At 44.6% G+C, this 230,686-nt stretch carries 204 protein-coding genes and 11 pseudogenes (2 of these 215 only partly in view); 120 read left to right on the top strand and 95 right to left on the bottom strand.

The features are described 5' to 3' along the window. From feoB to znuA, 4 genes are all read right to left on the bottom strand, one after another. On the bottom strand, window positions 1-1,722 hold the 5' portion of the coding sequence (gene feoB / locus L1D11_RS08045; protein ID WP_239832672.1) for a Fe(2+) transporter permease subunit FeoB. The gene continues 552 nt to the left of window position 1, outside the view; the window shows 1,722 of its 2,274 coding nt (coding positions 1-1,722); its start codon is at window positions 1,720-1,722; its stop codon lies off the left edge, out of view. Next, window positions 1,723-1,944 (bottom strand): FeoA family protein, encoded by a 222-nt coding sequence (locus L1D11_RS08050; protein WP_239832675.1) that lies wholly within the window; start codon window positions 1,942-1,944, stop codon window positions 1,723-1,725. 641 nt (window positions 1,945-2,585) lie between these two features. Beyond that, on the bottom strand, window positions 2,586-5,948 hold the full coding sequence (locus L1D11_RS08055) for an AraC family transcriptional regulator (protein WP_239833056.1): 3,363 nt from the start codon (window positions 5,946-5,948) through the stop codon (window positions 2,586-2,588). A 269-nt stretch (window positions 5,949-6,217) separates the two neighbouring features. Then, complete coding sequence (gene znuA, locus L1D11_RS08060; RefSeq protein ID WP_239833042.1) at window positions 6,218-7,108, bottom strand: zinc ABC transporter substrate-binding protein ZnuA; 891 nt, start codon at window positions 7,106-7,108, stop codon at window positions 6,218-6,220. Window positions 7,109-7,191: 83 nt separating this feature from the next. Here znuA and znuC point away from each other — a divergent pair, with 83 nt between their 5' ends. Together znuC and znuB are read left to right on the top strand one after the other, a co-directional pair. Continuing rightward, on the top strand, window positions 7,192-7,974 hold the full coding sequence (gene znuC / locus L1D11_RS08065) for a zinc ABC transporter ATP-binding protein ZnuC (RefSeq protein WP_239833043.1): 783 nt from the start codon (window positions 7,192-7,194) through the stop codon (window positions 7,972-7,974). Further along, on the top strand, window positions 7,974-8,759 hold the full coding sequence (znuB, locus tag L1D11_RS08070) for a zinc ABC transporter permease subunit ZnuB (RefSeq protein ID WP_239833044.1): 786 nt from the start codon (window positions 7,974-7,976) through the stop codon (window positions 8,757-8,759). The genes znuC and znuB overlap by 1 nt, the downstream gene beginning before the upstream one ends. Window positions 8,760-8,858: 99 nt before the next feature. Here znuB and sucD read toward each other — a convergent pair whose 3' ends face one another. From sucD to sdhC, 8 genes are all read right to left on the bottom strand, one after another. Next, the gene (sucD, locus tag L1D11_RS08075) at window positions 8,859-9,731 is read right to left on the bottom strand and encodes a succinate--CoA ligase subunit alpha (RefSeq protein ID WP_004737919.1); all 873 of its coding nucleotides are present in this window, start codon (window positions 9,729-9,731) and stop codon (window positions 8,859-8,861) included. Next, the gene (gene sucC, locus L1D11_RS08080; protein WP_239833045.1) at window positions 9,731-10,897 is read right to left on the bottom strand and encodes an ADP-forming succinate--CoA ligase subunit beta; all 1,167 of its coding nucleotides are present in this window, start codon (window positions 10,895-10,897) and stop codon (window positions 9,731-9,733) included. The genes sucD and sucC overlap by 1 nt, the downstream gene beginning before the upstream one ends. Before the next feature lie 206 nt (window positions 10,898-11,103). Then, entirely contained in the window at window positions 11,104-12,312 is a 1,209-nt protein-coding gene (gene odhB, locus L1D11_RS08085; protein WP_009847318.1) for a 2-oxoglutarate dehydrogenase complex dihydrolipoyllysine-residue succinyltransferase, read from the bottom strand. A gap of 21 nt (window positions 12,313-12,333) precedes the next feature. Beyond that, window positions 12,334-15,150: a 2-oxoglutarate dehydrogenase E1 component gene (gene sucA, locus L1D11_RS08090; protein WP_239833046.1), complete on the bottom strand. Its 2,817-nt coding sequence runs from the start codon at window positions 15,148-15,150 to the stop codon at window positions 12,334-12,336. A 96-nt stretch (window positions 15,151-15,246) separates the two neighbouring features. Next, window positions 15,247-15,957 carry a succinate dehydrogenase iron-sulfur subunit gene (locus tag L1D11_RS08095; protein WP_008221173.1) on the bottom strand — a complete coding sequence of 237 codons (711 nt, stop codon included), beginning with the start codon at window positions 15,955-15,957 and terminating at the stop codon, window positions 15,247-15,249. Between the two features lie 12 nt (window positions 15,958-15,969). Then, window positions 15,970-17,736 (bottom strand): succinate dehydrogenase flavoprotein subunit, encoded by a 1,767-nt coding sequence (sdhA, locus tag L1D11_RS08100; RefSeq protein WP_239833047.1) that lies wholly within the window; start codon window positions 17,734-17,736, stop codon window positions 15,970-15,972. Then, window positions 17,737-18,081, bottom strand: coding sequence for a succinate dehydrogenase, hydrophobic membrane anchor protein (gene sdhD, locus L1D11_RS08105; protein WP_004737911.1), 345 nt, complete (start codon window positions 18,079-18,081; stop codon window positions 17,737-17,739). Then, the gene (gene sdhC / locus L1D11_RS08110; RefSeq protein ID WP_239833048.1) at window positions 18,075-18,467 is read right to left on the bottom strand and encodes a succinate dehydrogenase cytochrome b556 subunit; all 393 of its coding nucleotides are present in this window, start codon (window positions 18,465-18,467) and stop codon (window positions 18,075-18,077) included. Before sdhC ends, sdhD begins: the two co-directional genes overlap by 7 nt. Window positions 18,468-18,884: 417 nt before the next feature. Here sdhC and L1D11_RS08115 point away from each other — a divergent pair, with 417 nt between their 5' ends. Continuing rightward, window positions 18,885-20,174, top strand: a complete 1,290-nt coding sequence (locus tag L1D11_RS08115; RefSeq protein ID WP_017630646.1) for a citrate synthase — start codon at window positions 18,885-18,887, stop codon at window positions 20,172-20,174. A 138-nt stretch (window positions 20,175-20,312) separates the two neighbouring features. Here L1D11_RS08115 and L1D11_RS08120 read toward each other — a convergent pair whose 3' ends face one another. Continuing rightward, window positions 20,313-21,071, bottom strand: a complete 759-nt coding sequence (locus tag L1D11_RS08120; RefSeq protein WP_239833049.1) for a Nif3-like dinuclear metal center hexameric protein — start codon at window positions 21,069-21,071, stop codon at window positions 20,313-20,315. A 115-nt stretch (window positions 21,072-21,186) separates the two neighbouring features. Between L1D11_RS08120 and L1D11_RS08125 the strand changes: the two genes are divergently transcribed. Then, window positions 21,187-21,945, top strand: a complete 759-nt coding sequence (locus tag L1D11_RS08125) for a DUF1853 family protein (protein ID WP_239833057.1) — start codon at window positions 21,187-21,189, stop codon at window positions 21,943-21,945. Between the two features lie 124 nt (window positions 21,946-22,069). On the opposite strand, the gene pgm is transcribed toward L1D11_RS08125, so the two are convergent. Next, entirely contained in the window at window positions 22,070-23,716 is a 1,647-nt protein-coding gene (gene pgm, locus L1D11_RS08130; protein WP_239833050.1) for a phosphoglucomutase (alpha-D-glucose-1,6-bisphosphate-dependent), read from the bottom strand. A gap of 94 nt (window positions 23,717-23,810) precedes the next feature. Then, a complete protein-coding gene (gene seqA, locus L1D11_RS08135; RefSeq protein WP_239833051.1) occupies window positions 23,811-24,350 on the bottom strand; it encodes a replication initiation negative regulator SeqA in 540 nt (179 codons plus the stop codon). 93 nt (window positions 24,351-24,443) lie between these two features. Between seqA and L1D11_RS08140 the strand changes: the two genes are divergently transcribed. The 3 genes from L1D11_RS08140 (at window position 24,444) to fldA (ending at window position 26,124) form a co-directional block, all read left to right on the top strand. Beyond that, window positions 24,444-25,205, top strand: coding sequence for an alpha/beta fold hydrolase (locus L1D11_RS08140; protein ID WP_239833052.1), 762 nt, complete (start codon window positions 24,444-24,446; stop codon window positions 25,203-25,205). Between the two features lie 108 nt (window positions 25,206-25,313). After that, entirely contained in the window at window positions 25,314-25,532 is a 219-nt protein-coding gene (locus tag L1D11_RS08145) for a DUF2788 domain-containing protein (protein ID WP_004737900.1), read from the top strand. Between the two features lie 58 nt (window positions 25,533-25,590). Continuing rightward, a complete protein-coding gene (gene fldA / locus L1D11_RS08150) occupies window positions 25,591-26,124 on the top strand; it encodes a flavodoxin FldA (RefSeq protein WP_239833053.1) in 534 nt (177 codons plus the stop codon). Between the two features lie 95 nt (window positions 26,125-26,219). Here the strand turns inward: fldA and L1D11_RS08155 are convergent, their stop codons facing one another. Next, a complete protein-coding gene (locus L1D11_RS08155; RefSeq protein ID WP_004737898.1) occupies window positions 26,220-26,726 on the bottom strand; it encodes a DUF4442 domain-containing protein in 507 nt (168 codons plus the stop codon). A gap of 207 nt (window positions 26,727-26,933) precedes the next feature. Here L1D11_RS08155 and fcrX point away from each other — a divergent pair, with 207 nt between their 5' ends. Further along, a complete protein-coding gene (gene fcrX, locus L1D11_RS08160; RefSeq protein ID WP_239833054.1) occupies window positions 26,934-27,383 on the top strand; it encodes a ferric iron uptake transcriptional regulator FcrX in 450 nt (149 codons plus the stop codon). 150 nt (window positions 27,384-27,533) lie between these two features. Here the strand turns inward: fcrX and glnS are convergent, their stop codons facing one another. Together glnS and nagE are read right to left on the bottom strand one after the other, a co-directional pair. After that, the gene (gene glnS, locus L1D11_RS08165; protein WP_239833055.1) at window positions 27,534-29,201 is read right to left on the bottom strand and encodes a glutamine--tRNA ligase; all 1,668 of its coding nucleotides are present in this window, start codon (window positions 29,199-29,201) and stop codon (window positions 27,534-27,536) included. A 302-nt stretch (window positions 29,202-29,503) separates the two neighbouring features. Further along, entirely contained in the window at window positions 29,504-31,063 is a 1,560-nt protein-coding gene (gene nagE / locus L1D11_RS08170; protein ID WP_345772744.1) for an N-acetylglucosamine-specific PTS transporter subunit IIBC, read from the bottom strand. Window positions 31,064-31,538: 475 nt separating this feature from the next. Between nagE and nagA the strand changes: the two genes are divergently transcribed. From nagA to asnB, 4 genes are all read left to right on the top strand, one after another. Beyond that, on the top strand, window positions 31,539-32,675 hold the full coding sequence (gene nagA, locus L1D11_RS08175; protein ID WP_239834632.1) for an N-acetylglucosamine-6-phosphate deacetylase: 1,137 nt from the start codon (window positions 31,539-31,541) through the stop codon (window positions 32,673-32,675). 2 nt (window positions 32,676-32,677) lie between these two features. Next, window positions 32,678-33,892, top strand: coding sequence for an ROK family protein (locus tag L1D11_RS08180; RefSeq protein WP_239834633.1), 1,215 nt, complete (start codon window positions 32,678-32,680; stop codon window positions 33,890-33,892). Window positions 33,893-33,973: 81 nt separating this feature from the next. After that, window positions 33,974-35,560, top strand: coding sequence for a cation:proton antiporter family protein (locus tag L1D11_RS08185; RefSeq protein ID WP_239834634.1), 1,587 nt, complete (start codon window positions 33,974-33,976; stop codon window positions 35,558-35,560). 235 nt (window positions 35,561-35,795) lie between these two features. Further along, window positions 35,796-37,466: an asparagine synthase B gene (gene asnB, locus L1D11_RS08190; protein ID WP_239834635.1), complete on the top strand. Its 1,671-nt coding sequence runs from the start codon at window positions 35,796-35,798 to the stop codon at window positions 37,464-37,466. 86 nt (window positions 37,467-37,552) lie between these two features. Here asnB and rfaH read toward each other — a convergent pair whose 3' ends face one another. Further along, window positions 37,553-38,059, bottom strand: a complete 507-nt coding sequence (gene rfaH / locus L1D11_RS08195; protein ID WP_239834636.1) for a transcription/translation regulatory transformer protein RfaH — start codon at window positions 38,057-38,059, stop codon at window positions 37,553-37,555. Window positions 38,060-38,561: 502 nt separating this feature from the next. On the opposite strand from rfaH, the gene L1D11_RS08200 reads away from it, so the two are divergent. Then, the gene (locus tag L1D11_RS08200) at window positions 38,562-39,959 is read left to right on the top strand and encodes a peptide MFS transporter (protein WP_239834678.1); all 1,398 of its coding nucleotides are present in this window, start codon (window positions 38,562-38,564) and stop codon (window positions 39,957-39,959) included. A gap of 92 nt (window positions 39,960-40,051) precedes the next feature. Here L1D11_RS08200 and hemH read toward each other — a convergent pair whose 3' ends face one another. From hemH to htpG, 3 genes are all read right to left on the bottom strand, one after another. Further along, window positions 40,052-41,014 carry a ferrochelatase gene (gene hemH / locus L1D11_RS08205; RefSeq protein ID WP_239834679.1) on the bottom strand — a complete coding sequence of 321 codons (963 nt, stop codon included), beginning with the start codon at window positions 41,012-41,014 and terminating at the stop codon, window positions 40,052-40,054. A gap of 276 nt (window positions 41,015-41,290) precedes the next feature. Next, on the bottom strand, window positions 41,291-41,935 hold the full coding sequence (adk, locus tag L1D11_RS08210) for an adenylate kinase (protein ID WP_004737884.1): 645 nt from the start codon (window positions 41,933-41,935) through the stop codon (window positions 41,291-41,293). A gap of 389 nt (window positions 41,936-42,324) precedes the next feature. Next, entirely contained in the window at window positions 42,325-44,229 is a 1,905-nt protein-coding gene (gene htpG / locus L1D11_RS08215; RefSeq protein WP_239834680.1) for a molecular chaperone HtpG, read from the bottom strand. Between the two features lie 271 nt (window positions 44,230-44,500). Here htpG and L1D11_RS08220 point away from each other — a divergent pair, with 271 nt between their 5' ends. The 4 genes from L1D11_RS08220 to L1D11_RS08235 all read left to right on the top strand — a co-directional run bounded on the left by L1D11_RS08220 (window position 44,501) and on the right by L1D11_RS08235 (window position 47,126). Next, a complete protein-coding gene (locus L1D11_RS08220; protein ID WP_239833951.1) occupies window positions 44,501-45,415 on the top strand; it encodes a transcriptional regulator in 915 nt (304 codons plus the stop codon). 1 nt (window position 45,416) lies between these two features. Beyond that, window positions 45,417-45,932 (top strand): regulatory protein ToxS, encoded by a 516-nt coding sequence (locus L1D11_RS08225; RefSeq protein WP_239833952.1) that lies wholly within the window; start codon window positions 45,417-45,419, stop codon window positions 45,930-45,932. 109 nt (window positions 45,933-46,041) lie between these two features. Next, the gene (locus L1D11_RS08230; RefSeq protein WP_239833953.1) at window positions 46,042-46,797 is read left to right on the top strand and encodes a sulfite exporter TauE/SafE family protein; all 756 of its coding nucleotides are present in this window, start codon (window positions 46,042-46,044) and stop codon (window positions 46,795-46,797) included. A 17-nt stretch (window positions 46,798-46,814) separates the two neighbouring features. Further along, window positions 46,815-47,126 (top strand): SelT/SelW/SelH family protein, encoded by a 312-nt coding sequence (locus L1D11_RS08235; protein WP_239833954.1) that lies wholly within the window; start codon window positions 46,815-46,817, stop codon window positions 47,124-47,126. Between the two features lie 24 nt (window positions 47,127-47,150). Here L1D11_RS08235 and yfcE read toward each other — a convergent pair whose 3' ends face one another. The 5 genes from yfcE to L1D11_RS08260 are packed head-to-tail and all read right to left on the bottom strand — an operon-like array spanning window position 47,151 to window position 50,013. Continuing rightward, window positions 47,151-47,696 (bottom strand): phosphodiesterase, encoded by a 546-nt coding sequence (gene yfcE, locus L1D11_RS08240; protein WP_239833955.1) that lies wholly within the window; start codon window positions 47,694-47,696, stop codon window positions 47,151-47,153. A 47-nt stretch (window positions 47,697-47,743) separates the two neighbouring features. Then, window positions 47,744-48,151: a CBS domain-containing protein gene (locus L1D11_RS08245; RefSeq protein ID WP_128159755.1), complete on the bottom strand. Its 408-nt coding sequence runs from the start codon at window positions 48,149-48,151 to the stop codon at window positions 47,744-47,746. Continuing rightward, complete coding sequence (locus L1D11_RS08250; protein WP_004737873.1) at window positions 48,148-48,498, bottom strand: P-II family nitrogen regulator; 351 nt, start codon at window positions 48,496-48,498, stop codon at window positions 48,148-48,150. Before L1D11_RS08250 ends, L1D11_RS08245 begins: the two co-directional genes overlap by 4 nt. Beyond that, complete coding sequence (locus tag L1D11_RS08255; protein WP_239833956.1) at window positions 48,488-49,282, bottom strand: DUF1538 domain-containing protein; 795 nt, start codon at window positions 49,280-49,282, stop codon at window positions 48,488-48,490. Before L1D11_RS08255 ends, L1D11_RS08250 begins: the two co-directional genes overlap by 11 nt. Continuing rightward, window positions 49,279-50,013 carry a DUF1538 domain-containing protein gene (locus L1D11_RS08260; RefSeq protein ID WP_239833957.1) on the bottom strand — a complete coding sequence of 245 codons (735 nt, stop codon included), beginning with the start codon at window positions 50,011-50,013 and terminating at the stop codon, window positions 49,279-49,281. The genes L1D11_RS08255 and L1D11_RS08260 overlap by 4 nt, the downstream gene beginning before the upstream one ends. A gap of 304 nt (window positions 50,014-50,317) precedes the next feature. Here L1D11_RS08260 and L1D11_RS08265 point away from each other — a divergent pair, with 304 nt between their 5' ends. From L1D11_RS08265 to L1D11_RS08285, 5 genes are all read left to right on the top strand, one after another. Next, window positions 50,318-51,232, top strand: a complete 915-nt coding sequence (locus L1D11_RS08265; protein ID WP_239833958.1) for a TIGR01777 family oxidoreductase — start codon at window positions 50,318-50,320, stop codon at window positions 51,230-51,232. Between the two features lie 43 nt (window positions 51,233-51,275). After that, a complete protein-coding gene (locus L1D11_RS08270; RefSeq protein ID WP_239833959.1) occupies window positions 51,276-52,103 on the top strand; it encodes an SDR family oxidoreductase in 828 nt (275 codons plus the stop codon). 398 nt (window positions 52,104-52,501) lie between these two features. Next, window positions 52,502-53,356 carry a co-chaperone YbbN gene (locus L1D11_RS08275; protein WP_239833960.1) on the top strand — a complete coding sequence of 285 codons (855 nt, stop codon included), beginning with the start codon at window positions 52,502-52,504 and terminating at the stop codon, window positions 53,354-53,356. A gap of 203 nt (window positions 53,357-53,559) precedes the next feature. Beyond that, window positions 53,560-54,489 (top strand): SPFH domain-containing protein, encoded by a 930-nt coding sequence (locus tag L1D11_RS08280; RefSeq protein WP_239833961.1) that lies wholly within the window; start codon window positions 53,560-53,562, stop codon window positions 54,487-54,489. A 3-nt stretch (window positions 54,490-54,492) separates the two neighbouring features. Then, window positions 54,493-54,948 (top strand): NfeD family protein, encoded by a 456-nt coding sequence (locus tag L1D11_RS08285; protein WP_239833962.1) that lies wholly within the window; start codon window positions 54,493-54,495, stop codon window positions 54,946-54,948. 34 nt (window positions 54,949-54,982) lie between these two features. Here the strand turns inward: L1D11_RS08285 and cueR are convergent, their stop codons facing one another. The 6 genes and pseudogenes from cueR to zipA all read right to left on the bottom strand — a co-directional run bounded on the left by cueR (window position 54,983) and on the right by zipA (window position 61,081). Then, complete coding sequence (gene cueR / locus L1D11_RS08290; protein ID WP_239833963.1) at window positions 54,983-55,378, bottom strand: Cu(I)-responsive transcriptional regulator; 396 nt, start codon at window positions 55,376-55,378, stop codon at window positions 54,983-54,985. A 93-nt stretch (window positions 55,379-55,471) separates the two neighbouring features. Beyond that, window positions 55,472-56,284: a hypothetical protein gene (locus L1D11_RS08295; protein ID WP_239833964.1), complete on the bottom strand. Its 813-nt coding sequence runs from the start codon at window positions 56,282-56,284 to the stop codon at window positions 55,472-55,474. Between the two features lie 83 nt (window positions 56,285-56,367). After that, the gene (locus L1D11_RS08300) at window positions 56,368-57,384 is read right to left on the bottom strand and encodes a porin (RefSeq protein WP_239833965.1); all 1,017 of its coding nucleotides are present in this window, start codon (window positions 57,382-57,384) and stop codon (window positions 56,368-56,370) included. Next, window positions 57,365-57,519, bottom strand: a pseudogene (locus L1D11_RS08305) (DNA ligase). The gene L1D11_RS08300 and the pseudogene L1D11_RS08305 overlap by 20 nt, the downstream one beginning before the upstream one ends. A gap of 389 nt (window positions 57,520-57,908) precedes the next feature. Beyond that, complete coding sequence (ligA, locus tag L1D11_RS08310) at window positions 57,909-59,921, bottom strand: NAD-dependent DNA ligase LigA (RefSeq protein ID WP_239833966.1); 2,013 nt, start codon at window positions 59,919-59,921, stop codon at window positions 57,909-57,911. 92 nt (window positions 59,922-60,013) lie between these two features. Beyond that, window positions 60,014-61,081, bottom strand: a complete 1,068-nt coding sequence (zipA, locus tag L1D11_RS08315) for a cell division protein ZipA (RefSeq protein WP_239833570.1) — start codon at window positions 61,079-61,081, stop codon at window positions 60,014-60,016. Between the two features lie 228 nt (window positions 61,082-61,309). On the opposite strand from zipA, the gene cysZ reads away from it, so the two are divergent. The 5 genes from cysZ to crr all read left to right on the top strand — a co-directional run bounded on the left by cysZ (window position 61,310) and on the right by crr (window position 66,297). Next, complete coding sequence (cysZ, locus tag L1D11_RS08320; RefSeq protein WP_239833569.1) at window positions 61,310-62,068, top strand: sulfate transporter CysZ; 759 nt, start codon at window positions 61,310-61,312, stop codon at window positions 62,066-62,068. A 224-nt stretch (window positions 62,069-62,292) separates the two neighbouring features. After that, complete coding sequence (gene cysK, locus L1D11_RS08325) at window positions 62,293-63,261, top strand: cysteine synthase A (RefSeq protein WP_239833568.1); 969 nt, start codon at window positions 62,293-62,295, stop codon at window positions 63,259-63,261. Between the two features lie 301 nt (window positions 63,262-63,562). Next, the gene (locus L1D11_RS08330) at window positions 63,563-63,820 is read left to right on the top strand and encodes an HPr family phosphocarrier protein (RefSeq protein WP_004734263.1); all 258 of its coding nucleotides are present in this window, start codon (window positions 63,563-63,565) and stop codon (window positions 63,818-63,820) included. A 136-nt stretch (window positions 63,821-63,956) separates the two neighbouring features. Then, window positions 63,957-65,681 (top strand): phosphoenolpyruvate-protein phosphotransferase PtsI, encoded by a 1,725-nt coding sequence (gene ptsI / locus L1D11_RS08335; RefSeq protein WP_239833567.1) that lies wholly within the window; start codon window positions 63,957-63,959, stop codon window positions 65,679-65,681. A gap of 106 nt (window positions 65,682-65,787) precedes the next feature. Beyond that, window positions 65,788-66,297 carry a PTS glucose transporter subunit IIA gene (gene crr, locus L1D11_RS08340; protein WP_004737851.1) on the top strand — a complete coding sequence of 170 codons (510 nt, stop codon included), beginning with the start codon at window positions 65,788-65,790 and terminating at the stop codon, window positions 66,295-66,297. A gap of 553 nt (window positions 66,298-66,850) precedes the next feature. Here crr and L1D11_RS08345 read toward each other — a convergent pair. The 4 genes from L1D11_RS08345 to L1D11_RS08360 form a co-directional block, all read right to left on the bottom strand. Beyond that, complete coding sequence (locus L1D11_RS08345) at window positions 66,851-67,984, bottom strand: flagellin (RefSeq protein ID WP_239833566.1); 1,134 nt, start codon at window positions 67,982-67,984, stop codon at window positions 66,851-66,853. A 241-nt stretch (window positions 67,985-68,225) separates the two neighbouring features. Continuing rightward, window positions 68,226-69,359 carry a flagellin gene (locus L1D11_RS08350; protein WP_239833565.1) on the bottom strand — a complete coding sequence of 378 codons (1,134 nt, stop codon included), beginning with the start codon at window positions 69,357-69,359 and terminating at the stop codon, window positions 68,226-68,228. Window positions 69,360-69,480: 121 nt separating this feature from the next. Beyond that, the gene (locus L1D11_RS08355) at window positions 69,481-70,404 is read right to left on the bottom strand and encodes a Dyp-type peroxidase (protein WP_171369452.1); all 924 of its coding nucleotides are present in this window, start codon (window positions 70,402-70,404) and stop codon (window positions 69,481-69,483) included. Between the two features lie 65 nt (window positions 70,405-70,469). After that, a complete protein-coding gene (locus L1D11_RS08360; protein WP_239833564.1) occupies window positions 70,470-70,931 on the bottom strand; it encodes a DUF2919 domain-containing protein in 462 nt (153 codons plus the stop codon). 110 nt (window positions 70,932-71,041) lie between these two features. Here L1D11_RS08360 and L1D11_RS08365 point away from each other — a divergent pair, with 110 nt between their 5' ends. Together L1D11_RS08365 and L1D11_RS08370 are read left to right on the top strand one after the other, a co-directional pair. Then, the gene (locus L1D11_RS08365; RefSeq protein ID WP_239833563.1) at window positions 71,042-71,386 is read left to right on the top strand and encodes a DUF2956 domain-containing protein; all 345 of its coding nucleotides are present in this window, start codon (window positions 71,042-71,044) and stop codon (window positions 71,384-71,386) included. A gap of 12 nt (window positions 71,387-71,398) precedes the next feature. Beyond that, window positions 71,399-71,731: a DUF4156 domain-containing protein gene (locus tag L1D11_RS08370; RefSeq protein ID WP_239833562.1), complete on the top strand. Its 333-nt coding sequence runs from the start codon at window positions 71,399-71,401 to the stop codon at window positions 71,729-71,731. Window positions 71,732-71,780: 49 nt separating this feature from the next. On the opposite strand, the gene L1D11_RS08375 is transcribed toward L1D11_RS08370, so the two are convergent. Further along, window positions 71,781-72,068, bottom strand: coding sequence for a helix-turn-helix domain-containing protein (locus L1D11_RS08375; RefSeq protein WP_004741665.1), 288 nt, complete (start codon window positions 72,066-72,068; stop codon window positions 71,781-71,783). Window positions 72,069-72,274: 206 nt separating this feature from the next. On the opposite strand from L1D11_RS08375, the gene L1D11_RS08380 reads away from it, so the two are divergent. The 4 genes from L1D11_RS08380 to L1D11_RS08395 all read left to right on the top strand — a co-directional run bounded on the left by L1D11_RS08380 (window position 72,275) and on the right by L1D11_RS08395 (window position 74,833). Further along, window positions 72,275-72,622, top strand: coding sequence for an ArsC family reductase (locus tag L1D11_RS08380; RefSeq protein WP_004741664.1), 348 nt, complete (start codon window positions 72,275-72,277; stop codon window positions 72,620-72,622). Between the two features lie 140 nt (window positions 72,623-72,762). After that, window positions 72,763-73,899, top strand: a complete 1,137-nt coding sequence (dapE, locus tag L1D11_RS08385) for a succinyl-diaminopimelate desuccinylase (protein WP_102423681.1) — start codon at window positions 72,763-72,765, stop codon at window positions 73,897-73,899. Between the two features lie 44 nt (window positions 73,900-73,943). Continuing rightward, window positions 73,944-74,618 (top strand): M15 family metallopeptidase, encoded by a 675-nt coding sequence (locus L1D11_RS08390; RefSeq protein ID WP_239833561.1) that lies wholly within the window; start codon window positions 73,944-73,946, stop codon window positions 74,616-74,618. Window positions 74,619-74,626: 8 nt separating this feature from the next. Next, window positions 74,627-74,833, top strand: a complete 207-nt coding sequence (locus tag L1D11_RS08395) for a DUF2897 family protein (RefSeq protein ID WP_105025406.1) — start codon at window positions 74,627-74,629, stop codon at window positions 74,831-74,833. A gap of 124 nt (window positions 74,834-74,957) precedes the next feature. On the opposite strand, the gene bamC is transcribed toward L1D11_RS08395, so the two are convergent. Together bamC and dapA are read right to left on the bottom strand one after the other, a co-directional pair. Beyond that, entirely contained in the window at window positions 74,958-76,004 is a 1,047-nt protein-coding gene (bamC, locus tag L1D11_RS08400) for an outer membrane protein assembly factor BamC (protein WP_239833560.1), read from the bottom strand. 49 nt (window positions 76,005-76,053) lie between these two features. Then, window positions 76,054-76,932 (bottom strand): 4-hydroxy-tetrahydrodipicolinate synthase, encoded by an 879-nt coding sequence (gene dapA, locus L1D11_RS08405; RefSeq protein WP_004741658.1) that lies wholly within the window; start codon window positions 76,930-76,932, stop codon window positions 76,054-76,056. Window positions 76,933-77,306: 374 nt separating this feature from the next. On the opposite strand from dapA, the gene L1D11_RS08410 reads away from it, so the two are divergent. Together L1D11_RS08410 and bcp are read left to right on the top strand one after the other, a co-directional pair. Next, a complete protein-coding gene (locus tag L1D11_RS08410) occupies window positions 77,307-77,849 on the top strand; it encodes a glycine cleavage system protein R (RefSeq protein WP_004741657.1) in 543 nt (180 codons plus the stop codon). A gap of 12 nt (window positions 77,850-77,861) precedes the next feature. After that, on the top strand, window positions 77,862-78,332 hold the full coding sequence (gene bcp / locus L1D11_RS08415; RefSeq protein WP_004741656.1) for a thioredoxin-dependent thiol peroxidase: 471 nt from the start codon (window positions 77,862-77,864) through the stop codon (window positions 78,330-78,332). Window positions 78,333-78,425: 93 nt separating this feature from the next. Here the strand turns inward: bcp and L1D11_RS08420 are convergent, their stop codons facing one another. Together L1D11_RS08420 and L1D11_RS08425 are read right to left on the bottom strand one after the other, a co-directional pair. Further along, window positions 78,426-79,502: an AI-2E family transporter gene (locus L1D11_RS08420; protein ID WP_061032628.1), complete on the bottom strand. Its 1,077-nt coding sequence runs from the start codon at window positions 79,500-79,502 to the stop codon at window positions 78,426-78,428. Then, window positions 79,495-79,734 carry a sulfurtransferase TusA family protein gene (locus L1D11_RS08425; RefSeq protein WP_102423677.1) on the bottom strand — a complete coding sequence of 80 codons (240 nt, stop codon included), beginning with the start codon at window positions 79,732-79,734 and terminating at the stop codon, window positions 79,495-79,497. Before L1D11_RS08425 ends, L1D11_RS08420 begins: the two co-directional genes overlap by 8 nt. Before the next feature lie 178 nt (window positions 79,735-79,912). Between L1D11_RS08425 and L1D11_RS08430 the strand changes: the two genes are divergently transcribed. The 4 genes from L1D11_RS08430 to L1D11_RS08445 all read left to right on the top strand — a co-directional run bounded on the left by L1D11_RS08430 (window position 79,913) and on the right by L1D11_RS08445 (window position 82,865). Further along, the gene (locus L1D11_RS08430; protein WP_239833559.1) at window positions 79,913-81,367 is read left to right on the top strand and encodes a M48 family metallopeptidase; all 1,455 of its coding nucleotides are present in this window, start codon (window positions 79,913-79,915) and stop codon (window positions 81,365-81,367) included. 113 nt (window positions 81,368-81,480) lie between these two features. After that, window positions 81,481-81,831, top strand: coding sequence for an arsenate reductase (glutaredoxin) (gene arsC / locus L1D11_RS08435; protein WP_239833688.1), 351 nt, complete (start codon window positions 81,481-81,483; stop codon window positions 81,829-81,831). Between the two features lie 6 nt (window positions 81,832-81,837). Then, the gene (wrbA, locus tag L1D11_RS08440; protein WP_239833689.1) at window positions 81,838-82,431 is read left to right on the top strand and encodes an NAD(P)H:quinone oxidoreductase; all 594 of its coding nucleotides are present in this window, start codon (window positions 81,838-81,840) and stop codon (window positions 82,429-82,431) included. Then, on the top strand, window positions 82,428-82,865 hold the full coding sequence (locus L1D11_RS08445; protein ID WP_239833690.1) for a DUF2069 domain-containing protein: 438 nt from the start codon (window positions 82,428-82,430) through the stop codon (window positions 82,863-82,865). The genes wrbA and L1D11_RS08445 overlap by 4 nt, the downstream gene beginning before the upstream one ends. Before the next feature lie 143 nt (window positions 82,866-83,008). Here the strand turns inward: L1D11_RS08445 and L1D11_RS08450 are convergent, their stop codons facing one another. Beyond that, a complete protein-coding gene (locus L1D11_RS08450) occupies window positions 83,009-84,271 on the bottom strand; it encodes a DUF2066 domain-containing protein (protein WP_239833691.1) in 1,263 nt (420 codons plus the stop codon). 277 nt (window positions 84,272-84,548) lie between these two features. Here L1D11_RS08450 and L1D11_RS08455 point away from each other — a divergent pair, with 277 nt between their 5' ends. Further along, entirely contained in the window at window positions 84,549-85,787 is a 1,239-nt protein-coding gene (locus L1D11_RS08455) for a uracil-xanthine permease family protein (RefSeq protein WP_008222947.1), read from the top strand. Window positions 85,788-85,926: 139 nt separating this feature from the next. Here the strand turns inward: L1D11_RS08455 and upp are convergent, their stop codons facing one another. Next, window positions 85,927-86,553 (bottom strand): uracil phosphoribosyltransferase, encoded by a 627-nt coding sequence (upp, locus tag L1D11_RS08460; RefSeq protein ID WP_004738627.1) that lies wholly within the window; start codon window positions 86,551-86,553, stop codon window positions 85,927-85,929. Between the two features lie 169 nt (window positions 86,554-86,722). Between upp and purM the strand changes: the two genes are divergently transcribed. Together purM and purN are read left to right on the top strand one after the other, a co-directional pair. Further along, the gene (purM, locus tag L1D11_RS08465; protein WP_239833692.1) at window positions 86,723-87,763 is read left to right on the top strand and encodes a phosphoribosylformylglycinamidine cyclo-ligase; all 1,041 of its coding nucleotides are present in this window, start codon (window positions 86,723-86,725) and stop codon (window positions 87,761-87,763) included. A gap of 131 nt (window positions 87,764-87,894) precedes the next feature. Next, entirely contained in the window at window positions 87,895-88,569 is a 675-nt protein-coding gene (gene purN / locus L1D11_RS08470; RefSeq protein ID WP_239833693.1) for a phosphoribosylglycinamide formyltransferase, read from the top strand. Window positions 88,570-88,645: 76 nt separating this feature from the next. Here the strand turns inward: purN and L1D11_RS08475 are convergent, their stop codons facing one another. Both L1D11_RS08475 and lpcA read right to left on the bottom strand, forming a co-directional pair. Continuing rightward, entirely contained in the window at window positions 88,646-89,491 is an 846-nt protein-coding gene (locus L1D11_RS08475; protein ID WP_239833694.1) for a class II glutamine amidotransferase, read from the bottom strand. 47 nt (window positions 89,492-89,538) lie between these two features. Then, window positions 89,539-90,114 (bottom strand): D-sedoheptulose 7-phosphate isomerase, encoded by a 576-nt coding sequence (gene lpcA / locus L1D11_RS08480; RefSeq protein WP_239833695.1) that lies wholly within the window; start codon window positions 90,112-90,114, stop codon window positions 89,539-89,541. Between the two features lie 523 nt (window positions 90,115-90,637). Between lpcA and fadE the strand changes: the two genes are divergently transcribed. Continuing rightward, a complete protein-coding gene (gene fadE, locus L1D11_RS08485) occupies window positions 90,638-93,103 on the top strand; it encodes an acyl-CoA dehydrogenase FadE (RefSeq protein ID WP_239833696.1) in 2,466 nt (821 codons plus the stop codon). Between the two features lie 114 nt (window positions 93,104-93,217). On the opposite strand, the gene L1D11_RS08490 is transcribed toward fadE, so the two are convergent. Together L1D11_RS08490 and dnaQ are read right to left on the bottom strand one after the other, a co-directional pair. Then, a complete protein-coding gene (locus L1D11_RS08490; protein WP_239833697.1) occupies window positions 93,218-94,465 on the bottom strand; it encodes a TIGR03503 family protein in 1,248 nt (415 codons plus the stop codon). A gap of 9 nt (window positions 94,466-94,474) precedes the next feature. Next, a complete protein-coding gene (gene dnaQ, locus L1D11_RS08495) occupies window positions 94,475-95,242 on the bottom strand; it encodes a DNA polymerase III subunit epsilon (RefSeq protein WP_239833698.1) in 768 nt (255 codons plus the stop codon). A 56-nt stretch (window positions 95,243-95,298) separates the two neighbouring features. On the opposite strand from dnaQ, the gene rnhA reads away from it, so the two are divergent. Further along, a complete protein-coding gene (gene rnhA / locus L1D11_RS08500; protein ID WP_008222935.1) occupies window positions 95,299-95,763 on the top strand; it encodes a ribonuclease HI in 465 nt (154 codons plus the stop codon). 40 nt (window positions 95,764-95,803) lie between these two features. Here rnhA and L1D11_RS08505 read toward each other — a convergent pair whose 3' ends face one another. Then, on the bottom strand, window positions 95,804-96,589 hold the full coding sequence (locus tag L1D11_RS08505; RefSeq protein ID WP_239833699.1) for a class I SAM-dependent methyltransferase: 786 nt from the start codon (window positions 96,587-96,589) through the stop codon (window positions 95,804-95,806). Window positions 96,590-96,642: 53 nt separating this feature from the next. Here L1D11_RS08505 and gloB point away from each other — a divergent pair, with 53 nt between their 5' ends. The 3 genes from gloB (at window position 96,643) to L1D11_RS08520 (ending at window position 99,729) form a co-directional block, all read left to right on the top strand. Next, window positions 96,643-97,401: a hydroxyacylglutathione hydrolase gene (gloB, locus tag L1D11_RS08510; protein WP_239833700.1), complete on the top strand. Its 759-nt coding sequence runs from the start codon at window positions 96,643-96,645 to the stop codon at window positions 97,399-97,401. A 70-nt stretch (window positions 97,402-97,471) separates the two neighbouring features. Beyond that, window positions 97,472-99,046, top strand: coding sequence for a LysM peptidoglycan-binding domain-containing protein (locus L1D11_RS08515; protein ID WP_239833701.1), 1,575 nt, complete (start codon window positions 97,472-97,474; stop codon window positions 99,044-99,046). After that, window positions 99,043-99,729, top strand: a complete 687-nt coding sequence (locus L1D11_RS08520) for a YIP1 family protein (RefSeq protein ID WP_239833702.1) — start codon at window positions 99,043-99,045, stop codon at window positions 99,727-99,729. Before L1D11_RS08515 ends, L1D11_RS08520 begins: the two co-directional genes overlap by 4 nt. Window positions 99,730-99,757: 28 nt before the next feature. On the opposite strand, the gene L1D11_RS08525 is transcribed toward L1D11_RS08520, so the two are convergent. Both L1D11_RS08525 and glnB read right to left on the bottom strand, forming a co-directional pair. After that, window positions 99,758-100,600, bottom strand: coding sequence for an endonuclease/exonuclease/phosphatase family protein (locus L1D11_RS08525; RefSeq protein ID WP_239833703.1), 843 nt, complete (start codon window positions 100,598-100,600; stop codon window positions 99,758-99,760). Between the two features lie 61 nt (window positions 100,601-100,661). Next, the gene (gene glnB / locus L1D11_RS08530; protein ID WP_004738609.1) at window positions 100,662-101,000 is read right to left on the bottom strand and encodes a nitrogen regulatory protein P-II; all 339 of its coding nucleotides are present in this window, start codon (window positions 100,998-101,000) and stop codon (window positions 100,662-100,664) included. A gap of 210 nt (window positions 101,001-101,210) precedes the next feature. Here glnB and L1D11_RS08535 point away from each other — a divergent pair. The 8 genes and pseudogenes from L1D11_RS08535 (at window position 101,211) to L1D11_RS08570 (ending at window position 109,799) form a co-directional block, all read left to right on the top strand. After that, a pseudogene (locus L1D11_RS08535) lies at window positions 101,211-102,544 on the top strand (IS1634 family transposase). 74 nt (window positions 102,545-102,618) lie between these two features. Then, window positions 102,619-103,167, top strand: a pseudogene (locus tag L1D11_RS08540) (group II intron maturase-specific domain-containing protein); the annotation flags it as partial. 252 nt (window positions 103,168-103,419) lie between these two features. Next, window positions 103,420-104,345, top strand: a pseudogene (locus L1D11_RS08545) (IS5 family transposase). 374 nt (window positions 104,346-104,719) lie between these two features. Further along, window positions 104,720-105,964 (top strand): radical SAM protein, encoded by a 1,245-nt coding sequence (locus tag L1D11_RS08550; RefSeq protein WP_239834055.1) that lies wholly within the window; start codon window positions 104,720-104,722, stop codon window positions 105,962-105,964. Further along, entirely contained in the window at window positions 105,957-107,762 is a 1,806-nt protein-coding gene (locus L1D11_RS08555) for an MFS transporter (RefSeq protein ID WP_239834056.1), read from the top strand. Before L1D11_RS08550 ends, L1D11_RS08555 begins: the two co-directional genes overlap by 8 nt. Next, a complete protein-coding gene (locus tag L1D11_RS08560) occupies window positions 107,752-108,339 on the top strand; it encodes a hypothetical protein (protein WP_239834057.1) in 588 nt (195 codons plus the stop codon). The genes L1D11_RS08555 and L1D11_RS08560 overlap by 11 nt, the downstream gene beginning before the upstream one ends. Then, entirely contained in the window at window positions 108,323-109,297 is a 975-nt protein-coding gene (locus tag L1D11_RS08565; RefSeq protein WP_239834058.1) for a hypothetical protein, read from the top strand. Before L1D11_RS08560 ends, L1D11_RS08565 begins: the two co-directional genes overlap by 17 nt. Next, entirely contained in the window at window positions 109,284-109,799 is a 516-nt protein-coding gene (locus L1D11_RS08570) for a GNAT family N-acetyltransferase (protein ID WP_239834059.1), read from the top strand. Before L1D11_RS08565 ends, L1D11_RS08570 begins: the two co-directional genes overlap by 14 nt. Before the next feature lie 112 nt (window positions 109,800-109,911). Here the strand turns inward: L1D11_RS08570 and L1D11_RS08575 are convergent, their stop codons facing one another. Beyond that, on the bottom strand, window positions 109,912-110,400 hold the full coding sequence (locus tag L1D11_RS08575; RefSeq protein WP_239862358.1) for an NYN domain-containing protein: 489 nt from the start codon (window positions 110,398-110,400) through the stop codon (window positions 109,912-109,914). A 670-nt stretch (window positions 110,401-111,070) separates the two neighbouring features. Between L1D11_RS08575 and radA the strand changes: the two are divergent. Beyond that, window positions 111,071-112,411, top strand: a pseudogene (radA, locus tag L1D11_RS08580) (DNA repair protein RadA); the annotation flags it as partial. 234 nt (window positions 112,412-112,645) lie between these two features. Then, window positions 112,646-114,733, top strand: a complete 2,088-nt coding sequence (gene fusA, locus L1D11_RS08585; protein WP_019819832.1) for an elongation factor G — start codon at window positions 112,646-112,648, stop codon at window positions 114,731-114,733. Between the two features lie 163 nt (window positions 114,734-114,896). Here fusA and L1D11_RS08590 read toward each other — a convergent pair whose 3' ends face one another. From L1D11_RS08590 to chrA, 4 genes and pseudogenes are all read right to left on the bottom strand, one after another. Beyond that, entirely contained in the window at window positions 114,897-115,109 is a 213-nt protein-coding gene (locus L1D11_RS08590) for a VF530 family protein (RefSeq protein ID WP_017106559.1), read from the bottom strand. Between the two features lie 195 nt (window positions 115,110-115,304). Continuing rightward, a complete protein-coding gene (locus L1D11_RS08595) occupies window positions 115,305-116,993 on the bottom strand; it encodes an AMP-binding protein (protein ID WP_239834061.1) in 1,689 nt (562 codons plus the stop codon). 169 nt (window positions 116,994-117,162) lie between these two features. Then, window positions 117,163-117,546, bottom strand: a pseudogene (locus tag L1D11_RS22725) (AraC family transcriptional regulator); the annotation flags it as partial. A gap of 141 nt (window positions 117,547-117,687) precedes the next feature. Further along, window positions 117,688-118,836 carry a chromate efflux transporter gene (gene chrA / locus L1D11_RS08600; RefSeq protein WP_239834062.1) on the bottom strand — a complete coding sequence of 383 codons (1,149 nt, stop codon included), beginning with the start codon at window positions 118,834-118,836 and terminating at the stop codon, window positions 117,688-117,690. 101 nt (window positions 118,837-118,937) lie between these two features. On the opposite strand from chrA, the gene L1D11_RS08605 reads away from it, so the two are divergent. Then, a complete protein-coding gene (locus tag L1D11_RS08605; RefSeq protein ID WP_239862360.1) occupies window positions 118,938-119,864 on the top strand; it encodes a LysR family transcriptional regulator in 927 nt (308 codons plus the stop codon). Between the two features lie 266 nt (window positions 119,865-120,130). Here the strand turns inward: L1D11_RS08605 and L1D11_RS08610 are convergent. After that, window positions 120,131-120,435 (bottom strand): annotated as a pseudogene (locus L1D11_RS08610) (MATE family efflux transporter); the annotation flags it as partial. On the opposite strand from L1D11_RS08610, the pseudogene lacZ reads away from it, so the two are divergent. Then, window positions 120,410-120,991 (top strand): annotated as a pseudogene (gene lacZ / locus L1D11_RS08615) (beta-galactosidase); the annotation flags it as partial. The pseudogenes L1D11_RS08610 and lacZ overlap by 26 nt on opposite strands. Before the next feature lie 173 nt (window positions 120,992-121,164). On the opposite strand, the pseudogene ygjK reads toward lacZ, so the two are convergent. From ygjK to ebgR, 7 genes and pseudogenes are all read right to left on the bottom strand, one after another. Then, window positions 121,165-123,545 (bottom strand): annotated as a pseudogene (gene ygjK, locus L1D11_RS08620) (alpha-glucosidase). Between the two features lie 15 nt (window positions 123,546-123,560). Then, window positions 123,561-124,623: pseudogene (gene ygjJ, locus L1D11_RS08625) on the bottom strand (protein YgjJ). Between the two features lie 426 nt (window positions 124,624-125,049). Continuing rightward, window positions 125,050-126,483, bottom strand: coding sequence for an amino acid permease (locus L1D11_RS08630; RefSeq protein WP_239834820.1), 1,434 nt, complete (start codon window positions 126,481-126,483; stop codon window positions 125,050-125,052). 576 nt (window positions 126,484-127,059) lie between these two features. Next, complete coding sequence (locus tag L1D11_RS08635) at window positions 127,060-128,484, bottom strand: amino acid permease (RefSeq protein ID WP_239833571.1); 1,425 nt, start codon at window positions 128,482-128,484, stop codon at window positions 127,060-127,062. Window positions 128,485-128,626: 142 nt separating this feature from the next. After that, window positions 128,627-129,079, bottom strand: a complete 453-nt coding sequence (locus tag L1D11_RS08640) for a beta-galactosidase subunit beta (RefSeq protein WP_239833572.1) — start codon at window positions 129,077-129,079, stop codon at window positions 128,627-128,629. A gap of 3 nt (window positions 129,080-129,082) precedes the next feature. Beyond that, window positions 129,083-132,199, bottom strand: a complete 3,117-nt coding sequence (gene ebgA / locus L1D11_RS08645; protein WP_239833573.1) for a beta-galactosidase subunit alpha — start codon at window positions 132,197-132,199, stop codon at window positions 129,083-129,085. A 322-nt stretch (window positions 132,200-132,521) separates the two neighbouring features. Continuing rightward, a complete protein-coding gene (gene ebgR / locus L1D11_RS08650) occupies window positions 132,522-133,505 on the bottom strand; it encodes a transcriptional regulator EbgR (protein WP_239833574.1) in 984 nt (327 codons plus the stop codon). A gap of 393 nt (window positions 133,506-133,898) precedes the next feature. Between ebgR and galE the strand changes: the two genes are divergently transcribed. The 4 genes from galE (at window position 133,899) to galM (ending at window position 138,898) form a co-directional block, all read left to right on the top strand. After that, window positions 133,899-134,918: a UDP-glucose 4-epimerase GalE gene (gene galE / locus L1D11_RS08655; RefSeq protein WP_239833575.1), complete on the top strand. Its 1,020-nt coding sequence runs from the start codon at window positions 133,899-133,901 to the stop codon at window positions 134,916-134,918. 332 nt (window positions 134,919-135,250) lie between these two features. Further along, entirely contained in the window at window positions 135,251-136,303 is a 1,053-nt protein-coding gene (locus L1D11_RS08660) for a UDP-glucose--hexose-1-phosphate uridylyltransferase (RefSeq protein ID WP_239833576.1), read from the top strand. Window positions 136,304-136,545: 242 nt separating this feature from the next. Then, entirely contained in the window at window positions 136,546-137,706 is a 1,161-nt protein-coding gene (gene galK / locus L1D11_RS08665; protein WP_239833577.1) for a galactokinase, read from the top strand. Window positions 137,707-137,818: 112 nt separating this feature from the next. Continuing rightward, entirely contained in the window at window positions 137,819-138,898 is a 1,080-nt protein-coding gene (gene galM / locus L1D11_RS08670; RefSeq protein ID WP_239833578.1) for a galactose-1-epimerase, read from the top strand. 225 nt (window positions 138,899-139,123) lie between these two features. Here galM and L1D11_RS08675 read toward each other — a convergent pair whose 3' ends face one another. Further along, a complete protein-coding gene (locus L1D11_RS08675) occupies window positions 139,124-140,122 on the bottom strand; it encodes a substrate-binding domain-containing protein (RefSeq protein ID WP_239833579.1) in 999 nt (332 codons plus the stop codon). 197 nt (window positions 140,123-140,319) lie between these two features. Between L1D11_RS08675 and L1D11_RS08680 the strand changes: the two genes are divergently transcribed. Beyond that, a complete protein-coding gene (locus L1D11_RS08680; protein WP_239833580.1) occupies window positions 140,320-140,643 on the top strand; it encodes a tRNA-binding protein in 324 nt (107 codons plus the stop codon). A gap of 115 nt (window positions 140,644-140,758) precedes the next feature. Here the strand turns inward: L1D11_RS08680 and L1D11_RS08685 are convergent, their stop codons facing one another. Further along, on the bottom strand, window positions 140,759-141,313 hold the full coding sequence (locus L1D11_RS08685; RefSeq protein WP_239833581.1) for a gamma-glutamylcyclotransferase family protein: 555 nt from the start codon (window positions 141,311-141,313) through the stop codon (window positions 140,759-140,761). A 306-nt stretch (window positions 141,314-141,619) separates the two neighbouring features. Here L1D11_RS08685 and L1D11_RS08690 point away from each other — a divergent pair, with 306 nt between their 5' ends. Then, window positions 141,620-142,804 (top strand): NnrS family protein, encoded by a 1,185-nt coding sequence (locus L1D11_RS08690; RefSeq protein ID WP_239833582.1) that lies wholly within the window; start codon window positions 141,620-141,622, stop codon window positions 142,802-142,804. A 91-nt stretch (window positions 142,805-142,895) separates the two neighbouring features. Here L1D11_RS08690 and L1D11_RS08695 read toward each other — a convergent pair whose 3' ends face one another. After that, window positions 142,896-143,903, bottom strand: coding sequence for an adenosine deaminase (locus L1D11_RS08695; protein ID WP_239833583.1), 1,008 nt, complete (start codon window positions 143,901-143,903; stop codon window positions 142,896-142,898). Window positions 143,904-144,255: 352 nt separating this feature from the next. Here L1D11_RS08695 and L1D11_RS08700 point away from each other — a divergent pair, with 352 nt between their 5' ends. After that, on the top strand, window positions 144,256-144,573 hold the full coding sequence (locus tag L1D11_RS08700) for a DUF3622 domain-containing protein (protein ID WP_004741494.1): 318 nt from the start codon (window positions 144,256-144,258) through the stop codon (window positions 144,571-144,573). Between the two features lie 171 nt (window positions 144,574-144,744). Here L1D11_RS08700 and L1D11_RS08705 read toward each other — a convergent pair whose 3' ends face one another. Further along, window positions 144,745-145,791, bottom strand: a complete 1,047-nt coding sequence (locus tag L1D11_RS08705) for a succinylglutamate desuccinylase/aspartoacylase family protein (protein WP_102424642.1) — start codon at window positions 145,789-145,791, stop codon at window positions 144,745-144,747. A gap of 272 nt (window positions 145,792-146,063) precedes the next feature. Here L1D11_RS08705 and L1D11_RS08710 point away from each other — a divergent pair, with 272 nt between their 5' ends. After that, a complete protein-coding gene (locus tag L1D11_RS08710; protein WP_004741496.1) occupies window positions 146,064-146,603 on the top strand; it encodes a DUF3332 domain-containing protein in 540 nt (179 codons plus the stop codon). 123 nt (window positions 146,604-146,726) lie between these two features. Here L1D11_RS08710 and L1D11_RS08715 read toward each other — a convergent pair whose 3' ends face one another. Further along, complete coding sequence (locus L1D11_RS08715) at window positions 146,727-148,199, bottom strand: aminoacyl-histidine dipeptidase (RefSeq protein ID WP_008218663.1); 1,473 nt, start codon at window positions 148,197-148,199, stop codon at window positions 146,727-146,729. 1,061 nt (window positions 148,200-149,260) lie between these two features. Between L1D11_RS08715 and L1D11_RS08720 the strand changes: the two genes are divergently transcribed. From L1D11_RS08720 to L1D11_RS08790, 15 genes are all read left to right on the top strand, one after another. Next, complete coding sequence (locus L1D11_RS08720; protein ID WP_008218658.1) at window positions 149,261-150,550, top strand: NCS2 family permease; 1,290 nt, start codon at window positions 149,261-149,263, stop codon at window positions 150,548-150,550. A gap of 83 nt (window positions 150,551-150,633) precedes the next feature. Continuing rightward, on the top strand, window positions 150,634-151,098 hold the full coding sequence (gene tet(34), locus L1D11_RS08725) for an oxytetracycline resistance phosphoribosyltransferase domain-containing protein Tet(34) (RefSeq protein ID WP_004741499.1): 465 nt from the start codon (window positions 150,634-150,636) through the stop codon (window positions 151,096-151,098). Window positions 151,099-151,187: 89 nt separating this feature from the next. Further along, window positions 151,188-152,441 (top strand): esterase FrsA, encoded by a 1,254-nt coding sequence (frsA, locus tag L1D11_RS08730; RefSeq protein WP_239833533.1) that lies wholly within the window; start codon window positions 151,188-151,190, stop codon window positions 152,439-152,441. Between the two features lie 144 nt (window positions 152,442-152,585). After that, window positions 152,586-152,975: a sigma factor-binding protein Crl gene (gene crl, locus L1D11_RS08735; RefSeq protein ID WP_008218654.1), complete on the top strand. Its 390-nt coding sequence runs from the start codon at window positions 152,586-152,588 to the stop codon at window positions 152,973-152,975. Window positions 152,976-153,051: 76 nt separating this feature from the next. Next, window positions 153,052-154,236: a glutamate 5-kinase gene (gene proB / locus L1D11_RS08740; protein WP_171367898.1), complete on the top strand. Its 1,185-nt coding sequence runs from the start codon at window positions 153,052-153,054 to the stop codon at window positions 154,234-154,236. A gap of 108 nt (window positions 154,237-154,344) precedes the next feature. Then, the gene (locus L1D11_RS08745) at window positions 154,345-155,595 is read left to right on the top strand and encodes a glutamate-5-semialdehyde dehydrogenase (protein ID WP_239833532.1); all 1,251 of its coding nucleotides are present in this window, start codon (window positions 154,345-154,347) and stop codon (window positions 155,593-155,595) included. Window positions 155,596-155,751: 156 nt separating this feature from the next. After that, entirely contained in the window at window positions 155,752-156,201 is a 450-nt protein-coding gene (gene nrdR, locus L1D11_RS08750) for a transcriptional regulator NrdR (protein ID WP_008218648.1), read from the top strand. Window positions 156,202-156,241: 40 nt separating this feature from the next. Further along, a complete protein-coding gene (gene ribD / locus L1D11_RS08755) occupies window positions 156,242-157,321 on the top strand; it encodes a bifunctional diaminohydroxyphosphoribosylaminopyrimidine deaminase/5-amino-6-(5-phosphoribosylamino)uracil reductase RibD (RefSeq protein WP_239833531.1) in 1,080 nt (359 codons plus the stop codon). 67 nt (window positions 157,322-157,388) lie between these two features. Next, window positions 157,389-158,045, top strand: a complete 657-nt coding sequence (locus L1D11_RS08760) for a riboflavin synthase (RefSeq protein WP_239833530.1) — start codon at window positions 157,389-157,391, stop codon at window positions 158,043-158,045. Window positions 158,046-158,153: 108 nt separating this feature from the next. Then, window positions 158,154-159,263, top strand: coding sequence for a bifunctional 3,4-dihydroxy-2-butanone-4-phosphate synthase/GTP cyclohydrolase II (gene ribBA, locus L1D11_RS08765; RefSeq protein WP_102426138.1), 1,110 nt, complete (start codon window positions 158,154-158,156; stop codon window positions 159,261-159,263). Between the two features lie 280 nt (window positions 159,264-159,543). After that, complete coding sequence (ribE, locus tag L1D11_RS08770; RefSeq protein WP_004741508.1) at window positions 159,544-160,014, top strand: 6,7-dimethyl-8-ribityllumazine synthase; 471 nt, start codon at window positions 159,544-159,546, stop codon at window positions 160,012-160,014. Next, window positions 160,014-160,481: a transcription antitermination factor NusB gene (nusB, locus tag L1D11_RS08775; RefSeq protein WP_004734399.1), complete on the top strand. Its 468-nt coding sequence runs from the start codon at window positions 160,014-160,016 to the stop codon at window positions 160,479-160,481. The genes ribE and nusB overlap by 1 nt, the downstream gene beginning before the upstream one ends. Window positions 160,482-160,559: 78 nt before the next feature. Then, window positions 160,560-161,534, top strand: coding sequence for a thiamine-phosphate kinase (gene thiL / locus L1D11_RS08780; RefSeq protein WP_239833529.1), 975 nt, complete (start codon window positions 160,560-160,562; stop codon window positions 161,532-161,534). Then, entirely contained in the window at window positions 161,534-162,040 is a 507-nt protein-coding gene (gene pgpA, locus L1D11_RS08785) for a phosphatidylglycerophosphatase A (RefSeq protein WP_239833528.1), read from the top strand. Before thiL ends, pgpA begins: the two co-directional genes overlap by 1 nt. Before the next feature lie 24 nt (window positions 162,041-162,064). Further along, the gene (locus L1D11_RS08790; protein WP_008218634.1) at window positions 162,065-162,424 is read left to right on the top strand and encodes a putative quinol monooxygenase; all 360 of its coding nucleotides are present in this window, start codon (window positions 162,065-162,067) and stop codon (window positions 162,422-162,424) included. 115 nt (window positions 162,425-162,539) lie between these two features. Here L1D11_RS08790 and dxs read toward each other — a convergent pair whose 3' ends face one another. Genes dxs through xseB form a run of 3 tightly spaced genes read right to left on the bottom strand, consistent with a single transcriptional unit; the run spans window position 162,540 to window position 165,592 of the window. Continuing rightward, complete coding sequence (gene dxs, locus L1D11_RS08795) at window positions 162,540-164,423, bottom strand: 1-deoxy-D-xylulose-5-phosphate synthase (protein WP_239833527.1); 1,884 nt, start codon at window positions 164,421-164,423, stop codon at window positions 162,540-162,542. 21 nt (window positions 164,424-164,444) lie between these two features. Next, the gene (gene ispA / locus L1D11_RS08800) at window positions 164,445-165,329 is read right to left on the bottom strand and encodes a (2E,6E)-farnesyl diphosphate synthase (protein WP_171751016.1); all 885 of its coding nucleotides are present in this window, start codon (window positions 165,327-165,329) and stop codon (window positions 164,445-164,447) included. A gap of 20 nt (window positions 165,330-165,349) precedes the next feature. Next, window positions 165,350-165,592: an exodeoxyribonuclease VII small subunit gene (xseB, locus tag L1D11_RS08805; protein ID WP_004734405.1), complete on the bottom strand. Its 243-nt coding sequence runs from the start codon at window positions 165,590-165,592 to the stop codon at window positions 165,350-165,352. Between the two features lie 297 nt (window positions 165,593-165,889). Between xseB and pomA the strand changes: the two genes are divergently transcribed. The 8 genes from pomA to L1D11_RS08845 all read left to right on the top strand — a co-directional run bounded on the left by pomA (window position 165,890) and on the right by L1D11_RS08845 (window position 175,469). Beyond that, entirely contained in the window at window positions 165,890-166,654 is a 765-nt protein-coding gene (gene pomA, locus L1D11_RS08810; protein ID WP_239833526.1) for a flagellar motor protein PomA, read from the top strand. Window positions 166,655-166,666: 12 nt separating this feature from the next. Beyond that, entirely contained in the window at window positions 166,667-167,614 is a 948-nt protein-coding gene (locus L1D11_RS08815) for a flagellar motor protein MotB (protein ID WP_008218619.1), read from the top strand. Window positions 167,615-167,938: 324 nt separating this feature from the next. Beyond that, entirely contained in the window at window positions 167,939-169,387 is a 1,449-nt protein-coding gene (gene thiI / locus L1D11_RS08820; protein WP_239833525.1) for a tRNA uracil 4-sulfurtransferase ThiI, read from the top strand. A 672-nt stretch (window positions 169,388-170,059) separates the two neighbouring features. Further along, entirely contained in the window at window positions 170,060-170,968 is a 909-nt protein-coding gene (locus tag L1D11_RS08825) for a transcriptional regulator GcvA (protein ID WP_004738518.1), read from the top strand. After that, window positions 170,961-171,584, top strand: a complete 624-nt coding sequence (locus L1D11_RS08830) for an alpha/beta fold hydrolase (protein WP_239833524.1) — start codon at window positions 170,961-170,963, stop codon at window positions 171,582-171,584. Before L1D11_RS08825 ends, L1D11_RS08830 begins: the two co-directional genes overlap by 8 nt. Beyond that, window positions 171,574-171,972, top strand: a complete 399-nt coding sequence (locus L1D11_RS08835; RefSeq protein ID WP_137408257.1) for a DUF423 domain-containing protein — start codon at window positions 171,574-171,576, stop codon at window positions 171,970-171,972. The genes L1D11_RS08830 and L1D11_RS08835 overlap by 11 nt, the downstream gene beginning before the upstream one ends. Then, window positions 171,969-173,060, top strand: coding sequence for a 23S rRNA (cytidine(2498)-2'-O)-methyltransferase RlmM (gene rlmM / locus L1D11_RS08840; protein ID WP_239833523.1), 1,092 nt, complete (start codon window positions 171,969-171,971; stop codon window positions 173,058-173,060). The genes L1D11_RS08835 and rlmM overlap by 4 nt, the downstream gene beginning before the upstream one ends. A 378-nt stretch (window positions 173,061-173,438) precedes the next feature. Next, on the top strand, window positions 173,439-175,469 hold the full coding sequence (locus L1D11_RS08845) for a TonB-dependent receptor (RefSeq protein ID WP_239862362.1): 2,031 nt from the start codon (window positions 173,439-173,441) through the stop codon (window positions 175,467-175,469). A 109-nt stretch (window positions 175,470-175,578) separates the two neighbouring features. Here the strand turns inward: L1D11_RS08845 and xni are convergent, their stop codons facing one another. The 5 genes from xni to queF all read right to left on the bottom strand — a co-directional run bounded on the left by xni (window position 175,579) and on the right by queF (window position 182,939). Continuing rightward, complete coding sequence (gene xni, locus L1D11_RS08850) at window positions 175,579-176,352, bottom strand: flap endonuclease Xni (protein WP_239833508.1); 774 nt, start codon at window positions 176,350-176,352, stop codon at window positions 175,579-175,581. A gap of 93 nt (window positions 176,353-176,445) precedes the next feature. After that, window positions 176,446-177,810, bottom strand: coding sequence for a nucleotide 5'-monophosphate nucleosidase PpnN (gene ppnN / locus L1D11_RS08855; RefSeq protein ID WP_239833509.1), 1,365 nt, complete (start codon window positions 177,808-177,810; stop codon window positions 176,446-176,448). A 287-nt stretch (window positions 177,811-178,097) separates the two neighbouring features. Next, the gene (locus L1D11_RS08860) at window positions 178,098-179,663 is read right to left on the bottom strand and encodes a diguanylate cyclase (protein ID WP_239833510.1); all 1,566 of its coding nucleotides are present in this window, start codon (window positions 179,661-179,663) and stop codon (window positions 178,098-178,100) included. 118 nt (window positions 179,664-179,781) lie between these two features. Next, window positions 179,782-182,040: a tetratricopeptide repeat protein gene (locus tag L1D11_RS08865; RefSeq protein WP_239833511.1), complete on the bottom strand. Its 2,259-nt coding sequence runs from the start codon at window positions 182,038-182,040 to the stop codon at window positions 179,782-179,784. Between the two features lie 53 nt (window positions 182,041-182,093). Next, complete coding sequence (queF, locus tag L1D11_RS08870) at window positions 182,094-182,939, bottom strand: NADPH-dependent 7-cyano-7-deazaguanine reductase QueF (RefSeq protein ID WP_239833512.1); 846 nt, start codon at window positions 182,937-182,939, stop codon at window positions 182,094-182,096. A 143-nt stretch (window positions 182,940-183,082) separates the two neighbouring features. Between queF and syd the strand changes: the two genes are divergently transcribed. After that, on the top strand, window positions 183,083-183,628 hold the full coding sequence (syd, locus tag L1D11_RS08875) for a SecY-interacting protein (protein ID WP_239833513.1): 546 nt from the start codon (window positions 183,083-183,085) through the stop codon (window positions 183,626-183,628). Between the two features lie 4 nt (window positions 183,629-183,632). Further along, a complete protein-coding gene (locus L1D11_RS08880; protein ID WP_004738535.1) occupies window positions 183,633-184,409 on the top strand; it encodes a Zn-ribbon-containing protein in 777 nt (258 codons plus the stop codon). Between the two features lie 111 nt (window positions 184,410-184,520). Here L1D11_RS08880 and L1D11_RS08885 read toward each other — a convergent pair whose 3' ends face one another. From L1D11_RS08885 to metN, 3 genes are all read right to left on the bottom strand, one after another. Further along, a complete protein-coding gene (locus L1D11_RS08885) occupies window positions 184,521-185,330 on the bottom strand; it encodes a MetQ/NlpA family lipoprotein (protein ID WP_239833514.1) in 810 nt (269 codons plus the stop codon). An 81-nt stretch (window positions 185,331-185,411) separates the two neighbouring features. Then, window positions 185,412-186,095 carry a methionine ABC transporter permease gene (locus L1D11_RS08890; protein WP_239833515.1) on the bottom strand — a complete coding sequence of 228 codons (684 nt, stop codon included), beginning with the start codon at window positions 186,093-186,095 and terminating at the stop codon, window positions 185,412-185,414. Further along, a complete protein-coding gene (gene metN, locus L1D11_RS08895; protein WP_239833516.1) occupies window positions 186,085-187,119 on the bottom strand; it encodes a methionine ABC transporter ATP-binding protein MetN in 1,035 nt (344 codons plus the stop codon). The genes L1D11_RS08890 and metN overlap by 11 nt, the downstream gene beginning before the upstream one ends. 207 nt (window positions 187,120-187,326) lie before the next feature. Here metN and gmhB point away from each other — a divergent pair, with 207 nt between their 5' ends. From gmhB to treC, 5 genes are all read left to right on the top strand, one after another. Beyond that, window positions 187,327-187,911, top strand: a complete 585-nt coding sequence (gmhB, locus tag L1D11_RS08900; RefSeq protein WP_017060762.1) for a D-glycero-beta-D-manno-heptose 1,7-bisphosphate 7-phosphatase — start codon at window positions 187,327-187,329, stop codon at window positions 187,909-187,911. Between the two features lie 63 nt (window positions 187,912-187,974). Continuing rightward, a complete protein-coding gene (locus tag L1D11_RS08905) occupies window positions 187,975-188,310 on the top strand; it encodes an MliC family protein (protein WP_048664565.1) in 336 nt (111 codons plus the stop codon). 89 nt (window positions 188,311-188,399) lie between these two features. Further along, the gene (gene treR, locus L1D11_RS08910) at window positions 188,400-189,344 is read left to right on the top strand and encodes a trehalose operon repressor TreR (RefSeq protein WP_239833517.1); all 945 of its coding nucleotides are present in this window, start codon (window positions 188,400-188,402) and stop codon (window positions 189,342-189,344) included. A gap of 204 nt (window positions 189,345-189,548) precedes the next feature. Then, on the top strand, window positions 189,549-190,973 hold the full coding sequence (gene treB, locus L1D11_RS08915) for a PTS trehalose transporter subunit IIBC (protein ID WP_239833518.1): 1,425 nt from the start codon (window positions 189,549-189,551) through the stop codon (window positions 190,971-190,973). Between the two features lie 139 nt (window positions 190,974-191,112). Next, complete coding sequence (gene treC / locus L1D11_RS08920) at window positions 191,113-192,798, top strand: alpha,alpha-phosphotrehalase (protein ID WP_239833519.1); 1,686 nt, start codon at window positions 191,113-191,115, stop codon at window positions 192,796-192,798. Between the two features lie 169 nt (window positions 192,799-192,967). Here the strand turns inward: treC and L1D11_RS08925 are convergent, their stop codons facing one another. Further along, window positions 192,968-193,570 carry a YitT family protein gene (locus tag L1D11_RS08925; protein ID WP_063524544.1) on the bottom strand — a complete coding sequence of 201 codons (603 nt, stop codon included), beginning with the start codon at window positions 193,568-193,570 and terminating at the stop codon, window positions 192,968-192,970. 347 nt (window positions 193,571-193,917) lie between these two features. On the opposite strand from L1D11_RS08925, the gene glyA reads away from it, so the two are divergent. Then, window positions 193,918-195,168, top strand: a complete 1,251-nt coding sequence (glyA, locus tag L1D11_RS08930; protein WP_239833521.1) for a serine hydroxymethyltransferase — start codon at window positions 193,918-193,920, stop codon at window positions 195,166-195,168. 461 nt (window positions 195,169-195,629) lie between these two features. On the opposite strand, the gene L1D11_RS08935 is transcribed toward glyA, so the two are convergent. From L1D11_RS08935 to tsaA, 6 genes are all read right to left on the bottom strand, one after another. Next, entirely contained in the window at window positions 195,630-195,959 is a 330-nt protein-coding gene (locus L1D11_RS08935) for a hypothetical protein (RefSeq protein ID WP_239833522.1), read from the bottom strand. A gap of 214 nt (window positions 195,960-196,173) precedes the next feature. Beyond that, the gene (locus tag L1D11_RS08940; RefSeq protein WP_239834729.1) at window positions 196,174-196,365 is read right to left on the bottom strand and encodes a DUF4250 domain-containing protein; all 192 of its coding nucleotides are present in this window, start codon (window positions 196,363-196,365) and stop codon (window positions 196,174-196,176) included. A gap of 1 nt (window position 196,366) precedes the next feature. Beyond that, window positions 196,367-196,570, bottom strand: coding sequence for a YaeP family protein (locus tag L1D11_RS08945; protein WP_032551682.1), 204 nt, complete (start codon window positions 196,568-196,570; stop codon window positions 196,367-196,369). Window positions 196,571-196,689: 119 nt separating this feature from the next. After that, complete coding sequence (locus L1D11_RS08950; RefSeq protein ID WP_239834730.1) at window positions 196,690-197,358, bottom strand: tellurite resistance TerB family protein; 669 nt, start codon at window positions 197,356-197,358, stop codon at window positions 196,690-196,692. Between the two features lie 212 nt (window positions 197,359-197,570). Beyond that, entirely contained in the window at window positions 197,571-199,289 is a 1,719-nt protein-coding gene (locus L1D11_RS08955) for a proline--tRNA ligase (protein ID WP_239834731.1), read from the bottom strand. A gap of 101 nt (window positions 199,290-199,390) precedes the next feature. After that, entirely contained in the window at window positions 199,391-200,086 is a 696-nt protein-coding gene (gene tsaA / locus L1D11_RS08960) for a tRNA (N6-threonylcarbamoyladenosine(37)-N6)-methyltransferase TrmO (RefSeq protein WP_239834732.1), read from the bottom strand. Window positions 200,087-200,209: 123 nt separating this feature from the next. Between tsaA and L1D11_RS08965 the strand changes: the two genes are divergently transcribed. The 3 genes from L1D11_RS08965 (at window position 200,210) to L1D11_RS08975 (ending at window position 202,571) form a co-directional block, all read left to right on the top strand. Then, the gene (locus L1D11_RS08965) at window positions 200,210-200,470 is read left to right on the top strand and encodes a type B 50S ribosomal protein L31 (RefSeq protein ID WP_239834733.1); all 261 of its coding nucleotides are present in this window, start codon (window positions 200,210-200,212) and stop codon (window positions 200,468-200,470) included. After that, a complete protein-coding gene (gene ykgO / locus L1D11_RS08970; protein ID WP_005380299.1) occupies window positions 200,471-200,596 on the top strand; it encodes a type B 50S ribosomal protein L36 in 126 nt (41 codons plus the stop codon). A gap of 388 nt (window positions 200,597-200,984) precedes the next feature. Then, window positions 200,985-202,571, top strand: a complete 1,587-nt coding sequence (locus tag L1D11_RS08975; protein WP_137407911.1) for an AbgT family transporter — start codon at window positions 200,985-200,987, stop codon at window positions 202,569-202,571. Between the two features lie 21 nt (window positions 202,572-202,592). Here L1D11_RS08975 and L1D11_RS08980 read toward each other — a convergent pair. The 3 genes and pseudogenes from L1D11_RS08980 to L1D11_RS08990 all read right to left on the bottom strand — a co-directional run bounded on the left by L1D11_RS08980 (window position 202,593) and on the right by L1D11_RS08990 (window position 204,284). Then, window positions 202,593-203,371: pseudogene (locus tag L1D11_RS08980) on the bottom strand (MipA/OmpV family protein). Window positions 203,372-203,488: 117 nt separating this feature from the next. Then, complete coding sequence (locus tag L1D11_RS08985; RefSeq protein ID WP_004738567.1) at window positions 203,489-203,932, bottom strand: YaiI/YqxD family protein; 444 nt, start codon at window positions 203,930-203,932, stop codon at window positions 203,489-203,491. Window positions 203,933-203,996: 64 nt separating this feature from the next. After that, the gene (locus tag L1D11_RS08990; RefSeq protein WP_239833368.1) at window positions 203,997-204,284 is read right to left on the bottom strand and encodes a hypothetical protein; all 288 of its coding nucleotides are present in this window, start codon (window positions 204,282-204,284) and stop codon (window positions 203,997-203,999) included. Between the two features lie 749 nt (window positions 204,285-205,033). Here L1D11_RS08990 and L1D11_RS08995 point away from each other — a divergent pair. Beyond that, entirely contained in the window at window positions 205,034-205,552 is a 519-nt protein-coding gene (locus tag L1D11_RS08995; protein ID WP_239833369.1) for a GNAT family N-acetyltransferase, read from the top strand. Here L1D11_RS08995 and L1D11_RS09000 read toward each other — a convergent pair. Both L1D11_RS09000 and L1D11_RS09005 read right to left on the bottom strand, forming a co-directional pair. Then, the gene (locus L1D11_RS09000; RefSeq protein WP_032498839.1) at window positions 205,518-205,826 is read right to left on the bottom strand and encodes a DUF3301 domain-containing protein; all 309 of its coding nucleotides are present in this window, start codon (window positions 205,824-205,826) and stop codon (window positions 205,518-205,520) included. The two genes, L1D11_RS08995 and L1D11_RS09000, sit on opposite strands and share 35 nt — an antisense overlap. Before the next feature lie 88 nt (window positions 205,827-205,914). Further along, complete coding sequence (locus tag L1D11_RS09005) at window positions 205,915-206,955, bottom strand: DUF3549 family protein (protein WP_239833370.1); 1,041 nt, start codon at window positions 206,953-206,955, stop codon at window positions 205,915-205,917. A gap of 86 nt (window positions 206,956-207,041) precedes the next feature. On the opposite strand from L1D11_RS09005, the gene L1D11_RS09010 reads away from it, so the two are divergent. Together L1D11_RS09010 and truC are read left to right on the top strand one after the other, a co-directional pair. Then, window positions 207,042-207,356, top strand: a complete 315-nt coding sequence (locus tag L1D11_RS09010; RefSeq protein WP_239833371.1) for a YqcC family protein — start codon at window positions 207,042-207,044, stop codon at window positions 207,354-207,356. Next, on the top strand, window positions 207,356-208,105 hold the full coding sequence (truC, locus tag L1D11_RS09015; RefSeq protein WP_239833372.1) for a tRNA pseudouridine(65) synthase TruC: 750 nt from the start codon (window positions 207,356-207,358) through the stop codon (window positions 208,103-208,105). The genes L1D11_RS09010 and truC overlap by 1 nt, the downstream gene beginning before the upstream one ends. A gap of 95 nt (window positions 208,106-208,200) precedes the next feature. Here truC and L1D11_RS09020 read toward each other — a convergent pair whose 3' ends face one another. The 3 genes from L1D11_RS09020 to map all read right to left on the bottom strand — a co-directional run bounded on the left by L1D11_RS09020 (window position 208,201) and on the right by map (window position 212,406). Further along, the gene (locus L1D11_RS09020; protein ID WP_004738577.1) at window positions 208,201-208,584 is read right to left on the bottom strand and encodes a DUF3461 family protein; all 384 of its coding nucleotides are present in this window, start codon (window positions 208,582-208,584) and stop codon (window positions 208,201-208,203) included. Between the two features lie 182 nt (window positions 208,585-208,766). After that, window positions 208,767-211,388 (bottom strand): bifunctional uridylyltransferase/uridylyl-removing protein GlnD, encoded by a 2,622-nt coding sequence (glnD, locus tag L1D11_RS09025; RefSeq protein ID WP_102423123.1) that lies wholly within the window; start codon window positions 211,386-211,388, stop codon window positions 208,767-208,769. Window positions 211,389-211,527: 139 nt separating this feature from the next. Further along, a complete protein-coding gene (map, locus tag L1D11_RS09030) occupies window positions 211,528-212,406 on the bottom strand; it encodes a type I methionyl aminopeptidase (protein WP_239833373.1) in 879 nt (292 codons plus the stop codon). A gap of 459 nt (window positions 212,407-212,865) precedes the next feature. Between map and rpsB the strand changes: the two genes are divergently transcribed. From rpsB to dnaE, 16 genes are all read left to right on the top strand, one after another. Next, window positions 212,866-213,597, top strand: a complete 732-nt coding sequence (gene rpsB, locus L1D11_RS09035) for a 30S ribosomal protein S2 (protein WP_032546326.1) — start codon at window positions 212,866-212,868, stop codon at window positions 213,595-213,597. 141 nt (window positions 213,598-213,738) lie between these two features. Continuing rightward, window positions 213,739-214,584, top strand: coding sequence for a translation elongation factor Ts (tsf, locus tag L1D11_RS09040; protein ID WP_102423122.1), 846 nt, complete (start codon window positions 213,739-213,741; stop codon window positions 214,582-214,584). Window positions 214,585-214,745: 161 nt separating this feature from the next. Next, window positions 214,746-215,477 (top strand): UMP kinase, encoded by a 732-nt coding sequence (gene pyrH / locus L1D11_RS09045; RefSeq protein ID WP_004738586.1) that lies wholly within the window; start codon window positions 214,746-214,748, stop codon window positions 215,475-215,477. Window positions 215,478-215,575: 98 nt separating this feature from the next. Beyond that, the gene (gene frr, locus L1D11_RS09050; RefSeq protein WP_004738588.1) at window positions 215,576-216,133 is read left to right on the top strand and encodes a ribosome recycling factor; all 558 of its coding nucleotides are present in this window, start codon (window positions 215,576-215,578) and stop codon (window positions 216,131-216,133) included. A 98-nt stretch (window positions 216,134-216,231) separates the two neighbouring features. After that, a complete protein-coding gene (locus L1D11_RS09055) occupies window positions 216,232-216,984 on the top strand; it encodes an isoprenyl transferase (RefSeq protein ID WP_004738590.1) in 753 nt (250 codons plus the stop codon). Between the two features lie 15 nt (window positions 216,985-216,999). After that, entirely contained in the window at window positions 217,000-217,842 is an 843-nt protein-coding gene (locus L1D11_RS09060; protein ID WP_004738591.1) for a phosphatidate cytidylyltransferase, read from the top strand. Window positions 217,843-217,892: 50 nt separating this feature from the next. After that, on the top strand, window positions 217,893-219,101 hold the full coding sequence (gene ispC, locus L1D11_RS09065) for a 1-deoxy-D-xylulose-5-phosphate reductoisomerase (RefSeq protein WP_239833374.1): 1,209 nt from the start codon (window positions 217,893-217,895) through the stop codon (window positions 219,099-219,101). Then, a complete protein-coding gene (gene rseP / locus L1D11_RS09070) occupies window positions 219,098-220,456 on the top strand; it encodes a sigma E protease regulator RseP (RefSeq protein WP_239833375.1) in 1,359 nt (452 codons plus the stop codon). Before ispC ends, rseP begins: the two co-directional genes overlap by 4 nt. A 48-nt stretch (window positions 220,457-220,504) precedes the next feature. Beyond that, on the top strand, window positions 220,505-222,910 hold the full coding sequence (bamA, locus tag L1D11_RS09075) for an outer membrane protein assembly factor BamA (protein ID WP_239833376.1): 2,406 nt from the start codon (window positions 220,505-220,507) through the stop codon (window positions 222,908-222,910). 27 nt (window positions 222,911-222,937) lie between these two features. After that, window positions 222,938-223,438, top strand: a complete 501-nt coding sequence (locus L1D11_RS09080; protein ID WP_239833378.1) for an OmpH family outer membrane protein — start codon at window positions 222,938-222,940, stop codon at window positions 223,436-223,438. A gap of 5 nt (window positions 223,439-223,443) precedes the next feature. Further along, entirely contained in the window at window positions 223,444-224,475 is a 1,032-nt protein-coding gene (gene lpxD / locus L1D11_RS09085) for a UDP-3-O-(3-hydroxymyristoyl)glucosamine N-acyltransferase (RefSeq protein ID WP_239833377.1), read from the top strand. A 93-nt stretch (window positions 224,476-224,568) separates the two neighbouring features. Then, entirely contained in the window at window positions 224,569-225,021 is a 453-nt protein-coding gene (gene fabZ / locus L1D11_RS09090; protein WP_004738598.1) for a 3-hydroxyacyl-ACP dehydratase FabZ, read from the top strand. A gap of 1 nt (window position 225,022) precedes the next feature. Then, window positions 225,023-225,811, top strand: a complete 789-nt coding sequence (gene lpxA / locus L1D11_RS09095) for an acyl-ACP--UDP-N-acetylglucosamine O-acyltransferase (RefSeq protein ID WP_239834383.1) — start codon at window positions 225,023-225,025, stop codon at window positions 225,809-225,811. A gap of 81 nt (window positions 225,812-225,892) precedes the next feature. Continuing rightward, the gene (gene lpxB / locus L1D11_RS09100) at window positions 225,893-227,089 is read left to right on the top strand and encodes a lipid-A-disaccharide synthase (protein ID WP_239834382.1); all 1,197 of its coding nucleotides are present in this window, start codon (window positions 225,893-225,895) and stop codon (window positions 227,087-227,089) included. 48 nt (window positions 227,090-227,137) lie between these two features. Then, a complete protein-coding gene (gene rnhB, locus L1D11_RS09105) occupies window positions 227,138-227,758 on the top strand; it encodes a ribonuclease HII (RefSeq protein WP_239834381.1) in 621 nt (206 codons plus the stop codon). A gap of 112 nt (window positions 227,759-227,870) precedes the next feature. Next, window positions 227,871-230,686 carry the 5' portion of a DNA polymerase III subunit alpha gene (dnaE, locus tag L1D11_RS09110; protein ID WP_239834380.1) on the top strand. Its footprint extends 664 nt past the window's final position, so 2,816 of the gene's 3,480 nt are visible here — the first part of the coding sequence; its start codon is at window positions 227,871-227,873; the stop codon falls past the right edge of the window.

A 230,686-nucleotide genomic window follows, 5' to 3' on the forward strand; every position in this document is an offset into this window, starting at 1 on the left:
AGTAATGATACCTACCGTCGCTGGCCAGTTTTCTTCTGTAATACCAATAGGTTGGAATACAGGCGTCACAACTTGAGCCGCCTTAGACAGTACTGAGTTTTCGCTGTCTTCGTTACCAAAGCTACCGTCCATACCTAGAGAGTTAAGGAAACTCAGAATAGCCACAACCATCACGATTGTTTTACCAGCACCAAGCATGAAACGCTTCAGTTTTTGCCATGTTTTTAGCATCACGTTTTGCACTGTCGGTAATTCGTAATCTGGCATTTCCATCACTAAGCTATCGCTGCTACCTGGGTAGATGGTGTTCTTAAGGAACAGCCCCGTAAACACAGAAGCAACAATGCCCATGATGTACAGAGCAAATACCACGTTTTGTCCAGCTCCCGGGAAGAATGCAGCTGCGAACAGAGCGTATACCGGAAGACGAGCACCACATGACATAAACGGCGCCATAGATGCTGCCAATTTACGTTCACGCTCTTGGTCAAGAGTACGAGTTGCCATGATTGAAGGTACGTTACAGCCAAAACCTAATACCAGTGGTACAAATGCTTTGCCAGGTAAGCCAATCTTCTGCATCACTTTATCAAGTACGAATGCAGCACGAGCCATGTATCCTGAGCTTTCTAGTACCGCTAAGAATAGGTAAAGAGCTGCGATAACCGGAATAAAGGTCGCAACCGTTTGAATACCACCGCCGATGCCATCAGCAAGTATCGTTACTAACCAAACGGGTAAGTGACCATCTAATAAATGGTGTCCACCATCAACTAATATAGCTCCAACACCAATATCGAAGAAGTCGATAAACGCACTACCGATATTGATAGAGAACATGAACATTAAGTACATGATGACGAAGAAGAAAGGAATACCGACCCATTTATTCAAAATGAATTGGTCTGCTTTCTCTGTAAAATTACGGCTTAGTTTACCTTCGCTGCGACGAACACGTTTACAAAGGTCATGTAAGAAAGTGTACTTAGCGTCAGCAACAGCAAGGTCAATATCGAAATCGGCACCTAGACGCACATTGTCAATTTGAGTGCGAGTTTGTGGAGCTAGCCCATTCAATACCAAGTAGTCATTTTCTAAAGCACGAATCGCTAGCGCTCGGTGAGATACGTCAGCATCATCAAATTGTGACTCAACAGAAGGGATAAGAGCTTCTAACGCGACATCGTAATTAATAGAGATTGGGTCAAGGCTTACACCTTGCACAAGCAATTTATGTAGGCGCTCTTTAAAACGAACTACTTGACCTTTATCATTTGCAGACAAGCTTAGAACTGGGCAACCTAGCTCTTTCTCTAGCGCTTTAAGGTTAATCACCTGACGCTCGCGCTTTAATACATCCATTTTGTTCAACACAACGATCATTGGGCGACCCAACTCTCGTAGTTGTAATGTCATGTATAAGCTTCGTTCTAGGCAGCTAGCATCAACAACATTGATGATCACATCTGCAGGGTGAGTCAGAACAGCGCGAGACGCGATAGATTCATCGATGCTGTTCGCGTCATTACCACTGTCTAGCGCGTAAATACCCGGTAAGTCGGTAAGCTGGAACTGATCACCTGCGTGTGAGTATAAACCCGTCTTCTTTTCTACGGTGACACCAACCCAGTTACCAACGTGCTGCTTGGCACCAGTTAGTGCATTGAACAGTGTTGTTTTACCACTATTCGGGTTACCAACGGTAAGAACTTGATAATCCATTTAGATAACCTCGATTTGTTCTGCAATGCTTTCACGAATGGCGATCGAAACACCTCTCACTTCAACTTGAAGCGGATCTCCCATAGGAGCACGACGAATAAGCGTCACCTCAGTTTTTGGCAACATCCCCATCACCATCAGTTTTTTTCTTACGTCTGGTGTTAAGCCTGTTAGTGCAACAATAGAAGCCACTTTTCCTTGCTCTAGCTGTGAGAGTTTCATAAATACCCAATTCGTGATTGATAATGAGAAAGATTGTTATTAACAAGCATAATACACATACATGACCACAATTCTATTGTGTGAAATCAAAGTTTTCGAAAATACATACTCGTAAATTTCGTTAAAAACGTTTACGTCAAAAACGTTACTTTCAACAAACGACGAGAACTACCTCACTAGTACACCACTAAACAAAACACATAAACCTTTAATATTCAACAACTTAAAAAAGTGTCGCTTTTCTCATAGCGTTATGTCGTTAATTTTATAAGTAAAATAAGTCACTAATCGTATAGTTACTCCATCGAAGAGAAACTCCTTCTCTTTAATTTAATTCCAGAGGTGATATGGCTTGCCATATCACTCCGGCAGCAAGCGAAGGTGTCATTGGCACCCGTGGTATAGTCCCCCCGGCTATACCACGATATTTTTTTTCTTATCTCCCCCAACAAAACCATACTCAAACAACTCAATCGCAAATACCCCCCATCTCGTATCTCGTATCTCGTATCTCGTATCTCGTATCTCGTATCTCGTATCTCGTATCTCGTAGAAGCATAAAAAAGCCCCAACACGAATGTCGAGGCTTCAATAAGACTATCTGTCGCTAACGTAAGACTGGCTGGTTAATATTGTTTGCTCTAGTCTTCGCTATTTTCTGCAAACTTAGATGGAGACATGCCAAAGTGGTGCTTAAACCTTTGGCTAAAATAAGACGGGTCATTAAAACCAGAATCAAAAGCAACGTCTGATATCTTCTCTCCAGCTAGTAACCGTTCGCATGCATGCTCCAAACGAATCTCATTCAGATGCTCTTTAAAGGTCTTGTTGTAGACCATTTTAAAGCGTCGCTGTAGGCTTCTTTCAGACATAAACAAATATTTAGCAGCAGTAGTAGTACCAAAATCAGCATCAGCGTAGTGCTCGCTAACAAGCTGAGTCACTCTATTTTTCCACTCTTGCTCCGCACTCAGCTTTAACTGATCAGGTGAGGTATTAGCAAGCTTGATTGTCTCAATCTGCTCTATTGTATTGACTTCAAGAGTATCTAACACCTGATACTCAATTGGCCAAGTAAGCTGCACCTTATTCTGAGAGTCCGACACAAAAGCATTGAGCACTCCACCACTCTGATTCACCAGCAATGGTAACTTTTCTATATTTAAGTCGGTCGACTTTCCACCATTGTCACTAATGCTAGAGGTTAGTTTAGGGAAAGGCATGCCGTGGTCTAAAACCGTCACGACGAGATGCTCTTTTAGCTCTTCGACCATAACCATCATGCTCTGCGACTTAAAGTTGCGCTTGATGATGCTAGCGATCAGGCTATTAAAGATAATATCGAGATTAAAATACAGTAAAGATACATGTCTGTGTTTCGTCTCTACTTTTATCTCTAGCTCAATACCGGCTTTAGCTAAGTCTTCTTGCCACGCCTTAAGCACCGACTCCAAGATTAAAATCATATCGTAACCAACCGCACCACCATCTTGTCGGCTATTACTCAATTGTGCCAAACCATTCTTTAACGCAAGAATTGGTGACTTACCTTGTCCATCATTCCAATTAGGGAGCATCGCTGCAACTTGGTTGACCTCTATGGACAGTTCATCGGCGGTATGAGACACAAGCGCATTCTTAACCGATAACTGCTTCTTAAGCTGCTGATTGGTCGTCAGTAATATCCGGCTTTGGTGTATCAATTGATCGGTTTTTAAAGCTACTTGTGCCTTTAAGTGTCGGTTGGCAAAGGTGACATAACTCGAACGCCAAAAAACCAAAATGGTGACCACACAGATAAGTAAGATAAGAGAGCTCGCAGCAGCCCAATTGCTGAGATACCAAGGTTCCGCTATCGAGAAGCTTTGATTGGTGGAGACAAAACGATAGTGTGAATCTTTTACCGGCTTAACCTCAAGTGTGTAATCGCCGGGCAGCAAGTGATCTAGGGTTAACAAGCCCCCTTCAAACTCACTCCAAGGTTCATCATCATTGAGTCTGTACTCCATCGCAGGTGCGAACGTGGCAGGTAAAATACCGAGCTTAAACCCAATCCACGAGCCATAAGGTATCTCGGCTAGATCTGCAGCCTTGCCGCCAAGAGACACGGTCTTTTGATTGACACTTATTTTGCTCAGTAAGGCACGGCTATGGGGCGTGTTCGACACCAATAACTCATTAGCTAACGCGCTCACCACTCCATACTTAGAACCCAATACTAGCCTTGAAGATTGATTCTGTTGACTGTAGAAGAGCTCACATGCCCCAGCCGCGAGTTCATTGGTGATCAAACCAAAAGGTGAACCAATATGTTTGTGAAGCTGTCCGTCTAGTCCGTAATAGCTCAGCCCTTTAGAAGAGCCTAACCAGACACCATTTTCATCGCTGATTAAACAGCTAGGGCTAATGTTCTCTTCAACAAGGGGAATCTCTTCAATGACTGGACGATCGTAAGGGATCCGATAGACACCATAGCTGCTCGCAAACCATTGAGAACCATCGCTGGCTTTTTCTATATCAACGACCTTGCCAAATCGCTCACTAGAACGACTAAAGCTGATCCGTTTATCAACAAAGGAATAGAAGCCATGGTCGGTGCCGATGTAGACACGACCTTGTAAACCAATATTTAGGTCTGTAATTTTTGCTGGCAGGAACTTATCCACCAACCAATCCATTCTGTAGCCCGTAAGCTCCATATTGTCTATCGACAAGGAATAGAGACTCTGCCCAGAAGTCATCCAAAGTGTGTTATCACCTTGAAGGGCAAAGTTCTCGATGTAGACGCCTTCAATGGCTCTGGGCAGCTTAAGAGCTTCACGCTCTAATGTCTTGCTGTTGAAACTAACGATCCCCTCTTCAGTCGCTAACCAAATAGATGAACCAAAAACCTGAAAGTCTCGGACCGGTTTAGGGTATACACGATTAGGCCGCTCTTTAGCTTCAGAATCAACGAGATAGAGCCCCATCGAAGAAGCAACCCAAGCAAGATGGTCACTGATTGGCTTAACTTTATTGATCACGATACTGCTAGAGTGCATGCCCATGCCGGTTAAAGGCGTTCTTGAGAATGTCTTACTAAACAAAGAGAAATACCGGATACCGTTATTGGTCGCGACCCACATACCGCCTGCCTGGTCGTTAATTAATGAATAAATCTTCTCGCCCGGTAATGAAAAGTCATGGTTGGAGGCTTGTTCAAACCGAGTGGTTTCACCAGTAAGAAGGTTATAGCTAATCAGGCCATGCTCAGTGCCAATCCAGTATTGATCTGTTGTTTCAGCAAAAGAGAGAACATGTGAACCACTGATCTTGGTCTCGTTCTCTGAATTAGCCAAATCGACAGTCACAACGCCATTTAATGTACCAATCAGTAATTCGCGTCTTGCCTTCGAAAAGTAGATCGTCTCGATATAGTGTTTATCTGATGCGGCAATATGGTTAAACTCTTGATTTTCAGAAAGATAAGCTCCTGAGCTGGTTGCCAGCACCCATTTGGATAGCACCCATTCCGCATCATTGATCCTAATGTCACTGCTGTTGTTGTATCGATACAGCTTGAGAAGTGAGTAGGTATTAAATTCCAATGACTGGGTGTTGTAGGTGTAGAAGTTGTTGTCGTCTGTCACCCAAATATAATCAGCCGATGCACCAATATTTGTGATCTCTTCGCCAGGGCTCAGACTAAACGCCAACTCGTTACCTATCCCTGGAGTATGTCGATATACCTCGTTATCGAAGAACGTCCAAAACTCATCGTCCAAAAAGGCGACGCGCTCCGATGAAAACTGCAACAGGCTACCTTGGCGTGGCAGTAGAGTTCGCCCATCATAAAAAAGAACTTTCCCATGCACATCATGAATCCAAAGCCCACCACCAGCTCCTAGATAGAGATTTTTAGCTGCAAGAAAATTCCCTTGCGCTTGAACAGGCAAAGGATAAAAGACAGACGGTGATGTATTTACCGCGATAGCGCTAAATGAAATACTCACTAATATGAACATTCGGAAGACAATTCGATACAACTTCTAATCCTGAACAGCAACAACTTATGAAGTTTCGGCTACTGCAATGTCTTTACCTTGCTCGACCAGAAACTGAGTTTTTTTGTGATTATTATTATCTTTCCATTTTAGCGGAAATCTACGAAGGAGAAAGAAGGTTTATTGTTTGTTGAAAGGTTTTATCTTAGCGGTCACGAAAATGCCGCAAAAAGCGGCATTGTTCATAATCATATCAAGAGTAAAGTGGAATAAAGGTTACTTACTATTGATTACTTTGTACTTAGACAGCTTGTGTAGCTATCGGTAAGTTGCTGAAGAAAATCGAAATAACTTCCGCTCTTCACTTCAACTGTAGAACCTATTGGGTCTAATTGACCTTGTTTCGCATGACTTCCACGAGTCACTGATTCAATTACAGCCGGTGTAAATTGAGGCTCAGAAAACACACATTGAACGTTTTCACGTACTATCGTCTTCTTAATCGCAATCAGGCTTTTTGCACCCGGTTTACGCTCTGGGCTTACAGTGAAATGACCTAAGTTATTCAAGCCAAACTCTTCCTCGTAATAACCATATGCATCATGGAAAACGTAGTAACCTTTGTCTTTTACTGACGCCAGTTGCTCACGAATCGACTGTTTTTTCTCTTCCAATGCAATCAAGAATGAATCTAGATTCTCTTGATACGCCATTGCGTTATCTGGGTCAGTTTCAATTAGCTTGTCTGAAATGTATTTCGCAGCAACTGCAACTTGATCGATCCCCAACCAAAAATGCGGGTCGTGGCTGCCATGGTGGTGACCTTCATGTGCATCGTGATCATGCTCATCGTGGCCGAACTCTCGTAAGTTGATACCAGGGATTTTACCGATTTCGATAACGTTATTATTCGATTCAATCACCTTAGTCAGAAACGCTTCTAAATCAGGACCAAACCAAACAACCATGTCTGCACCGTGAACTTTTTTGACATCAGACGGTTTAAGCGCATAATCGTGCGGCGAAGCATTGCTGTTCATCAACACATCCGGTTCACTAACGCCTTGCGTTAATTCTGTCACAATCATTTGAATTGGTTTGAAGCTTGTTAGAATAGTATTGGCACTTGCAACACTTGGCGCTAAAAGCAAAGTAGCAAGTATATAAGATGAACGTGACATAATTCCTCGATAATAGAAAAGTAGCTTAGGCTTGAGGTAAATGTTACATTATAACATTAGCGAATTGCAAATGAGTTCTATTCATGGATAACTTAATCCAACTAGATTCTGTGAGCGTCGAGTTTGACGGTCGAAAAGTGCTAGATAACATCTCCCTAAATCTAGAACGCGGCAGAATCACTACCCTAATTGGACCTAATGGTGCAGGTAAATCGACCTTAGTTAAGGTTTTACTTGGGCTTCAGCACAAATATTCTGGGAAGATCACTAGAGCAAAAAAATTAAAAATTGGTTATGTTCCCCAGAAACTTAAGCTGAACGACTCTCTACCACTTAATGTAGAACGTTTTCTCAAGCTCACCGGAATATTCAGTAAACAAGAGATCTTAGAAGCACTAAAACTCGTTGGTGCTGAGCATCTAATGAAAAGCAACATGCATCAGCTATCTGGTGGTGAAAATCAACGCGTACTGATTGCTCGTTCTCTCTTGAGAAGGCCAGACCTATTGGTTCTGGATGAACCTGCACAAGGCGTTGATGTACAAGGTCAAATTGATCTCTACGAACTGATTGACTCTATTCGCCACCGCTTTGGTTGCGCTGTATTTATGGTGTCACATGACTTGCATTTGGTGATGGCAAAAACAGATGACGTGATCTGTCTACACCACCACATCTGCTGTTCAGGTGCTCCTGCAGATATCAAACATCACCCTTCTTACATCGCCCTCTTCGGTACCGCGGTGCAAGAGAGCTTGGCGTTCTACCATCACCAACATGACCATCATCACCATGACTTAGCAGGCCAAGCTGTATCTGGAGATGTGCACGACTGTTCTAGCCATAAACACGGACATCAACACTAATGCTTGAGTTTCTTTTACCTTCTATCCTCGCTGGCTTAGGCATTGCACTTATTGCTGGTCCACTGGGTTCGTTCGTGGTGTGGCGTAAGATGGCGTACTTTGGTGACACATTGGCACACGCCTCTTTAATGGGTTTAGCGCTTGGTTTCCTGTTCAATATTAACTTGTACTTCGCGCTGCTGATTTGCTGCTTGATGTTGGCAGTATTACTCGTGACCTTACAAAAGCAAAAGCTGGTCGCGACCGATACGTTGCTCGGCATATTAGCCCACAGTGCACTCTCACTCGGCTTAGTTGCCGTTAGCTTCTTAGATAACGTTCGTGTTGACCTGATGAGCTACCTATTCGGTGATTTGCTTGCCGTTTCTCCCACTGATTTAGTGTTCATCTATGCGGGCGCTAGTGTTATTGGTTTGGTGTTGACCATTTTCTGGCGGCCACTGCTATCAACAACGGTAAACGAAGATCTTGCTGCGGTTGATGGCATCAACATTGATTTAATGCGCCTAATTCTAATGCTCCTAGTCGGTATCGTGATTGCGGTTGGTATGAAGTTTGTTGGTGCGTTAATCATGACATCACTGCTGATTATCCCGGCAGCAACAGCAAGAAAATTCTCAAGCACACCTGAACAAATGGCGTTACTCGCTTCGATTATTGGTTCTATCGCAGTATGTGGTGGGTTGAGCCTATCTTGGTTCTACGACACGCCAGCAGGTCCATCTGTTGTAATTAGTGCTGCTGCAATGTTTATGTTGTCTCAGATGGTTAAGAGCCGAGCGTAACGTTACGATCTCGTATCTCGTATCCTGCATCTAAAAAACATACAAAAAAGGCTTGGTCATTGACCAAGCCTTTCTATTATTTATCGCTTAAAGCGCAGGTTACCAACCAGTAATCTCACGTAGACCTTTACCGATGTCAGCAAGAGACTTAACCGTCTTAACGCCTGCTGCTTCAAGTGCTGCGAATTTGTCTTCAGCAGTACCTTTACCGCCAGAGATGATTGCGCCAGCGTGGCCCATACGTTTACCCGGAGGAGCAGTAACACCTGCAATGTAAGAAACAACTGGCTTAGTTACGTTCTCTTTAATGAACGCTGCTGCTTCTTCTTCCGCTGTACCACCGATCTCACCAATCATTACGATAGCTTCTGTTTCCGGATCTTCTTGGAACAGTTTTAGGATATCAATGAAGTTTGAACCAGGGATTGGGTCACCACCAATACCAACACATGTAGACTGACCGAAGCCTTCGTCTGTTGTTTGTTTAACTGCTTCGTAAGTAAGAGTACCTGAACGAGATACAATACCTACTTTACCTTTCTTGTGGATGTGACCAGGCATGATACCAATCTTACACTCGTCTGGAGTGATAAGACCTGGACAGTTAGGACCGATCATGCGAACGCCAGTTTCTTCTAGCTTCACTTTAACGTCGATCATATCTGTTGTTGGGATACCTTCAGTGATCGTTACGATCAGTTCGATACCTGCGTCAATCGCTTCAAGGATTGCATCTTTACAGAAAGGTGCTGGTACGTAGATAACCGTTGCTGTTGCGCCAGTAACTTCTACTGCTTCACGCACTGTGTTGAATACTGGAAGACCAAGGTGAGTTTGACCACCCTTACCAGGAGATACACCACCAACCATTTGCGTACCGTATGCGATAGCTTGCTCTGAGTGGAATGTACCTTGACCGCCAGTGAAACCCTGACAGATTACTTTAGTGTCTTTGTTAATTAATACAGACATTATTTCGCCTCCGCAGCAGCAACAACTTTCTGAGCAGCATCTGTTAGGGATTCAGCTGCAATGATATCAACATCAGAATTAGCAAGTACTTCGCGACCTAGGTCTGCGTTTGTACCTTCTAGACGAACAACAACAGGTACTGTTACGCCTACTTCTTTAACCGCACCGATAATACCTTCAGCGATCATGTCACAACGTACGATGCCACCGAAGATGTTTACTAGTACTGCGCTAACATTGTCATCAGAAAGGATGATCTTGAATGCTTCAGCTACACGCTCTTTAGTTGCGCCGCCGCCTACATCAAGGAAGTTTGCTGGTTTGCCGCCATGTAGGTTAACGATATCCATCGTACCCATTGCTAGACCTGCACCGTTGACCATACAGCCAACGTTACCATCTAGTGCTACGTAGTTTAGTTCCCACTGTGCTGCGTGCGCTTCGCGCTCATCTTCTTGAGATGGATCGTGCATTTCACGTAGTTTAGGCTGACGGTACATCGCGTTTGAATCGATGTTGATCTTGCCGTCAAGACAAAGAAGGTTACCTTCACCAGTGATAACAAGTGGGTTAATTTCTAGTAGCGCTAGATCGTACTGAGAGAACATTTGGCCAAGACCCATGAAGATCTTAACGAACTGTTTAATTTGATCGCCAACTAGACCAAGTTTGAACGCAAGTTCACGGCCTTGGTAAGCTTGAGGGCCCACTAGAGGGTCGATCGCTGATTGGTGAATCAACTCTGGAGTTTCTTCAGCGATTTTCTCAATGTCCACACCACCTTCAGTTGACGCCATGAATACAATTTTACGCGTTGCACGGTCAACAACAGCACCTAGGTAAAGTTCGTTAGCAATGTTCGATGCTTCTTCAACTAGGATCTTTGTTACAGGCTGACCATTAGCGTCTGTTTGGTAAGTCACTAGGTTTTTACCTAGCCATTTTTGTGCAAACTCTTTAACGCCTTCTTTCGTGTCATGTAGCTCTACGCCGCCCGCTTTACCGCGACCACCAGCGTGTACTTGACACTTAACGACTTTCTTGGCTGTACTGATACGACCTGCAGCTTCGAAAGCTTCTTGTGCAGTATCACATGCGAAACCTTCTGGTACAGGCAAACCGAATTCTGCAAACAGCTGTTTGGCTTGGTATTCATGCAAATTCATTTTGATATTCCGTTTATTTTCCCTTAAGGGATTATTATTTCCATAACGACACAGTTTCCTGTGGTACGTCTGTAGGGTCTTCTCAAATCAACTGCTGTCCATTTTCTAATGGCTTTACAGTTCAAGTGAAGGCCAGACGTTGAGCAGCCTAGCCTTTGAAACTTTTTACGTCTAGCTAACCGGGTTAACTAGACGTTTTAGCGATACTAAACGTCCAATAGCAGACGCGCAGGATCTTCTAGAAGCTCTTTGATGGTCACTAGGAAGCCAACTGATTCACGGCCGTCGATTAGGCGGTGATCGTAAGAAAGCGCTAGGTACATCATTGGTAAGATCTCAACCTTGCCATCAACAGCCATTGGACGATCTTGGATTTTGTGCATACCCAAAATTGCCGCTTGAGGCGGGTTGATGATTGGCGTAGACATTAGAGAGCCAAATACACCACCGTTCGTGATAGTGAAGTTACCGCCCATCAACTCATCAACAGTTAGCTTGCCGTCACGGCCTTTGATTGCTAGCTCTTTGATGCCTTTTTCGATGTCAGCAAAACCTAGTGTGTCACAGTCTTTCAGTACTGGAGTTACTAGACCACGTGGCGTTGATACTGCCATGCTGATGTCGAAGTAGTTGTGGTAAACGATATCTGTACCGTCGATAGAAGCGTTCACTTCTGGGAAACGTTTCAGTGCTTCTGTTACTGCTTTCACGTAGAAAGACATGAAACCAAGACGCGTATCGTGACGCTTCTCGAATTGGTCTTTGTACTGCTTACGAAGGTCCATGATTGGCTTCATGTTCACTTCGTTGAAAGTCGTCAGCATTGCTGTGCTGTTCTTCGCTTCTAGAAGACGGTTTGCAACTGTCTTACGTAGGCGAGTCATAGGCACGCGTTTTTGGCTACGAGCCGCTGCTGGCGCTTCAACTGCTGGTGCAGATGCTGCTGCCGGAGCCGCTTTCGCTGCTGCTAGGTGTGCATCGATGTCCTCACGAGTAATACGACCACCAACACCAGTGCCTTTAACGTCAGCTGGTTGTAGGTTGTGCTCTGCAAGAAGACGACGAACAGCAGGGCTCAGTGCGTCGTTGCTTTCTTCTGTCAGTGCCGCTTTGTGGCGCTTATCAGGAGAAGCTTCTGTATCTTCAGTCGTGTCTTTCGTTGGTTCACCAGCGACAGCACCAGGTTTGATTTTCGCAAGAAGCTGCTTAGAAAGTACCGTAGCACCCTCTTCTTCAATGATAGCTTCCAGAACACCCGCTTCAGGAGCAGGTACTTCTAGAACTACTTTATCTGTTTCGATGTCTACAATGACTTCATCACGTGCAACGGCTTCGCCTGGTTTTTTGTGCCAAGTCGCTACTGTTGCATCAGCCACAGATTCAGGTAAATCTGGAACCAGAATTTCAATTGTCATGTGCGTATTTTCCTTTTACTTCTAGTTCTTAAGTAGGGTCAAAGCGTCGTCAACTAACGCCTTTTGTTGTTTCAAGTGTACCGACATATAGCCAACAGCTGGGGATGCTGATGCAGGACGACCTGCGTATTGAATATCAGCACCTACTGGGATAGCAGCTCGGAAATTATGTTGGCTACTGTACCAAGCACCTTGGTTTTGTGGCTCTTCTTGACACCAAACGTAATCGACTACATTTGTGTATTGTGCGATTGCAGCTCTCACGTCCTCATAAGGGAACGGGTAAAGTTGCTCAATACGCACAATAGCGACATCGTCTTGCTCGTTCTTACGTCTTTGGTCAAGCAGGTCAAAGTAAACCTTACCTGAACAGAACACGACGCGTTTTACGTTCTCAGGAGCCAGATCATCAATTTCTGCGATAGCTGGTTGGAACGTGCCTTCTGCCAAATCTTCAAGAGAAGATGTACACAGAGGGTGACGAAGCAATGACTTAGGTGACATTACAATCAGAGGACGACGCATTGGTCGAACAACCTGACGGCGAATCATGTGGTAAACCTGTGCTGGTGTTGAAGGAACAACAACCTGCATATTTTGTTCAGCGCACAATTGAAGGTAACGCTCAAGACGCGCAGAAGAGTGCTCTGGGCCTTGGCCTTCATAACCGTGAGGAAGCAGCATAGTTAGACCACATAGACGTGCCCACTTTTGCTCACCTGACGAAATAAATTGGTCGATAACGACTTGCGCACCGTTTGCGAAGTCACCAAATTGTGCTTCCCAAAGGGTTAGACCGCTTGGCTCAGCTGTTGCGTAGCCATACTCGAACGCTAGCACTGCTTCTTCAGACAATACCGAGTCAAATACTTGGAATGGACCCTGCTTATCATGAATGTTCGCAAGAGGAACATACGTGCTTGCATCTGATTGGTTGTGCAGTACTGAGTGACGGTGGAAGAAGGTACCACGGCCTGAATCTTGGCCAGAGATGCGAATACGCTTGCCATCGTCAACAAGTGTTGCGTAAGCCAGAGTTTCAGCCATACCCCAATCGACTTGTTTTTCGCCATTCACCATGGCAGTACGATCGTTGTACAGTTTATTTACTCGGCTTTGTAGCTTGTGGCTTTCTGGGTATTGGCAGATCTTAGTACCAAGCTCTTTTAGACGCTCGATATCGACCTTGTTATCCCAGTCGATATTCCAGTCATGACCTAGGTAAGGAGACCAGTCTACTGAGTGAAGTGCCATTGGGCGCCACTCTTTAACCACAACTTCACCGTGATCAAGAGCATCACGATATTCGTTAACTAGTTGAGTTGCCGTATCAATACCAAACTCACCGCGCTCCATTAGCACGTCAGCGTATAGCTTACGTGGCGTTGGATGCTTCTTGATTTTTTGGTACATCAAAGGCTGTGTTGCATTCGGCTCATCGGCTTCGTTGTGACCGTGGCGACGGTAACAAACTAGGTCGATAACGACATCACGTTTAAAGGTATTACGGTAGTCCAGTGCTAAGCGAGCAACAAAAGCAACCGCTTCTGGATCATCAGCATTAACGTGGAAAATCGGAGCCTGTACCATCTTAGCGATATCAGTACAGTACATCGTAGAGCGTGTGTCGCGAGGGTTAGACGTTGTAAAACCAACTTGGTTATTTACAACGATACGAACCGTACCACCTACACAGAAACCACGAGCTTGAGACATGTTAAACGTCTCTTGCACAACACCCTGACCAGCGATTGCTGAGTCACCGTGAATAGTGATTGGCAGTACACGGCTACCATCAGTATCACCTAGGCGATCTTGACGTGCACGCACTGAACCGATAACCACTGGGTTTACGATTTCTAAGTGTGATGGGTTAAATGCTAGTGCTAAGTGAACGTTGCCACCTGGTGTCGCGAAATCCGCAGAGAAACCTTGGTGGTATTTAACATCACCAGTACCCCACGTTTCGTCGTGCTTACCCGCGAACTCGTCAAACAGGTCTTGCGGCTTTTTACCAAGCACGTTAACCAACATGTTTAGACGACCACGGTGAGCCATACCAACAACGACTTCACGCATGCCTTGTCCACCAGCATGACGAATGATCTCTTTCGTCATTGGGATAAGCGCATCACCACCTTCCAACGAGAAGCGTTTCGCGCCTGGGAATTTCGCACCAAGATAGCGCTCAAGACCTTCAGCAGCGGTTAGCTCTTCTAGGAAAGCTTGCTTTTCTTCTTTGTTGAAAGAGGGTTGACCGGACACAGACTCTAAACGTTGTTGAATCCAACGTTTTTGCTCTGTATTAGTCATGTGCATGTATTCAGCACCAATTGAACCACAATAGGTTTGCTTTAGAGACTTGTGTAAATCTTTAAGCACCATCGTCTCTTGGCCAATCGCATAAGAGCCGACGTTAAACGTCTCATTGAGGTCTTCTTCGGTAAGAGTGTGGAAAGAAGGGGCCAGTTCATCAACTGTCGCTCTCTTCCATAAACCTAGGGGGTCTAGATTTGCTGCTTGATGCCCTCGGAATCGATAAGCATTAATCAGTTGCAGAACTTTTACTTGTTTCGCATCGACATCTGGATCACTAACTTGGACACTGTAATGCTTTGTTTCTTGAGCGAGTCGACGGAAGTATTCACGAACACGAGAGTGTGGTTGTTCCACTGCTTCTGAAGCTTGCACAGGCAATTCTTCAAAAACACTTCTCCATTCGTCACTTACCGAATCGGGATCACTTAGATACAGTTCATAGAGTTCTTCTACGTACGTTGCATTGGCGCCAGCCAAGTGTGAAGACTCGAGCCATGCCTTCATCACGCCGTTGTGCATATTTTCCCTTAACCAGTAGTTTTCACGTTTGCTGCGGTCTATGCCGAGCTATTAAAAGGCCGTCCCAAAACTTCTAGGGCGGCAATTTTTTATAACTTAAACCGAACGATTCACTAACATGGTCTTGATGTGACCAATCGCTTTCGTCGGATTTAATCCCTTAGGACAAACACTTACACAATTCATGATGCCATGGCAACGAAAAACGCTAAATGCATCATCAAGATCAGACAAACGTTCATCTGTCGCTGTATCTCGGCTATCAATTAGCCAACGGTACGCGGCAAGTAGGCCTGCTGGTCCGATGAACTTGTCAGGGTTCCACCAGAACGATGGGCATGACGTTGTACAACATGCACACATGATACATTCGTACAGTCCGTCTAAATGAGCACGCTCATCAGGGCTTTGTAAGTTTTCACGTGCCGGTGGTACATTGCCATCAGACACTAGGAATGGTTTTACTTTTTCGTAGTTATCGTAGAACTGAGTCATATCAACAATAAGGTCACGAACAACAGGTAAACCTGGCAGTGGGCGAATCACGATCTTATCACCTTTCAACGCAGATAGAGGCGTGATACACGCTAGGCCGTTTTTACCGTTCATGTTCAGACCATCCGAACCACATACACCTTCACGGCATGAGCGGCGGAAAGCGATCGTTGGATCTTGTTCTTTCAATAGAATAAGCGCATCCAGAAGCATCATGTCTGAACCTTCATCCACCTCTAGGGTGTATTCCTTCATGTAAGGCTTTTGGTCGACATCTGGATTGTAACGGTATAAAGAGAAATTCAGTTTCATGGTCATGTCTCCTTAGTACGTACGTGCTTTTGGCGGGAACGCTTCACGATGGATAGGTTCCATGTTTACGTTACGCTTAGTCATGCTTTCTGACTCAGGATTGTAAAGCGTGTGGCATAGCCATTGCTCGTCATCACGATCAGGGTAGTCAAAACGAGCATGTGCACCACGACTTTCTGTACGGTAGTTTGCCGCTACAGCCGTCGCATACGCTGTTTCCATTAAGTTTTCAAGCTCTAGACATTCAATACGCTGCGTGTTGAACTCAGTAGACTTATCTGAAAGGTGTGCATTCTTCAGACGCTCACGAATAGCTTTAAGCTCTTCTAGGCCGTCGGCCATTGCTTGACCTTCACGGAATACAGAAAAGTTGTTCTGCATACATTGCTGTAGATCTTTGCGGATCTGCGCTGGATCTTCGCCGTCTGTACTGTTTTCCCAACGGTTGTAACGCTCTAGAGAACGAGCGATATCTTCTTGTGTTGCCGGTTTCGCATCAGCTTGCTTCTTCAGAGTCTCACCTAGGTGTAGACCTGTCGCACGACCGAATACAACCAAGTCAAGCAGTGAGTTACCACCTAGACGGTTCGCACCGTGTACTGATACTGAAGCAATCTCACCACAAGCAAATAGACCTTGTACTTCTAAATCGCTACCATCTGCACCCTGCTTAATCGCTTGGCCAGAAACTTGTGTCGGTACACCCCCCATCATGTAGTGACATGTTGGGATTACTGGGATTGGCTCTTTTACCGGATCAACGTGTGCGAATGTACGAGACAGTTCACATACACCAGGTAGACGAGATTCAAGTGTTTCTTTACCTAGGTGGTCCAGTTTCAGTTTGATGTGTGGCCCCCAAGGACCGTCACAACCACGACCTTCACGGATTTCTACCATCATTGAACGAGCAACAACGTCACGACCCGCTAAGTCTTTCGCGTTTGGAGCGTAACGTTCCATGAAACGTTCGCCGTCTTTATTTAGAAGGTAACCACCTTCACCACGACAGCCTTCTGTTACAAGAACACCTGCACCAGCAATACCCGTTGGGTGGAACTGCCACATTTCGATATCTTGCATAGGAACGCCAGCACGAATCGCCATACCAACACCGTCACCAGTATTGATGTGTGCGTTAGTTGTCGATGCGTAGATACGACCAGCACCACCAGTTGCCAGGATCGTTGCTTTCGCTTTGAAGTAGCATACTTCGCCTGTTTCCATGCAAAGTGCTGTTGTACCAAGAATGGCACCGTCTTCATTCTTCACAAGATCAAGCGCGTACCACTCAGAGAACACGGTTGTCTTATGTTTGATGTTTTGTTGGTAAAGCGTGTGTAGCAATGCGTGACCGGTACGGTCAGCTGCTGCAGCGGTGCGAGCCGCTTGCTCACCACCAAAGTTCTTAGATTGGCCACCAAAAGGACGTTGGTAAATGGTGCCGTTATCGAAACGAGAAAATGGAAGACCCATTTTTTCTAGTTCGATAACTGATTCTGGGCCATTTTTACACATGTATTCGATAGCATCTTGGTCACCGATGTAATCAGAACCTTTTACTGTGTCGTACATATGTTGTTCCCAGTGATCTTCGTGCGCATTACCTAGCGCAACCGTAATACCACCTTGAGCAGATACGGTATGAGAACGAGTTGGGAAAACTTTAGAAAGCAATGCACATGATAGGCCTTGCTCTGAAATTTGTAGTGCGGCACGCATACCTGCACCACCAGCGCCGATAACTACGGCATCAAACTCACGAACAGGAATAGTCACTTACGCACCCCACAAAATAAACAGACCAGAGAAGAAATATCCAAGAAGAACCGCAACCACACCTACTTGAAGGCCAACACGCAGTTTAGCGCACTTGATGTAGTCGGTTAGCACTTGCCATAGGCCGATCCAAGCGTGAACAAGAACCGAAGTAAGCGCTAACATGGTAAATACTTTAGTGAAGGTTCCACCAAAGAACTGAGTCCATGATACGTAAGAGATATCGGTGAAGGCACAAAAGCTCACCAAATAAATTGTATATAGCGTCATAATGATTGCAGTTGCACGAATCAATAAGAAATCGTGAACGCCATTACGACCAAATGTCGAAACGTTGTTTACCATACTAAGATCCCCGCTAGTAGAGACAATACCGCTGTCGCTGCGAATGCAACCTTAGCGCTCTTAGCGCCAGATTCCAGCTCTTCAAAGTGACCAAGGTCCATAAGAAGGTGACGAATACCACCGGTAATGTGGTAAGCCAAAGCGGTTAAAATGCCCCACAGAATAAACTTCACGAAGAAGCCATCGACAATGTCGCTAGCTTCCATAAAGCCTACTGGGGATGAGAGGGAAGTGGATAGTAACCAAAGCAAAATTCCAATCGCAACAAAAGTTATCACCCCAGACACACGGTGTAGGATGGAAGCTATTGCAGTGATTGGAAAGTGGATGGTCTGTAAATCTAAATTAACAGGTCTTGTCTTTCTTTCTTTCACGGGCTTGCTCACTCAGCTCCATTGAGCATTATGGTCATTAAATAACCTTATGATATTGTTATGGACAAAATTTGATTGCAAACCTTCAAAATTTAACATTAACTTAACAAATAACTGAAGTTGAGCCTTAGATAATTGTATAGTAATTGTTAACCGCTCGATTAAGAAAGACACCTCACATTTCTTCTTAGCCTTGCATTTATAAGGTTTTAACCAAACTTTTCAGCGCCACTATACGGCTCGCAACATTCTAATACAATTGATGTAACAAATAATGCTACACAGACCAGATTTTTAACGAATTTAATGTAAAAAACACTAACAAGTGCACACAAAGCTTCAGAAAAATTGACTTTCCCACGTAAGACCAGTAAAAAAATGACACATAAACATCCTGGACGGATTAAATAATAAACAAAGGAGATTGTTATGGCGGATAAGAAAGCTACCCTTCACATTGAAGGTCAAGCGCCAATCGAGCTGCCGATTACAGAAGGTGTACTTGGTACTCCAGTGATCGACGTTCGTACACTAGGTTCTAATGGTTTTTTCACTTTTGACCCTGGTTTTCTTGCCACTGCATCCTGTGAGTCTCAAATCACTTTTATTGACGGTGGAAAAGGTATCCTTTTACATCGTGGTTATCCAATTGACCAACTTGCCAATAACGCTGATTACTTAGAAGTATGTTACATACTTCTTTACGGTGAAGCCCCATCTCGAGCTGAGTACGAAAAGTTCAAGACTACCGTGACACGTCACACGATGGTACATGAGCAAATCGCTAGTTTCTTCCACGGCTTCCGTCGTGACGCTCACCCTATGGCTGTAATGTGTGGTGTTGTAGGCGCTCTAGCGGCGTTCTACCACGACTCACTTGATATCAACAACGATACACACCGTGAAATTGCGGCATACCGCCTGATTTCAAAAATGCCAACACTGGCAGCAATGTGTTACAAATATTCAATCGGTCAGCCGTTTATCTACCCACGTAACGATCTTGGCTACGCAGAAAACTTCTTACACATGATGTTTGCAAACCCATGTGAAGAGTATGAAGTCAACCCTATCGTTGCTCGTGCAATGGATAAAATTTTCACTCTACACGCAGATCACGAACAGAACGCTTCAACGTCTACAGTACGTCTAGCAGGTTCATCTGGTGCTAACCCATTTGCGTGTATCGCAGCTGGTATTGCATCACTTTGGGGCCCTGCGCACGGCGGTGCAAACGAAGCTTGTCTGCGCATGCTTGAAGAGATCGGTAGCGTAGATAACATTGAAGAATACGTTGCGAAAGCAAAAGACAAAGATGACCCATTCCGTTTGATGGGCTTCGGTCACCGTGTATACAAGAACTACGATCCACGTGCAACAGTAATGCGTGAAGCATGTCACGAAGTACTTAAAGAGCTGAACATCCAAGACCCACTATTAGACGTAGCAATGGAACTTGAGCGTATCGCTCTTTCTGATGAGTACTTTGTTTCTAAGAAGCTATACCCGAACGTAGATTTCTACTCAGGTATCATTCTAAAAGCAATCGGTATTCCAGTATCTATGTTCACTGTTATCTTTGCGATGTCTCGTACCATCGGTTGGATTGCACACTGGAACGAAATGCACAGCGATCCGACGAACCGTATCGGTCGTCCTCGTCAGTTGTACACTGGTGAAGAACAACGTGACTTTAAAGCACTTCACGAGCGTGAATAGTTGCGATAAGTCATAACGTTAAAAAGGGTCGATGTGAAAGCATCAACCCTTTTCTTTTATATGTTCAAAACTCCGTCATCTTCAAGAGCGGAAAACGAGTAAATTAGGGAAATCTTATCCCTCATTTCGCATCTGTTCTTAAACTGGGTTATCGATATCGATAAACTCAACATCCAAGCCATGTTCTTTTGCTAACCACTCACCTAGTGCTTTCACACCATAGCGTTCAGTTGCGTGGTGACCCGCAGCAAAGTAATGAATATCTTGCTCACGAGCCGAGTAAGTTGTGCGCTCAGAAATTTCACCAGAGATAAATGCATCTATACCTTGAGAAGCTGCAAGCTCAATGTAATCTTGGCCACCGCCAGTACACCAACCTAATGTATCAATCATTTTATCGGCGTTCTCAGGAGCAATGTGTAGTGGCTTACGATTCAACACTTGATCAATTTTTGCTGCAAACTCAGCACCTGTCATTGGCACTTTTAATTTGCCAAACATAGCAACCGATTGTGGGTGCCCTTCCAAACCGCCTTCGACTTCTATCTCAAGTAACTCTGCCAGTTTGGCGTTGTTACCAAGCTCAGGATGAATATCAAGAGGAAGGTGGTAGCCCAATAAATTGATATCATTTTTGATCAACGTACGAATACGCTTACCTTTCATGCCGCGAATCGCTTCCGGCTCACCTTTCCAAAAGAAACCATGGTGAACTAACAAAGCGTCAGCCTTTAGCTCAACGGCTTTATTGATCAAAGCTTGTGAAGCCGTTACACCAGTAACGATTCGCTTTACCTCAGGAGTGCCTTCTACTTGAAGACCGTTTGGGCAGTAATCTTTAATCTGCTGTGGCTGCAGTTTTTCGTTAAGTAGCTTTTCTAATTGTAAGTTATTCATTTTTATTTCCAGCTTACCTTTATAATAACGTCGTTATATCAATTTACGGGTAGAATGTCGAAAGCCCTTCCACTCTGTTTCTAGAGAACAGATGACTGAAGTTTACGAGGAACCGATGACCGAACTGCAACGCTTTTACCAATGGGTGATTAGCTCACCACCGCTACTAGAAATCAAGCCGCCCATTTCTGATCTCACTGTGTTCTCAAATTACCAAAAGCTCGATGATGCCCATACTTATGATGGTAACCCTAGGTTAGGCTTCCTCTACCAACACCTATGTGAACAAGTCATCATCACTTCGGATAATTATTCAATCAAGCACGATGAGATCCAAATTAATGTTGAGGGAAGCACACTCGGCGCAATCGACTTTATCCTAGAAGAAACAAGCAACCAAAAATTAGAACACTGGGAAGTGGCAATTAAGTTTTACCTACTTCACGAGCAAACATGGTTCGGCCCGAATTCTCATGACCAATTAGACAAGAAGCTCGATAGAATGCTCAGCCATCAGCTCGGAATGTCCTCTTCATCAGCGTTTGTTGAGCAATATCCGGAGATCGATGTCGACTCAAAACACCTTTTGATTCAAGGTCGTCTTTATACCAACCCATTTCTAGAACAAAACGTACCTACGCAGTGTTTGGGCTACGACATTAACTCAAGCCAAGTAAACGGATTTTGGTGCTATCAAAATCAGGCTCACCAGATCACTGAACCACTGTATCCACTCACCAAAGAACAATGGGCCGCAGGGACGGATGATTTCAACAGCCAGCCTATCACCGAGTTCGGTGACCGCTTCGTCCATGGGCAAACTAAGTCGGGGAAATTCTGGTTTGTGATGCCGAAAAGCTGGCCACACGGTTAGCCGTCTAAGCTAACTCACTTACCTTTTCCCGCTTATCACACGCAACCAGCACAAATAAAAAGGGCTGATGTTTTAACATCAACCCGTCTATTATTTGCTTGATAACTCTATGAATCGTATTCGATTATAGACCTGCAGCGGCAAATACTTGATTAACAATCTCTTGAGCTTCTGCTTCGATCGCTTTTAGGTGTTCTTCACCTTTAAAGCTCTCACAGTAGATTTTGTAGATGTCTTCCGTTCCTGATGGGCGAGCAGCAAACCAACCGTTCTTAGTTGTCACTTTAAGACCACCGATTGCTGCACCATTACCTGGAGCATGCGTCAAACGAGCAGTAATCGCATCACCAGCAAGTGTTTCAGCAGAAACCATCTCTGGAGATAGCTTCTTCAGCACATCTTTTTGTGCACCGTTTGCTACTGCTTGAATACGGTTGTACTTAGATTCACCGTGTTTAGCAGCAAGCTCTTCGTAGTATTCTTGTGGGTTCTTACCAGTTACCGCTGTGATCTCAGCCGCAAGTAGGCAAAGAATTAGGCCGTCTTTATCTGTTGACCAAGGCGTACCATCTTTACGTAAGAAAGAAGCACCCGCACTCTCTTCACCACCAAAGCCAAACTGACCGTTGTATAGGCCATCAACGAACCATTTGAAACCAACTGGCACTTCACAAAGTTCGCGACCTAAGTCTGCTACTACGCGGTCAATCAATGCACTTGATACCAAAGTTTTACCAACTGCAACTTCTTTACCCCAACCTTCACGGTTACGGTATAGGTAGTCGATACAAACCGCTAGGAAGTGGTTAGGGTTCATTAGGCCTTTTGGCGTAACAATGCCGTGACGATCGTAATCTGGGTCGTTACCAAATGCTAGTGCGTACTCATCTTTAAGCGCAAGCAAGCCTGCCATTGCGTATGGTGAAGAGCAGTCCATACGAACCACGCCATCTTTATCTAGAGACATGAATTGGAAAGAAGGGTCAACCGCTTCATTTACCAAAGTAAGGTCTAAGTTGTACGCTTTACCAATTTGACGCCAATAATCAATACCGCTTCCGCCCAGTGGATCCACACCAATTTTGATGTTCGCTTTCTGGATAGCTTCCATATCAACCACGTTAACTAAATCAGCAACGTATGGAGTAACTAGGTCGACTTCTTTCACTAATTCAGACTGTTTAGCCTGTGCAATAGGCCTGCGTTTAACGCCTTGCATTTGCTCAGAAATAATAACGTTCGCACGATCTTCAATAGCTTGCGTTAGTTCCGCTTCAGCAGGGCCACCGTGTGTCGGGTTGTATTTGATACCGCCGTCTTGAGGTGGGTTGTGTGAAGGTGTGATAACAATGCCATCGGCTTTTTTGTCATTCACTAGGTTGTGCGTAAGAATCGCGTGCGAGATACCTGGTGTTGGAGTAAAGCCATTGTTTTCTTGAATAATAACTTCAACACCGTTCGCTACAAGTACTTCGATTACCGTAGAAAACGCAGGTTCAGATAGTGCGTGCGTATCTTTACCTAAGAAAAGTGGACCTGTTGTACCTTGCTCAGCACGCACTTCAGCCACTGCTTGGGCAATCGCTAGAATGTGGTTTTCGTTAAATGTTGATTTGTCAGCAGTACCACGGTGACCTGAAGTACCGAATAGTACTTTGTGATCTGGGTTAGTCGCATCCGGTTGCTGTAAGAAATAGTTAGCCACTAAAGCCGGAATATTATGAAGATCTTCCTGCTGAGCTTTTTGCCCAGCACGAGGGTGCATAGCCATTTTTCGACATCCTTATATATATAAAATTTAAAAACAAAAAAACCTCATAATATCTTCTTATCCATGGATATTATGAGGTTTAAATCAGATTTCGTTAAATTGAACCTGTTACTTTTTCGATCAATTCTGCTTGGAAATTCATGCGGCTCATAAGCTGCTCAACCATCTGTCTCTTGCGGCTAGTATTATTATTTGTAATAACCCAAAAAGGACTTTGTGGAATGGCTTTAGGCTTAGTCGTGTTGCCGTTTGCTAACAACGTCGCTTCGTTATCTGCAAAGTAAACACGCTTACGGCCTTTTACTTGAGTTGCTTCTGAAAAGCTTTCAGGGTCGATTTTATGCAGTGTTGATAACACCAACATGAAACGATCAATGGCTTTCTTTAGTGACGCAAACTCATCTGATATTAGTAGTGAGCGCATTTCTTTAACGCCATCGAACTTCTCTGGAGTAAAGCCTACCTCTTTGCTAACAACGATACCTTTCTGCTCTACGATCTCTTCGATCGGAGCCATGCCTTGGCTATCAACCTGTAACAAGCGGCGCAGAATATCTGAAGCGCTTTCGCCAATACGTTCTGTCTGACCCGCAATAAAACGGTATAGGTCCTCATCAACCTCAATTGTTTTCATTCGCTTTTCACAATCTCAATGTTTAAACTCAGGGGGATTATAGCGAGATCCGCGCGGATACTCTACGTCAAACCCACCATGAATAAGATAAAAATGTCAGTACAGCTCAACTATAAAATCGAAGGTGAGGGTCACACCATAGTTTTGATCCATGGATTATTCGGTAATCTGGACAACCTAGGCTTGCTGGCCAGGGATCTAAAAGTCGATCATCAGGTACTGAGTATCGATCTTCGTAACCACGGACAATCCTTCCACAGTGATACCCATAATTACCAAACGATGGCACAAGACGTCGCTCAACTGCTGAAAGATCTCGAGCTGAATGACGTCACTGTCATTGGTCACTCAATGGGTGGTAAAGTTGCCATGGCGCTCACCCAACATCTAGAGCTGTGCAAGCTGATTGTATTGGACATGGCGCCGGTCGCTTACACCCAAAGCCGTCACGATAACGTATTCGCCGGCCTACAAGCAGTAATGGAAGAAAAACCAGTATCTCGTGCCGAAGCACTTAAAGTGCTGGCCAAACATATCGAAATAGACGGCGTTCGTCAGTTCTTAACGAAGTCATTGTTTAAGTCAGAACAAGGCATTATGGAGTGGCGCTTTAACGTCGCATCTCTGCTCGCCAACTATGCACACATCATTGGCTGGGAACCGATCGACAAAACTTCGGTCAAAACCTTGCTAATAAAAGGGGGGGATTCTGACTACCTCACGGCTGAGCACCAAACTGCGGTCCAACAGCAATTTTCTAACGCAAAGGCGCACGTCATTGCGAATACGGGCCACTGGCTACACGCAGAAAAGCCAGCTGAAGTGCTAAGAACAATTCGAAAATTCATCGCTTAAGTGCGCTTTTTCATGCAGATAAATGAGAGCTGAGTAATCACTGCACATTAACTTTATCTCGTAACAGTGATATAGTGCGCCCAAGCAAAATTGGTATATAAGGTTCCCATGCTTTACGACTACATGAACATCATTGAATCTGTTGGTTTAGACCTCCTATTTGCCGCGATTTTCTTTTTAATCGGTATGGCAATTAAGGACGTTCTCAAGCAAGGAAATGTTCCTCCATTTGGTCGTCGCATTGTGTGGTTAGTACTTTTCCTTGGCTGTGCAGGTTTTATCGCCAAAGGGATAATCCAACTAAGCTGGGAAGGAACCGGAATCTAGCGATTCCCCTCCGAACTTTATTACACCGACAACAGACAAAATGAAAGGTAATGATTCTATGGCAAGTGTAGGTCTCTTCTTTGGTAGCGATACAGGTAACACTGAAGCTGTTGCTAAGATGATTCAAAAGCAATTGAGCAAACAGCTCGTTCACGTTCAAGACATTGCAAAAAGCAGCAAAGAAGATATCGATAACTTCGATCTACTGCTGCTTGGTATCCCTACGTGGTACTACGGCGAAGCACAATGTGATTGGGATGACTTCTTCCCAGAGCTAGAAGCTATTGATTTCTCAACTAAGCTTGTTGCTATCTTTGGTTGTGGTGACCAAGAAGATTACGCAGAATACTTCTGTGATGCTATGGGTACTATCCGTGACATCGTTGAAGCGAAAGGCGGTACTATCCTAGGTTACACTTCTACTGAAGGCTACGAGTTCGAAGCATCGAAAGGTCTAGTTGAAGGCGATGACAGCCAATTCGTTGGTCTATGTATCGACGAAGACCGTCAACCAGATCTAACTGATGAGCGTGTATCTAACTGGGTTAAACAAATCCACGAAGAGATGTGCCTAGCAGAGCTTGAAGACTAATTCTCTGGCAGTTGTCCATTGTTACAATTAGTGACAACTCTCTAGATATGAAAAACCTCCTAATTGGAGGTTTTTTTCTGTTCAATAGTTACCTATTAGCACTCTGCTTCCAGTGCTTCGTCATCATCTCTGAATTGCGGCTTCTTTCTGACATAAAGCGTACGCTGAATTTCTGAGACCACATTCCCCTGTTTATCTTTGACATAGATAATAAACTCAGGGAAACACTTCTCACCAAGTTGAGTCTGACGGTAAATCTCATCAAGCTGACCTTGGCTTATTTCAAAGTCTGCATACAGATCTGACTGACCAGGTTTGATGAAGTTAATGCTCGCCTCTTTGTCCCACACATAATACCTTTCACCTAGAATTCCCATTAACATCAATGAGTAAACAGGATCCGTGAGGGAAAATATGCTGCCGCCATACTGAGTACGATTGGCATTTTTGTTCCACCAGCGCAACTTAAGCACTGTTTTTACTACCCTAAAATCCGAACTAATATGGGCTATCTTTATCCCTGCTCCCCAAAATGGAGGCCAGATATTAAGAGCGAATTTTACGATGTTTGGTTTGTATATTTTTGCAAGTTGCTTATTCATAACAACATTCCGTGTTCATATTAGAATTACCACCACCTAAACTGGTCGTACCTCAACTATAAGTGAGATACTTCCAATTTACAAAACAGATTGTGATGTTGATTAGTAACCCTTTGAAGTTCGTGGTTTATTGTTATGCCTGACTAAACTATAATGGTATTAATATTGAATTCTGTTAATTGCTGCAGATCATCAACAGGAAAGTATATGTCAGACAATAATCAAGCGCTAAAAGATGCTGGTCTTAAAGTGACCCTCCCAAGGCTCAAAATTTTAGAAGTATTACAACAACCAGACTGCCAACATATTAGTGCTGAAGATTTATATAAAAAGCTGATCGACTTAGGTGAAGAGATCGGGCTTGCGACCGTTTATCGAGTATTAAACCAATTCGATGACGCTGGCATTGTAACTCGCCACCATTTTGAAGGCGGTAAGTCTGTATTCGAACTTTCAACACAGCACCACCACGATCATCTAGTATGTCTAGATTGTGGTGAAGTTATCGAGTTCTCTGATGATATCATCGAAGAGAGACAAAAAGAGATAGCGAAGCGCTACAACGTTCAGCTAACGAACCACAGTTTATACTTATACGGCAAAAGCATTAGCGGAGATTGCAAAGGCAATCCAGACGCACATAAAGCGAAGAAATAATACAGACGCTAGCTTAGGCCGGCGTTTTTTGTATAGGGCAGAAAGTCCGCTAGATTGTTCTTTAGATCCACGAATTATTCAGAAACAAAAAAAACCGGCTCTAAGCCGGTTTTTTATTGGGTCGCTTTTAACAAACTAAGTTCTCAAGCATCAAGCTTCAGTTTTACCCCAAGTGTCACGTAGACCTACCGTGCGGTTGAAGACTAGTGAATCTGCTTTAGAGTCTTTCGAGTCCACACAGAAGTAACCTGTACGCTCAAATTGGAAACCTTGCTCTGCAGCAGCTTCCGCTAGGCTAGGCTCTACAAAACCGTTCAACTTAACCAGAGACTCTGAGTTAATCGTTGCAGCGAAATCATCCGCAGCAGCAGGGTTTTCAACAGTAAATAGACGGTCGTATAGACGAATCTCAGCTGGCAGTGCTTTATCAGCAGATACCCAGTGGATAACACCCTTCACTTTACGGCCATCTGCTGGGTTCTTACCTAGCGTTTCGTCATCGTAAGAACAGAAGATAGTTGTAATGTTGCCTTCCGCATCTTTCTCGATACGCTCAGCTTTAATTACGTAAGCACCACGTAAACGAACTTCTTTACCTAGAACCAAACGCTTGTACTTCTTGTTTGCTTCTTCACGGAAGTCATCACGCTCAATCCAAACTTCACGAGTAAACGGTACTTCACGAGTGCCCATTTCAGGTTTGTTCGGATGATTAGCAACCGTTAGTGTTTCTACTTTGTCTGAATCGTAGTTTTCAATCACAACCTTAACCGGATCTAGAACAGCCATTGCACGCGGTGCATTTTCGTTCAAGTCATCACGGATACAAGACTCAAGTGAACCGAACTCAATCATGTTCTCTTGTTTAGTCACACCGATACGCTTACAGAATTCACGAATAGACGCAGAAGTGAAACCACGACGACGTAAACCAGAGATAGTTGGCATACGTGGGTCATCCCAACCTTGAACTAGGTTTTCAATCACAAGTTGGTTTAGCTTACGCTTAGACATCACCGTGTATTCAAGATTCAGACGGCTGAACTCATACTGACGAGGTTGGCAATCGATCGTAATATTATCTAGAACCCAGTCGTACAAACGACGGTTGTCTTGGAATTCAAGAGTACAGATAGAGTGTGTAATACCTTCCAGCGCATCAGAGATACAGTGAGTGAAATCGTACATTGGGTAAATGCACCATTTGTCACCTGTCTGATGGTGGTGAGCAAAACGAACACGGTAGATAACAGGATCGCGCATTACCATGAATGACGAGCTCATGTCGATCTTAGCACGTAGACACGCTTTACCTTCTTCAAAGCCACCGTCACGCATTTTTTCGAATAGCGCTAGGTTTTCTTCAGGGCTGCGGTCGCGGTATGGGCTTGCTTTACCTGGCTCTTTTAGCGTGCCACGGTATTCGCGGATCTGCTCAGGACTTAGCTCGTCAACGTACGCTAAGCCTTTATTAATTAATTCCACAGCATAAGCGTAAAGCGTATCGAAGTAGTTTGATGAGTAACAGATGTCACCAGACCATTCGAAGCCTAACCAGCTTACATCATTCTTAATTGACTCAACGTATTCAACGTCTTCTTTTTCAGGGTTTGTATCATCGAAACGAAGATTACATTGTCCCTGGTAGTCCTGAGCAATACCAAAATTCAAGCAAATAGATTTAGCGTGACCGATGTGCAGGTAACCATTTGGCTCCGGCGGGAAACGAGTATGCACGCTACTGTGTGTACCATCCGCTAAATCTTTATCGATAATTTGGCGAATGAAATTCGATGGACGAGCCTCAGCTTCACTCATCTATAGCACCTCTATGTATTTAGTATTGTCAGAGAAAGTTATCTTCCCTCTCCTAGCAAAACGCCACTTTTAGCGCCAACCCTAGGTAGAAAGATCATTGTTGCTAATCATCCACAATTCTTAGCCTTTGCACAATAAGAACCATCAGTTAATTGCGATTATTTCTGCTATTCGATGAAGAATAGAACGAACCTTCTCACTTGTCCTCAAGATGCAGATACAAAAAAGCCCCCCAGATGGGAGGCTTTCAATTTGACACTTACTTGAGAGTATTAATTACTGCTCAGTTAAGTACTTCCTTACTATGGAAGTTTTACATCAGATAGGTCTTCACCAGCACCGATAGCTTTCATTTCGCCAGCTACGATTTCAGCAAGAGGGCCTAGGATAACTTGCAGGTTGTTTTCACCTAGCTTAACAACACCTTTAGCACCTAGTTTCTTAAGAACTGCCTCGTCAGCAACAGAGCGGTCTTTAAGCGTTAGACGTAGACGTGTAATACAAGCGTCGATTGAAGTTAGGTTCTCGTGACCACCTAGAGCTTTCAGGTATTGACGTGCAAGGTCGCCCTTTGGTGCGTCGCCAGCAGGAGCTGCAGCAGCTTCGTCATCATCTTCACGACCTGGCGATTTCAAGTTGAAAGCGCGGATTGCGAAAGAGAAAGTGAAGAAGTATAGAGCACCGAAACCAAGACCGATTAGTAGTAGTACAAATGGTTTAGTTGCTAGACCCCAGTTCAATACGAAGTCGATAAGACCAGCAGAGAAACCGAAACCGTGTAGAGTACCAAACATGTTAGCAACAACTAGAGACAGACCCGTGAATACAGCGTGCATTGCGTATAGAGCAGGAGCTAGGAATACGAACATGAATTCTAGCGGCTCTGTGATACCTGTTAGGAATGAACAGAATGCTACTGAGAATAGTGCACCACCAACTTGGCTACGTTTTTCAGCAGGGGCTGCTAGGTACATTGCAAGTGCTGCACCTGGTAGACCGAACATCATTACTGGGAAGAAACCGTTCATGAATACGCCAGCGCCTTTATCGCCACCGAAGAAACGGTGTAGGTCGCCAGACTTAACAGTGTCAGTTACTTCTTTAACAACAGTAGTGATTTCTGGAGTTACAGAGTTAGCGAATGTGAATGTGTGCTCTTGGCCAACAACTAGAGTTTTAGCTAGTGATGGGTCAACACATAGTTGAGTGATGTTAGCGAATGCGCCTTGACCAGCAACGATGATTTCTTGACATGTACCCATACCGAACCAGAAGTACGAGTTCAATACGTGGTGTAGACCTACAGGGATAAGTGCACGGTTAAGAGTACCGTAAACGAATTGACCGATAGCGCCAGACGTTGATACTGCGTGAGCCAGTGCGTCTAGACCAGATTGAACACCAGGCCAAACCACACCAGACACGGCACCTGCAACAAGTGCAAATAGACCAGCCATGATTGGTACTAAACGTTTACCAGCGAAGAATGCCAGCCACTCAGGAAGGCGTGTAGCATGGAAAGCGTTGTAAGAGTGACCTGCGATGATACCTGCGAAGATACCGCCGAAGAAAGACATGTTAACGTCAGCGTTAATTGTTGTTGCTGTCGCTGTTAGAACGAAGTAAGCAACTGCACCAGCAAGACCTGCTGCGCCGTTACCGTCTTTAGAAAGACCAATCGCGATACCTAGACCAAATAGCAATGGTAGGTTATTGAAGATAGCACCACCAGCTTGCGCCATAAATGGAATATCAAGTAGATCGCCTTGACCTAAACGTAATAGAAGCGCCGCAATCGGAAGCGTTGCGATAGGTAGCATTAAGGCCTTACCTAGCTTCTGTGCATATCCTAGAATATTCACCAGTTGTTTCCCCCTATAGGATTTTTTAGAATTCGTTTGAGAAACTTATTTTAGTCGCTCAATTTAGTCCTATTCAGTGTATTCAATTAATTTTGCTCCGCAAATTAAAACCTTACCATTTGTGATCGTAATCACCAGTTTTCACCAAATCCAGAGGTTTTTGCTAGCGAGATCATAAAACTTATTTTATCATTCAAAAAAATGAACATTTATAGATAAAATCCAAATCTAACTATTGGGTCAAAAGTGAGTTATTTTCGGCATTAAAAGCTAGCTAACTTACTGATATTTTTAACCCAAACTCATAAAAACAATGAATTGTTCACATATTTTTCAAACACTTAAAATTGCTTCCCACTTTGAAGCCGTTTGCCCATAAAAGTTAAATCGTTACGTAAATGATGCTCGCAAACTAAGTCAACATTTAGGTAACGAACGAATTTAAAAGATCTGACGAAATAAGGATTAGCTGACTATGTACGCGCTAAGTAACTGTAAAATTTACACTGGTAGTGATGTTCTAACCGATCATGCTGTAGTAATCGAAAACGAACTGATCAAAAAAGTCTGCCCTATCTCCGAATTACCAGAAGGTATCGAGGTTCGTGAGCTAGACGGTGCAAACCTAAGCCCGGGTTTCATTGACCTACAACTGAACGGTTGTGGTGGCGTGATGCTGAACGATGAAATCACTGCAGAAACAATGCAGATCATGCACAAAGCAAACCTAAAATCAGGCTGTACTAGCTTCTTGCCTACTCTGATTACTTCTTCAGATGAAGACATGCGCGCAGTTATCACAGCAGCTCGTGAATACCATAACCAATACCAGAACCAATCTTTAGGTCTTCACCTTGAAGGTCCATACCTAAACGTTGCGAAAAAGGGCATTCACAGCGTTGATCATATTCGTAAGTCTGACAGCGAGATGATTGAGCTTATCTGTGAGAACAGCGACCTTGTTGCGAAAGTAACACTGGCTCCCGAGCTAAACGATCCAGAGCATATCGAACGCCTACACAAAGCTGGTGTTGTGGTTTCTATCGGTCACACCAACGCAACTTACGCAGAAGCGCGTCAAGGTTTTGAATCGGGAATCACGTTTGCAACGCACCTATTCAATGCAATGACCCCGATGGTCGGTCGTGAACCGGGGGTTGTTGGCGCTATTTACGATACACCAGAGGTGTACGCAGGCATCATCGCCGACGGCTTCCACGTTGATTACGCAAACATCAGAATTGCGCATAAAATCAAGGGAGAAAAGTTGGTATTAGTGACGGATGCCACAGCTCCTGCAGGTGCTGACATGGAATACTTTATTTTTGTCGGTAAGAAAGTATATTACCGAGATGGTAAGTGTGTTGATGAAAACGGCACACTGGGCGGCTCAGCTCTGACTATGATTGAAGCAGTTCAGAACACAGTTGAGCACGCTGGTATCGCTTTAGACGAAGCTCTTCGCATGGCTACACTATACCCAGCTACGGCTATCGGTGTAGAAAGCAAGCTAGGTCGAATCAAAAAAGGCATGGTTGCAAACCTAGCTGTATTTGACCGAGACTTTAACGTTAAAGCGACTGTTGTTAATGGACAATACGAGCACAATTAAGTATGAATGGCGGACAAATAGGTAACGTAGACTTAGTTAAACAACTAAACAGTGCGGCGGTATACCGACTTATAGACCAACAAGGGCCTATCAGTCGCATACAAGTGGCTGATGTAAGCCAACTCGCACCGGCAAGTGTTACAAAAATTACCCGCCAACTTTTAGAGCGCGGCCTAATTAAAGAGGTCGCGCAGCAAGCGTCTACTGGCGGTAGACGCGCTATCTCCCTGACCACAGAAGTAGAACCTTTTCATTCTGTCGCTGTGCGCTTAGGCCGAGACTACATTCAAATAAGCCTGCATGACCTTGGTGGTCGTGAGTTGGCTTTCCAGCAGCAAGACCTGAATTATTCCGACCAATCAGACCTGACTCAAGGTTTAGTCAATAACTTGAAGGCTTTCATTGCTGAACATCAACCAAAGATCGACCAACTGATTGCCATTGGAGTTACTCTTCCAGGCTTGGTTAACCCTACGACAGGTGTCGTTGAGTACATGCCAAACACAGACATCGATAACCTCGCATTAAGCGACATTATTCGCGACACATTCCATGTTGCTTGCTTTGTTGGAAATGACGTTCGAGGAATGGCACTTGCTGAGCACTACTTCGGTGCAAGTAAAGACAGTCAAGATTCTATTTTGGTCAGTGTTCACCGTGGTACGGGTGCTGGTATTATCGTTAATGGTCAGGTTTTCTTAGGTCATAACCGTAACGTCGGTGAAATTGGTCATATCCAAATTGATCCGCTAGGTGAACAGTGCCAATGTGGTAACTTCGGTTGTCTTGAAACAGTAGCAGCAAACCCTGCGATCGTTGAGCGCGTGCAGAAGCTGATTAAACAAGGTTATGAGTCTTCTTTAACCGAACTTGAGCGTATTACTATTCAAGACGTTTGCGACCATGCAATGAATGGTGACGAATTAGCTAAGCAGAGCTTGGTTCGAGTAGGAAACCAGTTAGGTAAAGCGATCGCGATGACGATCAACCTATTTAACCCTCAAAAAGTGATCATTGCTGGTGATATTACTAAGGCACAAGAGATTGTTTTCCCTGCAATTAAGCGCAATGTAGAGAATCAGTCGCTAACGACTTTCCATAGCGGCCTGCCTATTGTAGCATCACAGATCGATAAACATCCTACGATGGGAGCTTTTGCTATGATCAAGCGCGCCATGCTCAACGGTGTGTTACTGCAGAAGCTACTTGAAGATTAAAGAACAATAATTCTGATTTTCCGCGGGCCGTGTTTGTAAAAACACGGCCCGTTTTTTTAAGCTAGGGAACAACAACAAGTTATGGAACTTATATTAATATCCACTGCGTTTATCGCAGGATTTATTGCTTTAAAGTGTCACCTTCCCCCATTAGTTGGTTTTTTGGTTGCAGGCTTTGGGCTCTTTGCCTTTGGCTTTGAAACCAATGACACCATCATTACTTTAGCTGACCTTGGTGTCACGCTACTTCTATTTACTATCGGCTTAAAGCTTGACATCAAAACCCTACTCTCTAAAGAGATCTGGGCTGGCGCGACAATCCACAACCTTTTGTCCACTCTGTTTTTCGCCGTAGCCCTGTTTGGTTTTAAGTTCTTAGGTATTTCATCACTAGCCGCTATGTCGGTAGAACAGATCGTTCTGCTCGGTTTTGCTCTTTCATTCTCTAGTACAGTATTTGCGGTTAAGACTCTGCAAGAAAAAGGTGAAATGAATGCAACCTACGGAACGTTGGCGATTGGTATCTTGGTTATGCAGGATATCTTCGCCGTTGTATTCCTAACGGCTTCTACGGGAAAAATCCCTGAGTGGTATGCGATTGCTCTGTTTGCCCTGCCCTTATTGCGCCCACTGTTCTACAAAGTGCTCGATTGGGTGGGTCATGGTGAGATGCTAGTTCTGTCCGGCATCTTCTTCGCATTAGTTGTCGGTGCTGGTTTATTCCATTTGGTTGGTGTTAAACCTGATCTAGGTGCTCTAATCCTAGGTATGTTACTTGCAGGTCACCCAAAAGCCTCAGAGTTATCAAAATCGCTGTTTAACCTTAAAGAGCTTTTCCTTGTCTGTTTCTTCTTGAACATTGGTTTGTCAGAGCAACCAACCATTCAAGGCTTTATGCTTGCAGTCTTGTTCTTGTTGCTGTTGCCAGTGAAAGGTGTTCTCTACTTCTTGGTACTCAACCGCTTCAAGTTCCGTGTTCGAACATCTCTACTCGCCTCTCTATCACTTTTTAACTACAGCGAATTTGGCCTCATCGTTGGTGGCCTCGCCTTCAAGATGGGTTGGATGTCGGGTGATATCCTGGTTGCGGTAGCTATTGCTGTTTCACTGTCGTTCTTAATAGCTGCACCTTTAAACCGAGCTGGTCACAAACTTTATCAGCAGTCAGGTAAATGGTTGAAAGAGCATGCGTCAGAAAAACTTCACCAACGTGATAAACGAATTGACCCGGGTCGGGCTCAAGTGCTTATTCTTGGTATGGGACGAATTGGTACCGGTGCTTATGACGAATTACGTTCTCGCTACGGCAAAGTCAGCCTAGGTGTCGAAGTTCGTGAAGAAGCCGCACACAACCACCGAAGCCATGGAAGAAACGTGATTTCTGGGGACGCGACCGATCCGGATTTCTGGGAACGAATTCTAGATACAGCAAACGTAAAACTGGTGATATTGGCAATGCCTCACCACCAAGGTAATCAAACCGCTTTAGAACAATTAAAGTCACGTAATTTTAAAGGCCAAATTGCGGCTATTGCTGAATATCCAGATCAACTCGTAACACTAAAAGAGAATGGCGTTGATGCAGCATTTAACATTTACAGCGAGGCTGGTAGTGGATTTGCTCGCCACGTTTGCGAACAGTTAAATCCAAATATCAATAAAATCTAGTATTAGACCGTGTTCAACTAAACCTCTCAAAACTGCCTATTTTTCGCACTTTTGAGAGGTTTTTGTTTAAAAAACCAACCGTAATTAAACACCACACACCAAAACCACATAAAAATTAGATAATTTCTAACATAACACCCTTTATATTATTTTTTTGCTCACATCCGGTTGCTTTTTTTAGCCAGAATGGCAAATTGAATGCAATTGATTTGGAAATTATTTAAAAGGAAGTTCTATGTGTTCAGTATTTGGCATTCTCGACATTAAAAGTGATGCCGCAGCACTTCGCCCTATTGCTTTAGAAATGTCTAAAAAGCTTCGTCACCGTGGTCCAGACTGGTCTGGTATCTATGCTGGTGAAAAAGCAATCCTTGCTCATGAACGTCTTGCTATTGTTGGCTTGAACAGTGGTGCTCAACCACTATACAGCCAAGACAAAAAGCACATTCTTGCAGTGAATGGTGAAATTTATAACCACAAAGAACTTCGCGCACGCTATGAAGATAAATACCAGTTCCAGACTGATTCTGACTGTGAAGTTATCCTAGCACTATACCAAGAGATGGGTGCAGACCTTCTAGAAGAGCTTAACGGTATTTTCGCATTCGTTTTATACGACGAAGAAAAAGACGAGTACCTAGTGGGCCGTGACCATATTGGTATTATCCCGCTTTACCAAGGTTACGATGAGCACGGCAACTACTACGTTGCTTCAGAGATGAAAGCGTTGGTTGAAGTATGTAAGACGATCAGTGAATTCCCTCCTGGTAGCTTCTACTCTTCGAAAGATGCAGAACCTCAACGCTACTACATCCGCGATTGGAACGAGTACGCTGCGGTACAAGGCAACAGCACAAGCAAAGAAGACCTGACGGAAGCACTAGAAGCAGCGGTGAAACGTCAACTAATGACTGACGTACCTTATGGTGTACTTCTATCTGGTGGTCTCGATTCATCAATCACTTCTGCAGTCGCGAAACGCTTTGCGGCAATGCGTATTGAAGATGACGAACAGTCTGAAGCTTGGTGGCCACAACTACACTCATTTGCAGTTGGTTTAGAAGGTGCACCTGATCTTATCGCTGCTCGTGAAGTGGCAGACAAGATCGGTACCGTTCACCACGAGATGACATACACCATTCAAGAAGGTTTAGATGCAATCCGTGACGTTATCTACCACATCGAAACCTACGACGTAACGACAATTCGCGCGTCTACGCCAATGTACCTACTTGCTCGTAAGATCAAAGCAATGGGTATCAAAATGGTACTGTCTGGAGAAGGTGCTGATGAGATCTTTGGTGGTTACTTGTACTTCCACAAAGCGCCAAACGCAAAAGAGTTCCATGAAGAAACAGTACGTAAACTGCTGGCTCTGAACATGTTTGACTGTGCTCGTGCGAACAAATCGCTGGCAGCATGGGGCGTAGAAGGACGTGTACCATTCTTGGACAAAGAGTTCATCGATGTGGCAATGCGCTTAAACCCAGAAGACAAGATGTGTGGCAACGGTAAGATGGAAAAACACATTCTACGTGAGTGTTTTGAACACTATCTACCGGATTCAATTGCATGGCGTCAAAAAGAGCAGTTCTCTGATGGTGTCGGCTACGACTGGATTGATACGTTGAAAGCAACCGCTGAAGAGAAAGTAACGGATAAGCAAATGGAAACTGCTCAATTCCGTTTCCCATACAACACGCCGACGACTAAAGAAGGCTACGCTTACCGCGAAATCTTCGAAGAGCTGTTCCCGCTCGAATCTGCAGCGGAGTGTGTACCGGGTGGTCCATCTGTCGCTTGTTCATCAGCGAAAGCCATTGAGTGGGATGAGTCGTTCCAAAACTGTGTAGACCCATCAGGTCGTGCGGTTCAAGCGGTTCACAACGACGCTTACAACGCGTAAACGCTCAGGCAAATTCGAAATACTAAAAAAGGCGCATTATGCGCCTTTTTGTTTTAAGTCTAGATGTAATAATTCTTATCACAGAGTTAAGTGTGTGCTTGTAGTGCCTCGTTTTCGATACTGACTGGCACCACCTGACTGATCATCTTCACTAACATGATAGAACGAGCCTCACCGTCTTTCTGGTGGAAAATCGCCTCAATACCAGCAAACTGACCGCTATTAATTTTCACAACTTGACCAGGTTCGAACTCAACACAGCAATCTTCAGTTTCATTGCTGCAATACTTCTCAAGTTGTTTGAGCTCAAAAACCAAGTCACCTTGCACTTCATGTGGTAGTGCTCCAAACTTAATAAAGTCCACTGCGCCGCGCGTTGAACGAACAGTAGTAAAACTCGGCCCTTGTTCATAATCAAATCGAACAAAGACGTATGAAGGAAATAGCGGTTCTTTGACCACCTTTTCTTTCCCTCTAACCACCTTTTCGACTTCTATTTGTGGGTAAAAGCACTCTACCCCTTGATTCTCTAAGTGCTGCTGAGCGCGTTTTTGATCGCCACGCTTACAGTAGAGTAAATACCAACGTTTCATTTAACTAGCCATTTTCTATTTTGTGGACATTTTACCACAAGCCTAATACGGTTTAATTGCTATTAACTAAATGAATCTTAATCGCCGTAAAATTATGCGTAGCAAAGCAATTTATCAACAAAAAATTATAGATATAAAAATAATTAAGCATTGTACAGAGTTCTATTGTCGATCAAAAGGTGCGCTACTATGACTGCATATACATTCAAAAAACAAAATACAACGTTCCCTTTAAGGGGAGTAGGATACATAAAACTGATGACTGGAGCTTTTATGATTCAAAAATATTTTTAATGAGATCATTTAACAATCAACTCAAATTTGGAAAATTAGTTTGCAGCACGAACTTTAAGGGCAACACCACCAATAAAGAATATAATTTTCAAACACTTACAGTGAAAAAGTTATCGTTACTATAAAATACATCTATTGCAGATGTTTACCCCACTCTGTATACATAAGTGCCTATAAAATCTTTTAATAACTAAAATTAGTAAAACTTATGCCAAGCAATCACAACATCTTTGGCCACCCTAGAGGCCTATTTCTACTTTTCAGCACAGAGCTATGGGAACGTTTCTCCTACTACGCTATGCGTGCGATTCTTGTTTTATTCTTAACAGACACAACGATCAACGGCGGATTGGGCTGGTCGACAAAAGACGCGCTTGACCTTTACGGTATCTACACAGGTTTAGTTTACATCACGCCTTTGATCGGTGGTTGGATTGCCGACAACTACCTAGGGCAACGTAAGTCGATTTTTATTGGTGGCGTGTTAATGGCACTTGGCCAATTTACACTAGCTCTACCAAGCGGCTTTATGGGCTTAGACCAAGTAAGTGCACTTTACCTAGGTCTAGCACTGCTTATCAGTGGTAACGGCATGTTTAAGCCAAACATCTCGACTATGGTTGGTGACCTTTACCAAGATGGTGATAACCGTCGTGATGGCGCATTTACTATTTTCTACATGGGAATCAACTTAGGTGCACTATTAGGTGGCCTTATCTCTGGTGCTGCAGCTGAGTCGTATGGCTGGAAAGCAGGTTTCCTAGCGGCTGGTATTGGTATGCTTATTAGCCTTGTGATGCAAATAACCATGGCGCAATCATGGTTAGGTGATATTGGCCGCGAACCTGCAGCCAAGCGTGACCTAGCTCTTAAGCAATCTGCGAGAAAAGAACCACTGACCAAAAAAGAAATTGACCGCATCAAGGTTATCCTTGTTATGAGCCTGTTTACTATCGTTTTCTGGGCAGGTTTCGAACAAGCTGGTGGTCTAATGAACATCTACACGCAGCAATACACAGATCGTATGATTGGTAGTTTTGAAGTTCCTGCAGCGTGGTTTCAATCTCTGAATCCATTCTTCATTATTACTCTGGCACCTGTATTAGCCGTTCTATGGGTGAAACTGGGTAAACGCGAACCTAACTCACCGATGAAGTTTGCTTTCGCGATGTTTTTCCTAGCTCTAGGTTTCCTATGTATGGTTGGTGCCGTTATGGAACAAGGTGGCGACACTGCGGTTAAAACATCAATGCTATGGCTAGTCGGCGCATTCTTCTTCCACACACTGGGCGAACTGTGTCTGTCTCCTATCGGCCTATCGTTAGTCACTAAACTCGCACCGCTGCGTCTTGCTTCACTTATGATGGGAGCATGGTTCGGCTGTAACGCGATTGCAAACTACGTCGCAGGTTATGTTGGCTCTCACGTTGGTGAGTTGGGTGCACTGGCTATCTTCAGTGGTATTGCAATTACAGCAACAATCAGCGGCATCTTACTGCTTCTTTGTGCTGGTAAGCTTGTGTCATGGATGCACGGTGTAGAGAGCAACATGACACTAGAGTCTGAACCAAAAGAAGAGCGCACTGCAGAAACTTCTGTTGCCTAATATCTAATTTCGTCCAGTGTCTAATCGACGCTAGAATACAATCCAAAAGGGCTGCTCATTGAGCAGCCCTTCTAGTAGTTATTTAGCCAGTATTAACGGTGAATCTCTACCAGTTCAGCCATCATGTCGATATGTGAATCTCTGTCGTTGAGACACATGATATAGCTAAACTCAGAACCACCGGCTTCAATGAAAGTTTCCTTACACTGATCTGAAATCTCTTCCAGCGTTTCTAAACAGTCCACCGAGAATGCTGGAGCCATGATATCGATTTTCTTGATCCCTTTGCTTGGCAATGATTCAAGTGTCTCATCGGTATATGGCTTTAACCACTCTTCTCGACCAAATCGAGACTGGTACGTCATAGTGATATCGTCTGCAGATAAACCAAGCTCCTCAGCTAGTAACTTAGTTGTCGCTTCACAATGTTGAGGGTAGATATCCCCTTCATCTGCCAATCGCTTCGGAATGCCGTGGAAAGAGCAAACCAAATGATCCGCTCGGCCATTTTTCTCCCAATGGCTACGAACACTCTCAGCCAGTGCTTTAGTGTAACTAGGATGTGCGTAGTAATCGCGGATAAAACGGTAACTAGGAATAACAGGCATCTGTTTGAAGGCTTTGGTTAAACCATCAGAAACCGCAGCAGTGGTAGTGCCTGAATACTGAGGATACAGAGGCAATACGATGATATCCTCAACGCCCTGCTCCATCAGCTGCTCAACGCCCGTTTTTAGGCTTGGGTTACCATAAGTCATCCCCAGCGCGACAGGCATCTCTAACTTCTTCTGTAGCTTATCTGCTTGTCTTTTTGAATACACAAGAAGCGGTGAGCCGTCGTCCATCCAAACCGACTGATAAAGCTTGGCTACTTTGGGTGAACGAATCGGTAAAATCACTCCGTGCAATATCGGGCACCATAGCCAGCGTGTTAGATTAACGACTCGCTTATCGTGCAAAAATTCACTCAAAAATCGACGAACGCCAGCTGGGGTCGCAGAATCTGGCGTACCTAAGTTCACCAGTAAAACGCCCTGCTTTTTATTATTTTCCATAGATACCTGAGACCAATATGTAATTTTGTAGAGAGTAATATACTAACCTGCTGAAGTTTAAGATCATTGCTTGTCGCTAAATGTTGAGATAATCATTTGGCGTGACATATAACCAACATCAACTTTAGATTATGAGCGAACTTTTCAAAGCTAATGTGCGTTGAATTGAGGGCTCCTAATTATCTTAGATTGGTATCGTACTAAAAATTGAGACAAAAAAAGCGACCTTTAAGGTCGCTTCCAATATATCAAATTCTAAAACTGGCTGTTAGCCAATTATGCTAGTGCTTTCTCAAGTTCTGCACTAACTTCAGCAACTTGCTTAGTACCGTCAAACTTAAGGTACTGAGTGTTACCAGCTTCAGCTTCTTTACCGTAGTAAGAGATTAGTGGAGCTGTTTGCTCATGGTACACGCCTAGACGAGCACGAACTGTTTCTTCTTTGTCGTCATCACGTACAACTAGCTCTTCGCCAGTCACGTCATCTTTACCTTCTTCTTTTGGTGGGTTGTACACAGTGTGGTATGTACGGCCTGAAGGAAGGTGAGCACGACGACCAGCCATACGCTCAACAATCACATCGTCAGCTACGTCGAATTCAACAACGTAATCAACAGCGATGCCCATTTCTTTTAGGCCATCAGCTTGTGGGATTGTGCGTGGGAAACCGTCTAGTAGGAAACCTTTCTCACAGTCATCTTGAGCGATACGCTCTTTGATAAGACCAAGGATAATTTCATCAGAAACTAGCTGACCAGCGTCGATTACTGATTTTGCTTGCTTACCAAGCTCAGTACCCGCTTTGATAGCAGCACGTAGCATGTCACCAGTTGAAATTTGAGGGATACCAAATTTGTTCATGATGAAGTTAGCTTGAGTACCTTTACCCGCGCCAGGAGCACCTAGAAGAATGATGCGCATGTTTAATCCTCTTATAAAATTATGATTTATACCGAAGCTCACTATCCCACCTTCCTCGTTCATTTTTAATGATAAACAGGAAAAGTTAGGTAACAGCTGAGGTTAAGCAAAACTGTAAACAGAAGCAAAACGGTAAGTTTCGGTATAACGTTTAAAAATCATACAACTGGAGGCGATAGGTTCCTAGTTCCAGCTGATTAAGTCGAGCATTCTATCACATTAATATTCAATTTGGCTGAATTTACGACTAAAGAATGCATCACCTCATTTTGTTGTGACGATAACGGTGACGTTGACCACATTTAACATATTTTCAACGACGTTCATTAAAAAAGCCCGCATTTGCGAGCTTTTAATTACAATTCGTGGTTTAGCCCAAAGTCGAAAGACTAACGCTTTGTCAGCAGCTCGTTGATTGCACCCAAGAATTGTGACGGATCTTCCATAGAACCTTTCTCAGCCAGCATCGCTTGACCAAGTAGTAGCTCAACCCAACGGCCAAACGCTTGCTCATCGGCTTCGTCAGCCATTTGTTTAACAAGTGCGTGCTCTGGGTTAATTTCAAAGATGTACTTAACTTCAGGCGCAGCTTGACCCGCAGCTTCAAGAAGCTTAGCCATTTGCGTCCCCATTTCGAAGTCGTCAGTCACAACAACCGCTGGGGTTGTTGCTAGCTTGAAGGTTGTACGAACTTCTTTAACACGGCTTCCTAGGTAAGATTGAGTACGCTCAACAACAGATTTGAACTCTTCTTCTGTCTCTTTCTGCTTCTCTTTCTCTTCTTCACCTTCGAACTTGCTTAGGTCTAAGCCCGCTTTAGTGATCGATTGGAACTGTTTACCGTCGAAGTCAGTCAGGTAGTTCATTACGTACTCATCGATGCGATCGTACATTAGCACTACTTCAATACCTTTCGCTTTAAACTGCTCTAAGTGTGGGCTGTTCTTAGCTGATGCGTAGCTATCTGCTGTCAGGTAGTAAATCTTATCTTGGCCTTCTTTCATGCGCTCAACGTAAGACGCTAGGCTGATAGTTTGATCAGCAGAATCGACCTCTGTAGATGCGAAACGAAGAAGACCTGCGATCTTCTCTTTGTTCGCCATGTCTTCCGCTGGGCCTTCTTTCATTACAAGGCCAAACTCTTTCCAGAATTCTAGGTACTTCTCGTTGTCATTTTTCGCCATGCGCTCAAGCATAGTAAGTACACGCTTAGTACATGCACCACGAAGAGACTGAGTTACCTTGTTATCTTGCAAGATTTCACGGGATACATTCAGTGGTAGATCGTTTGAGTCAATCAGGCCGCGTACGAAACGCATGTAAGATGGCATGAACTGTTCAGCATCATCCATGATGAATACACGTTGTACATAAAGCTTTAAGCCGCTCTTGTGGTCACGGTTCATCATGTCCCAAGGTGCTTTAGCTGGAATATAAAGTAGGCTTGTGTAGTCGTTCTTACCTTCAACCTTGTTGTGGCTCCATGTTAGTGGATCAGCAAAGTCGTGAGATACGTGCTTGTAGAACTCTTGGTACTCTTCTTTCTCGATTTCTGATTTATTACGAGTCCAAAGCGCTTGAGCTTTGTTGATTTGTTCCCAGTGCTTCTCTTCGGTGTCTTTACCTTCGTCATCTTTAACTGCAGTTAAGATAGAAACTGGGATACCGATGTGGTCAGAGTATTTACCAATTACTTCACGTAGACGCCATTCGTTTAAGAACTCTTTACCGTCTTCACGCATATGAAGAATGATGTCTGTACCACGAGACTCTTTAGTGATGTCTTCAATGGTGTAATCACCTTCGCCCGCAGAGTGCCATTGTACGGCTTCATTGCTTGCAAGACCTGCGGCACGTGTACGAACGGTTACAGCGTCCGCAACGATGAATGCTGAGTAGAAACCAACACCAAATTGACCGATCAGCTGAGAGTCTTTGCTTTGGTCTTCAGATAACTTAGAGAAAAAGTCTGCTGTACCTGATTTCGCGATGGTACCTAAGTGTTCAATAACGTTGTCGCGGCTCATGCCGATACCGTTATCAGAAATGGTTAACGTATTCGCCTCAGCGTTAAATGACAGTTTTACACCTAGATCTGCATCGCCTTGGTAAAGTTCAGCATTTGATAGCGCTTGAAAACGTAGCTTGTCCGCTGCGTCAGATGCGTTAGAGATCAGCTCACGTAGAAAGATTTCTTTATTTGAATACAGTGAGTGAATCATTAGATGAAGTAGTTGTTTTACTTCAGATTGAAAGCCACGAGTCTCTTTATTTTGCGTTGCCGTTTCGCTCATTTTTACTCCAAAACATCTATATATTTATGTTGAATAATCATAGGGGCGTCACATTTAATGCTACCCTTCTTTTCATTAACATGAGGATGACAAATGTAAATTCAAGGTCAAAAATCATAAAAACACTGTTTTTTTGTTCGGTTTTTATTATCCTTGAGTCTGATAAATATAAAAGAACATAAAAGAAATCATGATTTGGTGAAGAATTAACGGAACTTCACCTGAGATTTGTCTATTTCGCATCCAAAATCATCCAAAATAGAAGAATTCAATGAGCAATATCGGCACAAAGTTTATTCTCGCACAGCGGTTCGTCTTCGATCCAAACAGCAACTCACTTGTTGACCAACTGAGCGACGGCGAAGTCGTACGTCTTGGCAGCAATGAAAGCCGCATTCTCCTGATGCTGTCGGAAAGACCCAATCAAGTTATCACTCGTAATGAATTACATGAGTATGTTTGGCGAGATCAAGGCTTTGAGGTCGATGATTCAAGCTTAACGCAAGCAGTATCGACCCTGAGAAAGATGCTCAAGGACTCGACTAAGTCTCCAGAATTCGTAAAAACAGTGCCTAAGCGCGGCTACCAACTCATTGCGACGGTTGAGCGCTCAACCCCCCTTTCATCAAATGATCAGCCCGTAGCGGCTGAAATTGCAGAAAATGACGTAGAACCAAGCCTAACGTTTGCAACAACAACACCTGTCGCAGAAGAAGTCGTTTCTGAGACAAGCACACCTGAGCCTATCTCTAAACTTCAGGAGACTAGCGCTGAGGTTGAGCTAACTAAAGCAGCAGCAGCAACTGAAGCTAAAAACAGCAACAAGTGGTTAATTCTAGGATTGCTATTTGCCGCAGTCATGATGCCAATTCTAGTACTCACTTTTACTAATCCGGCGGAATCTGAATTCCGTACATTAGCAGAAGTCGATGGTGTAAAAGTTCAGTCACCAATTAATCATCCAGATCTAACCAGCTGGCTTCCTGCTATTGAGAAGTGTGTATTACGTTACAACACCAATCACACTGGCATGCTGAAACCAACTGAAGTGATTGCGACAGGTGGGCAAACTAACAACTTAGCCCTCAACTACATTCACCCGCAAGAATACTCTAGCGAAAACATTACTCTAAGAATTTATGCAAACCAGTCGGATGTAGACGACATTTGTAAAGGTGGCCAGTAACATGAAATTAAAAGTATCGATTATCTTACTGGTTTTTTCTGCTTTTCTAAGTGGTTGGTTGTATTGGGGTAGTGACGCAAAAGTAGAGCGCTTACTCACTCAGCATGAGTGGCAATCGAAAATGGTGACTCTGATTAGCGATAACAAGCAAGCTGATTCAATCGGCCCACTTCGTAGAGTTGAACTTTCATCGAATGCGAAATACCTACCCAATGGTACATATCTGAGAATGTCGGTGGTTAGGCTATACGGCACACAAACCGCACCGGCGAATGTCATCAACATCTCTGAAACGGGTCAGTGGGATATCAACGACAACTACCTACTGGTTTCGCCAACTGAATTTAAAGATGTTACATCGGCTCAGCGCCAAGACTTCTCTCAAGAGCAACTAGAGCTGATTACGCAAGTAATTAAGATGGATGCAGAGCAAAGTCGTCGCATCGATATTGTTAACCCGAAGGCACTGCTACTGACTAGCTTAAATCACGGTTCTACCGTATTGTTTTCGAACTAGCATTGAAAAGCTATTTACGACATATCGATGGATGAATACCATTCACGATAAACCTAAAGAAGGGGCATGAGGCCCCTTTTTGTTATCTTAAACTCAAAGATAAAACTCTATGGATTGGATAAACTCACTCGCTCTATTCTTTGGCTCATTAATCGCCAACACGCTTGCTTCTTTATCAGGTGGCGGTGCTGGGCTTCTACAGTTCCCACTGCTCATCTTTCTAGGACTACCCTTTTCAGTTGCACTGGCTACCCACAAAGTCGCTAGCGTCGCTCTCGGCTTAGGTGCTGCATATACCCATATCAAGGGTGGCACGTTAAGCTGGAAAGTTTGTCTCTACCTAATTTTCGTCGGCAGCATTGGAGTGGTCATTGGCGCGAATATCGTACTCATAATCCCAGATGCCATTGCACAGAAGCTGCTTGGTGCAATGATCTTAGCGCTGGGCGTTTACTCACGACTAAAGAAACAATTGGGTCAAGAAGAGCAGCTTAAAAACCGAGACATAAAAGGTTGGATAATTGGTGGGGTTGGGCTGGCACTCATAGGCATCATCAACGGTTCACTCACTGCCGGATCTGGCCTTTTAGTTACCCTATTTCTAGTTCGTTGGTTTGGTTTTACTTATAAACAAGCCATCGCGTTAACCATGATTTGCGTCGGTTTGTTCTGGAATGGCATTGGAGGTATTGCCATTGTGCAAGCGGGTGCGCCAATATACTGGGTATGGTTACCCATATTACTGCTAAGTTCGTTTGTCGGCGGAAGCCTAGGGGCATTCCTCGCAAACCGTTCAAGCAATCAGCTCGTCAAAACGGCTTTCGAAATATTGACGTTTGCCGTCGGCATCAAGCTATTGCTATAGAATTTTAAAGGTTATCTATGAATGCAGAGTCGAATCAAAACAGCCCAACCGTGCTGAAAGCGACAATAGCAATACACTACTGCCGTCAATGTAATTGGATGCTTCGCTCAAGTTGGTTGTGCCAGGAACTGCTTCATACCTTCAGTGAAGAGATTGAACAAGTCAGTTTACACCCAGATACCGGTGGTCGATTTGAGATCTTTTGCAATGGAATACAAATTTGGGAAAGAAAGGCGGATGGCGGCTTTCCCGAAGCGAAAGTTCTGAAGCAAAGAGTGAGAAACATCATTGCTCCAGACAGAGACCTCGGCCACGTAGATTCAAAATAAACCCATTCCGGCCGATTCTATGATTTAAAGCTGGCCGCTAACCAGTACGTCGCCGCCAAGGCTAATCACTTTGAAGTTGCCATTTTCATAGATGCCATAGCTTGCTGCATGACCTTCTCGTGGGAACGTCACCGAGCTAGGGTTAAAAATGAAGATGTCATCTTGGTACTCAGCAACTGGGATGTGAGTATGGCCATGAGCAATAATATCACCCGCTTTCAGTGCTGGTCGTTTCGTTGTGTTATATAGGTGACCGTGAGTTAAGAAGATACGTTGGCCTGACTCTAGTAACACCCATGAGTAATCCATCATCATTGGGAAAGAGAGCAACACCTGATCGACTTCGCTGTCGCAGTTACCACGGACAGCAATGATCTCTTGGGAGAACTCGTTCAGCTTGTCTGCAACAGCAGGTGGGTTGTAACCCTCTGGAATCGGATTTCTAGGGCCATGATTCAGAATGTCACCCAGTAGGATTAAATATTGGGCACCCGAACCTTGGTATAGCTCTAATACCTTTTCTGTTGCTGGTAGCGAACCGTGTAGGTCTGAAGCAAAAAATAATTTCACACGTACTTCTCCATAAAATTTATGGGCCTATTGTACGTACCTATCGGCTATACGTCATCTCTCACCATACCGTTGATAACAATATTATTGTAACTAACCATACCGACAATCTTATTATCACGGACCACAGGCGCACGGCTAATACCAAAGCGTTCAAACAAGCGCGCACAGTACTTAACATTCATCTCGGCAGACACGCTTAACGCGGGCTTAGTCATGATTTCATAAATATTAGTACGTTCAGGGGAGCGATTTTTGGCCAATACTTTTTTGGCAATGTCGTTCATCAACACAATCCCGTATTCATCATCTTCATGACGCTTATCCACGATGATCGCTTTTACTTTGTGCTTTTTCGCCATTTCTATCGCTGCTAACACTGTGGTTAGGCCATCGATAATCACATAGGTATTGGCCATTACATCGCTGACTCGGATCTTGTCACTGGTATTCATAGCTCGTCCTCTACGACTTTAGTTAATGTTTCGACTTGATGTGCAACCCCAACCGCGTCTTCGACATCAATTTGTACTGCTATTCCTTGCCCTGATTCTTGGTCGAACTCCCCGACTTTTCCTATCGTCTCTAAAATATGTCGGGCTAAATGCTCCTCAACAACAAACAGCAGCACATCTTTTTGTACCTCAAGCGTCAAACCGAAGAAGGTACGTTTTTGGTTTAGCCCCTGCCCTCTGGCATTGTTGATCACGGTGGCCCCCGTCGCGCCCGCATCACGCGCCGCATCGAGTACGATGTCGGTCTTACTCTCTTCAACAAACGCCAAGATCAATTTAAAGCGCATCTTTACTCTCCCTAGAGGTGTGTAAACGGTTTAACCATTGTGTTATTTGGGCATAACCCATCACTGAAATAATCGGAAATAAGCTAGCAAAGGCGATTAACCCAAAGCCATCGATCACCGGATTCCTCCCAGGTACGGTTGACGCCAGGCCCAGCCCTAATGCTGTGACCAATGGCACAGTGACCGTCGATGTGGTGACACCACCCGAATCATAAGCCAAAGGCACAATTAATTTGGGAGCATAAAAGGTTTGGATCACCACAACGATGTAACCAACAATGATGTAATAATGAATAGGATCACCAGCCACAATCCGATAGCTGCCCAGCGAAATACCGATAGCAACGCCTAATGCCACGGCAATCCTCAGTCCGTTAACACTGATACTGCCACCAGAGACTTGATTCGCCTTAATGGCAACCGCTATCAATGAAGGCTCAGCTATCGTGGTACTAAAGCCGATACAAAATGCAAAAAGATAAACCCAGTAATAATCAAACCATGCCAGGGCTATGCCTGAACTGATTTTAAATTCGGAAAGAAAAGTAGGCTCCGTCAATTGCATCGCCATCGTTTCGCCTAAAGGAAACAAAGCAAGCTCTAGTCCCATCAAGAAAAGAGACAAACCAAGAATGACGTAAAAGAACCCTATCAATACTTTGGGCAGGTTATGGACTGGCCTGCGTAGCACCGCTAATTGAAAACCAAATATGATCACCGCAATCGGAATCACATCCATCACAGTGCCAAGAAAAGTGTCGATAAACTGTTGAGCACTGATCATGTCACCACCATTCCATAGACCATGACAAACATCATCGGCAACAGTGAAGCAAACGCGATCAGCCCAAAGCCATCAATCATAGGATTACGGCCTTTAATGGCCGAAGCCAAACCCACACCTAATGCCGTTACCAAAGGAACAGTGATGGTTGATGTCGTCACGCCGCCAGAGTCATACGCTATGCCAATGATATTTTCGGGTGCAAAAGCAGTGAGCACCACCACACCGATGTAACCACCGATTATCATGTATTGGATTGGCCAACCTTTTAGGATCCGAAGTACACCAAGCAATATCGCGATGCCTACCGACAATGCAACAGTGAAGCGCAGACCATCGGCGTACTCTTCCATTTCATCATTAGAATTAGGTATCACACCGCCCTCGGCTGCCACTTCTGCCGCTTCGGCTGTAACCGCCGTCAACGCAGGCTCGGCTATGGTAGTGCCGAAGCCCAGACAAAAAGCGAAGGTCAATAACCAGAATACGCTACCCTTGCGGGCAAAAGCTTGCGCCATCGATTCGCCGATCGGGAAGAGCCCCATTTCAAGCCCGAAAATAAAGAAGGTAAGCCCGAGAACCACCAGCACTAAACCCGTTAAAATAGACAGCAGATGCGGAAGCGGCTCTTGTAAAACAACAAGCTGGAAGAACGCGATCACCGCAACAATAGGCAATAAATCACGAAGGCTACCCAACATAGCTCGAAACAAAGCTAGCACTGCCGTCATCGCAACTCCCTATCGCCAATAATTACGTTTGATTATCTGTCCGTAATAATCATGACAAATCCTTATTATTTCTAATGTGATAAACATTACGCAGTTGGTAACATATGCGAGTAAAATTTCTTAACTGTGATAACGATACACATATCTAAACTAATGAATTAAATTTCACTGTTTAGCTAATTGTTGGAGAGGTCATTTAGGCATCATACGATTGAAACCAACTGATCGTTATAGTGATTTTTTCGTATTGGTTGGCGATTAAAAACAAGCCATGTCTATAATTATGTTTAATAAGGAGATTGGTATGAAGATATTGTTAACTGGTGGTACTGGATTTATTGGCTCTGAATTGATCAAGAGTCTGAACACTGACGACGTTACATTGCTCACGCGAAACCCTGAAAAAGCGAAACAATGCCTAAGCCACCTGAACCAAAACAACCTTCATTATATCCAATCCCTTGATGAGCTGAATGACCTCAACGATTACGATGCAGTGATAAACCTCGCTGGTGAACCTATTGCAGACAAACGCTGGAGTGATGAGCAAAAAGAAAGGATCTGTAGCAGCCGCTGGCTGATCACAGAGAAGATCGTCGAACTCATTCAAGCAAGCACAACACCACCTGAAGTCTTTATCAGCGGCTCTGCCGTCGGCTACTATGGCGACCAGCAACAACACCCATTTGATGAATCACTGCAAGTCGAAGATGAGAGCTTCCCTCATAAAGTCTGTGCTCATTGGGAAGAGATAGCTAAACGAGCCGAATCAGATAAAACTCGCGTTATTCTATTAAGAACCGGAATTGTTTTGGGTGAGAATGGTGGTGCACTCAAAAAAATGCTGATGCCTTACAAGCTTGGCGTTGGCGGTCCATTAGGGTCAGGTAAACAGTACATGCCTTGGATTCACATGCTCGACATGGTCAGAGCCATCAATCACTTGTTGTCACTCCCCCACGCTCAAGGTGAATTCAACATGTGCGCTCCGCACCCTGTGACCAACAAGCAGTTCAGTAGCACCCTCGCGAAACAATTGCGTCGCCCTCACTTCTTGTTCACCCCAAAGTGGGCGATGTCGCTACTGATGGGCGAGTCGTCCTGCTTGCTGTTCGACAGCATTCGTTCCAAGCCTAAGAAGTTAACTGAAATGGGCTTTATATTTAGTTACTCAAGAATCGAGCCTGCATTAAAAAACTTGTTACAACATCAAGACTAATTCTTTACTCTAAGAGCAAAGAAGCTCTGATAAAGGATTAAGTGTGAACAAGTCGATTCTCATCACTGGTTGCTCAACTGGCATTGGCTACACCTGTGCTCACGCACTCCACAAACGCGGTTTTCATGTCATCGCATCTTGCCGCGCCCCACAAGATGTTCAACGTCTTCAAGAAGAAGGTCTCAGCTGTATTCAGTTGGATCTTGCCAACAAGGAAAGTATTGAGAACGGAGCGAAACAAGCCATCGAGCTAGCACCAAATGGATTGTATGGCTTGTTCAATAATGGTGCATATGGTCAGGCTGGTGCCTTAGAAGATCTACCGACGCAAGGGCTAAGAGAACAGTTCGAAACCAACTTTTTTGGCTGGCACCACCTCGTTTGCCAGATCCTGCCTCACATGCGAGAGCGCGGCGAAGGGCGTATTGTTCAAAATAGTTCCGTACTCGGCTTTGCTGCAATGAAATATCGAGGTGCGTATAACGCATCAAAGTTCGCAATTGAAGGTTGGACAGACACTCTGCGTTTAGAGCTTCATGGTAGTGGCATACACATTTCATTACTCCAACCCGGCCCAATCGAAACTCAATTTCGAACCAACGCCCTAAAAGCTTTCAATAAGTGGATCAACATAGAAGGTAGTGTTCATCAGCACGCTTACCAACAACAAAAAGATCGACTTGAAAAAGAATCATCGAATAATACGTTTGTTTTGCCTGCTGAAAGCTGTATCGAGCCGGTTTATCACGCGCTCACCGCCGATAAACCAAAGCTAAGATACCGAGTCACCACTCCCACTAAAGTGTTTGCGGTATTGAAAAGATTACTGCCGAGCCGTTTGCTAGACCCTATTCTCAGAAAAGCCGCATAAATTACTAACTTTGAATGAACAGTCGCAAACTTTAATGTAACGATGTAATTTATTCGTAACAATAAGATGTCATGATTTAGCCTATCTCATCAGTTATCCCCAATTGATGGACTAACCCTTTGGATACTTCATGACTTTAAACCGCCTTAATTTGGTAGGTCTGAGTCTGGCAATTACGTTGTTTATTCTGTTTTGAGTATCTTACGTAATACCTCACTGACCACCTCACTGAGAACGCTGTGTCTTCCATGTTGAGTTAACAACTCTATTAACATTGAAGCATGGCGTTTTTCTATTTTTGCCTCTTTTTATCCGAGATTACCCAGTTAGATCTTGAAGTTACCCGTTTATCCCCCCATATTTGCAACGTATCCCAAAACAAATCTCAAGGAACGTAAATGCAATCTCCGCATATTGTTGAACTTAATGAGCAGAACTTTCGCCAAGTACTAGAAGGTTCGATGCAGACCCCTGTCCTCATCCATTTTTGGGCACCAATGAGCCAAGAGAGTGCTCAAATCATTCCTGAACTACAAACATTAACTCAGCAATACAATGGTGCATTCACTCTCGCGCTATTAAATTGCGAACAAGAACAAGCCATTGCTAGCCAATTTGGTGTTCAAGCACTGCCTACTATTGCACTGTTTGTTAACGGTCAACCTGCCGATGGCCTAGGTGGTCCGCAGCGCATAGAAGCAATTGTGGAAATGCTTGGCAAACACCTGCCAAGCCAAGATGAATTGGCACTACGCCAAGCACTTGAGCAAATGCAAGCTGGTGAGCACACTCAAGCTTTAGCGGCTATGCAGCAGCTTCCGGCTGAACTGACGAGCAAAGGTGAAGTTAAACTGGCCATTGCAGAGTGTTTACTAGAAACCCAGCAATTTGATCTCGCTGAGGCTCAACTAGCAACAATTCCACTCGAGTACCAAGACAACTACTACAAAGGCTTAGTCGCCAAGCTTGAACTTCATAAGCAAGCTGCCGATAGCCCAGAGATCCAAGCATTAGAAGCGGCGCTTAAGCAAAAACCAAGCGATGCGAAAACCGCATCAGAATTGGCACTGCAATACCATCAAGTAAACCGTAGTGAAGAAGCGATGGACCTACTATGGTCTTTCCTAGTCAAAGACCTCAACGCTCTTGATGGAGACATGAAAAAAGAGTTCATGGATATACTAAGTGCACTTGGACAAGGCAACCCTGTTGCTAGTAAGTACCGCCGTCAGCTTTACTCTCTACTTTACTAATCAGGTTCCTGATACCTATACAGTAAGTAGTAAAATACAAATTCGACAAAGCAACTCATAAGCTTTTTGAATACAAAACTCATAATGGGCCATAAAATCAATGTTTTATGGCCCATTTCTCATTTATAAATTTGCCCCCACTTTAAATATGCGCCAGTATGAGTAATAAACGATTCAAAACTTAAACTTGCAAAGGACTTTGTATGCATATTGATACCTTGATTACTATTGGCGTCTTTACTGTCGTCGCGTTGCTCTTTATCTTCGCAGGCGTAAAAACCGTTCCACAGGGCAACAACTGGACTGTAGAACGCTTCGGACGCTATACACATACGCTAAAACCAGGCCTTAACTTAATCATCCCGTTTATTGATAAAATCGGTCAGCGAATCAATATGATGGAGCGAGTTCTTGATATACCCGCGCAAGAAGTTATCTCTAAAGACAATGCCAATGTAGTTATTGATGCGGTGTGTTTTGTACAAGTAATCGATGCTGCAAGAGCTGCGTATGAAGTCAACGACCTCGAGCACGCGATTCGTAACCTAACGTTGACTAACATCCGTACGGTACTGGGTTCAATGGAACTTGATGAGATGCTAAGTCAACGTGACATGATCAACACCAAGCTTCTTAACATCGTGGATGAAGCCACCAACCCGTGGGGCGTAAAGGTTACTCGTATCGAAATTAAAGACGTACAACCACCAGCAGACCTAACTGCAGCGATGAATGCTCAGATGAAAGCGGAACGTAACAAGCGTGCCGATATCTTAGAAGCAGAAGGTGTAAGACAGGCAGAGATCCTTAAGGCTGAAGGTCACAAACAATCAGAAATTCTAAAAGCTGAAGGTGAAAAGCAAGCTGCAATACTTCAAGCAGAAGCGCGTGAACGTGCGGCAGAAGCGGAAGCGAAAGCAACAGAGATGGTATCGACCGCAATTGCTCAGGGTGACATGCAAGCCGTAAACTACTTTATCGCACAAGGCTATACCGAAGCATTGAAGTCAATTGGACAAACAGAAAACGGTAAGATAATCATGCTACCACTTGAAGCGACTGGCCTAATGGGCTCTGTTGCGGGTATCGCAGAGATGTTCACACACAAGAATGATACAAATAGTAAGGACTAACTTATGGTCGAATTACTAGAGCAAGTAAACCACTGGCACTGGCTGGCATTTGGTCTAGTATTGCTTGCACTTGAACTGGTTGGAACCGCTGGTTACTTTTTGTGGATTGGTATCTCAGCCATGTTGGTCGGCGCCCTTTTGGGAGCTCTACCAATTGGTTGGCAGATGCAATGGCTGTCCTTCGCGAGCTTCTCCCTCATCACTACTTGGTTATGGTGGAGAAGACAACTATCTAGTGATAAACAGTCAGATTCAAATAGAGAACTCAACCAGAGAGAAAAGCAGCTTGTAGGTCAGACAACTAGAATCGATGCTGACATTCAAAAAGGCAAATGTCGTATCCGCTTGGGTGACACGACCTGGTCAGCCGTGAGCAGTCATGACTTAAAAGCGGGAACAGAAGTTGTCGTTACTGCTGTAGATGGTATTGTATTAACAATTGCTCCAAACAAGTCTTAATTAAAAACCTTTCTGTAAAGCCATAGGTCTTCTCTTATGGCTTTTTATCCACTAGGGAATCAATAATAGGGCAATGGCTATTTGAGTCTCCTGGGCATTGTTCAACCCACTCTTTCAATGTCTTCTGAATTGCCAAAAGATCTTCAATTTTTTGGTTTACTTCTTCCAGTTTACTCAGCGCTTTTGCTTTAACGTCGGCACTTTCGCGACAAGGGTTATCAGCTAATTCAACAAGTGCACGGCACTCATCGAGTGTGAAACCGACCATTTTTGCTCTCAGTACAAACTCTAACTGTTCGATGTGAATCTCGCCGTATTGCCTATAGCCGTTTTCTGAACGATGTGGAGGGCTCATCATGCCTTTACTTTCGTAAAAACGAATGGATTTCGCTGTTGTACCAACACGTTTAGCTACTTCACCAATATTCACAATATTACCTGTAAGCTTAAAATGAAAAACCGCAGTACTGCTGTTATACAATACTGCGGTTGAAAAACATAGTTTGGAGCTTAGGTTAAAGGCTTACTCTTGCTCTAATAACCAAATCATCGTCTGAGATTTTTCTTCGCTATCTAGTTTGTTAAACCAGTAAGAAACCATTTCGATCTCTTTAGAGCCTTCTAATGGTGCTGGGTTAGCGTTCTTACGATTCTTGAATGCCCAATCTGTAATTGCAGATTTCTCTTCTGATGAAGACTGTTCAAACCAATAAGTGACCATCTGTTGAGGCTGCGAAATAACTTCAGCGGATTCAAGTTGAACTTGAGCAACGGTTGGAGCTACAGCCATGCTAGCCGTTGTATTTAAGAGAGGTTCAGCTTCTAGCTTCACCGCGTCAAAGTAAGCTTTTGGTACGCTAAATTCAACGATTTGACGCTTTGTATCTGAAGTTAAGACAAATACTGCCTGAGGCTCAGTAATCGCTTCAACTTGATCATTGCTGAAAGGAAACTTAAATGACTGTGTCATTGTACAATGTTCAGTACAGCTTTCAGATAAAGGACGGTAAGTATCGAGTGAAACCTCTGTTCCTTTATAAGTAACTGTTTCAAATTTTCCGTAATTCTTAAAGAAAGTCGCATCCATCGCTATATAGGAAGAAGCCACTTTTTTTTCTGTTTTTGGGTAAATACCAACAAACGATAAAGAAGACTTAACCAGATCTTGTCCGACTTGTGCTCGCGCCTCTGGGGCATATGATTTAGCTTCAACTTGGACATATAAACTTCTTTCTTTAATGCCCTTAGCTACATCATCAAACTGACTAGAAGAGTCCAAGGTCGTACAACCAGACGCCACTAATACCGAAGAAAATAACATCGCCAACTTATACATATTTACTTCCTTATCTATTTAAACAGAAAAACGCTGGCATTACGCCAGCGTTTCTATGAAGGCAGTTTACTAGAGTACTAGTCTTAGAAACCGTATTCTAGACCTACACGTACAAACATAGTCTTATCTGCTGCATTGTAGGCATCATGTTGGCCTACACGTACATACGGTACAAAACCATTATGAGCGTACATTAACTGACCAGAAAGAACCTCATCAGCATCATCCTGTTTAGCTCCTTCGATTTTAGAGTCTAAATTAGCAGCGTAACCCAGCTTGAATCCCCACGGACCAGACCAGTATTGCCCGATTAGAGAGAATTGACCTTGCTCAGCAGACTTGCCTACGTAATCGTCATCTTTAGCTTCACCATCACTATACTTATAAGCACCCGCTAAGCCGAAACCAGCAGGTAGAGGCAATTCAAAACCAACAATGTAAGCAGAAGTATCTACTGTACCGCCAGCGAATGAAGAGTTGCTTTCGAAGCCGCCGTGAACAGTCACAACATCAGAGAAGTTGTAGTGTGCTGAAGCGCCAACATGGTTTGAATCTTTAGTATCTTTATCGCCACGACCAACAGAAACACTGTAAGTGAAGCCACCAAATGCTGGAGAGTCGTAACGTGCAATATCACCTTTACGATCGTAGTGAGCTTTAACATCACCACCCCAGTCAAATACACGACCTAGACCTGGGTTAGAGTATGGCCAATCGACGATTTCGTATAGAGGAGTAAGCATACGGCCGAAACGTACTTTACCCCAGTCGCCTTGAAGACCTAAGAAAGTGTCACGAGCGCCTAGCGTAGAACCAGTACCGTCTTCACCTACGTAGCCAGATTCAATTTGCATGAAAACGTTCACGTTATCGAACATATCTTTGCTTGCGCGGAAACCGATACGTGATTCATTCTCGTAATCGTAACCGTTGCTATCTTCTTGATAAAATGCAGAGATTGCTGCCACACCGTATGCTTGCACGTTAAAATCAGAGATAACACCTACTTGTGAACTCTCTGAACCTGTAGCCATTGCGCCTGTCGATAAAAGTGCAACCGTTGCACCTAATAGAGTACGTTTAAAAAATTTGTTTTCCATGGAATAAAACTCCTAAAAATGGATATAGCTGTCTAAATATTTCCCACCTAAAGTTGGCCGCCGTAGAGAGAAATACCTTTTCTTGTTTGAGAACCCTAAACTCGAATTCTCTATTTCCTTTCTGGTTATACACATCGTGTGCATCCATGGCATTAAGACTAACTTCGCCCTCAAAAAGATCAACGAGAACTTAATTTTCATCTAAAAAAATATGAGTTAGTGCAAATTTACCATCTACTTAGTGATCCAGATCCATAAATCAAAAAGGCCACACACAATAACAACTAAAACAATATAAAACAGTAACTTAAATATAACTGCCTTTTGTGAAAATAGATATGACTCGCATTTATGGTGCAGCTAGAACGCTATTTTATTAATGTTGAGCACCGTCACTGTCCTGATTCTATAGTTCGTATAGGAACAAAATTCTCAACAATTAAAAAGCCACCATTTTTATAGCAAATACAAAAAAGGCACTCCCTTAAAAGGAGTGCCTTTGAGCTTTTTTTACCTGAATTTACTTACGAAAGAAGAGCAATAAGATCCTCTTCGGTTCTTATTTCGATACCTAAATCTTGTGCTTTGGTTAATTTAGAACCTGCGGCTTCTCCGGCAAATAGGATGTCGGTTTTCTTAGAAACGCTACCTGTTACTTTAGCACCTAATGCTTGAAGTGCCGCTTTGGCTTCACTTCGGCCCAATTGAGACAGTGAACCCGTTAGCACAACCACTTTGCCCTCTAGAGGCAATTCTTGGTCATCTCGCGCATCTTCAATCACAGGCCAGTTCACGCCCAGTTCGATTAGCTGTTCAACGACCGCTCGGTTTTTCTCTTGTGAGAAGAAAGCAGTAATATGACTAGCAACAATATCACCAATATCGGACACCTCAACAAGCTGCTCATGAGTTGCCGCTTGAACGAGCTCTAATGTTTTGAAGTGCTGTGCTAAGTTCATCGCTGTCGCTTCACCGACTTCACGAATACCGAGTGAATAAAGGAAACGCGCTAACGTCGTATCTTTCGCTTTATTCAACGCGCTCACCACGTTCTGAGCCGATTTAGGCCCCATACGATCAAGCACCGTAATCACACCTGCACTGAGTTTAAATAGGTCTGCTGGTGTCTCAACCATCTCGCGATCGACAAGCTGCTCTATGACTTTCACGCCAAGACCATCAACATCAAGCGCCTTTCTAGATACAAAGTGCTTAAGCGCTTCTTTACGTTGAGCTTGGCACACCAAACCGCCTGTACAACGCGCTACAGCTTCACCCTCTACACGCTCGACCGAAGAACTACATACAGGGCATGCATCAGGGAAAACGATGTCTTTAGCCGTATCTGGGCGACGGTCTTGTACAACAGCAACGATCTGTGGAATCACATCGCCAGCACGGCGGATAATAACGCTATCACCTACCTTGACACCCAAACGAGCAATCTCGTCGGCGTTGTGCAGCGTGGCATTGCTTACTGTTACACCACCGACAAAGATAGGTTCTAATTTAGCCACAGGCGTAATAGCGCCGGTACGGCCCACCTGAAACTCAACGTCGTTTAGCAGAGTGATCTCTTCTTGAGCCGGGAACTTGTATGCAATCGCCCAGCGAGGCGCTCTAGCAACAAAGCCAAGCACTTCTTGCGCCGCAATATCATCGACTTTAATCACCACACCATCGATCTCGTAAGCCAGAGCATCACGGCGAGTCATAATGTCTTGATAATATGCCTTTACGTCTTCAAGCGAGCTAAGTTGCTTCGTCTCAGGACACATTGGCAGTCCCCAACCTTTTAGCTGTAAGAAACGTTGGTAATGGCTACTTGAGAGCTCTGCACCTTCAACCACACCCACGCTGTAAGCATAGAAAGCTAATGGGCGTTTTGCAGTAATACGAGAGTCTAGCTGACGCAAACTACCTGCTGCGGCATTGCGTGGGTTTACAAAGACTTTCTCGCCTTTCTTCAGCGCCATTTCGTTCAGTTTATCGAAGCCGGCTTTTGGCATGAACACTTCACCACGCACTTCGATACGTTCAGGCCAACCTTCGCCTTGTAGCTTAAGTGGAATCGAACTGATGGTGCGTACGTTTTCAGTGATGTTTTCACCCGTTGCACCATCACCACGAGTCGCCGCTTGAACTAATGTCCCGTTCACGTAAAGCAAGCTCACAGCGAGGCCATCGAGTTTAGGCTCACAACAGAAAGTCTTAAGATTCGCGGTTGGTGCTCTATCGGACATACGCTTATTAAACGCATCCAAGTCTTCATCAGAGAATGCATTATCCAGAGAAAGCATTGGGATCTCGTGAGTCACTTGTGTGAAACCATCTAGTGGCTGACCACCAACACGTTGGCTAGGTGAGTCCACGGTTACGAGCTCTGGGTTTTCTTCTTCGATCTTTAGCAACTGTTGCATTAATCGATCGTACTCAACATCAGGGATCTCTGGGCTATCTTCTACGTAATAACGAACGGCATGATAGTGCAGAGTTTCTCTTAACTGCTCTAAGGTCACTTGAATCGATTCTTTCATATCATTCTCTGTCGTGATTGAAATATCAAAAAGGGCTCCCTTAGGAGCCCTTTTCTATAAATATAGATTATTTACAAGGCTAAACAATACGGCTAAGCATTCGTCGCCGTCATAAAGTCTCGGATTTGCTTGCGATAGTCAGATAAACGATTTGGCGTCATTAAGTTACGTGACTCATCCAATACGTTTCCGCCCATATCGTCGGCAATTTTCTGTGCTGCACTCAGCATCACATTGAAGTTTTGATCAGCTTGACCGTAACAAGGTAGCGTCATGAAGAATGAAATACCTTTGGTCGTAAAGTCAGCAGGATCATCATGCTCAAGAGTACCAGGCTGCATCATATTTGCGACACTGAAGATAACCTTAGGCTCGTCAGCTGATTGTGCAAAGCAGTGGTAAATAGACATCTCACCATAAGTTAGGCCGTTGTTTTCCATGCTGCGGAAAAGTTCAGTTCCAACGAACGGGATCTCTCCGGCACAGTGAACATTAAGGACAATAACCTCTAAGCCTAACTCTTCATCTTGCTTTGTTTCTTCAACAGGAGCTGCTGCTTGTGGAGCAACACTCTCTTTAGCTGCGAATGGTTCACTTGCAGTAAAAGTTTGTTGTGAAACCACTGGCTCGCTTGCGACTATTGGTTCAGCAACTTGTTCGGCTTCAACGTCTTCAAAAGAGCCGTACTGCTCTTTAAAACCTGCATGATTTTCTTTTTGTTCGTCAGTCAACTCAAAGCTTTGAACTTCAGGCTCAACACCCTTCTCTTCCACAATCACTTCAGGTTCACTTTCAACCGTAATTGGGTCTTCGACGCTAAAAGAAGGAAGCTCATTCAATTCGATGTCATCTTCGTAAACTTCTTTCGATTGCGGCGCTGTTAGCGGATCTGAATCGATCAAAGGATCGATTTCAGATGGTGAAACAACAAAATCCGGCTCTTTACGTTCTTTTCGGATTATCTCAAAACCATCTTCTGGGGCAAATGAACGGTTTGGAATAGTTTCGGCTTCATCTAAGCTGTCGTTATCAAGCTTACCAAGCGGCTTATCACCAAACTTTGCTTTCCCTTCTTTTTTACTCGTCCATAGACCATGGAACAATAATGCGGCGATAGCTAATGCGCCAACAATAATGAGTACAAATCGCAATTCCTGCATTTTTCGCTCTCAGCTTTCTTAGTCAACTAGCTATAACACGCTGTCACTAAGTTGGGTTAATTTGGCTAATCTCACTACTCTATCAAAAGTAGCCACTGTTTTAGAACAACTTAATACAATTAGTTCCTTACATGGTGTGATTTTCACCACGCTTTTTTTCTTAATTTCGGTCGAGTACACTATACATGTTTGCTATTTAACCAAATTCACATGTGAGCTAATTTAAATATGACTATTGAACCTGTTCCCCGCTCCGGCTTTGGCTATTTTATTTTCGGAATAAAAATTGCTTTATCACCGAGCATTCGTAAGTTTGTACTCATGCCACTTATCGCAAACGTGTTACTCGTTGGTGGTGCTTTATTTTATATCTTCTCCAACCTAAACACTTGGATTGAGGGTTGGATTGGTGCATTGCCAAGCTTCTTGTCGTGGTTGTCATATATTTTATGGCCATTACTTATGTTAACCGTCTTGGCCACTTTCTCGTATTTCTTTAGTACGCTCGCTAACTTCATTGCGGCACCTTTCAATGGCTTGCTAGCAGAAAAAGTCGAAGAGTTACTTAGTGGCAAAAAAGTCAATGACGATGGTTTACTTGATGTTATAAAAGATACCCCGCGTATATTAGCGAGAGAATGGCGCAAGCTTGTCTACGTTCTGCCAAAAGCGATCGGTTTATTCCTACTTTTGTTAATTCCAGCACTAGGGCAAACCGTTGCACCGTTTTTATGGTTCATTTTCACAGCATGGATGTTAGCGATTCAATACGCCGACTACCCATTCGATAACCATAAAATCAAGTTCGATGACATGAGAAACAATTTGAAACAAAAACAAGGTAAAAGCTATAGCTTTGGTGCACTTGTTTCAGTGTTCACCACAATTCCCGTTCTTAACCTCATCGTAATGCCCGTTGCCGTTTGCGGCGCGACGGCAATGTGGGTTGCTGAGTTTAAAGAGCAAGTTCAACGTTCTCGTCTATAACCCTGCTTACACTTCCTAGCTTTGCCTATCTTTTTGAAGTTCTGATTTCAATAAAGATAGGCGTAAATTTTACTACATCTCTATATGATATAACTTTTTAGTCCTTTTACCTTTTTTTCAACTTGTTTAATCTAAATTCAAGCTGAACAAACATCGAAAGACACTAGACGGTAAAATGATTGATATACTACGTTTAGTTCTGTCATTAAATGAAGGAATATCGCATGAGCAAGATCTACGAAGACAACACACTAACGATTGGTAACACACCTCTTGTCCGCCTTAACAAAGTAAGCAAAGGTAACGTCCTAGCTAAGATCGAAGCTCGCAACCCAAGCTTCAGCGTTAAGTGTCGTATCGGTTCAAACATGATCTGGGAAGCAGAAAAAGCAGGTAAACTTAAGCCAGGCATCGAGCTTGTTGAACCGACTAGTGGTAACACAGGTGTTGCACTTGCATTCGTAGCAGCAGCGCGAGGTTACAAACTAACGCTAACTATGCCTGAGTCAATGAGCCTAGAACGTCGTAAGCTGCTTAAAGCGCTTGGCGCAAATTTAGTGTTAACTGAAGCACCAAAAGGCATGAATGGTGCAATTGCAAAAGCAGAAGAGATTGTTGCTTCAAATCCAAGTAAATACCTATTACTACAACAGTTCAACAACCCAGCTAACCCACAGATTCACGAGCAGACGACTGGTCCTGAAATTTGGGAAGCAACAGACGGCGAAATCGACGTGTTTGTTGCGGGTGTTGGTACTGGCGGTACTATCACTGGTACAAGTCGTTACATTAAAGGTGAAAAAGGTAAAGCGATCACTTCAGTAGCGGTTGAACCAGCGGAGTCTCCAGTGATTGCACAGGCACTTGCAGGCGAAGAAATCAAACCAGCTCCACACAAAATTCAAGGTATCGGTGCAGGTTTCATCCCTGGAAACCTAGATTTAGAGATTATTGACCGTGTTGAATCGGTAACTTCTGAAGAAGCGATTGAGATGGCTCAACGCCTAATGAAAGAAGAAGGTATTCTTGCAGGTATCTCATCTGGCGCGGCAGTTGTAGCAGCGAACAGAATCGCAGAACTACCTGAATTTGCAGGAAAAAATATCGTTACCGTACTGCCAAGCTCTGGTGAGCGTTACCTAAGTACAGCCCTATTTGCTGGCATCTTTACGGAAAAAGAGAACCAACAATAATATGTGGTCAAATCAATTTTTCGTCCAAAAAGGCCCCGTTTAGGGGCTTTTTTGTTGATCCCTGCCCCACCTTTGGTAATATCGGGTCTGTTTTATTTTTCGCTTCAAAATAAAAGAAGCAATAAGCAAATTCTGAAAGTCATGAGTACTCAAAAAAAGATGACCATGGCTGGATAAAAATTGATAACCAGTCTAAGTTCTAACACGAACATGGCGTACTACTCTCTAGCGCATTTAGGCTAAAGCAGTTAAGCTAATCTGGTTACAAACTTACAAAAAATAAATTAATTGGGGTATAAAAATGTACGAGAAGCAAGTAGAAATCACAGCAGAAAACGGTCTTCACACTCGTCCAGCTGCACAGTTCGTTAAAGAAGCAAAATCTTTCGACGCTGACATCACAGTGACTTCTAACGGCAAAAGCGCTAGCGCGAAAAGCCTGTTCAAACTACAAACTTTAGGCCTAGTGAAAGGTACTAACGTTACTATTTCAGCTGAAGGCCCTCAAGCTCAGCAAGCCGTAGACCACCTAGTTGCTCTTATGGATCAACTACACTAATACGGTCTCCTTCTTTCAAAGCCATTTTGCATAGCAAAGTGGCTTTGTTCGAAGTAGATAGCAATAAGCGCGGCATTAGTCGACGACTTAAAGTCACACATTCTCCCGTTTACAGTTGAACAACTAAGGTAAGGCTATGATTTCAGGCATCCTAGCATCTCCTGGTATTGCTTTCGGTAAAGCACTACTACTTCAAGAAGATGAAATTGTCCTAAACACTCAATCTATCTCAGATGATCAAGTTGAAGCAGAAGTTCAGCGTTTCTTTGACGCTCGTAACAAATCTTCTCAACAACTTGAAGTTGTAAAGCAAAAAGCACTTGAAACTTTTGGCGAAGAAAAAGAAGCAATCTTTGAAGGCCACATCATGCTGCTTGAAGATGAAGAGCTAGAAGAAGAGATTTTAGCACTCATCAAGAAAGACAAAATGCACGCAGACAACGCGATCCACACTGTGATCGAAGAGCAAGCTTGTGCGCTTGAATCTCTTGATGATGAGTACCTAAAAGAACGTGCAACTGATATCCGTGATATCGGTACTCGTTTCGTTAAAAATGCTCTAGGCATCAACATTGTGTCTCTATCAGACATCAACGAAGAAGTTATCCTAGTCGCTTACGATCTAACGCCATCTGAAACTGCACAAATCAACCTAGACTACGTTCTTGGTTTCGCTTGTGACATCGGCGGTCGTACATCTCATACTTCAATCATGGCACGTTCTCTAGAGCTTCCCGCTATCGTTGGTACTAACGATATCACTAAGCAAGTTAAGAACGGCGACATGCTTGTGCTAGACGCGATGAACAACAAGATCATCATCAACCCTTCTGAAGCTGAACTAGCAGAAGCTAAGAAAATCAAAGCAGATTTCGAAGCAGAAGCGGCTGAACTAGCAAAACTAAAAGATTTGCATGCTGAAACTCTAGACGGCCACCGTGTAGAAGTTTGCGGCAACATCGGTACAGTGAAAGACTGTGACGGTATCCTGCGTAATGGCGGTGAAGGCGTTGGTCTGTACCGTACTGAATTCCTATTTATGGACCGTGACGCACTTCCTACTGAAGAAGAGCAATACGTTGCTTACAAAGAAGTAGCTGAAGCAATGAACGGTGAGTCAGTGATCATCCGTACTATGGATATCGGTGGCGATAAAGATCTTCCATACATGGATCTTCCACAAGAGATGAACCCTTTCCTAGGCTGGCGTGCAGTACGTATCAGCTTGGATCGTCGTGAAATCCTACGTGACCAACTACGCGGTATCCTACGTGCATCTGCACACGGTAAACTGCGTATCATGTTCCCAATGATCATTTCTGTTGAAGAGATCCGTGAACTGAAACAAGCAATCGAAGAGTACAAAGCTGAACTTCGCGCTGAGGGCCTAGCTTTCGATGAAGAAATCGAAATCGGCGTAATGGTTGAGACTCCAGCAGCTGCTGCAATCGCACACCACCTAGCGAAAGAAGTATCTTTCTTCTCTATCGGTACTAACGACCTAACGCAATACACTCTTGCGGTAGACCGTGGTAACGAAATGATTTCTCACCTATACAACCCGCTATCTCCTGCTGTTCTTACAGTAATCAAGCAAGTGATCGACGCATCACACGCTGAAGGTAAGTGGACTGGTATGTGTGGTGAGCTTGCTGGTGATGAGCGTGCAACACTTCTTCTTCTTGGAATGGGCCTAGATGAGTTCTCTATGAGCGGCATCTCTATCCCTAAAGTTAAGAAAGTAATCCGTAACTCTAACTTCGCAGAAGTTAAAGCTATGGCTGACGAAGCACTATCTCTACCTACAGCTGCTGAAATTGAAGCTTGCGTAGAAAAATTCATCGCTGAGAAATCTCAGTAATCGCCAAATTCTTAATAAAGTTAGACGGCTAAAAATAGTCGTCTAATTTGTTAGATTGGTATAGTATATTCTACAGAATAAAACTAAACGTTAGGAGCATGACACAATGGGTCTGTTTGACAAACTGAAAAAGCTTGTATCTGATGACAGCGCTGATGCTGGTGCAATCGAAATCATCGCACCTCTTTCTGGTGAAATCGTAAACATCGAAGATGTGCCAGATGTAGTTTTCGCCGAGAAAATCGTTGGTGACGGCATCGCGATCAAACCAGCTGGCGACAAAATGGTAGCTCCAGTTAACGGTACTATCGGTAAGATCTTCGAAACTAACCACGCATTCTCTATCGAGTCTGACGACGGTGTTGAGCTTTTCGTTCACTTCGGTATCGATACTGTTGAACTTAAAGGCGAAGGCTTCACTCGCGTAGCTGAAGAAGGTCAATCTGTTAAAGCTGGTGACACTATCATCACTTTCGACCTAGCGCTTCTAGAAGAGAAAGCAAAGTCTACGCTTACTCCAGTTGTTATCTCTAACATGGACGAAATCAAGGAGCTGAACAAGCTTTCTGGTTCTGTAACTGTTGGCGAAACTCCAGTTCTTAAAGTAACTAAGTAATCTCGATTATTTATCTACTTTAATTAAAACGCTACCTAAGGGTGGCGTTTTTTGTGCCTGTCATATTTGTCTAGCTCCTTAAATCACAATACAATCTGCAACACCAACAAGCTCTACTAGCCTCCCTCAGTAAAACCAACCCTTGGTACCACTCTACTTTCTTATTAAACGGCATTCATTCCATTTTCGACATTGGAACTTAATGTTAAGTCACTTAGTGTGGTTCACAAGATGCAACAGCTCCCTGATATCTCGTTCCACTAGATTCTGGGATGACGCTAAAGACTTCGATTTAGGTAAACAATAGAGCAATACCACCTTATAATCGCCACTCCCTACAATGAGGAACGGCCATGATAGGGAGTCTCGCTTTTGCTCCTGCTTACCAACATTACACTTTTCCAAATACACCTTCGCCAAATCGCAGGCAATAAAAACCCAGCCGAAGCTGGGTCTGTTTAGCGCTCATCTCTCACCACGAGCTAATTTGTGGAAGCCTAACGTTAACACTTATGATCAACCATGCTTATAGTCAACGCGGCCTTTCAATCGGTTAACCTAGTAGGCTAAGTGCCGAGTTCGGTGCTTGCTTCGCTTGAGCAAGAATCGAGCTTGAAGCTTGAGAAAGAATCTGAGACTTAGTCATCTGAGTCGTTTCTTTCGCGAAGTCGGTATCTTTAATACGGCTCTTAGATGCGTTAACGTTCTCGTTAATGTTATCTAAGTTGCTGATAGCGTGGTCGAAACGGTTTTGGAAAGCACCCAGCTCTGCACGGTGGCTGTCTACGTACTTAAGTGCTGCATCGATTACCGCTACAGACTCTTGTGCGCCACCAACAGATGTTACGTCGATAGTATCAACCGTTACGTCTTTAGCTGCTTGAATGCCTAGCTCACCTGCAAGACCGCCAGAGAAAGACACATCGCCGCTCACTTTGTTGTTACCAGTGAACATTTGTAGCTTGCCGTCTTCAGTTACAGACGCTTTGACAGAATCTTGTTGACCATTGATGTAGGTTGCTAGCTCTTCGATGTCGTCGCCCGCTTTTGCGCTGATATCGATTTCTTGTGCTTGACCGAAGTTATCTGTGAACGACAGTTTTAGGTCGTTTGAACCCGCTTGTACGTTCCAGTCTTTGTCTTTAGCGTTCTCAGTTTGGTAGCTCTTACCACCCATCTGAGCGTTATCAGAGCGCATATCTTTCAGGTTCAGCATTACCGCTTCGCCGTTATCCGCACCGATTTGGAATGATTGTGTTCCGTAAGTACCGTTAAGCAGCTTGTTACCACCAAAAGACGTCGTTTCCGCGATACGGTTTAGCTCGTCGTTCAGTGCTGTTACTTCTTCTTGAATCGCTACGCGCTCAGCTTTTGAGTTTGAGCCGTTTGAAGATTGTAGAGAAAGATCACGCATACGTTGCAGGATGTTGGTTGTCTCGTTCATTGCACCTTCAGCGGTTTGTGCAATAGAGATACCATCGTTCGCGTTACGAACAGCAACGTCTAAGCCGCGGCTCTGAACGTTCAAACGGTTAGAGATTTGTAGGCCCGCAGCGTCATCTTTTGCGCTGTTGATTTTAGAGCCAGAAGCTAGACGCTCCATTGATGTTTGTTGTGCGCTGTTTGCGTTGTTTAGGTAACGTTGCGCAGTCATCGCTGAAACGTTGGTATTTACATTCACTGCCATGGTGATTTCTCCAATTGATTTTCCGGTATTGCGGTTTCCGACGTCTCGGAAAACCAAGTAGTTCTCTCAAAGTTACTTTTAATAACGGCGTAATTGGCGAAACCTTTAGGAAAAAAACAATAAAATTAAAGAAATAGCGATAAAGGATAGGAAAGCGTGACTGGTAGTAAAATTATCAAAAAAAGATAAGAAAAACGCTAAAGTTGTCGAGAAGTCAGTCGAGCGAGGTTTTGTGTTTTTATTAACCTAATAAGGTTAAAGCAAGATTTGGCGCTTGCTTCGCTTGAGCCAGAATGGTGGTGCTCACTTGCTGCAGAATTTGCTGCTTTAGCATTTGAGTGGTTTCCTTGGCGTAGTCGGTATCTTTGATTCGACTGTTTGAAGTCGCCAAGTTTTCATGAACGTTTTCAAGGTTGTTAATGGCGTGGTCAAAGCGGTTTTGCATTGCACCTAGTTCAGAGCGATGGCTATCCACATACTTCATCGCAGTATCTAAAATAGAGACAGCACGCTGTGCTCCACCCACATCCGTAACATTGATGTCATTCACCGATTCATAGTAACCCGCCGACATCGACAACTCACTAGCGAGTGAACCAGAGAAAGAGATGGTGCCTGAAGTATCTTCACCAGACATGTAAATCTGAAGCTGTCCATCATCATTAACCGAAGCTGAGACCAGTTCCGTTTGACCATTGATGTAGGTCGCCAACTCTTCAATGTCGTCGCCAACTTTCGCATTAATGTTGATCTCTTGAGGCTGACCAAAACGATCGGTAAACGACATCGTCATATCATTTTGATTTGATTTCACTGCCCACGAGTCATTGGCCATGCCATTCGCGACATAACTAAAACCGCCCATGTTGATGTCATCGGTACGCATGCTTTTGAGACCGATTTGCACCGCCTCGCCTGAGCTGCCACCAATCTGAAACGACGTGCTACCAAAGCTACCATTGAGGAGTTTTTTGCCACCAAAAGAAGTGGTCTCTGCAATACGATTCAGCTCATCGTTTAGTGCGGTGATCTCTTCTTGAATGGCCGTTCTTTCCGACTGACTGTTCGAACCATTACTCGCTTGCAGTGACAGGTCACGCATACGTTGCATGATATTAGTGGTTTCGTTCATCGCGCCTTCGGCAGTTTGCATAATGGATATACCATCATTCGCATTGCGAACAGCGACATCAATACCACTCATCTGCGCCTCTAGACGGTTGGAGATTTGTAGACCTGCAGCGTCGTCTTTGGCACTATTAATACGACTCCCTGAAGCCAAGCGCTCCAAAGATTGGGTCAGCATATTATTGGCATTAGAGAGATTCCTCTGAGCCACCAACGCTGAGACATTAGTATTAACAGTTATAGCCATAGACCTTCACGTACAAAAAGATGAATTACACTTATGATTGCTTTTATATCGACCAATTCAGATAAAGCTTTAATAAAAAAGGAGCCCTGAGGCTCCCTTTGTTTATTCTTTTTGAGACGACTTACTTAATCGTTAATGCGCTCAACATCTCAGTTGAAGGAGCAAAGTAGTAAGCACCTGTCACTGCCTTAGTAAAGCGAAGCAGTTGGTCTGTTTTGCCATCGGTTACGCCGTACATGCTCTCTAACATCGCATCAAAGTTATGACGAACATTACAGTAAGCAATGAACAGTAGACCATGGTCACCCGTTGCCGTGCCGTAAGGTAGGCTGTGACGAACGATCTTAAGGCCTTTGCCTTCTTCTTTGATATCTACACGACCAACGTGAGACGCAGCTGGAACATCATCGAGCTCGATTGAATCAGGCTTAGTACGACCAACCACTTTTTCTTGCGCCGATACATTCAATCGATTCCAAGCTGGAAGGTTATGAACAAAACGCTGCACCATCACGTAGCTACCGCCTGCAAATTCGCCTTCAGGAACAATAGCCACTTCTGCGCGTTGTGCGTCTTTCGGGTTTTCAGTACCGTCGACGAAATCCGTCATATCACGAGAATCTAGGAAGCGGTAACCGTAAGTTTCATCAACCACTTCAACGTCTGCCGCTACTTCAGATAGCAATTTACGTAAGATGAAAAAGTGCAGATCGTGTCGGTTTGAATGGCAATGGATTAACACATCAGCTGGCGTGCTAGGTGCGGTAACATCGCCTTCGCCAAGCGCAGGGAAGTCAATCAAGTCAGTTGGAGCTGCTTGCTCGAACTTGTCCCAAAACGCCTTAGAGAACGCAACTGAAGCCGTCAGGTTCGCATCTGGTTGAGTTTGGTTTAGCTCTTCAATTAGCGCTGGAATCTTTTGGATTTCAGATAATACATTAGCAGTATTAGCATTCACTTTCAGTTGAACGTAAAGAGCAAAAGGCCCAGCTTCAGGCAAAATAGCACTTTGAACGTTAGGCTGCTCATTTGAGACATTAAGCATAGATTATTCCTTCCAGTTTTAGCTTCTAAGTATAATTGTGAATGGGACAAATGTTTTGATGAGAATCAGTCTTCGTGCTCAACCACTTTAAAGCAATCCCGTGCTGCATGGCTATTGGTTAGATAAAGCGCTAACCACAGCAGCAACAATAAAGTCAGACCATTTGACCAACGGAACCAACCGTTATCCAAATAGATTAAATAAATCGTATGGGAGGCCTGCGCTAAAATAGCAGCCATGGTCACCCAACGTCCCCATGACACCACTTTATTGAGGCGCTTTCTCTCTGGAGATCTTAGCCCAAATAACCACATCAGTAACAAGCTAGGGACACTCAAGGCAATCCCAACATAAAACATGTGATGATCCGGATAGATGATCTCGAGAATATCGGTTCCCGACTCTCTACTTGCACCTGCAACGATGAAAACGACGAGAGCTTTCGCAAGAAACAGCCAACCTAACCATAATAAGATTGGTGCCTTTAAGAAGCCGTGCTTGTCGTATTGTTCTATGGAGTACCGCACAAATCTCACTTTCACTTGTTTTCAAACCAACACTTTAACGCAAATCATTCATACTTAGTTAGGTTTACGTTATCTTATTGGTTAATACGTTTTTAATTATCGAACTCAGTATGAAAAAGAAAACTAATACACCATCTGTTGAATCTCAACAAGAGGCACTGAAGATAGCCAAAGCGACTCAAAGGCCAGCTCAAACCAAAGAACAAACCAAATTGATTGCTCAGGGTATTGAGAAAGGCATCGCGCTTTACAAGAAACAACAGAAAGAACGCAACCGCCAAGCAGATAAAGCAAAGAAACGCGTACAAAAAGAAAAGCAAACTCAACAAGCGGCTATAGAACAAGAGCACAGTGCAACATCGAGTGTTGAAGCGACATCAAATCACTCAAGTAAATTGCCATGGATACTATTAATCGCGAGCTGGGTAGGTTTTGCGATTTATTTGATGCAATAACAGGACAAACTTATGAAAAAGGAATGGATGGCACTAGCAGTGAGTAGCATGCTGTTGGGGTGTACCACACCCACTTCAGTACCTCATGACGAGGCAGACGGTGTGAGAATGGATTATCACGGCATCATTAATATCGACCAGTGTGAGTATAAAGGGGAAGTCACTGGTAGCGAAGGCCATTGGTACAGCTACCTGTTTTACCCGAATGATACCTTGATTCAGGGTGCGATGAATGAGCTTAAAACCAACGCGATCCAGCTTGGTGCAGATACGGTCATCTTTACCCTACCTCAAGATTTTTCCACTTCAGTTACCATGCTTGGTACCGCTTATCTTTGTAAGTAGTTAGCCTCTCTTTTAGCCGCCCCCAAAAAGAAAGCCAGCTTTCGCTGGCTTATGCACTAAATCCAAGGCTTGTTGCTATATCGCCCTTTCGTTCGAGAACCCACTGACTGTCAAATGGTCCCCAGTCGGATAACTGGTAATAGCCATCATTATGACGTCGCCCATCTTGAACAAACATAAGTTCGATACCGATCCCCGGTAACGCCTTGAGTACATCTTGAATAGTACGACGAGGCCAACCCGTTTTTTCGATGAGTTTAGGCACATTTGGCCTATCAAGGCTTTCAACTAACAATGCTAAATATAGCCGCCTTGCAAAAACAGGACTCAACTCCATTGACACCTCCTATATATGTGCAACTCAATTATTTCTTTTTTCGCTGACAACATGTTGAGGCTGATCAATAAGTCTCCAATAGTGACATTTTCTTACTGTTTTTTTTTCGCTCAATGAAATATTCCTCACTCTATTTTGTCTGAATTGCCGCTTCCTGATAGGATTCAACTCATAACAATGAAAGAAAATCACCCAGAGGAAGAATAATGACTATCACAATGTTTGGTATCCCAAATTGCGACACGATTAAAAAAGCAAAGAAATGGCTCGAAGCTGAAGGTATCGAGTTCGAATTTCACGATTATCGCAAACAAGGCATCACTGAGGAGTTGGTAACAAGCTTCTGTTCAGAACTTGGCTGGGAGCTAGTACTAAACAAACGTGGCACGACTTATCGTCAGCTTTCTCAAGAGCAAAAAGACACGTTAACAGAACAAACGGCAATCACTCTGCTTGTTGAACAACCAGCGATGATCAAGCGCCCTATTTTGAAAGTCGATGGCAAACTTCACATTGGCTTTAAAGCTGACCAATACGCAGCTATTTTTGCGTAATCAGCAATTTACGCAATAAGCAATAAGCAATAAGCAATAAGCAATAAGCAATATTAGAACAGATAACAAGGCGTTGAGCGTGCTCTGTTCAACGCCTGAAATTAATGACTCGACGTTTTATTTAAACAAGGAATTCAAGGATGACAGATAGCCCAACTTTGGCTCTGGCAAAAGACCTCATTAGCCGTCAATCGGTAACCCCTGAAGATGCGGGCTGCCAAGAACTGATGATTAATCGCTTAAAAGCACTCGGTTTTGAAATCGAAGTAATGGTATTTGAGGATACGACGAACTTCTGGGCTCGCCGAGGTACTGAAGCACCTCTGTTTGCTTTTGCAGGCCACACAGACGTGGTACCAGCCGGTCCAATCGAACAATGGAACACCAAGCCATTTGAGCCAACCATTGTTGATGGCTACTTACACGGTCGTGGTGCGGCAGACATGAAAGGTTCTCTAGCTTCAATGATTGTTGCTGTTGAGCAATTCATTGAGAAATATCCAGACCATTCAGGCTCAATTGGCTTCCTTATCACCTCTGATGAAGAAGGCCCATTCATCAACGGTACGGTACGTGTTGTTGAAGCTCTGATGGCACGCGGTGAGAACATCGACATGTGTATCGTTGGTGAACCATCAAGCACTGAGTTTGTTGGCGATGTGGTGAAAAACGGCCGTCGTGGCTCTATCACCGGCGATCTAACGATCAAAGGTACACAAGGTCATGTTGCTTACCCTCACCTAGCGAATAACCCGGTACATAGCTCTCTGCTCGCAATTCACGAGCTAGCGACGACGGAATGGGACCAAGGTAATGACTACTTCCCACCAACCAGTTTCCAGATCCCGAATGTGAGTGCGGGTACTGGCGCGTCTAACGTGATTCCAGGTGAGTTTAATGTTCAGTTTAACCTTCGTTTTAGCACAGAGTTAAGCAATGACGTTATCGTTGAGCGCGTGACAACAACGCTCGATAAATACGATTTCGAATACGATCTTAAGTGGACCTTCAATGGTGACCCGTTCCTAACAGACGCAGGCTCACTACTCGATGCGATTGTTGATGCTGTTGGTCACGTTAATGATGTTAAACCAGCGCTGCTGACAACCGGCGGTACGTCTGATGGTCGCTTCATTGCCCGCATGGGTGGACAGGTGGTTGAACTTGGCCCAGTAAACGCGACCATTCACAAGGTTAACGAATGCGTGAAAGTAGCGGATTTAGAGAAGCTAACTGACATGTACGAAAGAACGTTAGTGAACTTGTTCGCTAAATAAATCTTTCCTAGCGAAGTATCAGTTCCAAACATTAGAGACGCGTTATGACACCAGAGCAGCTTACCGGACAATCAGATTCTCACCTGGCACCGACACTCATTGGTACTAAGACCTTCTTGGTACACAGTGACGTTATCGATGACCTAAACAGTTTGATTGAAGCTGCTCAGCTTGCTGGCTTTAAAATGGAGATCGCCAGTGGCTTTCGTGACTATGACAGGCAATCTCTGATTTGGAACCGCAAGTTTTCTGGTGAAGCCCCGCTCTTAGATTCAAATAGCCAACCACTTGATGCTTCAACACTCACTGAACATCAAAAGCTATCGGCGATTCTGAGGTGGTCTGCGCTTCCTGGAGCGAGTCGACACCATTGGGGTTGTGACTTCGATGTGTTTGCTCGTAACCACCTTCCAGAAGGTGCACAGCTGCAATTAGAGCCATGGGAATACCTTACTGGCCACCAGCAAGTGTTTTATCAATGGCTCTCTGCGAATGCTGCACAATTTGGGTTCTTTTTCCCGTATAGCCAAGACCTTGGTGGTGTGGCGATAGAACCTTGGCATATTAGCCATCGTAACGTTTCGGAGCTGTGTTTATCACAGTTATCCCCGACTTTACTTGGCAAGCAGCTCAAATCTAAGCCAGTATTAGGGTATGAGATTATTATGGAGCAGCTAGACGATATCTATGCGCGCTTCGTAGCAAACATCAGCCATTAGGAGCGCTTATGTTAGAGTGGCTTACAAACCCTTGGGTGATCATCATCATCGTGGTTAGCGTTGTGGTAGGTAACATCGCAGCTCTAAAACAGACAGCTAATATGGACCTCGGAAAAACAAGCCGTAGCAAACGAGAGAGCGACTTGGACAAGCTCAATCGTCTAGATAAGCAGAACCAAGAGAAAGCTCAATCGAAAGAGACCAAAGGTAGCTAATCTTACGGTCAAACGAACACAAAAAAGAGGACACAATGTGTCCTCTTTTTATTTGTTTACACTGAAACATTGGCTGAACTAAAAGGGCCTATTTTCCGAGGCCCTTTAGTCAATTAAGCTTTGCTTACTCAGCTTTCGCCGCTTTGTCATCTTTGGTTTGGTCTGCAACGTGCGCTAGAACAGGAACCAGTGACTTAAGTAGCTCTTCTTCTACTGGCTTACCTGATGCGTCCGTCAAGTTAATTGACGTACGGTTACCAAGGTCACCAAATAGGAAGTTGTATGTACCTGGTGCTAGATCAACAGGCTGTAAACCAACCTCTTCCCAGAACTCATCATCTGGCGCAGCGTACTTAGCTTTCACTGTACCCTGAGACTGGTTACGCTCTTCAAGCTCAAAGCCCATCGCCGGCAACAAGGTCGGCAGACGCTGCCAGAATACGTTGTATGGCGTACGAGCAATAATCACAGGGAAACCACTACGGTCAGAGCCCATAGAGATAGGAATACGCTTCACTAGCTCTTGTGCTTTCAGTGCCGCTTCAGCACGAAGGTTTTCATCGTACTTAGCCATCACTAAGTTGGTTAGGAAAGCGTTGTAACGTTCTTTGTTGGTTGCCGTTACTGGCTTCTCTTCGTTGCCTTCACGCCAATCAATAAGATTAATCTTGAAGCCATGACGGTTGTTCGCTTGGAAACGAGAGATAGAGTAGCGGCTGCCAATCTCTACGTCTTCGTCTTCAGAAACCCAAGTAACCCAATCGGTCTCAATCTCATTCTCAGACTGTTCACGAATACCAATACCACGTTGAGCTAACATGTCGACAGCCGTTTGCCATACACGGTCTGCTTCTTCAGCACGAAGCAGCCATAACGTTACTTCACCGTTTTGACGCTCCGCACGAGCACCAGGGATCAATTCAAGAACCTGTTGTGGTGGACGAATATCCACGGAAGGGCCTACACCACCAGTGAAGTCACCGCTTGGAATGTCATAATTTGGGTAGAACTGAGGCTGAGCATCTTCAGGCAGCTGCCATTGTGAAAACTCAGGTGTTTCTAAGTATTCGAAATCATCTTTGGCTTGACGACGTTGAGTCGGGCTGCCAGAACATGCTGTAAGAACGAAAACAGCCAGTGACCCAATCACTAGCTGGTGAGAATACTTCATTTATACTCCTAAATGCCGAAGGTTCGCTTCGGCATCACTTCATACGTTTTTAGTAAATACACGCTTCAGTCATTGCTTGAGCAACAACAGGTTGAGCTGGTTCTGACAGTTCAGTCAGAGGCAGACGTAAGCCACCTTCAGCAATCAGACCCATTTTATGAACCGCCCATTTTACGGGAATAGGGTTAGACTCAACGAACAAATTCTTATGTAGAGGCATCAAACGCTCATTGATCGCTTCTGCTTCTTCAAACTTACCTTCTTTCGCAAGTTTGAACATAGTAGCCATATCCGCCGCTGCAACGTTATTCGTTACAGAAATCACGCCATCGCCACCACGCTTAACAAATTCTAGACCTGTTAAGTCATCACCACTTAGTAAGATAAAATCTTCGCCACAAAGTTCACGGTGAATTGCAATTCTGTCGAGATCACCCGTCGCATCTTTAAGTGCAACAATGTTTTCGATCTCAGAAAGGCGAGCAACTGTCTCTGGTAATAGGTCTACAGCAGTACGACCCGGTACATTGTATAGGATTTGAGGAACGTCACTTACTTCAGCAATCGCTTTGTAGTGTTGGTACAAACCTTCTTGAGTCGGTTTGTTGTAGTAAGGCGTTACGCTCAGACAACCCGCAATACCAGAACCGTTCAATAAACGGCTGAATAGCACTGACTCGTGCGTAGCATTAGCGCCTGTACCTGCGATAACTGGGATACGACCATCAGCAAATTCAACGATCTTATTGACGACTTTGACATGCTCTTCAATTGTGAGTGTTGAAGACTCACCTGTTGTGCCAACCGCAACCAGACCATCACTACCTGCAGCAACATGGTGCTCAACTAACTTTTTAAGGCTGTCGAAATCCACTTCGCCATCTGCGTTAAATGGCGTGACTAGCGCAACGATACTTCCTGAAAACATGTCTATCTCCCTTAATTTATTCTTTTTGCATGTTACTGTAAGCCAATCAATAAACACAAGACATTAAAGTGGCTTAGCGGCAACATCGGTATGAAATATTGTCGTATGTTTGAGGTTAAACGGCTTATAACGCCGTTCAGCCAATAATTTGGATAACCTGAGCTCAATCTAACGGATAGGAAACCCGTCGATGTCAGTATCAGGTAAGCTGTGCAGCCACTCGACAAACTTGCGTTTCCGCGTTTTAGATATTCTTATCATTTGTTGCCTGTTAGACGCAAGATGAGTCATAAAAAGCCCCGCTCGCACGCTTATTCCTCTTGCTAACTGTGCTAACATGCATGAATCAATGGAATATATAGAGACGTGATTTTATGACTCAACATCTAGTAATCACAGCTGTGGGCACAGATCGCCCAGGTGTTTGTAACCAAGTGGTTCACTTGGTCACTCAATCAGGCTGTAACATTATTGATAGCCGTATCGCCCTATTTGGCGAAGAATTTACGCTTATCATGCTACTGTCTGGTAAAGCAAACAACATCACCCGTGTTGAAACCACCCTGCCCTTGCTTGGCCAAGAGCACGACTTGATTACGATTATGAAGCGAACCTCTCCGCACGATGTGGTAGAGAACTCCTACACGCTAGAAGTGTTCGTTGAGTCAGATGACAAACTCGGCCTGACCGAGCAGTTCACACAGTTCTTTGCAGACCGAGACATCGGCCTCGACTCGCTGAGCGCACAAACGATCAATAAATCTAAAGTCCAGCTCGACAACGACCAATTCCATATCTCTATTACCGCTTCTGTGCAGTCAGAATGTAATTTGATGCAGCTACAAGAAGAATTCAACTCGCTGTGTCAGAGCCTATCAGTCCAAGGCTCGCTCAACTTTATTAAAAACAGTCTTTAAAAAGGAAATATCATGAATACGCTAACGGCTGGTGTTCCAGCACCTGCTTTTTCTCTTCCAGATCAAGATGGCAATATCGTATCTCTTGGTGACTTCAAAGGTAAAAAAGTACTTTTCTACTTCTACCCAAAAGCAATGACTCCTGGTTGTATTGTACAAGCGGAAGGCCTGCGTGATATCAAAGCACAGCTAGATGACCTAAACGTCGTTGTTCTGGGTGTCAGCATCGACCCAGTGAAACGCCTGCCTAACTTCATTGAGAAGAAATCTCTAAACTTCACACTGCTATCTGACGAAGACCACAGTGTTGCTGAGCAGTTCGGTGTTTGGGGCGAGAAGAAGTTCATGGGTAAGGTTTACGATGGCCTACACCGTATTAGCTTCCTAATTGACGAAGAAGGTCAGATTGAGCACGTCTTCAACAAGTTCAAGACCAAGACTCACCACGAAGTGGTTCTAGAGTACTTCAACCAAGAAGCTTAATGTCTTTTGAGGTGAGCTAGACTCACTACCAACTAAGACAAATTAAAAAGGCAACTATCATCGATAGTCGCCTTTTTTATCATTCATTTTTCGTTACTGATGATGCACAGGGTCATCATCTAATGCATGGCTAGGTAAGGCATTCCAAACCGCCTTCACTAAGGTCGCCAGTGGAATCGCGAAGAACACGCCCCAGAATCCCCAAAGTCCACCAAACACTAATACCGCCACAATAATCGCAACAGGGTGCAGATTCACTGCTTCTGAGAACAGAACCGGCACTAACACGTTACCATCCAGGGCTTGAATGATGCCGTAAGCCAATAGCAGCCAGTAGAATTGAGGCTCAAGCCCCCACTGGAACAAACCAACAATCGCAACCGGTACGGTTACCGCCGCTGCACCAATGTATGGAATCAATACCGAGAAACCGACAGCAACCGCTAATAATACGGAGTAGCGAAGGTCTAAAATCGCGAAAGTTACGTAGCTGACGCCACCTACGATTAAAATTTCTAGCACCTTACCGCGGATGTAGTTCGAGATTTGTTCGTTCATCTCTTCCCATACTTTGGTCGCTAAACGGCGGTTTCGAGGAAGCACACCACTTGCCATTCTGATCATCTCTTCTTTATCTTTCAGTAAGAAGAAGATAAGCAGTGGTACTAAGATAAGATAAACACCTAACGTCGCTAAGCTAACCAAAGACGCTAACGAGCCTTTCACCACACTCTCACCCATGCCCAACGCCTTGTTCTTCGCGTTAGACATGACAGACTCAACGATCTGTAAGTTAGCAAGCTCTGGGTAACGCTCTGGAATCGTTGCAATGAACTTCTGCAAGCTACCGTACATGCTAGGAATATCATTGATTAGGTTACCCACTTGCTCCCAAATGGTTGGCACTAATCCAAATATCGCTAGTAGCATCAGGCTAAAGAACATCAAGATCACCAACATCACCGATGGCGTTCTTGGGACACCGAGTCGTTGAAGTTGAGTCACTGGCCACTCAAGCAAATAAGCCAATACAATCGCCACCAACAGCGGTGCGATCAGGTGACCAAAGAAGTAGATAGTAATAAAGCCGAATAGAATGATGGCAACCAAACTGACAGCGTGTGGATCAGAGAAACGTCGTTTATACCAACGACTGACCATTTCAAGCATCTGACTGCGATTCCTTTTTAGTGACGAGGAGATGGTGGTAATTAGAACAAACCTCTGTCATGACAACATAAGCTTGCTTAGACAAAAAAGTAACAATATCTTTCATCGAACTGCTATCTGATACATAAATTGACAAAGATTGCCCTACTTCTAACTTTACACTGTGACGCTTGGCTAATAATAACGCCATTGGGCAGCGCTCTTGGCGTAAATCTAGAATATTAGGTGTCATTCTTGGGCTCGATGCTTATTATAAGGGGCATATTGTAATCTGTTTTTGAAAACGTGCCATCATTGATTCATCTTCCTTCAGGATAGCGCACGCACTTAACAAAGGTTAAACCAGATAAAGAACCAATTTGCATTGCCCTTGTCTTACTGTCAGAAGAAACGGAGTATTACTGACTAATATGTTTAAACGCGCTCGTTCAATTGCTTGCTTATGCATCGCAGCCACATTAAGCACCCCAACGTTGGCTAACACCAACAGCTTGGATTTACCGGACATCGGCACAGCGGCTGGCGGCACGCTCACTATCGATCAAGAACTCATCTATGGTGATGCCTACATGCGCATCATCAGAAGTAGCCAGCCTGTCATCAATGACCCGGTTCTCAACCTTTATATCGACACTCTAGGCCATCGCCTTGTCGCGAATGCCAATGACGTAAAGACACCTTTTCAGTTCTTTATGATCCGTGACCGCAACATCAACGCTTTTGCTTTCTTTGGTGGTTATGTTGCTTTGCACTCAGGTCTATTCCTACACGCACAGTCAGAAAGTGAACTTGCGTCTGTATTAGCGCACGAAATCGCACACGTTACTCAGCGCCACTTAGCGCGCAGTATGGAAGATCAAGCACGCCGTTCCCCTGCGACTATTGCAGCGCTTGCCGCGTCTGTGTTGTTGGCAATTGCGGCTCCTGAAGCCGGTATTGCAGCCTTAACTGCAACCACCGCGGGTAACATGCAAAGCCAAATTAACTACACTCGTAGTAATGAGAAAGAAGCCGACCGCTTTGGTATCAACACGCTAGCGAAAGCTGGATTTGACGTGAATGCGATGCCACGCTTCTTCGGTCGCCTGGCTGATGAATACCGCTATGCCAGCACACCACCACCAATGTTGCTGACTCACCCATTGCCAGAAGACCGTATTACGGACTCTCGTGCTCGTGCTCGAAGCTATCCACCTCTCAAGCTTGCGCCATCTCTAGATTACCACTTAGCAAGAGCTCGTATCGTGGCACGCTATGCCGGTATCAATAATGAGGCGTCGCTCGATTGGTTCTCACGCCAATTGAAAAAGGCACCCAAAGAGATCGTCCCATCGTTAGAGTATGGACAAGCACTGGTTTATCTCGACTCTAAAAAGTTAGATAAAGCTGAACCGATTCTAACCAAGCTGATTACCAATGACCCGACTAACCTGTTCTATCTGGATGCGATTTCCGACCTTCACATTGAACAGAAAAAACCTGATCTTGCAATTAAAGAGCTCAAGTCTGCCTTGGTTCGTCAGCCAAACAATCCGGTACTCACAATCAACTACGCAAATGCCTTGATTGAAAAAGAAGACTTTGCAGAGGCTATTCGCGTATTACAACGTTATACGCATGACAATCCGAATGATACCAACGGCTGGCACCTGCTTTCAAAAGCGAACACTAGCCTTGGCAACAGTGATGAAGACCTTGCCGCACGAGCTGAAATTTTGGCATTGCAAGCCAACTGGAACAAAGCAATTCAGTATTACACGCAAGCAAGTCAAATCGCGGAACTCGGTAGCTTGAAGCAAGCCCGCTACGATGCTCGCATTGATCAACTGATGATTCAGCGCGAGCGCTTCTTAGCACTGCAATAAGCCGAGTAATACGCGGAAATCACCAAAAGAACAAAGCTCAACGTATACAGAGAAGAGGCCAATTAGCTAGCCTCTCCTGAAAATTAAATAAAAAATAATAATGAGGAAGAACCATGTCTGTCGTGATTTATCATAACCCACGCTGCTCAAAGAGCCGTCAAACGCTTGAACTGCTTGAAACAAACGGCGTACAACCTGAAGTGATCAAGTACTTAGACACGCCTTTAACTGTTGAACAGCTAAAAGTACTGTTCACACAGCTCGGTTTTAGCAGCGTTCGCGAAATGATGCGCACCAAAGAGGCAGACTACAAAGAAGCGAACCTTGGCGATACTTCTGTATCGGATGAAGACCTGTTTTCTGCAATGGCTGCTAATCCAAAACTGTTTGAGCGCCCAGTGGTTGTTGCGAACAATAAAGCCAAGATTGGTCGTCCACCTGAGCAAGTGCTAGAGATTCTGTAAGCGGTTATGAGCATCAACATTCTTGTTCTCTATTACAGTCGTCACGGCAACACGCAAGCTCTCGCAAGGCAGATTGCACGAGGGGTGGAGTCCATCCCTGAGTGTGAAGCCATGCTAAGAACCGTGAATGACGTGTACACAGTAGAAGAGCAGCCAGACTCTCGCTATCAACCCACAGACCCAATCGCCACGCTGCAAGAGCTCCGTTCTTGTGATGGCTTGGCGCTTGGCAGTCCGGTTTGGTTCGGCAACATGGCTGGGCCGATGAAGCACTTTTGGGATAGCACTACATCATTGTGGATCAATGGCGATCTTATCGATAAGCCAGCCTGTGTATTTACCTCTTCTTCATCATTGCATGGTGGGCAAGAGACAACACAGCAAAGCATGATGTTGCCACTGCTTCACCATGGAATGTTAGTGGTAGGTATCCCCTACTCAGAGCCTGCATTGCATACCACTCAAACCGGTGGTACGCCCTATGGCGCAAGCAGCACAGGCGAAAGTGTTTCATTAAGCAAAGAAGAAATTGAGTTGGCGCAGAACCTAGGTAAACGCCTAGCGCGCATTGCAATAAATCAGAAGGGAATCTCTCAATGATGTACATGTCAGAGAAGGCGATGTCTCCTAAGACAAAGCTATTCCGCTACCTAGCATTAGCAGGCAACCTATTACTGTTAGGTTGGGTTGTCGCTTGGCAGATGACGCTTTCACCGCATCCTCACCTAGACAATGTCACACTCGCTATCGTTTGGGCTGTTCCGTTACTGTTGCCATTACCTGGCATTTTAATCGGCAAGCCTTATACGCATGCTTGGGCAAACTTCATCTTAATGCTCTACTTCCTGCACGCATTAACCATCCTATACGTAGATGGTGGTGAACGCTTATTAGCTGCTGTTGAGCTACTGCTGACCACGATTGGCTTTACCGGAAACATCTTATTTACCCGTTTCCGCGCTAAAGAGTTAGGCATCAAGCTTAAGCGCCTTTCTGAAGTAGAAAAGAAAGAGAAAGCGAAGTTCGAGCAATAAGGTTGGATTCGACATACCCAATCAGCTAGCTCAAGCAATTATCGAACAAACAAAAAGCCCTGCGAGATTTCTCTAGCAGGGCTTTCTTTTTATTTCTCTTCGCCTACTTACTCTTCATATAGACGATGAATGTCAGCAATTACCTAACTACGATTCCACTCGTATACCAAGCTTGGCTTTGCATGCTGTGGAGCTGCGGCTTCTAGCGCTTCGCTACCCGCATCTTCTGAGTTAGCGTCCGAGCCAGCTAGCGTATCATCACCAACAACTTCATTACCTTTGATCACTTGAACATCAGTATCTGCGTCAGTTGCTGTTGCTTCAGTATCAACTACAGCCGTTGAATCATCACCTACAGACATAGTGTTGTCTTGTGTCTCAAATTCAGGGCTTACTTCTGGTTCGATGTAAGACTCTTCAACCTTCACAACTTGGCGAATACTTGCCACTTCTTGCTCAAACTCTTGTTGAGTCGACAGCAAGTGAATACGGAACGTCACTTCGTTGTTTTGAATCTTAAGAATATCTAGACTAGCAACCGAGTTTAGACGCTTAAGTGCATTCTCTAGCTGGAAGAAGTCTTGAGCATTATTCAGGCTAATAAACTGAGTTAGAATCGATTCTGATGACTCACTCGCCACCGTCACCGCGCTTTTACCCGCGTAGTAGTTACTGATTTGGTCAACTAACTTCTTAGAAGCCGTTGCACTGTTACCCGATACTGAACCTGTGATTGGTGCCGTTGGCGCGCTAGTCAATTGGCTTGGTTTTTGGTCGTACAGCGTCCAACGCAATCCTGAAGATTGAGCTTTAATCACTAACACCGCATCTACTGGGTAGCGTTGACTTGCTCTGCTAATTGGTGAAACAAAACTGCCCCACAAATCTGAGGTCGCGATACCAGTGATATCGTCGAAGTCACCGACAGGCAGAGTCAAAGGTAAACCACGATCTTTTGCACTTGCTTGCATTTGAGCAGCAAGTGGTGAGTTCGAGTGCTCCCACACAATGTTTTTATCGAAGCTGTCTTCTTCCACCAGCCAAACCAAGATGTTTGAGCGAGTTTCAGGCCAGTACGGCAGTTGCGCTTGAGTCAGTAGAGAACGGATTTGAGCGCCATTAAAACGCATGCGCAATGTTGATTGGTCATTGCGCTCACCAAAACTCATTTGAGACATGTACTGCGCACTCTTACGCATCGCCTTTTGGATGGTCTCATTTGAAGCAACGTCAGTTTGGCCAGTCGCACGTATCAATACCTGCTCCATACCGGTATTTCTTGCCACTTGTTCTGGTTGTTTGTCTTCGGCGTTAATCGCAACTTCAGCACTAAAGATATCGACTTTAGTTAAGGCGTAACTCGGGAAGGCTAATAGTCCCATCAACAACAATGCTATGTAGCGCATATTGATCCTAATATTCAAAGCTTGTGCCTTGATGATAAGCAACTATGGATTGAGGGGCAAGGTCGTTAGCGCCCACTGTGTTTAATAACCACAAAATATCACCTGACCATGATAAAGCGCTAACCTTATAAACCGAATTTTCGGACCTTGTTCGATATAAAACATCACTATGATAAATAAATTTGATCTATTTTGTGTAGCAATCGATTGCTAAGTGATAGAATCGCGCGAATTTTATTTTTCACTTTTCATATAACGACCAATCTAAGGACATATCATGAAAAATGCATTGCAAGGTGCACAAATGCTGTTTGTAGCTTTTGGTGCGCTTGTACTCGTGCCGCTACTGACAGGACTTGATCCCAACGTTGCACTCTTTGGCGCAGGTATCGGTACCCTTTTATTCCAACTTATTACACGCCGTTCAGTGCCAATCTTCTTAGCGTCTTCTTTTGCATTCATCGCGCCTATCATGTTTGGTATCCAAACTTGGGGTATTGGTGCAACCATGGGCGGTCTGATGGCAGCAGGTGTTGTGTATGTATTGATGGGCGCTCTTATCAAAGTGAGAGGCGTTGGCTTCATCCATAAGCTGCTTCCACCTGTGGTTGTTGGCCCTGTGATTATGGTGATTGGTTTGGGCTTGGCACCAGTTGCTGTAAACATGGCGCTAGGTAAGACAGGCGATGGCGCCGTTCAACTGGTTGATGCAGACGCAGCGCTTTGGATCTCATCAGTTTCACTGCTAGTTACCGTCATCATCAGCGTATTCTCGAAGGGTTTCCTAAAGCTACTGCCTATCTTTGGCGGTATTATCGCAGGTTACATTACGAGCCTATTCTATGGCGCAGTCGACTTCGCACCCGTTGCACAAGCATCTTGGTTAGCACTACCAAACTTCACTATGCCTGAGTTCAACATCAACGCTATCTTCTTCATGGTATTTGTCGCGATTGCACCAGCCGTTGAACACGTAGGTGACATGCTTGCGATTTCTAACGTGACGGGTAAAGACTACCTTAAGAAACCAGGCCTACATCGCACAATCACAGGCGACGGTGTAGCGACCATTGCAGCTTCTATGCTGGGCGCTCCGCCAAACACAACCTACAGTGAAGTAACTGGAGCGGTAATGCTAACAAAAGCATTCAATCCGGTGATCATGACTTGGGCTGCAGTAACAGCCATCGTTCTTGCATTGGTAGGCAAACTGGGCGCACTTCTGCAAACCATTCCAGTTCCAGTGATGGGTGGCATCATGATTCTTCTGTTTGGTTCTATTGCAACAGTCGGCTTGAACACGCTAATCAAGAACAACGTAGACCTGCACAAATCGCGTAACCTTGTGATTGTGGGTATTACCCTAGTATTCGGTATTGGCGGCATGGCATTTGGCATCGGCGATTTCAGCCTACAGGGCGTAAGCTTGTGCGGTATCGTGGCGATTCTACTCAACCTAGTCCTTCCTGAAGAGTTAGGCGACAACACAGTAGTAGACAAAGCTCAAATCGACTAATGGTTGAACCTGGTTAAATTCCACAAAATTTAAGATCAAAAAAGGGAGAGCATCGAATGCTCTCCCTTTTTATTAATACGGATAATTAAGTCAATTCAGAAGCTTAAAACAGCCGAATCCACTTAACCTAAAAACCGAATTACTTAGTACCGAAGATCTTATCACCAGCATCGCCAAGACCAGGAACAATGTAGCCCTTGTCGTTTAGCTTCTCATCGATTGCAGCAGTGTAAAGCTCAACATCTGGGTGCGCTTTTTCTAGAGCCGCGATACCTTCTGGAGCCGCTACAAGCACAAGAATCTTGAAGTGCTTACAACCTTTTTCTTTCATTAGGTCGATAGTAGCGATCATAGAACCACCTGTTGCAAGCATTGGGTCTACCACTAGAGCAATACGCTCATCGATGTTAGATGCAAGCTTGTTGAAGTATGGTACTGGCTCAAGCGTTTCTTCGTCACGGTAGATACCAACAACGCTGATACGTGCACTTGGGATGTGCTCAAGAACGCCGTCCATCATGCCTAGACCAGCACGTAGGATTGGCACTACTGTTACTTTCTTACCTTTAATTTGGTCAACTTCAACTGGGCCGTCCCAACCATTAATAGTTACACGCTCAGTTTCAAAGTCTGATGTCGCTTCGTATGTTAGAAGGCTACCCACTTCTGTCGCTAGCTCACGAAAACGCTTAGTGCTAATCTCACCTTCACGCATCAGGCCAATTTTATGTTTTACTAGCGGGTGTTTCACTTCAACAACTTTCATTTCCAACTCCGGCAATATTTAAACAAACCTGTAGATTATACACGAATTCTGTGGTTATTTCAGAATCTTTATTCTAATAAAAAAAACCGCGCAAACGTTTGCTCTTCATATTCAAGCCCTGTTAGAATAGCGCCGTTTTCACATCCAACTTAAGTTCGAGGACTATCCCGTGAGTGGTAATACTTCTTCTCTAAGCTACAAAGACGCTGGTGTTGATATCGACGCAGGTAATGCACTAGTAGACCGTATTAAAGGTGCAGTAAAACGCACTCGTCGCCCTGAGGTAATGGGCGGTATTGGTGGCTTTGGCGCCCTATGTGAACTTCCAACGAAATACAAAGAGCCAGTACTTGTTTCAGGTACTGATGGTGTTGGTACTAAACTTCGCCTTGCTTTGGATCTGAAAAAACACGACACCATTGGTATCGACCTAGTGGCAATGTGTGTGAACGACCTAATCGTTCAAGGTGGTGAACCTCTATTCTTCCTAGACTACTACGCAACGGGTAAGCTAGATGTAGATACAGCTGCAGACGTTGTTTCTGGCATCGCTGAAGGTTGTGTTCAAGCTGGTTGTGCACTAATCGGTGGTGAAACCGCTGAAATGCCAGGCATGTACGAAGGCGACGACTACGATGTTGCTGGCTTCTGTGTTGGTGTAGTAGAAAAAGCGGACATCATCGACGGTACTAAAGTAGCTGCTGGCGACGTACTTATCGCTGTTGGCTCAAGTGGCCCACACTCAAATGGTTACTCTCTAATTCGTAAGGTACTGGAAGTATCTGGTGCAGATAAGAACGAAGAGCTAGAAGGTCGCACTATCGGTGAACACCTACTAGAACCAACTAAGATTTACATCAAGTCAGCACTTAAGATGATCGCAGAGCATGACATCCATGCTATCTCGCACATTACCGGTGGTGGTTTCTGGGAAAACATCCCACGCGTACTTCCTGAAGGTACTAAAGCAGTGATTGATGGTAAGAGCTGGGAATGGCCTGCTATCTTCAACTGGCTACAAGAGAAAGGCAACGTGGAAACATTTGAAATGTACCGTACTTTCAACTGTGGTGTAGGCCTTGTTGTTGCTCTACCTAAAGACCAAGCAGACGCTGCTGTTGAACTACTGAAAGCTGAAGGCGAAAACGCTTGGGTTATCGGTGAGATCGCGAACGCTGAAGCGGGCGAAGAGCAAGTTGAAATCAACTAAGTGAGTGCTCACTTAATTAGTTAATCAATGAGGACCTAATGGTCCTCATTTTGCTATTTGGCCCGCAGAAAACCTTAGTTTATGTAGGTAAATTGTAAACAGTTCAATTAATCAATCATATGACCCACTTTATGAAAAACAATCACTCTCAGAAAACCACTCAGTCTCAGAAAAATATCGTTGTGTTAGTTTCAGGAAGCGGCAGTAACTTGCAGGCGATCTTAGATGCTTGCGATAACAATATGATTGATGCTTCAGTCAAAGCTGTGTTCTCAAACAAGGCAGAAGCATTCGGCTTAGAACGAGCAAAAAATGCTGGCGTCGATGCACGCTCAGTGAACCCAAAAGATTTTGGTTCACGTGAAGAGTTTGATCATGAGCTGATGATTCAGATCGACGCCTATCAACCAGACTTAATCGTACTGGCAGGCTATATGCGTATTTTGAGTTCAGAATTTGTTCGTCACTACGCAGGAAAAATGGTCAATATCCACCCTTCTCTATTGCCTAAATACCCTGGTTTACATACCCACCAGCGTGCGATTGATGCGCAAGATAAAGAACACGGCACGAGTGTGCACTTTGTAACTGAAGAGCTTGACGGTGGTCCTGTAATCTTACAAGCCAAAGTCCCTGTGTTTGAGGACGATGATGCCGAGGTGCTGGCGGGGCGAGTACTCACTCAAGAGCACGCAATCTATCCGATGGTTTGTAAATGGTTTGCTGAAGACCGTTTATCTATGATTGATGGGCAAGCGGTGTTAGACGGAAAAGTACTAGGCAAACACGGTTACGCAGAAGAGTAGGATCAAGAATACAAAAAGGCCATTAACTGACGAGTGCAGTTAATGGCCTTTTTTATCGAATCATGTAATGAGACGTTTAGCTCAATGGTTCAGTAGGCGCTTGACTTGCGACCTTTTTAGGAGCGTAAGCGACATCTTCCAGCTCTTTGTGATTGTTGCCAATCAACTCACCTGAATGGAACAAGGCGTATTCACCCGGCTTCATTCTAAACCACTCTTCATTACCAGTGAGGGGTTGAGTAGCCACTACCGTCACCACATCATTCGGTGTAGTTTCTTCTTGGAAGTTAATCTCGACATCTTCATCGATCAAACTCGCGTTACCAAAAGGCGCACGTCTCGTTATCCAGTACAAATGGTTGGTACAGTATGTCATTACGTACTCACCATCGCTCAATAACATGTTGAAAACACCTTTCTCTCGCAGCTTATCACAACACTCAGCAACAAAGCGGAACATGCCTTCCATGTCTTGTGGTGGTTCAGGAAAGCGCTCTTCCAGTTGCTTAAGTAACCAACAGAATGAACGCTCGCTGTCGGTTTCACCAACTGGTCTAAAACGCCCACTCACTAAGTCATCGTACCCTGATAGTTGGCCATTGTGAGCAAAGGTCCAGTATCTTCCCCAAAGCTCACGAGTGAAAGGGTGTGTATTCTCTAGATTAACACCACCACGGTTGGCTTGACGGATGTGGCTGACAACAGCTTGGCTTTTAATTGGGTAGTTTTGAACCAATTCAGCGATCTTAGATTCACAGCTAGGATTCGGATCTTTAAAGGTACGAAAGCCCTTGCCCTCATAAAAGGTAATCCCCCAACCATCACGATGTGGGCCAGTATTGCCACCGCGCTGCATAAGACCAGTGAAGCTAAAACAAATATCCGTTGGCACATTCGCGCTCATACCGAGCAATTCACACATGGTTTAATCTACTCCCTATTAAAACCAATAATATGTCTGTAAAACTGTTATTCCATCTCTTTTTCAACAAGTTGAATAATGATGTGAATGATCTTGATATGAATCTCTTGGATACGGTCAGCGTAACCAAAATGTGGCACACGGATTTCAATGTCCGCGCAACCTGCCATTTTACCGCCATCTTTACCAGTCAGTGCAATTGTCTTCATGCCTTTCGCTTGAGCTGCTTCAATGGCTTTTAGGATATTGCCTGAGTTACCAGACGTTGATAGACCGAATAACACGTCACCTTTACGGCCAACCGCTTCAACGTAGCGAGAGAAAACGAAGTCATAACCAAAGTCGTTGCTCACACAAGATAGGTGGCTAGGGTCTGAAATCGCAATACCAGCGAAGCCTGGGCGGTTTTCACGGTATCGGCCTGTCAACTCTTCTGCGAAGTGCATTGCATCACAGTGGGAGCCACCGTTACCACAAGAAAGCACTTTACCTTCTTGTTTAAATGATTCAGCAATCAATTTTGCCGCCGCTTCAATTTGAGCAATATTATGGTCGTCACTCAAGAACTTGTTAAGAACCTCAGCAGCTTCGTTCAATTCACTTTTGATTAGGTCTTGGTACATAGGGCTTATCTCTTATTTTTATGTCGCAGTTTAGCTTGCGTGAAATGAGAACTGAGGGTTTCCCCTCTTTATAACTGAGTTTACCCACAAACATGAAATAGTGTCGACAGTTAAGCCCAAAGATTACCATCTTAATTAGGGTCTCTTGACCTTTCGAGCTGATTTTTTCAGCACTTTGTGGGAAGTTTATACAAGAAAGAGGCTTTGATGTGTAGTTAGCCTACATGAAAAGCCAATAACGCAGTAGAAATGAACCACAAAGTCTGCCCGAAGGGTTCGGCTAAAACGATTTTATCTCGAACAAAATTGAACCACGAAAGATCAACAGACCCTAACCTCTCACTGCCGATCCGTCCAAGTATTCACCACCAACCTCTCACAATTATAATTTTAGTTCTACTTAGATCACTTTTTATTCACTTTGGAGTTTTACAAATATTTAATATTTTGTTTACACTTAACTGGTTAGACCTCTTACCTAAAACTTAATAACAATAAGTGATCTCTGAAAAGGAAATCGATCATGAATATATTGCTCTCCCTACTCGGCATGACAGCTATCTTAGGTGTCTGTCTCTACCACAGAGTTAGTTTGGTACGCGCATTAATCGCACTAACTGGCGCAATGGTAGCTTTAACACTATTCGGCGACGTAGCGGTTACTGGCTGGCTTTGTTACCTATTAGCAGTTGCTACTTTTGCTGTACCAACCTTTCGACAAACTCTCATCAGCCAAAAAGCACTTTCTGTATTTAAGAAAATACTACCGGCGATGTCTCAGACAGAAAAAGAAGCACTGGAAGCCGGTACTGTTTGGTGGGAAGCAGAGTTATTCAAAGGCAAACCTGAATGGAAAAAACTACAGAACATTGCTGATCCAAAACTTTCTGAAGCGGAACAAGCGTTCCTCGACGGCCCGGTAAACACAGTATGTGAAATGGTCAATGATTACCAAGTCACTCATGAGCTTGCTGATTTACCACCAGAAGTGTGGCAATACCTGAAAGACCACAAGTTCTTTGCGATGATCATCAAGAAAAAATACGGTGGCTTAGAATTCTCAGCTTACGCTCAGTCTTTGGTTCTACAAAAACTAACGGGCGTATCTAGCGTACTGTCATCAACCGTGGGTGTACCTAACTCTTTAGGGCCAGGTGAGCTGCTGCAACACTACGGCACAGAAGAACAGAGAAACCACTATCTTCCGCGCTTGGCTGAAGGTAAAGAGATCCCTTGTTTTGCTCTAACTAGCCCAGAAGCAGGCTCTGATGCTGGCTCAATCCCAGATTACGGTGTGGTATGTAAGGGGGAATGGCAAGGCGAAGAAGTTCTTGGTATGCGCCTGACTTGGAACAAACGCTACATCACTCTGGCACCGGTTGCGACCGTACTGGGTTTGGCCTTTAAACTGCGCGATCCAGAAGGCTTACTGGGCGACCAGCAAGATCTTGGTATCACCTGTGCGCTTATCCCAACTGATTTGAAAGGCGTGGAGATTGGCAACCGCCACTTCCCACTGAACGTTCCTTTCCAAAACGGTCCAACTCGAGGTGACGATATTTTCGTTCCTATCGATTTCATCATCGGCGGTCAGAAAATGGCAGGTCAAGGTTGGAGAATGCTGGTTGAATGTCTTTCAGTGGGCCGTGGTATCACACTGCCTTCAAACTCAACGGGTGGCATTAAAACAGCAGCTCTCGCAACTGGTGCTTACGCTCGCATTCGTCGTCAATTTAAGCAACCCATTGGTCGCATGGAAGGGGTTGAAGAGCCACTTGCACGCCTAGGTGGTAATGCTTATGTCATGGATGCAGCGAGTAACCTGACCGTTGCAGGTATCGATCTGGGTGAAAAGCCTTCGGTTATCTCAGCAATCGTTAAGTACCACTGTACGCACCGCGGTCAACGAAGCATCATCGATGCAATGGACATCGTAGGTGGTAAGGGTATTTGCTTAGGCCCATCGAACTTCCTAGCTCGTGGCTACCAAGGCTCTCCAATAGCGATTACCGTTGAAGGCGCAAACATCCTGACTCGTTCAATGATCATCTACGGTCAAGGTGCGATTCGTTGTCACCCTTACGTTCTTAATGAAATGGAAGCAGCATACTCTGAAAGCAGCGATGCGCTTGATAAGTTTGATTCAGCGTTAGCAGGACACGTTAGCTTTACACTAAGTAACCTAGTTCGTAGCTTGTGGTTTGGTTTAACTGATGGCCGTGGTTCGGACACACCAACACCTGCCAATAACACCGATAAGCTGACAAAACGCTACTACCAACAGCTGAACCGTTACAGTGCTAACCTAGCGCTACTGTCTGACATTTCAATGGCTGTATTAGGTGGCTCACTGAAACGTAGAGAGCGTCTATCTGCTCGTCTAGGTGATATCCTGAGCCAACTATACCTAGGTTCTGCGACACTAAAACGCTTTGAGAGCGAAGGCAGCAATGCAGAAGACCTGCCGCTAGTACACTGGGGTATGCAAGACAGCTTACGTCAAACTGAAGTGGCAATTGATGAGTTCTTAGCAAACTTCCCTAACCCAGTGGTGGGACGCCTACTACGTGTTGTGTTAATGCCATTTGGCCGTATTCGCCGCGCACCAAACGACAAACTGGATAGCCAAGTCGCACACATCCTACAAACACCGAGTGCAACACGCTCACGTATCGGCCGTGGTCAATACTTAGCGGATACTCAATACAACGCGGTAGGTAAGATTGAGAAAGCATTGGAGGTTATTCTTCAAGCTGAACCTCTGTTCGACAAAGTCTGTAAAGAGACGCATCAAAAGCGCGCCTTCCTACGACTGGATTTGGTCGCTCAATTAGGTCTTGAGAAAGGTATTCTGACTGAGAAAGAAGCGGTACTGTTAGAGAGTGCAGAGCAACATCGACTTTACACCATCAATGTTGATGACTTCTCACCAGAGGAGCTAGCAGCAAAACCACAGTATCCAGACCAATCGATTGATAACGTAGCTTAGATTTTGCTTTAGAAACAAAAACGGGACTCATTGGAGTCCCGTTTTTTTGTTCAAAATATAGGTGCTTGTAAGGGATTAAGTAGCTCTCTTAAAACAACTCAATCACGTAGGGAATTACTTGGGTGCCTTAAGTTGCATCTCTGGTTGAGCTCTTTTCTTCTCAGTCACTTTGCGAACCACAAACCAAATCAGCAAGCCCAGAAGAATCGCAACCACATTACCTACGCCAATAATAATCATACTGCGCTTTCTATCTTCTTCTCGCTTCTTCAGTATCATCATTTCAGTGGCAATTCGCTTCTGCTCCGCTAATGCCTCTTCTTGCAGGCGGCGGGATTCCGCTAGATCAATACCTTGAACCACACTGTAAGAGTGCTCAGTGATAGGAAACGTCAGTGGGCGCTGGCTAGAAGCATCGGTGGCATACACCATTCCCGACCAGTTATAAATCCCCAGATCACCATTGTAAGGGATCTCCAAAGGCACCTTCATCGCATCGACATCCGCTTGGCCTTGCTTATACATCACGTACTCATCTGGTGCTTTGTGCTCAACGTGAACCGCTAACGAACTCGGCGCTATCATGCCTTGCTCGCCAGAGACCACGATAGTATGAGGCAAGCCTTCTTTGCGAGACTGGATAAAGGTAGTGGTGATAGGTGTTGGATAGACCAAGACCTCTTGCTCTTGCGCTCGCAGGAATACACCATTACCTGAGGTAATACGCGCTCGATATTTACCAGGCTCGATATCTATTGGCAAAGAGACCGTAAACACACCATCTCCAGCTTTTTCATCAAGCTCAGCGCCATCATCGGCAAATTCGCCCATCACAACCGGAACCGGGCGAGCTTCTTTCACTAAGGATTCTTCGTTTTCAACAAACTTAGTAAAGGTGACCTTAAGCTTCACGCGGTCGAGAAAATCGCGCAGCACAAGCGGCTTACCATCTGAGGTCAATCGAGCGGTAAATTTGATGCGTTCAGTTTGATACAACTTATCGGGAAACTCATTAGCATCTAAAACAAGATGAGACAGGAGCTTGATATTGTTCTTAGGGGAAACTTTACCTACCGCTTGCCATGGGCCCGGCATCGGCTTATCAATAGAGACAATGTCCATTGAGGATTCTTCATACCAACGGACATTGTCAGCGTTACGCCAAGAATAGTATTTCTTGCCGTCAGGACGAACCAAAACGACAGGTTTAGAGTTATCGGCTCGATAAATTATAAAGGTAATTTGTTCTATGCTTGGATCAACTCGGAATCGGTTGTCCAATAAACTCATTACGGATTCTGTTGCCGCGTGCAAGCTAAAGCTTAATAGCAACAAACAACCTGTAGCCAATACCCTTAACATACTTTCTCCCTACTGACGCCAGAGGCAGCTTCCGCTTTTCTCGACGAGATCTAAACGACTTTGATGCGCTTCTACTTCATCGGCCGTTGCTCGTAAAACCTTTAGGGATTTTCGACCACTTTCTACTCTTCGGATACTTTCTACGCCGTCTTCTTGCTGACCAGCGTTAAATTGCAGTGACGTTTGCCCACCCGTCATCAATAGGTAGACGTCAGCTAGGATCTCCGCATCGAGCAATGCGCCATGGAGTGTACGGTGCGAGTTATCGATGCCATAACGTTCACATAAGATATCTAGGTTGTTTCTTTTACCCGGGAATATCTTTTTCGCCATGTCCAGAGTATCGGTAACTTTACAGTAATCGTCTGTCTTACCGATCATAGGATCCAGTTTCTCAAACTCATAGTCCATGAAGCCGGTATCGAAGGGCGCGTTGTGGGCCACCAGCTCAGCGCCTTTGATGAAGTCAAGAAACTCTTTATGGATGTCTTGGTATTCAGGCTTATCAACCAAGAACTCATCGGTAATACCGTGAACGCCAATCGCCTCTTCTTGAATCGCACGATCAGGCTTGATGTAAACGTGGAAGTGGCGTCCAGTTAACTTACGGTTGATGATCTCTACGGCACCGATCTCTACGATGCGGTGACCCATGTAGTGAGGACCACCTTCGGTATTCATACCGGTTGTTTCGGTATCGAGTACGACGATGCGCTTGTTTTCATTCGAACTGTTTTTTTCGTTCGCGGTTTGTTCTGGAGTGCTACTGGTATTCATAAGGATAACTGTGTCAGACTATGCCGATAATGTGCTTGAGGTAATAGTATCAAATCATGACGAAACAAGTTGAAATTTTCACTGATGGTTCTTGTTTAGGAAATCCAGGGCCTGGCGGCTATGGCATCGTACTTCGCTACAAGAAAGTAGAGAAGACGCTCGCGCAAGGCTATACCCTAACGACCAACAACCGCATGGAAATGCTCGCTGCTGTTGTAGCACTACAAACCCTCAAAGAGCCGTGCTCGGTGATTCTGACTACCGATAGCCAATACGTTCGTCAAGGCATTACGCAGTGGATACATAACTGGAAAAAGCGTGACTGGAAGACAGCCGACAAAAAGCCGGTAAAAAATGCCGATCTTTGGCAAAAACTCGATAAAGAGACAGCACGCCACACTGTCGATTGGCGTTGGGTGAAAGGACACGCAGGCCACCGTGAGAATGAAATGTGTGATGAGTTGGCACGCACTGCTGCCGAAAACCCAACCCAAGAAGACACAGGCTATCAGCCAAGTTAATATTGGGAGCGGGTAAAGATATCCAATAGCAAAAAGCCGACTACGAGTCGGCTTTTTCTGTTTTTAGCGAGCGAAGTGCGCGAATGGAATGCAACGTGCAGCGAGTATCAGTCCTAAAGCTTGCACCAACAGGAGAGAAGCGTCGTTTGAGGTGCCAATGAGGCTTAATAGGTTTGAGCGGATAAGTGCGCTTGCGAGCAACAATAAAGTATTGGCTTCCAGCAAACGAGGCACAACCTCCCAAAGCATTTTCAAGCCACGTCCACATCGCTTGATACTTACTCATCGGGAACAATGCATAAGTATCACAATGAATCACTTCATAATTCAATACGCCCAACCAGTCTTTTACGCGGCTTGGCGTGTACATGCGCCCACTCCAAGGTAAACTGTTTTTGCGCCAAGGCATCAAACTCGCAAGCCCTGTCACACTGAATGGATTGAAACCAGTGATAATGATATAGCCATCGTCCATCATCACTCGGTCGACTTCTCTCAATAACCGGTGGGGGTCATTGCTATAATCTAATTGATGACTCAGCACCACAACATCAAAGCTTTTCTCCAAAAAGGGCAAATTGTAGTCATCCGCTATCACATTATGTAATGGGTTCTGGATATCTAGGTTTACTTGATGTTGAATGTTGCATGTGCAGCTAGAAATCTCACTGCTGAGACCGCCGAGCTTGAGCATATGGTAACCAAATAGCTTTGGACACCACTCATCGAGTCGAGTTTGAATAGATTCTCTCAACCAGTCCCCATTGTGCAATTGCGCCCAAGTGTAAGGACGCTCAAACTTCTTCCTGCTACGTGCTGGCTTCATCAATAATCTGCCTCACTTATTCTGTTTCACTAAACGTGACTGGAGAACCAATAATGTTATATATCAAAAGCATACCTGCATTTAACGACAATTACATATGGCTGATTCAAAATAGCGATCGCCGTTGTGCTGTCGTCGACCCTGGTGATGCGGCTCCAGTATTAGAGTACTTGGCGTTCCATGAGCTAACTTTAGATGCAATCTTGATTACACACCACCACCACGATCACATTGGTGGCGTTCCAGAGCTGGTAAGACAATTTCCCGGCGTGGATGTCGTGGGTCCAAGGAATGAGCCAATACCAACCTTAACGCATCCTGTTGATGACGGTGACCAATTAGAACTGTTTGGTGAAATATTTCTCGTACTAGGGCTCAGTGGCCACACCGCTGGCCACATTGGTTATGTGGGCGATGCTAAACTGTTTTGTGGTGACGTGCTGTTCTCTGCGGGCTGTGGCCGCATCATGGAAGGCACACCACAACAGATGTTTGATGCATTGAATAAGATTGCAGTACTTCCCCAAGAAACCGAAGTTTACTGTGCACATGAGTACACTGCCGCCAATATTGCTTTCGCATTAGCGGTTGAGCCTGATAACAAACATTTGCAGCAATACCGCGACCAAGTGAACCGACTTCGTGCTCAAAATAAGTCGACCATCCCCACAAATTTGAGACAAGAGAAGTTTGTGAATCCCTTCCTGCGCTATACCGAGCCAAGTGTAGTAAAATCAGTGTCTAATCGAACCGAGCAGACCGATCCTTTATCGGTATTCACCGCTTTACGTGCGTGGAAGAACGAATTTTAACAAAGACAGACTTGTCACTCATAGGGGGTGGCAAGTATTATCATTGGCCGTTAATTAAAAAGGCTGTAACATGCGAGTTAAGTACAGCTGGGCTTTGGTATTACTACTTTCTGGTTGCCAATTAACTCAGTCAGATAATCAAGACCAAGCTTCCGAGCAAACCAACACATCTCCTACTAAAGAAGTTTCTCAAGCGATCGTTTTATCAGAAGCAACAGCCAAAGAAGATCAAACAGTTGAAGCACCTGTCGTTACTCCACAAACACAAGAAGATGTTTGGAAACGGATTGCGATGCAACTTGAAATGGAAGTACCAGACCAAAAGAAGGTCGACTACTACCGAACTTGGTACCTCAAGCACCCAAGTCATCTAAAAACCGTATCAAAGCGTGCTGAGCCCTTCCTGTATCTGATCACAACTAAGGTTGAAGAAAAAGGCTTACCACTAGAACTGGCCCTATTGCCCGTTGTAGAAAGCTCTTTCGATGCATTTGCCTACTCACATGGCAGCGCAGCGGGCCTATGGCAATTCATTTCAGGCACAGGCAAAGACTACGGGCTTGAACAAAACTTTTGGTATGACGGCCGCCGTGATGTTGCCGCTTCTACCGATGCTGCATTGGACTTCTTATCAGCTCTTAACAGACGTTTCGATGGCGACTGGAACCACGCAATTGCTGCGTATAACAGTGGTGGTGGTCGAGTAAACAGTGCAATCCGCAAGAACAAGAAACTGGGCAAGCCAATTGACTTCTTCTCTCTCGATTTGCCAAAAGAAACCAGCAGCTACGTACCGAAACTACTGGCACTGGCAGACGTCATCGCTAACCAAGAAAAGTACGGCATTGATATCCCGGCGATCCCAAACAAGCCTGTACTGACTCTGGTTAACCCTGAAGAGCAACTTGATTTAGCGATTGCTGCAAACTACGCTGGCATAACTGTAAAAGAACTGCAAAGCTACAACCCAGCTTATAATCAGTGGGCTACATCACCTGAGAAACACCAACAATTACTGCTTCCTTTAGACTCAGTTGAAAAATTCAACAAAGAAGTTGCGGCACATAAAGGCAAAGGCATGAAGTTGGTGCGCTACAAAGTTGAGCCTGGTGATAGCATTAGCGTACTGGCAAGTAAATATAACACCACCAGCAAAGTGATCCGCTCTGTAAATGGTTTGAGCAACAATAATATTCGTATTGGTCAACACTTACTTATCCCAACATCAACCAAAGACAACAATACATACGCACTAAGCGCTTCAAACCGCCTAGCAAGCACACAGTCGAAGAGTCGTGGTCAATATAAGCTCAGCCACACAGTAAAAAGTGGTGAAAGTCTATGGACGATTGCACGTGCAAATAAGGTATCTCACCAATCACTGGCGAAGTGGAATGGTATGGGGCCACGCGACACGCTTAGAGTTGGTCAAGAGCTGGTCATTTGGAAAAATGGCTCAGACGGTGCCATCATCCGAACTATCTTTTATAACGTAAGATCAGGTGACACAGTCAGTGGTATTTCATCAAAGTTCAAAGTAAAAAGTGCAGATGTTGTAAAATGGAACGATTTGCAGAACAAGAAATACCTACAGCCAGGACAGAAACTGAAGCTGTATGTCGATGTAACAAAGGTAAGTGTATGAACCCGTCAAGTAACCCACTCATCATGCTGTTGGATATATTCCGTTCACCAACAGCTTGTTTCCTAGCGCTTTATCAACGAAGTGCTTGGGGATGGCAACCCTACGTCGTATTAATGCTTAGCCCATTTTTATTTTGGGGTGCTTATTTTTCGAATGTCGATTTTGCTTGGTTAAGTGCAGAGCTATCTAAGCAATTAGCTCAAACAAACCCAGACCAGTTGGCGTTACTTGATAGTAATACACTACTTGCTAGTGAAATTATCAGCGATGTGTTTAGCCGCACGCTCACTATCGTTCTTTTGGCATTTTGGTTCAACCTTGCAACCAAACCAAGCCAACATCAGCATAGCTTCTGGCGATGGTTTGCAGCAGCATCAGTTATCATCTTCCCAGCAGTTTTAGGTGATATTGCGAGCTACGCATGTCTAATCCTAAAGCACGGTCATGTGATGAACTACGCCGCTGACTTGAACAGCTTAAACGGCTTAATCAAGTTACCGCTTACAAGTGATTGGTCACAATTTGCTAGCTCTTTACCACTGCTACTGCCTTGGTACATCGTACTTGGTTACGCGGCGGTATTAACGTGGACAGAGTTTGAGCGTGGGCAAGCACTGGTGATTTCAGGCTTGCCGTGGATTGGCTATTACCTAATCTGGGCTATCTACATTTTAGTTTCGTAGATAACCGTTACTGAATCTTAGCTTTACGCTATTTAGCCTTAAAAGTGACTAACATTGGATTATGATCAGAAGCGTCCGTCATGGGCGCTTTTGCTTTTTCTACCTCGAGCCCTCGATAGAACACATGGTCTAGCACTAAACCCGTAATAAATTGGGTTCGGTTATCTGGTTCAAAAGTAACTTCTGTCAAACCAACCTTTTCCAACGAATCTTTCAATACAATAAAGCGAGCCTCACTCCAACTATTAAAATCCCCAGCAAAAATAACAGGCCCACGATACGTTTGTAGATTGTCAGTTAAGCTCTTGAGTTGAGCTTCATAATCTTCGGTACCAAAGGTAAAGTTCACGGCGTGAATGTTGATCACCGCCAGCTCTTCACCATTACTCAACTTGTAACGGGACCATAGGGCAGACTTAGGTAACTGCAACCAAGGCTCTTCATGAGTATAAGCACAAGCCTCGATAGGCAAATGAGTCGCGAGGTTGAGTACTCCAGCACTTTTTTCAAATGCCTCAAACGCATTCACACGAATACTTCCCCATTGACCACTCGTTACCCACTGACGAAGTCCATCCGTCATGCTCGCCTCTTGCAGCAGTACTAAGTCGCTTCCCGCTATCAGCTTATTGAGTTCAATCTGCCAATGACTATGGTTTTGCTTATAAATATTCCACACTGTGAGACTTAAGCCGTCAGACACATCCAGCGCTTTAGGTTCAGAGTTTTGGTAGCAGCTGTAGATGTCATTGCTGGTATTTGGAGAAGACGTAATAAGATTAGGCTTATTTGGGATCACGAAAATAAAGTGAAAACTAACAACAGCCAGTGTTATCAGTAATGTGATAACTATGATGGTTTTCTTGAACATAAAGCACCCTACCAGAAATGAAAAAGGAGCGATAAACGCTCCTTTTAGGGTAATAGTTTTTTTATACGGCGTCTTCGTCTTCTTCGCCAGTACGAATACGTACCACACGTTCAACGTCAGTAATGAAGATCTTACCGTCACCAATTTTTCCTGTTTGCGCCGTTTCGATAATAGTATCAACACATTGGTCAGCCACTTCATCGGTTACAACAATTTCCAATTTCACTTTAGGTAAAAAGTCGACCATGTACTCTGCGCCGCGGTATAGCTCAGTATGACCTTTCTGACGTCCAAAGCCTTTAACTTCAGATACTGTCATACCCGTAATACCCACTTCTGCAAGTGCTTCACGTACATCATCAAGTTTGAATGGCTTGATAATGGCTTCAATCTTTTTCATGTTCATCCCTTAAACTGTGCGAATGGCTCATTATCGGTTAGCTATAGTAAACATGCAATGAAAAAAGCCAGAGCTCTAACCGTCATTCCGCAGCCAATTTCAGAATTAGAATAATGTGATCCAGTGATCGTTTGCAGCTGTTAGTACGACAGAACTCTTGACCGTGATCCTCAGTTTTGATCTATTACTGTTATTTAACGGTCACTTATTATGTCTACTGCTCAACCTGTCATTAAACGCTTGGACCACTTAGGGCTAATCGCTGCTTTCTGTCATGAAGTCGGTTTACCAGGCATTATTGATCGCTTATTCCCAAATACTCNGGCTAAAAACATTGAAGCTCACCATTTAACTGACGATGTACTCGGACGCACGTTAGATGCTTTGTATGAAGCAGATGTGTCAGCGCTTTACCAAGCGATTGCAGAGCATGTCGTTGATAATCTTAGACTTAAAACAGACTCTGTCCACCTTGATATCACTAGCTTTCATGTCGATGGTGAATACGCCCAAGACGAAGATCTTAATGCCATCAAACTGGTAAAAGGCTACAGCCGAGACCACCGTCCAGAGCTAAACCAAGTGGTCCTTGAGCTGATCTGTGAAAATCAAGCAGGTCTGCCTGTTTACATGCAAGCACTCAGTGGCAACACCAATGATGCGAAGGCATTTTCAGAGGTCACCAAGCGACATATTCATTGCCTAAAAGCAGCTCAAAACAGTCGCTACTTCATCGCTGATGCCGCTCTATATACCGAAGAAAGCATTCGTTCACTGGATGAGCAACAACAGAAGTTTATTACGCGTGTTCCAATGACGATTAAGTCAGCCAAAGAAGCCTTAATGAACCTTAAACCAGAGCAGCTGAGCTGTATCGGCAATGGTTACTCGGGTTGTTGGGTTGATGCTGACTATGGCTCGGTATCTCAGAAGTGGTTGTTGGTTCATAGTGAGCAAGCAACCAAGCGAGAAGAAGCAACGTTCTATAAAAACTTAGACAAAAATATCACCAAAGAGCTGAAAGCGTTGGRGCAGTTAATGAAAAAGCAGTTTGCTTGCGCTGTGGATGCCGAGCAAGCAATGAGCGACTTCGCCAGCCAGTGTCATTTGCTTGGCTTTGCGCAATCAACCCTCGTAAAAGAGCCAATCTATTCAGGTCGCGGCCGGCCAAAAAAAGACGCAAAGCCAACGGGATATCACTATTTAATAGACGCTACGCCTTATACCGATTTGGAAAAAGTGAAATTAGCCAAGCTTAAAGTAGGGAAATCGAAGCGCTGTTGATGATCATGACGCTAAGTTTACTCGTTTACGCTAGCTTAGAGCACAAAATCCGAGAGAGTCTCACTAAAACCGAGGAATTCTTTCCTAGCATGGTGAAGAACAAGAAGACAACTAAACCGACAGCGCGTTGGGTATTCTTAAAGTTCGAAGGTATAGACATACTCGAAATTGGCGGTCAAAGCTCCATCATAGGTGTTCAAGAGCATCAGGCTCGGCTACTCAAGCTTCTTGACATACTGTATGAAGCGGTTTATTCCTAAATTGGCTGCGGAATCTCGGTTAATATTGCAAAGCCTCTAACGGACTGGCCATAATCAGTCACCCACTACACGCTACCCATATCAGCCGTGGTTTTGATTTCTTAGGTTTTAATCATAGGAAGTACAAAGGGAAAGTGCTCATTAAACCGAGCAAATCCAGCACACTGCTGTTCTTGAGTAACTTGCGCGAACACATCAAAAAGCACGCAACTATCCCCGTCAACGCTTTAATCAAGTTGATAGATCCGAAACTCAGGGGCTGGCCGAATTACTATCGACACTGCGTTGCGAAACAGGTATTCGGATATGTAGGCCACAAGCTATTCCATATGTTATGGCTCTGGGCTAAAAGGCGTCATCCAACAAAATCTAGAACTTGGATCGCCCTTGAATACTTCATCAACCGTCAAAGTCAATGGCAATTTCACGGTTGGCAGAAGATCATAAATATGGATTGTCAGTTCAATCTGTTTCAAATAGCTAAGGTGCCAATAGAGAGACATGTGAAAATCACGAGTGCCGCTACGCCTTTTGATCCTCAATATCAAGAATACTTGGCTAAGAGAAAATCAAAGAAACAATACCGTAATTCTTGGCATGAGCCTGCTCTCGCTACTTCATAAGTTGCCGGGTGCCAATTAGTGCCTTGCTCAGTGCGGTGAAAGTTGCGCGCTGAGCTCTTAGAGGGACGACACTTGGTATCAGGTGTCGTCTACTCGACATAGATGCTTTAGCGAGAGCCATCTTTCGCCAGTTATTATCTTTGTTTTCACTACAAATTATAAACTTACTTATAGGCTTTGTTGCTTAAATCGATGGAACTAAATCAAGAAACTACGATCTGATCGGCTACACCCATCAGCCCCCGTAGCCTCATGCCTAAACCTTGTTACAAAACAACAAACTGGAAGCAGTACAATAAAGCCTTAATCAACCGTGGTTCTCTGACTTTTTGGACTGATGAGGAAACGATAGCCGAGTGGAAGCAAAACAAACAAGGTAAGCGTGGTAGACCTCGCCGATTCAGCGACTTAGCCATTACTACCGCACTAATGGTGAAACGCGTTTTCTCTATGCCATTGAGAGCGCTGCAAGGTTTTCTAGACTCAGTATTTAAGCTAGCTAACATCCCGCTTGTTTGTCCGCACTACACCTGTATAAGCCGCCGAGCTAAGGAAGTTGAGGTTTCATTTAAAACCAAAACCAGAGGTGCGATACAACATCTAGCAATTGATGCCACGGGCCTCAAGGTTTATGGCGAAGGTGAATGGAAGATCAAGAAGCATGGAACTGATGGGAAGCGCAGAGTGTGGCGTAAGTTGCATATCGCAGTAGATACAAGCACCCACGAAATAGTCGCAGCAGAACTGAGCTTATCTAATGTAACCGATGCCGAAGTGCTTCCCAACTTACTCTACTCAAGCAGACACGTCGTAAAATCATTGAGATATCGGGTGATGGCGCTTATGACACAAGGGATTGCCATGATGCTATACGGTTCAAGCAAGCAGCTCCACTTATCCCGCCACGAGAAGGGGCGGCCTTCTGGGAGCAAGGACATCCTCGCAACTTAGCAGTAGGTTGCCAGAAGCTCTACGGTTCCAACAAGAAGTGGAAAAAGCGGTATGGCTATCACAAACGCTCGCTATCAGAGACAGCAATGTATCGAGTGAAACAGTTGTTAGGCGGGAAATTAAGCCTGAGAAACTACAACGCTCAAGTTGGCGAGACTTACGCTATGATCATGGCGCTGAATAAGCTTACAGGGTTAGGTATGCCTGAAACTCAGTGTGCTGTATGAGAATCGTTCAATTTCAGGCAACTTGGCTCTCTGACCAAATTACGCAACAAAGCCTTTGCAACCCTGAACAATGATCACCAAATTGCATTACATGTAGTTGCATATTGTGATGCGAAGCGACTTTTATATAACTTGCTATTGAACTCCTATTAAACAAAAAATAACCTAAATACGTTCTCAAAAATAAGAGAACAATTAAATAGTTATAAATTAATAAGGAATATTAAAATGAAATACCAAACACCTAAATCCACACCAACAAATATCGACCGCCCAACTTGTTTTAAACCAGTGGAAAAGAAAACTAAGTAATTTTAGCATTATTTGGTAATGAAGGCGGAGGGGTTCTCCGCCTCTAAATTTTGGTTTTTAGCATGAAAAAACAATATCTCCTTAACGATGAAAAACACACCTTAACTTGCCTAAAAAAAATAGCGACAACAGAACTAAATACCACGGCCACCTATTTAATTAAAGAGGTTGTCATCGAAGGTCGATCCCTTGATGATGTGGCGAAGGAGTGCGAGGTAGCGATAGAGGTTATCCAAACGGATTTTCACGCGCTGATGGCAGACTTAGCTGAGAAAGGGTTTACCCTCAACAAAAGCAACCTTACGTCGGCAACATTCAACGAACTCGACTTTGAACAGTATTGGTCCCCGACGACCGCCATCGTTCATATCATTCAAAACTGTAATAGCCCATGCATGATCTGCGATTGCTGGAAGGCCAAGCGCCATTTTCACGACGTGGATGTGTTGTCTGAAACCTTTCGAACGTTGGCTGAAAAAGGCGCTAGCTCGGTCATGATTTCTGGTGGTGAACCACTACTTCACCCGCAACTCAAGTCGGTATTGTCAGCAGCTAAACAACATGGCTTGAAGATAGAGCTAAACACTAACGGCATTTTGCTCCACAAATTCGATTGGTTGGCTAAGTTTGAAATCAATGAGATCATTATCTCTATGGATGGTATCGATGCTCCATCATACAAGCGCATTCGAGGCACTAATAAGTTTGATCGAGTATGGGCTAACATTAAGCGATTAAAGACACTAAACCCTGAGCAAAATATCGGAATTCGTACGACCTTGACTAGTGTCGTGACGAACAACTTGATGGACTATTTGACCTTCATCGATAGTAGCCCGATTGATTATGTAGGATTTAGCCCGCTTGACACTGATTCCACAAGCTTCTCCCGCGACACCATGACTATTGAGGTAGCGAGTCAACTAAAAGATCACTTGCTCCCTAGTCGAGAAGAATGTTCCAAATTATTCGGGGTGCTCAACGATCCTAATTCGCCAGTTACTAAGAAAATTCGCTCCATGCATGACCAAGGTAAAATCGATTGGAATGTTGAAAAATTTGTGGATTGCCTTGAATTTTACACGCACAACACTCGAAGTCGGGTGACCTCTTCTGAGCCGTGCAATTTTCCTTTGATCTCCTTATTGGTTGACTATGACGGTGCGTTAAAGAACTGTTTCTACTCTGAACCCTTCGGTAACATCTACCAATTAGATGAGGTTAATTGGTCGGCGAAAGCCCCCATTCAAGCTTTGAAGGACAGCAACAGATGCAGCGATTGTCGAGGAAAGGTGTTTTGTGAGTAATCATTTTTTATACCGTTTGTTTTATATAGGTAAGTCCACTGCTTGGGTGGTACCCATTTTTTCTATATTTTTGGTCAATGAAAAGGGCATGGAGGTGTCCGATATAGTCTACATCGCAGGTTTGTTTGGTGTTCTCCCTTTTATTTTCGAGGTCCCGTTTGGTGTCTTATCCGACAAATGGAGTAATAAGAATATCCTTAAGCTGGGCCTCGTGTCGTTTATTTTGGCCTTTGTCTCAATCCTCGGATTTGGAGGAATTGAGTCCTACTTTTTCTACATGCTGTTTATCACACTATCTTCGTCTCTATTTTCTGGTGCGGAAGACAAGCTACTGTGTGCCATAATTGAACGTGATGAAATCGAGCACTATAAATTTGAACTGAACTCCTTGTTTTATAAAGCCACCATACCTATGATTTTAATTGGCGGTGTGCTATATAACATCCAGCCTGAATGGCCATTTTATTTTCAATTATTTTCATTTGTGATTTCTTTCGTTGCGTTGGCTAGGCTTCCAAATATGAAAATAGATAATCTCAAGAAAAAGGAGTCCACCTTTGAATTAATTAAATCATCTACCACTGACGTATATAATATATATTTTTTATCTATTGCGCTTATGGGGTCTGTTTGCGCTTTTCTGGTAGCAATAAACACACGAACAGTACAAGTTCATTTTGAGCAATTATTAACATTCAACCCCACGGTAGTGATTGGGCTGTTTTTTGTTTTGGGGAATGTAGCGTCGGCGTATGCTTCAGACGTGTATCGTAAATATCTAATGAATCGATGGCTCTTGGACACTAATTTCGTGTTGTTGGGGTTAGTGTCGTGTCTTGCGTTTGCGTTGATGTCCGTCGATGATATCGTGGTCGTATTTATGGGTTATGTCGTATTGTGTGGGTTCAAATCTGTGTACCGGCCTATTATCAGCGCGAACCTAATGACTGCACTGAAAAGCAGACAGTCCTTCTCCACGGCAATGTCGATCGCCGCTATGCTGTCTGCCATCATGGGCTTACTACTGAGTGCGCTCTACTCTTGGGGCTTTTCCAGTTTCTCAGAGGTAAACCTCATCCTATCGGCGCTGAGTCTCGGGGTTTTCGTGTTGGGAGCTTGGGTAGTCCGACGTCACAATGAAGCAATCTCAGAACAACGAGACGTTCGCTCAATGTCTCAGAAAAAGCACTTTGTGAAACGTTTCTATTCACAATGGTCTTACATTCAGCAATATCCGAGAGCAGACGATATCAATCCACTATTCCTACAAAGTGACAACCGCGGCTACCCTTCACCAAAACTCTTGTCGGTTAAAGACAACCAAGTGGAGTGGGAGTACATCAGCGGAGAGTTGCTGTCGAGTTTACATCGTGACCAGCAACGGGTCGTCATTAATACGTTCTCTCAGCGCTTTAATGACAGGAAGAGCATTCCTCATAACGAGGTTGTGATCCACGGAGATTTGCACCCCGACAACATTCTCGTCAGTGAAGGTCGCATTTACGTCGTGGACTGGGATCTGGCAAGTTTAGGTGATCCGCTCTTTGACGCACTGACCTTAATAACCAGCCCAACACTGGATCTCACCAATCAAGAGCGTGTCGCATTTATCGTCGAAGCCTTCGAGGTAACCGAAAGAGACGCGTATGATTGGGTGACAGGTTTTCTTCGTCAAAAAAGTGAACAACTTGCTGATTTTTTAACTGACGATTACGAAGGTGGGTACTTGGCTGACTTGGTCCAGTCCTACCGAAAACTAACCACTAGCTTTGCCTTAAGTAGTTCCCATGAGCCTTAAAACCGTCATTGTCAATCAGGGATGTCATGCTGAGTGTGTTCATTGCCCACATGGGCAAGAGCGCTCAATACTTCGTACTAAAGCTACAGAAGAGATCGCGCACGCCCACGAGGATATCATCTTGTTGTCAGGAGGAGAACCACTTGAGCTGACTTATCGAGAGCTACTACCGTTAATTCGTCTATGTGTCGAGAACAAGAAAATCTTTCGTATTGCCACCGGTGGTCATGTACCACTGCCTCCCTTTGTTGAGAGATTGAGACATATACCGTATTTCTCGGGATTTTCTGTTGGCACGGATGTCTTGTTAAGCGAACGTAATTCGCACAGTGTTAGGTTCCAACGTACTTGGGAAGAGAATGTTGCTCATCTTCAGTCACTGGACATAAATTTTTCTTTCACTGTGTCATTGTCTCAGGGTTTCAGGCTTGCTTCCATTCTGCCCATATTAGCAAGATGGACCCCCGACTTTTATATGCTCAATTCTATCGATAAAGCAGGGACTGAGGAAATGGAGCAGAGCAAGGCTCAGATTACCGCCATGGGCTATGAGGTTGTGTATGGCTATATCGCTTAAATTGGTGGTGCGTGAATATCCTATACCATACGCCATCCGCACTGCTTCAGGGACAATTTCTGCAAAGCCAGAAATCTTAATCGCGTTTGCCGTCAATGACCAACTTCGATTTGCAATGGAATTCCCGCTATCACCAAGCGCCGGTGAGTCGCTAGCTAGTCTAAAGTTACGATTCAATGAGTACACTTGTGTCGACTCTCCGCATATCCAAAACGCGATCAGCTACTTTGCAAATCTACACTATCGTGCTTTTGAGCTCACACCCAGTCAAACGTCGAGCACCTATCAAACGGTGGGGATTACTCAGAATGGTGATTGGAAACCTGGCGCGGACTACGTCAAATTGAAAACCAGTCCTCATCATTTGAATCATCTGAAAGAATTTCTGAACTTTCACCGAGGTAAAGCGAAGTTTATTCTCGATTTCAACGCGTCAATCCAACACAAGGACTTCGCCTCGACGTTGAAGCTGCTCGAAGATGTTGATTATTTTGCTCTAGAACAGCCTCTAAACGAGAATTGTGATATGAACGTGGGACACGCTCATTCTCATATGTTCATTGCCGATGAATCGTTGCCACAACTCTCCTATCCTGAATTGATGAAACATGGTTTCAGTGGATTTGTGTTCAAAGCTTTTCGCAATAACTACTCAGCTTTGCATCACTGTAGTGACAATCGGGACCAATTGTTTGGTTTAATCGGGACCAATATGTCGGGCCCGTTTGATGTACAGTTGAGCGCTTTACTCAATGACTATATGCCCATTCGTGTGTCTAACTACTCATTACAATCATTTTTCGAGTCGCACCCACTAGAGCACATCGCAATTTACCAAATGGAAGAGGGTAGAGTGATGCTTACGAAAGAGGCCATTGATTATCTTAGCAGAGCTCCAGAGATCGCAAAGTTTTCTCTTCCCATCTCTCAGTTGGAGGCAAAGTATGATAAATCATGATAAGTTCACCTTAACCCCATTAAGCGTAGGGCACGCGCAGGCCATGTTTGAGGTAGTCCAGCAAGAGCGAGAATATCTTTCTCGCTATTTGTATTGGGTCGATGAAGTCAAGGACGTCGATACCATGACTCGCTACATTCAGCAACGTGTTGGGTTCCCAGAAAATGTGGCTCGATGGTATACTATATGGGTTGATGATAAAATCGCTGGCGTGTTTGGTATACGAACCATTGATGAGCACCGCTCTTCAAGTGAAGTGGCGTACTGGTTAACTCGTGAAGCCCAAGGGCATAATATTACCTGTATTTGTATAGAGCAAGCCAAAGCACAACTCAAACAGGAGCATGGCATACGAACATTGGAAATACATTGTCTTCAAGGCAACGCAGCTTCTCAACACATTGCGAAAAAGTGTGGTGGTCAGCTTAAAAAGGTTAGTCCAAGTTATTGTATTCAAGACGGGGTGGAGCAAAATCTCCTAATTTATCACCTGTCCACCTAATTGGTAGGAAACGAAACTCGTTTAAACTATCAGCGAAAACAGCACATCATTTTGTCTGCTAGCCTTTGCTATCAACTTAAACTCCATACCAGAACGTTTGGTGTTGCGTGTTCTATAGTGTGTTGATACTTATCAAAAAGTCAGATAACTTCTTCAATCCGTAGTTTCGAGGGTCAAAATCTGGCTTCAATCTCTTTAAATACTTGCCAATTTCACCTAGTTTTGCCCAACCCGATTCATCTCTATAGTTCTGCCAAGCGTGATGCATTAATCGCCATAATTCGCATTCTGCGTCTTGATTAGAGCTTGATTGCACGCCTTCAAGTTCAACGTCTGCATTTAAGTTCTCTATAGCGACAAAGTCGTCACAAGCATTTTTAAACGAAGTCGGAGTCATCGCCTTTCCGACACCAATGACGTGTATCTCCGACTCTCTGAATCTGCTGGCAAGACTTGTAAAGTCACTATCACTGAATATCAAAGTAAAAGCATCAAACCTTTGGCTGTACAAGAGAACCATTGCGTCAATAATCATTAAAGAGTCTGCCGATTTTTCCAGATGTGTAGGAGAATTGCTGTTTGGCTTGAATCGCCAACTCACTCAAAGGCTGCTTCCAGTTTTTTAGTTGTTCAGCAGAAAAGTCGCCATATGCACGTTTAACGATGATCTGCCCAAACTAGATAACTTTTCAATAACCAGTTTTAGCTTTGAGGATGGAGTGTTTTCTGGATCAATTAATACAGCGATTTTCTATTGCCCATAACCCGTGCGCCCCCTCCTCTATGTAGTTAGTTGCACTATATAGGCACTAGCAATATTTATTCAAATGTTGGGGCTCAGAAATGTTATGAGTAACAACTCTAAAGAATAAAGGGGCAGAGTCGACTTAGACTTAGAAAAATCTGTCAGATTTGATTATGTTGTAGCTACAGAGCTGATAGATTGAATCCAGACTAATCCAAGTTAGTCCTTTCGATTGTTGAAACCTGTCAAAAGTGAGAGGGCTCTATTATGCAAGTCATATTCAATACACAAGATGGATCAACCCAAACTCATATGTTGGAACATTCATTCAGTCTAACTGGCAGCTACTACACTCTGCAGTCTAAAATTAACGGAAAAATTTAGACTAGCCGCCTTCAGAACCTAAAAAGTTAGACAACTCTCCGTAATGTAAGTAAGATCTTTTAAATATTATCGTAGACCTTTGCAGCATAAGGGGTGGAGTTACATTCGTCTAAATGGATGTCTAAAATAAAGCCAAGACTACGGCGCTGACTTTCCACGTTGGCAGGGACAGTGCAATGCGTGTGGTGCTTGGAACACAATTACCGAAGTTAGGTTAGCCGCTTCTCCTCAGGTAGCACGCAATGAAAGATTAACTGGTTATGCAGGTAGTGCGACCGAATCTAGCATTCAAACCCTGTCGGAAATTGATCTACAGGAAGTGCCTCGTTTTAGTAGTGGCTTTAAAGAGCTCGACCGCGTACTTGGTGGCGGTGTGGTACCGGGTGCTGCGATTCTTATTGGTGGTAACCCAGGTGCGGGTAAATCGACACTACTGCTACAAACCATGTGTCTGCTTTCTTCTCAACTTCCTACTTTATATGTGACCGGTGAGGAGTCGTTACAGCAGGTCGCGATGCGTGCTTCACGTCTTGGTTTGCCAAAAGAGCACTTAAAGATGCTCTCTGAAACCAATGTCGACAAGATCTGTCAGGTAGCTGAAAAAGAACAGCCTAAGATCATGGTCATCGACTCAATCCAAGTAATGCATGTTGCTGATGTTCAATCTTCACCAGGTAGTGTGGCTCAGGTTCGTGAATCAGCGACGGCACTGACTCGTTTTGCTAAGCAGAATAACGTGGCTATTTTTCTAGTAGGACACGTAACTAAAGATGGTACGCTGGCGGGCCCTAAAGTGCTTGAGCACATTATTGACTGTTCAGTTTTGTTAGATGGCGGAACAGACAGCCGTTTCAGAACATTACGCAGCCATAAAAACCGTTTTGGTGCAGTGAATGAGCTGGGTGTGTTTGCTATGACAGGTCAAGGGCTAAAAGAAGTCAGTAATCCGTCGGCTATCTTCTTATCTCGTGGTGAAGAAGAAACCTCAGGCAGCTCTGTTATGGTTGTTTGGGAAGGTACTCGTCCGCTTCTTGTTGAAATTCAAGCGCTGGTGGATTATTCACAGCTGGCGAACCCGCGTCGAGTTGCGGTTGGTCTTGAGCAAAACAGGCTTTCTCTGTTATTAGCAGTGCTGCATAAACACGGTGGCTTACAAATGGCTGACCAAGATGTGTTTGTGAATGTCGTTGGTGGTGTTAAAGTAACCGAAACCAGTGCTGATCTTGCGTTGGTGATGGCTTTACTTTCAAGTTTCAGGGATCGCGCATTGCCAAAAGATGTGGTGGTATTTGGAGAAGTAGGCCTAGCGGGTGAGATTCGACCGGTACCGAGTGGGCAAGAGCGTCTGAATGAGGCATTTAAACACGGCTTTAAGAAAGCGATTGTACCGGCAGCAAACATGCCTAAAGGTGGCATTCCTGGAATGCAGATCCACGGCGTGAAAAAATTATCGGAAGCAATTAATGCTTTTGATGAGTTGTAATTGAGCTCACTTCAGCTACCCTATACAGCAGAAATTCAGTCTAACTTGGGCGCGATATTCGCTCTAAGTTAGCACTAAACTAAACAGTCACTTAGATTGTTTCCATAGATTGCCTTTTTCTATATGTTAGAAAAAGGCAAAGTTTTTTAGTCCCAAATGCATGCAAAGCTATCAGTCTTCACAGATTGTGATATACTCTGCGCGCATTTTATATCCTATTAACAGAGTAAGACAATGGCAGATTTATCGAAATACAGAAACATTGGTATTTTCGCGCACGTTGATGCGGGTAAAACAACTACCACTGAGCGTATCCTTAAGCTAACTGGTCAAATCCACAAGACTGGTGAAGTACATGATGGCGAATCAACGACTGACTTCATGGAACAGGAAGCTGAGCGCGGTATTACTATCCAATCAGCAGCTGTAAGCTGTTTTTGGAATGATCACCGTCTAAACGTTATCGATACTCCTGGACACGTTGACTTCACAGTTGAAGTATACCGTTCTCTTAAAGTTCTTGATGGCGGTATCGGTGTATTCTGTGGTTCTGGTGGTGTTGAACCTCAATCAGAAACTAACTGGCGCTACGCTAACGAATCAGAAGTATCTCGTCTGATCTTCGTTAACAAACTAGACCGTATGGGTGCAGATTTCTACAACGTTGTTGACCAAGTTAAAAACGTTCTAGGTGCTACTCCTCTAGTTATGGTTCTACCAATCGGTCGTGAAGACGAATTCGTTGGTGTTGTAGACCTACTAAGCCGTAAAGCATACGTTTGGGATGACACTGGTCTTCCTGAAAACTACGAAATCACAGATGTTCCTGCGGACATGGTTGATGACGTTGAGCAATACCGTGAAGAGCTAATCGAAACTGCTGTAGAGCAAGACGATGACCTAATGGAAGCTTACATGGAAGGTGAAGAGCCTTCTATCGAAGACATCAAGCGTTGTATCCGTAAAGGTACTCGTGATATCGCATTCTTCCCAACGTTCTGTGGTTCTGCGTTCAAGAACAAAGGTATGCAACTTATCCTTGATGCTGTAGTAGATTACCTACCAGCACCAACTGAAGTTGATCCTCAACCTCTAATGGATGAGAACGGCGAAGAAACTGGCGAACACGCTATCGTTTCTACAGATGAAACTTTCAAAGCGCTTGCATTCAAAATCATGGATGACCGCTTCGGTGCTCTAACTTTCGTTCGTATTTACTCTGGTAAACTGAACAAAGGTGACACGATTCTTAACTCATTCACTGGCAAGACTGAACGTGTTGGCCGTATGGTTGAGATGCAAGCTGATGACCGTAACGAACTAACTAGCGCACAAGCTGGTGACATCATTGCGATCGTTGGTATGAAGAACGTGCAAACTGGTCACACTCTATGTGATCCTAAGCACCAAGTAACGCTTGAGCCAATGGTATTCCCAACTCCAGTAATCTCAATCGCTGTATCTCCAAAAGATAAAGGCGGTTCTGAGAAAATGGGTATCGCGATCGGTAAAATGGTTGCAGAAGATCCATCTTTCCAAGTTGAGACTGACGAAGAGACTGGCGAAACTATCCTGAAAGGTATGGGTGAGCTTCACCTAGACATCAAGGTAGATATCCTTAAGCGTACATACGGCGTTGACCTAACTGTAGGTGCTCCTCAAGTTGCTTACCGTGAAACTATCACTCAAGCAATTGAAGATAGCTACACGCACAAGAAGCAATCTGGTGGTTCTGGTCAATTCGGTAAGATCGATTACCGTATCAAACCAGGCGAAGCAGGTTCTGGCTTCAAGTTCAACTCTGTAGTTGTGGGCGGTAACGTTCCTAAAGAATTCTGGCCTGCAGTTGAGAAAGGCTTCGCATCTATGATGGAAAACGGCGTATTAGCTGGCTTCCCAACTCTAGACGTTGAAGTTGAACTATTCGACGGTGGCTTCCACGCAGTCGATTCATCTGCAATCGCATTTGAAATCGCAGCGAAAGGCGCATTCCGTCAATCTATGCCTAAAGCGGGTGCACAACTTCTTGAGCCAATCATGAACGTTGACGTATTCACTCCAGACGATCACGTTGGTGATGTAATCGGTGACCTTAACCGTCGTCGTGGCATGATCAAAGATCAACAAGCTGGCGTAACTGGTGTTCGTATTAAAGCTGACGTACCTCTTTCTGAGATGTTCGGCTACATCGGTCACCTACGTACTATCACTTCTGGTCGTGGCCAATTCTCTATGGAATTCGCACAATACGCACCATGTCCAACTAACGTTGCTGACGAAGTGATTGCAAAAGTTAAAGCAGAAAAAGAAGCTGGTAAGTAATTAGCCCTTTTCTCAAGTAACTAAAAAAGCCCTGCAAGTGAAAGCTTGCGGGGCTTTTTATTGCTTGTGACATACTGCGTGAGATGCGTGAGATGCGTGAGATGATATGGTCCCGCACTAATAGATACGGGACAGATTTAGATAGAACGAAAGAAGAGAGGGACTAGCGTTTTAAATCGATGTAAATCTGCTCTACCTTAGTGCGAGCCCAATCTGTTTTACGCAAAAACTTTAAGCTTGATTTGATGCTCGGGTCTTTTTTGAAACAGTTGATGTTGACCATGTAACTCAACTCTTCCCAACCGTAATGTTCAACCAACTCCGTAAGTAGCTTCTGTAGAGTAATACCGTGAAGTGGGTTATTTTCTTGTGTCATGAGATGCTCTCGCCATTTATTTGAGCTAAGTATACCAGTTTCGCTTTATGAATTATCCGACCATTTTAGTTCGCTGTCGTATCGATCAACGAAAGTCGTTCAACCCCGGTAAGGCTAATCAAAGCCGCCTAATTTTGGCCTCGAAATACGATCTTTATCGTCAAAAAAGGAGCCATTATGGCTCCTTTCGTTCTTTTACTCTTCCCAGACTACGAGTTTGTCTTTTGGCCAATTGTGGCCCACTTCGTGGTATTTCTGCTCTAAGACATGGCGTTTGATCTTGAGCGTTGGTGTTAATACGCCATTCTCAATGCTCCATGGTTCCTTAATCATCAATACACCTTTGATTTTCTCATGTGAACCGAGCTGCTCGTTCATTTTCTCGATAACGCGCTTTGTCGTTTTCTCATAGCGAGCTCTATCGAAATTAGGGAAGTCATGTGGTACCACAAGTAGGATTGGACCTGGTAGGCCAAGCCCTATTAAACACATCATCTCTACCCGGCTGTACTCAAAGAGTTTATTCTCGATAGGAACTGGTGCAACGAACTTACCTTTCGCAGTTTTGAAGGTATCTTTCTTACGTCCACGAATAGTGAGGTAGCCTTCGCTATCAATATCACCAATATCACCGGTGTGCAGCCAGCCTTCGGAATTAAATGACTCTTGCGTCGCAATGTCATTTTTGTAGTAACCAGAGAATAGGCCTTTACCACGAACTAAAATCTCTTCATCTTCGGCAATCTTAAGTTCAATGCCTGGGCCAGCGTTACCAACCGTACCAATTTTATCCGCTCTAAATGGATAGTTTAATGTGCTGTAAGCGAAAGACTCTGTCATGCCCCATGCCTCTGTAATGTGCAAGCCAACACTCTCATACCATGCCAGTAGAGCGGGTGATACCGGAGCTGAGCCACATCCAAGAACACGAGCTTGATCTAATCCTAAACCGTCAGCAAGTTTCTTCTTAATGATGTTGTTGATAAACGGAATCTTAAGTAAGAAGTTCAGTTTCTTCTGCGGCAATTTGTCTTGGATTCGCTGCTGGAACAGCGTCCATAAGCGAGGAACTGAAATAAACAGAGTAGGACGATGCATTTTCACATCATCAATAAAGGTGTCTAAAGACTCAGGGAAAGCCGTGACCACGCCACCCATTACTGAAGAACCAAAGATGTAAACGCGTTCTGTAATATGAGCAAGCGGCAGATAAGAAAACAGGCGATCACCAGGTTGGATACCAATATGGTCGATCAGTCTTTGAACTGACCATGTAAAGGCGCCGTATGTAAGCATTGCCCCTTTTGGTAATCCAGATGTGCCTGATGTATATACTAATGACATTAGCTTGTCGTCGTAATGTTGGGGACGTTTGGTAGATGGTTCATGTGTATCAATCAGCTGTTCAAATGTGTGTTGGCATTTGGCTGCCGTATCGTATGGTAGAGAGATGCTGATCAAGTTCGGATTGTCATCCAATACCTTTTGGGTAGCAGCAGGATCATCTAGCTTACCAGCAATCACTATTTTACTTTCACTGTGCTCAATACAGTATTGGATGGTATCTGCCCCTGCTGTTGGGAAGATTGGGACGCTGACAAAATCTCCTAACATCATGGCAAGATCGCAGATAAACCACTCTGCACAGTTTTTCGAGACGAGAGCAACTCGATCGCCGGGTTGGGCGCCGAGTTCTTCTAATGCTGACGCAAGTTTCAGTGCTTTGTCGGCTACTTCTTTGTAAGTAAATTCGACAAATTGGCGGTTAATAATTTGTTTGAGGTAGACTTCATCTGAGCGTTCTTCTGCCCATTTTAAAATCATATCATTGGGTGTAGGGAGAGCTGTTGCTTGTTCTTGGCTAAACTCGTTAGGCTGAATCATTGTCTAACTCCATGTTTTTCGCTAAGTTATTTTTGGTTGTTTTTGGTTATTTTTGGTTTCTTTTGTTAAGATCATGTTAAATGTACCATGATTTTTTCTTTTAGGGAGTAAAATTAGCGTTTTCTGTTATCTGTGCAGACTCGTCTATAGCTTAAAGGGGTACGTCAGCTTAAAGGGGGACGTCTGTCCTTTTCTTAACCATTCTTGAAAAATAGGACACATCCTTGTCGTCAAATTGATAAGAAATTACAGCTATTTTTGATTCGGTATCCGCTTCAATGAGTTTTTTTGCTAGTAAGATTCACTTGTCGCACACGAAGTCGTGAAAGCTTACTCTTTAGTGTAGATTAAACTTCTTAGAAAAGTAGGTTGTAGAACATAACATTTTTCAGCAATTTCTGTTTCTCTGATTTTCTTGTTGATGTTATCCATAACAAAGTCAACATCGTCATATGTGAAGATTTTTGCCGGAAGCTGATTGATGTTATTTGCACCTCTGTCGATATCGAAGTTGGGGTAGAAGATGTGTTTTGCTCTTCAGTTATTCTAACTTATGACTTGGCTAAGAGAACAATACTTGAGAGCATGGACGGTTAGATGGAATTACCCATAACATAGCGGCTGCTAGGTGGACTATATATTATGAAAAAAGAAGCAATAAGTAAGCGACTTGAACACTTCTTATTCTAAATTTTTATGCCGCGAAACCTGTAATTGCGCCAAATAATATGAATAACCCGACAAGCCCTGTAATCGGCATCTTCACGGTTTTCGATAACCACACACCAACAATGATCATAGCGAAGTCTAAGCCTCTAGTCACGGCACTCGTGAAGATGGGTTGATATAGGGCCGCAAGTAATAGACCGACAACCGCCGCATTCACACCAGTAAGCGCACCAGCCAACAAAGGTTTACTCGCAATCGCCTGCCAGTTCTTCAGTACACCCAGTAGTAATAAGAAGCCCGGTAAGAACACGGCGATCGTTGCTAAAAGCGCACCTGTAATCGGTGCCGACGGCATTAATATATAACCTAGATAAGTGGCTAACGTAAACATCGGGCCAGGTACCGCTTGCGCAGCGGCATAGCCTGTTAGGAAGGCATCTTGAGACAGTTGGTCGCCAATACCATTTTGTAGCAGCGGAAGTACCACGTGGCCGCCACCAAAGACTAGGCTGCCTGCTTGATAGAATAAGCCAAATACTTCAATGTTTTGAGAGTAAGCACTGAATAGAGGCAGACCAACCAGTAAAGCAACGAAAATCACGAGTGGTGTTAACGATATCTTGTGCGCCGAAGGTACTGTTTTTAATTCTTGTGAGGTTAAGAACAGACTTCCAACCATAGCCGCAAATACTAGAACCAACACTTGAGGCCAAATCCCAGGGAGCAAAAGCAAAACAATTGCGGTAATGACACACAGCGCGGTCGCGATTTTCGATTGGCAATAGTTTTTGTACATACCTAAAGTGGCATCAGCAACAACCACAACGGCGAGTAACTTAAGCCCGTGGATGACAGAGATGAACAGCGGAGCTTCCAACAACTGGTTGCTCACTAGAGCCAATATCAGCATCAGAATGACAGATGGTGATGTGAAGCCCACAAATGCTGCAATAGCACCAGTTAAGCCACCTTTTTTGTATCCGACGGCGAAGCCAACTTGACTTGAGCCTGGGCCCGGAAGAAATTGACTGAGGGCGACAATTTGTCCGTACTCTTCGTCGGACAACCAATTCAGTTTATCAACAAATGTTTTACGGAAGTAGCCAATGTGTGCCGCAGGTCCACCGAAGCTAATCCAGCCAAGCCAGAAAAAGGTTTTAAAAATTGAAAGCATGATCGATTCCAGATAGGTGTTTAGCGTAATTTAGGTGGACTTATACTATGATTCAAATTAATTATTTTAATTATAACTATGAATAATATGGATTTTGCTTTATGGCTGATTTTAATTGGAAAGGAATCGACCTTAACTTGTTGATTGCATTGCAGGCGTTGTATCAAACCAACAGCGTTAGCAAGTCTGCTGAACGTTGTTATGTCAGCCAGTCAGCGATGAGTCATAGCTTACAAAGGCTTCGAAAGTTGTTTGATGACCCTTTGTTTGAGCGTGTGGGTAGCAAGATGGAGGCGACCGACCGAGCTATCGAACTATCCAGTACGGTAGATGCTTTACTCAATACTATTCAGTCAGAAGTGTTGCTGTCTAAATCGTTTGATGCCGCGATTTATAAAGGGACTTGGAAGATTGGTCTCACTGATTATGCAGAGCAGATGTTCGCTCCAATATTGTTTGACCTCATTAAGCAATCTTCTCCTTATTCCCAAGTGGCGTTGTTCAATGTAAACCGGAGTAACTACCAGCAAGTATTTGAAGGTGCCAAGCTGGATATTGCGATAGGCAGCTTTGGTGAGGTACCAAAGCTATATCGAACAAAGCATTTGTACACGGAGCAACATGTTTGTTTATTTGATCAATCGGTTCTAACTATTGAGGAGCCGATGTCGCTAGAACAATTTGTTGCTGTCGAGCACGCACTCGTATCTCCGACAGGCGCTTTAAATACGGGCGTCGATGCTCGTTTGGCTGAATTAGGGCTTAGCCGGAAAGTCGCTGTAGCTTCTAGTAACTTTTTAACAGTAAAACGGCTCATTCGTGGCAGAGAATTACTTTGTATTGTGCCCAAGCTTGTCGCGCGAAAAGATATTGATAGCGGAGAAACTTTGTTGGCTGTGAAACCACCGATTGATGTTCCAGATTTTGATATCCAACTTGTTTACAGGAAAGCTAAGCATTTAGATGATAAAAATAAACTACTTAGAATATTGATTACTAATGCGGTCTCACCTGTGGTCTCCGAATAGCTTATTGTGCCAGTTAGTCGCTAATTTTATGTAAATTAATTATAGAAAAATCCAGTTTATTATAAGAACCCGACTATACTTAGTTTACGAATCAAAGCAGTCGTAACGAATGGGCTTTTTGATTTGCCTTAGTAAAAAAATAGCTTATATCCTTATTATATAGCTTAAAAAACCAGGCTAAACGGACTTAGTTGGTCTTAAAGCGCTAGCTCCCCCTAGCGCTTTTTTCTTTTGGTCGAGATAAATTTAAAAGTATTATCAACAACCTAAAAAGAGAATCGAGTCCATTTCTTCGCTCGCCAGCGATAAGCTGTGATGATCCCACGGAACCACTCATCCATTGTGATTACCATCCAAGCACCTAACACACCATAACCCCAATGCCCCCACATACTGAGAATGCCCATTTTGACTGGGAACTGGATATCACCTGCGGCCTTCAATTCAAGCAAGAGATAAAGATCAGCTTAAACATGCGGCCAGCCTCAAGAATGATTGAACCTGCAATCAAGGAAGCGGTGAGAGCCAGAATTTTAGGGCCTTGCGTGTCGGCGACTGCAAGAATTTCCCACACGTTGGAAGATCAGGTTTGTTTGTTGTCGACTTGGCAATACCAATTATTTGCCGATGGTGAGGTCAAATTAGATGTGGATGTGCAAGCGGCGAAAGGTTTGCCATCCCTGCCACGAGTCGGTTTTGAGTTTGCTTTGAAGCAAGTGCCTGATGGGGTGGAGTGGTTTGGTCGTGGGCCACACGAAAACTACCCAGATCGGAAGATGTCCGCACATATGGGGCTATATCAGCAAAGTATTGAACAAATGCATACCCCGTATATTTTCCCTTCTGATTGCGGCTTGCGTTGTGATGTTCGTGAGGAAAAAGTGGGCGCATTTGAATTGCAAGGAGACTTCCATTTCTCAGTCAGTCGTTTTGGGTTACAGCAGCTACAGAAGGCAAAACACACTTGTGATTTAACCGAACAAGAACAGTTGTTTGTTTATGTGGATGGATTTCATATGGGCGTCGGTGGCGATGATTCATGGACGCCAAGTGTCCATGGTGAATTCAAATTATTGAAAGAGCACTACCATTACCGAATGCGTTTCTATTGTAGTGAGAATGGTTAACGTGCAGCAAATTGAGTAAAAGGTTCATGGTAGGCCAAATAGTTTAAGTGATTGTTTGTTAAGTTGTTTGGCTTCAGCCATAAAAAGGCACTCGGCGAGATACTGAGTGCCAAAATCTGAAACTTATGAGGTTATCTTTTCATTGGATTTCAGAAGGCAGGTATAGGTTTGATTTACTCTGCGTCAGTAAAGAAATCGTTGTAAAGCATGTACAAGTGAGCCGCACTCCAAGAGAAGTTTGGTGCGCCTTGTTGTTCACCGTTTAATGGGTTGTAGTTCTCACGGATAGGACAGTCTTGAACTAATCCATCGGCGTGGTCAAAGAACGCGCCTGCCATTTCAATTGCGTCATCACGGTAGCCGTAGCTGTCCATGCCTTTAAGGCCGAAGTAGAACTGGTCTACCCATACTCGTCCACGCCAGTAAATATCTGGGCCAAATGCAGGGCTAGATAGCGCTGCCGTACCCAGTGGAACGTAGGTGTTGAACTCTGAGGTATCTTTCATCACAGAAACCACCGCATCGGCGTGTGCTTGTGTTGCTGCGCCATTGAACAGTGGTGACCAACCTTCAGGGCCTTTACCACGTTCTACAATCGGTTTACCCGCACAACCATTGGCTAATGGTTTATCTTCAATGCGAATGTCGTAGTAGAAGTTCGTCCCTTCATCGAACATACAAGTGTTGATGTAGTTCGATAGGTGCTCAGCTTTTTCACGGAACTCTTTCGCTTCTGCGTCTTTACCCAGAATGTCAGCCATTTCCGCTAGGTACTTGTTATCGCTGTACATGTAGCTTGCTTGGTCAACGGACTCTTGTAGCAGTGAGTAGCCTAACAAGGTGCCGTCTTCCGCGCGGTTTTGAGCGAATTCAACATCCCAATCACTGCGTTTGCCGCCGTTGGCAACGTAGGCGTCTAGCTGGTCTTTATCGATGAAACCAAAGGCTGCTGCATCATCACGACCAGACTCCCAAGACGCAGCGGTTTGAGCTGGGCTCTCGATGTAGTCATAGTTACCTTGTGCAATCACTTTATCCAGCGCTGCTTGGCCAACGACGGTTTCGTGTTTGTCACCACGAACCACAGTGAAGTACATTTCTCCTTCAGGAGTGTTGTGTGCTTTATCACGCGCTGCGCCGTATTCTGGAACTCCATTGCCGTTGTTATCACGGTTACGTAGCCACCAGTCGTGGTAAGCCACCAGCTTTGGATACATCTCTTCTAGCCAAGCTTCATCGCTGGTGGTTTTGTAAACTTCCATTACCGCCCATGCCGCTAGGCTAGGCTAGGCTTGGTGTTACGTTCGTTCCAGTTACCACCGTCGCCGCCACGTTCTGGGCTTAGGTTGTAAGCCAATAGATCTGGCACGTAACCTTTATCCCAAGGGCGAACAGGATCGTCAGCTTGAATTTGGTAGGCAAACATTGCGCGGATATTGTCTTTCGCTATGTCTGGGTTGAAGTGCGCCATCGCGTAAGCTTGCTTCCATGTATCCCACGGCCATGTTTGGTTGCCTGAGAACCAGCGAGCCGTAACCGAAGGAGTCACAGAGTCAAACTCCATCGCACCTGCTGCGCCACGCCAGTTACCGTTTAGGGTTTCCATCGCTTTTACCGCAACACGCTCTTGCTCTGGCGTCGCATTCGGGTTGGTCAGGCCCATCTCTAGGTAACCTTCCCAGCGAGCTTCAGATGCGGCTAAGAAGTCGGTTGGGTTTGCCATGATCTTTTTGATCTCAGGCTGTTCCGCTTGTGCTTCTTCTGCCGTCAGAACATGCGAGTATGTGGTGTAGATGGTGGTTGATTCTTCAATGCTTGCGGTTGAAGTAAACGTTAGGCCATCGACTTTGGTTTGGGTTGGAATCGACTTATGAACTTGGTACTCAGACTCGCCTGAAGTCAGTAGATCCCAGGTTGAACGCACTTTACCGAAAGTGACCTTTAGACCGTCGTCGGTTGCAACGATTTGGCGGTTGTAGTCAGGGTAAGTCTCGGCGATGGTTTTATCGGTTTGCGCTACGCCTTCTTTCGCGTGTGTTTTTTCAAGCAGTTCACCGTCCCACACTAACTCAACTGGCGAGTCAGTGGTGATTTTAGTCTCGAGCAGAGAAGTACGGTTTGAAGCAAAACGCATCGTCATTTCTACGGTCACATCGTCAGATTTTAGCGTCTGAACCAATGCACCCGGTAGGCTGTAAGCTTCCATGCTGAAAGTCACTTTTTTGCCGTCTTTATAAACGCTTAGGCGGTCAAAGTTATCCCCCATGAAGTTAATGTACTCTTCGGTAAGCAGCGCTGTACCTGGGAATCCGCCCATGCCCTCAGTAGTGTCTGGTAATAAGTGACCGTGCCATGCACCCAGGTCGAAGAATGGGTTAAAGCGTTGGTGGTCATCAAAGTCATAGTCACGCATGTATTCTGGTGAGCCAGTGCGGTCAATAACATTCTTAAATTCGTTAGCTTGCAGTTGCTCCGAGCCAGAGTTTGATGCACAACCAGTAACAACAAGGGCTGCGCCGATAGCGAGAGCTGTGAATGATTTATTCAGTTTCATTATTAATTCCTGTTATTACCAGTAGAAGTATTGCATTGCGAATACTTGAGCGTCGCCGATTTCAGTGTCGCTGCCTACGCCAAAGCGGCTATCGAAAGCAGTAGCAAATTTGCCATTTCCGTATTCGTACCAAACACCAGCGTTGATGAAAGAGGTGATTTCTTTTTCTTCATTGTCGCCATCAAAGTTTGCGTAGTTGTAAGCGGCCGATAGGTAAACGCCCTGAGCGGCTTCGTACCAAGCACTGGTTTGAATACCCGATTCGCTGCCAAATGATTCTTGGTTGCCTTTATCTGTGTCGTGCCAAATACGCGTCGCAAAGTTTTTGTATTCAGCACCCAATAGCAATAGTTCACCACCATCTTTGTTACGAACTTCACCACCACCCATTAGGGTTAAGTCGTCGGTCAGATCGTATTGGAGGTAGCCATTGACCATAGCGTTCTTATCTTTCCATTGGTCTGCAAAGCTGTCGTATTTACCGAAGTGAATTAGAGCATCGTCTTCAGAGAAGTCAGACTCTGGCGCGAAAGAAGCGCTGTAGCGAAGCTTGCCTTTTAGGTTTTGGATCTTCACACCAAGGTGTACTCTCGTGTGTTCGAGATTGCGTAACCGTATTCAACCGTAGGGTCACCCCACCATTGAACGTCATCTAATGAAGAGTCCATACGACCAATCATGAATTCTGTTTTGTTGTCTGTGCGGTAGCCAGCGTAAAGCGGTTAAAACCACCTTCAAAGCCGCCCCAGCCGTGGCCCGTTGCCCAAGCATTACCTTCGTCGTCGGCTTGTACTGTCCAGCCTTCCATGTAGGCAAGGCCAAACCAATTACCATGCTCGATAGCCAAACCAGCTTCGATGTAAGTACCGTCTGCGTAACGGCCTTTATCATCACCTTCTAGTGCTACGTGACCACCGAGGCCAAGTTCACCATAAAAGTTAAATAGGGTTTCAGTATCTGTTTTCGGAGGCTGAGTATCACTGTGGTTTGCGGCGGATTCTTCCGCGTGGACAGTGGTACTTAAGGCAGCAAGAATACAGCTTGTAATAAGAGTTTTTTTAGTAAAACTACTTTTCATTTTAATCACTTCTATGTCGGGTTGATAAATGAAGATTCGTAAGCAGTTCTGACTTCTAATATGGGGTGCTCTTCAAGGCGTATTGGTCAGGTCACTTACGATCGCAAGACAAATATTAATGATAATTTTGCTGTTTAAAATTAATTCAATTTAAAAGTGTGATCCATTTTTAGTAAATTTTTACTTTATTTTTATTTTGAATTTGAGTTGAATTTGTAGAGGTATGACTAGAGAGGTAATCATTTGCTAGGTGAATCTTTTTGTGGGTTGATAGATTGTTGATTTGAATGTCTTCTTTCTGTTTGGCTTTGGTGAAATTGACCTGTTGGGTAGAAATGTATCAACAAATAAAAAGGCACTCACTGTATGGTGAGTGCCTGTAATTCTTCAAATCAATACGAAGATGATGATCAAGGTTAAGATCGACTAGGCGTTAGCCGCTTCCGGTTTTGCCTCTAGTTTCTTCTCTTCAGGAGATAGGCTTTTCTCGTATTTGCCGTATTTCCACCATGCATAACCAGGGAAGATTACGATACCACCCACGTTGTAGAAGATGATGGTCATGATGTCTGCGCCTGTTGGGAACGTAGAGGCGAAGAAGCCAACGGTGAAAATCGCGATAAGAATCGAAACCGCAGTGATACCAACTCGGCGAGAACCCATGCGGAAATCACGAGGTAGATGATCCAGTTTCACGCGCAGGTGAAGATATGCGATCATAATAAACAGTGGCGGTAGCATAGAAGCTGCTGCAGTCATATTGATGATGGTGCTCATCAGATCTTGTACGGTGTCAGATGCCAATGTTGGGATGAACATTAATGGAATCACGATGAAGAACTGAACCCAAGCTGCACGCTCTGGTACACCTTGTTTGTTAAGCGCGACAGTCTTCTCGCCAAAGATGCCATTAGGGATTTCAGAGAAGAAGATCTTAACCGGTGTCGCCGTCCACATAAGTAGAGAGCCCAGCATCGCAGTGAATGAAACCACACCAACTAAACGGTTCATCAAGATTTCAGACAGTCCAAAGTGTCTTGCTAGTCCTTCAAATACCTGAACAGAGCCGCCTGTAAATTTAAGCTCTTCACGAGCAACAAATACGTTCGCTAACACAGACCCTACCGAGTAAAGCGCACCGATGAAGATACCCGCGATGATGATCACTTTAACGAAAGACTTGTGACCGCCTTTGATGTCGTTAACGTAAACCGCGACCGATTCTGCACCGCCTGCCGCCATGAAAATCCAAGTGATTACGCCAAGGAATGCCCAGTTGAAGCTTGGTGTCATTGCTTCGATGGTGATTGGATCAGCTGGCTCGATACCGCCTACCAAAGCACCGCCAGATAACAAGATGTAAGACATCGTTAGCAGCAGCATCAGTGATGATGTTAGTGAAGTGATTGGGCCCAGTAATTTCGCGCCGTTGTTAGAGATATGAGTCGCGACCGCAAATAAAATGGTACTCAATATCGCGGTGGTCATTGGCGTGAAGATGTACTCGAAACCTAAGAACGCATAAGACGCGTAAGCGATGATTCTAGGCAGCAGAGAGGTGAAGAAGAACAGGTTAACAAACCAGTAGGTGTAAGCTGAAATAAACGCCCAGCGGCCGCCTAGAGAGCTTTTAACCCAAGAATAAACACCCGCTTCAGAGTCTTTATTCAGTGACACAAACTCAGCGACTATCAGACAGAAAGGAACAAAATAAAAGATGGTTGCTAGAAAGAACATCGGAGCCGAAGAAAGGCCGATCTCGATGTTGTTATTGATGATGTTATTGAAGCTATATACCGCCGCGAAGGTCATAGACAGTAGGGCAAACTTGCCTATCGTACTGCGTTTATTATCGGACATGATGTTCTCCGGTGAATCACGTTGATGATCGTTATAACTTGGTCCTAGACAGGGTGAATCTAGGCCGGACTTTTATTGTTATGTTGGTTTGGCAAACACCTGCTTTGTTTTGTCAGGGTTGGCTCGTTGTTATTTTTATTCGATGTACGATCGGACGCATAAGTGTTGGTTTTTATTTATTTCAGTAAATTTATTACCGAAATCAAGGAGTAAATACTTATGTGTTCTACAAAGAGATTGTTTGTTTCATAAGCGACGTTTTTATGGAGCTTGTAGGGGCTTTATGTCGCTTTTTTTTATATGAACCAGTTTGTCTCTTCAGCAAGAAGATTAAAGATTAAGCGGCGGGAAGTTAATCGAAATTGATCAAATATGTGAAGTTAAGTAAATATATTTAGTTAATGTTTTACCTTGGTTTTTGTAGCTGTTTTATTTAGCGATTTATCGGTAGTTATGAGAGGGTCACACTTGACGGAATGGCGTTTTTACTATTGCTATTAAAGTTTTAATTGTTTGATTTAAATAGAAAAAGCGCCGTATTGGGCGCTTTTTATAAATGCAGAAGGTTAACTAAGGTTACGACTGCTTAGCCGTTTCTAGCTTAGCTTCTTTACCTGTTTGCTTCTTTTCAAAGCGAGAGATCCACCACCATGCTATGCCAGAGAATACCGCTGTCATAAATACGTTAATGAAGAAGGCTTGAACGAGGTCTACACCTGTTGGGAAGGCTGACGCTGTCATGCTCACAACGAAGATAGTAATCAGAACAGAAACCACAGCCATACCTTGAGTGCGAGTACCCATGCGGAAGTCACGCGGTGTGTCGTCATGTTTCAAGCGGAACACAAAGTACGCCACCATGATGAAAATAGGCGGTAGCATTGCGGTACCAGCTGTTAGGTTGATTGCTGTGTTCATCATGTCTTGTACTGATTCAGAGCCGAAGCCGTTAACCACAAGCATTACGAATACGAACGCGAATTGCCACCATGCTGCACGAACTGGAACACCATGCTCGTTTAGCTCTGTTGTTTTCTCACCGTAAACGCCTTTCGGAATTTCAGAGAAGTGGATTTTCACTGGTGCTGCTGTCCACATCATCATTGAACCAAACATAGCAACGAACAGAACGATACCAACGAAGCGACCCGTCATAGATTCAGAGATGTTGAAGAACTGAGCCATACCAGTGAAGATCTCAACCATACCACCTGCATACGTTAGGTCTTCACGAGCAACGAACACGTTTACCAGTAGTGAGCCAATTGCGTACATTGAACCGATAACAATACCTGCACCGATGATTACTTTAATGAAAGACTTATGACCACCTTTCACATCGTTTAGGTAAGCCGCCGCTGTTTCAGCACCGCCAGCAGCTTGGAAGATCCAACACATAATGCCTAGCGTTGCCCAGTTAATGGTTGGAGACATTGCTTGAAGCGTGATTGGTTCAGCTGGTACGTGGTCACCACCTAGCGCCATTAGTGCACCGATAACGTAGATAGCGAATAGTGCGAATACACCGTAAGCCACGATTTCAGAGATCTTGCCTAGCCAGCTCGCACCCTTAGTCGAAATGTGCGTTGCAGCAGCAAATAGAACAATCGAGATCACCGAAGTCACTAGCGGAGAGAAGGCGTATTCGTAGCCAAGCATTGCGTAAGATGCGTAAGCAATTACGTTTGGTAGCAGAGATACAAACCAGAACAGGTTTACGAACCAGTATAGGAATGAACCTAGGTAAGCGGCCTTAGAACCGAGTGGTTTTTTAAGCCAGTCATACATACCTGACTCAGAATTTTTATTTGCTGATACGAATTCAGCAATAATGAACACGAACGGAATGAAGTAAATAAGGGTCGCAAGCAAAAAGATAGGAGCAGAACTTAATCCCAATTCGATGTTGTTGTTTACGATGTTACGAACGTTAAATACCGCTGCAAATGTCATGGAAAGTAGGGCAAATTTGCCTAACTTACCGCGTACAGATTCAGACATAGTGTCCTCCGAGGAATCACATAATTATAGTCGTTATTTCTCAATGCTTCCTTGTAGGGAGGAAGCATTGAGGCTTTGTCCAGCATCTTGGAGCCTTGAACGGCAAGGCTTGGTACATACTGTGAATAGATAGCATTATTGTTTATTTATTGAGGAAGTAACCGTCTTCAATGGTCACTTTCAATACCACTTTGCGAACTCGGTTACCACCGTGGAAACGGTAAGCCTGGTTGTTGTCAAAGATCGCCACTTGGCCTTCAACTAGCTCACGAGTTTCGCCGTTACCCATCAGGTGTTCGCGGTCGGTTTCATCGCTATAAGCTTGGATCTGCTCTAGCTCTGATTTCGCTGCGAATTCAACCGTTTCACGGCCTTCTAGGTAGTAGTGCACATCGAAGTAGCGACGATTACCGGTGAAGTTTTCTGTGTTGCGAGCCACGCCGTCTTCAATCATGTAAGCCAGTGAGTCACCAATTGAATACATCACGCCATCTTTGATGTTGCCGATGTTTTCAATCGCTTCTACACAGCGTTGCCATTTACGACCATCGCGGTAGACGACTTTAAATTGTTCTAAGTTCTCTAAAACGATCATCGTTTATGCCTCGTTCAGTTGTGGTTGAGCTTTTGGTGCATTCACCGTAAAAAACTCATCGCCAAAGTTGTGATTGATTAGGTGCTGCGCGTCGCAATCGCCTGCTTGGAATGGAATCAGAGTTAAGCCGTAACGGAACTCATCCATGTACACGCGGTAAGAGTCGAGCACTTCGCTGCCCCAAGAGTTGGAGCCTAAGCCCATCACTTGGTGATCTAGGTTTAACGTGATGTAACCGCTTTTTTCTAGCTCAATGGTGTGTTGTGCTTGGTGCAGGTTTTGATTGGTGTAGAACCATGCACTGAAGTTGATTTCTTGCTGTGGTTTTACTGCAATACCATTACCCGCACGGCTTGAAAGTGCAGCCCAACGAACATGTTGGCGGTTGCCGTTGTTTTGTGGGAACGGGTAGTTTTCGAACATGTCTGCAACGGTTGATTGGTACACATCAATCATGTTGGCTTGCTTGCTGTCTTGGTAGTTCTCTTCTGGGCCTCGGCCGTAGTATTGAACTTGGTCGAAGTCGCCATTGATGCCCATATCGAAACCAATCACTGGAATCACATGAGGGTACTCACCGTAACGTTCGCCACTTAGCTCAACGTTCAATTGGCCCTCAGCATTAACTTGGTAGCGGTATTCACAACGCATACCGAAATCGAATACTGGTGGAGCAATGATGCTGGTGGTTGTGATCTCTACCTTGCCGTTGCTCTCTTCCACGTTTAGCGTGCGGAAGTGCTCCTGTATAATCTGTAGGTGTGCAGGCTCCCAGTAACCATCGTGCTCTTGCTTATGGTTATCGATCATTGGCTTGAAGAAGTTGATTCGTGGTTCTGACTTAATCATCTCTTCGCCATTGACCAACCATGACGTCAGCTTGCCGTTCACTTTCGAGAAGTTCAGGGCAAAGTTATGGCCTTTGATTAGGTAAGCGAGACGAGACTCTTCAACATTCAGTGCCTTTGCATTGTTGTTGGTGAAGGTTTCAAGCTGTGCTGTGTTTTCTTTCACTTGGAATTGGTACACCGCGATATCGTGGTTCGCTTCGCTGTAAGACGTGCGAGAATCTTTGCGCACAGTAAAGTTCACAAACACTTCGCGCTCATCAAGTTGTGGCAAGTTAAGTGTCAGTTCACGGCTAGAGTTTTCAGAGAGTTCTTCAACCTTGATGTGTTGTACTGCAATAGTTTCGCCTTCAGCGCGAACTTCTGCAGTGATGGTGTAGTCATCAATGTTTGAGAACCACAACTTGTTATCAACGGTGAATGTGCCGTCTTCAGCATTGAAGTCACGGATTTTCACTGGTGCGATAACCTGCTTGTACTCTTTTAAACCAGGGCCTGGAGTTTGGTCTGGGTAGATCAAACCGTCCATGCAGAAGTTGTAGTTGTTCGGGTAGTCACCGTAGTCACCACCATATTTGTAGAACTCGGTGCCCGCTTCATCACGCGCCAAGATGCCGTGGTCACACCATTCCCAAACGTAGTGACCTTGAATTGCATCGTGCTTGTAGAACACGTTTTGGTATTCAGTTAAACCGCCCGGACCGTTACCCATAGCGTGTGCGTATTCACAGATAATGCGTGGCTTTTCGTGTGGGAATTCGCCGAAGGCATTCATCAATTGAGCACGTGAGTACATGGTAGAAATGATATCGACCACTTCAGCATCACGGTCTTCTTCATAGTGAACTAAACGTGTGTCATCAATTGCTTTCGCTGCATCGTACATAGAGCGGATGTTGCAGCCGTAGCCCGATTCGTTACCTAATGACCACATGATGATAGAAGGGTGGTTCTTCTGAGCGTGAATGTGGCGTTCAATACGCTCAACAAACACCGCTTCCCATGCTGCATCGTTCGTGATGCGGCTTAAGTCGCCAACGTTAGCAAAACCGTGTGTTTCGACATCGGTTTCGCCCATAACAAATAGGCCGTAGATATCACATAGCTCGTAGAAGCGAGGGTCGTTCGGGTAGTGCGCGGTACGTACTGAGTTGATGTTGTGTTGCTTCATCAATACTAGGTCTTTCTCAACGCGATCCATGCCAACTGCGCGACCTTTTAGGTGGTCGTTGTCATGACGGTTTACGCCGTGCAGCATCACGTATTTGTTGTTGATATAGAACAGACCATCGCGAACTTTGATGTCACGGAAACCAACACGTTGTGGAATCACTTCTAGCACTTTGCCGTCTGCATCTTTTAGCGTCAGCAGTAATTGGTAAAGGTATGGGTTTTCAGCGTTCCATTGAACAGGGTTCACTACATCGATAGAGAATTGAGTATTAGCATTGCCGCCAGTCTGTTGGTTAGGAACAGTTAAGTTATCTACAGAGCCTTGGGAGATAACTTGGCTGCCATCAAGCAATGCGTACTCAAGGGTTGCGTTTGTCGCTGCTGCTAGGTTTTCTAGAGCAACGTTGCACGAAAGGGTAGCGCTTTGATACGCGTCGTCAAAATTAGTACGAACCGTTAGGTCTTGAACATGAAGTTGTTCTTTACCAACAAGGTAAACATCACGGAAGATACCGCCTGTCCACCACATGTCTTGGTCTTCAATGTAGGTGGAGTCAGCCCACTGCATCACACGAATAGAAAGTAGGTTGTTGCCCGCTTTTACGTGGCTAGAGATATCGAATTCAGCGGTGAGTCGGCTGCCCTTGCTGAAACCAACATAGTCACCGTTTACGTAAACTTCAAAGTAAGTCTCTACACCATCACACTTGATGATGGTCTGTTTGTCGTTCCAGCTGTCGCCAAGAAAGAACGAACGTTGGTATGCGCCAGTAGGGTTGTCTGATGGTACAAAAGGTACATCAATCGGGAATGGGAAACCTTCATCTGTGTATTGAAGATCGCCGTGGCCTTCCATCTGCCACATGTTTGGTACCGTAATATGACCCCAATTGCTCATCTCTTGAGAGTAAAACTCTTCAGGGACCAAGAGCGGGTTAGTGAAATAGCTGAAATTCCATTGACCACTCAGTAGTTGGAAGTGGCTGCTTAGTTCACGTTGAAATGTTTTAGCTGTTTTTTGTGATGCGTATGAGAAGAAGTAAGCACGTGGTGCCATACGGTTCTCATGTAAGTTCAGGAAGTTTTCCCAGTTGTTCACGTTGCCTCTCTCTCGGCCTATTTGAATGCTAGCCGACGTTCTTATGCGTAATTGGGTCGTAGTGAATACGAGTATTTTTTGGACTGAGGTAATTATTAGTAAAGGTTTTACTAAATGAAATTGGTGAGAACGTTTTACTTTAACTCCATCACGTTTTTTGAGGGCTTTTTACAGTGCTGTGTGATCCACTTAAAATAATGCTATTGGGTGCTTTAGGCTGCGGATTTTATAAGGGAGAAGGCGAATGAAAAGTGGTGTGGCAGGCATAAAAAAGGCCACCCGATATATAGGTGGCCTTTGGTTATCTATTTGAAAGCTATCGTTATTTTGTTGTGTCTCTTAGCTTGAGTTTGCTCGGTACATACACTCGTAATGGGATGGTTCGGCCGTCACGAGACTTCTCAATCAGCAAGTTAACACCTTGAATTCCCATCAGTTCAGAGTGAATACGAACGGTTGATAAAGATGGGAAGGTAAATTTAGCTGTTGGGATGTCGTTTACACTGATGAGCGCAATATCATCAGGAATGCTTAATCCATGCTCATGAACTGCACGTAAAACACCGATTGCGATTGAATCTGATGCAATAAACATCGCTTTTGGGTAGTCGCCACTTTCTAACATCTTCTTCGCTAGTTTGTAGCCCGAAGAGCTAGAGAAGTCGCCTCGGTAGATGTCTTGTTCGCTCACAACGTTCTTTAAACAGCCGTATTCTGCGAAGGCGATCTCACGAATATCAGATGTGTTGATATCGTCCTGGCCGCCGATGAAACCAATGCGCTCATAACCTTGGTTGATGAAGAAATTGGTGATTTCTTTGCTGATACGAGCGAGATCGATATCAACAGAATCATAAGGTTCTGAATGATCAGTAAAGTCAACGTAACAGATATTATCCGTAAGCTTTTTCGCTTGCTCGATAACTTCTTGAGTCATCCTCCCTACGAGTAAAATGCCAGTAACTTGGCTTGAGTTGGTTTGTATTTTACTTTCATAACAGTTGGTTAGGTCAACATCCATCTTTTCGCACTGAGTCTCGATACCGTGACGAATTGATAGGTAGTAAGGGTCGTTAACTTCCGCTTCTTGCTTGTAGTTATATAGTGCAAGGAAGTGGTGGTTCTGCTTTTTGCTGCTAACCGTTTTACGTGAGCTGCTCGTTTTGTACTCCAGCTTCTCTGCAATTTCAAAGATACGCCTTTTGGTCTCTTCCTTGACGCTTAATGTAGGATCTTCATTGAGAACCCGAGAAACGGTAGCTAATGAAACATTTGCTTCAGTCGCGATATCTTTTAACGTTGCCATACTCACTTCCTGTTCTTGGAACATTGTGCTGCTTTGAAATTGGTATTTAGTAAAAAAGCAATGCACCTCTTTATTCAACAGACCTATTGTAATCAAACTGGAAGCCATTGCATTAACTTTTAGTAAAATAAATGTTCAACTCCTCTGTGATATCTCAAATCTAACTATCTACAATTATCTTATTAAAATTCAATGAATTATAGATTAATGGTTATGCATTCTCTCTATGTCATGAATAGAGCCAATGATGAAAGTTAGTGTAAACGTTTACACTTCGTGGTTTTGATCACAGAATTATAGTCAAAATGGCTGCTACTATTTCTGACATACGGTGCTACTGAGCTGAATGTCAGCTCGATTTAGCCCACGAATGACGACAAAGAGAGGTTGATTGTGAAAGTACTGGTTACGGGTGGCATGGGTTACATCGGAAGTCATACATGCATTCAAATGATACAGGCAGGTATGGAGCCGATCATTGTTGATAACCTTTGCAATAGCAAAGAGCGAGTGCTGGAACGAATAGAATCGTTAACTGGCAAGCGACCAAAGTTTTATCTTGGCGACATTCGTGACCAATCTTTTTTAGATAGCGTGTTTTCAGAAAACGATATCCAAGCCGTGATTCACTTTGCTGGCCTGAAAGCGGTAGGGGAGTCGGTGGCTAAGCCTTTGGAATACTATGATAACAACGTCAATGGTTCATTGGTGTTAGCTCGAAGTATGAAGAAAGCGGGCGTGAAAAGCATCGTATTTAGTTCTTCGGCTACCGTTTACGGTGATCCTGAAGTAGTGCCGATTACTGAAACTTCACCAACAGGCGCGACAACTAACCCTTATGGCCGAAGTAAGTACGTGGTCGAGGAGTGTTTGAGTGATTTATTCAACGCTGAAAATGACTGGAGCGTGACGTTACTGCGCTATTTCAACCCGGTTGGCGCGCACCCGTCAGGCACTATGGGTGAAGACCCACAGGGTATTCCAAACAACTTAATGCCATTCATCGCGCAGGTTGCAGTCGGTCGTAGAGAGAAGCTTTCGATCTTTGGAAACGATTACCCAACACCGGATGGAACAGGCGTTCGTGACTACATCCACGTGATGGATTTGGCCGATGGCCATGTCGCAGCACTAAAAGCGGTTGGCGAAAAGGCAGGTTTGCACATTTACAACCTAGGTACAGGTAAGGGATCGAGTGTTCTAGAAATGCTGCAAGCTTTTTCTGAAGCATCAGGTAAGCCGGTTCCTTATGAGTTATGCCCACGCCGTGCTGGTGATATTGCCGAATGTTGGGCAAGCACGGAAAAGGCGGAGCGTGAACTTGGCTGGAAGGCGACACGCAGCGTGATGGAGATGACGGCGGATACGTGGAAGTGGCAGTCGAATAACCCTAACGGTTATTCCCCTTCGTAATTGAAGCCGCAGCGTTGTTAGCTGCGCTCACCAATTCCAATCACATAGAAGATCTATGCTCATGGATATTGGAAAGCTTGCTGCCTAGCTGCAACTCCAGTTTCTTTGGGGAAGGGAGATATGAGAAAAAGAGATTCCAGATATCTCGTACCTCGATTCTGGAATGACGGATGAGCATAAGGCTATGAAGTGGTGGCCTTTGCACAAATAGCACAAAGAGATTACACGTCATTCCCTACAGCGAGGAACGAGCGTGATAGGGAATCTCCTTGTAGAAGAATTATTCATCTTGGTGAATTGACCAAGACACAAAATTTGAGAGCAATCTAAGCATGTCAAAAGTTGAATTTAACCCAGTAGACCATCCACACCGTCGTTATAACCCATTAACCGGTCAGTGGATTTTAGTATCACCGCACCGAGCGAAGCGTCCTTGGAGTGGCCAAGATGAAAAGCCATCGACTGCGAAACTTCCAGCGTATGAGAAAGAGTGTTTCTTGTGCCCAACCAATACGCGCATCTCGGGAGACGAAAATCCAGATTACGACGGCACTTATGTATTCAGTAATGATTTCGCGGCGTTGATGCCCGATTCGCCTGACGCTCCAGAGTCTGATAACCCTCTATTCAAGACTCAGGGTGTACGTGGGTTGAGCCGCGTGATCTGTTTTTCTCCGGACCACAGTAAAACGCTGCCCGAGCTTCCGGTAAACAAGATCCGCGGTGTTATCGATACGTGGAATGAACAGATTGAAGAACTAGGTAAAGACTACCTGTGGGTTCAAGCTTTTGAAAACAAAGGCGAGACTATGGGCTGCTCGCAACCACATCCGCACGGTCAAATCTGGGCAAATAGTTTTTTACCTAACGAGATTGAACGTAAAGAAAAATTGCTAAAAGAGTACTTCGAGCAACAAGGTTCAAACCTATTAGTGGATTACGTTGAAGCTGAAATGAAAGACGGCTCTCGCACTGTGGTTGAAACCGAACATTGGATTGCTGTGGTGCCTTACTGGGCGGCGTGGCCATTTGAAACTATGTTACTACCAAAAACGCACATTCGCCGTATGAGCGAACTGACTGACGAGCAGCGTGATGATTTAGCGGTTGCGATTAAGAAGCTGACTAGCCGCTACGATAACTTGTTCCAGTGTTCATTTCCTTACTCAATGGGCTGGCACTACGCGCCGTTCTTCGAAGAAGGTACGGACATCGATCACTGGCAGTTACATGCATTGTTTTACCCACCACTGTTACGCAGCGCGTCCGTTCGTAAGTTCATGGTCGGCTACGAAATGTTGGCTGAATCTCAACGTGATTTAACCGCAGAACAAGCGGCACAGCGTCTTCGCGACTTGAATGACGTGCATTACAAAGAACAGTAATACGTTACTTCGTAGATAACAAGCAAGATTCCTGATATCTCGTCCCTCGATTCTGGAATGACGACAGGTGAGAAGCCCACAAGTGTAAGAGCTTAGAAACTTAGAAGCTTAAAAGTTTAGTCGTAGATGTTGTCATTCCCCACCTGAGGTGCGAACGAGATAGGGAGTCTAAAAGAATTAAAGTGGTGCCGTAAAAGGGGCCATAACCAATTGAACCAAGAGTTTAACCAGAGAGTTTACTTATGTCTGACCTAATCCAAAACGTGAAAGCATCTTTTGAGCAAGTCCTTGGTTACCAAGCGACTCATATTATCCAAGCGCCAGGTCGTGTGAACCTGATTGGCGAGCACACTGACTACAATGATGGTTTTGTTCTACCGTGTGCCATTAACTATCAAACGGTAGTTGCAGCGGCTAAACGTGACGACAACATTGTACGCGTAGTATCAGTGGACTACGGTAATACAGTCGATGAATTCGATCTAACTCAAGAGATCACATTCCAACAAGACAAGATGTGGGCTAACTACATTCGTGGTGTGGTGAAGTGCCTCAAAGGTCGCGGCTTTGAATTCACAGGCGCAGACATCTCTGTAACGGGCAACGTGCCTCAAGGTGCAGGCTTAAGTTCTTCTGCGGCACTTGAAGTGGTGATTGGTCAAACATTCAAGGTGCTTTACAACCTAGAAATCAGCCAAGCTGAAGTTGCGCTTAATGGTCAGCAAGCTGAAAACGAATTTGTAGGCTGTAACTGCGGCATCATGGACCAAATGATCTCTGCAGAAGGTCGCGCAAACCACGCGATGCTTTTGGATTGTCGTAGCCTAGAGACTCAAGCGGTTTCAATGCCAGAAGATATGGCTGTGGTTATCATCAACTCAAATAAGAAACGCGGCTTAGTCGACAGCGAATACAACACGCGTCGTGAGCAGTGTGAAGAAGCGGCGCGTATCTTAAGTGTTCCAGCACTTCGTGATGTGACCATCGAGCAGTTCCAAGCGAAAGAATCCGAGTTGGATGAAATGGTCGCTAAGCGTGCTCGTCACGTGATTACTGAAAATGACCGTACCGTTGAAGCGGCTCAAGCTCTGCGTACTCACGACATGAAGCGTATGGGTGAACTGATGGCTGAGTCTCACGCATCAATGCGTGATGACTTTGAAATCACAGTGAAAGAGATCGATACGCTGGTGGATATGGTCAAAGAAGTGATCGGTGAGCAAGGCGGCGTACGTATGACGGGCGGTGGTTTCGGTGGCTGTATTGTGGCATTGGTTCCACCTGCATTGGTTGATGAAATCAAAACAACCGTTGAACAGAAATATCAAGCGGCGACGGGTCTAAAAGAATCTATTTATGTGTGCCAAGCGAAAGACGGCGCCGGCTTAGTTGAAGTAATCTAACTGTTTCGAGATTTAATATAGAGCTTACCAACTAAAAAGATCATAGTAGGCCAAATACTAAAGCCTTTACCTCAACGTAGAGGCTTTTTATTGGCAGTAGAAGGAATTTAGAATGACACAAGCGCAGAACCTGCTTCAATCCATGACAGAAACTGCAGCCTATGATGGCCAACCTGCTCAGCTTGTCACGCTGTCGAATGTACACGGCATGGAAGTGACATTCATGGATATTGGCGCAACGTGGTTGAGCTGTACCTTGCCAGTAAAGGGAAATAAAAGAGAAGTTTTGTTGGGTGTTAACTCAATGGAGAGCTTCAATAAACAAGCCAGTTATATGGGCACAACCGTTGGCCGTTATGCTAACCGCATTGCCAATGGTCGTTTCAAGATTGATGGCAAGACTTATAAGCTGGAAACCAACCAAGCAGGCAACACCCTACATGGTGGTCCGAATGGTTTTGATAAACGTCGTTGGAATATTACTGAGCAGACTGAAACCTCGGTTGTGTTTAGCTTAGTGTCAGGTGATGGCGACCAAGGCTTTCCGGGGAATTTGAATGTGTCGGTGCGTTATGACATCACCGAAGACAATCGAGTTTCCATTCATTACTCTGCAACCACAGACAAGCCAACCGTGGTTAACCTAACGAATCATGCGTACTTCAATCTACTTGGTGCAGAAGCCGGACACGATTGCTTGTCACATATTGTCAGCATCAACGCCAACCAATTCTTACCGACCAATTCAGTAGGTATCCCGTTAGGCAACCTTAAATCGGTGAAATCGACTAGCTTTGACTTTAATCAGCCTATAATGATCTCAGAGCGTTTGTTGGGTGATGAACAGCAGAAGGCAGCAAAGGGCTACGACCACTCTTTCTTATTGTCTGATGGCTGCAAGCGCACTCAATGCGCCGCTACCGTAACCTCACCAGATGCGTTAGTGACACTAAAAGTATTTTCAACCAAACCTGCGATGCAGTTGTACACCGGAAACTGGCTTGGTGGTACACCAAACCGAAGTGGTGGTAGCTATGAAGATTACGCAGGGTTGGCATTAGAAACCCAGTTCTTACCTGACTCTCCTAACCACCCAGAGTGGAAGCAGGACAGTTGTATTCTCCAGCCTGAACAAGAATACCGCTACCGTACCTGTTACCAGTTTGAATTTTCGGGGGATTCTTCAAACTAGTACGCTCTAGCTCAAAGCGGTGATGCCATTGCTTTTGTTTATTGATGAATAGAGGGATGTGACTTGTCATGTGCCTCTGGGGGAGATGAACCAAAGCGGCACCTAGCAATCATTTTGTCTAAATAGGGAATGAGTGTTGGGTATTTGAGTAAGGTAAGAAAGCCCTAGCAGAAGTGATTCTGTTAGGGCCTTTTTGTTTCTTAGTACGTTTTGTCAAACGGCCGCTTAGGCTTTTTCTACCGAGTTACGGCGAACCAAAGTAGGGGAGAACATCATAGGCTCTGTCGAAGTTGTTTCCTCTTTTGCCAAGCTCAAGGCGAGTCGTGTTGCCTTCTCTGCCATCATTTGAATAGGGTAACGAATGGTCGTCAGCTTCGGGTGAACATAGCGGGCAATTAAGCCATCATCAAAGCCGATGATCGACATGTTATCTGGTGCTTGAATACCGTTCTCGTCGAGCACAGACAAAGCACCCGCGGCCATGTAGTCGTTGTAGGCCACAATACCGGTGATCGGTAGGGATTTGGTCAGCAGATTGGTCATTGCATACTCGCCGCCATCACTGGTTGGCTGGGCGTGTTCAATATAACTTTCAGATAGCTCAATGCCGTACTCTTTCAGAGCGGCTTGGTAGCCCTCAACACGTTCATTTGCATCTTCAATGCTTGAAGATGAGGCGATACAGGCAATGTTTTTATGGCCATGACGAATCAAATATTCAGTCGCGAGAAATGCGCCTTTCTTGTTATCAAGGAAGATACAACGTTCGGCAATCTCTTCGATATAGCGGTTGATCAACACTAAGCCTTTGACTTCTTTTGCGTAAGCAATCAGTTCTTCGTCTGTCAGGCCTTTTGAATGGATCACCAAAGCATCGCAACGGCTGTTAATCAGTAACTCAATCGCTTGTCTCTCTTCTTCACGATCGTGTGAACCATTACCGACAAGGATATGTTTTCCGTTCTCACGAGCGACATTATCGACAGCCTTAACTAGCGTGCCAAAAAAGGGATCGGAGATGTCACCGACCAATACACCAACAGTGTTTGTGCTTTGGCTTACTAGCGCGCGAGCATTGGCATTCGGGCGATAGCCGAGTTTAGACATTGCTTTGGTGACGGACTCGACCGAGCTAGCACTTGCCTTTGGAGACTTGTTGATCACTCGAGATACGGTTGCAACAGAAACACCAGCTTCCTTTGCTACATCTTTAATTGTTGCCATTTTTAACCTCTATACATTGCTGCATCTATTTAACACCGACAATGATAGTAAGGCAACGAAACTCTAATTTTACTTCCAGTAATGAGATCTTTACCGCTTGTAATTATTAAGCTTAATGCTAGTGTAAACATTTACACTTTACTTGATTTTAGTAAATAATTTAATGAATGAAAATAAATCAATATAGGAAGTGAGAAATGGATACTGTCTCTTATGGTGACTTTGCTAAGTTAGAAATGCGTGTGGGTAAGATCATCGAAGTTGTACGTCATGAAAATGCGGACAAGCTTTACATCGTGCAAGTCGATGTGGGTGAAAAGACGCTGCAAACAGTGACTAGTCTAGTGCCCTACTACACTGAAGAGGAGTTAATGGGTAAGCAGGTCGTGGTGCTATGTAACTTAGCGAAAGCCAAAATGAGAGGCCACACTTCTGAATGCATGCTGCTGTGTGCAGAAACCGATGACGAATCTGAAAGTGTATTGCTGACACCAGAACGCGCGATGCCAGCGGGTATTTGAGTGGTTTAAGTTGTCTATTTGAGTCGGTGAGTCTGCTCGTTATAGGCTCATCGACCTTTTTTGCTCTCCAAGCTCCAAATTATTGCAGCTTCAACATCGCCTAAGTCTTTAAAGGCTAGCCGCGCGTACTCAATATCAAACCATCAATCACGCTGTGGTGGTGCTCAGACACTCCCGCTAGGTTGCCATATTTAGGCTGGTGGCGATCATTTTCTAATGGGTGGTGCCAACCTTGTGTGTGTTTGACAAAGTGTGCCGCAAAGCTTTCAGACACCTCTAAACATCCAGCCATGACGGTATCGACATAGGTTTGAACGATAGGGCTGTTTTCGCAAGGCGCTTCAATCTCGTCTTTGATGTAAACCCAGATAGGTTGATCTTGTTTGAATTCATTTTGGCTTTCTATCTGTGAAGCCTTTAACTCGATTCGGTGATAGCCACGCTCACGGCGATCAAACTCAGCCAGTGCAATATCATCCACCTCAAGCAAAACACCATTCACTTGCCCATCGCCAAGGTTGACGATCAAAGGGGATAACACATAGCTGTCATCGATCTTACTCCAATGGCGAATTAAGCCATGAACAATCGCAGGGATCGCTTGCCCAGTCTGACCGGTAAGCTGGCGTGAAGATGAGTTGATCAAGCTACCATAACCAAAAATATGCATCGCATTCCTTGTCTAAGTTCTGCCATTTAAGTTTAGTCTTACTATATGTGCCGTTTCATCAAAAGTCAGCCGTTTTTATTTTCATACACTTAAGAGTTAAATTGACTCTTTGTGTTGTGTTTAATTGACACGTTTTTGGTTTGGAAAAGCTTGTTGTTTTTTGTTTTTAAAAGGTTTCCTTGGTTGGCGCGTTTCATGCATTGTCGAAAGCAATATTGCAGTAATCATGACTGCTTCATGAATTTGGCTATTTATACCAATTCCATATAAGCCATTCTTGGCCGTTATCTGAAATGAGGAACGAGTTTGTTAAATATCACAGATAAAAGTGTAGAAGATGCGATTCCTGCATATCTTCGTTTAGGTTTTAGACCTTTCTTCTTTTTAGGCAGTCTCTATGCCGTGATCGCGATTGTGGCTTGGGTCATCATGTTTCAAAACGGTCAGCCAGAAATGCTAAAAGTACCGGCGCTTTGGTGGCACGTGCATGAGATGTTATTTGGTTTCTCAATGGCGATTGTGGTCGGCTTTGTGTTAACGGCGGTACAAACCTGGACGGGAGTCAACGGAACCAAGCACTATCGGTTGGCAGCTCTTGTTGGCTTATGGTTAGCACCTCGTATTCTGTTTTGGACCCCAGCTCCGTTATGGTTGATCTCGTCGGTTGAGGCGTTGTTCTTAATCTTCGCCGCCTACGAAATTGGTCTTCGTGTCGTGAAGTCGAAAGGCTGGAAGAACCTGTTCTTTGTACCACTGTTTATATTGGCTATCGTGGCGAACTTTGCTAGTTACGCGACCATTAAAGGGATGCCTCCTTTCCCATCGTCAGCAGTTTGGCAGGCCATGCTGTGGTGGTTTACCTTGTTGCTGTCAGTAATGGGTGGACGTGTGATTCCGTTCTTCACTGCTCGTCGCTTTGATTTTGAGAAAGCACAACCCTTGGTTTGGTTGGAATGGTTAGCAAATCTACCTTTGGTTGGTTTATTTGTGTTGAGCTTCTTCCCATTGACCTTTGCTCAAGTAGGTAATGAGCTGATGGTGTTTGCTGGTGTGGCTCAGTTGGTACGTTTTATCCGCTGGAAACCTTGGACAACGTTATCTGAACCCTTGGTGTGGTCACTGCATGCGGCTTACCTATGTATTCCTCTAAGCTTGCTGTTACGAGGGTTATTAGACAACCCGTTCGCGAGCCACAACATGCTGCACTTGTTTGCGATTGGTGGTTTGAGTGGATTAATTCTAGCGATGATTACCCGCGTGACTATGGGGCATACCGGCCGTGCTATCTATAAAGGGCCAAATATGGCTTTAGCGTTCTCGGCTATTTTTATCGCGGCACTCGTTCGTAGTTTAGGTGTGACTTTCTTCCCTGCGTATTTATTTGAGATGGTCAACATCAGTGCGGGTTTATGGACGTTAGCATTCGGGCTATTTATCTGGAAGTTCGGCATGATGCTGCTAACCCCAAGGGTGGATGGTCATCCGGGCTAAGCCAATTGGTTATCGACTGATACTGAAAGGGAAGCTCTGAGCTTCCCTTTTTTGATCGTTTTGAAAAATACAGTTCTCAATCGATCATTCATTAAGTATTCGCAGCAAGGTATTGGCGTACCCGTGTTATGAGATCTTCTTTGGCGTGAGGCGAGATGAAACTGGCTTCGATGGCATTAATACTGAATTGTGCTAATTCGTTTTTCGTCAGTGGATGAACATTAGCGACGGCGAGGAAGTTATCATTCATATAACCGCCGAAGTAAGCCGGATCATCGGAATTGATGGTGACGCACAGCCCTTTTCGTAGCAACTCGACGATGTTGTGTTCTTGCATGGTCTCAAAAACCTTTAGCTTGGTATTCGATAGTGGACAGACCGTCAGCGGGGTGCGTTGAACTATTAGCTGTTCCATTAGTTCTTCATCTTCAACACAGCGGACACCATGATCAATTCGGGTAATGCCTAACAAACTCAATGCGTCGATAATATTTTGTGCAGGGCCTTCTTCTCCTGCGTGAGCTACGGTCAGGAACCCTTGGTTGATCGCTTCTTGGAACACATGCTTAAACTTCTCTGGCGGATTGCCCTGTTCTGATGAATCGAGCCCAACGGCAATGATTTTATCTTTATAGGGAAGGGCTTGTTTGAGTGTTTCGAAAGCACTGTCTTCATCAAGGTGACGTAGAAAGCACATGATCAGTTGGCTGCTGATGCCAAGTTCTTGCTCCGCTTGATTCAGAGCTCGAGTAATCCCACCGGTGATTGTCTCAAAGGCAATACCACGTTCAGTGTGGGTTTGCGGGTCAAAAAATATTTCGGTGTGAACCACGTTATCTTGTCGGCACTTCAATAGATACGCCCAAGTCAGGTCGTAAAAATCCTGCTCATGGAGCAGCACGTTTGCGCCTTGATAATAGATGTCGAGAAAGGACTGAAGATTGTGGAATTGGTAGGCATCTCGAACTTGGTCAGGGGTCTCAAAGGGAATCGAGATGTTGTTGCGCTTGGCGAGTTGGAACATCAACTCTGGTTCTAACGTACCTTCTATATGTAAGTGAAGCTCAACCTTAGGTAAATTTTTGATGAAGCTATCCATAGCAACTCCTTAGCTATTTTAATTATGGGCGGAGTAGGGGGAGATAATTAACGTCTACCAAGCTAACGGGTTAGACGACTCATTTATCTCTGTTTGAGCATAGTTCATTTCATGGTTGTCGATGAAATGAGGCTAAAATTGTTAGGGATTAGAGGCTGTTGAGTGCTTAAAAATGAGCCGCAAACGATTTGCAGCACTAGAGTGTGATCCGCTGCAAATATTTGCAGCAATATTCGTTGATTTGTGCTCTAATACCGCGCTTACCAAGGGATGGTGTTAAAAGATGCTCACTTAGATGGAGTTATCAAAGTTGACCGATCCCTTAATGATCTCCCTTAGGAAAAAATAGAACATGTCTAAGAACAAAAAATTTGATATCCGCCTTACAGAAAAACGCAACGGCTGGTGTGCAGAGATTACTCGTCAAGTAACGTCTCGCAGCACAACAGTATCTAAGCGTGAGTCTGGTTTCGAAACAGAAGCGCTTGCACAAGAGTGGGCTGAGAAAGAGCTAGCATCTTTCATCGCAAACCAAGCTGAACGTAACGAGCGTAAAGCGGAACAACGTAAAGAGCGCGATGAACTACGTCACGCTAAAGAGCTTAAAGCTGAGCAAGCACGTGAAGCGCGCGCTAAAGCTCGTGCAGAAGAGCAAGAAGACGCTGAGTAATTCGGTGCACGATTAATTTATAGGTCCCTTAATTTTAAATAAGGAATCTATACAAAAGCCCCAATATAGTCACCTATATTGGGGCTTTTTCGTTTGTGGAGTTCGTTGCTATTTTGCTTAAGAGCGACGGCTTTGGCTTCTCGCTTTTTACATCGCTCTCTCAAGCCTTAATCAGTTGTTTAGCGTAGTTAACCAATCGTCCTCTGCTACTTCTTCAATGTAGCTTTCTACGGTTTGTCCTACTTCTTCATCGTCTTGCTTGAAGTAAGCGATGTGGAACACAGCGTCACCTTCATTCACCAAAGGTAGCGTTTGTTGGCCAATCACGATACCGCCTTTAGTCGTGATAACTTGGCTCTCTTGATGACCCAGTGGAGAACTGATGTAGGCAAGAGTTTGTCCTGCTTCAACTTGTTCGCCCAGTCTCACCATGTTACGCAAGATACCGTCTGATTCTGCACGAATCCAGCTGGTGGATTTGCTCAATACTGGTTCTGGCAGCTTCTTACGGTTCGGACGCAGCATGCCGATTTCTTTCATTACTTGGTGAATGCCAAGGTAGCCTGCACGAATCGCTAGGTGATCAAAGCGCAGTGCCTCACCACCTTCGTATGTCAGTACTGGAATCCCCAACTTTTCCGCTTCACTTCGTAGTGAACCATCACGCAGAGGTGAGTCGATGATCACTGGGGTCGCGAATGCTTTTGCGATGCGCATGGTTTCTGGGTTCGAAAGGTTCGCACGAATTTGTGGCAAGTTCGTACGGTGAATCGCACCCGTGTGTAGATCCAGAATGAAATCACAGTGCTTAGCAACGTTCTCGAAGAAAGTGTAAGCGATACGTGATGTTAGCGATCCTTTCTCACTACCTGGGAAGCAACGGTTTAGATCACGACGGTCTGGTAGGTAACGAGACTTGTGGATGAAACCGAACACGTTAACGATAGGCACGACAATCAAGGTACCTTTCAGTTTCTTTGGATCGATAGCGTTCGTCAGTTGTCGAGCAATCTCAACACCATTTAACTCATCACCGTGAATCGCTGCGTTTACCATCAGTGTTGGACCTGCTTGGCGACCGTGAATGATTTCAATCGGGATTGAAAGTGGAGAGTGCGTGTAAAGCTGAGCTGCTTGCAGTTCAATCTCCATTCGCTGTCCTGGCTGAACAGTAGAACCAAGTAATTCGAATGGTTGATTAGGTTTTAGTCTTGCCATTTAGGTTGTTCTCAACATGGTGATAATTCGTTAACACGGAATGTAGCAATCGTTGATTTTTAGTACGAATCAATCGCTTTACGGTAACGACAAAACTTTTTTGTGGAGGCGTATCGGGAACGGTATTCCATGGATGGCGGCCTGTTTGGAATGCACCTTTTATTTGTAAGGTTTCTGACAATTTATTGATTTAACTCTGATAATTGTGTTTTTGGCACTTGCTATTATCCATCGCCATTTTCTGGCGGCCAATTTCAAATATCGAGATGAAAATGAAAAAAACAATTTCAAAAGTTGTAGCACTTGCAGTGGTATCTGTTGCTTTATCTGGCTGTGTTGGTAGCAACGCAGTAACCGGTTACCTAATGAAGTTCAACCTTAAAGCCGTTGATAACCGTTACGCACGTGGCGGCTTAAACTTACTGTTGGCACCGGCATACGGTCTGACGGTTGCAGCGGATTACCTAGTATTTAACTCTCTAGAATTCTGGACAGGTAGCAACCCACTAACGGGTGCACCGCATATCTTTGATACTAAGGTGGATACTTACATTGATATTAACCATCAGCTAGATCCGTCTCTGACGGAAGCGCCTGTAGGCCCAATCACTAATGTAAATATGATCGAAAAAGGTCAGATGCAGCAGATTGATGAAAACACTATCCAAATGGACATCACTTACCAGTCTGGTGAGCGAGCGACACTAATCGGTGTTCGTGATGGCGAGATGGTGACGTACTTCATCGATGGTGAAGTGGTTGCACAAACTTCAATTGATGAGCTAGAGAGCTACGCAGCGTCACGCGCTTAATGTCTTAGCTGATCGCAAAGCTTAGATACAAAAACAGGTACTCATTGAGTACCTGTTTTATTTTGTCTGAATAAATGGTGTTTACTGTAAACACCACTTATTGAACAAACGTAGCTTATCGAATTATGCTTTTTCTGGGATTGCTTCTAGCAGCGCAACCATTTGGTTCCAGAATAGCTCAACCGTATCAATCTTCACTTTCTCATCTGGAGAGTGAGGGAACTTGATAGTCGGGCCGAAAGAAACCATGTCCATGTTCGGGTAAGGTTCTTTGAATAGACCACACTCAAGACCAGCATGGATAACCATGATGTTTGGCTTGTGACCGTAGATACCTTCGTACATGTCGCGGAAGATGTGCATGATTTCTGAATCAGCGTCTGGCTTCCAACCTGGGTAAGCGCCAGAGAATTCGATGCTCGCACCCGCAAGCTCTGCTACAGAGTGAAGCATGCTCTCAACTTGGCTACGGCCAGAGTCGATCAGAGAGCGGATTAGGCAAAGTACTGTGATTGAGTTCTCTTCTGTCGTGATAACACCCACGTTTAGAGATGTCTCAACAACACCTTCAATCTCATCACTCATACGAATCACGCCGTTTGGCGCCGCGTTAAGTGCTGCGATGAAGCGAGCTTGGTCAGTAGCTGCAAGTGCGCCCATTTCAACTGAAGCTTCTTCGTTGAAAGTCACGATGCTGTCTTCTACTTTACCTAGCTCTGTTGAAAGTAGCTCTGTGTAGTAGTTGTATAGCGAAGCCAGTTTTTCTTGGTTTGCCGCTGGAACAGCAACAGTAACGAAACCTTCACGAGGAATCGCGTTACGTAGGCTACCACCTTTGAATTCTACGATGCGTAGGTCTAGCTCTTTTGCGTGACCAGCCAGGAAGCGAGCAAGTAGTTTATTCGCGTTTGCACGACCAGTGTGAATATCACAACCTGAGTGACCGCCTTTAAGACCTTTAAGCGTTAGCTTACGAGTCACGAAATCTGCTGGAATTGCAGTACGAGCAACGTCAAATGTCATTGCGCCGTCGATGCCGCCAGCACAACCCATGTACACTTCGCCTTCTTGCTCTGAATCGGTGTTAAGAAGGATATCGCCTTCTAACCAACCCGCTTCAAGACCGAACGCACCAGTCATACCTGCTTCTTCGTCTACTGTTAGTAGTACTTCGATAGGGCCGTGCTTGATTTCGTTTGATGCAAGAACCGCTAAGCATGATGCCATACCCATGCCGTTATCAGCGCCAAGTGTAGTGCCTTTTGCAGTTACCCACTCGCCGTCGATGTACGGTTGAATTGGGTCTTTAGTGAAGTCGTGAACCGTATCTTCATTCTTTTGTGGAACCATATCGATGTGAGCTTGTAGCACAACACCTTTTTTGTTTTCCATACCTGGCGTCGCAGGCTTTTTGATGAATACGTTACCCGTTGGATCACGGCGTACATCTAGGCCTTGCTCTGTCGCCCAAGCAATAATGTATTGAGCAAGCTCTTCTTCATGCTTTGAAGGGTGTGGGATTGAGCAAATCTTATCGAAGAACTGCCAAAGAGGGGCAGGGGATAATTTACTGATCTCAGAATGGAATTCAGACACGGATGACTCCTTTTTTATTTGATAACCATATATTTAGAGTTTTTATGGGTATAAACATAGAACAAAAACCTAAAATATAGGTCTGTTTTGATGCCGACAGCATACCACTAGACCGTTTTCACGAGTAGCGCTTCTAAACCTTAATTCCTTCAAACTTTGAACGCCATCCTGTTCATTTGATCTTGATTAAGCGCCTTGATGCTTATAAAAGAAACAAGCAAACGTTTATTTAAACTAAATCCTGTAATTTAATTACAGAAATTAGTTTGCAAAATAACCTTAAATGGCAAAAAGTGTGACTCAAAGCAAAAAATACTTGTAATCTTTTTTCTTTGGGGTATATTTATAACCAACTTCTGAAGTGAAGAGTAAATGCTCAAAGGATGAGTCCGTTTATCGCCTCCAAGGAACCGAGAAATCAAATTCGTTTTTATTGATTTATTAAGGTGATAGTTATGAAAGGTTTACCATCTGCAATGTTCTGGCTTAACAACTCTGTTTACACTAGCAACTTTGCATACCCTACAAGCTTCGGTTACTAATACCGTAAGCATGTAACTCGAACAGTTTTGTTCACCCCTATATATTGGAATTCTCTAACAACCCTCTTGGTTGACAGATTCTACCGCCACTCAGTTTTGAGTGGCGTTTTTTTTGCCTGCTACTTTATCCCCAGCTGTGATTCGTCATCTATCTACGACTATGCTCGGTTGTTTTTTAAACAGCAAAATATCAATTTGAGCCTTATTACCGATCCTGTTGAAAATCGGACAACTCTTGTGGGTTTGAATTGGCAAATTTAGCGCCAGATTCTTAATGAAAATAACTGATGGTTGAAAAAGTAATCAAATAAATACGACCATTAAATTGTTTTTAGTCTATTGTTTTTAATGTGTATTTTTATTTTTTGATGTGATTTTTAATCGCTTGGTTTCATACGTCATTCTGATAAATATTATTTAGAGCCTTAATTCTATCTGGAATTTGTTATTTGATAACTTTATAATCCACAGCCAATCGATTACGCAACCGTTTACTTTTTACCCTTATAGGATTCGATAATGTTCGAAAAGCTATTCAAACTCAGTGAAAACGGCACCAATGTGCGCACTGAAATCATCGCAGGTCTAACAACCTTCCTAACAATGGCTTACATCATTTTTGTAAACCCAATGATCCTAGCTGATGCTGGTATGGACCACGGCGCTGTATTTGTAGCAACCTGTTTAGCGGCTGCTATTGGCTGTTTCATCATGGGCTTTGTTGCTAACTACCCAATTGCTCAAGCTCCAGGTATGGGCCTGAATGCCTTCTTTACCTACGCGGTTGTGATGGGCATGGGTTACACGTGGCAAGTTGCTTTAGCGGCAGTGTTTGTTTCGGGTGTGATCTTCATCTTCTTGAGCATCTTTAAGATCCGTGAGTGGATTATCAACTCGATTCCTATGTCTTTGCGTGTAGGTATCTCTGCGGGTATCGGTCTTTTCCTAGCATTTATCGCGCTTAGCAATGCTGGCATCGTGGTTTCTAACCCTGCAACTAAAGTATCACTTGGCGACATTACTGCTATTGCTCCTATCCTTGGTGCTCTTGGTTTCTTCCTTACTATTGCTCTTGTACACCGCGGTGTGAAAGGCGCAGTAATGATTGCAATTCTAGCTATTACAGCTCTTGGTATTATCATTGGTGACGTTCAGTACGGTGGCATCATGTCTACACCACCAAGCCTTGCTCCGACTTTCATGCAGCTTGATTTCTCTGCAGTATTTGAAATCGGTATGATCTCTGTTGTATTTGCTTTCCTATTCGTCGACTTATTCGATACAGCGGGCACGCTAGTCGGCGTTGCGACAAAAGCGAACCTAATTAAAGAAGATGGCAAACTACCTCGCCTGAACAAAGCACTGCTTGCTGACTCAACAGCAACGTCTATCGGTGCTCTTCTAGGTACATCGAACACGACTTCATATGTAGAGAGTGTTTCAGGTGTTGCTGAAGGTGGTCGTACTGGTCTAACGGCTGTTGTCGTGGGCGTACTTTTCCTTCTTGCTCTTTTCTTCTCACCACTTGCAGGTATGATTCCGGCGTACGCAACATCAGGCGCGCTTTTCTATGTAGCAATTCTGATGATGTCAGGCCTAGTTGGCATTGATTGGCGTGATCTTACGGAAGCAGCACCAGTCGTGGTAACATGTCTACTTATGCCGCTGACGTACTCTATTGCTGAGGGTATCTCACTAGGTTTCATCGCTTACGCTGCAATTAAGCTGCTAAGTGGTAAAGGTCGCGACGTTTCACCTGCTGTGTGGATCATGTCGGTAATCTTTATTCTTAAATACATTTTCGCTTAATCGTCTAGATTTCTGCTTAAACGCTGAAGAGGCTATGTTTGGCATAGCCTCTAATAACATGAAAAATTATTAGGTTTTATACTATGAGCAACAAATTCGTTATCACTTGGGACAACATGCAGACTTACTGCCGTCAACTAGCAGAAAAGCAAATGCCAGCAGAGCAGTGGAAAGGTATCTGGGCTGTAAGCCGTGGTGGTTTGGTTCCTGGTGCAATCTTGGCTCGTGAACTGGGTATTCGTCACGTAGATACGATTTGTATTTCTAGCTACGACCACGATCACCAACGTGATATGACTGTCGTTAAAGCACCTGAAGGTGACGGCGAAGGTTTCCTAATCGTTGAAGATCTTGTTGATAGTGGTGACACTGCACGTAAGCTTCGTGAAATGTACCCTAAAGCAAAACTGATCGCGGTATGTGCTAAGCCTTCAGGGGCGCACCTACTAGACGAGTACATTGTTGATATCGCTCAAGACACATGGATCGAGCAGCCTTGGGATACAAGCCTAAGTTACGTTGAGCCAGTAAATCGTAAGTCAAAATAAGCGTAAACTAAGTTTTTTGAGAAATGACCCTTTATAGGGTCATTTTTTTTTATATTATTAGTCAAAATCATTTCTTATTAAGTGTCCCAATGTCTGAATCAGAAGAAACGAGCTCGAACCTTTCGGAAACCTTGTTTGTAAAACACAAGCAGGCCAAAGAGACCTCAATGCTGACACAATACATGCCAAGCTCTGAAGCGTTATTGGATGAGAAGCGTGAACAGCAAAACTCATCGTGGTACCGAAACTTAAGGCGTCTTCAGTGGGTATGGCAAGGCGTGAACCCTATTGAGCAAGAAGCTGTATTAGCTCGTATTGCGTCGTCAGACAACTCTCGAACTACCGATGAGTGGTTAGATACCGTGATGGGATACCGCAGTGGTAACTGGGCCTATGAGTGGACCAAGTTGGGCATGTTGCATCAGAACCGTTCTAACAACAAAAGCGGTGAAGAGGTGGCTGAAGAGCTGTTCTCGGCGTCTTTATGTTTCAGTATTGCAGGTTACCCGCACCTAAAGAATGACAACTTGGCGTCTCAGGCCCAAGTGTTAGCAAACGCAGCCTATTCTGAAGCAATTAAGCATACCAAGCTGATTGTTAAGCAGATTGAGGTGCCGTATCAGAACAAGAAAATCAAAGCCAACCTACACCTAGCGAAAACCGACAAACCGCAACCAGTTGTGATCGTGAGTGCAGGTTTGGATAGCTTGCAAACGGACATGTGGCGTTTGTTTAGGGATTATCTGGCGCCAAAGAACATTGCGATGCTTACCGTAGATATGCCATCGATAGGTCACAGCTCTCATTGGCCGTTAACCGAAGATTCTTCGTGCCTGCACCAAGCGGTATTGAACGAGCTGCCAAATATCCCATGGGTTGATCATCATAAAGTGGGCTTGTTTGGTTTCCGTTTTGGCGGCAATGCGATGGTGAGGCTGTCGTTTATCGAGCAACAGAAGATCAAAGCGTGTATCTCTCTTGGTGCGCCAATTCACGATATTTTTGTGCATGCCGATAAACTAAAGCAGATGCCGAAGATGCATTTAGATGTACTGGCTTCTCGTTTAGGTAAAGGTGCTGTTGATATCAATAGTCTTTCTGGTCAGTTGATGGCGTGGTCTTTGAAGGTCCAAGGTCTGTTGGCGAACAGTAAAACCAGCGTTCCTATCTTAGCGTTAGCCTTAGAAGGTGATCCTGTGTCACCGCCAATGGATAATCAACTGGTTGCTATTTACAGTGATTACGGCAAGGCAAAGAAAATCAAATCGAAATCAATTACACAAGGTTATGAGCAATCCCTCGAATTAGCGATAAAGTGGCTTGAGGATGAATTATTTAGATGACATTTCTCCTAAATTAGTTAAGCATGAAAAGTGTACAGATTAAGTGCCTGATACTCAGAGAAAATTTATAAAGTCCAACTGCATGTTTTCAACGTATTGCAGTCTGAGTAATGTCATTCTTAACATTGAAAATGGAGATTCAATATGTCAGAAGTGACACAAGAACCAACGCATTATCGCTTGTTAAATGTATTAAAGGCCATTGGGCCATACTTGAGGGAGCCGCAATCAGAAGAAGGTCACTATATTTTTGATTGCTTGTCAGTGTGTGTTAACGATAAAAAATCACCAGAAGAGCGTGAGTTCTGGGGCTGGTGGATGGAGTTGGACAAGTCGGAAGAGGGGTATTCGGCGAAGTACAACATTGGTAAATACAACATCGAAGGCAAATGGGATTCATTACCTCTGCCTAAAAAGGCGGTTGCTGAGGTCACTAGAACTCAGGAAGCCTTCCACCAAAAACTGGTTGATGAACTTCAAAGTAAGTTTGAAATCAGCATCCAATTGGACGAAGAGTCTGTCGAATTCGTCTGATTTTAAAGGTTACTCTTCTTTAAAAAATAAAAAGGTGCGATTTCGCACCTTTTCTGCTTGTGAATTCCCCTGTTGATTGCTAAAACATCACCTCTTATTTGTTTTATCCATAAAAGACTTCATGACAACAAATCATCAAAGCGGGACAACAGCGCAGCGTAAAACTGTCGTTGTTAAACTGGGTACCAGTGTCTTAACTGGTGGAACATTGGCATTAGACCGTGCTCATATGGTTGAGCTGGTTCGTCAATGTGCTGAATTAAAAAAACAAGGCCACTCTGTGGTTATGGTTTCGTCTGGCGCAATTGCAGCAGGACGTGAGCACCTTGGTTACCCCGCACTTCCCAACTCAATGGCGAGCAAACAGTTGCTTGCTGCAGTTGGGCAAAGTCAGTTGATTCAAGTTTGGGAGTCTTTATTCGCTATCTATGGCCTTAAGATTGGCCAGATGCTACTGACTCGAGCTGATCTCGATGACCGTGAGCGTTTTCTGAATGCTCGTGACACGATCAATGCACTCGTTGAACACGATATTATTCCTGTCGTGAATGAAAACGATGCAGTCGCGACCAACGAAATCAAAGTGGGCGACAACGATAACTTGTCGGCACTGGTTGGTATTTTATGCGGTGCTGATAAGCTTTTGCTGCTAACTGACCAAAAAGGTCTGTTTACGGCTGACCCTCGTAAAGACCCAAATGCTGAGCTCATCAAAGAAGTGAAAACCATTGATGACACGCTGCGCAAGATCGCAGGCGGCAGTGGTACTACGCTAGGTACCGGTGGCATGGCGACAAAACTGCAGGCAGCGGATATAGCTCGTCGCGCTGGCATTGAAGTGATTATTGCAGCAGGTAGCGCCGAAAATGTGGTTTTTGACTCTTTGAGTGACAATCCTCAAGGCACACGTTTCTTACCGTTAGCCGAGGCGCTTGAAAACCGCAAGCGTTGGATTTTAGCGGGTCCTGCTTCTGCTGGTGACATCGTGGTTGACGATGGTGCGGTGAATGCCGTTAACACCAAAGGTAGTAGCTTGTTGGCAAAAGGGGTGGTTCGAGTTAAAGGCGAGTTCTCTCGTGGTGAAGTCACCCAAGTTACAGACAGCAAAGGCAAAGTAGTCGCGCGTGGTATCGCTAGCTACTCAAGCCAAGACCTAGCAAAAATAGCAGGCAAGCACAGTAAAGATATTGGCGACATCCTTGGTTACGATTACGGGTCAGAAGTCATTCACCGTGACGACCTTGTCGTTATCCAAGAATAGTTCGAGATGACAAGGTGATGAACGGCGCATCTGGCTTTTGCACTAGATGCACGTAGTACTCATCGCCCTTTTCATCTAAAGGCAGACAGAATTTAGGGAGAGTTAAACGTGGATTTAACTAACATGGGTATCGCAGCAAAAGAAGCTGCTTTTCACCTAGCGACCGCATCAACGGCGCAAAAGAACAAGGCATTGGCGATCATCGCTGATGAGTTAGAAGCAAATGCAGCCGCTATCCTAGAAGCGAACGCAAAAGACATCGCTCTGGGCCGCGAAGCGGGTCTAACGGACGCACTGCTTGACCGTCTACTTCTGAATGAAGAACGCTTAACGGGCATCGCTAATGACGTTCGTAACGTTATTAGCCTAAACGATCCTGTGGGCAGCGAAATCGACAGCAAAGTACTGGAAAACGGTATGTCACTGTCTCGCCGACGCGTACCGCTTGGTGTGGTTGGTGTTATCTATGAAGCGCGCCCGAACGTAACCATCGATATTGCTGCATTGTGTCTGAAGACCGGTAACGCAAGTATCCTACGTGGTGGTAAAGAGACGTTTTTTTCGAACATGGAACTGGTTAAAGTTATCCAATCTGCATTAGAGAAAGTGGAGCTTCCAGCTGCTTCAGTTCAATATATCGAGAAACCTGATCGTGAGCTTGTTTCTCAACTGCTTAAGCTAGATGACTACGTAGATATGATCATCCCTCGTGGTGGCGCTGGTCTGCACAAGATGTGTAAAGAGAACAGCACTATTCCGGTTATCATCGGTGGTTTCGGTATCAGCCATATTTTCGTTGATGAGAGCGCGGATCTTGAGAAGTCTGTCGATGTCGTTGAAAACTCGAAAGTACAACGCCCATCAGCATGTAACTCATTAGATACTTTGCTTGTTCATGAAGCGGTAGCTGGGGAGTTCCTTGGCAAGTTTAAAACACGTCTAGCGGATAAAGTGACATTAGTAGCAGACTCAAGCGCGAAGGCATTTCTTGTTGATTTTGCTGACGTGCGTGATGCAGGTGAAGATGACTTTGACACCGAATGGTTAAGCTACACACTTGGCGTAAAAGTGGTTGCGGATGTTGCAGAAGCGATTGACCACATGCGCGTACATAACGCGAGCCACTCAGATGCAATCATGACTAATAGTTTAGAAAGCTCTGAGCGTTTCATTAACTCGGTAGGTTCTGCAGCAGTGTATGTGAATGCATCAACTCGCTTTACTGATGGCGCACAGTTTGGTCTAGGCGCAGAAGTGGCAGTCTCTACTCAGAAACTGCACGCTCGGGGTCCTATGGGCTTAGAAGAGCTGACTAGCTACAAGTGGGTGGGCAAAGCGAATTATCTCGTTCGCGGTTAACGTTTCTCGTTAACTTTACTCTGCAGCTCATTTTAAAAATTGCTATCGCGTAGCAATAATCAATGAATCAGCACACAAAAGGGCCTTAATTGGCCCTTTTTCTTTCCTAACGTTTGGCAATTCCGTTACACTGACAATCAATTATTTGGAGGTGATATGCATTGTCCTTTTTGTTCAGAGAACGACACTAAAGTAATCGATTCACGACTGGTTGCTGATGGCCATCAGGTTCGTCGTCGCCGTCAATGCCTTGCATGTAGCGAGCGTTTCACTACGTTCGAATCGGCAGAACTCGTGATGCCGAAAGTCATTAAGTCGAATGGAAACCGCGAACCATTTAATGAAGATAAGATGGTCGGTGGTGTGCAACGTGCCCTGGAAAAACGCCCTGTGAGTGCTGATGCGATTGAACTTGCTATCAGTAATATTAAGTCACAACTCCGTGCAACAGGTGAGCGTGAAGTTCCAAGCGAAATGATTGGCAACCTAGTCATGAGCCAATTAAAAGAATTAGACAAAGTCGCGTACATCCGTTTTGCTTCTGTTTACCGCAGCTTTGAAGACATTCGAGAGTTTGGCGAAGAAATCGCTAAATTAGAGGATTAACCCCTCAGTCATGTCTAACTTTTCTCCCCTAGATTTTCAAATGATGTCGCGCGCTATCCATTTAGCGAAACGCGGCATTTACACTACTGCGCCAAACCCAAATGTAGGTTGTGTGATTGTACAAACCGATGGGAAAATTGTTGGTGAAGGCTTTCACGCCAAAGCGGGTGAACCTCACGCTGAAGTACATGCCATGCGAATGGCGGGTGATAAGGCAAAAGGTGCGACGGCTTATGTCACACTGGAACCTTGTTCTCATTATGGCCGTACACCACCGTGTGCCGAGGGCTTGATTAAGGCTCAAGTGGCTAAAGTTATTTGCGCGATGCAGGATCCAAACCCGAAAGTTGCCGGCCGTGGCATTAAAATGCTGCGTGATGCAGGTATCGAGGTTGAAATCGGTTTACTGGAGCAAGATGCTTTAGACTTGAACCCAGCATTTATTAAGCGTATGCAAACAGGCATGCCTTTTGTTCAGCTTAAGATGGCAGCTAGTCTTGATGGGCAAACGGCACTAGCAAATGGTCAGAGTCAGTGGATTACATCGCCAGCAGCGCGTCGTGATGTTCAAAATTATCGAGCAAAGGCGGGCGCAGTATTATCAACCAGCCAAACGGTGATTGATGATAACGCTTCACTTAATGTTCGCTGGGCTGAATTACCACATAGCGCACAAGCTCATTATGCTGAAGCTGACGTGCGTCAGCCTGTTCGCGTGATTCTTGATCGTCAAAACCAACTGCGCCCTGAGATCAAGTTATACCAATCGGCAACACCCGTATTAAGAGTCGCAGAGGTGTCTGCTGACATTGAGGTCGGCACCACAGAGACAGGTCAGTTAGATTTACACGAGCTGATGCGCCAATTACCTGCCAATCATATTGACCATATTTGGGTCGAAGCGGGGGCAACATTGGCAAAAAGCTTGATTGAAGCACAGTTGGTGGATGAGCTAATCCTTTATTTGGCTCCTAAACTTATGGGCAGTGACGGAAGAGGTTTGATGGGCGCGTTAGGGCTCACTTCGATGTCTGATGTTATTGACCTAGAAATTAAAGATGTTCGACAAGTTGGTGTGGATATTCGCATCGTAGCGAAACCCGTATTACGAAACCGATAGTAACGAAGCGATAGTGGAAATAAATCTGCCCTAGATACATGTCGATGACAACAAAAAGAGTTTTAAAATGTTTACAGGAATTGTAGAAGCCATAGGTACATTGAGTGCAATTACTCCCCGCGGAGAAGACATTACCGTAACGGTTAACGTGGGTAAGCTTGATATGGCCGACGTTCAGTTAGGCGATAGCATTGCTACCAACGGTGTGTGTTTGACGGTCGTGGAATTTAACGACCACAGCTACAGTGCAGACTTATCACTTGAGACCCTGAAAAAAACGGGTTTTGTTGATTACCAAGCGGGTGACAAAGTGAACCTAGAGAAAGCGATGCTACCAACGACACGTTTCGGTGGTCATATCGTATCGGGTCACGTAGATGGTGTAGGCGAGATTGTTGAGCGCAACCAAGTCGGCCGTGCGATTGAATTCTGGGTCGAAATGCCCGCTGAAATCTCAAAGTACGTTGCTCAAAAAGGCTCGATTACTGTCGATGGCATTAGTCTTACTGTGAACGATTTACTTAAGAATGCATTTAAGCTGACGATTGTTCCTCATACCTCTTCAGAAACCACCATCGATCAATTTCATGTTGGTCGTAAAGTGAATCTAGAAGTGGATGTGTTAGCGCGCTACATGGAGCGCCTACTGCAAGGTCAGCAACAAGAGTCTGAACCTGAATCTCGATTGACGATGGAATTCTTACAACAGAATGGTTTTGCCTAATCGCTGATATGAAGTGCGCTGAGCGTCACTTTGTAGAGCGAAGCAATATCATCAGGTTTAAATAGTGTCGGTTCTAGGAAGCAGAACCATTTCAAAGGATATAGAACAATGCCAATTAGTACTCCTCAAGAAATTATTGAAGACATTCGCCTAGGAAAAATGGTTATCCTGATGGATGATGAAGATCGCGAAAATGAAGGCGATCTGATCATGGCAGCAGAACATGTGACGCCAGAAGCGATCAACTTCATGGCGATGTACGGCCGTGGCTTAATCTGCCTAACCTTGACTAAAGAGCGTTCAAGCCGCATGGGTCTAGCGCCTATGGTTCAAGACAACAACGCACAGTACACCACCAACTTTACCGTTTCGATTGAAGCTGCGGAGGGTGTAACTACCGGTATTTCTGCGTCTGACCGTGCGGTGACGGTGCAAGCAGCTGTTGCGAAAGATGCAAAGGCGGCTGACCTTGTTCAACCTGGCCACATCTTCCCGCTAACAGCACAAGAAGGCGGTGTTCTAACTCGTGCTGGTCACACTGAAGCGGGTTGTGATTTAGCACGCTTAGCGGGTTGTGAGCCTGCATCGGTTATCGTTGAGATATTAAATGACGACGGCACCATGGCTCGTCGCCCTGATCTTGAAGTGTTCGCTGAAAAACACGACATTAAGCTAGGCACGATTGCCGACTTGATCGAATACCGTAACAACACAGAAACCACGATTGAGCGTGTTGCACAGTGCCACCTACCGACTGAATTTGGTGATTTTGAATTGGTGACTTACCGTGACACTATCGACAACCAAATCCACTACGCAATGCAAAAAGGTGACCTAACGGGTGAAGCTCCACTGGTTCGTGTTCACCTACATGATACCTTCACCGATCTGCTTCATTCTGATCGTGGTACTGAGCGTAGCTGGTCGCTAGATAAGGCGATGAAGCGTATTGGCGACGAAGGTGGTGTGTTGGTTATTCTGGGCAACGAAGAGTCGTCTGATTCTTTGATTCACAAAGTGAAGACATTCGAGGCTCAAGATAAGAACGAGCAACCAACCATGGCTAAGAAGCAAGGCACTTCTCGTCGCGTTGGTGTCGGTTCCCAAATTCTACAAGACCTAGGCGTTCATGATATGCGCCTATTGTCTTCAAGCACTAAGCGTTACCACGCTCTTGGTGGTTTTGGTCTTAACGTTGTTGAATACGTTTGTGAGTAACTACTTACATATTGGTTTATAACAACATAAATTTATGATGATTTGAGTGGCTCTTTTGGTTCGAAATAGGACGAAAAGAGCCAAGTCGCTGAGTCTGACTTATGTCGTGTCAAACGTTGGCGCTCAGCGGCTTGTTGTTCCCAAATGGTTGGGAGCGAGGCTTGGCTATCATCTTTACATCTCCGGTGTCTGCTCTTCTAAATTAGCATTAGATATTGCTCACAGTTTTATGCTAGAATCCGGCGATTCTCACTTGATGAAAATAGTTAAAGGAAGGCTTATGAAAGTGATCGAGGGTGGCTTCCCAGCGCCAAATGCAAAAATTGCTATCGTTATTGCTCGTTTCAACAGTTTTATTAACGAAAGTTTACTTTCTGGTGCAATCGATACTTTAAAACGTCACGGACAAGTAAGCGAAGACAACATCACTGTTGTTCGTTGTCCTGGTGCAGTAGAACTTCCACTTGTAGCGCAACGCGTTGCAAAAACAGGTAAGTTCGACGCGATTGTATCTCTTGGTACAGTAATTCGTGGCGGTACGCCTCATTTTGACTATGTTTGTAGTGAATGTAATAAAGGTTTGGCGCAAGTGTCTCTGGAATATTCTCTTCCAGTAGCATTCGGCGTACTAACTGTTGATACGATCGATCAAGCTATTGAACGCGCAGGAACCAAGGCTGGTAATAAAGGTGCAGAAGCTGCACTAAGCGCACTTGAGATGATCAACGTTCTTTCTGAAATCGATTCCTAATGGGGGCCAGTGTGAAACCAGCCGCACGTCGTAACGCACGTCAATTTGCTCTACAAGCAATTTATTCTTGGCAAATTACTAAAGAAAATATTGCTACCGTTGAAGAACAGTTCTTATCTGGTGGTAAGTATGATGAAGAAGAACATCATGCTGCAGAACCTGCACTTGCTATGCCAGAAACAGACGTTGCATACTTCCGCGACCTACTAACTGGTGTTGCTCTTAGTCACATGGAACTTGATAGCAAGCTTCGTCCATTCGTATCTCGCCCGATGCAAGATCTGGATCTGATGGAACTAGCGCTTCTACGTTTAGCTATGTACGAGATGACTCGTCGCGAAGATGTACCATACAAAGTGGTTATCAACGAAGCTATCGAGCTTGCGAAAGTATTCGCAGCAGAAGACAGCCATAAGTTTGTGAATGGTGTGCTTGATAAAGCAGCGCCACACGTACGTAAGAAGTAATCTCTACGTATATTGAATCTAAAGGTCAGCTTTCATGCTGGCCTTTTTTGTTAGTAAATTCCAAAGATAGGGCATGTGATGTCTGGTGAATTCAACCTAATCGATAAATATTTCGTCAACCGACAGCCTCAGCGTAAAGACGTGCATCTCGCCGCTGGTGATGATTGCGCGCTGGTTAAAGCCCCAAGTAATGTTGAGATCGCGATCAGCACCGATACCTTAGTCGCGGGCACTCATTTTCTAGCAGAAGCAAACCCGGCTTGGGTCGCGCACAAAGCATTAGCCTCAAACATCAGTGATCTGGCTGCTATGGGCGCAACGCCGGCGTGGGTCTCTTTTGCCTTAACCATGCCTGAAGTGGATGAAGCTTGGTTGGCGCCGTTCTGTGACTCTTTCTTCAAACTGGCAGATTACTTTGGTATTCAGTTAATTGGTGGTGATACTACGAAAGGACCACTGAGCCTGACATTGACAGTGCAAGGCTTTGTACCAGAAGGGAAAGCCCTGCGTAGAGACGGTGCCAAGGTTGGAGACTGGATTTATGTGACAGGCAATCTGGGCGACAGCAAGGCAGGTTTAGAGGTTCTATTAGATCCAACAACAAACCAAGCTAAGCCGTATGCGAAAGAGCTTGAAGAGAGACACTACATCAGTTCTCCACGAGTGTTAGCTGGCCAAGCGCTTGTCAATCTTGCTTCATCGGCAATTGATATCTCAGATGGTGTCATCTCGGATTTGAAACATATCCTTAAGCGCTCCGAGGTAGGTGCAAGCATCGACGTGAGTACCTTACCTATCTCCCCTGAATTACTCCAGTTTGCCCCAGATATCGCTACAGCGCAGCAGTATGCCCTGACCAGTGGTGAGGAGTATGAGCTTTGCTTTACCGTGCCGGAAGAGAATAAAGGTTCATTGGAAAGTGCTTTGTCACACACTGGAACAAAAGTCACCTGTATTGGTCAAATAAGACCTGTAGAATACTTTGAACTACACAATAATGGTGAACCGTTAAGTTGGAGCTTAACTGGTTACGATCACTTTAAGGTTAATTGATGACAAACCCACTATCTGCAATCTCTCTTAAGAACCCTTGGCACTTACTAGCAACGGGTTTTGGCAGTGGCTTATCGCCTATTATTCCTGGAACCATGGGGACACTTGCATCGATTCCTCTTTATCTATTATTGGTTCAGTTGCCTTTCCCAGCTTATGTAGCGGTGGTCGTGGTAAGTTGCATTATTGGTATCAAAATCTGCCAAGTGACGTCTGATGATATGGGTGTTCACGATCATGGCTCTATCGTATGGGATGAGTTTGCGGGCTTTTGGATCACCATGAGCTTAGTACCAATGTTGAGCATTCCTGCCGATGATTGGAAATGGCTACTAACTGGCTTTGTTCTATTCCGCTTCTTTGACATGGTAAAACCGTGGCCGATTGGCTGGTTAGATGCCCGAGTTCATGGCGGTTTAGGCATCATGATTGATGATATTGTGGCAGGTGTTATGGCGGCAATTTCGCTATATGCTGTGGCCCATTTCGCAGGTTGGCTAGTTTAAACAAAGATAAAACAAGGAATTATAATGTCTAAGAAGGTTTACTGCATCGCTCAATTTCAGCCGAAAGAAGGCAAACTGAACGAGCTGTTTGAGGTATTAAAAGCACTAGAGCCAAACACTCTGCGTGAAGATGGCTGTATTCAATACACAGTAACTCGCCATATTCAGAGCCCGTTTGCAGAAGGTCAGAGCTTCCCGATTGCTTTCAACGAAATCTGGGCGGATAACGAAGCGTTTGAAGCGCACTGCCAACGCCGTGAAATTCAACAGTTCTTCCAAGAGCAGTGTGTTGATGAAACAGGTTTAGTTGAGAACTTTAATGTTGCTATCTACTCTGACGAACCTGAGAACTACGATGCACCTGTTCTTAAGCCGTGCTGCTAATTTGCTGTAACAATGACTGAAACAGTGGCTAGCTAATGAGTTAGCGGATACTAAAAAGGTTGACCCTAGGGCCAACCTTTTTTGTTTTGTTGATTATGCAGTTTGCTACTGAAAGCTATTTAGCAAGGTAGTCAGAGATAGACTTCTCAATACCTTTCGCATCTAAGCCAAGCTCTTCATGCAGCTCACCTTGAGTGCCTTGAGCAATGAACTTGTCTGGTAGGCCAAGGTTCAGTACAGGCATTAGCAGTTTCTCTTGCATAAAGAATTCAATCACACCTGCACCGGCACCACCGGCAATCGCATTCTCTTCGATAGTCACCAGTACATCATGGTCAGCAGCAAGTTGTTTGATTAAAGCTTCATCTAGAGGCTTAACAAAGCGCATGTCAGCAACGGTGGCATCCATTGCATCAGCAGCTTGAAGTGCATTTTCTAGGAAAGTACCAAAGCTTAGGATAGCAACCTTAGCGCCATCTTTTGCTTTTGAGCTTTCACGAACAATACGACCTTTACCAATCTCAAGTGCAGTAAACTCACTTTGGATTTCTGTGCCCATACCATTACCACGAGGGTAGCGAACCGCACTTGGTCCATTGTGCTGGTGGCCAGTGTAAAGCATTTGGCGACATTCGTTTTCGTCGCTTGGTGCCATGATCACCATGTTTGGAATGCAGCGCATGAAGCTCAAGTCGAACGCACCTTGGTGTGTCTGACCATCGGCACCCACAAGACCTGCACGGTCAATCGCGAACATAACCGGTAGATCCATGATAGCTACATCGTGTATCAGTTGATCGTAGCCGCGTTGTAAGAACGTCGAGTAGATAGCCACAATCGGCTTATCACCCGCAATCGCCATACCAGTTGCTAGCGTCACGGCGTGCTGCTCAGCAATCGCTACATCGAAGTATTGGTCTGGGTATTCCTTCGAGAAACGCACCATGCCAGAACCTTCACGCATAGCTGGCGTGATCGCCATTAGCTTAGGATCTTGCGCTGCCATATCACACAGGAAATCACCAAAAACCTTTGAGAACGTTGGCTTAGAGCTAGTACTTTTTGATAGGCTTAATTTGGCTGGGTTGAATTTAGGTACAGCATGGTAACCAATTGGATCTTTCTCCGCTGGCTCGTAGCCTTTGCCTTTCTTGGTCATGATGTGCAGGAACTGAGGACCTTTTAGGTCTCTCATGTTCGTAAGCGTTTTAATCAGCTCGTTTACATCGTGGCCGTCTACTGGGCCAATGTAATTAAAGCCTAGCTCTTCAAACATGGTGCCAGGGACAACCATGCCTTTTAGGTGTTCTTCTGTACGACGAACTAGCTCTTTAATCGGCGGAACGCCAGATAGCACTTTCTTGCCGCCCTCACGAATAGACGTGTAAAGACTGCCAGAAAGAACTTGAGCTAGGTGGTTGTTAAGCGCACCTACGTTTTCAGAAATCGACATCTCGTTATCGTTTAGGATAACCAGCATGTCATTGTGAACATCGCCTGCGTGGTTCATGGCTTCAAATGCCATACCAGCAGTAATCGCACCGTCACCAATCACGCTCACAACTTTACGGTTCTTACCTTCTTTCTTAGCACTGATCGCCATGCCGAGTGCAGCACTGATCGATGTTGAAGAGTGACCAACAGAAAGGGTGTCGTACTCGCTCTCTTCACGCCATGGAAATGGGTGCAGTCCGTCTTTTTGGCGGATAGTCGACAGGCGGTCACGGCGACCGGTAAGAATTTTGTGCGGGTATGCTTGGTGGCCAACATCCCAAACCAATTGGTCAAAAGGCGTGTTGTACACATAGTGTAGAGCGACAGTGAGCTCTACCGTACCTAAGCCTGATGCTAAGTGACCACTTGATTGGCTCACTGAGTTAAGAAGATAGGTGCGTAATTCATCACAAAGCTGTGTCAGCGTCTCTTTTGGGAGAAGACGCAAATCCTCTGGCTTATCAGCCAAAGCAAGAGTTGGGTACTTTGATATATCAAGAGTCATAGGTAATGCGCGCTTATTGTCTTAGTTCTTGCGCTCGATGACGTATCGGGCGAACTCTTCGAGTAACTGGGTATTGTATGGGATCGCGGCCAAAGCTTGAAGCGCTTCCTGCAGCAGAGATTGCGCTTTTTCTTGAGCGCCCTCTAAACCTAGCAAAGAAGGGTAGGTGCTTTTGTTCAAATCTTGGTCAGAGCCCTGTGGTTTACCCAAAGTTTCGGTGTCGCCAATGATATCCAAGATATCGTCTTGAACTTGGAAGGCTAATCCGATGGCATCTGCGTACTTATCTAATTGAGGCAGCACATCGAACGCTTTTTCACCTGCAGCTAGCGCACCTAAACGGATTGCACTCTTCATAAGAGCACCGGTTTTATTGCGGTGAACTTCTTCCAGCTCTTCAAGCGTCACTGCGCGGTTTTCAGCTTCGATATCGAGTGCCTGACCGATACACATACCTTGAGCTCCAGAGGCTTCAGCTAGACGTTGAATCATTCGAACGCGGTTGCTTTCACCATCAGCACTTAATGTGCCTTCTGCAAGTATAGTAAATGCGAGAGTTTGTAGTGCATCGCCCGTTAAAATAGCCGTGGCTTCATCGAATTTGATGTGACAAGTCTGGTGGCCACGACGCAGCTCATCGTCGTCCATTGCTGGAAGGTCATCATGAATCAGAGAGTAGGCATGAATACATTCGACTGCAGAAGCTGGAGTATCGAGTTCTTCCGCGGTGCAACCGAGCATTTCCCCTGTAATATAGACAAGAAATGGACGCGCGCGTTTGCCGCCTAAAAGTAACCCATAACGCATTGCGTTGATCAGATTCTGATTTTGGTGTGGCAGGCGGTCAAGCCAAAGGTTCAGTTGCTCGTTATTACGTGCTTGATAAGACAATAAAGTCTCGATCATAGGGGATCTCATACAATTCGTTATTCTGGTTGTGGGTTAAAGTCACTCAATTCTGCATTTTCGTCATTTTGCAGTAGGATGCTAACACGTTGTTCTGCATCGTTTAGTTTACTTTGACCTGCACGAGCGAGGGAGATGCCTCGTTCGAATTTTTTCAGCGCATCATCTAAAGCTAGATCACCGTTTTCTAGTTGATCAACCAAGCCATCGAGCTCTTCGATTGCCGCTTCAAAGCTCATATTTTCAGGTTTCTTAGTAGCCATAATAAATCTGCGGTTGGAAAGATGAACGAACGTTACCTTAGGGCGTTGATATGGTCAAATGTAACCAATAAATTTTGCTAGAAAGTTCGTTTTTAAGAGTCTTGAAGCCACTTTCTTCTAATAACCTCACCGTTATCGAGTTTATGACTGCGCGAGAACAGGGAAGTAGGTAATAGTTGTGATATAAAAAGCAAAAGTGTGATATTTAGGCCAAGAATTTACTAAAAGATCCTACAGTCTTGCCGATAAAAAGATTATCGTCGAGATTGAGCTACAAAAAAGCATGAGGAGTGCTCAGTGGATTTAGCAACCCTAATAGGTTTGATTGGTGGATTTGCCTTCGTAATCATGGCAATGATCCTAGGTGGAAGCCTCGGGATGTTCTATGACACGACATCTATTTTGATCGTGGTTGGTGGTTCAACGTTTGTTGTTCTAATGAAGTTCACCATGGGGCAGTTCTTTGGCGCGACTAAGATTGCTGGTAAAGCATTTATGTTTAAAGCGGATGAGCCTGAAGATCTGATTGCTAAGGTTGTTGAAATGGCGGATGCGGCGCGTAAAGGTGGCTTCTTAGCACTCGAAGAGATGGAAATCAGAAACAGCTTTATGCAAAAGGGTATCGACCTGTTGGTAGATGGCCATGATGGTGATGTGGTACGTGCTGCATTGCAAAAAGACATTGCGTTAACGACAGAACGTCATGAACAGGGTGCGAAAGTGTTCTCTGCATTTGGCGATGTTGCTCCTGCTATGGGTATGATTGGTACCTTAGTTGGTTTGGTTGCCATGCTTTCGAATATGGATGATCCAAAAGCGATCGGTCCTGCGATGGCGGTAGCGCTTTTAACCACATTGTATGGTGCAATTCTATCGAACATGGTGTTTTTCCCAATCGCAGACAAATTGGCGCTGCGTCGTGACCAAGAGACACTGAACCGCCGTCTGATTATGGACGGTGTGTTGGCGATTCAAGATGGTCAAAACCCACGAGTTATTGATGGCTACCTGAAGAGTTACCTCAATGAAGGCAAGCGTACGATTGATGGTGAACCTGCGTAAGAGGAGTTTAAGATGGATGAAGAGAATCCATGTAAATGTCCACCTCCGGGGTTACCTCAATGGATGGGAACATTTGCTGACTTGATGTCACTGCTGATGTGTTTCTTCGTACTTCTACTCTCATTCTCTGAGATGGATGTACTCAAGTTCAAGCAGATCGCTGGCTCGATGAAATTCGCATTTGGTGTACAGAACCGCTTAGAAGTAAAAGATATCCCGAAAGGGACTAGCATCATTGCACAAGAGTTTCGTCCTGGTCGCCCAGAGCCAACACCGATTGATGTGATCATGCAGCAAACAATAGATATCACTCAGCAGACGTTGGAATTTCATGAAGGTGAATCCGAGCGCGCTGGTGGTACCATGCGTGACCAAGGCAAGATGACCGGAGGTAAGTCGCCAGAAGTATCGACTCACGATAACCAAAACTCTGAGTCAGACCAACAGCAACAGCAAGCCGAAGCTCAATCGCAAGAGATGGAAACCTTGATGGAGAGCATCAAGAAGGCGTTGGAACGAGAAATCGACCAAGGCGCGATTGAGGTAGAAAATCTTGGTCAACAGATTGTGATTCGAATTCGTGAGAAGGGGGCATTCCCATCTGGCTCTGCTTTCTTACAGCCTAAGTTCCGACCTTTGGTGAGACAGGTGGCTGAATTAGTGAAGGATGTTCCGGGTATTGTTCGAATCTCAGGGCACACTGATAACCAACGTCTTGACTCAGAACTGTATCGTTCGAATTGGGATCTGTCATCTCAGCGAGCAGTATCTGTTGCTCAAGAGATGGAGAAGGTACGCGGATTCTCTCATCAACGTTTGAGAGTACGTGGTATGGCCGATACGGAGCCAGTAGAGCCGAACGATACGGAATGGCAACGTAGTCTGAACCGCCGTGTAGAGATCAGTATCATGCAGGGTGAGCCGCTCTACAGTGACGAAGTCCCAGCTATCTCTCAATAGTAGCGAGCTCTGAGTTATATTGAGTTATTAAATTAATCCCAAAGCCCAACCTTATGATGAGATTGGGCTTTTTTATTTGGGCGATGAACGGTTGATTGACCTCTTTGGCTACCGGCAGTGAGTAAGCATGCTATTTTTAATAAGGTGCGTATTTATTACTGATGCCTAAGCAAGCACTCTTTTCCTTGTTTCACTTTCTCATGTATAATTCGCGCCCTTAGATTTAGATATGATCTACTCTTGCTTCAAGTGCTGCGTAAATTCTCCAATTTACTTGGCGAAGAGCCTTTTAAAAATTTTGAACATTAATGTTGTGAACGTACTATGAAATTTATTGTTAAGCCCCATCCGGAAATTTTTGTAAAAAGTGAATCGGTGCGTAAGCGCTTCACAAGGATTCTAGAGTGCAACATTCGTAACGTTATTCAGCGTCGCTGTGAAGGTGTTGCGGTATTTAACCGTCGTGACCACATTGAAGTGACATCAGAGAGTGATAAGTACTACAACGAAGTGTTAGAGGCTCTGACTCACACTCCAGGTATTCACCACTCTCTTGAAGTTCAACAGTCTGAATTCAAAGACTTGCACGATATTTATGAGCAAGTATTAGAGCGCAGCCGTGCTGACATTGAAGGCAAGACTTTCTCTGTTCGTGCTAAACGTCGTGGTAAGCATGAGTTTACGTCTATCGAGCTTGAACGCTACGTAGGTGGCGGTCTAAACCAAGCGGTTGAGTCGGCTCGCGTTAAGCTGAAAGATCCAGAAGTAACGGTTAAAGTTGAAGTTGCGAACGACAAACTGAACCAAGTTCTGGCTCGTCACAAAGGCCTTGGTGGTTTCCCTCTGGGTACTCAGGAAGATCTACTGAGCTTAATCTCTGGCGGCTTTGACTCTGGCGTTTCTAGCTACCTGCACATCAAGCGTGGCTCTAAAGTTCACTACTGCTTCTTCAACCTTGGCGGTCCTGCGCATGAGATTGGCGTTAAGCAAGTGGCTCACTACCTATGGAACAAGTATGGTTCTTCGGCAAAAGTGAAGTTCATCTCTGTAGACTTCGAACCGGTTGTTGCTGAAATCCTTGAGAACGTAGAAGACGGCCAAATGGGTGTGGTGCTTAAGCGTATGTTCATGCGTGCTGGTGGCATGGTTGCAGATAAGTTCAAGATCGAAGCGTTGGTTACTGGTGAAGCACTAGGTCAAGTATCAAGCCAAACGCTGACTAACCTGCGTCATATCGATAACGTAACGGACACGTTGATTCTTCGTCCACTTATTAACTGGGACAAAGAAGACATCATCGATCTTGCTCGTACTATCGGTACTGAAGATTTCGCAAAAGTGATGCCAGAATACTGTGGTGTTATTTCTAAGAAACCAACGGTTAAAGCGAAGAAAGGTAAACTTCAAGCAGAAGAAGCTAAGTTTAACTTTGAAATTCTAGATCAAGTAATCGAGAACGCTCGTGTTATGGACATCCGTGACATTGAGAAAGAGAGCCAAGAGCAAGCGCCTGAAGTTGAACAAGTTCAGGCTGTTGCTGAGCACGCTATCGTTCTTGATATCCGTAGCCCAGACGAAGAAGACGAAAGCCCATTAGAAATCGATGGCGTTGAAATTAAACATATCCCATTCTTCAAACTTTCTACTCAGTTTGGCGATCTAGACCAAGCGAAAGAGTACTTGCTGTACTGTGACCGCGGTGTAATGAGCCGTTTACAGGCGCTTTACCTACAAGAGCAAGGCTTCCATAACGTTAAGGTTTACCGCCCATAGTGCTGTGTTGACCAACCGTTAATTATTTGTCAAAGCCGCTTACTGAAAAGTAAGCGGCTTTTTCATTTTCTATTGTGAATGATTTACAGTAGTCAGACAGAGGTGTGAGTTTGGGAGTGCTATCGTCATGCTCAGCTTTGAAATTTTTGGTTGATAGAAAGAGTGGGCTCTAAACGGGTTTATAATTGCCGAAGAGGTGTGAGTATCTTGAAGTATTTTGTTACTTTTTAGTGTAACTCAATGGTGCTATTTGTATTTGTTCAGTTGATTATTTTAGTGGGCGTCTGATTCTGTGATTAGCGATGAAAAATAAGAAAGATTAATTAGTAAAGCTATTGATAAACTTGTCGTTACAATTCTTTGCACGTAAAAAAACACCGCCGTATAGGCGGTGTAATAAAATTTGACCGATAGATCAAAATAAATACAGGAAGTAGATGCCTCGTTTCAGCGCGTAGCTGCAACAAAACATTTGGTAGAACTCTACCCAACTCGAAAAGTACGAGTTTGCAAACACAACATCGCAGGAGCTAAGCCAATTGATTCTAGAGAGAATCAAGCCGTTCAGGCTAGCTGCTGCGGAATGAAATATAGAATTTCTCTAGCCGCTAGGCAACGGACAAATTATAATGTTTCAGATAAAAAAAACTAATGCTTATTTAGAGAGTAACTATGTCTCGTCGATTACCCCCATTAAACTCGCTAAGAGTGTTTGAAGCTGCGGCTCGACACTTGAGTTTTACGCGTGCCGCTGAAGAGTTGTTTGTTACTCAAGCTGCGGTTAGTCACCAGATAAAAGCTTTAGAAGAGTTTCTGTCTTTGAAGCTTTTTCGCCGAAGAAACCGTTCTTTGCTGCTCACTGAAGAAGGGCAAAGCTACTTCTTAGATATCAAAGATATATTTACATCATTGGCTGAGGCCACTGATAAGGTGCTTGAGAGAAGTGAGAAGGGCGCGTTAACCATCAGCTTGCCACCAAGCTTTGCGATTCAATGGTTAGTACCAAGGCTTGCTGACTTTAATCAACAAGAACCTGATATCGATGTTCGAATTAAGGCCGTTGATATGGATGAAGGTTCGTTGACCGATGATGTGGACGTCGCAATCTACTATGGTCGAGGGAACTGGCCGGGCTTGAGAGCCGATAAATTGTATCAAGAGTACTTGGTTCCTCTCTGCTCCCCATCTGTGTTATTGGGAACAAAACCATTAGAATCTCTAAAAGATTTAGCATGCCATACGCTATTGCATGACACCTCTCGTAAAGATTGGAAACAGTTTGCGAAACAAAACGGCATTGATGGCGTTAATGTAAACCATGGACCGATCTTCAGCCACTCAACCATGGTGCTTCAAGCCGCAGCTCACGGGCAAGGCATTGCATTGGGCAACAACGTTCTCGCACAACCTGAAATTGAAGCGGGTCGCTTGATTGCTCCGTTTGATGAAGTATTAGTAAGTAAGAATGCTTTCTATGTTGTGTGTCATGAGAAACAAGCCGACATGGGCCGTATCGCTACTTTCCGTGATTGGATGCTGGCTAAAGCACAAAGTGAACAAGAGGACTTACTTGATGAGTAGCATCATTATTGATGGTGAAGATAATCCGATCACCTTTATCTTTGCGCACGGTGCGGGCGCTGGTATGGAGCATGAGTTCATGCAGTCGGTAGCCAAAGGGTTAGCCTTTAAAGGGATACGAGTGGTTCGCTTCAATTTCCCTTATATGATCAAGCGTGCCGAAGATGGTAAGCGTCGCCCGCCTGACAGAGCGCCTAAGCTGCTTGAAGCCTATCAAGAGATCATTGAGCAAACCGATGCAGACAAACTTGTGATTGGTGGTAAGTCGATGGGAGGCCGCATGGCGAGTCACTTATCTGAGTTGGATAAAGTGGCAGCGATGGCTTGTTTAGGTTTCCCTTTTCATCCTCCGGGTAAGCCAGAGAATTATAAAGGTGAACACCTTGCTGCTTTGCAAAAGCCGTGTCTGATTCTTCAAGGCGAACGCGATACCTTTGGTAAGCGTGAAGAGTTTGCTGATTTCGACCTGTCGGATTCTATTCGAGTTGAGTTTATTCCTGATGGTGATCACAGCTTCAAACCACGCAAGAGTTCTGGTTACACAGAGCAACAGAACATCGCGTTAACGGTTGAAAAGCTCTCAGCATTCATTAAAGAGGTGCTTAATGAAAAGTAAGTACCTACTTACCTTCGCTGGTCTATCTGGCGCTATTGCGGTGATGCTTGGCGCGTTTGCTGCACACGGTTTAAAAGCTATTTTGCCTGAGTACGTGTTAGGTGTATTCGAAACGGGTGTTCAGTATCAGTTTATTCACACGTTAGCGATATTAGCGTGTGGTGCTCTGCTACAGATGAAACTTGGCGCTAAATCACAAAAATATTTTTTCATTGCGGCAATTTGCTTTATCATCGGCATCCTTTGTTTTAGTGGCAGCCTGTATGCGCTAGCACTGACAGGAATAAAATGGTTTGGCCCAATAACTCCGTTTGGTGGTCTACTATTTATCATTGGTTGGGGAGTCTTCTCCTTCGCTGCTTTGAATATAAAAGAGGTAACTCAGTGAAACACGTACTACTTTATTGTCGCTCTGGTTTTGAAAAAGAATGTGCTGGCGAAATTCAAGACAAGGCAACACAACTGGAAGTGTTTGGTTTTCCTCGCTTAAAGAACAATACTGGTTTCGTATTGTTTGAATGTTACCAAGCTGGTGAAGCGGACAAGTTGATCAAAGAGATCGATTTCCAATCTCTGATCTTTGCTCGTCAAATGCTAGCTGTAGCGGTTGAAATCAAAGATCTACCAACCGATGACCGCATCTCTCCAATTCTTGAGGCGCTTTCTGAGAAAGAAGGTTTCCCACGTTGTGGTGATATCCGTATTGAAACGCCAGATACTAACGAAGCAAAAGAGCTACTGAAGTTCTGTCGTAAGTTTACTGTGCCGATGCGTCAAGCGATGCGTGGTAAAGGCCTGATGACTGCGAAAGATAACGCTAAGAAGCCTGTGCTTCACTTATGTTTTATCGCTCCGGGTCACTGTTTTGTTGGTTACTCTTACCCAACCAATAACTCACAGTTCTTTATGGGTATCCCTCGTCTGAAATTCCCATCAGATGCGCCAAGCCGTTCTACATTGAAGCTAGAAGAAGCATTCCACGTATTCATCCCTCGTGATGAGTGGGATGAGCGTCTTGCTCCGGGAATGTGGGGCGTAGATTTAGGCGCGTGCCCAGGTGGTTGGACTTACCAACTGGTTAAGCGCTCGATGTTCGTTCACTGTGTGGACAACGGCATGATGGCAGATAGCTTAATGGAAACGGGTCAAATTAAGCACCATATGGTGGATGGCTTTAAATTTGAACCTGACCGTAAAAACGTAACTTGGATCATCTGTGACATGGTTGAGAAGCCAGCTCGTGTTGCACACCTTATGGGTGAGTGGATCATTAAAGGTTGGGCAAAAGAAGCATTGTTCAACCTTAAACTGCCAATGAAAGGCCGTTACGATGAAGTTCTGCAAGATATTGAGAACCTGAAAATGTTCCTTATTGAGAACAAAGTGAAGTTCAAGATGCAGGCGAAGCATCTATATCATGACCGTGAAGAGATCACCGTCCATATTCAGTCGCTTTCAAATATCTCGCCGCACTAATATTAGCGTTGATATTTCAGTGATAAAAATGCTCCTTTAGGGGTATTTTTTGTATCTGAAATTCGTGAAATGTTCGGATTTAGGTATGTTAATGAAGCCAACATCATCGAAATGCCGGCTATTTCAGTATTCGAATGTTAAAAAATCCGTAAGTGATCGAGACTTGCGGCTACCTATCTTCAAGGGTGATACGAAGCAGGATTTATTCAAAGATTCAGCAGCAAAACGAAGTAAGTTTTACAGCGAGGGCATCTTAGCAAAATTTATTTTATTGAAAGTAAGTGAACGTAAGTAAAGAATGTAAATGATAAGAATTATCATTCAATTTATGTAATATTCACATCCCCTGACTTAAATCTATAAAATATAAAACACAGTATGAAACTTAAAGCACTTTCAGTAGCCGTTACGGTTGCCTTAACTTCATTTATAGCCCTTGCTGCCGACGAACAAGAAACGGTAGTCGTAATTGGCTCAGCTCTTGAGCAACTTGTTCAGACTGAAATCAACTCTGACACACTTGAAAAGAAACAAGCATCAGACATTAAAGATGTACTGAATACTATGCCAAGCGTAACGGTCGACGGAAACGCACGCTACTCTCGCAAAGTGTATGTACGTGGTATGGAAGACAAGTTTGCCGTGGTGACTATTGATGGTGCACGTCAAGAAGGTCAGTTGTTCCACCACTCAGGTGATCAGGCCATTGACCCAACGATGCTTAAGCGTGCTGAAATTGAATTAGGCGGTAACTCTGCACTGTCGGGTTCTGGTGCGATTAACGGCTCATTCAGCTACGAGACAAAAGATCCAAGCGACCTTCTTAAGCCAGGCGAAAGCATTGGTGCTCGAGTCAAAACTAGCTACCAAACGGCTTACGAGCGTTTCGCAACCAACGTTGCTGTGTATGCAAAAGTAAACGACAAGCTGCAATTCATGGGGATTGCAAACTACTCTGAAGATGGTGACCTACATATCCCAGATCAGGAAGCGGTGACGTCTAAGCAAGGCGAACTGAAGTCTGGTATTGCGAAAGTGGTATTTATCCCGAATGACGCCAACGAATTTAAACTGACTTTCAACCGATACAAGGATGGTGGTAAACGTCAGCTTTCTGGTGAGAAGGCCGGTGCTCTGTATGTGGATGATGAACACAACTACCACTCGCTTAACCGTGATACTGTGACTCTGCAACACGAATACGATGCAGGTAGTGACTTAGTACATCTTAAAACCAACATTTACTACAACCGTCAGTACATGGAGCGTGATGCGCTTGTGGATATGGCTTGGGATAAAGACGCGAACGGAAAATGGATTAAAGATGGCACAATTGCTATCCCTGACCGTGAATACAACGTGACGACCATTGGTGGCGACATCCGCAATATCTCTTGGGTTGGAGAGCATGAGCTGACTTACGGTCTTGATGGCTATAAGGCAGCGCAGTGGATTGACGCGGGTGACGGTGTTTACCAAAGCGGTTCTAAGCAAGGTGAGATTAAGAAGTACGGCATGGATGGCGGTACCGTGACAGCTTACGGTCTTTACCTACAAGACATGTACGAGTTCAGTGACTTCCGTTTAACAACAGGTCTGCGTTACGACATTCACAAACTTGGTGGTGTTTACGATGGTGATTTCGACCAGCTGTCTCCTAAATTTAAAGGTGAATACCAAACTACGGATAATCTAAAACTGCGTGTGGGTTACGGTCGTCTATTCAAAGGCGCGTCATTGCCAGAGACTCTGACAATGAAAGCGGCTGCAGATGTTAAGCAGTCTGATACTAAGGCGATGACGGGCAATAACTACGAGGCTGGTTTTGATTACGAACTGACACGTCTAATGGCAGCGGACTACGCTATCCTAGGTTTCACCGCTTACACCTACAACCTTGATAACCAAATGCACCCAACTAAGAACAACACAACACTGGCTAACCAGTACGATGTTGAAGTTTGGGGGGTGGAAACGGTACTGAGCTATGCACTAGACTCTCTAAGCGTATACGCTAACCACTCTTACTCGGATGGTGACCAGAAAGATCTAGAGAATGGCAAAACAAGCCACATGAGCAAAACAGGTATTCACAACTTCAAAGCGGGCTTTAATTACAGCCTAAACAGTGAGTTTGTGTTCGGTTGGGACTCTCGCTTCGTTCCGGGTAATGACTATACGGATGAAGATGGTGAGCAAGTGAAGCGTGCTGGTTTTGCTACGCATAATATCTGGGCTGCTTACACACCTGCGTTTGCGAAAGACCTAGAGATGAACATCGGTATCGATAACATTCTTGATAAGAAATACGCAGAGCATACTGGCTTTGGTATATCTTGGGGCTCAGACAAGTACACCAGCTACGAAGCCGGTCGTAACTTCAAAGTTTCTATCGCTTATAACTTCTAATCATCCGATTAAGTTCAGTTAGGCGGTAGCCAAAATAACAAAAAGCCTTAGTATCGACTAAGGCTTTTCTGTATCTGGAGCTTCGTATAACAGAGGGTTCTATATAGAGCTAAGCGCTCGCTTCGTAACGAATGTCTTGTAGGTTAAAACCTAAATCTATGTCTGTTTTGAGAGCTGAGACTTGCTTACACACTCGAGCGGACTCGATGTGTTCATCAAATTTCTTACGATACTTTTTTGGCAAATCTTCTGCTTGGAAGGCCGTTTCAATATCTGGGTAAGTGGTTAAGATCTCTTTTGCTGCTTTTGGCCCCACGCCAGGGATGCCCGGCACTTGGCTAGAGCTTACACCGGTTAGTCCCCAGTAGTCTGCAAGCTGCTCTGGTTTTACACCAAACTCCGCCTCGATAAAGGGCTTATCTAACCAGCGATGTTGGAAATAATCGCGGATCTGCAGGGTAGGCGACAACAGTTGGCAGTAGCCCTTGTCTGTAGATATTATGGTAACGGTCTCGCCATGGTCTGCGACCTTCTTAGCCAGCGTTGCCACTAAATCATCAGCTTCATCACCATCGGACAATAACGAATCTATGCCTAACTCCCACCAAGCTTGTTGGATCGCATCAAGGCCTTGCATGAGCGGCTCTGGCATGGGTTTTCGGTTCTGCTTGTAAGCAGGCAGTACTTCCGCGCGCCAGCCTCGGTCTTGCAGGTGATGATCAAATACCGCGATGATATGCGTCGGCTTGGACTCGGTAATAATCTTATTCAGAGTGCGAGTTGTCGTGGTGATGGTTCTTGCTATATCGGTTGGATCCGGCTGAGCCGAGTGCACGCGTCGGATTAGGTTCAAGGCATCGATAATAACAAGATGGATAGACATAAGTTTCCACTAAATAGGCAATAAAAAAGGGGCTGCTAGCCCCTTATAGTAACGCATCAGTTAGTGAGTTGAAACGTTGGTAACGTAAACGCCTTAATCACTTGAAGCGATTTTGTAGCAAGGTACGTAGTCGGTACCGCCCGGTAGCTTCATTCGATGTTGTTCAACAAAGTCGTTAAGCAGTTGGTCCATTTTAGTCATCAGTTCTTTGTCACCATCGATAATGAATGGGCCGTGTTTCTCTATCTCTAGAATACCCTCAGCTTTGACATTACCCGCAACAATACCCGAGAACGCTTTACGCAGATTTGCCGCAAGGCTTTCTGTTTTCTGGTCCATATGCAGGTCGAGTGCTGCCATTGATTCGTGATTCGGGTCGAACGGCAGTTGGAACTCAGGTTCAATATGCAGTGACCAGTTATAGCTATAGGCATCGCCAGTCTCTTTACGGCGAGAACGTACGTCCGGCATAGCTTGCTTCATGATTTTCGCGGCGCGAGCCGGGTCATCAATCACTATTTCATAATGTTTTTGTGCTTCTGGACCTAATGTCTCGCCAATAAACTTATCGATCGAGCGGAAGTAGGCTTCGCTCTCTTTTGAGCCCGTTAACACAATCGGCATTGGCTGATCGGCGTTATTCGGGTGCATCATAATACCTAAGATGTACAACAGCTCTTCGGCAGTACCTGGACCACCAGGGAAGATGATGATGCCATGTGCCATACGAACAAATGCTTCAAGACGCTTCTCGATGTCTGGCATGATCACTAGCTCATTTACAATTGGGTTTGGTGGCTCAGCCGCAATGATTGATGGTTCAGTTAGACCTAGGTAACGGTGCTCGGTATAACGCTGCTTTGCGTGACCAATTGCCGCTCCCTTCATTGGGCCTTCCATCGCACCCGGTCCACAACCGGTACAGATGTTGAGTTCTCGTAGACCTAGCTCATTACCCACTTCGCGAGTGTACTGGTACTCGCTGGCATTGATTGAGTGACCGCCCCAACACACGATAAGGTTTGGTTCGATACCCGGAGTTAGTGCTCCAGCGTTTCTTAAAATACCAAACACTAGGTTAGTAATATGAGTGGCGTTGGTCAGGTTAAGCCTTTGATTGTCGGCTAGGTGCATGTTGACATACACAATGTCACGCAGTACTGAAAATAGATGTTCTTGAATACCCTTGATGATTTCGCCATCAACAAAGGCATGCTCTGGTGGATTGCTCAGTTCGAGCTTGATGCCACGCTCACGGCGTACGACTTCCACATCGAACGATTTGTATTTATCGAGCAATTCCTTGGAGTTGTCGGTATGACTACCCGAGTTAAGTACCGCTAACGTACAGTTACGATACAGTTGGTACAGATCACTAGATGCGGTTTTCTTAAGACGCTCAACCTCAAGTTGAGAGAGTAAATCCATGCTACCGGCAGGGCTGATATGAGTGATCATAGTGCCTCCTTGTTGATAAGAGCAGGGGAGACAGTTAAGTAACCCTCTGGCTCGAGAGTGAGAAGCAAACGTTGAAAGTGTTTGGTTAAAAGTGAGAGAGCTAACCAGACGAAACGAATACGACAGCGTTGCTTAATGGATTATATAAACTGTTCAAGAGCGAGTATATCGCATTGCTTGCCAAGAATGCTTGTTAAGCGAATGTTAATCATTAGCTTAGCAAACATTGAGGAAATTGGTATGTGATAAGTATTTGAAAAAATGAAATAAATTAAATTTAAGGCCGCTTAGTGCCAAACAAGTTGGTTGCTACCGCGCTGTTTTGCCTTATTTAAAGTTTTATTGAGTCGCTCTAATACTTCTTCTGGTGTATCTGACTCTTTGAACTGAGTACTTGCTGCACATAAGGTTATCGTGATTTGTTGGTCACGGAACTTAAATGGCAAACGGCTCACTTGAGTCTGGATATTTTGTATTACCTGGTGGCAATATTCATCGGTTTGCTCTGGGAGCAGTAAAATAAACTCTTCACCAGAAAAACGGGCTACAGTATCAGTGGTGCTGGTCTCTTTGGTGATGGTTTTTGCGATGATTTTCAGAGCTTTATCGCCAGCCGTGTAACCAAAGCTGTCGTTGATCGATTTGAAATTGTCGATATCAAGCAGTACTGCACGTAGCGAGTGTTGTGCACGAATCCAACGGCGGTACTCAAGCTCTAAACGATCAGTAAAAGCGGTACGGTTGTAAACCTTCGTTAGAGGGTCAAGTAGCATACGCTGAGCCTGATCTTCTAGGCGTTTGCGGTAATCTTGAGTTACTTCATACAGTGAATCGAGCTGAGTTTTTCCGTAGCTCATTCGTTCGATCAGTGCTTGCTCTTTTTGCTCGGCGTGATTCAACCTTTCCGATAAAGAAGCAATTTCACTGAGTAGGGGGCTGATCGACTGCTTTAAGCTATCAATATCCTTTGCTTTCTCAACAGAGCTTTGGCTTTTACTCACTAGCTCTGTCAGCTCTGAGTTTAGACCTTGGCGGTGCTCAAAATAGCTTTGGCTTTGATCGGTATTTTGGTCTGCCGTTTTAATACTTGATGCGAGTGACGCGTTGAGTTGATCGATAAACTGCTCAGATTTTTTACGCTCTAGCGTAGTGCCTTCAATGACCAGTTTGAGGATCTGAAGTGTCAGCTCAAGCAGGTTTTGTGTGGAAACACCAAGCAATAGCTTCGCGCGAATATCGGTCAGCATATCACCTGATTCTCCCTCAAAATCGAGTTCAGTAATCAGATGTTGTAATTCGTTAGATAGGTCGTAAAGGAGCTCTTGCTCTGGAGAGTGTGCAGCGTCAGCAAACTGCGAACGTGAGTTGTTCGCCATAATCTTTATGGCACGCTCATAAATACCGAGCAGTTTTATTGCATGGTCGACTTTCTGACTGCCATTGCATTCGGAGAAGCTAAGTAAGTTTCGTAGGTCTCGTTTGAGCTGCGCTGGAAGACCAGTTATGCGTTGCAGCGTTTCCCCACTGTGCTTAATGCTATCGTCCAGATATCCGTTCTGTTTATCCATAGCCAACGTTTTCTGCTTTAGCATCCTTTCAAGTACTGCCAGCTTTGGGATCATTGAGCTAATGTCTTTTTGCTTTTCTAGTTCTTCCCTAAGGGCAATGAGGTTTTCATCTAAATGGCTATTGCTGCCAACGCACGCGTCGCTTAACGATGTGACGATACGCTTTAGAACTTTCTGTTCGCGAATAAATTTGAACGAGGTGTCTCTTTGCGTCAAACGAACTTGCTCCAACTGAAATTTCAGCTGGTGGAGTTGCACCTGAATGTCTTTTTCAAGAATGCCCATAGATGTATTAAATAGCGCCGCGTAGATCGAACTCGATCATTTTGATGAAATTCCGTTACATTGATAATAACAAAACTAAAAATAAGGTCACGAGTTACAAGTCTTAACCGCTCGCAAATCAGTCATCTTTTAGCATTTTTTTGATGTTGTCCTCATTCTGGTATGAGGATTGTATTTTTATTAGCCCTTGATTAATCGCATGTTTACAGGCTTCTCTTATATTACCTGTTGCAAGGCTAGCAGCTGGTGCATTGTCGATGGCTTTGAGGTATACCCATTGGCTGCTGCGCTCTTTGAGACTTATCTCACGCGCTAGGTTTGTTGACATCAATAGTACATCTAATAGCTCTTGATCGTTTATCGCGGTGTACGCACGTGGTAAGAATGGGTAGTCAGCGATACCCATACGAACGGTACGATTGATATTACGTTCGATCTCGAACTCATTCACCCAATCTTGAACTTTTCTGAACATGGCTTCAGGCGATGAATCGCGGTCTGAATTCGGCTCGATGTAGAGAAGGTTGGCATCCGAGAAATGGTAAACGCGAGACGGGCCTTTCAATTTCGATTTGAGGAACTCACCGAATGCATCTTCAAGTTCAAGGCCGGCTTTGTAACCATTCTGGGTATACATATTGCGTAGGAACGGTAGATCAATCATCACGAAGCGTAAACGGTCGTTCAGTGGTTCATGAATCAGTTCACCCATCTGCCATTGTTCAAAGGTTTGGCTAGTTTGCTCCAAAGAGTTCGATAGCTTGGCGTTAAGCATTCTTAAGTTAGGAAGCTTGGAACGTGAGTGCGTAAAGAGATCGGTGCGCAGTGAATCGACTTCTTTGGCCAAGGTTTGAATGATGTAGCCTCGGCGTAGCACGAAGAAGAACAGCACAATACTGAATAAGAATAGCGCGAAGGCGATCTTCTGGAACTTGCGATGTTCAAGTTTGTATTTCTCTAGCTCTTGCGCTTGCCCTGCGTAGTGCAAGGTTTGTTCGGCAAACTCTTTCTGTTGGCGGAATGCATCTTCACCAACACGGTTGAGTTTTAGCTGCTCTAAAGAGACTAGGCTGTTGTATTGCTTGAGGTTGGCAAGAGCCTGTTGTGGGCGACCAGCTTGTTCGTAACCCAAAGAGAGCAAGTAGTATGAGCGTTGTGACAAGCGAGAGTTCTCGACTTGGCGTGAGATCTCAAGCGCGCGTGTCGCATGCTTGATCACATCTTCGCTCTCTTGCAGGTGGTAAGCCAGCCCAGCCGATAGCAGCGCAGCACGGCCTTCCAGTTTTGGCATATCGGTGTACTCGAGCAGTTCAAGAGCACGGGTGAGGTACTGCTCTGCTAGAAGGTAGTTATAAAGGCGCAGGTAAGTCGCAGATAGACTTAGGCGAATATCGATGACTTGGTAGATATCTCGGTCAGTACTTTCATGATCTAATACGTTGAAGAAATGCACCAGTGCAAGGTTGTATTTACCTTGGTAAAAATACACATCACCCATTTTTTTGAGCACTTGTGCTAATACGGGGGAGTTTTCAAAGTTGTCATAGAAATCAGCAGCTTGAGATAGGTGTTCTAATGCCTTATCTAACACCTGGCGCTCAAAGAACAGCTGTGCTAGTAAGCGGTTTACTTTCGCCAAGCGTGCACTTAGGTTACCTTCCACTGATTTCCAGTACCCATACAACAATTCGTTTAATGCATGATTGTATTCTTTGTGGGTCAGGTAAAACTCACCGACAGCAATGTGGTAGTCGATGGTCACTTTTTCAGAGTAGCGCTGAGCTAGGTAGGCTTTTGCCTCTTGAAAGAACTCTTCGGCTTCGTCGATTTTATTTTCATAAGACGCGATATCAGCTTTGAGCATGATCAAACGGTAGGTGATGCCTTCTGCTAAGCGTAAGGTTTTATTCACCGACTCTAGGTTTGCTTCAATACTCTTAAGTTCAGTCTTTGCTTTGGCTGACTCTCTATCACTAAACCAAAGTAGCCTAACTTTTAAGATCTGAAGGTCCAATTCTAGGTACTCAAGCTTATAGGTTTTCGCTAGCTCAGAGGCTTTGTTGATATGTTGAATCGCAGTATGGATGTTGCCAAAATTGTATTCCGCTTTCGCTAATATCTTGTAAGCATCAATACTGCTATTCGGGGTGCGGATCGAGGAGTCTGTCTCTTCGCGAGAAATTGCCGATGGGCTTTTCTCGCGCTGATCAGAAAGGACACGTAGTGTCAGATAGCTGTTGGCCATTTTTTTTGCTTGGCTTGGTTCGATCTCAACCAAGTTATTGGCTTCATTGAGTAGCGCCGAAGAATAGACCGACGCATTCACCGAGGTGCTCAAGCTTAAAATAAATAGGCTAACAACGTATAACCAACGCATTTCAGTGTCCTTTAAAGATTAGGTAGGTGCCAAATAAGTGTGTAGTTTGCCGATTATTGGCGAGCCATACGCTTATTGTGGCTTGGTCTATCTTGCTCTGTTGAACGGTATGGGTTGATATCCAGACCACCACGACGCGTGTAACGTGCAAACACAGTTAACTTCGAAGGCGCGCAGTATTTCATGATATCAGTGAAGATACGCTCAACACATTGTTCGTGGAATTCGTTGTGCTCACGGAATGAAACTAAATAGCGTAGCAGAGCTTCACGGTCAATTTGCTTGCCAGAATATGCGATCTCAACGCTGCCCCAATCTGGTTGATTGGTGATCAAACAGTTCGACTTCAATAGGTGGCTGTGCAGTGTTTCTTCCACTTCTTGCTCGCCAGCAGCGCCTTCAAGCAATGATGCTTCAAAGTCGTAGCTCGTGATCTGGATGTCTTGGTTGTCGATACAGTCACCTTCCATCGTCACGATAGGTTGGTTGGTGTAGTCGGTTACTGAGTTTACATTCACGATCACCGTTTCGCCTGCACATGCGGACAAATCTTGGATCAGGCGCTCAGTGACTTGATCCCAGTTTTCAAATTGAGTCTGGTTGTAGCTGTTTAGGTACAGTTTGAAAGATTTTGATTCAATTAAATTTGGGCTGGTTGCTGGGATGAAAACTTCACCGACAGCCACTTGTGGTAAGCCGTTAGTGTTTAGCCACGAAAGCTCGTACATGGTCCAAATATCATGACCAACAAAAGGCAATTCGCCGTTTAGCGCAAGATCATCGCGATTAAGGCTACGAGGTACTGGCTGCAATAAACTTACATCGTATTGGTTCGAGTACTCAGTTTTTTGGCCAAGGGTTAAACCCGCTAGCTCTTTTGCGTCAGAATATTTGCTCATACTTTCGTTTCAAATTCGATTAGAATGGGGTCGATTTTACTGAATCCCCTTTACCCTGTCATTACGTCATCGCTTATTAGACAAGCTTATTTGGCAAGGAAAGGCTCAGATTCTATTTATTATTATGTGTTTAGGAGATTTTCATGACTCAACGTGCTCAAGACGCACTGGTTTCTTTTAGTCAGCGATACGTTGCCGCGTGGCAACAGCAACACCAAACTTTACCTCGCAATGAGGAGTTGGTGGACATCGTATCGCCATGCGTAGAAGAAAAGAGCGGTGACGCTGTGTTATGGAAACACTACCCGCGTGAGCAGTTTGCTGATTTTACTAACGTAGAAACGGGCATCGAGCTAACGCTGCATGAAGACATCAAAACCTTCTATGGTGCTCAATACAGCGCAGATATGAATGCGACTTTTGATGGTAACGAGCTGACTCTGTTACAGATTTGGAGTGATGAAGACTTCGAATGCCTACAAGAAAACATCTTAGGTCACCTAGTGACTCAACGTCGCTTAAAGCTAAAGCCTACGGTTTTCATCGCCGCGACCGATGCAGAGCTGGATGTTATCTCTATCTGCAACCTAACGGGTAACGTGATTTTGGAGCGTTTAGGCACCAAAAATCGTGATGTACTCGCTGAGACATTGGCAGAATTTTTAGAAAAGCTACAACCAGCGGTATAAATAGATGTACGTACTAGAACTTCAATTTGAGTGTTTTGATAACACAACGGTAAGCGCTGTCGACAAGGCTGTTAATGGCTTAATGGATGCACTTCGTTATAACGGGCAAGTGTTGGGTCGTGAATTTCCTATCGTGATGGGTGACGGCGAGTTTTACGTTCGTGTTGTCTGCCCGGAGCAAGATAGCTTACACCCTCGCAACCACTCAGATTTTGTGAAAGTGTGCTTGGATCGTCTGTCTAATGCGAGCCTACTTACTCCTAAAATGCGCTTACTGGGTCGAGATTTGAATTCAGAAGAAGTGGCTGAAGATGAAGCGCCTAGTTGGCAAGTACTGTACACCACCTTTGTGCATACCTGTTCACCGCTACGCAGTGGTGATAGCTTGTTGCCGATCCCACTATATCGTAATCCACCTACCTTTAATGGCGACCATAAAGCTGTGCTGAAATGGCAGACGGAATGGCAAGCCTGTGATGAAGTACAAATGGGTGGTGGTTGTCGAGCTGAACACGCGACCTTGACGGAAATCAGCGATACCAAAAGCGTACTGTTCAAACGCGGTTGGGGCTTAAGAGGGCGTATCGAATACCTGACTAAGATTCCTACTTACTACTACTTGTACCGTGTGGGTGGCATTAGTTTGAAAGACGAAAAAGAGCGTAAATGTCCGCAATGTGGTGGCGAATGGCTGCTAGATGCGCCGATCCACGATATTTTCTATTTCAAGTGTGATGATTGCCGTCTGGTATCAAACATCTCTTGGGATCAGCTAAAGTAACGACGGTGTTCTTAGCATGATAGGCTTATGAGTGAGCTTCGAGTAATCGAAAAAGGGGCTGACATTATGTCAGCCCCTTTTGGTATCTATAGGGTAGTGAAGTGAGGCAGATTACCAGCCTTTAACTACGCCACCTTGGAAGATGTCAGAAGCTGCTTTGTACACTTCTTCAGTTTGGTAAGCTTTAACGAAGTTTTGTACGTTCTCAGCGTTTAGGTTCTCTTCACGAGACACAATTAAGTTCACGTATGGAGACTCTTTGTCCTCAACGAATACGCCATCTTTTTGTGGAGTCAAGTTGATAGAGCTCGCGTAAGTTGTGTTGATGATAGACAGAGCTACGTCATCAAGAGAACGTGGTAGTTGTGCTGCGTCTAGCTCAACAATCGTTAGGTTCTTAGGGTTCTTAACGATGTCACGTACTGTTGCAAGAAGACCTGCACCTTCACGAAGCTCAAGAAGACCTTGTTGCTCAAGAAGAAGTAGAGAGCGACCTAGGTTTGTTGGGTCGTTTGGTACAGCAATACGAGCACCGTCTTGGATTTCGTCTACCGATTTCACTTCTTTAGAGTAACCCGCAATAGGGTAAACAAACGTGTTACCAGCGATAGTTAGCCTGTAGCCACGGTCAGCCACTTGCTGATCTAGGTACGGTGCGTGTTGGAATGCGTTGATGTCGATAGAACCATCATCTAGAGCTGCGTTTGGTGTTACGTAGTCTGTGAAAGTTACTAGCTCAACATCTAGGCCGTATTTCTCTTTCGCTACTTTAGCTGCCACTTCAGCAACTTGAGCTTCTGCACCTGCCATTACGCCAACTTTTACTTTAGAAGTATCCACTTCTTTATCACCACAACCTGCTAGAACTAGCGCGGAAGCTGCTGCTGCGATAGTTAGTAAACCTTTAAGGCTAAATTTCATAATAATCTCCTTTTAATAAATCTATTTAATTTGGTTCAGACGACTCTTGTCTTAGATAGTTTGCGTTTTAACGCTGAGTCTTTATCTGTGGTCAACGCGGCGAACTAATGAATCACCGATTGATTGAATAATTTGTACTAGCACAATCAACATAACTACCGTCACAGCCATGATGGTCACATCGTAGCGGTGGAATCCGTAACGAATCGCGACATCACCTAGGCCACCACCGCCCACAGTTCCGGCCATTGCTGAGTAGCTCACTAGAGTCACTAGCGTAATCGTTACTGAGTTGATGATAGTCGGTAGTGCTTCTGGAAGCAGAACCTTATTGATGATTTGTGTTGGTGTTGCGCCCATTGATTGAGCTGCTTCCACAAGACCTGTTGGTACTTCAAGTAGCGCACTTTCGATAAGTCGAGCTACGAATGGGATAGCGCCAATTGTCAGTGGAACAATCGCTGCTGTTGTACCGATGAAGGTACCAATCAGCATCTTAGTCAGTGGGATAATCGCAACCATCAACACTAAGAAAGGCACTGAACGACCGACGTTCACAATCGCACCTAGAATCTTGTTTACTTTGGTGTTCTCTAACAGGCCACCTTTTTTAGTCGTGTGTAGAACCACGCCTAGTGGAATACCGACAGCGAAGCCTACAATGCCAGCGACAGCAACCATGTAAAGTGTTTCGCCTGTTGCGCCTAATAGAAGGTTACCGTTAAGGCTGATCCAGTCAGCAATCTCGTTGAAACTAAAGGACATAACCAAGCACCTCTACTTTTACATTGTTATCGCGTAGGAATTGGATAGCAGCATTATCATCTGCTTCATTACCGAACAGTTCAGCAACCATCATGCCGAACTTCACACCGCCGGCGTAATCAAGGTCAGAGCTTAGGATGCTGACATCGATATTGAATTTGCGTGCAATCTGCGTCATCAACGGAGCATCAACCGTAGCACCAGTAAACTCAAGGCGTACCAGCGGGTAGCTGCTGTTTACACGAGTCTGTTGCAAGCGTGCTTGGTAATCTTCGGGAATCGTCAGATCCAGCGTTGAACGAATGAATTGATGCGCAAGCTCAGTTTTAGGGTGAGCAAAGATGTCACCAACTGTGCCTTTCTCTACCAATTCACCACCGCCGATGATCGCCACTTCGTGACAAATGCTCTTAACCACATCCATCTCGTGCGTAATAAGCAGGATCGTGATGTTCAGCTTGCGGTTGATTTCACGCAGTAGCTCAAGAATCGATTGGGTAGTCGCAGGATCCAATGCGCTGGTCGCTTCATCACACAGCAGTACTTTCGGATCAGAGGCCAGTGCACGAGCAATCGCCACACGCTGTTTTTGACCGCCACTTAGATTTGCAGGGTAAGTGTCACGCTTATCAGCCAAGCCAACGAGTTCAAGTAACTCACTCACTTTCGCTTCAATAATCGCTTTATCTTTACCAGCAAGTTCTAAAGGCAGTGCTACATTGTTAAATACAGCACGAGAAGACAGCAGGTTGAAGTGTTGGAATATCATGCCGATATTACGGCGCGCTTCGCTAAGTTCAGATTTGCTGAGTTTTGTCAGGTCGATACCGTCAACAATCACTTCACCTGAAGTCGGGGCTTCCAACATATTTACACAGCGGATTAGGGTACTTTTGCCTGCACCTGAAGAGCCGATGACTCCAAAGATTTGACCTTGAGGAATGTGGAGGTTGATATCAATTAAGGCGTTGATTTCTTTAGTGCCTTGATAAAAAACCTTGTTGACTTGATTCACTTTAATCATAGAGAAACCCGTGCAGGTAGAACAGAATAATATGTCGATAGCTCGCTCGATTTACAGACGATGCTATGGTGTTCTATGATCTAAGTCAATAGATATTTTTACGTCTAGACGGCTAAACGTCGATTGTATTGATAAGCTAGAAACAAATCGTTAACGAACGCAAAACTAAATAGATAGTGATGAAGCAAATAAAGCGTGTAATAATTAATGATTAATAGAGAGTTGATAGAGAACAAAATTTTGTCTAAACCTGCTGTTTTTTTAGATCGTGATGGTGTGATTAACGTTGATCACGGCTACGTACATGATGAGCATGACTTTGAATACATCGATGGTGTGTTTGAAGCGGCGAAAGCGTTTAAAGATATGGGTTATTTATTGGTGCTAGTGACCAACCAATCTGGTATTGCTCGCGGCATGTTTAGTGAAGACCGTTTTCTTTCTTTAACGCAGTGGATGGATTGGAACTTTGTCGATAACGGCGTTGAGCTTGATGGCATCTATTACTGCCCGCACCACGCTGAACACGGTATTGGTGACTACAAGCAAGATTGTGAATGTCGTAAACCAAAGCCAGGTATGTTCATTTCTGCTCGTGACTTTCTGAAGATTGATATGGCTAACTCGGTCATGATCGGCGATAAAGCTGAAGACATGATGGCTGCAGAAGCGGCAGGTGTTGGCACCAAAGTACTGGTAAGAACCGGTAAGCCAATCACTGAAAAGGGTGAAGCGCTAGCTAGTGTGGTACTTGATAGCATTAAAGATGTACCTGCTTTCTTAAAAGGTTAAGACACTAAGTCTCTTTCACTTAGATATAAGTGTTGTTCACTATATAAAGATGAGGAACGTAGCATGAAAGCATTGTTGATAGCATCTCTATGTACGGTAGCGTTGTTCGGGTGTTCTAAATCCGCAGCGCCTGATGGTGCAGTATCGGACGATCAATTCGTGACTTATCAATGTGAGTCTGACGCTTCATTTAAGGTCGCTTACCTTGGTAATGAAAAAGCGGTATTACGTTTGCCAGAGAATGAATATCGCCTCACTCAAATAGCGGCAGGTTCAGGAACGAAGTACATCTTAGATGATGGAACCTCTGAACTGATCAATAGCGTCACTTTACGCACTAAAGGTGACAACGCACGTCTAGAACTTGGTCGTGTCGTCTATAAAAATTGTCGAAAGTAAGTCATAGTTAACTCCTAAGATTTACAAACAGTTAAGTGAGGGAATCTACCCTCACTTTTTCTTCTCTTCCCTTTAACGTTAGACTTTTTATGAGCAAAAAACTCACTATTCTCGATATTGCTAAGCTGTCCGGTGTTGGTAAGTCAACCGTATCTCGCGTTCTGACCAATGATCCAAAAGTGAAACCTGAAACCCGTGAAAGGGTGGAAAGAGTAATTCAAGAATCTGGGTACACGCCTTCAAAGTCTGCGCAATCAATGCGCGGTGGCAGCCAAAAAGTCATCGGCGTGATTATCTCTCGTTTGGATTCCCCCTCTGAAAACAAAGCCGTTAGCACTATGCTGGCCGAGTTGTATCGAGCGGATTACGATGTCGTGATCATGGAAAGCCAACTCGACAGAGAAAAAGCCAACGAGCATCTTCAGGTTCTTAAACGTCGTAACGTTGATGGCATTATTGTATTTGGCTTTACTGACTGCGATATTCCTGCAATCGAAGCGTGGGGACACAAAGCCGTGGTGATTGCTCTGGATACCGAGAATGTGACGTCGATTAACTACGATAACCAACAGGTGATCAATAGTGCGTTAGTACACCTGTCGGATCAGGGGATCTCCGATGTTGGATTTATTGGCGTTGACCCTAGCGATAAATCAACGGGTGAACTGCGTCTCAAGGCTTACCTCGATTGGTGTGAAAGCACTGGAGTGATTGCGAATTATCGTACTGGACAGCTTCATCATGAAAGCGCTTATCAGCTGGTGGATGAGGTACTGACTCCTACAACTCAAGCAGTTGTTTGTGCCAGTGACACATTGGCTCTTGGCGTGATCAAGCGTCTACAAGAACTACAACGTGAAGATGTGGTCGTAACAGGCGTTGGTGGCAATGATCTTCTCTCTTTCTTGTTTCCTCGCGTATTTAGCATTGATCCAGGCTACCAAGCTGCAGGTAAGTTGGCGGCTAATCTATTGATCTCTCAGCTTTTAGGGAATTCAGAGATCTCTCATCACACCCAATCTCCGATTCTATAATCCACTCAATTAAGCGAAATTGAACCGCTTAGATTAAAATTAGAGTGTGATCTCTTTCAATTAATGGGACTGTTCCCATTTTAATTTATCATTCATGCAGGCATTATAATAACCGTAATTGGGAATGTTCCCATTAATCTAGATCTGAGTGGTTATAGCTGCATGGTTTAGATGAGCAATTGAATGAAACCAGGGTGGGGTAGTATGAGTAAGATAGCGAAGCAAGACGTTGCGCGTCTTATCGAGTTAGTCGGTGGTAGAGAAAACATTGCGAGTGTCAGCCACTGTCTGACTCGACTGCGTTTTGTATTGAACGATACAGAGCAGGCCAACAAAGCTGAACTCGAAAAACTGAAGCTAGTAAAAGGCTGTTTTACTAACGCAGGCCAATTCCAAGTTGTGATTGGCACTGAAGTTGATGAAGTGTACGCACTTCTGATTGAACAGACAGGTAAAGAGGCATCATCAAAAGATGAGGCGAAGTTGGCTGCTCGTCAAAATATGAACTTCCTTGAGCGTGGTATCTCCCATTTAGCCGAAATTTTCGTACCACTGCTGCCTGCCATCATTACTGGTGGTTTGATTCTTGGTTTCCGTAATGTGATTGGCGACATTCGCATGTTCGACGGCAAAACCCTAGTTGAAATCAGTCAATTCTGGGCAACCGTTCACTCTTTCTTATGGCTGATCGGCGAAGCTATTTTCTTCTTCCTACCGGTTGGCGTCTGTTGGGCAACGGTTAAGAAGCTTGGCGGAACCCCTATTTTGGGTATCACGCTCGGCGTGACCTTGGTTTCACCACAACTCATGAACGCATACATGATAGGTAAATCGGTACCTGAGGTATGGGATTTTGGACTGTTTGTGATTGAGAAAGTCGGTTATCAGGCTCAGGTGATCCCTGCGATGTTAGCGGGTGTGGCTTTGGCGTTCATTGAAACCAATCTTAAGCGCATCGTCCCAGCTTACTTGTACCTAGTGGTTGTGCCATTTGTATCGATTATTTTGTCTGTGATTCTAGCGCACGCTTTCATTGGCCCATTCGGTCGTATGTTAGGCGATGGTGTGGCATTCGCGGCTAAAGCGGCAATGACAGGTGATTTTGCGATTCTTGGTTCAGTGGTATTTGGCTTCCTGTACGCACCTTTGGTTATCACGGGTATTCACCACACCACCAACGCGGTGGATCTGCAACTGATGCAAGACTTAGGCGGTACACCAATCTGGCCTTTGATTGCACTATCAAACATTGCACAAGCATCGGCAGTAGTCGGAATCATTATCTTGAGCAAGCGTGAAGGTGAGCGAGATATTTCGGTTCCTGCGGCAATTTCAGCTTACTTAGGTGTAACAGAGCCTGCGATGTACGGCATCAACCTTAAATACAAATTCCCAATGCTGAGCGCAATGATTGGTAGTGCTGTTGCAGCTGCAATCTGTGGTAGCGCAGGTGTGATGGCGAATGGTATCGGTGTTGGCGGCTTGCCGGGCATCCTATCGATTCAACCTCAATATTGGTCGATTTACCTGGTCGCGATGCTGGTGGCGATAGTACTTCCTATCACGTTAACTCTGTTCTTCTACAAGCGAGCGCAGTCGAAAGGTGAGCTAGAAACTACGAACGCGTAATGCATTTAATAAGCGATGACTCCAAAGTGAGTTATCGCTTTTTCTCTTAGTTATAGCTTTTTCTTTTAGTTATAACGGCTATTCGACCATGTAAGCATGGTGATTTTTATTTATATTTTCTGGTAAGTGAGTGTTAGAGATGGCGATGACTGAGCATGATGAAAGTTGGTGGAAAACCGCAACCATCTATCAAATCTACCCAAAGAGCTTCTGCGACAGTGGCAGTAAAGGTACTGGCGATATCAAAGGGATCATTTCAAAACTGGATTACCTCAAACACTTGAGTGTCGATGCGATTTGGTTAACCCCGGTTTACGCATCTCCTATGATCGATAATGGTTACGATATTTCAGACTACTATGCGATTAATCCTCAATTCGGCACCATGGAAGATTTCGACTTATTATTGTCTGAAGCGCACCAACGTGGTATCCGTATCGTGATGGATATCGTGGTAAATCACACCTCAACCGAGCATGCGTGGTTTCAGTCGGCATTGGGTGACAAAAACAGCCCATACCGCGACTACTACATCTGGAAAGATCCAGTAGATGGTCAAGCTCCAACTAACTGGCAGTCTAAGTTCGGTGGTAATGCGTGGGAATTAGATGAGGCGACTGGGCAATACTTCCTACACTTATTCGCAAAAGAACAGGCTGACCTGAATTGGGAGAATCCTGTTGTACGTGAAGAAGTAAAAGACGTTATTAGCTTCTGGGCTGAGAAGGGCGTCGATGGTTTCCGCTTGGATGTGATCAACCTGATTTCAAAACAGCAAGATTTCCCTAATGACGATATTGGTGATGGTCGTCGTTTTTACACAGACGGCCCACGTGTCCATGAATATCTGAAAGAGATCAGCGAAGCCGTATTCCAGAAGTACGGCAGCGTCACCGTAGGCGAGATGTCTTCAACCACGTTGGAACATTGTCAGCAATACTCAAACGTTGATAACAGCGAGCTATCGATGGTGTTTAACTTCCACCACCTTAAGGTTGATTACACCAATGGTCAGAAGTGGACTAATGCTCCGTTTGATTTCTTGCAGCTAAAGTCGATCTTCAATCATTGGCAAACAGGCTTGAACGGAAAAGGGTGGGGCGCATTGTTCTGGTGTAACCACGACCAACCGCGAGTGGTGAGCCGCTTAGGTAACGATCAGCAATATCGCGTTGAATCAGCCAAGATGCTCGCGGCGTCTGTCCACATGATGCAAGGCACACCTTATATTTATCAAGGTGAAGAGATTGGCATGACGAATCCAGGTTATACCGAGATCAGTCAGTATCGCGATGTAGAGAGCACTAACATGTACGACATCATGGTCAATCGCGATGGTGTGGATCATCAAGATATGATGGCGATTCTAGCGCAGAAGTCTCGTGATAACTCTCGTACACCGATGCAATGGAGTAACGAAGCGCACGCGGGCTTTTCAAAGGCTCAGCCATGGCTGGATGTTGCGAGCAACTACCCTGAGATCAATGCAGAGCAAGCACTGGAAGACAAAGATTCGGTGTTCTATTTCTACAAGAGTTTGATTGAACTTCGTAAAGAAGTGCCTGTGATTACACACGGTAGCTATCAAGATTTGTTACCTGAGCACCCATCAGTATTTGCGTATTCTCGTGAGAGCGAAGGGCAGGCTCTACTGTGTATTAATAACTATTATGGTGAAGAGACGGAATGTGCTTTACCTGAGCGTTTTGATATGACGAATGCCAAGTGTTTGCTTTCTAACTATCAAGAGGCTGACGATTCAGTAACATCGCATCATCAAGTCTTGCGTTCTTACGAGACTCGTATTTTGTTGATTGAAGGTTAACCTTGTTTCATTTTAATAAGCCTAATTCTTAAGTTCCCCCTAAAAATTAGGTTTTTACAAAGGCTTTGGAGTGCTCCCCAAAGCCTTTTTGTTTAGTGATGTCTTGGTCATGATGTTTCTGCTTGCATTAAAGCATTAGACACTAACAACCTATGGCAGGTAATAAGCGCTAAGACGCGTAATTCACCGAGTAACGAGTAGGCTTGTGATTCATTGCTAATACGATGTTCAATACAGCGGTGCCCAATACCGAAACGGCAATCACCCAAGGCGATACAAAGAAGAACGAGGCAAACAGAATACACGCGTCGATCGCCATTTGAGTTTTACCTACTGAGATGCCGTAGCGATCTTGAATAAACAAACACAAGACGTTGAAGCCACCCAGGCTAGAACGATGACGGAACAGAATCAGCATACCCAAGCCCATCAACAAGCCACCGGCAACGGCACAGTAGATCTCGTTATGAACTTCGAGCGAAATAACCAAGTATAAATGATCGGCAAACACAGACACTAAAGCGCCGGAAATCGCACTGCTGATCGCAAAGCTACGACCAAAACGCTTCCACGCCAATAGATAGAATGGACAGTTAGCAGCAAAGTATAAAATACCAAAGGTTACAGGCAAAAATTGACTCAACAGTAGAGCCAGGCCAGTAGTGCCTCCGGTAAGCAGATTCGCAGACTGTAAAAAGAAGACGCCTAACGCTACTAAAAACGTGCCCGTCAGGACTGCAATCCAATCTTCTTTACGTGAGTGTTTTTCCATCGTTTTAATAATTACCTAATCAATAAAGGCGTGCATAGTAGTTAAAAACTTAAGCTTTCGGTAGCTAGAGGTGCAAAATTAAGGTAAACCTATGTAATCTGCGTTTTACAGGGTGTAAATCGTAAAATTGACAGTAAGGGGCGTCTTTGGTTGGATAAGCCCGATAACCATGATGAATCTTATTTGTGATTATGAAAAAACTGCATGATAAAATTGCAATTAGCTCTTTATGACCTAGATCAAATTATGTAGAATGCGTCACATCAAAACGGTGACGGAAACGTTTGCTTTCGGTCGTTGTGTGGTTTTTTTGAAACTTTCAGTACAATCTGAGTCAGGAGATACAGATGCTTAAGCGTGACATGAACATTGCTGATTACGATGCGGATCTATTCGCAGCTATCCAAGAAGAAACTCTTCGTCAGGAAGAGCACATCGAACTTATCGCTTCAGAAAACTACACAAGCCCACGTGTAATGGAAGCTCAAGGTTCTCAGCTAACAAACAAATACGCTGAAGGCTACCCAGGCAAGCGTTACTACGGTGGTTGTGAGTACGTAGACAAAGTAGAAACCCTAGCAATTGAACGTGCATGTGAGCTGTTTGGTGCTGAGTACGCTAACGTACAGCCTCACTCAGGTTCTCAAGCAAACAACGCTGTATATATGGCACTACTAAACGCTGGCGATACAGTTCTAGGTATGAGCCTAGCGCACGGTGGTCACCTAACTCACGGTTCTCCAGTAAACTTCTCTGGTAAGCTTTACAACATCATCCCTTACGGTATCGACGAAGCAGGTCAAATCGATTACGAAGAGATGGAAAAGCTAGCTATCGAGAACAAGCCTAAGATGATCATCGGTGGTTTCTCTGCTTACTCTCAAATCTGTGATTGGAAGCGCATGCGTGAAATCGCTGACAAAGTAGGTGCTTACCTATTCGTAGATATGGCTCACGTAGCCGGTCTAATCGCAGCAGGTGTTTACCCGAACCCAGTTCCACACGCGCACGTTGTTACAACAACAACGCACAAAACGCTAGCAGGCCCACGTGGCGGTCTAATCCTTTCTAACGAAGGCGAAGATCTTTACAAGAAGCTGAACTCAGCAGTATTCCCAGGCGGCCAAGGTGGTCCTCTAATGCACGTTATCGCTGGTAAAGCAGTAGCGTTCAAAGAAGCACTAGAGCCAGAATTCAAAGAATACCAAGCACGTGTCGTTGCTAACGCAAAAGCAATGGTTGCTGAATTCCTTGAGCGTGGTTACAACATCGTTTCAGGTTCTACAGAGAACCACCTGTTCCTAGTTGACCTAATCAACAAAGACATTACAGGTAAAGAAGCAGATGCAGCACTAGGTGCAGCAAACATCACAGTAAACAAGAACTCAGTACCAAACGACCCACGTAGCCCGTTTGTAACGTCAGGTATTCGCATCGGTTCTCCTTCTATCACTCGTCGCGGTTTCTCAGAAACAGACGCGAAAGAGCTAGCAGGTTGGATCTGTGACATCCTAGATAACATGGGTGATGAGTCTGTTATCGAAGCGACTAAAGCAAAAGTGCTAGAAATCTGTAAGCGTCTACCCGTTTACGCTTAATTTTTTCTGCGTAGTAATTTGAACTTCGTTGTCGACCATGCTCACTTACATCCGTAAGCTCCGCGTGCTCTCCTAGAATTTCAAACAACTACTTTGAAAAATGATGATTTTAGAGGCTCCTATTATATAGGGGCCTTTTTTTGTTTTTTGAGGTACTACGTTGTCGAGCATGCTCACTTACATCTTTAAGCTCTGCGTGCTCTCCTTGAATTTCACACAACTACTTTGTAAAACACTTTTAAAGGGGGCTCATTGAGTCCCTTTTAGTTTTAGGGAAGGGTGTTGAAAACTCTACGTCTTTTCCTTGAACTAAAGCTATTTGATTGAAAAATATGATTTGAAAGGCTCTTGTTGGGAGCCTTTTTTGTATCTGGTGAATTTGGGGTTAAGAGTAAAGAAAGGCAGGTACTAAAAAGGGCTAATGCTTTCACATTAACCCTTTGTATTTGCTTGTGTTGGTTCTACTTTTTGATGCTAAGTAGAGTGCCTGATTTACACTTGAACGAGTAGTAATGGCGGCTTTCACTGAACTTGCCTAAGCCTTCGCCATCACAGTAGTCGATGTTGATGTCGCGCATGACTTCCAGTGTATCTTCACTGCTTAAAGCAAACTTGGAGCCGTCAGAGCAGACGATGCGGACTCTTTCGTCATGACTTACTGAATAGAGTTCGACTTCTGTATTACACAGTTCAAAAGAGGCTTCGCGGAAATTGTCTTGCTGACTGTTGGAAGCGCAACCTGCAGTGATGAGTGTTGCAGTAAACACTGTTAAAAGTCCGAGTTTTTTCATTGTTGATCCTTCACCTTTATTCTTTTTAGCGACGATTCTTGCTTCCTGCTTTGGGTAGCTTTTAAAACGACAGGCTTCGACCCAAGGAGCGTGAGTAGACATAAAGATATAAAAGTATAGGCGCAAATTTATAATTTATATAAGTTTTTTGCTTTTAACTGGCGCCAACAAAAAGACCAACACAAGGTTGGCCTTTGTCAATCTGAACTACGATTTATCGAAATTGTTTCGCTTCTGGTAGGAATTCAAAGCCTGCAGTCACAAGTTTTGCTTCGAGTGCAGCTTTATCAATATCGAAGAAGTTAGCGAGTTTATCTAGGTCGCCAGAGAAGTCGTCACGTAGCTTCATGTTAACGATGCTCATCAGCATCACAGGATCCATGGTTTCAAAATTCGCTAAGTTCATATTAGTCCTCGAAATCAGAGATCAGTAAGTTCGCTGCAGCAAAGGCAGCACGTTCACGCGCTTCGCGTGGAAGAGACTCATCGGCTGCTAAGTCATTGAGTGTTTTCACTGCACATGTAATCGCTTGAGGGATGTAACCCTGATCGCCACTACCGATTTGAGAATAAAGCTCACGCACTAAATCACAACAATCGTATACTTTCATTTCTATACCTAACTAAATGATAACTTCTCTCAATATACACACAGAGAAAAGCAAAAACAAAGCGCATTCAACGAAAATTCGGTTAAGTTTGTTCTTGCTCAAGCTCTCATTTTTCGAGGTTAAATTGTGACCTGTTGTTCTAACTGCAGTTTCACTTCATCGGCTAGATTTAACTGGCGTGCGAGCTCTTTCAAGTACAATTTTTCCATAAAGTTCTGCTCATCAACCACGATCAACGAAGCGAGGTAGATTTCGCTTGCTTGTTGCGGGCTGGTGGCGAGCTGCGCAATGTCGCTAGGGTCAAGCGGCTTATGCAGCTCTTCTGAAACTAGCTTGGTCAGTTGATAGTCCGCGCCCATGTTCTCGACAGCTTGCTCTATTTTTGTCATCTCTTCCTCGTCGACATGTCCATCTGCTTTGGAAGCGGCGATCATTGATCGCAGAATCAGCAGGTTATGATTAGAGTCCTGCTCATTGAATGTCGCTTGAGGTGAAGAGTCCGGTGTGCCCTGTTTAGCTTGGTAGTCGTTATAAACCTTGTAAGCTAAGGCGCCGAGTGCGGCCGCGCCACCAATACTAACGGCCTTTTTACCGATTTTCTTGGTTTTCTTTGACCCCATCAATGCACCTAACAGCCCACCGCCAATGGCGCCAGCACCAAGAGCCCCAAGTTTACCTTTGTCTTGGGTCAGTCCGCTTAAGCTAGAGGAGCCTTGAGAGAGTTTCTGGCTGCCTTGTTTTACCAGATCCGACTGCAGTGCTTGGTTAAGTAAACTTTTGATATCCATGGAACCTCCAGAAATAAACACGTTGGAATTGTCTTGAGATTCACTATACGTCCTCGAAGGTGAACAGAGGATTAACTTACAATGATTTACATTCAGTTTGGGGAAGAGAGGCAAAAGCAGGAGGGATAAAAAAGGCCGCCATGTGGCAGCCTTTTGGGGTTTTAATCGAACACGCTTTCAATTGAATAGGAATTCAATCGATGACGATCTGCTTATTTAGCAAACTGAGCCGTTACGTGCTCAACAATTGAATCCATTGCTACAGCTTCTTTAGTGCCTTCGCGACGGTTCTTGTATTCGAAGTTGCCTTCTTTCATTGAGCGGTCGCCGATCACGATAGTGTGGGGGATACCAATTAGCTCGATGTCAGAGAACATTACGCCTGGACGCTCTTTACGGTCATCGAATAGTACTTCAATACCCATAGCTGTTAGTTCAGCGTATAGCTTCTCAGCTGCTTCTTTAACTTCTTCAGACTTGTGCATGTTCATAGGAACGATAGCAACTTGGAAAGGTGCTAGTGCGTCTGGCCAGATGATGCCGTATTTGTCATGGTTCTGCTCGATTGCAGAAGCAACAACACGTGATACACCGATACCATAACAACCCATCTCAAGGGTAACGTTCTTACCGTCAGGACCAAGTACGCCACAGTTCATCGCTTGTGAGTAAACGTTACCTAGTTGGAAGATATGACCAACTTCGATACCACGTTTAAGCTGAAGTGTACCTTTACCACATGGGCTTAGGTCGCCTTCGATTACGTTACGTAGGTCTTCTACTTGAGCAAGCTCAACGTCACGACCCCAGTTGATACCGAAGTAGTGCTTACCATCGATGTTTGCACCCGCGCCAAAGTCGCTCATTACAGCAACAGAGCGGTCAACGATGAATGGTAGCTCTAGGCCTACAGGACCAAGTGAACCAGGGCCAGCGCCAACGAGTGCACGAATTTCTTCTTCAGAAGCCATCTCTAGTGGAGAAGCAACTTGTGGAAGGTTTTCCGCTTTCACTTCGTTCAGTTCGTGATCGCCACGGATGATTAGAGCAATGATGTCTGCATCTACTTCATCAGAAGCTTTAACGAATAGAGTCTTAACGGTTTTCTCGATTGCTAGACCGTGTTGCTTTACCAATTCTGCGATAGTTTTCGCGTTTGGAGTATCAACCAGTTCCATCTCTTGAGTTGGTGCAGCAGCTTCTTCAGTTGGAGCAAGTGCTTCCGCTTTCTCGATGTTTGCTGCGTAATCAGATTCTGTAGAGAATGCGATTAGGTCTTCGCCGCTTTCAGCTAGTACGTGGAACTCTTGAGAACCACTACCACCGATAGCGCCTGAGTCTGCAAGTACTGGACGGTACTCAAGGCCCATGCGGTCGAATGCATTACAGTAAGCATCGTGCATCGCTTGGTAAGACTTTTCTAGGCCTTCTTTGTCGATGTCGAAGCTGTACGCATCCATCATAGAGAATTCACGAGCACGCATAACACCGAAACGTGGACGACGCTCATCACGGAACTTAGTTTGAATCTGGTACAGGTTCAGTGGTAGCTGTTTGTACGAGTTTACTTCATTACGAACTAGGCTCGTGATTACTTCTTCAGCTGTTGGGCTAAGAACAAACGGACGAGAATGACGGTCAGTAAAGCGCAGTAGTTCTGGGCCCATTTTTTCGCTACGACCAGTCTCTTCCCATAGCTCAAACGGCTGCACTACGGGCATTAAAGTCTCAACTGCACCTGCATTATCGATCTCTTGGCGAACGATGTTTTCGACTTTACGCAGTACACGCAGACCGGTAGGTAGCCAAGTGTATAAACCTGAAGCTAGCTTACGGATCATACCTGCACGTAGCATCAGCTGGTGGCTGATAACTTCTGCGTCGTTTGGAGTCTCTTTCAGAGTAGAAAGAAGATAGTTACTGGTACGCATTCTATGGTATCCGTTTCATCATTAATAAAAGTAAATTTACTGCCGTTATTGGCAGCAGTAAATCCGATATAGCCGCATATAATATCAGCCTATTTGGGATCTCAAAAGCGTTCAATGTCAGTTACATTGATGAAAAACGCCTCAACAACGAATTTCACGTTAAGATCGAACAAATTTACCGCATATTCCTTGTTGTCTGGCTTGCCTTTCTTATAGGCGGGGCGAGGATCTTGGCCTAATACCTCTTTGATCACTTGAATAATATGGCGCGCCTCTGGGTGCTGTGCCAGTTTGCTTTGTGCCTGCTGTGAAAAGTTAACCTCTAACACCTCTGGCTCTTCGGCTGCAAACCCTCCCTGTGCATCCGGAATGGAATCGGAGTAGGGGATGTAAGGCTTGATGTCGATAATTGGTGTCCCGTCGACTAAATCGACACTGCCAAGGTCTAGCCAAGTTTGCCCTTTATCTTGAGATACGCCTTTTAACTCCACCGCAGACATGCCAATTCCGTTGGGCCTAAATGTGGCACGAGATGCAAAAACTCCAATGCGTTCATTACCACCCAGTCGAGGGGGCCTCACCGTCGGGTTCCAGCCCGCTTCAAGGTTTTTGTCGAACAGAAATAACAGCCACACATGGCTGAATTGTTCGATGTTGCGAACTGACTCTAGGCAGTTTGCCGCGTCAACAAGCCTTACTTTGGAGGTTGATGTCGGCACCAACCTAGGCTGCCTTGGTACCGCGAACTTCTCTTTATAGGGAGATTCTATAAAGCCAATAGGTTCAATGGAGTACATGGGGGGAGGTTCTCTAATTACGATCTATGGCCGGAAAATATCACAAAATAACTTGTTTTTCCTTTGATAATAATTATCATTTGCGATGTTATAACGTATCAAATGATAATTTAGGGGAAACAAATGAAACCAAATATCCATCCTGATTACCGCACTGTGGTTTTTCATGATACCAGTGTTGATGAATACTTCTTGATAGGTTCAACTTTGAAAACAGAGCGTACGATCGAATGGGAAGATGGCAATACTTACCCTTACTTCACTATTGAAGTGTCTTCAAAGTCTCATCCTTTCTATACAGGTAAGCAACGAGTGATTCATAAAGAAGGTCGCGTGGCGAACTTTACTCGCCGCTTTGGTCAATTGGGTAAGGGAGCTAAATAGATGAAGGTTGTAAAATCACTTAAAAGTGCAAAGAGCCGTCACCCGGATTGTCAAATCGTTAAGCGTAGAGGGCGCCTATATGTAATTTGCAAAACCAACCCAAGGTTCAAAGCGGTTCAAAAATAAGCAGTCAATTGGATGTGACACACCTTTAAAAAACGAGGGGAAAGTCAAACTTTATTCATTTAACGGTTTTTCTTTTCCTTCATATGCAAGTTGATTAAATACCGAGTGGTTGCTTATTGTACGATGAACTTTATTTTTAAACTAATCAAGAGGTTATATCGTAAGTTATATTAATAGTGAATGTATAGTTGTAAATTATAAAGCTGGCTTTTGTGTTTGTTGTGGTTTTATTTGCTAATTAATTGTTTAAATAGAGTTAAATGTCGTCGCTTGTTACACATTTTGTAACATTTTGAATTTCTAATTGATAATTTTGTCGCGTACCCTTCGCCTGCAATTTGAACATTTTTGTCACAATTGCATAGGAATCACTACAAGGAGGGAACTGATGAGTTCATCAGCTTCAATAAAAAACAACTCGCCAAAGAAACCTATTTTTACCCGTTTTCTCGATGGTGTTGAGTATTTGGGGAATCTATTACCCCACCCGATCACTCTTTTCGCAATCTTCTGTGTCGCAATCTTAGTTACTTCTGGTATCGCAGGGTACTTTGAAGTGTCTGTTATGGACCCTCGTCCAGAAGGTGCCCCAGGTCGTGCTGCTGACGGCATGATCCACGTTGTAAGCTTACTTAATGCTGAAGGCTTACAACTTATCGTAACTAATTTAGTTAAAAACTTTGTTGGCTTTGCGCCATTAGGTACCGTGCTAGTTGCAATGCTAGGTGTAGCGATTGCTGAGCACTCAGGCCTACTATCTGCTGCGATGCGTGGCATGGTAATGGGCGCATCTAAGCGCATGGTTACAGTAACTGTGGTATTCGCAGGTATCATTTCTAACACAGCTTCAGAGCTAGGTTACGTGGTACTGATTCCACTTGCAGCAATGCTTTTCCACTCTTTAGGTCGTCACCCTCTTGCTGGTCTAGCGGCAGCATTCGCGGGTGTATCTGGTGGTTACTCTGCAAACCTTCTAATCGGTACGGTTGATCCACTTCTTTCTGGTATTACAGAAACAGCGGCACAAATGATCGACCCGACTTACACAGTTGGTCCAGAATCAAACTGGTACTTCATGTTTGTGTCTACTTTCTTCATCGCAATTACGGGTGCATTCGTAACGGAGAAGATTGTTGAACCAAAACTGGGTAAATACAACGACGAAGAAGCGTCTGAAGATTTATCAAACGATACAATGGGCAAGCTAACAGACGTTGAGAAGAAAGGTCTTAAGCTAGCAGGTATCGCAGTTCTAGCAGTATCAGCTCTTCTTGCTTGGACAATTGTTCCTGAAGACGGTGTTCTACGTTCTGCAGCTGGCACGGTAGCAGGTTCTCCGTTCCTTAAGAGTATCGTAGCGTTCATCTTCGTATTCTTCGCAGTTCCTGGTTTTGTTTACGGTAAAGTTACCGGCACAATGAAAACTGACCGCGACGTTATCGATGCAATGTCTAAGTCTATGTCTTCTATGGGCATGTACATCGTACTTGTATTCTTCGCTGCTCAGTTTGTTGCTTTCTTCAAGTGGACTAACTTCGGTCAAGTATTCGCAGTAGCGGGCGCAAGTTTCCTACAAGACATCGGCCTAACAGGTCCAATGTTGTTCTTCGCATTCATCCTAATGTGTGGCTTCATTAACCTGATGATCGGTTCAGCGTCTGCTCAGTGGGCAGTAACAGCACCTATCTTTGTTCCAATGCTAATGCTTGTTGGTTACGCACCAGAAACGATTCAAGCGGCTTACCGTATCGGTGATTCAACGACGAACATCATTACTCCAATGATGAGCTACTTCGGTCTTATCCTTGCAGTAGCAACTCGTTACATGAAGAACCTAGGTATTGGTACTCTGATCGCAACTATGCTTCCATACTCGATTGTATTCATCGTTGGTTGGAGTTTAATGTTCTACGTGTGGGTATTCGTATTTGGCCTACCAGTTGGCCCAGGTGCAGCAACGTACTACACGCCATAGAATCTAATCATTGTCTTATGATTACACCGAAAGCCTGCACATTTTGCGGGCTTTTTCTTTGTTGGAAGAGAGGGATGACAAGCCTGCAAATCGGTAGGCCATCCCAACCTCCAGCGCCCCCCTACATCCCTTTGGATGAGAGGGGTGTTCGAGTCGTGATGAGTCAATTCAATTTTGCAGATACCAATCCAGCGTGGCGTAAATTCATAGAGAGCAATGAGCCTTGCTTGATAAACAAAGGTATACCCTGCATCAATCTGATCTAGCCCTGATGCAGAGGATTCGTTATTTGAAATACCGTATAGGTGATTTGAAAGTTTTTTGTCACGATAATCAACTTCGAGGTAGGGGGGAATGGTTAATGGCTTTGCCCATGTTTCTAACGTCCTGCCTAGATGCAGCTGAACTTCGTAGCCATTATGCTCTGAGGTTACGTCGTGTAAGTAGGTGAGCCTAGCGCCTACTGTCCCCAGCGTTATCCCGAGCTCGCCATTGCCATCTCTGTTTTGAATGCCATTGGGAAGGTCAATGAAGGTGTCTGATACCTCAGCGAACCGCCAGTTTCCAGATAGTCCGACAAAAGGCAGCAGTTGCCAGTTTGCTAAGCTGCCATCAATAAAGCCTTTAGGACCAGAATAAAAGAGGTTGGGCGTCGCACCAAGTTGAGGGGTACTCTTGGTAGAAAAAACACTTTCGCCGTAAGTGAGGCTGCCGCCAACGATGCCATATTCTTGATTGGCTAAGGATAGTTGAGTGCTTCCTAAAGTGATGGACAGTGCTAAAGCGATGCGACGAACCATAATCAATACTCCGTTATTGTAATAAATATCAAGAACGGAGTAGGTCGATTAAAATTTCACAGAGCTCTTTGTCGCCTAAATGAGGCGTTCTCAGATCTCTTAGGAGAAAGGGGAGGGTTAGCGCTTTGCTAGTAGGCGATCAAGGTGGTTGGCGAACTCACGGCGGTCGGTTTGAGAAAGTGAACTTGGGCCACCAGTTTGGATGCCACTTGAGCGCATGGTTTCCATAAAGTCGCGAATGTTGAGGCGCGCTTTAATGGTCTCTTTGGTGTAAAGCTCTCCACGAGAGCTCAGCGCTAGTGCGCCTTTAGTGATCACTTCGTCAGCCAGAGGAATATCAGAAGTAATCACGAGATCGCCTTTCTCTGTGCGTTTTACTATTTCATTGTCGGCGATATCGAATCCGCTTGGCACTTGAATAGAGTGAATGTTGTTACGCTTCGGTACAGGGACAACGTGATTCGCGATGAAGGTGCATTCAACACCGGTTCGCTCAGCTGCGCGTACGATGGTTTCTCGGATAACCTTAGGACAAGCGTCCGCATCAACCCATATCTTCATAGTGTTCTATTTCTCTGTTAGCTAATCTGTTGATTTATTACTGTTAACTTATTTCTCGGCTAACTTATCGCTCAGTTAATTTGGCTTCAAGCGTGGCGACGCGAGCGGTAAGTTCAAGAATTTGTTTTTCTAGTTGGCTAATACGATCGACCTCTGGTTCTTGTTGTGCAGCGACTTCTACCTTGGGAACGCGGTTCGCGTTTTTCCAGCTTTTAATGGTCGTGATTAACGCAGGCATTGGAACCGATGTACTCATGCGAGCTTTTACTAACGCAACGGTTGGCTCTTTGCCTTGTGCTTGCAGTCCTTCAAGTACTGATTTCAACTCTTCAGAAACATCTTTTGTCAGCATGTTGACCTCCATTTTTAGTCTTTGGTCATTTTACTCGCTCCGTTTACCGATAGCGAATCATAAAACCGCCTATGGCGTGTGAGAGATCTCTTACAAACGCTGTAAGATAACGCGAACACTTCTCTAGAGAAATTGATACACATACGATTAAGGTGTTGAATTTTAATTGTTTTATATAATTAACAACTTGGTTGAATTCAAAATGTGATGCAAATCTATTGTCCAAAATCCTAAATCGCGTAAATTAAACCCTGTCGGAAGGATTCTGACACGGAACAGGAAAGCACCAAGGAATTGGTTATCTTCAGGATGAAGATTTGGTTACTTAGGATTGAGTGATCAAGCATGGAGCGCAAGGACATTGTAGGGACACAGTCAGTTAACAGGAAGTTGGCTGCAACGGAATGACAATGGACACCTTTAGGATAAAGGGTTGGATTAGCATCAGGATGATGTAAAGGACACCGCTCACGGAACAAGTGATGTGCGCTAACTAGGATTGTTAGCTTTTAGGATGATTGGACACCGCTAGGACGGCGAAGTAAAGGAAAGGGCTGAAGGATTATAGCCACTATTATGGATGATGCATGGAGCATTAATTAGTAGCCGGACTGCTGCGAGTAAGACCCTAGCCCTGACACTTTGGTGTCGGGGCTTTTCTTTATCTGGACATTTCACCCATCTAGAGGCTCTTTATTTAGGAGCAATACATCTGCTTTTCTGCTAACGGTCAACACAAGGAGTGTTTTATGACGATAGCAACCTCAAGAACGCTGTTAGTACCTTATACCGAACAGCTACAGCACGACTTCATCAAGCTCAACTGCTGCCCGATTAATCGAGCAGAAATGAATGGGCCGCATTCTATCGCTTCTGCGAAGCAACTATTTCAAGAGATACTGCAAGACAACGTCGGCTTTTGCCGTGCCATTATCCATAACCAAACCCGTGAATATCTTGGGCATGTATTTGTCTCATCAGAAGAAGGTAAGCATGAGTTAGGTTTTATCTTGGATAAAGAGTATTGGAATCAAGGTTTTGCTAGTGAGGTACTGAAACCTTTCTTTAATCTGGTGTGCTTTGAAGAGCGTTTAACGAATGTTTTCGCGACCGTTAATGTCGGTCATAATCCATCGATCAAGCTTCTAGAAAAACTTGGCTTTGTATTTAAAGAGACCAAACAAGATCAGTTTGGCCCTTATCATGAATATCGATACACCGCCTATTGCGACGTTACATTCTATGAGGCTGTAGCTCAAACCGCATAGAACGGAAACCTACCATGGTCAGTTTCCCTTTGTAACAGTCATCCCCTAACGCTGAAAACTCAAATTGGTAAATGGTGTGCCAGCGCCAAATGGTCGTAAGTTCATGGCGCATCTTCAATTTATGACCACTAAAGGCAACACTTAACAGTTGCAAGTCGAGCTCTTTACACTTTCTCGCAATGGCAGCTTTCGCAAGCTCAGATTGCCTGCGCTGTTGCCAAAACAGAAAGCAAAAGAAGCACAGAAACAAAATAGCCAATAAGTTATCTATCATTTAATCCATACTTCCTTTTACTTTTTCTTCCTATTTAACCCTAGCTATAAGCCGTTTTGTTAATGCTTATCAGCTAGTTGCTAAAGTATTACTGAGACTTAGTCGCCTGTTGTAATTCGATCAGTGCATTCGCCAATTCTGGAGATGGGTTTGAGTTCAGCAATGGTAAAAATACCATTCTAAGAGCTGGAATCATCACCAGATCAGCAAATAGCTGGTTGAATAGGTTTTGATTGCCAGTTTGTGCGAGGCGCAACAAGAATTGCTCAGCAATTTCTGGGGCTTGTAGAGCGTGCCAGCTTCGGCCTGCTAAACCAATCAGTACTTCTTGATGACTTAAGCGTGGGCTCGCTAGAACTTGGTTAATCACTGAATTGGTGATGCTTGGCTCTGCGCCAGATAGGGCACGCACCAGTGCAGACAACAAGAACAGGTCTGGTTCATTGCTGTTGATTTCATTCTCTGCCATTTCTTGTAAGCGTTGAGCTAGCTTGTCATTAATTTGAGTGTGTTCAAGTGCGCCTAATGTTGCGTAAAGTGGCTCAGATGGAAGCTTATTGAAGGCTTTACGAATCGCGACACCGTTTTGTTGGCTGCCGAGACGGGCACACATATCAGTGATGCCTTGAAGGCCAACAGTCTGCCAGTTGTCCCAACCTAATTCACCGGTGAAGTAGTGCTGAGCATGTTCATAGTATTGGCTGGACGCAAGATCTAATTCTGCTCTTACTTGGCTATGGAATACTGCCATTTTTTCTTCAGAAGGCTTGAAGGTGTACGGGTTGTTCGACAGCTTCTCTTGTTGCTCTTCGCTGATCTCACCGCTTAAACGCGTGCCCATCGCTTCTAATACGAACTTCAAAAAGTTACCTACATCGGCTTGGTTGAGTAGGCCTCTTTCATCCAGTTTGAATTTTAGGAACCAGATCCATGGCTGCTTCTGTTCATTCCAGTAGCTGATCGCTAAGTGAGCTTGTTTCTGAAGAGGAAATGGGTATGGCTGTTTCCCTTGCTCAACATCTGAGAATAAGGTGTTGTCGATCTTCTGGATACGACGACCGAGATCGTAGATATCGTATTGGCAACCGCTATTCTTCAATAACTGAGTGAGCGTGTGAATGGTTTCCATAGTAATAAGCTCCTAACTTTCTTTCCTCAATAGATGGTACTCTATGCCCCAATTTCAAGGTCACTAGATAAATAACTTGGTGAAAAATGACAGCTGCCACAAAGTTACCTCCATTACTTCAACAATTAGAACAACAAATGCGCCAATGCTCCCTGTGGAGTAGCGTTGCACCGTCGGATGAAGCTCTGGCGAGCGCTGAACCCTTTGCGATCGATTCACTGCAACCCGGAGAGTGGCTACAGTGGATCTTCATCGTAAAGATCAATGCGATGATTGACGCGCAAATGCCTTTACCTAAGGGGTTTGCTATTCATCCATATTTTGGTGAAGTGTGGAAAAATGAGGCAAATAAAGCTGAGCTACTAGTGACGATTCAAAGCATTGATGAGGTATGCGCCTAATGTTAGAGATCATTTATCAAGATGAGTACTTTGTCGCGGTAAATAAGCCTGCAGGAATGCTGGTGCACCGCTCATGGCTAGATAAACACGAGACTCAGTTTGTGATGCAGACTCTGCGTGACCAAATTGGTCAACACGTGTTCCCATTGCACCGTTTAGATAGACCGACTTCTGGTGTATTGGTGTTCGCACTCTCAAGTGAAGTTGCTTCTGAGGTGATGCCGATGTTCGCTAATCATGGGATGCAAAAGACTTATCATGCAATTGTTCGTGGCTGGATTGAAGAGGGCGATACGCTTGATTACGCACTTAAGGTCGAACTAGACAAGATTGCGGATAAGTTTGCAAAAGAGGACAAGGAAGCACAAGAAGCTGTGACGGCTTATGAACCGTTAGCAAAAGTGGAAGTACCCTATTCGACAGGGCGTTTTCCAACGAGCCGTTACTGCTTAGTTGAGATGTTGCCGAAGACGGGCCGTAAACATCAGTTGCGCCGTCATATGGCCCACCTAAGACACCCAATTGTTGGCGATACTTCTCATGGTGATGGTAAGCATAACCGCCTATTCCGTGAAAACTTGGATTCACACCGTTTGTTATTGCACGCTTCAGAGTTGCGCTTTATTCACCCTTTTACTAAAGAAGAATTAGTGATGAAGGCAAGTCTTGATGAAACTTGGCTACAGTTATTTGAAGCTTTTGAATGGGATACAAATTTAGTTGATGCGCAAGCACGGTCGTCTAAATAAAAGTTCGATAAAACAAAGGGCTGATAGTGATATCAGCCCTTTGTATTATCTGAGTCGATCAACCAACGATAGTCATTAGTTGCCTAGCATCGGGATCATTTTAGTTTTTCTAGATCCGCTTCGATCTCAGCGATCTTGCTAGACACCACCTTCTCTAAATGACGTAAGTCGGTCAGGATCTTCTGTTTTACATCCATCTCAGTCGTTGGCGTAGGTTTGGTGATCTTATTAAGCTCATCAATCACAAGTGTGAGGTTGCGGTTAATCTCAGTCACTTCTTTGTATTGATTATTACCACCGCTAACAAGCACACTTTTTACTTGTCGTGGGTACTTAAACTTAACGCTTTTCGCGAACAGCTCGCCTTTCTGCTTACGAAAATAAATCTTAAGGATATCTTTGTGTGCTTCTTGGCGAAGGGAGTAACGTTCAATCTGTTTAGGCTCGTGGATACCTAAGCCAGTGAGGTTTGGATACATAAGCGACCTCTAGTTTATGAATGTAATACTTTTATGTAATTGACTTAATCAATGTAGCAGCCTAACGACGAGCTAGATAGTTGATATCTGTGAATTGATTGTAAGTTGTGGGCAAGATCGCTCTCTATCTTCGCCCACACTTATTTGGTCATTAAACCGGCGAGTTGTACTCCATTAGCGTTCTAAGGTGCAAGCTCGGAAACATGCTCGGTTAGCCTTTCCCTGAGCGCCTGTTCTTGCTCTTCAGAAAGTCGCCCACCTGTGTCGCTGGTCAGAATAAACAAATCCTCTGCACGTTCGCCAATGGTCGTAATTTTAGCGCCATGTAGGTTGATACCTAACTCTGCGAAGGTTGCACCAACTTGTGCCAGTAACCCAGGCGTATCGAGTGCTCTTAGTTCCATCAAGGTACGTTTTTTACTCTTGGTTGGTAGGAACTCAACCAGAGTCTTGACCTTAAAGTGTTGTAAGTTACGCGGTGTACGACGTGTTTTAATCTTTGTAGGGCGACCATCGGCTAGAACATGGGTTAGGTGTTTTGCGACAGCCTTGTGTCTTGCTTCGTCAATCGCATTGCCATGCTGGTCTAGCACGATAAAGGTATCAAGAACATGACCATCTTTGCTCGCCATAACCTGAGCGTCATGAACGTTGAAGTTACGTCTGTCGAGCTCGGCAACCACGGTAGCAAACAGTGCTGCTTGGTCTTTGCAGTAAACAAAGACTTCTGTTCCGCCACGTGTCGCTTTTTTGCTGATCAAAACCAAAGGTTGACTTGGATCTTCTAGGCGCAGTAAATGCTCACAATGCCATGCGATCTGCTTGTGGGTGTGACGCAAGAAGTAGTCGGCTTTAAAACGTTGCCATAACACTTCAATCTCACGAGCGGTGAAGCCTTCTTTGCGCAGTAGGGCGGATGCCATTTGTTGGTTGTGACGAATACGGTCTCGAACGTCGACCGGGTTTTCCAAGCCGCGGCGCAGTGCACGCTGAGTTGAGTGGAATAGTTCTGCGAGTAGGGTGCGTTTCCAACTGTTCCATAGCTCTGGGTTGGTTGCACAGATGTCGGCAACGGTTAAGCAAACAAGCAGCTCTAGTGATTCTTCGTCACGGACCTTTTTAGCGAATTCGGTTATCACTTCTGGATCGTAGATATCGCGACGTTGGGCAGTAACAGACATCAACAAGTGGTTTTGTACTAGCCATGCCACTTGCTTTGCTTCTGGTTTTGATAGGCCATGCTCAATACAGAAAGAGTACGCTTCGACCGCACCAATCTCTGAGTGATCACCACCGCGACCTTTACCGATATCGTGGAAGATAGCGGCTAGGATCAGCAGCTCTTTCTTCTGCACTCGTGGGTAGACTTCACAACAGATAGGGTGCTTGTCGTGGTTTTCAATTTGACCAAAGCGATTGATGTGCTTGAGCAGTCGAATACTGTGCTCATCCACGGTGTAAACATGGAACAGGTCGAATTGCATCTGGCCGACGATCTGGCTCCACTGCGGTAGATACGCTGAGAGCACGCCCAATTTGTGCATCAAGCTAAACGCTTTGTGCAATGCATTGGGGTGGCGAACCAAGGTCATAAACTTCTCACGCGCTTCTGGAATAGTATGCAGGAAGCGGTTGAGCCTGCGACGTGCCGTACGCAGTTGTCGCAATGTGGGAGGGCTAACCCCTTCAATGGAAGAGTCATTGGCGATATGGATAAACATATCGAGAATGGTTTCCGGCCTTGCTTGGAATAGGGCAGGTTTGCGCGCTTCTATCAGTGAGCCTCGACGCTGGAAGTCATTATCGAGAATTTCAGCTTCTTCTGTCTCGCCACCATTAATGATCGCTTGGTCGAAGAGCTTGAGCAGCATTTTGTTGAGCTCTGCCACGCGGCGAAGGGTTCGATAAAACTCCTTCATCATCATTTCGACACCGCGGTTACCTTCACCCGTATAGCCAAGGTGTTCAGCGACTTGTGCTTGATGGGCAAACGTCAGGCGATTGTCGTAGCGGCGCAGTTCAATGTGCAGTGCGAAGCGAACGCGCCATAAGAAGTCTTGGCATTCTACGAGCTCACGATACTCAGCATCAGTAAGGAAGCCGTACTTGCTCATTTCAAGCAGAGAGGTCGCACCGAAGTGGCGACGTGCCACCCAGCTGAGAGTGTGGATGTCTCGTAGGCCGCCTGGCGTAGACTTGATATCAGGTTCAAGGTTGTAAGTGGTATCGTGGTAGCGCGCATGACGCTCTCTCTGTTCTTGAATTTTTGCCTTGTAGAAGGTCTCACTTGGCCAAAATGAATCGGAATGAATCTTCAGTTTAAGTTCTTGAAAGGTATCTTCACTGCCACACAATAAGCGTGATTCTTGTAGGTTGGTGGCAACGGTTAGATCATCGAAACCAATATCAATACACTCAGCAATGGTACGCACTGCGTGGCCAACTTCGAGCCTTAAATCCCACAGCAAGGTGATGAACTGACTGACTTTTTCACCTAGGGCTGGTGGCAATGTTTTTTGAGATACGATTAAGATATCAATGTCTGACAGCGGGTGAAGTTCACCACGACCATAACCGCCCACAGCAACTAGCGAAATATGAGGTAGGTTGCTAAAACCGAAGTGCTCCCATAAGCGTCTGAGTAACAAGTCCATGTATTCAGAGCGGAGCAATACCAAGTCAGTAACAGGGTGGTGATTTAGGAATTCATTTTTTTGGTACTGCGTGAAGATCTCGAGCTGATTTTTTAATTCGCAGATTTCAATTTGTTCGTCATTGAACGTAAGAGGGCATTGATAAGGCATAGTCTGCTATCCGTGCAAGCAAATGAGAATATTAAACAATTTACCAGAAGCTGGTGGAAAATCGAAATTGAGCGGATAAAAAAATATCCTCGACAATGCGAGGATATTTTTAAAGGTTTGATGCGTTTAGCTCAGTGAACTAAGCGTTTTTCATGATACGTGGAATGGTATCATCGCTACGCAGTGTTAGAACTTCACAACCTGTGTCTGTTACGACTAGTGTGTGCTCCCATTGAGCCGAGTTCTTGCTGTCTGCTGTGTACACTGTCCAGCTATCTTCGTCATCAAGACGGCAGCCAAACTTACCGGCGTTGATCATTGGCTCGATAGTGAAACACATGCCCGCTTTCAGTACTGTGCGGTCGTTGTTCTTGTAGTGTACAACTTGTGGATCTTCGTGGAACTCAGAACCGATACCGTGACCGCAGTAATCTTTAACAATAGAGAACTTAGCGCGAGGGTTGTTCTTGTTGTTGGTCTTGATGTACTTCTCAATCGCCGTACCGATTTGACCAAGTTGAATACCTGGCTTCACTTGGCGCATACCTTCGTAAAGTGCTTCTTGAGCAACCATGCACAGACGCTTGTTTGCAGGTGATACTTCACCCACAAGGAACATCTTAGACGTATCACCGTGGTAGCCTTGAGGACGAGTGCTTAGATCTGCATTTTCGTCGTCAGGGATGATTACCGTAATATCTACGTTAAGGATGTCGCCATCTTTAAGTACTGCAGGCTTAAATTGACCTGTGCTACCAGTTTCGTCTTGTGATGCCGGGATACCGTGACACACGATGTGGTTGATAGACGTACAGATAGACTTAGGGAAACCGTGGTAATCAAGTGGTGCTGAGTATGCGCCTCTTTCTAGAGCGTAGTCATGACAGATTTGGTTTAGCTCTTCTGTCGTTGTACCTACTTGGATGTGAGGTTCGATCATCTCTAGAATTTCAGCAGCCAGTTTGCCGGCGACGCGCATTTTTTCAATTTCTTCAGCAGTTTTAATTTTTACAGCCATTGCATATCTCTTAATTTGGTAGCACCTAAGTGTGCATATTGGGGCTATTCTATCAGTGCAGCAATTTAGCGCAACATTACCATGTCCGTACAATACTGGAGGATACTGTTAACGTGATTAAATAATGTTCGGATAACAGATGCAGAAGCCGCTTCATATAGACACTATTTTATAGAGGAAATTTACCTTTAGAGATCAGTATAGCAGTCGCCATTTTTCGATTTTTTTCTAGCCATAGATAGACAAAATATGGTATAAAGCGCGCCGGACATCAGGACTGTTTTCTCCAACTGGCGAAACAGGCTTTGGTATCCACTAACTTATATCTTTAAATCACACACATTCCGTCACATGTTCCGGGGTGCTTCAACAACTAAAGATAACGGCTGAAAAGTGGTTAGTTGTTAGGGGTCGGATTCATGGGGGATGTGGAGGCCTAACCCCATAGAGGATTTTAAAATGGCAACTGTATCAATGCGCGATATGCTTAAAGCTGGTGTTCACTTCGGTCACCAAACTCGTTACTGGAACCCAAAAATGAAGCCATTCATCTTTGGTGCTCGTAACAAAGTACATATCATCAACCTAGAAAAAACTGTACCAATGTTCAACGAAGCTCTAGCAGAAATCGCTAAAGTTGGTGAGAAGAAAGGTAAAGTTCTTTTCGTTGGTACTAAGCGCGCTGCATCTGAAGCTGTTAAAGAAGCTGCTGTAAACAGCAACCAGTTCTACGTTAACAACCGCTGGTTAGGCGGTATGCTAACGAACTACAAAACTGTTCGTCAGTCTATCAAGCGTCTGAAAGAACTTGAAGCGCAAGCTCAAGACGGTACTTTCGACAAGCTAACTAAGAAAGAAGCTCTAATGCGCACTCGTGAAATGGAGAAGCTAGAGAAGTCTCTTGGTGGTATCAAGAACATGGGCGGCCTACCAGACGCTCTATTCGTAATCGATGCTGATCACGAACACATCGCAGTTAAAGAAGCAAACAACCTAGGTATCCCAGTTTACGCTGTAGTTGATACTAACTCTAACCCAGACGGCGTTGACTTCGTTATCCCAGGTAACGACGATGCAATCCGTGCAGTACAGCTTTACCTAAACGCTGCTGCAGACGCGGTTAAAGAAGGTCGTAACAAAGACGTTGCTGCTGTAGCTGCTGAAAAAGATGGTTTTGTAGAAGCTGAATAATAGCGGCTCTGAATCACGCTTGGCTTAGCTAATATAGATTTTGAAATCTTTATTAAATGTAAGCTAAGTTATAGTTAGATCGGGGGCCTCATTTTGGCCCCTGATTTTTACCTTATTTTCGAATCAACCGAGGAATAGAGAATGGCAACTGTAACTGCTGCTCTAGTTAAAGAACTTCGCGAGCGCACTGGCGCTGGCATGATGGAATGTAAGAAAGCGCTTGTAGAAGCAAACGCTGACATCGAACTAGCAATTGAAAACATGCGTAAATCTGGCGCAGCGAAAGCAGCTAAGAAAGCTGGTAACGTTGCTGCTGAAGGCGCAATCATCATCAAAGAAGAGAACGGTGTAGCTGTTCTTCTTGAAGTTAACTGCCAAACTGACTTCGTAGCAAAAGATGCTAGCTTCACTGCATTCGCAGAAGAAGTAGCAGCTGACGCAGTAGCTACTCAAGCTTCTGTAGAAGAGCTACAAGCTAAGTTCGAAGAAACTCGCGTTGCTCTAGTTGCAAAAATCGGCGAAAACATCAACATCCGTCGCGTAGCATACGTACAAGGTGCTGCTCTAGCTTCTTACCGTCACGGTGAGAAAATCGGTGTTGTTGTAGCTGGTGAAGGCGAAGCTGAAACTCTTAAGCACGTTGCTATGCACGTAGCTGCTTCTCGTCCTGAGTTTGTTAACCCAGAAGACGTACCAGCAGACGTAGTTGCTAAAGAGAAAGAAGTTCAAGTTGAAATCGCTATGAACGAAGGTAAGCCTCAAGAGATCGCTGAGAAAATGGTTATCGGCCGTATGAAGAAATTCACGGGCGAAATCTCTCTAACAGGTCAAGCTTTCATCATGGAACCTAAGAAAACTGTTGGCGAAATCCTTAAAGAAAAAGGCGCTGCAGTATCTAACTTCGTACGTCTAGAAGTTGGTGAAGGTATCGAGAAAGCTGCTGAAATGAGCTTCGCTGACGAAGTTGCAGCGGTACAAAAAGGTTAATCCTTAGCGTATTGTTTGAAAAAAGACCGTGGCAAATGCTGCGGTCTTTTTATGAATAGTGAACTATTTTTGAAGGCAACGTTAGTGGTTATGAATGCAAACTGACTTACTCAGTTTTTATCCATGACTGTTAATCATCAACTCTTTGGAAGGTAAACTCCATGACTACGAACCCTAAACCAGCGTATCAACGTATTCTGTTAAAACTTAGCGGTGAAGCGCTACAAGGCGAAGAAGGTTTTGGTATTGACCCAACGATCCTCGATCGTATGGCTCAAGAAGTAAAAGAATTGGTTGAACTAGGCGTTCAAGTTGGTGTTGTTATCGGTGGCGGTAACCTGTTCCGTGGTGCTGGTCTTGCTGAAGCTGGCATGAACCGCGTTGTTGGTGACCACATGGGTATGCTTGCAACAGTAATGAACGGCCTTGCTATGCGTGACGCTCTGCACCGTGCTTACGTAAACGCACGTGTAATGTCTGCAATCCCTCTAAAAGGTGTGTGTGACGACTACAACTGGGCAGATGCAATCAGCCAACTACGTCAAGGTCGCGTTGTGATCTTCTCTGCTGGTACTGGTAACCCATTCTTTACTACTGACTCTGCTGCATGTCTACGTGGTATCGAAATCGAAGCTGACGTAGTTCTAAAAGCGACAAAAGTAGATGGTGTATTTACTGCTGACCCAGTAGCAAACCCAGACGCAGAGCTGTATGATACTTTGTCTTACAACACAGTTCTTGAGAAAGAGCTTAAAGTAATGGACTTGGCTGCATTTACGCTAGCACGTGATCACAAAATGCCAATCCGTGTATTTAACATGAATAAGCCAGGCGCACTACGCCGCGTGGTTATGGGTGAAACTGAAGGTACATTAATCAGCGACGCTGACTAATTTTTCGGGCTTACTGGGGGCTATACTCTGGTAAGCTTTATCCTTATCACTCCAAATAAAAAGCTTTCTTGAAGAAAGAACATAATCAAGGTGAAATTGTGATTAACGAAATCAAAAAAGACGCTCAAGAGCGCATGGAAAAAAGTGTTGATGCACTAAGAAACAGCCTGCAAAAGATTCGTACAGGTCGTGCACACCCAAGCCTACTTTCTGGCCTTACAGTAGAGTACTACGGTGCACCAACGCCTTTGACTCAAGTTGCTAACGTTATTGCTGAAGACGCACGTACTCTAGCAATCACAGTGTTTGATAAAACACTAACGCCTCTAGTTGAAAAAGCGATCATGACATCTGACTTAGGTCTAAACCCTATGTCTGCGGGTACGGTTATCCGTGTTCCACTTCCACCGCTAACGGAAGAGCGTCGTAAAGACCTAGTTAAAATCGTTCGTGGCGAAGCTGAAGGTGGCCGTGTTGCTATCCGTAACATCCGTCGTGACGCGAATGGCGATCTAAAAGCACTTCTTAAAGATAAAGAAATCTCTGAAGATGAAGATCGTAAAGCACAAGACGAAATTCAAAAGCTAACTGACGCTGCGGTTAAGAACGTAGACGAAGTTCTAGCAACTAAAGAAAAAGAGTTGATGGAAGTTTAATTTTCCATATTCTTTTCTTTCCGGAAAAACGCTGTACTCACTGTTCAGCGTTTTTTTATGCTACTCTGTTCGACTATTAGAATTTGATTCACTCTTTTATGCATAATTCTCAAGCGTTCACAGACTCTCTTCCTAAACACATTGCTGTCATCATGGATGGTAATGGTCGCTGGGCAAAAGCTCAGGGCAAGCCTCGCGTCTTTGGTCATAAAAACGGTGTTCAAGCCGTTCGTAAAACCATCTCTTCTGCTGCCAGATTGGGCATCAAAGCCGTTACACTTTTCGCATTCAGTAGCGAGAACTGGCGTCGACCAGAGGAAGAAGTGGGTATTTTGATGGAACTCTTTATCTCCGTGCTTTCAAGTGAAGTGAAAAAGCTCCATAAAAATAATCTACAACTGCGTGTTATTGGTGATAAAAGTCGTTTCAATGATCGACTACAAAAGAAAATTGAAGAAGCGGAAGCTTTGACTAGCACCAATACCGGTATGGTTATCAATATCGCCGCGAACTACGGTGGTAAGTGGGATATTCAGCAAGCGATGACTTCAATCGCTCAACAGGTAAAGTCTGGCGATATTAATGTAGAAGACATTGATGAAGCTATGATTACACAGCACCTGACAATGGCGGATATTCCTGAAGTTGATCTTCTGATCCGCACCAGCGGTGAATGCCGCATTAGTAACTTCATGCTTTGGCAGTTGGCTTACGCCGAAATGTATTTTACTGAACAATTCTGGCCAGACTTTAATGAAGACAGCTTAGTAGAGGCTGTGACTTGGTTTGTAAATCGTGAGCGCCGTTTTGGCTGCACCGGTGAGCAGATTAAAGCTCTGATGGACAGTTAATAAGGATTTTTTGGTTTGAAACAACGAATTATTACGGCGTTGATTTTAGCTCCCCTAGTTATTCTAGGAATTTTCGAGTTATCACTTCCTACGTTTATCCTTTCATTAGCGGTTATCTCGCTATTAGGTTACTGGGAATGGACTCAATTTGTTGAAAGCAAATCGCGTTATTTAGCGTTGATTCCAACGGTTGTGGTAAGTGCTGCAAGTTTTGCTTTTATTCCTTTTGATGCATTTAGCCTAAATAACTTATCGAGTGCTCACTACGCCATTTTAACGATTGGTTCTATTTGGTGGGTAATCGCAAGTGGTATGGCAGTGACTTATCCTAAGTCTATGCCTGCATGGAAAGACTCCTCGTTTCTTCGTCATGGTTTTGGTGTACTAACTCTGCTGCCATTCTTTTGGAGTGTAGTGATTTTGCGCGCTAACGGTATTGACGTTGATCCATACCACGGCGCAAAACTCGTGATGTTTGTGTGTCTACTTGTGTGGGCTGCAGACAGTGGCGCTTACTTCTCTGGTAAGAGCTTCGGTAAGCGTAAAATGGCACCAGCCGTTAGCCCGAACAAGACAATTGAAGGCCTTATTGGCGGTATCATCACCGCAGTGATTGTGGCTTGGATTTTTGCTGACTTGTTCAATATCCAATTCTCAAGCCCTTTACACATGATTGTGATTACACTTGTGACCGTTGTTATCTCTGTTCTTGGTGACCTTGTTGAAAGCATGTTCAAGCGTGTTTCTGGGGTCAAAGACAGCAGTAATCTGATTCCTGGTCATGGTGGTATACTAGATAGAATCGATAGCTTAACGGCTGCATTCCCTGTCTTTGCTCTGCTTTACTTAGCATTCTAATTAAAAGGGCAGTGAATCTGCCCTTTATTACATTTCTACGGTCATATGTGATGCGAAATCTAACTATCCTAGGCGCAACTGGCTCAATTGGTGCAAGTACACTAAAAGTCGTTGAGCAAAACCCAGACCTTTATTCAGTCGTTGCGCTGGCTGCTGGCTCGAATGTTGAAAAGATGCTGGCGTTAGTAGAAAAGTGGCAACCAAGCTATGTTGCTATGGCTTGTCCTGATGCTGCATCTCAGCTCGCTGACACCTTGTCCATCAATCACCCTAATATCCAAGTACTCTCAGGCTCTGAAGGCATGTGTAAGGTTGCCTCTTTGGATGAAGTGGATACGGTGATGGCTGCGATTGTTGGCGCGGCAGGCTTGCTTCCTACTATGTCAGCAGTTAAAGCGGGCAAACGTATCCTGCTGGCAAATAAAGAAGCCTTGGTGATGTCTGGACAGCTGTTTATCGATGCTGTGGAAAAGTACGGTGCTGAGCTTCTTCCTGTAGATAGTGAACACAATGCTATCTTCCAATGCTTGCCACAAAACGTTCAAACTAATTTAGGTCGCTGTGATTTAGAAGCTAATGGTATCAACCATATCCTACTAACCGGTTCTGGTGGCCCTTTTCGTTATACCGATGTCGCTGAGCTAGAGTCAGTGACTCCTGAACGCGCTATCGCACACCCTAACTGGTCTATGGGGCCTAAGATCTCTGTCGATTCTGCGACTATGATGAATAAAGGTCTTGAGTACATTGAGGCTAAGTGGCTATTTAATGCGTCTCAAGAGCAGTTAAAGGTGATTATCCACCCTCAATCTGTGATCCATTCTATGGTTCAGTACAAGGATGGTTCAGTACTTGCTCAAATGGGTGAACCAGATATGGCGACACCTATCGCACTGACGATGTCGTACCCTGAACGTACTGAAGCGGGTGTTAAGCCTCTGGATTTCACTAAAGTCGGTGAGCTGACTTTTTTAGAGCCTGATTTCAACCGTTACCCATGTTTGAAATTAGCCATTGAAGCGTGTTACTTAGGTCAGCATGCAACGACAGCGATTAACGCAGCAAACGAAATTGCGGTCGACGCTTTCTTGAACAATCAGGTTAAATTTACCGATATTGCAGCCATTAACGAACATGTTATGAGCAAAGTATGTGAACAACATAACTCTGAAGGCTTAGATAGCTTGGAAAGCCTGCTTGAGCTAGATAATATGTCTCGTCAAATAGCCATTCAATTTATTAAAGAGCAGCTAGCATGAGTGGAATTCTGTGGAACTTCGCATCTTTTATCATAGCGCTTGGCATTCTGGTCGCGGTTCACGAGTTTGGACATTTCTGGGTTGCTCGTCGTTGTGGTGTAAAAGTTGAAAAATTCTCGATTGGTTTTGGTAAATCAATCTGGAGCAAAGTAGGCCGCGATGGTACGGAATACAGCTTGTCCGTGATTCCACTGGGCGGCTACGTAAAAATGCTCGATGGTCGTGTCGAGGACCTGTCAGAAGACGAGCAGCAGTACGCGTTTGATAAAAAGCCACTGTGGAAGCGAACCGCGATTGTCGGTGCTGGACCAGCGTTTAACTTCATCTTTGCTGTGTTTGCATATTGGTTAGTATTTTTGATTGGTGTGCCGGCGGTTAAGCCCGTGATTGGTGAGGTAACTCCACAATCTATTGCTGCACAAGCCGGAATTGAAACTGGGATGGAACTTAAATCTATTTCGGGAATCAAAACCGCAGATTGGGAATCAGTCAATATGGGTTTGATATCTCATATTGGTGATCAATCGATGACAGTAACGGTGTCTTCGCAAGACGATATCGGCTTTGAGCAGCAATTGACGTTGGATATTTCAGACTGGTCGTTCAACCCAGAAACTGAATCTGCGATGACAACGCTTGGCTTTAGACCATACTCTCCAGAGATCTCGACAGTGCTGGCTCAAGTGATTGATGATGGTGCTGCTTACTCTGCTGGTCTAGAAGCGGGCGACCAAATTGTTGAAATTAATGGTCAACCAATTGAGCAGTGGCAATCAGTGGTTGAGTTAATTCGCTCGAACCCAATGGCACCATTAGATGTTGTCGTATCAAGAAACGGCAGTGAGCAATTACTCGTTATGACACCGAAAAGCCGTGAGCTTTCAGATGGTTCGACAATCGGCTATGCGGGTATTGCTCCGGAAGTCGCAGAATGGCCAGAAGATTATCGCTTTGAGTTACAATTTGGTGTAATTGAGTCTGTAGGAAAAGCATTTGATAAAACAGGTCAAATCATTGGTCTGACGCTTACTATGCTGAAGAAGCTCATCGTTGGTGATGTTGGCTTAAACAACTTAAGTGGCCCGATTTCGATTGCTAAAGGCGCAGGCACAACCGCCGATTACGGTTTGGTTTATTTCCTCGGCTTTTTAGCGCTGATCAGTGTTAACTTAGGTATTATTAATTTGGTTCCGCTGCCTATGCTTGATGGCGGACATTTGCTCTTTTTCGCTATTGAGGCCGTTACTCGTAAACCAGTCCCTGAGAAAGTTCAGGAGATGGGGTATAGAGTGGGAGGGGCTATCCTCTTCTCTTTAATGGCTCTGGCAATATTTAACGATTTTACTCGTCTGTGAATGGTTTCTCACAGGCATTGGTAGTAGCAAGGAATAATTAGAATAACTATGGCGATTAAGCAAATTCTGTTCGCAAGTCTATTAGCCACCAGTGTGGCTGCGAATGGAGCACAAAACTTTGTAGTTCAAGATATCAAGATCGAAGGTTTACAGCGTGTTGCACTTGGTGCAGCTCTACTGAAAATGCCAGTACGTATTGGCGATGAAGTAGATGAAAGCGATGTTTCTGAGATCATTCGTGCACTGTACGCTTCGGGTAACTTTGAAGACGTTAAAGTCCTTCGCGATGAAGGTGTATTGATTGTTCAAGTGAAAGAACGACCAACCATCGCAAGTATCTCTTTCTCGGGTAACAAAGCGATCAAAGAAGAACAACTTCAACAGAACCTTGATGCATCTGGTGTTCGTGAAGGTGAAGCTCTTGACCGAACTACGCTAAGTAATATTGAGAAGGGCCTTGAAGATTTCTACTACAGTGTTGGTAAATACAACGCGACAGTAAAAGCGGTTGTAACTCCTCTGCCACGTAATCGTTCTGACCTTAAATTTGTATTTACTGAAGGCGTTTCCGCTAAAATTCAGCAAATTAACTTCATTGGTAACGAAGTGTTTACTGATGAAGAACTGCTTAGCCGCTTCAATCTAAATGTAGATGTGGCTTGGTGGAACTTCCTAGCTGATGAAAAATACCAGAAGCAAGTGCTTGCTGGTGATATTGAAGCGCTTAAATCTTACTACCTTGACCGTGGTTACCTGAAGTTTAAGGTTGACTCTACGCAGGTAGCGATTTCTCCAGATAAGAAAGGCGTTTACATTACGCTTGGCTTAGATGAAGGCGAAGCTTACACAGTTAAAGACGTATCATTCCGTGGTGAGCTTATTGGCCGCGAAGCTGATTTTGAAGCGCTTGTCCCATTTGAAGATGGTGATACTTATAACGGTTCTTCTGTGACATCACTGGAAGAAGGCGTTAAGCGTATTCTTGGTGAGTCTGGTTATGCGTATCCGCAAGTTCGTACGATTCCAGAATTCAATGACGAGACCAAAGAAGTTTCATTGGTTATTAATGTAGAAGCGGGTAGCCGTATCTACGTGCGTGACATTCGTTTTACAGGTAACAACTCGACAAAAGACGAGGTGTTACGTCGTGAAATGCGTCAAATGGAAGGCAGCTGGCTTAACTCTAAATCGATTGATACCGGTAAGAGCCGTCTTAACCGTCTAGGTTTCTTCGAAACGGTTGATGTACAAACCGTTCGAGTTCCAGGCAGCGAAGACCAAGTTGATTTGGTTTACAACGTTAAAGAAGCAAACTCGGGCAGCATCAACTTTGGTGTCGGCTACGGTACTGAATCTGGTGTGAGCTTCCAGGTTGGTCTTCAACAAGACAACTTTGCGGGCTCTGGTAACCGTGTTGGCGTAAGTGCCATGATGAACGATTACCAAAAGAACGTGAGCTTAGACTACCGTGACCCATACTGGAACCTAGATGGTGTGAGCTTGGGCGGTAAGATCTTCTACAACGAGTTTGAAGCATCTGAAGCGGGTATCGTCGACTATACCAATCAAAGTTATGGTACGAGCTTAACATGGGGCTTCCCTATGGATGAGCTGAACCGCATTGAATTTGGTGTTGGCTACACACACAACAAGATCGGTAACGTACCGACTTATATCCAGGTTGAACAGTTTGTGAGAAGTATCGACCAATACGGTGACGAGCACATCTTAACTGATGACTTCGATATCAATATTTCTTGGACGCGTAACAACTTGAACCGTGGTTTCTTCCCAACAGAAGGTAACCACCAACGTGCTTTCGCTAAAATGACGGTACCTGGCTCTGATGCTCAGTACTTCAAAATGCAGTACGATGTAAAACATTACATCCCGCTGACCAAAAAGCATGAGTTCACACTATTGATGCGTGGCCGATTAGGCTATGGTAATGGTTATGGTCAAACGGATGGTAACGATAACTTGTTCCCATTCTACGAGAACTACTATGCGGGTGGTTTTACAACCCTACGTGGTTTTGGCTCTAATTCGGCTGGTCCGAAAGCTGTTTACGGAAGCAGCATAGGTAACAACCCAACCTACGACACCGTTACCGATGATTCAGTCGGTGGTAACGCGGTCGCTTTGGCAAGTTTAGAGTTAATCGTACCTACGCCATTTGCTTCTGATGAAGCTCGTAGCCAGATTCGTACCAGTGTCTTCTTTGATATGGCAAGTGTATGGGATACCGAATTCGTAGACCGCGGTGCACCTAACAGTGGCAGCCAGTACTACTACGATTACTCTGACCCAACGAATTACCGTTCATCTTATGGTGCCGCTCTTCAATGGATGTCACCGATGGGCCCACTGGTTTTTTCTCTAGCGAAACCAATTAAAATTTACGAAGGTGATGATGAGGAATTCTTCACATTCACCATTGGTAGAACTTTCTAATATTTAAAGGACAATATTTTGAAAAATATGATTAAAGCAGCAGGTTTAAGCCTTGTAGTTCTTAGCTCTTCTTTTTTTGCAACAGCTGCTGAAGCCGCGCAAAAAGTGGGTTATGTAAACACTGCACAAGTATTCCAGGCTCTACCTCAGCGTGAAGTTGTTCTTCAAAAAATGCAGGAAGAGTTCAAAGACAAAGCAGCTGAGCTGCAAAGCATTCAAGCTGAAGCTAAGACTAAGATTGAAAAGCTTAAGCGTGATGGTGAGCTACTAGGTCCAGACGAAGTTGAGAAGCTTCGTATCGAAGTTGGTCAACTAGACAGCAAGTACAAAATCAAAGCTCAAGCTCTAGAAAAAGCAAGTCAACGTCGTGAAGCACAAGAGAAGCAGAAGCTATTCAAAGTGATTCAAGATGCTGTAACGAAAGTTGCAGAGAAAGAAGGCTACGACATGATCGTTGATATTCAAGCGCTACAATACGGCAAGCCTGAATACAACATCTCTGAGAAAGTAATTAAAGAACTAAAATAAGTTTTATGAAGACACTGACTTTAGCCGAATTGGCAACCATTACCGGGGGGGAGCTACATGGTGACGGTACTGTAACCGTTTCTGCTGTTGCTCCCATGGATAAAGCGCAAGAAGGCAACATTACGTTCCTTTCTAACGCTAAGTACAGCAAGCACCTAGGTGACTGTAAAGCATCAGCGATTATGGTTAAAGAGAGTGAGCGCGAACTGTGTAAGACTAACGTGATTGTGGTCAGTGACCCATACGTTGCTTTTGCTAAGGTTGCTCAAGCGCTTGATACTACTCCTGCACCGGCTGCGGATATTGCTGATTCAGCTTCGATTGCGAGCGATGCAACACTTGGACAAAATGTGTCTATTGGTGCGAACGCTGTGATTGAGTCTGGTGTTGTTCTTGGTGACGATGTGATCATCGGTGCTGGTTGCTTTATCGGTAAAAACGCAAAGATTGGCGCTGGCACTAAGCTTTGGGCTAACGTAAGCATTTACCATGAAGTGGTGATTGGTGAAGCTTGTTTAGTTCAATCAAGTACTGTGATTGGTTCTGATGGCTTTGGTTATGCGAACGAGAAAGGCGAGTGGATTAAGATTCCTCAAGTTGGTTCTGTTCGCATTGGTAATCGTGTAGAGATCGGTGCGTGTACTACGATTGACCGTGGTGCGCTAGATGACACCGTTATTGAAGATAACGTTATCATCGATAATCAAATGCAAATCGCACACAACGTTCACATCGGATATGGTTCTGCTCTTGCGGGTGGTACTATCATCGCAGGCAGCACAACGATAGGTAAGTACTGTATCATTGGTGGTGGTAGCGTTATCAATGGTCACATTGAGATCGCAGACGGTGTAACTATAACTGGTATGGGTATGGTTATGCGCAGCATCTCTGAGAAAGGCATGTACTCTTCGGGTATTCCTTTACAGCCAAATAAAGAATGGCGTAAAACAGCAACGCGTGTTCATCGTATTGATGAAATGAACAAGCGTTTGAAAACCGTTGAAAAACTTATCGAGAAGAGCGCGGAATCATAATTCCAGCATTTCTAATAAAAGGCTCGCGTACAGCGAGTCTTTTTCGTTTATAATCTTTCTAATTAAATAAAGAATACATATAGGAATACGACTTTGACTACTGAACAGACAACGATGAACATTACTGAAATTCAGGAACTATTACCTCATCGCTACCCATTCTTAATGGTTGATCGTGTGACTAGCTTTGAAAAAGAAAAAACACTGACTGCAATTAAGAATGTTTCTGTTAACGAGCCTCAGTTTACTGGCCACTTCCCTCAACTTCCTGTATTTCCAGGTGTGTTGATCCTAGAAGCGATGGCGCAAGCTACAGGTCTTCTTGCATTTAAATCTTTTGGTGCCCCTTCTGGTAACGAGCTTTACTACTTCGCAAGTGTTGATAAAGCGAAATTCCGTAAGCCAGTAGTTCCTGGTGACCAGCTGGTTATCGAAGTTGAATTCCTAAAAGAGCGTCGTGGCATCGCGTCATTTAACGGCGTTGCGAAAGTTGACGGCGAAGTAGTATGTTCAGCTGAACTTAAATGTGCTCGTAGAGAGTTTTAATATGATTCATGAAACAGCAAAAATTCACCCGGCTGCAGTTATCGAAGGTGATGTAACGATTGGTGCAAATGTAACAGTTGGCCCTTTCACTTACATTGCTGGTAATGTAACCGTTGGTGACGACACTGAGATCATGTCGCATGTTGTGATCAAAGGTCACACTACCATTGGTAAAGAAAACCGCATTTTCCCACACGCAGTAATTGGTGAAGAAAACCAAGACAAGAAGTACGGTGGCGAAGACACTACGGTTGTGATCGGCGATCGCAACGTGATTCGTGAAGCGGTTCAAATCCACCGTGGTACGGTTCAAGATAAAGCAACCACAGTAATTGGTGATGACAACCTGCTTTGTGTTAACGCTCACGTAGCGCACGACGTTATTGTTGGTAACCACACTCACATTGGTAACAATGCTATCTTAGGTGGTCACGTAACGGTTGGCGATTACGCTGGTGTTATGGCGCTTTCTGCGATTCACCCGTTCTGTTCAATCGGTGCTTACGCTTACATTGGTGGTTGTTCTGCCGTTGTTCAAGATGTACTTCCTTACATACTTGCACAAGGTAATCACGCAGCACCATTCGGCCTTAACCTAGTCGGCTTGAAGCGTAACGGTTTTGAGAAACCAGAAATTCGTGCACTACAAAAAGCGTACAAAGAGCTTTACCGCTCTGGCAAAACACTTGAAGAAGCGAAAGCGGCTTTAGTTGAAATGGCGAAAGAGTTTGCTTCGGTAACTCCTATGCTAGAGATGCTAGAAAACTCCGAGCGCGGTATTATTCGTTAATACTAGGTGTGATTGATATAAAAAGATCGCTACTTTTAAGGCGATCTTTTTTGTTTTAGGCGAGAAGGGAATTGGAAAACTATGGCACAGCAAGAAGCACAAACCAATAACTCAGGCTTTGTTTCCAACGAGCCACTGCGTGTAGGCATTGTTGTAGGAGAGCTCTCTGGCGATACCCTTGGCGAAGGTTTTATTAAAGCGATAAAAGCTCAGTACCCGAATGTAGAATTTGTTGGTATTGGCGGGCCAAAAATGAAAGCGCTAGGCTGTGAATCTTTGTTTGAGATGGAAGAGCTTGCTGTAATGGGCCTTGTTGAAGTACTTGGTCGCTTGCATCGTCTGCTCAAAGTAAAAGCAGAGCTGGTTAAATATTTCACTCAGAATCCACCAGATGTGTTCGTTGGTATTGATGCTCCTGACTTTAACTTGAGATTAGAGCTAGATCTTAAGAACGCAGGTATAAAAACGGTTCATTACGTTAGCCCTTCAGTGTGGGCATGGCGTCCAAAACGTATCTTTAAGATTGACAAAGCAACCGACTTGGTACTGGCGTTCCTACCATTTGAAAAAGCGTTCTACGATAAATATAACGTTGCCTGTGAGTTTGTTGGTCATACACTGGCAGATGCCATTCCTCTCGCGCCAAATCAAGCAGAAGCACGAGAGTTGCTTGGCTTAGAGCAAGACAAGCAGTGGCTAGCAGTTCTACCGGGCAGTCGTGGTGGTGAAATGAAGCTTATCGCGCAACCGTTCATTGAAACCTGTAAACGTATCAATCAAAAGTACCCAGACATCGGTTTTGTGGTAGCTGCTGTTAACGAAACCCGCAAGCAACAGTTTACCGAGATTTGGAAGGCGACAGCACCAGAATTAGATTTTGTCATTGTGCAGGATACAGCTCGTAACGTGATCACTGCAGCGGACTCAGTACTATTGGCATCCGGCACGGTCGCTCTTGAGTGTATGCTGCTTAAGCGTCCAATGGTTGTGGGCTACAAAGTGAATAAATTGACTGGCTACATTGTGCAGAAGCTGGCTATTACCGAGTTTGTGTCACTGCCGAATATTCTGGCAGGTGAAGAAATCGTCAAAGAGCACATCTTGGAAGAGTGCCATCCAGATTTTTTATTCCCTTCGGTTGATAAGATGCTAGCTGCAGATAACAGTGCGTTGATTGAACGCTTTACTGAAATGCACCACTGGATCCGTAAAGATGCTGACAAACAAGCCGCCAATGCGGTGCTGAAATTGATCGGTCGAGAGTTTGTTGAATCATAACGTGCTAGTTTCAAAGGCACGGGCTTAAAAGTTACAAAGAGAATTGTCATGGCAGTAAAAGATAAAAAAGAGCTTCCACCTTTCGAGTATCCTCAAGGCTACCAGCTATTTGCTGGTGTCGATGAAGTAGGGCGTGGACCATTGGTTGGCGATATAGTGACAGCTGCAGTTATCCTAGATCCGAATAATCCAATTGAAGGTTTGAACGACTCAAAGAAACTGTCTGAGAAAAAGCGTCTTGCTCTTCTTCCTGAAATTAAAGAGAAAGCATTGGCATGGTCTGTGGGCCGTTGTTCACCGCAAGAAATTGATGAACTCAATATTCTACAAGCGACTATGGTTGCGATGCAGCGCGCGATTGCTGGGTTAAGCGTTCAGCCAGATATGGCGTTGATTGATGGCAACCGTGTACCTGAATTGCCAATGGCCGGTATTGCAGTGGTCAAAGGTGACTTGCGCGTCGCTGAAATCAGTGCAGCGTCTATTATTGCTAAAGTCGTACGTGACCAAGAGATGGAAGAACTTGATAAGCTTCATCCGGAGTTTGGTTTTGCTAAGCACAAAGGTTACCCGACTAAGGCGCATTTCGAGGCAATTGAAAAGCACGGTGTTACCGAGCACTACCGTAAGAGCTTTAAACCAGTAAAACGTATTTTAGGTATTGATTAAGTGCTACACAGATAAGCGTTCATCTTCGAATAAATTTGCTTACTAGCAGTAGAAAAAAATAGAATACACTCAGTTGTAATCCTAGGCTCCGGTCTAGAACTCAGGAAAAATAATGTCAGATCCAAAATTTGTTCACCTACGCGTACACAGTGACTTTTCTATGGTGGATGGCCTGTCTAAGGTGCCACCATTAGTTAAAAAAGTTGCTGAAATGGGTATGCCAGCTCTAGCACTTACCGACTTCACTAACCTATGTGGTTTGGTGAAATTTTACGGTACTGCCCATGGGTGTGGGGTTAAACCAATTATTGGTGCTGATTTTTTGATGCAATCTCCAGAATTTGGAGATGAGCTGACGAAACTGACGGTTTTAGCGTCTGATAACAAAGGTTATAACAACCTTACCTTGCTGATTTCAAAAGCTTACTTGCGTGGTCACATACAGCATCAACCTGTGATCGACAAAGAGTGGTTAATCGAAAACGCTGAAGGCTTGATCATCTTATCTGGCGCCAAAGAAGGCGAGATCGGTAAGGCATTACTGAAAGGTAACCGTGATCTCGTCGCGAGTAGTGTCGAATTTTACAAGGCTCACTTCCCTGATCGCTTTTACTTAGAGCTGATTCGTACCGGACGTGCCGATGAAGAGTCTTACCTGCACTTCGCGTTAGAGCTTGCTGAGCAACAAGATTTACCTGTTGTGGCAACCAATGAAGTAGTGTTCTTAACCGAAGATTTGTTTGATGCTCATGAAATCCGCGTAGCGATCCACGATGGTTATACCATGGTCGATCCACGTCGCCCTAAAAACTACAGCGCGCAACAGTATCTTCGTAGCGAAGAAGAGATGTGTGAGCTGTTTTCAGATATCCCAGAAGCGCTTGAAAACAGCGTTGAGATTGCTAAGCGTTGTAACGTTACTGTTCGTCTTGGTGAGTACTTCCTCCCTAACTTCCCGACCGAAGGTTTAGCGATCGAAGACTTCTTGATCAAGAAGTCAGAAGAAGGTCTTGAGCGTCGTTTAGCATTCCTTTTCCCAGATGAGCAAGTTCGAGCTGAGCGCCGTCCTGAATACGATGAGCGCCTTAAAGTCGAACTGGAAGTTATCAACAACATGGGTTTCCCGGGTTACTTCTTGATCGTAATGGAGTTCATCCAATGGTCTAAAGATAACGATGTGCCAGTAGGCCCAGGTCGTGGTTCGGGGGCGGGTTCATTGGTGGCGTACGCATTGGATATCACTGACCTCGATCCACTAGAATACGATCTACTATTCGAACGTTTCTTGAACCCAGAACGTGTCTCGATGCCCGATTTCGATATCGACTTCTGTATGGATAAGCGTGACCAAGTAATTGATCACGTTGCAGAAATGTATGGTCGTGATGCGGTATCTCAGATCATCACCTTTGGTACCATGGCGGCAAAAGCGGTAATCCGTGACGTAGGCCGTGTACTGGGTCACCCGTTTGGCTTCGTTGACCGCATCTCTAAACTTGTACCGCCAGATCCGGGTATGACACTTGAGAAAGCCTTTCTTGCCGAGCCTGCATTACCAGAGCTTTACGATGGTGATGAAGAGGTTCGCGAACTGATCGATAAGTGTCGTATCCTAGAAGGTTGTACGCGAAACGCCGGTAAACACGCGGGAGGTGTTGTAATCTCACCAACCACGATCACGGACTTTGCGCCTATCTATGCGGATGCTGAAGGTAACTTCCCGGTTACGCAATTCGATAAGAATGACGTTGAAACTGCGGGCTTGGTGAAGTTTGACTTCTTGGGTCTACGTACCCTGACCATCATCGACTGGGCGTTGGGCCTAGTGAATCCACGCTTAAAGAAAGAAGGCAAAGAGCCGGTTCGTATTGAATCGATCCCTCTGGATGACCAAGCGTCGTTTAACCTACTACAAAACTCAGAAACCACTGCGGTATTCCAGCTGGAATCACGCGGTATGAAAGACTTGATCAAACGTCTTCAGCCTGACTGTTTTGAAGATATCATCGCATTGGTAGCCTTGTTCCGTCCGGGTCCCCTGCAATCAGGCATGGTAGATAACTTTATCGACCGTAAGCACGGTCGAGAAGCGGTCTCTTACCCAGATGAAACATGGCAACATGAATCGCTAAAAGACACGTTAGAACCAACCTATGGGATCATCCTTTACCAAGAGCAGGTAATGCAAATTGCACAGATCCTAGCGGGTTATACGCTGGGTGGCGCGGATATGCTGCGTCGTGCGATGGGTAAGAAGAAGCCAGAAGAGATGGCGAAGCAGCGTGGTACCTTCAAAGAAGGTGCAGAAGCCAACGGTGTTGATGGCGAACTTGCCATGAAGATCTTTGACTTGGTAGAAAAGTTTGCGGGCTACGGCTTTAACAAATCGCACTCAGCCGCTTACGCGCTGGTTTCTTACCAAACACTTTGGCTGAAAACACACTACCCAGCAGAGTTTATGGCCGCGGTAATGACGGCGGACATGGATAACACCGAGAAGGTTATTGGCCTTGTTGATGAGTGTTTCCGTATGAAGCTCAAACTGCTGCCGCCTGATATCAACTCTGGTCTCTATCGATTTAATGTTGATGATGACGGTGCGATAGTTTACGGCATTGGTGCGATCAAAGGGGTAGGTGAAGGCCCGATTGAAGCGATTATTGAAGCGCGAAATAAAGGCGGTTACTTCAAAGATTTATTCGACTTCTGTGCGCGTATTGATTTAAAGAAAGTTAACAAGCGTGTTATCGAAAAGTTGATTCTATCGGGTGCGTTAGATAGATTAGGCCCTCACCGTGCAGCGATGATGGCCTCATTGGCTGATGCGGTTAAAGCGGCAAGTCAATATCACCATGCCGAGTCCTTTGGGCAATCCGACATGTTTGGTGTATTGACGGATGCTCCGGAAGAGGTGGAGCACAAATACAC

Origin of the sequence: Vibrio sp. Isolate32, assembly GCF_022397955.1 — a bacterium.
In the GTDB taxonomy this organism is placed as follows: domain Bacteria; phylum Pseudomonadota; class Gammaproteobacteria; order Enterobacterales; family Vibrionaceae; genus Vibrio.

Bases quoted from the DNA above. Each gene is read 5' to 3' on its own strand.
- treB (WP_239833518.1), top strand. From the start codon at position 189,549: ATGAGTAAGATAGCGAAGCAAGACGTTGCGCGTCTTATCGAGTTAGTC.
- L1D11_RS08180 (WP_239834633.1), top strand. From the start codon at position 32,678: ATGAATGGCGGACAAATAGGTAACGTAGACTTAGTTAAACAACTAAAC.
- ispA (WP_171751016.1), bottom strand. From the start codon at position 165,329: ATGATCGAGACTTTATTGTCTTATCAAGCACGTAATAACGAGCAACTG.
- xni (WP_239833508.1), bottom strand. From the start codon at position 176,352: ATGTCTATCCATCTTGTTATTATCGATGCCTTGAACCTAATCCGACGC.
- L1D11_RS08355 (WP_171369452.1), bottom strand. From the start codon at position 70,404: ATGCTTAATGTCTCAAATGAGCAGCCTAACGTTCAAAGTGCTATTTTG.
- fadE (WP_239833696.1), top strand. From the start codon at position 90,638: ATGAATATATTGCTCTCCCTACTCGGCATGACAGCTATCTTAGGTGTC.
- L1D11_RS08890 (WP_239833515.1), bottom strand. From the start codon at position 186,095: ATGTCCTTTAGTTTCAACGAGATTGCTGACTGGATCAGCCTTAACGGT.
- L1D11_RS08790 (WP_008218634.1), top strand. From the start codon at position 162,065: ATGTCTAAGAAGGTTTACTGCATCGCTCAATTTCAGCCGAAAGAAGGC.
- odhB (WP_009847318.1), bottom strand. From the start codon at position 12,312: ATGACAATTGAAATTCTGGTTCCAGATTTACCTGAATCTGTGGCTGAT.
- L1D11_RS08245 (WP_128159755.1), bottom strand. From the start codon at position 48,151: ATGAATACCAGTGACAAGATCCGAGTCAGCGATGTAATGGCCAATACC.
- L1D11_RS08125 (WP_239833057.1), top strand. From the start codon at position 21,187: ATGACCGAACTGCAACGCTTTTACCAATGGGTGATTAGCTCACCACCG.
- L1D11_RS08445 (WP_239833690.1), top strand. From the start codon at position 82,428: ATGATGTACATGTCAGAGAAGGCGATGTCTCCTAAGACAAAGCTATTC.
- zipA (WP_239833570.1), bottom strand. From the start codon at position 61,081: ATGCAGGAATTGCGATTTGTACTCATTATTGTTGGCGCATTAGCTATC.
- L1D11_RS09080 (WP_239833378.1), top strand. From the start codon at position 222,938: ATGATTAAAGCAGCAGGTTTAAGCCTTGTAGTTCTTAGCTCTTCTTTT.
- syd (WP_239833513.1), top strand. From the start codon at position 183,083: ATGACTCAACGTGCTCAAGACGCACTGGTTTCTTTTAGTCAGCGATAC.
- L1D11_RS08815 (WP_008218619.1), top strand. From the start codon at position 166,667: ATGGATGAAGAGAATCCATGTAAATGTCCACCTCCGGGGTTACCTCAA.
- L1D11_RS08350 (WP_239833565.1), bottom strand. From the start codon at position 69,359: ATGGCTATAACTGTTAATACTAATGTCTCAGCGTTGGTGGCTCAGAGG.
- L1D11_RS08155 (WP_004737898.1), bottom strand. From the start codon at position 26,726: ATGAATAAGCAACTTGCAAAAATATACAAACCAAACATCGTAAAATTC.
- cysZ (WP_239833569.1), top strand. From the start codon at position 61,310: ATGACTATTGAACCTGTTCCCCGCTCCGGCTTTGGCTATTTTATTTTC.
- L1D11_RS08410 (WP_004741657.1), top strand. From the start codon at position 77,307: ATGACTCAACATCTAGTAATCACAGCTGTGGGCACAGATCGCCCAGGT.
- dapA (WP_004741658.1), bottom strand. From the start codon at position 76,932: ATGTTTTCAGGAAGTATCGTTGCGCTAGTCACGCCATTTAACGCAGAT.
- L1D11_RS08095 (WP_008221173.1), bottom strand. From the start codon at position 15,957: ATGAAACTGAATTTCTCTTTATACCGTTACAATCCAGATGTCGACCAA.
- L1D11_RS08300 (WP_239833965.1), bottom strand. From the start codon at position 57,384: ATGGAAAACAAATTTTTTAAACGTACTCTATTAGGTGCAACGGTTGCA.
- L1D11_RS08365 (WP_239833563.1), top strand. From the start codon at position 71,042: ATGAAAAAGAAAACTAATACACCATCTGTTGAATCTCAACAAGAGGCA.
- L1D11_RS08220 (WP_239833951.1), top strand. From the start codon at position 44,501: ATGAGCAATATCGGCACAAAGTTTATTCTCGCACAGCGGTTCGTCTTC.
- seqA (WP_239833051.1), bottom strand. From the start codon at position 24,350: ATGAAAACAATTGAGGTTGATGAGGACCTATACCGTTTTATTGCGGGT.
- lpxD (WP_239833377.1), top strand. From the start codon at position 223,444: ATGAAGACACTGACTTTAGCCGAATTGGCAACCATTACCGGGGGGGAG.
- L1D11_RS08265 (WP_239833958.1), top strand. From the start codon at position 50,318: ATGAAGATATTGTTAACTGGTGGTACTGGATTTATTGGCTCTGAATTG.
- L1D11_RS08680 (WP_239833580.1), top strand. From the start codon at position 140,320: ATGGATACTGTCTCTTATGGTGACTTTGCTAAGTTAGAAATGCGTGTG.
- L1D11_RS08865 (WP_239833511.1), bottom strand. From the start codon at position 182,040: ATGCGTTGGTTATACGTTGTTAGCCTATTTATTTTAAGCTTGAGCACC.
- L1D11_RS08830 (WP_239833524.1), top strand. From the start codon at position 170,961: ATGAGTAGCATCATTATTGATGGTGAAGATAATCCGATCACCTTTATC.
- L1D11_RS08935 (WP_239833522.1), bottom strand. From the start codon at position 195,959: ATGAAAAAACTCGGACTTTTAACAGTGTTTACTGCAACACTCATCACT.
- L1D11_RS08375 (WP_004741665.1), bottom strand. From the start codon at position 72,068: ATGGAGTTGAGTCCTGTTTTTGCAAGGCGGCTATATTTAGCATTGTTA.
- bcp (WP_004741656.1), top strand. From the start codon at position 77,862: ATGAATACGCTAACGGCTGGTGTTCCAGCACCTGCTTTTTCTCTTCCA.
- L1D11_RS08825 (WP_004738518.1), top strand. From the start codon at position 170,060: ATGTCTCGTCGATTACCCCCATTAAACTCGCTAAGAGTGTTTGAAGCT.
- L1D11_RS08145 (WP_004737900.1), top strand. From the start codon at position 25,314: ATGCTTTACGACTACATGAACATCATTGAATCTGTTGGTTTAGACCTC.
- glnS (WP_239833055.1), bottom strand. From the start codon at position 29,201: ATGAGTGAAGCTGAGGCTCGTCCATCGAATTTCATTCGCCAAATTATC.
- tsaA (WP_239834732.1), bottom strand. From the start codon at position 200,086: ATGTACTCCATTGAACCTATTGGCTTTATAGAATCTCCCTATAAAGAG.
- fcrX (WP_239833054.1), top strand. From the start codon at position 26,934: ATGTCAGACAATAATCAAGCGCTAAAAGATGCTGGTCTTAAAGTGACC.
- ligA (WP_239833966.1), bottom strand. From the start codon at position 59,921: ATGAAAGAATCGATTCAAGTGACCTTAGAGCAGTTAAGAGAAACTCTG.
- ribBA (WP_102426138.1), top strand. From the start codon at position 158,154: ATGCCAATTAGTACTCCTCAAGAAATTATTGAAGACATTCGCCTAGGA.
- znuA (WP_239833042.1), bottom strand. From the start codon at position 7,108: ATGTCACGTTCATCTTATATACTTGCTACTTTGCTTTTAGCGCCAAGT.
- L1D11_RS08390 (WP_239833561.1), top strand. From the start codon at position 73,944: ATGACACCAGAGCAGCTTACCGGACAATCAGATTCTCACCTGGCACCG.
- ppnN (WP_239833509.1), bottom strand. From the start codon at position 177,810: ATGATCACTCATATCAGCCCTGCCGGTAGCATGGATTTACTCTCTCAA.
- L1D11_RS08380 (WP_004741664.1), top strand. From the start codon at position 72,275: ATGACTATCACAATGTTTGGTATCCCAAATTGCGACACGATTAAAAAA.
- dnaQ (WP_239833698.1), bottom strand. From the start codon at position 95,242: ATGAATACCAGTAGCACTCCAGAACAAACCGCGAACGAAAAAAACAGT.
- fldA (WP_239833053.1), top strand. From the start codon at position 25,591: ATGGCAAGTGTAGGTCTCTTCTTTGGTAGCGATACAGGTAACACTGAA.
- treR (WP_239833517.1), top strand. From the start codon at position 188,400: ATGAGCAAAAAACTCACTATTCTCGATATTGCTAAGCTGTCCGGTGTT.
- ptsI (WP_239833567.1), top strand. From the start codon at position 63,957: ATGATTTCAGGCATCCTAGCATCTCCTGGTATTGCTTTCGGTAAAGCA.
- L1D11_RS08860 (WP_239833510.1), bottom strand. From the start codon at position 179,663: ATGGGCATTCTTGAAAAAGACATTCAGGTGCAACTCCACCAGCTGAAA.
- L1D11_RS08455 (WP_008222947.1), top strand. From the start codon at position 84,549: ATGAAAAATGCATTGCAAGGTGCACAAATGCTGTTTGTAGCTTTTGGT.
- L1D11_RS08720 (WP_008218658.1), top strand. From the start codon at position 149,261: ATGTTCGAAAAGCTATTCAAACTCAGTGAAAACGGCACCAATGTGCGC.
- L1D11_RS08550 (WP_239834055.1), top strand. From the start codon at position 104,720: ATGAAAAAACAATATCTCCTTAACGATGAAAAACACACCTTAACTTGC.
- hemH (WP_239834679.1), bottom strand. From the start codon at position 41,014: ATGGAAAATAATAAAAAGCAGGGCGTTTTACTGGTGAACTTAGGTACG.
- L1D11_RS08250 (WP_004737873.1), bottom strand. From the start codon at position 48,498: ATGCGCTTTAAATTGATCTTGGCGTTTGTTGAAGAGAGTAAGACCGAC.
- L1D11_RS08370 (WP_239833562.1), top strand. From the start codon at position 71,399: ATGAAAAAGGAATGGATGGCACTAGCAGTGAGTAGCATGCTGTTGGGG.
- lpcA (WP_239833695.1), bottom strand. From the start codon at position 90,114: ATGTACCAAGACCTAATCAAAAGTGAATTGAACGAAGCTGCTGAGGTT.
- crl (WP_008218654.1), top strand. From the start codon at position 152,586: ATGTCAGAAGTGACACAAGAACCAACGCATTATCGCTTGTTAAATGTA.
- L1D11_RS08225 (WP_239833952.1), top strand. From the start codon at position 45,417: ATGAAATTAAAAGTATCGATTATCTTACTGGTTTTTTCTGCTTTTCTA.
- L1D11_RS09010 (WP_239833371.1), top strand. From the start codon at position 207,042: ATGACAGCTGCCACAAAGTTACCTCCATTACTTCAACAATTAGAACAA.
- dapE (WP_102423681.1), top strand. From the start codon at position 72,763: ATGACAGATAGCCCAACTTTGGCTCTGGCAAAAGACCTCATTAGCCGT.
- xseB (WP_004734405.1), bottom strand. From the start codon at position 165,592: ATGGCTACTAAGAAACCTGAAAATATGAGCTTTGAAGCGGCAATCGAA.
- L1D11_RS08280 (WP_239833961.1), top strand. From the start codon at position 53,560: ATGCATATTGATACCTTGATTACTATTGGCGTCTTTACTGTCGTCGCG.
- L1D11_RS08185 (WP_239834634.1), top strand. From the start codon at position 33,974: ATGGAACTTATATTAATATCCACTGCGTTTATCGCAGGATTTATTGCT.
- L1D11_RS08835 (WP_137408257.1), top strand. From the start codon at position 171,574: ATGAAAAGTAAGTACCTACTTACCTTCGCTGGTCTATCTGGCGCTATT.
- treC (WP_239833519.1), top strand. From the start codon at position 191,113: ATGGCGATGACTGAGCATGATGAAAGTTGGTGGAAAACCGCAACCATC.
- znuC (WP_239833043.1), top strand. From the start codon at position 7,192: ATGGATAACTTAATCCAACTAGATTCTGTGAGCGTCGAGTTTGACGGT.
- chrA (WP_239834062.1), bottom strand. From the start codon at position 118,836: ATGCTTTCAATTTTTAAAACCTTTTTCTGGCTTGGCTGGATTAGCTTC.
- htpG (WP_239834680.1), bottom strand. From the start codon at position 44,229: ATGAGCGAAACGGCAACGCAAAATAAAGAGACTCGTGGCTTTCAATCT.
- L1D11_RS08430 (WP_239833559.1), top strand. From the start codon at position 79,913: ATGTTTAAACGCGCTCGTTCAATTGCTTGCTTATGCATCGCAGCCACA.
- L1D11_RS08235 (WP_239833954.1), top strand. From the start codon at position 46,815: ATGAATGCAGAGTCGAATCAAAACAGCCCAACCGTGCTGAAAGCGACA.
- L1D11_RS08985 (WP_004738567.1), bottom strand. From the start codon at position 203,932: ATGAAGATATGGGTTGATGCGGACGCTTGTCCTAAGGTTATCCGAGAA.
- L1D11_RS08120 (WP_239833049.1), bottom strand. From the start codon at position 21,071: ATGAATAACTTACAATTAGAAAAGCTACTTAACGAAAAACTGCAGCCA.
- L1D11_RS08275 (WP_239833960.1), top strand. From the start codon at position 52,502: ATGCAATCTCCGCATATTGTTGAACTTAATGAGCAGAACTTTCGCCAA.
- L1D11_RS08595 (WP_239834061.1), bottom strand. From the start codon at position 116,993: ATGATTCAGCCTAACGAGTTTAGCCAAGAACAAGCAACAGCTCTCCCT.
- L1D11_RS08560 (WP_239834057.1), top strand. From the start codon at position 107,752: ATGAGCCTTAAAACCGTCATTGTCAATCAGGGATGTCATGCTGAGTGT.
- L1D11_RS08200 (WP_239834678.1), top strand. From the start codon at position 38,562: ATGCCAAGCAATCACAACATCTTTGGCCACCCTAGAGGCCTATTTCTA.
- upp (WP_004738627.1), bottom strand. From the start codon at position 86,553: ATGAAAGTTGTTGAAGTGAAACACCCGCTAGTAAAACATAAAATTGGC.
- glnB (WP_004738609.1), bottom strand. From the start codon at position 101,000: ATGAAAAAGATTGAAGCCATTATCAAGCCATTCAAACTTGATGATGTA.
- rfaH (WP_239834636.1), bottom strand. From the start codon at position 38,059: ATGAAACGTTGGTATTTACTCTACTGTAAGCGTGGCGATCAAAAACGC.
- purN (WP_239833693.1), top strand. From the start codon at position 87,895: ATGAAAAACAATCACTCTCAGAAAACCACTCAGTCTCAGAAAAATATC.
- metN (WP_239833516.1), bottom strand. From the start codon at position 187,119: ATGATTAAAGTGAATCAAGTCAACAAGGTTTTTTATCAAGGCACTAAA.
- ribE (WP_004741508.1), top strand. From the start codon at position 159,544: ATGAAAGTGATCGAGGGTGGCTTCCCAGCGCCAAATGCAAAAATTGCT.
- frsA (WP_239833533.1), top strand. From the start codon at position 151,188: ATGTCTGAATCAGAAGAAACGAGCTCGAACCTTTCGGAAACCTTGTTT.
- nrdR (WP_008218648.1), top strand. From the start codon at position 155,752: ATGCATTGTCCTTTTTGTTCAGAGAACGACACTAAAGTAATCGATTCA.
- L1D11_RS08995 (WP_239833369.1), top strand. From the start codon at position 205,034: ATGACGATAGCAACCTCAAGAACGCTGTTAGTACCTTATACCGAACAG.
- L1D11_RS08905 (WP_048664565.1), top strand. From the start codon at position 187,975: ATGAAAGCATTGTTGATAGCATCTCTATGTACGGTAGCGTTGTTCGGG.
- glnD (WP_102423123.1), bottom strand. From the start codon at position 211,388: ATGCCTTATCAATGCCCTCTTACGTTCAATGACGAACAAATTGAAATC.
- L1D11_RS08505 (WP_239833699.1), bottom strand. From the start codon at position 96,589: ATGAAGCCAGCACGTAGCAGGAAGAAGTTTGAGCGTCCTTACACTTGG.
- L1D11_RS08640 (WP_239833572.1), bottom strand. From the start codon at position 129,079: ATGATCGTTTTAGAGAACTTAGAACAATTTAAAGTCGTCTACCGCGAT.
- ebgR (WP_239833574.1), bottom strand. From the start codon at position 133,505: ATGGCAACGTTAAAAGATATCGCGACTGAAGCAAATGTTTCATTAGCT.
- cysK (WP_239833568.1), top strand. From the start codon at position 62,293: ATGAGCAAGATCTACGAAGACAACACACTAACGATTGGTAACACACCT.
- L1D11_RS08940 (WP_239834729.1), bottom strand. From the start codon at position 196,365: ATGAACTTAGCGAATTTTGAAACCATGGATCCTGTGATGCTGATGAGC.
- L1D11_RS08285 (WP_239833962.1), top strand. From the start codon at position 54,493: ATGGTCGAATTACTAGAGCAAGTAAACCACTGGCACTGGCTGGCATTT.
- L1D11_RS08605 (WP_239862360.1), top strand. From the start codon at position 118,938: ATGGCTGATTTTAATTGGAAAGGAATCGACCTTAACTTGTTGATTGCA.
- L1D11_RS08475 (WP_239833694.1), bottom strand. From the start codon at position 89,491: ATGTGTGAATTGCTCGGTATGAGCGCGAATGTGCCAACGGATATTTGT.
- pyrH (WP_004738586.1), top strand. From the start codon at position 214,746: ATGACTACGAACCCTAAACCAGCGTATCAACGTATTCTGTTAAAACTT.
- L1D11_RS08395 (WP_105025406.1), top strand. From the start codon at position 74,627: ATGTTAGAGTGGCTTACAAACCCTTGGGTGATCATCATCATCGTGGTT.
- L1D11_RS08420 (WP_061032628.1), bottom strand. From the start codon at position 79,502: ATGCTTGAAATGGTCAGTCGTTGGTATAAACGACGTTTCTCTGATCCA.
- L1D11_RS08880 (WP_004738535.1), top strand. From the start codon at position 183,633: ATGTACGTACTAGAACTTCAATTTGAGTGTTTTGATAACACAACGGTA.
- bamA (WP_239833376.1), top strand. From the start codon at position 220,505: ATGGCGATTAAGCAAATTCTGTTCGCAAGTCTATTAGCCACCAGTGTG.
- tsf (WP_102423122.1), top strand. From the start codon at position 213,739: ATGGCAACTGTAACTGCTGCTCTAGTTAAAGAACTTCGCGAGCGCACT.
- L1D11_RS08675 (WP_239833579.1), bottom strand. From the start codon at position 140,122: ATGGCAACAATTAAAGATGTAGCAAAGGAAGCTGGTGTTTCTGTTGCA.
- L1D11_RS08695 (WP_239833583.1), bottom strand. From the start codon at position 143,903: ATGGATAGCTTCATCAAAAATTTACCTAAGGTTGAGCTTCACTTACAT.
- L1D11_RS08925 (WP_063524544.1), bottom strand. From the start codon at position 193,570: ATGGAAAAACACTCACGTAAAGAAGATTGGATTGCAGTCCTGACGGGC.
- L1D11_RS08660 (WP_239833576.1), top strand. From the start codon at position 135,251: ATGTCAAAAGTTGAATTTAACCCAGTAGACCATCCACACCGTCGTTAT.
- thiL (WP_239833529.1), top strand. From the start codon at position 160,560: ATGTCTGGTGAATTCAACCTAATCGATAAATATTTCGTCAACCGACAG.
- L1D11_RS08140 (WP_239833052.1), top strand. From the start codon at position 24,444: ATGTCAGTACAGCTCAACTATAAAATCGAAGGTGAGGGTCACACCATA.
- L1D11_RS09055 (WP_004738590.1), top strand. From the start codon at position 216,232: ATGCATAATTCTCAAGCGTTCACAGACTCTCTTCCTAAACACATTGCT.
- ispC (WP_239833374.1), top strand. From the start codon at position 217,893: ATGCGAAATCTAACTATCCTAGGCGCAACTGGCTCAATTGGTGCAAGT.
- sdhD (WP_004737911.1), bottom strand. From the start codon at position 18,081: ATGGTAAACAACGTTTCGACATTTGGTCGTAATGGCGTTCACGATTTC.
- L1D11_RS08635 (WP_239833571.1), bottom strand. From the start codon at position 128,484: ATGTCTGAATCTGTACGCGGTAAGTTAGGCAAATTTGCCCTACTTTCC.
- znuB (WP_239833044.1), top strand. From the start codon at position 7,974: ATGCTTGAGTTTCTTTTACCTTCTATCCTCGCTGGCTTAGGCATTGCA.
- L1D11_RS08490 (WP_239833697.1), bottom strand. From the start codon at position 94,465: ATGTTAAGGGTATTGGCTACAGGTTGTTTGTTGCTATTAAGCTTTAGC.
- L1D11_RS08955 (WP_239834731.1), bottom strand. From the start codon at position 199,289: ATGCGTACCAGTAACTATCTTCTTTCTACTCTGAAAGAGACTCCAAAC.
- L1D11_RS08425 (WP_102423677.1), bottom strand. From the start codon at position 79,734: ATGACACCTAATATTCTAGATTTACGCCAAGAGCGCTGCCCAATGGCG.
- gmhB (WP_017060762.1), top strand. From the start codon at position 187,327: ATGATTAATAGAGAGTTGATAGAGAACAAAATTTTGTCTAAACCTGCT.
- L1D11_RS08965 (WP_239834733.1), top strand. From the start codon at position 200,210: ATGAAACCAAATATCCATCCTGATTACCGCACTGTGGTTTTTCATGAT.
- L1D11_RS08990 (WP_239833368.1), bottom strand. From the start codon at position 204,284: ATGCTGACAAAAGATGTTTCTGAAGAGTTGAAATCAGTACTTGAAGGA.
- lpxA (WP_239834383.1), top strand. From the start codon at position 225,023: ATGATTCATGAAACAGCAAAAATTCACCCGGCTGCAGTTATCGAAGGT.
- L1D11_RS08630 (WP_239834820.1), bottom strand. From the start codon at position 126,483: ATGTCCGATAATAAACGCAGTACGATAGGCAAGTTTGCCCTACTGTCT.
- pgm (WP_239833050.1), bottom strand. From the start codon at position 23,716: ATGGCTATGCACCCTCGTGCTGGGCAAAAAGCTCAGCAGGAAGATCTT.
- L1D11_RS08565 (WP_239834058.1), top strand. From the start codon at position 108,323: ATGGCTATATCGCTTAAATTGGTGGTGCGTGAATATCCTATACCATAC.
- rnhB (WP_239834381.1), top strand. From the start codon at position 227,138: ATGGCAGTAAAAGATAAAAAAGAGCTTCCACCTTTCGAGTATCCTCAA.
- truC (WP_239833372.1), top strand. From the start codon at position 207,356: ATGTTAGAGATCATTTATCAAGATGAGTACTTTGTCGCGGTAAATAAG.
- L1D11_RS08345 (WP_239833566.1), bottom strand. From the start codon at position 67,984: ATGGCAGTGAATGTAAATACCAACGTTTCAGCGATGACTGCGCAACGT.
- L1D11_RS08260 (WP_239833957.1), bottom strand. From the start codon at position 50,013: ATGACGGCAGTGCTAGCTTTGTTTCGAGCTATGTTGGGTAGCCTTCGT.
- L1D11_RS08710 (WP_004741496.1), top strand. From the start codon at position 146,064: ATGAAAAAAACAATTTCAAAAGTTGTAGCACTTGCAGTGGTATCTGTT.
- L1D11_RS08700 (WP_004741494.1), top strand. From the start codon at position 144,256: ATGTCTAAGAACAAAAAATTTGATATCCGCCTTACAGAAAAACGCAAC.
- L1D11_RS09005 (WP_239833370.1), bottom strand. From the start codon at position 206,955: ATGGAAACCATTCACACGCTCACTCAGTTATTGAAGAATAGCGGTTGC.
- map (WP_239833373.1), bottom strand. From the start codon at position 212,406: ATGGCTGTAAAAATTAAAACTGCTGAAGAAATTGAAAAAATGCGCGTC.
- rseP (WP_239833375.1), top strand. From the start codon at position 219,098: ATGAGTGGAATTCTGTGGAACTTCGCATCTTTTATCATAGCGCTTGGC.
- L1D11_RS09000 (WP_032498839.1), bottom strand. From the start codon at position 205,826: ATGATAGATAACTTATTGGCTATTTTGTTTCTGTGCTTCTTTTGCTTT.
- arsC (WP_239833688.1), top strand. From the start codon at position 81,481: ATGTCTGTCGTGATTTATCATAACCCACGCTGCTCAAAGAGCCGTCAA.
- L1D11_RS08230 (WP_239833953.1), top strand. From the start codon at position 46,042: ATGGATTGGATAAACTCACTCGCTCTATTCTTTGGCTCATTAATCGCC.
- L1D11_RS08570 (WP_239834059.1), top strand. From the start codon at position 109,284: ATGATAAATCATGATAAGTTCACCTTAACCCCATTAAGCGTAGGGCAC.
- L1D11_RS08950 (WP_239834730.1), bottom strand. From the start codon at position 197,358: ATGGATATCAAAAGTTTACTTAACCAAGCACTGCAGTCGGATCTGGTA.
- L1D11_RS08520 (WP_239833702.1), top strand. From the start codon at position 99,043: ATGAACCCGTCAAGTAACCCACTCATCATGCTGTTGGATATATTCCGT.
- L1D11_RS08590 (WP_017106559.1), bottom strand. From the start codon at position 115,109: ATGACACAAGAAAATAACCCACTTCACGGTATTACTCTACAGAAGCTA.
- bamC (WP_239833560.1), bottom strand. From the start codon at position 76,004: ATGAAGTATTCTCACCAGCTAGTGATTGGGTCACTGGCTGTTTTCGTT.
- pgpA (WP_239833528.1), top strand. From the start codon at position 161,534: ATGACAAACCCACTATCTGCAATCTCTCTTAAGAACCCTTGGCACTTA.
- L1D11_RS08845 (WP_239862362.1), top strand. From the start codon at position 173,439: ATGAAACTTAAAGCACTTTCAGTAGCCGTTACGGTTGCCTTAACTTCA.
- galM (WP_239833578.1), top strand. From the start codon at position 137,819: ATGACACAAGCGCAGAACCTGCTTCAATCCATGACAGAAACTGCAGCC.
- wrbA (WP_239833689.1), top strand. From the start codon at position 81,838: ATGAGCATCAACATTCTTGTTCTCTATTACAGTCGTCACGGCAACACG.
- adk (WP_004737884.1), bottom strand. From the start codon at position 41,935: ATGCGCATCATTCTTCTAGGTGCTCCTGGCGCGGGTAAAGGTACTCAA.
- L1D11_RS08515 (WP_239833701.1), top strand. From the start codon at position 97,472: ATGCGAGTTAAGTACAGCTGGGCTTTGGTATTACTACTTTCTGGTTGC.
- L1D11_RS08330 (WP_004734263.1), top strand. From the start codon at position 63,563: ATGTACGAGAAGCAAGTAGAAATCACAGCAGAAAACGGTCTTCACACT.
- L1D11_RS08115 (WP_017630646.1), top strand. From the start codon at position 18,885: ATGGCGGATAAGAAAGCTACCCTTCACATTGAAGGTCAAGCGCCAATC.
- fusA (WP_019819832.1), top strand. From the start codon at position 112,646: ATGGCAGATTTATCGAAATACAGAAACATTGGTATTTTCGCGCACGTT.
- ribD (WP_239833531.1), top strand. From the start codon at position 156,242: ATGATGTCGCGCGCTATCCATTTAGCGAAACGCGGCATTTACACTACT.
- L1D11_RS09020 (WP_004738577.1), bottom strand. From the start codon at position 208,584: ATGTATCCAAACCTCACTGGCTTAGGTATCCACGAGCCTAAACAGATT.
- dxs (WP_239833527.1), bottom strand. From the start codon at position 164,423: ATGACTCTTGATATATCAAAGTACCCAACTCTTGCTTTGGCTGATAAG.
- L1D11_RS08685 (WP_239833581.1), bottom strand. From the start codon at position 141,313: ATGCATATTTTTGGTTATGGTAGCTTGATCAACTCATCTTCACGCCAG.
- rpsB (WP_032546326.1), top strand. From the start codon at position 212,866: ATGGCAACTGTATCAATGCGCGATATGCTTAAAGCTGGTGTTCACTTC.
- ykgO (WP_005380299.1), top strand. From the start codon at position 200,471: ATGAAGGTTGTAAAATCACTTAAAAGTGCAAAGAGCCGTCACCCGGAT.
- nusB (WP_004734399.1), top strand. From the start codon at position 160,014: ATGGGGGCCAGTGTGAAACCAGCCGCACGTCGTAACGCACGTCAATTT.
- sucA (WP_239833046.1), bottom strand. From the start codon at position 15,150: ATGCACAACGGCGTGATGAAGGCATGGCTCGAGTCTTCACACTTGGCT.
- nagA (WP_239834632.1), top strand. From the start codon at position 31,539: ATGTACGCGCTAAGTAACTGTAAAATTTACACTGGTAGTGATGTTCTA.
- lpxB (WP_239834382.1), top strand. From the start codon at position 225,893: ATGGCACAGCAAGAAGCACAAACCAATAACTCAGGCTTTGTTTCCAAC.
- L1D11_RS08945 (WP_032551682.1), bottom strand. From the start codon at position 196,570: ATGAAAGTATACGATTGTTGTGATTTAGTGCGTGAGCTTTATTCTCAA.
- galK (WP_239833577.1), top strand. From the start codon at position 136,546: ATGTCTGACCTAATCCAAAACGTGAAAGCATCTTTTGAGCAAGTCCTT.
- L1D11_RS08705 (WP_102424642.1), bottom strand. From the start codon at position 145,791: ATGGCAAGACTAAAACCTAATCAACCATTCGAATTACTTGGTTCTACT.
- asnB (WP_239834635.1), top strand. From the start codon at position 35,796: ATGTGTTCAGTATTTGGCATTCTCGACATTAAAAGTGATGCCGCAGCA.
- sucD (WP_004737919.1), bottom strand. From the start codon at position 9,731: ATGTCTGTATTAATTAACAAAGACACTAAAGTAATCTGTCAGGGTTTC.
- sucC (WP_239833045.1), bottom strand. From the start codon at position 10,897: ATGAATTTGCATGAATACCAAGCCAAACAGCTGTTTGCAGAATTCGGT.
- L1D11_RS08760 (WP_239833530.1), top strand. From the start codon at position 157,389: ATGTTTACAGGAATTGTAGAAGCCATAGGTACATTGAGTGCAATTACT.
- crr (WP_004737851.1), top strand. From the start codon at position 65,788: ATGGGTCTGTTTGACAAACTGAAAAAGCTTGTATCTGATGACAGCGCT.
- L1D11_RS08255 (WP_239833956.1), bottom strand. From the start codon at position 49,282: ATGATCAGTGCTCAACAGTTTATCGACACTTTTCTTGGCACTGTGATG.
- queF (WP_239833512.1), bottom strand. From the start codon at position 182,939: ATGAGCAAATATTCTGACGCAAAAGAGCTAGCGGGTTTAACCCTTGGC.
- L1D11_RS08055 (WP_239833056.1), bottom strand. From the start codon at position 5,948: ATGTTCATATTAGTGAGTATTTCATTTAGCGCTATCGCGGTAAATACA.
- L1D11_RS08885 (WP_239833514.1), bottom strand. From the start codon at position 185,330: ATGAAATTTAGCCTTAAAGGTTTACTAACTATCGCAGCAGCAGCTTCC.
- L1D11_RS08295 (WP_239833964.1), bottom strand. From the start codon at position 56,284: ATGTATAAGTTGGCGATGTTATTTTCTTCGGTATTAGTGGCGTCTGGT.
- L1D11_RS08525 (WP_239833703.1), bottom strand. From the start codon at position 100,600: ATGTTCAAGAAAACCATCATAGTTATCACATTACTGATAACACTGGCT.
- rnhA (WP_008222935.1), top strand. From the start codon at position 95,299: ATGACGAAACAAGTTGAAATTTTCACTGATGGTTCTTGTTTAGGAAAT.
- L1D11_RS08975 (WP_137407911.1), top strand. From the start codon at position 200,985: ATGAGTTCATCAGCTTCAATAAAAAACAACTCGCCAAAGAAACCTATT.
- L1D11_RS08450 (WP_239833691.1), bottom strand. From the start codon at position 84,271: ATGCGCTACATAGCATTGTTGTTGATGGGACTATTAGCCTTCCCGAGT.
- gloB (WP_239833700.1), top strand. From the start codon at position 96,643: ATGTTATATATCAAAAGCATACCTGCATTTAACGACAATTACATATGG.
- thiI (WP_239833525.1), top strand. From the start codon at position 167,939: ATGAAATTTATTGTTAAGCCCCATCCGGAAATTTTTGTAAAAAGTGAA.
- L1D11_RS08050 (WP_239832675.1), bottom strand. From the start codon at position 1,944: ATGAAACTCTCACAGCTAGAGCAAGGAAAAGTGGCTTCTATTGTTGCA.
- glyA (WP_239833521.1), top strand. From the start codon at position 193,918: ATGCTTAAGCGTGACATGAACATTGCTGATTACGATGCGGATCTATTC.